Annotated in this window: 175 protein-coding genes, 8 tRNA genes and 2 pseudogenes (1 of these 185 cut by a window edge); 110 read left to right on the top strand and 75 right to left on the bottom strand. The window is 52.8% G+C overall.

Annotated features, from left to right (window positions below):
* The first annotated feature begins 135 nt into the window (after positions 1–135).
* On the top strand, positions 136–909 hold the full coding sequence (locus AC6EMZ_RS18340) for a GntR family transcriptional regulator (RefSeq protein WP_498404191.1): 774 nt from the start codon (positions 136–138) through the stop codon (positions 907–909).
* Positions 906–1,382 carry a GNAT family N-acetyltransferase gene (locus tag AC6EMZ_RS18335; protein WP_498404190.1) on the top strand — a complete coding sequence of 159 codons (477 nt, stop codon included), beginning with the start codon at positions 906–908 and terminating at the stop codon, positions 1,380–1,382. Before AC6EMZ_RS18340 ends, AC6EMZ_RS18335 begins: the two co-directional genes overlap by 4 nt.
* Here AC6EMZ_RS18335 and galR read toward each other — a convergent pair.
* Positions 1,343–2,359 carry an HTH-type transcriptional regulator GalR gene (gene galR, locus AC6EMZ_RS18330; RefSeq protein ID WP_498404189.1) on the bottom strand — a complete coding sequence of 339 codons (1,017 nt, stop codon included), beginning with the start codon at positions 2,357–2,359 and terminating at the stop codon, positions 1,343–1,345. The two genes, AC6EMZ_RS18335 and galR, sit on opposite strands and share 40 nt — an antisense overlap.
* 621 nt (positions 2,360–2,980) lie before the next feature.
* Here galR and aas point away from each other — a divergent pair.
* Both aas and lplT read left to right on the top strand, forming a co-directional pair.
* Positions 2,981–5,140, top strand: a complete 2,160-nt coding sequence (gene aas / locus AC6EMZ_RS18325) for a bifunctional acyl-ACP--phospholipid O-acyltransferase/long-chain-fatty-acid--ACP ligase (protein ID WP_498404188.1) — start codon at positions 2,981–2,983, stop codon at positions 5,138–5,140.
* Positions 5,133–6,326: a lysophospholipid transporter LplT gene (lplT, locus tag AC6EMZ_RS18320; protein WP_498404187.1), complete on the top strand. Its 1,194-nt coding sequence runs from the start codon at positions 5,133–5,135 to the stop codon at positions 6,324–6,326. The genes aas and lplT overlap by 8 nt, the downstream gene beginning before the upstream one ends.
* 33 nt (positions 6,327–6,359) lie before the next feature.
* On the opposite strand, the gene AC6EMZ_RS18315 is transcribed toward lplT, so the two are convergent.
* The 4 genes and pseudogenes from AC6EMZ_RS18315 to AC6EMZ_RS18300 all read right to left on the bottom strand — a co-directional run.
* Positions 6,360–7,400 carry an NADP(H)-dependent aldo-keto reductase gene (locus AC6EMZ_RS18315; RefSeq protein WP_498404186.1) on the bottom strand — a complete coding sequence of 347 codons (1,041 nt, stop codon included), beginning with the start codon at positions 7,398–7,400 and terminating at the stop codon, positions 6,360–6,362.
* Between the two features lie 133 nt (positions 7,401–7,533).
* On the bottom strand, positions 7,534–7,752 hold the full coding sequence (locus AC6EMZ_RS18310) for a YgdI/YgdR family lipoprotein (protein WP_095283212.1): 219 nt from the start codon (positions 7,750–7,752) through the stop codon (positions 7,534–7,536).
* Between the two features lie 137 nt (positions 7,753–7,889).
* Positions 7,890–8,573 (bottom strand): DNA mismatch repair endonuclease MutH, encoded by a 684-nt coding sequence (gene mutH / locus AC6EMZ_RS18305; protein WP_498404185.1) that lies wholly within the window; start codon positions 8,571–8,573, stop codon positions 7,890–7,892.
* A gap of 151 nt (positions 8,574–8,724) precedes the next feature.
* A pseudogene (locus tag AC6EMZ_RS18300) lies at positions 8,725–8,793 on the bottom strand (hypothetical protein); the annotation flags it as partial.
* Positions 8,794–9,256: 463 nt separating this feature from the next.
* Between AC6EMZ_RS18300 and rppH the strand changes: the two are divergent.
* The 12 genes from rppH (at position 9,257) to recD (ending at position 27,587) form a co-directional block, all read left to right on the top strand.
* The gene (rppH, locus tag AC6EMZ_RS18295) at positions 9,257–9,787 is read left to right on the top strand and encodes an RNA pyrophosphohydrolase (protein WP_498404184.1); all 531 of its coding nucleotides are present in this window, start codon (positions 9,257–9,259) and stop codon (positions 9,785–9,787) included.
* A 12-nt stretch (positions 9,788–9,799) separates the two neighbouring features.
* Positions 9,800–12,046, top strand: a complete 2,247-nt coding sequence (gene ptsP / locus AC6EMZ_RS18290; RefSeq protein ID WP_498404183.1) for a phosphoenolpyruvate--protein phosphotransferase — start codon at positions 9,800–9,802, stop codon at positions 12,044–12,046.
* Positions 12,047–12,232: 186 nt separating this feature from the next.
* The gene (gene lgt, locus AC6EMZ_RS18285) at positions 12,233–13,105 is read left to right on the top strand and encodes a prolipoprotein diacylglyceryl transferase (protein WP_498404182.1); all 873 of its coding nucleotides are present in this window, start codon (positions 12,233–12,235) and stop codon (positions 13,103–13,105) included.
* A gap of 6 nt (positions 13,106–13,111) precedes the next feature.
* Positions 13,112–13,906 carry a thymidylate synthase gene (gene thyA, locus AC6EMZ_RS18280; protein ID WP_498404181.1) on the top strand — a complete coding sequence of 265 codons (795 nt, stop codon included), beginning with the start codon at positions 13,112–13,114 and terminating at the stop codon, positions 13,904–13,906.
* A gap of 184 nt (positions 13,907–14,090) precedes the next feature.
* The gene (locus tag AC6EMZ_RS18275) at positions 14,091–14,552 is read left to right on the top strand and encodes a prepilin peptidase-dependent protein (RefSeq protein ID WP_498404180.1); all 462 of its coding nucleotides are present in this window, start codon (positions 14,091–14,093) and stop codon (positions 14,550–14,552) included.
* Positions 14,546–15,109: a prepilin peptidase-dependent protein gene (locus AC6EMZ_RS18270; protein WP_498404179.1), complete on the top strand. Its 564-nt coding sequence runs from the start codon at positions 14,546–14,548 to the stop codon at positions 15,107–15,109. Before AC6EMZ_RS18275 ends, AC6EMZ_RS18270 begins: the two co-directional genes overlap by 7 nt.
* Positions 15,106–15,507, top strand: a complete 402-nt coding sequence (locus tag AC6EMZ_RS18265; RefSeq protein ID WP_498404178.1) for a DUF2509 family protein — start codon at positions 15,106–15,108, stop codon at positions 15,505–15,507. Before AC6EMZ_RS18270 ends, AC6EMZ_RS18265 begins: the two co-directional genes overlap by 4 nt.
* On the top strand, positions 15,492–15,815 hold the full coding sequence (locus tag AC6EMZ_RS18260; RefSeq protein ID WP_498404177.1) for a prepilin-type N-terminal cleavage/methylation domain-containing protein: 324 nt from the start codon (positions 15,492–15,494) through the stop codon (positions 15,813–15,815). Before AC6EMZ_RS18265 ends, AC6EMZ_RS18260 begins: the two co-directional genes overlap by 16 nt.
* Before the next feature lie 12 nt (positions 15,816–15,827).
* Entirely contained in the window at positions 15,828–19,202 is a 3,375-nt protein-coding gene (gene recC, locus AC6EMZ_RS18255) for an exodeoxyribonuclease V subunit gamma (protein WP_498404176.1), read from the top strand.
* 140 nt (positions 19,203–19,342) lie between these two features.
* Positions 19,343–22,225, top strand: coding sequence for a pitrilysin (gene ptrA / locus AC6EMZ_RS18250; RefSeq protein ID WP_498404175.1), 2,883 nt, complete (start codon positions 19,343–19,345; stop codon positions 22,223–22,225).
* A complete protein-coding gene (gene recB, locus AC6EMZ_RS18245) occupies positions 22,222–25,767 on the top strand; it encodes an exodeoxyribonuclease V subunit beta (RefSeq protein ID WP_498404174.1) in 3,546 nt (1,181 codons plus the stop codon). The genes ptrA and recB overlap by 4 nt, the downstream gene beginning before the upstream one ends.
* A complete protein-coding gene (gene recD, locus AC6EMZ_RS18240) occupies positions 25,764–27,587 on the top strand; it encodes an exodeoxyribonuclease V subunit alpha (RefSeq protein WP_498404173.1) in 1,824 nt (607 codons plus the stop codon). Before recB ends, recD begins: the two co-directional genes overlap by 4 nt.
* Before the next feature lie 15 nt (positions 27,588–27,602).
* Here recD and argA read toward each other — a convergent pair whose 3' ends face one another.
* Complete coding sequence (gene argA, locus AC6EMZ_RS18235; RefSeq protein ID WP_498404172.1) at positions 27,603–28,934, bottom strand: amino-acid N-acetyltransferase; 1,332 nt, start codon at positions 28,932–28,934, stop codon at positions 27,603–27,605.
* Positions 28,935–29,161: 227 nt separating this feature from the next.
* Between argA and amiC the strand changes: the two genes are divergently transcribed.
* On the top strand, positions 29,162–30,415 hold the full coding sequence (amiC, locus tag AC6EMZ_RS18230) for an N-acetylmuramoyl-L-alanine amidase AmiC (protein WP_498404171.1): 1,254 nt from the start codon (positions 29,162–29,164) through the stop codon (positions 30,413–30,415).
* An 88-nt stretch (positions 30,416–30,503) separates the two neighbouring features.
* On the opposite strand, the gene AC6EMZ_RS18225 is transcribed toward amiC, so the two are convergent.
* The 3 genes from AC6EMZ_RS18225 to AC6EMZ_RS18215 form a co-directional block, all read right to left on the bottom strand.
* Positions 30,504–30,580 (bottom strand) — tRNA-Met (locus AC6EMZ_RS18225).
* A gap of 56 nt (positions 30,581–30,636) precedes the next feature.
* Positions 30,637–30,713, bottom strand: a tRNA-Met gene (locus AC6EMZ_RS18220).
* A gap of 56 nt (positions 30,714–30,769) precedes the next feature.
* A tRNA-Met gene (locus AC6EMZ_RS18215) sits at positions 30,770–30,846 on the bottom strand.
* Positions 30,847–31,055: 209 nt separating this feature from the next.
* Between AC6EMZ_RS18215 and mltA the strand changes: the two genes are divergently transcribed.
* Entirely contained in the window at positions 31,056–32,153 is a 1,098-nt protein-coding gene (mltA, locus tag AC6EMZ_RS18210; protein WP_498404170.1) for a murein transglycosylase A, read from the top strand.
* Between the two features lie 95 nt (positions 32,154–32,248).
* A complete protein-coding gene (gene tcdA, locus AC6EMZ_RS18205) occupies positions 32,249–33,055 on the top strand; it encodes a tRNA cyclic N6-threonylcarbamoyladenosine(37) synthase TcdA (protein ID WP_498404169.1) in 807 nt (268 codons plus the stop codon).
* Here the strand turns inward: tcdA and csdE are convergent.
* Positions 33,046–33,492, bottom strand: coding sequence for a cysteine desulfurase sulfur acceptor subunit CsdE (gene csdE, locus AC6EMZ_RS18200; protein ID WP_498404168.1), 447 nt, complete (start codon positions 33,490–33,492; stop codon positions 33,046–33,048). The two genes, tcdA and csdE, sit on opposite strands and share 10 nt — an antisense overlap.
* Positions 33,492–34,697, bottom strand: a complete 1,206-nt coding sequence (gene csdA, locus AC6EMZ_RS18195; protein ID WP_498404167.1) for a cysteine desulfurase CsdA — start codon at positions 34,695–34,697, stop codon at positions 33,492–33,494. Before csdA ends, csdE begins: the two co-directional genes overlap by 1 nt.
* A 191-nt stretch (positions 34,698–34,888) precedes the next feature.
* On the opposite strand from csdA, the gene AC6EMZ_RS18190 reads away from it, so the two are divergent.
* The 4 genes from AC6EMZ_RS18190 to rlmM all read left to right on the top strand — a co-directional run bounded on the left by AC6EMZ_RS18190 (position 34,889) and on the right by rlmM (position 37,912).
* Positions 34,889–35,116 (top strand): YgdI/YgdR family lipoprotein, encoded by a 228-nt coding sequence (locus tag AC6EMZ_RS18190; protein ID WP_498404166.1) that lies wholly within the window; start codon positions 34,889–34,891, stop codon positions 35,114–35,116.
* A 347-nt stretch (positions 35,117–35,463) separates the two neighbouring features.
* A complete protein-coding gene (gcvA, locus tag AC6EMZ_RS18185) occupies positions 35,464–36,378 on the top strand; it encodes a glycine cleavage system transcriptional regulator GcvA (RefSeq protein WP_498404165.1) in 915 nt (304 codons plus the stop codon).
* A 45-nt stretch (positions 36,379–36,423) separates the two neighbouring features.
* Positions 36,424–36,819, top strand: a complete 396-nt coding sequence (locus tag AC6EMZ_RS18180) for a DUF423 domain-containing protein (protein WP_498404164.1) — start codon at positions 36,424–36,426, stop codon at positions 36,817–36,819.
* Positions 36,812–37,912, top strand: a complete 1,101-nt coding sequence (rlmM, locus tag AC6EMZ_RS18175) for a 23S rRNA (cytidine(2498)-2'-O)-methyltransferase RlmM (RefSeq protein ID WP_498404163.1) — start codon at positions 36,812–36,814, stop codon at positions 37,910–37,912. Before AC6EMZ_RS18180 ends, rlmM begins: the two co-directional genes overlap by 8 nt.
* 34 nt (positions 37,913–37,946) lie before the next feature.
* Here rlmM and fucR read toward each other — a convergent pair whose 3' ends face one another.
* Genes fucR through fucP form a run of 5 tightly spaced genes read right to left on the bottom strand, consistent with a single transcriptional unit; the run spans position 37,947 to position 43,738 of the window.
* Complete coding sequence (gene fucR / locus AC6EMZ_RS18170; RefSeq protein ID WP_498404162.1) at positions 37,947–38,663, bottom strand: L-fucose operon activator; 717 nt, start codon at positions 38,661–38,663, stop codon at positions 37,947–37,949.
* 58 nt (positions 38,664–38,721) lie between these two features.
* The gene (gene fucU, locus AC6EMZ_RS18165; protein WP_498404161.1) at positions 38,722–39,144 is read right to left on the bottom strand and encodes an L-fucose mutarotase; all 423 of its coding nucleotides are present in this window, start codon (positions 39,142–39,144) and stop codon (positions 38,722–38,724) included.
* A gap of 1 nt (position 39,145) precedes the next feature.
* Entirely contained in the window at positions 39,146–40,564 is a 1,419-nt protein-coding gene (fucK, locus tag AC6EMZ_RS18160) for an L-fuculokinase (RefSeq protein WP_498404160.1), read from the bottom strand.
* A 53-nt stretch (positions 40,565–40,617) separates the two neighbouring features.
* A complete protein-coding gene (gene fucI, locus AC6EMZ_RS18155; protein WP_498404159.1) occupies positions 40,618–42,393 on the bottom strand; it encodes an L-fucose isomerase in 1,776 nt (591 codons plus the stop codon).
* Between the two features lie 31 nt (positions 42,394–42,424).
* Positions 42,425–43,738 (bottom strand): L-fucose:H+ symporter permease, encoded by a 1,314-nt coding sequence (fucP, locus tag AC6EMZ_RS18150; RefSeq protein WP_498404158.1) that lies wholly within the window; start codon positions 43,736–43,738, stop codon positions 42,425–42,427.
* 564 nt (positions 43,739–44,302) lie between these two features.
* On the opposite strand from fucP, the gene fucA reads away from it, so the two are divergent.
* Complete coding sequence (gene fucA / locus AC6EMZ_RS18145) at positions 44,303–44,950, top strand: L-fuculose-phosphate aldolase (protein ID WP_498404157.1); 648 nt, start codon at positions 44,303–44,305, stop codon at positions 44,948–44,950.
* Positions 44,951–44,977: 27 nt separating this feature from the next.
* Complete coding sequence (fucO, locus tag AC6EMZ_RS18140; protein ID WP_498404156.1) at positions 44,978–46,126, top strand: lactaldehyde reductase; 1,149 nt, start codon at positions 44,978–44,980, stop codon at positions 46,124–46,126.
* 38 nt (positions 46,127–46,164) lie between these two features.
* Here the strand turns inward: fucO and xni are convergent, their stop codons facing one another.
* The 5 genes from xni to queF form a co-directional block, all read right to left on the bottom strand.
* Entirely contained in the window at positions 46,165–46,923 is a 759-nt protein-coding gene (gene xni / locus AC6EMZ_RS18135) for a flap endonuclease Xni (protein ID WP_498404155.1), read from the bottom strand.
* 112 nt (positions 46,924–47,035) lie between these two features.
* Complete coding sequence (locus AC6EMZ_RS18130) at positions 47,036–48,403, bottom strand: L-serine ammonia-lyase (protein WP_498404154.1); 1,368 nt, start codon at positions 48,401–48,403, stop codon at positions 47,036–47,038.
* A 61-nt stretch (positions 48,404–48,464) separates the two neighbouring features.
* On the bottom strand, positions 48,465–49,754 hold the full coding sequence (locus tag AC6EMZ_RS18125; RefSeq protein WP_498404153.1) for an HAAAP family serine/threonine permease: 1,290 nt from the start codon (positions 49,752–49,754) through the stop codon (positions 48,465–48,467).
* A 510-nt stretch (positions 49,755–50,264) separates the two neighbouring features.
* Complete coding sequence (gene ppnN, locus AC6EMZ_RS18120; protein WP_498404152.1) at positions 50,265–51,629, bottom strand: nucleotide 5'-monophosphate nucleosidase PpnN; 1,365 nt, start codon at positions 51,627–51,629, stop codon at positions 50,265–50,267.
* 116 nt (positions 51,630–51,745) lie between these two features.
* Positions 51,746–52,588, bottom strand: coding sequence for an NADPH-dependent 7-cyano-7-deazaguanine reductase QueF (gene queF / locus AC6EMZ_RS18115; protein WP_498404151.1), 843 nt, complete (start codon positions 52,586–52,588; stop codon positions 51,746–51,748).
* A gap of 69 nt (positions 52,589–52,657) precedes the next feature.
* Between queF and syd the strand changes: the two genes are divergently transcribed.
* The 8 genes from syd to AC6EMZ_RS18075 all read left to right on the top strand — a co-directional run bounded on the left by syd (position 52,658) and on the right by AC6EMZ_RS18075 (position 60,990).
* Positions 52,658–53,203 (top strand): SecY-interacting protein, encoded by a 546-nt coding sequence (gene syd, locus AC6EMZ_RS18110; RefSeq protein ID WP_498404150.1) that lies wholly within the window; start codon positions 52,658–52,660, stop codon positions 53,201–53,203.
* 633 nt (positions 53,204–53,836) lie between these two features.
* Positions 53,837–54,166 carry a YqcC family protein gene (locus tag AC6EMZ_RS18105; protein ID WP_498404149.1) on the top strand — a complete coding sequence of 110 codons (330 nt, stop codon included), beginning with the start codon at positions 53,837–53,839 and terminating at the stop codon, positions 54,164–54,166.
* Positions 54,163–54,945 (top strand): tRNA pseudouridine(65) synthase TruC, encoded by a 783-nt coding sequence (gene truC, locus AC6EMZ_RS18100; RefSeq protein WP_498404148.1) that lies wholly within the window; start codon positions 54,163–54,165, stop codon positions 54,943–54,945. Before AC6EMZ_RS18105 ends, truC begins: the two co-directional genes overlap by 4 nt.
* A gap of 18 nt (positions 54,946–54,963) precedes the next feature.
* Positions 54,964–55,413 carry a flavodoxin gene (locus AC6EMZ_RS18095; protein ID WP_498404147.1) on the top strand — a complete coding sequence of 150 codons (450 nt, stop codon included), beginning with the start codon at positions 54,964–54,966 and terminating at the stop codon, positions 55,411–55,413.
* A 310-nt stretch (positions 55,414–55,723) separates the two neighbouring features.
* Positions 55,724–57,079 (top strand): galactarate/glucarate/glycerate transporter GudP, encoded by a 1,356-nt coding sequence (gene gudP, locus AC6EMZ_RS18090; RefSeq protein ID WP_498404146.1) that lies wholly within the window; start codon positions 55,724–55,726, stop codon positions 57,077–57,079.
* The gene (locus AC6EMZ_RS18085; protein WP_498404200.1) at positions 57,079–58,419 is read left to right on the top strand and encodes an enolase C-terminal domain-like protein; all 1,341 of its coding nucleotides are present in this window, start codon (positions 57,079–57,081) and stop codon (positions 58,417–58,419) included. Before gudP ends, AC6EMZ_RS18085 begins: the two co-directional genes overlap by 1 nt.
* A gap of 16 nt (positions 58,420–58,435) precedes the next feature.
* Entirely contained in the window at positions 58,436–59,773 is a 1,338-nt protein-coding gene (gene gudD / locus AC6EMZ_RS18080; protein ID WP_498404145.1) for a glucarate dehydratase, read from the top strand.
* 77 nt (positions 59,774–59,850) lie between these two features.
* The gene (locus AC6EMZ_RS18075; RefSeq protein ID WP_498404144.1) at positions 59,851–60,990 is read left to right on the top strand and encodes a glycerate kinase; all 1,140 of its coding nucleotides are present in this window, start codon (positions 59,851–59,853) and stop codon (positions 60,988–60,990) included.
* 15 nt (positions 60,991–61,005) lie between these two features.
* Here AC6EMZ_RS18075 and barA read toward each other — a convergent pair.
* Positions 61,006–63,743 (bottom strand): annotated as a pseudogene (gene barA, locus AC6EMZ_RS18070) (two-component sensor histidine kinase BarA).
* A 57-nt stretch (positions 63,744–63,800) separates the two neighbouring features.
* Here barA and rlmD point away from each other — a divergent pair.
* The 5 genes from rlmD (at position 63,801) to eno (ending at position 71,480) form a co-directional block, all read left to right on the top strand.
* On the top strand, positions 63,801–65,096 hold the full coding sequence (gene rlmD, locus AC6EMZ_RS18065) for a 23S rRNA (uracil(1939)-C(5))-methyltransferase RlmD (protein ID WP_498404143.1): 1,296 nt from the start codon (positions 63,801–63,803) through the stop codon (positions 65,094–65,096).
* A gap of 55 nt (positions 65,097–65,151) precedes the next feature.
* A complete protein-coding gene (gene relA, locus AC6EMZ_RS18060) occupies positions 65,152–67,383 on the top strand; it encodes a GTP diphosphokinase (RefSeq protein WP_498404142.1) in 2,232 nt (743 codons plus the stop codon).
* Positions 67,384–67,449: 66 nt separating this feature from the next.
* Entirely contained in the window at positions 67,450–68,241 is a 792-nt protein-coding gene (mazG, locus tag AC6EMZ_RS18055; protein ID WP_498404141.1) for a nucleoside triphosphate pyrophosphohydrolase, read from the top strand.
* 224 nt (positions 68,242–68,465) lie between these two features.
* A complete protein-coding gene (gene pyrG / locus AC6EMZ_RS18050) occupies positions 68,466–70,103 on the top strand; it encodes a glutamine hydrolyzing CTP synthase (RefSeq protein WP_498404140.1) in 1,638 nt (545 codons plus the stop codon).
* Positions 70,104–70,184: 81 nt separating this feature from the next.
* Entirely contained in the window at positions 70,185–71,480 is a 1,296-nt protein-coding gene (eno, locus tag AC6EMZ_RS18045; protein WP_498404139.1) for a phosphopyruvate hydratase, read from the top strand.
* Positions 71,481–71,536: 56 nt separating this feature from the next.
* Here eno and AC6EMZ_RS18040 read toward each other — a convergent pair whose 3' ends face one another.
* Positions 71,537–72,361: a MurR/RpiR family transcriptional regulator gene (locus AC6EMZ_RS18040; RefSeq protein WP_498404138.1), complete on the bottom strand. Its 825-nt coding sequence runs from the start codon at positions 72,359–72,361 to the stop codon at positions 71,537–71,539.
* A 167-nt stretch (positions 72,362–72,528) separates the two neighbouring features.
* Between AC6EMZ_RS18040 and AC6EMZ_RS18035 the strand changes: the two genes are divergently transcribed.
* From AC6EMZ_RS18035 to queE, 3 genes are read left to right on the top strand one after another with little or no spacing between them, the layout of a single operon-like run.
* A complete protein-coding gene (locus AC6EMZ_RS18035) occupies positions 72,529–74,085 on the top strand; it encodes a PTS transporter subunit EIIC (protein ID WP_498404137.1) in 1,557 nt (518 codons plus the stop codon).
* Entirely contained in the window at positions 74,085–74,792 is a 708-nt protein-coding gene (locus AC6EMZ_RS18030; protein ID WP_498404136.1) for an N-acetylmannosamine-6-phosphate 2-epimerase, read from the top strand. The genes AC6EMZ_RS18035 and AC6EMZ_RS18030 overlap by 1 nt, the downstream gene beginning before the upstream one ends.
* Before the next feature lie 53 nt (positions 74,793–74,845).
* Entirely contained in the window at positions 74,846–75,517 is a 672-nt protein-coding gene (queE, locus tag AC6EMZ_RS18025) for a 7-carboxy-7-deazaguanine synthase QueE (RefSeq protein WP_498404135.1), read from the top strand.
* Positions 75,518–75,548: 31 nt separating this feature from the next.
* Here queE and queD read toward each other — a convergent pair whose 3' ends face one another.
* On the bottom strand, positions 75,549–75,914 hold the full coding sequence (gene queD / locus AC6EMZ_RS18020) for a 6-carboxytetrahydropterin synthase QueD (RefSeq protein WP_165500881.1): 366 nt from the start codon (positions 75,912–75,914) through the stop codon (positions 75,549–75,551).
* 301 nt (positions 75,915–76,215) lie between these two features.
* Between queD and cysJ the strand changes: the two genes are divergently transcribed.
* Genes cysJ through cysH form a run of 3 tightly spaced genes read left to right on the top strand, consistent with a single transcriptional unit; the run spans position 76,216 to position 80,483 of the window.
* Positions 76,216–78,021: an NADPH-dependent assimilatory sulfite reductase flavoprotein subunit gene (cysJ, locus tag AC6EMZ_RS18015; protein WP_498404134.1), complete on the top strand. Its 1,806-nt coding sequence runs from the start codon at positions 76,216–76,218 to the stop codon at positions 78,019–78,021.
* Positions 78,021–79,733 carry an assimilatory sulfite reductase (NADPH) hemoprotein subunit gene (gene cysI, locus AC6EMZ_RS18010; protein ID WP_498404133.1) on the top strand — a complete coding sequence of 571 codons (1,713 nt, stop codon included), beginning with the start codon at positions 78,021–78,023 and terminating at the stop codon, positions 79,731–79,733. Before cysJ ends, cysI begins: the two co-directional genes overlap by 1 nt.
* 15 nt (positions 79,734–79,748) lie before the next feature.
* Entirely contained in the window at positions 79,749–80,483 is a 735-nt protein-coding gene (gene cysH, locus AC6EMZ_RS18005; RefSeq protein WP_498404132.1) for a phosphoadenosine phosphosulfate reductase, read from the top strand.
* A gap of 58 nt (positions 80,484–80,541) precedes the next feature.
* On the opposite strand, the gene AC6EMZ_RS18000 is transcribed toward cysH, so the two are convergent.
* On the bottom strand, positions 80,542–81,585 hold the full coding sequence (locus tag AC6EMZ_RS18000; RefSeq protein ID WP_498404131.1) for an aminopeptidase: 1,044 nt from the start codon (positions 81,583–81,585) through the stop codon (positions 80,542–80,544).
* A 303-nt stretch (positions 81,586–81,888) separates the two neighbouring features.
* Between AC6EMZ_RS18000 and cysD the strand changes: the two genes are divergently transcribed.
* The 12 genes from cysD (at position 81,889) to rpoS (ending at position 91,515) form a co-directional block, all read left to right on the top strand.
* Positions 81,889–82,797 (top strand): sulfate adenylyltransferase subunit CysD, encoded by a 909-nt coding sequence (gene cysD / locus AC6EMZ_RS17995; protein WP_498404130.1) that lies wholly within the window; start codon positions 81,889–81,891, stop codon positions 82,795–82,797.
* Positions 82,798–82,806: 9 nt separating this feature from the next.
* Entirely contained in the window at positions 82,807–84,234 is a 1,428-nt protein-coding gene (gene cysN, locus AC6EMZ_RS17990; protein WP_498404129.1) for a sulfate adenylyltransferase subunit CysN, read from the top strand.
* Complete coding sequence (gene cysC / locus AC6EMZ_RS17985) at positions 84,234–84,839, top strand: adenylyl-sulfate kinase (protein WP_498404128.1); 606 nt, start codon at positions 84,234–84,236, stop codon at positions 84,837–84,839. The genes cysN and cysC overlap by 1 nt, the downstream gene beginning before the upstream one ends.
* Positions 84,840–84,890: 51 nt before the next feature.
* Positions 84,891–85,214, top strand: a complete 324-nt coding sequence (locus AC6EMZ_RS17980) for a DUF3561 family protein (RefSeq protein ID WP_498404127.1) — start codon at positions 84,891–84,893, stop codon at positions 85,212–85,214.
* A gap of 78 nt (positions 85,215–85,292) precedes the next feature.
* Positions 85,293–85,604, top strand: a complete 312-nt coding sequence (gene ftsB, locus AC6EMZ_RS17975) for a cell division protein FtsB (RefSeq protein ID WP_133631257.1) — start codon at positions 85,293–85,295, stop codon at positions 85,602–85,604.
* 19 nt (positions 85,605–85,623) lie between these two features.
* Positions 85,624–86,334 (top strand): 2-C-methyl-D-erythritol 4-phosphate cytidylyltransferase, encoded by a 711-nt coding sequence (ispD, locus tag AC6EMZ_RS17970; protein ID WP_498404126.1) that lies wholly within the window; start codon positions 85,624–85,626, stop codon positions 86,332–86,334.
* Positions 86,334–86,813, top strand: a complete 480-nt coding sequence (gene ispF / locus AC6EMZ_RS17965) for a 2-C-methyl-D-erythritol 2,4-cyclodiphosphate synthase (RefSeq protein WP_498404125.1) — start codon at positions 86,334–86,336, stop codon at positions 86,811–86,813. The genes ispD and ispF overlap by 1 nt, the downstream gene beginning before the upstream one ends.
* Positions 86,810–87,859 carry a tRNA pseudouridine(13) synthase TruD gene (gene truD, locus AC6EMZ_RS17960; RefSeq protein ID WP_498404124.1) on the top strand — a complete coding sequence of 350 codons (1,050 nt, stop codon included), beginning with the start codon at positions 86,810–86,812 and terminating at the stop codon, positions 87,857–87,859. The genes ispF and truD overlap by 4 nt, the downstream gene beginning before the upstream one ends.
* Positions 87,840–88,601, top strand: coding sequence for a 5'/3'-nucleotidase SurE (gene surE, locus AC6EMZ_RS17955; protein WP_498404123.1), 762 nt, complete (start codon positions 87,840–87,842; stop codon positions 88,599–88,601). The genes truD and surE overlap by 20 nt, the downstream gene beginning before the upstream one ends.
* Positions 88,595–89,221: a protein-L-isoaspartate(D-aspartate) O-methyltransferase gene (locus AC6EMZ_RS17950; RefSeq protein ID WP_498404122.1), complete on the top strand. Its 627-nt coding sequence runs from the start codon at positions 88,595–88,597 to the stop codon at positions 89,219–89,221. Before surE ends, AC6EMZ_RS17950 begins: the two co-directional genes overlap by 7 nt.
* 116 nt (positions 89,222–89,337) lie before the next feature.
* Entirely contained in the window at positions 89,338–90,462 is a 1,125-nt protein-coding gene (gene nlpD / locus AC6EMZ_RS17945; RefSeq protein ID WP_498404121.1) for a murein hydrolase activator NlpD, read from the top strand.
* A 60-nt stretch (positions 90,463–90,522) separates the two neighbouring features.
* The gene (rpoS, locus tag AC6EMZ_RS17940; protein WP_498404120.1) at positions 90,523–91,515 is read left to right on the top strand and encodes an RNA polymerase sigma factor RpoS; all 993 of its coding nucleotides are present in this window, start codon (positions 90,523–90,525) and stop codon (positions 91,513–91,515) included.
* 54 nt (positions 91,516–91,569) lie between these two features.
* Here the strand turns inward: rpoS and AC6EMZ_RS17935 are convergent, their stop codons facing one another.
* Both AC6EMZ_RS17935 and AC6EMZ_RS17930 read right to left on the bottom strand, forming a co-directional pair.
* Positions 91,570–91,947, bottom strand: a complete 378-nt coding sequence (locus AC6EMZ_RS17935; protein ID WP_498404119.1) for a DUF4440 domain-containing protein — start codon at positions 91,945–91,947, stop codon at positions 91,570–91,572.
* Positions 91,944–93,152, bottom strand: coding sequence for an MFS transporter (locus tag AC6EMZ_RS17930; protein ID WP_498404118.1), 1,209 nt, complete (start codon positions 93,150–93,152; stop codon positions 91,944–91,946). The genes AC6EMZ_RS17935 and AC6EMZ_RS17930 overlap by 4 nt, the downstream gene beginning before the upstream one ends.
* 105 nt (positions 93,153–93,257) lie before the next feature.
* On the opposite strand from AC6EMZ_RS17930, the gene AC6EMZ_RS17925 reads away from it, so the two are divergent.
* Positions 93,258–94,145: a LysR family transcriptional regulator gene (locus AC6EMZ_RS17925; protein ID WP_498404117.1), complete on the top strand. Its 888-nt coding sequence runs from the start codon at positions 93,258–93,260 to the stop codon at positions 94,143–94,145.
* A gap of 76 nt (positions 94,146–94,221) precedes the next feature.
* Here AC6EMZ_RS17925 and mutS read toward each other — a convergent pair whose 3' ends face one another.
* On the bottom strand, positions 94,222–96,789 hold the full coding sequence (mutS, locus tag AC6EMZ_RS17920) for a DNA mismatch repair protein MutS (protein WP_498404116.1): 2,568 nt from the start codon (positions 96,787–96,789) through the stop codon (positions 94,222–94,224).
* Between the two features lie 233 nt (positions 96,790–97,022).
* On the opposite strand from mutS, the gene AC6EMZ_RS17915 reads away from it, so the two are divergent.
* The 4 genes from AC6EMZ_RS17915 to AC6EMZ_RS17900 all read left to right on the top strand — a co-directional run bounded on the left by AC6EMZ_RS17915 (position 97,023) and on the right by AC6EMZ_RS17900 (position 102,309).
* Positions 97,023–98,303, top strand: a complete 1,281-nt coding sequence (locus AC6EMZ_RS17915; RefSeq protein WP_498404115.1) for a tyrosine-type recombinase/integrase — start codon at positions 97,023–97,025, stop codon at positions 98,301–98,303.
* A 677-nt stretch (positions 98,304–98,980) separates the two neighbouring features.
* Positions 98,981–99,919 carry a retron St85 family RNA-directed DNA polymerase gene (locus AC6EMZ_RS17910; RefSeq protein WP_498404114.1) on the top strand — a complete coding sequence of 313 codons (939 nt, stop codon included), beginning with the start codon at positions 98,981–98,983 and terminating at the stop codon, positions 99,917–99,919.
* Between the two features lies 1 nt (position 99,920).
* Positions 99,921–101,549 (top strand): retron Ec78 anti-phage system effector ATPase PtuA, encoded by a 1,629-nt coding sequence (gene ptuA, locus AC6EMZ_RS17905; protein ID WP_498404113.1) that lies wholly within the window; start codon positions 99,921–99,923, stop codon positions 101,547–101,549.
* On the top strand, positions 101,527–102,309 hold the full coding sequence (locus AC6EMZ_RS17900) for a retron system putative HNH endonuclease (RefSeq protein ID WP_498404199.1): 783 nt from the start codon (positions 101,527–101,529) through the stop codon (positions 102,307–102,309). Before ptuA ends, AC6EMZ_RS17900 begins: the two co-directional genes overlap by 23 nt.
* 438 nt (positions 102,310–102,747) lie before the next feature.
* Here AC6EMZ_RS17900 and AC6EMZ_RS17895 read toward each other — a convergent pair whose 3' ends face one another.
* The 6 genes from AC6EMZ_RS17895 to AC6EMZ_RS17870 form a co-directional block, all read right to left on the bottom strand.
* Positions 102,748–102,975 (bottom strand): hypothetical protein, encoded by a 228-nt coding sequence (locus AC6EMZ_RS17895; RefSeq protein ID WP_498404112.1) that lies wholly within the window; start codon positions 102,973–102,975, stop codon positions 102,748–102,750.
* Between the two features lie 64 nt (positions 102,976–103,039).
* Positions 103,040–103,432, bottom strand: a complete 393-nt coding sequence (locus AC6EMZ_RS17890; protein WP_498404111.1) for a hypothetical protein — start codon at positions 103,430–103,432, stop codon at positions 103,040–103,042.
* A 4-nt stretch (positions 103,433–103,436) separates the two neighbouring features.
* Entirely contained in the window at positions 103,437–103,652 is a 216-nt protein-coding gene (locus AC6EMZ_RS17885; RefSeq protein WP_498404110.1) for a DNA translocase FtsK, read from the bottom strand.
* Between the two features lie 24 nt (positions 103,653–103,676).
* The gene (locus AC6EMZ_RS17880; RefSeq protein ID WP_498404109.1) at positions 103,677–104,036 is read right to left on the bottom strand and encodes an acyl-CoA dehydrogenase; all 360 of its coding nucleotides are present in this window, start codon (positions 104,034–104,036) and stop codon (positions 103,677–103,679) included.
* A gap of 13 nt (positions 104,037–104,049) precedes the next feature.
* Positions 104,050–104,577 carry a hypothetical protein gene (locus AC6EMZ_RS17875; RefSeq protein WP_498404108.1) on the bottom strand — a complete coding sequence of 176 codons (528 nt, stop codon included), beginning with the start codon at positions 104,575–104,577 and terminating at the stop codon, positions 104,050–104,052.
* A gap of 2 nt (positions 104,578–104,579) precedes the next feature.
* On the bottom strand, positions 104,580–104,858 hold the full coding sequence (locus AC6EMZ_RS17870) for a helix-turn-helix domain-containing protein (protein ID WP_094117749.1): 279 nt from the start codon (positions 104,856–104,858) through the stop codon (positions 104,580–104,582).
* Positions 104,859–104,979: 121 nt separating this feature from the next.
* Here AC6EMZ_RS17870 and AC6EMZ_RS17865 point away from each other — a divergent pair, with 121 nt between their 5' ends.
* From AC6EMZ_RS17865 to AC6EMZ_RS17845, 5 genes are all read left to right on the top strand, one after another.
* Positions 104,980–105,468 (top strand): hypothetical protein, encoded by a 489-nt coding sequence (locus AC6EMZ_RS17865; RefSeq protein ID WP_498404107.1) that lies wholly within the window; start codon positions 104,980–104,982, stop codon positions 105,466–105,468.
* Positions 105,469–105,816: 348 nt separating this feature from the next.
* On the top strand, positions 105,817–106,209 hold the full coding sequence (locus AC6EMZ_RS17860; protein WP_498404198.1) for a DUF2787 family protein: 393 nt from the start codon (positions 105,817–105,819) through the stop codon (positions 106,207–106,209).
* 118 nt (positions 106,210–106,327) lie between these two features.
* On the top strand, positions 106,328–106,789 hold the full coding sequence (locus tag AC6EMZ_RS17855) for a hypothetical protein (protein WP_151260390.1): 462 nt from the start codon (positions 106,328–106,330) through the stop codon (positions 106,787–106,789).
* Between the two features lies 1 nt (position 106,790).
* The gene (gene radC, locus AC6EMZ_RS17850) at positions 106,791–107,243 is read left to right on the top strand and encodes a RadC family protein (protein ID WP_498404106.1); all 453 of its coding nucleotides are present in this window, start codon (positions 106,791–106,793) and stop codon (positions 107,241–107,243) included.
* 43 nt (positions 107,244–107,286) lie between these two features.
* Positions 107,287–108,216: a tyrosine-type recombinase/integrase gene (locus AC6EMZ_RS17845; RefSeq protein WP_498404105.1), complete on the top strand. Its 930-nt coding sequence runs from the start codon at positions 107,287–107,289 to the stop codon at positions 108,214–108,216.
* 77 nt (positions 108,217–108,293) lie between these two features.
* On the opposite strand, the gene AC6EMZ_RS17840 is transcribed toward AC6EMZ_RS17845, so the two are convergent.
* Positions 108,294–108,881: a hypothetical protein gene (locus AC6EMZ_RS17840; RefSeq protein ID WP_498404104.1), complete on the bottom strand. Its 588-nt coding sequence runs from the start codon at positions 108,879–108,881 to the stop codon at positions 108,294–108,296.
* A gap of 212 nt (positions 108,882–109,093) precedes the next feature.
* On the opposite strand from AC6EMZ_RS17840, the gene AC6EMZ_RS17835 reads away from it, so the two are divergent.
* The 4 genes from AC6EMZ_RS17835 to AC6EMZ_RS17820 all read left to right on the top strand — a co-directional run bounded on the left by AC6EMZ_RS17835 (position 109,094) and on the right by AC6EMZ_RS17820 (position 113,269).
* The gene (locus AC6EMZ_RS17835) at positions 109,094–109,294 is read left to right on the top strand and encodes a helix-turn-helix transcriptional regulator (RefSeq protein WP_447489353.1); all 201 of its coding nucleotides are present in this window, start codon (positions 109,094–109,096) and stop codon (positions 109,292–109,294) included.
* Between the two features lie 111 nt (positions 109,295–109,405).
* Positions 109,406–110,518 carry a hypothetical protein gene (locus AC6EMZ_RS17830; RefSeq protein ID WP_498404103.1) on the top strand — a complete coding sequence of 371 codons (1,113 nt, stop codon included), beginning with the start codon at positions 109,406–109,408 and terminating at the stop codon, positions 110,516–110,518.
* Between the two features lie 637 nt (positions 110,519–111,155).
* On the top strand, positions 111,156–112,628 hold the full coding sequence (locus AC6EMZ_RS17825) for a hypothetical protein (protein ID WP_498404102.1): 1,473 nt from the start codon (positions 111,156–111,158) through the stop codon (positions 112,626–112,628).
* Positions 112,629–113,062: 434 nt separating this feature from the next.
* Positions 113,063–113,269: a hypothetical protein gene (locus tag AC6EMZ_RS17820; protein WP_498404101.1), complete on the top strand. Its 207-nt coding sequence runs from the start codon at positions 113,063–113,065 to the stop codon at positions 113,267–113,269.
* Between the two features lie 263 nt (positions 113,270–113,532).
* Here AC6EMZ_RS17820 and AC6EMZ_RS17815 read toward each other — a convergent pair whose 3' ends face one another.
* Positions 113,533–114,666 carry a DUF3800 domain-containing protein gene (locus AC6EMZ_RS17815; RefSeq protein WP_498404100.1) on the bottom strand — a complete coding sequence of 378 codons (1,134 nt, stop codon included), beginning with the start codon at positions 114,664–114,666 and terminating at the stop codon, positions 113,533–113,535.
* Between the two features lie 233 nt (positions 114,667–114,899).
* On the opposite strand from AC6EMZ_RS17815, the gene AC6EMZ_RS17810 reads away from it, so the two are divergent.
* Positions 114,900–115,874 carry a type II toxin-antitoxin system RelB/DinJ family antitoxin gene (locus tag AC6EMZ_RS17810; protein WP_498404099.1) on the top strand — a complete coding sequence of 325 codons (975 nt, stop codon included), beginning with the start codon at positions 114,900–114,902 and terminating at the stop codon, positions 115,872–115,874.
* 110 nt (positions 115,875–115,984) lie between these two features.
* Entirely contained in the window at positions 115,985–116,725 is a 741-nt protein-coding gene (locus AC6EMZ_RS17805; protein ID WP_498404098.1) for an abortive infection family protein, read from the top strand.
* A 140-nt stretch (positions 116,726–116,865) separates the two neighbouring features.
* Here the strand turns inward: AC6EMZ_RS17805 and AC6EMZ_RS17800 are convergent, their stop codons facing one another.
* Positions 116,866–117,450, bottom strand: a complete 585-nt coding sequence (locus tag AC6EMZ_RS17800) for a hypothetical protein (RefSeq protein WP_498404097.1) — start codon at positions 117,448–117,450, stop codon at positions 116,866–116,868.
* Between the two features lie 697 nt (positions 117,451–118,147).
* Positions 118,148–118,378, bottom strand: a complete 231-nt coding sequence (locus AC6EMZ_RS17795) for a SymE family type I addiction module toxin (protein ID WP_498404096.1) — start codon at positions 118,376–118,378, stop codon at positions 118,148–118,150.
* Positions 118,379–118,567: 189 nt separating this feature from the next.
* Here AC6EMZ_RS17795 and AC6EMZ_RS17790 point away from each other — a divergent pair, with 189 nt between their 5' ends.
* A complete protein-coding gene (locus AC6EMZ_RS17790; RefSeq protein WP_498404095.1) occupies positions 118,568–118,912 on the top strand; it encodes a nitrous oxide-stimulated promoter family protein in 345 nt (114 codons plus the stop codon).
* Positions 118,913–118,915: 3 nt separating this feature from the next.
* On the opposite strand, the gene AC6EMZ_RS17785 is transcribed toward AC6EMZ_RS17790, so the two are convergent.
* The 10 genes from AC6EMZ_RS17785 to hypA all read right to left on the bottom strand — a co-directional run bounded on the left by AC6EMZ_RS17785 (position 118,916) and on the right by hypA (position 128,885).
* A complete protein-coding gene (locus AC6EMZ_RS17785; protein ID WP_498404094.1) occupies positions 118,916–120,145 on the bottom strand; it encodes an MDR family MFS transporter in 1,230 nt (409 codons plus the stop codon).
* Positions 120,146–120,158: 13 nt separating this feature from the next.
* Positions 120,159–120,920, bottom strand: coding sequence for a siderophore ABC transporter ATP-binding protein EitC (gene eitC / locus AC6EMZ_RS17780; protein ID WP_498404093.1), 762 nt, complete (start codon positions 120,918–120,920; stop codon positions 120,159–120,161).
* Positions 120,920–121,957 carry a FecCD family ABC transporter permease gene (locus AC6EMZ_RS17775; RefSeq protein ID WP_498404092.1) on the bottom strand — a complete coding sequence of 346 codons (1,038 nt, stop codon included), beginning with the start codon at positions 121,955–121,957 and terminating at the stop codon, positions 120,920–120,922. The genes eitC and AC6EMZ_RS17775 overlap by 1 nt, the downstream gene beginning before the upstream one ends.
* Complete coding sequence (gene eitA / locus AC6EMZ_RS17770) at positions 121,954–122,955, bottom strand: siderophore ABC transporter substrate-binding protein EitA (RefSeq protein WP_498404091.1); 1,002 nt, start codon at positions 122,953–122,955, stop codon at positions 121,954–121,956. The genes AC6EMZ_RS17775 and eitA overlap by 4 nt, the downstream gene beginning before the upstream one ends.
* Before the next feature lie 187 nt (positions 122,956–123,142).
* Positions 123,143–125,215 (bottom strand): formate hydrogenlyase transcriptional activator FlhA, encoded by a 2,073-nt coding sequence (gene flhA, locus AC6EMZ_RS17765; RefSeq protein ID WP_498404090.1) that lies wholly within the window; start codon positions 125,213–125,215, stop codon positions 123,143–123,145.
* A 57-nt stretch (positions 125,216–125,272) separates the two neighbouring features.
* Positions 125,273–126,283, bottom strand: a complete 1,011-nt coding sequence (gene hypE / locus AC6EMZ_RS17760; RefSeq protein ID WP_498404089.1) for a hydrogenase expression/formation protein HypE — start codon at positions 126,281–126,283, stop codon at positions 125,273–125,275.
* Entirely contained in the window at positions 126,280–127,401 is a 1,122-nt protein-coding gene (gene hypD / locus AC6EMZ_RS17755; protein ID WP_498404088.1) for a hydrogenase formation protein HypD, read from the bottom strand. Before hypD ends, hypE begins: the two co-directional genes overlap by 4 nt.
* A gap of 3 nt (positions 127,402–127,404) precedes the next feature.
* A complete protein-coding gene (locus tag AC6EMZ_RS17750; protein ID WP_498404087.1) occupies positions 127,405–127,677 on the bottom strand; it encodes a HypC/HybG/HupF family hydrogenase formation chaperone in 273 nt (90 codons plus the stop codon).
* Entirely contained in the window at positions 127,668–128,531 is an 864-nt protein-coding gene (gene hypB / locus AC6EMZ_RS17745; protein ID WP_498404086.1) for a hydrogenase nickel incorporation protein HypB, read from the bottom strand. The genes AC6EMZ_RS17750 and hypB overlap by 10 nt, the downstream gene beginning before the upstream one ends.
* A gap of 3 nt (positions 128,532–128,534) precedes the next feature.
* Positions 128,535–128,885, bottom strand: a complete 351-nt coding sequence (hypA, locus tag AC6EMZ_RS17740; protein ID WP_498404085.1) for a hydrogenase maturation nickel metallochaperone HypA — start codon at positions 128,883–128,885, stop codon at positions 128,535–128,537.
* 210 nt (positions 128,886–129,095) lie between these two features.
* On the opposite strand from hypA, the gene hycA reads away from it, so the two are divergent.
* The 9 genes from hycA to hycI all read left to right on the top strand — a co-directional run bounded on the left by hycA (position 129,096) and on the right by hycI (position 136,888).
* Positions 129,096–129,551 carry a formate hydrogenlyase regulator HycA gene (gene hycA / locus AC6EMZ_RS17735; RefSeq protein ID WP_498404084.1) on the top strand — a complete coding sequence of 152 codons (456 nt, stop codon included), beginning with the start codon at positions 129,096–129,098 and terminating at the stop codon, positions 129,549–129,551.
* Between the two features lie 72 nt (positions 129,552–129,623).
* The gene (locus AC6EMZ_RS17730; protein ID WP_498404083.1) at positions 129,624–130,232 is read left to right on the top strand and encodes a 4Fe-4S dicluster domain-containing protein; all 609 of its coding nucleotides are present in this window, start codon (positions 129,624–129,626) and stop codon (positions 130,230–130,232) included.
* Positions 130,229–132,055, top strand: coding sequence for a formate hydrogenlyase subunit 3 (hycC, locus tag AC6EMZ_RS17725; RefSeq protein ID WP_498404082.1), 1,827 nt, complete (start codon positions 130,229–130,231; stop codon positions 132,053–132,055). The genes AC6EMZ_RS17730 and hycC overlap by 4 nt, the downstream gene beginning before the upstream one ends.
* Before the next feature lies 1 nt (position 132,056).
* The gene (locus tag AC6EMZ_RS17720) at positions 132,057–132,980 is read left to right on the top strand and encodes a respiratory chain complex I subunit 1 family protein (protein WP_498404081.1); all 924 of its coding nucleotides are present in this window, start codon (positions 132,057–132,059) and stop codon (positions 132,978–132,980) included.
* A 15-nt stretch (positions 132,981–132,995) separates the two neighbouring features.
* On the top strand, positions 132,996–134,705 hold the full coding sequence (locus tag AC6EMZ_RS17715; protein ID WP_498404080.1) for a hydrogenase large subunit: 1,710 nt from the start codon (positions 132,996–132,998) through the stop codon (positions 134,703–134,705).
* A 9-nt stretch (positions 134,706–134,714) separates the two neighbouring features.
* Entirely contained in the window at positions 134,715–135,257 is a 543-nt protein-coding gene (locus AC6EMZ_RS17710) for a formate hydrogenlyase complex iron-sulfur subunit (RefSeq protein ID WP_498404079.1), read from the top strand.
* Positions 135,257–136,024: an NADH-quinone oxidoreductase subunit B family protein gene (locus AC6EMZ_RS17705; protein ID WP_498404078.1), complete on the top strand. Its 768-nt coding sequence runs from the start codon at positions 135,257–135,259 to the stop codon at positions 136,022–136,024. Before AC6EMZ_RS17710 ends, AC6EMZ_RS17705 begins: the two co-directional genes overlap by 1 nt.
* Positions 136,021–136,431 carry a formate hydrogenlyase maturation HycH family protein gene (locus tag AC6EMZ_RS17700; RefSeq protein WP_498404077.1) on the top strand — a complete coding sequence of 137 codons (411 nt, stop codon included), beginning with the start codon at positions 136,021–136,023 and terminating at the stop codon, positions 136,429–136,431. The genes AC6EMZ_RS17705 and AC6EMZ_RS17700 overlap by 4 nt, the downstream gene beginning before the upstream one ends.
* Entirely contained in the window at positions 136,424–136,888 is a 465-nt protein-coding gene (hycI, locus tag AC6EMZ_RS17695) for a hydrogenase maturation peptidase HycI (RefSeq protein WP_498404076.1), read from the top strand. Before AC6EMZ_RS17700 ends, hycI begins: the two co-directional genes overlap by 8 nt.
* 54 nt (positions 136,889–136,942) lie before the next feature.
* Here the strand turns inward: hycI and AC6EMZ_RS17690 are convergent, their stop codons facing one another.
* Together AC6EMZ_RS17690 and ascF are read right to left on the bottom strand one after the other, a co-directional pair.
* Positions 136,943–138,367, bottom strand: a complete 1,425-nt coding sequence (locus AC6EMZ_RS17690) for a 6-phospho-beta-glucosidase (protein ID WP_498404075.1) — start codon at positions 138,365–138,367, stop codon at positions 136,943–136,945.
* An 18-nt stretch (positions 138,368–138,385) separates the two neighbouring features.
* On the bottom strand, positions 138,386–139,837 hold the full coding sequence (gene ascF / locus AC6EMZ_RS17685; RefSeq protein ID WP_498404074.1) for a PTS cellobiose/arbutin/salicin transporter subunit IIBC: 1,452 nt from the start codon (positions 139,835–139,837) through the stop codon (positions 138,386–138,388).
* A gap of 215 nt (positions 139,838–140,052) precedes the next feature.
* Here ascF and AC6EMZ_RS17680 point away from each other — a divergent pair, with 215 nt between their 5' ends.
* From AC6EMZ_RS17680 to hypF, 3 genes are all read left to right on the top strand, one after another.
* Positions 140,053–141,066, top strand: coding sequence for a LacI family DNA-binding transcriptional regulator (locus AC6EMZ_RS17680; RefSeq protein WP_498404073.1), 1,014 nt, complete (start codon positions 140,053–140,055; stop codon positions 141,064–141,066).
* A gap of 132 nt (positions 141,067–141,198) precedes the next feature.
* Positions 141,199–141,744, top strand: a complete 546-nt coding sequence (gene hydN, locus AC6EMZ_RS17675) for an electron transport protein HydN (RefSeq protein WP_498404072.1) — start codon at positions 141,199–141,201, stop codon at positions 141,742–141,744.
* Positions 141,744–144,050 (top strand): carbamoyltransferase HypF, encoded by a 2,307-nt coding sequence (hypF, locus tag AC6EMZ_RS17670; protein ID WP_498404197.1) that lies wholly within the window; start codon positions 141,744–141,746, stop codon positions 144,048–144,050. Before hydN ends, hypF begins: the two co-directional genes overlap by 1 nt.
* On the opposite strand, the gene norW is transcribed toward hypF, so the two are convergent.
* Both norW and norV read right to left on the bottom strand, forming a co-directional pair.
* Positions 143,975–145,108 (bottom strand): NADH:flavorubredoxin reductase NorW, encoded by a 1,134-nt coding sequence (gene norW / locus AC6EMZ_RS17665; RefSeq protein WP_498404071.1) that lies wholly within the window; start codon positions 145,106–145,108, stop codon positions 143,975–143,977. The two genes, hypF and norW, sit on opposite strands and share 76 nt — an antisense overlap.
* Positions 145,105–146,553, bottom strand: a complete 1,449-nt coding sequence (gene norV / locus AC6EMZ_RS17660; RefSeq protein WP_498404070.1) for an anaerobic nitric oxide reductase flavorubredoxin — start codon at positions 146,551–146,553, stop codon at positions 145,105–145,107. The genes norW and norV overlap by 4 nt, the downstream gene beginning before the upstream one ends.
* A gap of 187 nt (positions 146,554–146,740) precedes the next feature.
* Here norV and norR point away from each other — a divergent pair, with 187 nt between their 5' ends.
* Complete coding sequence (gene norR, locus AC6EMZ_RS17655; protein ID WP_498404069.1) at positions 146,741–148,255, top strand: nitric oxide reductase transcriptional regulator NorR; 1,515 nt, start codon at positions 146,741–146,743, stop codon at positions 148,253–148,255.
* Here the strand turns inward: norR and gutQ are convergent.
* The 7 genes from gutQ to srlA form a co-directional block, all read right to left on the bottom strand.
* Positions 148,252–149,217: an arabinose-5-phosphate isomerase GutQ gene (gene gutQ / locus AC6EMZ_RS17650; protein ID WP_498404068.1), complete on the bottom strand. Its 966-nt coding sequence runs from the start codon at positions 149,215–149,217 to the stop codon at positions 148,252–148,254. The two genes, norR and gutQ, sit on opposite strands and share 4 nt — an antisense overlap.
* Positions 149,210–149,983 carry a glucitol operon DNA-binding transcriptional repressor SrlR gene (gene srlR, locus AC6EMZ_RS17645; RefSeq protein WP_498404067.1) on the bottom strand — a complete coding sequence of 258 codons (774 nt, stop codon included), beginning with the start codon at positions 149,981–149,983 and terminating at the stop codon, positions 149,210–149,212. Before srlR ends, gutQ begins: the two co-directional genes overlap by 8 nt.
* Before the next feature lie 63 nt (positions 149,984–150,046).
* Positions 150,047–150,406, bottom strand: a complete 360-nt coding sequence (gutM, locus tag AC6EMZ_RS17640) for a transcriptional regulator GutM (RefSeq protein ID WP_498404066.1) — start codon at positions 150,404–150,406, stop codon at positions 150,047–150,049.
* 59 nt (positions 150,407–150,465) lie between these two features.
* Entirely contained in the window at positions 150,466–151,245 is a 780-nt protein-coding gene (gene srlD / locus AC6EMZ_RS17635; RefSeq protein WP_498404065.1) for a sorbitol-6-phosphate dehydrogenase, read from the bottom strand.
* A 14-nt stretch (positions 151,246–151,259) separates the two neighbouring features.
* Positions 151,260–151,622 (bottom strand): PTS glucitol/sorbitol transporter subunit IIA, encoded by a 363-nt coding sequence (gene srlB, locus AC6EMZ_RS17630; protein WP_498404064.1) that lies wholly within the window; start codon positions 151,620–151,622, stop codon positions 151,260–151,262.
* A 26-nt stretch (positions 151,623–151,648) separates the two neighbouring features.
* The gene (srlE, locus tag AC6EMZ_RS17625; protein ID WP_498404063.1) at positions 151,649–152,620 is read right to left on the bottom strand and encodes a PTS glucitol/sorbitol transporter subunit IIB; all 972 of its coding nucleotides are present in this window, start codon (positions 152,618–152,620) and stop codon (positions 151,649–151,651) included.
* Entirely contained in the window at positions 152,617–153,180 is a 564-nt protein-coding gene (srlA, locus tag AC6EMZ_RS17620) for a PTS glucitol/sorbitol transporter subunit IIC (RefSeq protein WP_498404062.1), read from the bottom strand. The genes srlE and srlA overlap by 4 nt, the downstream gene beginning before the upstream one ends.
* A gap of 273 nt (positions 153,181–153,453) precedes the next feature.
* Between srlA and mltB the strand changes: the two genes are divergently transcribed.
* The 19 genes from mltB to AC6EMZ_RS17525 all read left to right on the top strand — a co-directional run bounded on the left by mltB (position 153,454) and on the right by AC6EMZ_RS17525 (position 168,003).
* A complete protein-coding gene (gene mltB, locus AC6EMZ_RS17615; protein WP_498404061.1) occupies positions 153,454–154,554 on the top strand; it encodes a lytic murein transglycosylase B in 1,101 nt (366 codons plus the stop codon).
* Between the two features lie 244 nt (positions 154,555–154,798).
* Positions 154,799–155,452 (top strand): metal ABC transporter ATP-binding protein, encoded by a 654-nt coding sequence (locus AC6EMZ_RS17610; protein WP_498404060.1) that lies wholly within the window; start codon positions 154,799–154,801, stop codon positions 155,450–155,452.
* Positions 155,449–156,297: a metal ABC transporter permease gene (locus AC6EMZ_RS17605; protein WP_498404059.1), complete on the top strand. Its 849-nt coding sequence runs from the start codon at positions 155,449–155,451 to the stop codon at positions 156,295–156,297. Before AC6EMZ_RS17610 ends, AC6EMZ_RS17605 begins: the two co-directional genes overlap by 4 nt.
* 14 nt (positions 156,298–156,311) lie before the next feature.
* Positions 156,312–157,190 (top strand): metal ABC transporter substrate-binding protein, encoded by an 879-nt coding sequence (locus AC6EMZ_RS17600; protein WP_498404058.1) that lies wholly within the window; start codon positions 156,312–156,314, stop codon positions 157,188–157,190.
* A 130-nt stretch (positions 157,191–157,320) separates the two neighbouring features.
* Positions 157,321–157,818, top strand: coding sequence for a nicotinamide-nucleotide amidase (pncC, locus tag AC6EMZ_RS17595; RefSeq protein WP_498404196.1), 498 nt, complete (start codon positions 157,321–157,323; stop codon positions 157,816–157,818).
* A 93-nt stretch (positions 157,819–157,911) separates the two neighbouring features.
* Positions 157,912–158,970 carry a recombinase RecA gene (gene recA / locus AC6EMZ_RS17590; RefSeq protein WP_498404057.1) on the top strand — a complete coding sequence of 353 codons (1,059 nt, stop codon included), beginning with the start codon at positions 157,912–157,914 and terminating at the stop codon, positions 158,968–158,970.
* 67 nt (positions 158,971–159,037) lie between these two features.
* Complete coding sequence (recX, locus tag AC6EMZ_RS17585; protein ID WP_498404056.1) at positions 159,038–159,538, top strand: recombination regulator RecX; 501 nt, start codon at positions 159,038–159,040, stop codon at positions 159,536–159,538.
* Positions 159,539–159,669: 131 nt separating this feature from the next.
* Complete coding sequence (gene alaS / locus AC6EMZ_RS17580; RefSeq protein WP_498404055.1) at positions 159,670–162,297, top strand: alanine--tRNA ligase; 2,628 nt, start codon at positions 159,670–159,672, stop codon at positions 162,295–162,297.
* A 240-nt stretch (positions 162,298–162,537) separates the two neighbouring features.
* On the top strand, positions 162,538–162,723 hold the full coding sequence (csrA, locus tag AC6EMZ_RS17575) for a carbon storage regulator CsrA (RefSeq protein WP_000906486.1): 186 nt from the start codon (positions 162,538–162,540) through the stop codon (positions 162,721–162,723).
* Positions 162,724–163,065: 342 nt separating this feature from the next.
* Positions 163,066–163,158: transfer RNA gene (locus tag AC6EMZ_RS17570), tRNA-Ser, on the top strand.
* A gap of 4 nt (positions 163,159–163,162) precedes the next feature.
* A tRNA-Arg gene (locus AC6EMZ_RS17565) sits at positions 163,163–163,239 on the top strand.
* Positions 163,240–163,436: 197 nt separating this feature from the next.
* A tRNA-Arg gene (locus tag AC6EMZ_RS17560) sits at positions 163,437–163,513 on the top strand.
* A 29-nt stretch (positions 163,514–163,542) separates the two neighbouring features.
* Positions 163,543–163,619 (top strand) — tRNA-Arg (locus AC6EMZ_RS17555).
* A 29-nt stretch (positions 163,620–163,648) separates the two neighbouring features.
* Positions 163,649–163,725 (top strand) — tRNA-Arg (locus tag AC6EMZ_RS17550).
* 187 nt (positions 163,726–163,912) lie between these two features.
* Positions 163,913–164,479, top strand: coding sequence for a fructose-1-phosphate/6-phosphogluconate phosphatase (gene yqaB, locus AC6EMZ_RS17545; RefSeq protein ID WP_498404054.1), 567 nt, complete (start codon positions 163,913–163,915; stop codon positions 164,477–164,479).
* On the top strand, positions 164,476–164,904 hold the full coding sequence (locus AC6EMZ_RS17540; protein ID WP_498404053.1) for a YqaA family protein: 429 nt from the start codon (positions 164,476–164,478) through the stop codon (positions 164,902–164,904). Before yqaB ends, AC6EMZ_RS17540 begins: the two co-directional genes overlap by 4 nt.
* Positions 164,905–164,987: 83 nt before the next feature.
* Positions 164,988–166,532: a glutamate--cysteine ligase gene (gshA, locus tag AC6EMZ_RS17535; RefSeq protein ID WP_498404052.1), complete on the top strand. Its 1,545-nt coding sequence runs from the start codon at positions 164,988–164,990 to the stop codon at positions 166,530–166,532.
* A 150-nt stretch (positions 166,533–166,682) separates the two neighbouring features.
* Positions 166,683–167,198: an S-ribosylhomocysteine lyase gene (gene luxS, locus AC6EMZ_RS17530; protein WP_498404051.1), complete on the top strand. Its 516-nt coding sequence runs from the start codon at positions 166,683–166,685 to the stop codon at positions 167,196–167,198.
* Positions 167,199–167,238: 40 nt separating this feature from the next.
* Positions 167,239–168,003, top strand: a complete 765-nt coding sequence (locus AC6EMZ_RS17525) for an AraC family transcriptional regulator (protein WP_498404050.1) — start codon at positions 167,239–167,241, stop codon at positions 168,001–168,003.
* Here AC6EMZ_RS17525 and leuA read toward each other — a convergent pair.
* From leuA to AC6EMZ_RS17460, 13 genes are all read right to left on the bottom strand, one after another.
* Positions 168,000–169,649, bottom strand: a complete 1,650-nt coding sequence (gene leuA, locus AC6EMZ_RS17520; protein ID WP_498404049.1) for a 2-isopropylmalate synthase — start codon at positions 169,647–169,649, stop codon at positions 168,000–168,002. The genes AC6EMZ_RS17525 and leuA overlap by 4 nt on opposite strands.
* Before the next feature lie 99 nt (positions 169,650–169,748).
* The gene (gene emrB, locus AC6EMZ_RS17515) at positions 169,749–171,296 is read right to left on the bottom strand and encodes a multidrug efflux MFS transporter permease subunit EmrB (protein WP_498404048.1); all 1,548 of its coding nucleotides are present in this window, start codon (positions 171,294–171,296) and stop codon (positions 169,749–169,751) included.
* A 16-nt stretch (positions 171,297–171,312) separates the two neighbouring features.
* Positions 171,313–172,485 carry a multidrug efflux MFS transporter periplasmic adaptor subunit EmrA gene (gene emrA, locus AC6EMZ_RS17510; protein WP_498404047.1) on the bottom strand — a complete coding sequence of 391 codons (1,173 nt, stop codon included), beginning with the start codon at positions 172,483–172,485 and terminating at the stop codon, positions 171,313–171,315.
* Positions 172,486–172,612: 127 nt separating this feature from the next.
* The gene (mprA, locus tag AC6EMZ_RS17505) at positions 172,613–173,143 is read right to left on the bottom strand and encodes a transcriptional repressor MprA (protein WP_498404046.1); all 531 of its coding nucleotides are present in this window, start codon (positions 173,141–173,143) and stop codon (positions 172,613–172,615) included.
* 327 nt (positions 173,144–173,470) lie between these two features.
* Complete coding sequence (locus tag AC6EMZ_RS17500; protein ID WP_498404045.1) at positions 173,471–174,655, bottom strand: MFS transporter; 1,185 nt, start codon at positions 174,653–174,655, stop codon at positions 173,471–173,473.
* Between the two features lie 150 nt (positions 174,656–174,805).
* Positions 174,806–175,801 (bottom strand): glycine betaine/L-proline ABC transporter substrate-binding protein ProX, encoded by a 996-nt coding sequence (gene proX, locus AC6EMZ_RS17495; RefSeq protein WP_498404044.1) that lies wholly within the window; start codon positions 175,799–175,801, stop codon positions 174,806–174,808.
* A gap of 9 nt (positions 175,802–175,810) precedes the next feature.
* The gene (proW, locus tag AC6EMZ_RS17490) at positions 175,811–176,875 is read right to left on the bottom strand and encodes a glycine betaine/L-proline ABC transporter permease ProW (protein ID WP_498404043.1); all 1,065 of its coding nucleotides are present in this window, start codon (positions 176,873–176,875) and stop codon (positions 175,811–175,813) included.
* A complete protein-coding gene (proV, locus tag AC6EMZ_RS17485) occupies positions 176,868–178,070 on the bottom strand; it encodes a glycine betaine/L-proline ABC transporter ATP-binding protein ProV (RefSeq protein ID WP_498404042.1) in 1,203 nt (400 codons plus the stop codon). Before proV ends, proW begins: the two co-directional genes overlap by 8 nt.
* Positions 178,071–178,403: 333 nt before the next feature.
* Positions 178,404–179,363 carry a class 1b ribonucleoside-diphosphate reductase subunit beta gene (nrdF, locus tag AC6EMZ_RS17480; protein ID WP_498404041.1) on the bottom strand — a complete coding sequence of 320 codons (960 nt, stop codon included), beginning with the start codon at positions 179,361–179,363 and terminating at the stop codon, positions 178,404–178,406.
* 9 nt (positions 179,364–179,372) lie between these two features.
* Complete coding sequence (gene nrdE, locus AC6EMZ_RS17475; RefSeq protein ID WP_498404040.1) at positions 179,373–181,517, bottom strand: class 1b ribonucleoside-diphosphate reductase subunit alpha; 2,145 nt, start codon at positions 181,515–181,517, stop codon at positions 179,373–179,375.
* Positions 181,490–181,900, bottom strand: coding sequence for a class Ib ribonucleoside-diphosphate reductase assembly flavoprotein NrdI (gene nrdI, locus AC6EMZ_RS17470; RefSeq protein WP_498404039.1), 411 nt, complete (start codon positions 181,898–181,900; stop codon positions 181,490–181,492). The genes nrdE and nrdI overlap by 28 nt, the downstream gene beginning before the upstream one ends.
* The gene (gene nrdH / locus AC6EMZ_RS17465; RefSeq protein WP_498404038.1) at positions 181,897–182,151 is read right to left on the bottom strand and encodes a glutaredoxin-like protein NrdH; all 255 of its coding nucleotides are present in this window, start codon (positions 182,149–182,151) and stop codon (positions 181,897–181,899) included. The genes nrdI and nrdH overlap by 4 nt, the downstream gene beginning before the upstream one ends.
* 244 nt (positions 182,152–182,395) lie before the next feature.
* The gene (locus AC6EMZ_RS17460) at positions 182,396–182,722 is read right to left on the bottom strand and encodes an ElaB/YgaM/YqjD family protein (protein WP_498404037.1); all 327 of its coding nucleotides are present in this window, start codon (positions 182,720–182,722) and stop codon (positions 182,396–182,398) included.
* A 160-nt stretch (positions 182,723–182,882) separates the two neighbouring features.
* On the opposite strand from AC6EMZ_RS17460, the gene AC6EMZ_RS17455 reads away from it, so the two are divergent.
* The gene (locus AC6EMZ_RS17455; protein ID WP_498404036.1) at positions 182,883–183,233 is read left to right on the top strand and encodes a DUF2002 family protein; all 351 of its coding nucleotides are present in this window, start codon (positions 182,883–182,885) and stop codon (positions 183,231–183,233) included.
* A gap of 32 nt (positions 183,234–183,265) precedes the next feature.
* Here AC6EMZ_RS17455 and alaE read toward each other — a convergent pair whose 3' ends face one another.
* Positions 183,266–183,715 carry an L-alanine exporter AlaE gene (alaE, locus tag AC6EMZ_RS17450; RefSeq protein ID WP_498404035.1) on the bottom strand — a complete coding sequence of 150 codons (450 nt, stop codon included), beginning with the start codon at positions 183,713–183,715 and terminating at the stop codon, positions 183,266–183,268.
* A gap of 504 nt (positions 183,716–184,219) precedes the next feature.
* On the opposite strand from alaE, the gene stpA reads away from it, so the two are divergent.
* Positions 184,220–184,624 (top strand): DNA-binding protein StpA, encoded by a 405-nt coding sequence (stpA, locus tag AC6EMZ_RS17445; protein ID WP_498404034.1) that lies wholly within the window; start codon positions 184,220–184,222, stop codon positions 184,622–184,624.
* 38 nt (positions 184,625–184,662) lie between these two features.
* Here stpA and AC6EMZ_RS17440 read toward each other — a convergent pair whose 3' ends face one another.
* Entirely contained in the window at positions 184,663–184,842 is a 180-nt protein-coding gene (locus AC6EMZ_RS17440; protein ID WP_498404033.1) for a GDFGVC terminal motif YodC-like protein, read from the bottom strand.
* A 219-nt stretch (positions 184,843–185,061) separates the two neighbouring features.
* On the opposite strand from AC6EMZ_RS17440, the gene AC6EMZ_RS17435 reads away from it, so the two are divergent.
* Positions 185,062–185,220: a YqaE/Pmp3 family membrane protein gene (locus AC6EMZ_RS17435; RefSeq protein ID WP_012907256.1), complete on the top strand. Its 159-nt coding sequence runs from the start codon at positions 185,062–185,064 to the stop codon at positions 185,218–185,220.
* A gap of 5 nt (positions 185,221–185,225) precedes the next feature.
* Here AC6EMZ_RS17435 and AC6EMZ_RS17430 read toward each other — a convergent pair whose 3' ends face one another.
* Positions 185,226–186,155: a LysR substrate-binding domain-containing protein gene (locus tag AC6EMZ_RS17430; protein ID WP_498404032.1), complete on the bottom strand. Its 930-nt coding sequence runs from the start codon at positions 186,153–186,155 to the stop codon at positions 185,226–185,228.
* 321 nt (positions 186,156–186,476) lie between these two features.
* Between AC6EMZ_RS17430 and AC6EMZ_RS17425 the strand changes: the two genes are divergently transcribed.
* Both AC6EMZ_RS17425 and fdrA read left to right on the top strand, forming a co-directional pair.
* Entirely contained in the window at positions 186,477–187,082 is a 606-nt protein-coding gene (locus AC6EMZ_RS17425; RefSeq protein ID WP_498404031.1) for an ankyrin repeat domain-containing protein, read from the top strand.
* Between the two features lie 108 nt (positions 187,083–187,190).
* Positions 187,191–188,151, top strand: the 5' portion of a protein-coding gene (gene fdrA / locus AC6EMZ_RS17420; protein WP_498404030.1) for an acyl-CoA synthetase FdrA. Its footprint extends 581 nt past the window's final position; the window shows 961 of its 1,542 coding nt (coding positions 1–961); it begins with the start codon at positions 187,191–187,193; its stop codon lies off the right edge, out of view.

Here is a 188,151-nt window from a genome sequence, read left to right as displayed (position 1 = left end):
CGCTGACGCTGACGCTGACGATAGATGATGAATGGAAATAGGCTAAATCAACGCGGGTTCTGGTAAAATAGCGTACAAACTGGTCGGGAGGATGCCCGGCTTGAGCATCAACTCATAGTCAGTACAGGTGAAATCGTGGAGAAGGCCGTCGTCCCACCGGAAAAAAAACAGTACCAGGAGATTGGCGAGGATTTGCGCGCGCAAATTATCCAGGGGCACTATCCCGTTGGCTCACGTTTGCCGCCTGAGCGTAATATTGCTGAGACCTACGGTGTCAGTCGCACCATCGTGCGTGAAGCCTTGCTGATGCTGGAGCTTCAGGGGACGGTTGATATTCGCCAGGGTTCTGGCGTCTACGTGATGCGTATTCCTGAAGAACATGAAAACGAAGAAGAACGATTTTTAAATAGTGACGTGGGCCCGTTTGAAATTTTACAGGCGCGGCAACTGCTCGAAAGCAATATCGCCGCCTTTGCCGCCAGGATGGCAACGCGCGCAGATATCGACAATCTTCGCCGCATCATTGAGCAAGAGCAGCGCGCTATCGCTGCCAATGACAATAGCCAGGACAACAACAAGATGTTTCATCTGGTGCTGGCCGGTGCCACGCAAAACCAGATGCTGCTGGCAACCGTCGAAAGTGTCTGGCATCACATGGACAGCAGCCCGCTGTGGCAGCAGTTCAACGTGCATATCGCCAGCCGCGCTTACCGTCTGAAATGGCTGGGCGACAGGCAAACGATTCTGGCGGCGCTGCGGCGGCGCGACGTGATGGGCGCATGGCAGGCGATGTGGCAACATCTGGAAAATATCAAAAAGAGCCTGCTGGAGTTATCCGACGAAGATGCGCCAGATTTTGACGGCTATCTCTTTGAGTCAGTTCCCATTTTCCAGGGAAAACTGGTGTGAATATTCTGCCTCTTTACGAGGTGCCTGAGCACGCGGAGCAGGTGACTGACTGGCTTTGGCAAGCATTTGGCGAGGGCGTACCGCGCGAGTTTTTCAGCAGCGTGATTGCCCATAGCCAGAAGCCCGGCGCGTTGCCGTTAACCTTTGTTGCGGTCGATAATGACCGTTTACTGGGTACCGTGGGGTTGTGGCGTTGCGACTTGATCACGCGCCAGGACCTCTATCCGTGGCTGGCAGCACTGTATGTCGATGAGGCCGCGCGCGGAAAAGGGCTGGCGAGTCAACTACAGGATTGCGTTAAAGATTACGCCGTTCACGCCGGATATTCCGAGCTTCACCTCTGGTCTGCCTGCCGCGATTTTTACGAGCGCTACGGCTGGCATTACATCGGTGATGGGCTGGAATACCCGAACAAAACGGTGCATCTGTATCGCTATTCGTTGACGGGTTCTGCTGGTGTCACGACGGAATGACGACGGACTAGCGTTGGGCTAAATAAATGCGTGATATCTGGCGGCTGGCGTTTATCTGCCAGTGCGAGAGCCAGTTCCGCGGCCTGCGTTGCCATCGTCACAATCGGATAACGTACGGTCGTCAGACGTGGACGCACGTAGCGTGAGACCAGCACATCATCGAAGCCGATCAACGAAATCTCTTCTGGCACATCAATCCCGTTATCGTTAAGCACACCCATCGCGCCAGCGGCCATTGAGTCGTTATAACAGGCAACGGCGGTAAAATTGCGTCCCCGTCCCAGCAGCTCTGTCATCGCCTGTTCGCCACCGCTTTCATCCGGCTCAGCAAAAGTGACCAGACGATCGTTGCAGGGGAGACCGTGTTCACGAAGCGCATCGTAATAGCCCCGCAGGCGGTCCTCGGCGTCGGAAATCTGGTGGTTGGAACACAAATAGCCAATTCGGGTATGACCCTGCTGAATCAGGTGGCGTGTGGCAAGCCAGGCTCCATAACGGTCATCCAGCGCGACGCAACGCTTTTCGTAGCCCGGAATAATACGGTTGATCAGGACCATACCTGGAATTTGTTTCATCAGGTGCAGCAGCTCTGAATCCGGCAGGACTTTGGCATGTACCACGAGTGCCGCGCAGCGATGGCGGATGAGCTGTTCAATGGCCTGACGTTCTTTTTGTTCGTTATGGTAGCCATTTCCAATCAGCAGGAAATTACCCGTTTGATAAGCAACCTGTTCGACCGCTTTAACCATGGCTCCGAAGAACGGATCCGAGACGTCCCCGACGACCAGACCTACTGTTTCTGTTGATTGCTGGGCAAGCGCGCGAGCGTTGGCGTTGGGATGATAATTCAGGCTTTCCATTGCGCTTTGTACCGCCTGGCGTGAAGCATCGCTGGCCTTCGGCGAGTGATTAATCACGCGTGAGACGGTAGCGACGGAAACACCGGCCAGACGGGCCACATCCTTAATTGTCGCCATTTAATACCTTCTTGTGGGGGTAAGCGTTTACACACGCAGTAGTGTTGCGGAAAAGCATGATGCATTCAAGGCCTGCGCGACATCACACTTCGCAAACGTGATGCAACCCATGGGAAATGAGTGTAATCGTTACACGGTTAAGCGTGTCAGAATAATGTCAAACGGAACCTTTAGTTACACTTTGCGGCAGGCTGTTGCGATTGTCCGCTGGTGAAGAAATAGTGCGGATTGATAAAGTCGAGATCCCAGAGGTATTGATAGGTGGAATCAGCTCCGGTTGATTAACACGATTTACACCAACCTGCGTTTATACGCAGGTTTTTTTTGCCCGAAACATCAACCTGTAACAGCATCCGATAATATTAACACCTGGTTGCACTTAGGCTCATTCGCTTGCGTTTTCCTGCTGGCGAAGCGGAATGCCAGCAGCCACAATCAAGATCCCAGAGGTATTGATTGGTGAGAATTCTTTGTACGGTTTCGTACTCATCTCTTGCACCAACCTGCGCGGATGCGCAGGTTTTTTTTCGTCCAGATTAAGCTGTCGCCCCTCCAGCACTTCTCGTGTAATCTGCCACAATTTAGCGTAACCCTAAAAACTGACAGACAAAGGAAGTTGAAATGCTACTTGGGTTTTTCCGTGCCTTATTCCGTATCCTCTTTCGTATCCGCGTCACTGGTGATACACAATCACTTTTTGGTGAGCGCGTCCTTATCACGCCAAACCATGTTTCCTTTATCGATGGCATCCTGCTGGCGCTTTTTCTGCCCGGTCGCCCGGTTTTTGCGGTTTACAGCTCGATCAGCCAAAAGTGGTTTATGCGCCGGCTTGCGCCGCTGATTGACTTTGTTCCTCTCGATCCTACCAAACCCATGATGATCAAACATCTGGTGCGCCTGATTGAACAGGGTCGCCCGGTGGTCATTTTCCCGGAAGGGCGTATTTCGGTCACCGGTTCACTGATGAAAATCTACGACGGTGCTGCCTTTGTGGCTGCAAAATCAAAAGCGACCGTTATACCGCTGCGTATCGAGGGAGCGGAGCTGACGTATTTCAGCAGACTGAAAGGGCTGGTTAAACAGCGTCTGTTCCCGCAGATAACGCTGCATCTTCTGCCGCCGACAACGTTGCCGATGCCAGATGCGCCCCGCGCGCGCGATCGCCGTAAGATGGCGGGTGAAATGCTGCATCAAATCATGATGGAAGCCCGCATGGCCGTGCGTCCACGTGAAACGCTGTATGAAGCGTTACTTTCGGCGCTGGACCGCTATGGTGCCCGAAAAAACTGCGTAGAGGACATTAACTTCACGCCGGACACGTATCGTAAACTGCTAACCAAGACGCTTTTTGTCGGGCGAATTCTTGAAAAATATAGCCAAAAGGGTGAAAAAATTGGCCTGATGCTGCCCAACGCGGCGATCAGTGCAGCGGTGATATTTGGTGCCGTTTCCCGGGCACGAATTCCGGCAATGATGAACTACACGGCGGGCGTGAAAGGGTTGACCAGCGCGATTACGGCGGCTGAGATCAAAACGGTATTTACCTCTCGCCAGTTCCTCGACAAAGGCAAACTCTGGCATCTGCCAGAACAGCTCACGCAGGTACGCTGGGTCTTCCTGGAAGATCTCAAGGCGGATGTCACCACCGCCGACAAACTGTGGATATTCGCGCATTTGCTGGCACCTCGCCTGGCACAGGTGAAACAGCAGCCTGAAGAGGCTGCCATTGTCCTTTTCACCTCGGGTTCTGAAGGTCATCCGAAGGGCGTGGTTCACAGCCATAAAAGTATCCTGGCGAACGTAGAGCAGATTAAAACGATTGCTGACTTCACGGCCAAAGATCGCTTTATGTCGGCGCTGCCGTTATTCCACTCATTTGGACTGACGGTGGGGCTTTTCACTCCACTGTTCACGGGGGCGGAGGTGTTCCTCTATCCAAGCCCTCTCCATTACCGCGTAGTGCCTGAACTGGTTTATGACCGCAATTGCACGGTACTTTTCGGGACATCAACCTTCCTTGGAAACTATGCGCGTTTTGCCAATTCTTATGATTTTTTCCGCATTCGCTATGTCGTGGCGGGGGCAGAAAAACTACAGGACAGCACCCGCCAGATCTGGCAGGACAAGTTTGGCCTGCGCATTCTGGAAGGCTACGGCGTAACCGAGTGCGCGCCGGTTGTGTCTATCAATGTGCCTATGGCCGCGAAGCCGGGTACGGTAGGCCGTATTCTGCCTGGAATGGATGCGCGTTTGCTGCAAGTACCTGGCATTGATGAAGGCGGTCGCTTGCAGTTAAAAGGACCGAATATCATGAACGGCTACCTGCGCGTTGAAAACCCTGGCGTCCTTGAAGCACCAACGGCGGAGAATGCACAAGGGGATATCGAAACCGGCTGGTATGACACCGGCGATATTGTTCGTTTTGACGAGCACGGCTTTGTGCAAATTCAGGGGCGAGCAAAACGCTTTGCGAAGATTGCGGGCGAGATGGTATCGCTGGAGATGGTGGAGCAGCTGGCGACGGCGGTATCCCCGGAAAAAATGCATGCCACGGCGATTAAAAGTGATGCCAGCAAAGGTGAAGCGCTGGTGCTCTTTACCACCGATAGTGAGCTCAAGCGTGATGTGTTACTTCAGCACGCACGTGAACAGGGGATCCCTGAGCTGGCCGTTCCGCGGGATATTCGCTATCTGAAACAGTTACCGGTGTTGGGCAGCGGCAAGCCCGATTTTGTCACGCTCAAAGGTATGGTTGAACAGGCGGAACAGCAGAATGCATAAGTCAGTGCGCACGAACAACTCAATCTGGTCGAAAGGGATGATGGCAGTCACCGCCGCGCAGTTTTTGTCTGCGTTCGCGGATAATGCACTGCTGTTTGCCACGCTGGCGTTATTGAAGGCCGAGTTTTACCCGGACTGGAGCCAGCCGATTCTGCAGATGGTGTTTGTGGGCGCTTACATCGTTTTTGCCCCGTTTGTCGGACAGGTTGCAGATAGCTTCCCGAAAGGCCGGGTAATGATGTTTGCCAACGGCCTGAAGCTGTTGGGGGCTGCCAGCATTTGCCTGGGGATTAATCCTTTCATCGGTTACACGCTGGTGGGGATTGGTGCAGCGGCCTACTCTCCGGCGAAGTACGGCATTTTGGGCGAACTGACGACCGGTGACAAACTGGTCAAAGCCAACGGCCTGATGGAATCGTCGACGATTGCCGCTATCCTGCTGGGCTCGGTTGCAGGAGGTGTACTGGCAGACTGGCATGTGCTGGCGGCGCTGGGCGTTTGCGCGGCGTTTTACGCCGGCGCAGTGGTTGCCAACCTGTTCATACCAACATTGCCTGTGGCTCGCCCAGGTCAGTCCTGGCGTTTTAAACCAATGACGGCCAGCTTCTTTAATGCCTGCCGTGTACTGTGGCACAACGGTGAAACTCGCTTCTCCCTGATGGGTACCAGCATGTTCTGGGGCGCGGGCGTGACGCTGCGTTTTTTGTTGGTGCTTTGGGTGCCGGTGGCGCTCGGGATTAGCGACAACGCCACACCAACCTACCTCAATGCGATGGTAGCGGTAGGGATTGTTGTGGGGGCGGGTATCGCGGCGAAGCTCGTCACGCTGGAAACTGTCGCCCGCTGTATGCCTGCCGGGATCCTGATTGGCGTAGGCGTTTTGTTCTTCGCGCTGCAGCATGCGCTACTCCCCGCTTACATGCTGTTAATTCTGATTGGTATTCTTGGTGGGTTCTTCGTCGTGCCGCTGAATGCCTTGCTGCAAGAGCGCGGTAAACAAACGGTAGGAGCAGGGAATGCAATAGCCGTTCAGAATCTGGGTGAAAACACCGCGATGCTGCTGATGCTTGGGCTTTACTCGTTGGCGGTGAAGGCGGGTATTCCTATTGTCGGGATCGGGGTGGGGTTTGGCGCATTGTTTGCGTTGGCGATTACCGGTTTGTGGATGTGGCAACGTCGCCGCTAGCTGAATTGCCCGGCGAGCGCCGGGCAACCATCATTACGGTGCCGGATAGGTATAAACCTGATGCACCGCTTCAATCTCCGCTAACACCTCTTCACTCAATTCAAGATGGAAGCTCTCAACGTTGGTTTTCAACTGTTCCATGGTTGTTGCACCCAGCAGAGTACTGGCCACGAAAGGCTGACGGCGCACAAAAGCTAACGCCATTTGCGCTGGATCCAGGCCGTGTCGTTTCGCAATATCGACATAGGCCGCAACCGCTTTCTGGGTTTGTTCACCACTATAGCGAGTAAAACGGCTAAACAAGGTATTACGTGCGCCCGCAGGCTTCGCGCCGTTCAGGTATTTACCCGTCAACGTACCAAAGCCCAGGCAGGAATAGGCCAGCAGCTCGACACCTTCATACTGGGTCACTTCAGCCAGACCGACTTCGTAGCTACGGTTAACCAGGCTATAGGGATTCTGAATGGTCACAATGCGTGGCAAATCGTGTTTATCCGCCAGATGCAGGTAACGCATCACACCAAACGCCGTCTCGTTAGACACGCCGATATAGCGAATCTTCCCCGCGCGCTGGCACTCGGTCAGGGCTTCCAGTGTCTCAAGCAACGTGACAACCGGTGCGCTATCGCTCCAGCTATAGCCTAGTTTGCCAAAGCAGTTGGTCGGACGTTGCGGCCAGTGAACCTGATATAAATCGAGATAGTCGGTCTGCAACCGTTTAAGGCTGGCATCCAGGGCTTCACGGATATTCTTGCGATCCAGGATCTGATTAGGACGAATGCCGCTATCGTTGTTGCGGGAAGGGCCGCTGACTTTTGAGGCCACAACCAACTTTTCTCGTTGACCGCTTTTTGCCAACCAGTTACCGACGTAGGTTTCGGTTAATCCTTGAGTTTCCGGGCGTGGAGGTACTGGATACATTTCAGCGACATCAATCAGGTTTATCCCCTGGCTGACGGCGTAATCAAGTTGCGCATGGGCATCGGCTTCGCTGTTTTGTTCACTGAATGTCATCGTGCCCAACCCCAGTTGGCTTATCTCCAGAGTGCTGTGGGGGATACGGTGATAATGCATAGCCGGCTTCCTTTAGGGTGACATGTGGAAAGCGTCAGGAACTCCCCGACGAAGGAATATAAACATGGCAGAGGGGAAGCAAAAGGGGAAGGAAAAAATCAAAAAGGCCAGCAAGCGACTGACCTTTATCTGTTTATCGTTCGATAATTTGCGAAACTTCGTCGCGATTAATCTGCATCTTATTACCCTGCTGATCGCTGTAGCTCACAAGCCCAGTATCATCGTCAACTTCGGGTTTGCCGTCTGTCAGGATCATTCGGCCATCTTTTGTCGCCATGACGTAATCACTACTGCATCCTGAAACCGCAAACGCTAAACCGACCGCTGAGATTATCACTGCCCATTTTTTCATCGTTATCTTCCTCATCTGGCTCGTATCAAATCATAGTCTAGTAATAACCCGATAATGCGTTTCAGAAAAGCGGGGAAATCTTAAAAACTAAGCGTTTTTGTTTGATTCGTCGCAAAGTTTGCATAAAAACGTCATTTTTAGAAAAAATGGCGTGCCAGCAGGGCACCGGTGAAGTTCTTTTTCAAATAGAAGCCGCGCGGAAGCGTCAGGATAGGTTCGCCCTGAGCGCCAATGGCTTCGGTGAGTGCTTTACTATTGGCGGCTTTAGGACGTAGCTGCATCACTTCGCCATGGCGCGCCGTAATACGCTCAACCTGGCCAAGTACAATCATATCCATCAACTCTTCCCAGTCCTGACTGAGTTGTCGGTCTTCTTCTTCATTGGGACTCCACAAAAGCGGCGCACCAACGCGACGCTGCGCAAGCGGGATGACTCGCTCGCCTTCGATAGGCATCCACAGCACTCGCTTCAGTTTGTGACGTACATGACTCGTTTCCCAGGTGACGCCCGTATTGCCCGTTAAAGGGGCGACGCAGACAAACGTGGTTTCGAGCGGCTTGCCCTGACGATCGATAGGGATCGTTTTTAACTCAACGCCGAGCGCGGCAAAATCCTGTTCTGGTTTGCTACCGGCATTCGCGCCCAGCCACATCTCCAGCAGTACGCCAATCCAGCCTTTATCCCGCTTCAGATCGTTGGGCACTGGCAAACCTGCCATGGTGGCCAGATCGCCGAGCGTATAACCCGCGACGCGTTGTGCCTGTATCAGTAACTGCTCTTCGGTTGCAGGGGGAGAGGTCAATGGAACGAGCGGAAGCATCACTTTCAGCCTTTGGTTAAAAAATGAACCAGGAATGTACACCTTGTGGATAGAGTTTAACTATTTCTGAACTCATATGACAGGCACATGATTTTTATAATCTTTTATCGGCGATTTTCGATTTTAACTCGCATGGAAAAACAGTTGTTCAAAACTGGTCACTGACAATGAACAGGATCTTACACCCTGTTATCCACAGAAAAGTGGGATAACTGGGCATAACCCCGACTACTGTTTCGATTTACAGCCTTGACGTGCGACGAAAATCGAATTTTCACACAAATTGTGACTAACTTATTGGCACAATCTGTGGGTAAAACCGACGCTGTTCGATCTTTCATCAGCTCGAAGATCTACAGTGTGATGATCATCACGTTATGGCTTGTCTCTTGGTGAGATTTCAATGTAACATTATGAAAAATAGAATATTATTTTTGCTCGCTGTCACTCGGATAATTCTGGTGCAAAATGTTGTCCATCGGTAATTCCATACTTCTTCACAACTATATCCACAGAAAAAGTGAATAAAATTCCCCTCTGTGCTGCTCATCTGTTTATAACTTGAGTAAAAATTGTGAGTTATTCAAATGTTATTCGACCACAGCCCTGTAAGAGAGTGGTTTACCGCCTCACAGGAGTGTGAAACAATCATTTATATATAAGGTTTAGTTTGAGGTAGTCCGGTGATTGATGACGATGGCTACCGCCCGAACGTAGGTATCGTAATTTGTAATCGTCAGGGCCAGGTTATGTGGGCAAGGCGATATGGTCAGCACTCGTGGCAGTTCCCGCAGGGCGGGATCAACCCAGGAGAGTCCCCAGAACAAGCGATGTATCGGGAGCTGTTCGAAGAAGTCGGCTTAAGCCGAAAAGATGTTCGCATCCTGGCTTCGACCCGCAACTGGTTGCGTTACAAGTTACCGAAACGTTTGGTGCGTTGGGACACAAAGCCGGTTTGTATCGGCCAGAAACAGAAGTGGTTTCTTCTGCAATTGGTAAGCAACGACTCGGAAATCAATATGGAAACCAGCAGTACGCCAGAATTTGATGGCTGGCGCTGGGTGAGCTACTGGTATCCCGTTCGTCAGGTCGTGTCATTTAAGCGCGACGTTTACCGTAGGGTGATGAAAGAGTTTGCAAGTGTTGTGATAGCGCTTCAGGAGGCTCCTCCTAAGCCGCAGAGCACACCTGCCTGGCGACGTAAAAGAGGTTAAGCTACGCAAATCATGCTCACCCGCCTGCGAGAAATAGTCGAGAAGGTGGCCAGTGCTCCGCGTCTGAATGAGGCGCTGAATATTCTGGTCACTGACATCTGTCTTGCGATGGAAACCGAAGTTTGTTCGGTGTATCTGGCCGACCATGACCGGCGTTGTTATTATCTGATGGCGACCCGCGGGTTGAAAAAACCGCGCGGCCGTACCGTCACGCTTGCGTTTGATGAAGGTATCGTTGGCCTGGTAGGGCGTCTGGCGGAGCCTATCAACCTTGCCGATGCGCAAAAACATCCAAGCTTTAAATACATCCCATCCGTTAAGGAAGAGCGTTTTCGCGCTTTTCTCGGTGTGCCGATCATCCAGCGTCGTCAGTTGCTGGGCGTGCTGGTGGTACAGCAGCGTGAGCTGCGTCAGTTTGATGAAAGCGAAGAATCTTTTCTTGTTACGCTAGCCACCCAAATGGCCGCCATTCTTTCGCAGTCTCAATTAGCCGCGCTGTTCGGACAGTACCGACACACGCGTATTCGTGCGCTACCCGCGTCGCCGGGCGTTGCCATTGCCGAAGGGTGGATGGACGCTACGCTGCCGCTGATGGAGCAAGTATACGAAGCGTCAACCTTAGATGCCGTCCTTGAGCGCGAGCGCCTGACCAGTGCTCTTGAAGAGGCGGCGAATGAATTTCGTCGTTACAGCAAGCGTTTTTCTGCAGGCGCACAAAAAGAAACTGCCGCGATTTTCGACCTCTATTCGCATCTGCTTTCCGATGCGCGCCTGCGCAGGGAGCTTTTTGCGGAGGTGGACAAAGGTTCGGTAGCCGAGTGGGCGGTAAAAAAAGTTATCGAGAAGTTTGCCGAGCAGTTTGCGGCCTTGACCGATGGCTATCTGAAAGAGCGCGCGGGAGACTTGCGAAGCCTTGGCCAGCGCCTGCTCTTCCACCTTGACGATACCAATCAGGGTGAAAACGCGTGGCCGAAGCGATTTGTGCTGGTGGCTGATGAGCTCTCTGCCACAACGCTTGCCGAATTGCCGCAGGACAGGCTCGCGGGTGTTGTGGTGCGTGATGGTGCTGCCAACTCCCATGCGGCTATTATGGTGCGTGCGCTGGGTATTCCCACCGTAATGGGGGCAGATATTCAGCCGTCGGTACTGCAACGACGTACGCTAGTCGTGGACGGTTACCGCGGTGAGTTATTGGTCGATCCTGAGCCTGTGCTATTGCAGGAATACCAGCGTCTCATCAGCGAAGAAAACGAATTAAGTAAACTGGCGGAAGACGACGTCAATCTGCCTGCACAGTTGAAAAGCGGCGAGCGAATCAAAGTGATGCTCAATGCTGGCTTAAGTCCGGCGCACGAAGAAAAGCTCGGTAGCCGGATAGACGGTATTGGCCTGTACCGTACCGAAATCCCGTTTATGCTACAAAGTGGCTTCCCTTCAGAAGAAGAGCAGGTCTCGCAGTATCAGGGCATGTTACAGATGTTTAACGATAAACCTGTGACGCTGCGAACGCTCGACGTGGGGGCAGATAAACAACTGCCGTACATGCCAATCAGTGAAGAAAATCCCTGCCTGGGCTGGCGCGGGATCCGTATTACGCTCGATCAGCCTGAGATCTTTTTGATCCAGGTGCGAGCCATGCTGCGTGCAAATGCGGCGACCGGCAACCTCAGTATTTTACTGCCGATGATCACAAGCCTCGATGAGATCGACGAAGCGCGCCGTCTTATCGAACGTGCAGGGCGTGAAGTTGAAGAGATGATCGGCTATGCCATCCCTAAACCGCGTTTGGGCGTGATGCTTGAAGTGCCTTCGATGCTCTTTATGTTGCAACAGTTGGCAAATCGCGTCGATTTTATCTCTGTCGGGACTAACGATTTAACCCAATACATTTTGGCGGTTGATCGTAACAATACGCGCGTCGCTAGCATTTACGACAGCCTGCATCCTGCGATGTTAAGAGCACTGGCGATGATTGCCCGTGAAGCAGAGCAGTACGGCATCGACCTGCGCTTATGTGGCGAAATGGCCGGAGATTCGATGTGTGTCGCCATTCTGATTGGTCTGGGATTCCGCCACTTATCCATGAACGGACGCTCGGTAGCGCGCGTCAAATACCTGTTACGCCATATCGAAATTGAAGAGGCCCAGGATTTGGCAAAACGCAGTCTCGAAGCGCAGTTGGCGACGGAAGTTCGCCATCAGGTGGCTGCCTTTATGGAACGCCGTGGTATGGGCGGCTTAATTCGCGGTGGGCGTTAACCTGTCCTCTTCATTGAAGAGGGCAACAGTCCACACGATAGCCCTATACACATCTTTTACATCTCAACCGCATCCTACCAGTCTCCCTTATGCTATGATTCGCCACTTTGGCGCGTCGGTTAACGCCGCACGCAATTCTCTACCGCTGTCCACTTTCAGCGGAATAACAAGAACTTGTGGTGACAGATGAACAGTGGTTATCTGCATTTTCCGGAATTTGATCCGGTCATTTTCTCTATCGGACCCGTTGCGCTTCATTGGTACGGTCTGATGTATCTGGTAGGTTTCATTTTTGCCATGTGGCTCGCTGGCCGTCGCGCCGGTCGTCCAGGCAGTGGATGGACCAAAAATGAAGTAGAAAATCTGCTTTACGCGGGCTTCCTCGGTGTATTCCTGGGCGGGCGTATCGGCTATGTCCTGTTCTACAATTTCCCAACCTTTATCAGCGATCCGCTCTATCTTTTCCGCGTCTGGGACGGGGGGATGTCCTTCCATGGCGGTCTGATTGGCGTGATTTTGGTGATGGTGATTTTTGCCAAACGCACCAAGCGCAACTTCTTCCAGGTTGCTGATTTCATGGCTCCGTTGATCCCGTTTGGTCTCGGTGCCGGCCGCCTTGGTAACTTTATCAATGGCGAGCTGTGGGGCCGTGTCGATCCGAGCGTGCCTTACACGATGCTCTTCCCGGCATCTCGTGCTGAAGATATCGCACTGCTGCCATCGCATCCGGAATGGCAGTCTATTTTCGACACCTACGGCGTATTGCCGCGCCATATGTCTCAGCTCTATGAGCTGGCGCTGGAAGGTGTAGTGCTCTTTATCATTCTGAATATCTTTATCCGCAAACCGCGCCCAATGGGCTCCGTATCCGGACTGTTCCTGATTGGCTATGGCGCATTCCGTATCATCGTTGAATTCTTCCGCCAGCCGGACGCACAGTTCACCGGCGAGTGGGTACAGTACATCAGCATGGGGCAGATTCTCTCCATCCCGATGATTGTCGCGGGTATCATCATGATGATTTGGGCGTATCGTCGTCCACAGCAACAGCTCTCCTGAGGAACCATGAAACAGTATCTTGAATTGATGAAAAAAGTGCTCGACGAGGGCACGCCGAAAAACGACCGTACCGGCACCGGCACGATCTCTATTTTTGGCCACCAGATGCGCTTCAATCTGCAAGAAGGCTTCCCACTGGTGACGACGAAGCGCTGCCATTTGCGCTCGATCATTCATGAACTGCTCTGGTTCCTGCAAGGCGATACAAACGTTGCTTATTTACGTGAAAACAACGTGTCGATCTGGGATGAATGGGCGGACGAAAACGGTAATTTAGGGCCGGTGTATGGTAAGCAGTGGCGCGCATGGCCAACGCCAGATGGCCGCCATATCGATCAGATCACCACCGTGTTGAACCAGTTGAAAAACGATCCGGATTCGCGCCGCATTATCGTCTCAGCCTGGAACGTTGGCGAACTGGATAAAATGGCGCTGGCCCCTTGCCACGCTTTCTTCCAGTTCTATGTTGCTGATGGCAAGCTCTCCTGTCAGCTTTACCAGCGTTCATGCGACGTGTTTCTCGGCCTGCCGTTTAACATCGCCAGCTATGCGCTGCTGGTACATATGATGGCCCAGCAGTGTAATCTTGAAGTGGGTGACTTTGTCTGGACGGGGGGTGATACCCATCTTTACAGCAACCACATGGATCAGACGCATCTCCAGCTCTCTCGCGAGCCGCGCGCACTGCCAAAACTGGTCATTAAGCGTAAACCGGAATCTATCTTCGACTATCGCTTCGATGATTTTGAGATTGAAGGCTACGACCCGCATCCGGGGATCAAAGCGCCTGTGGCTATCTAACAGCATTAATCCTCACACAACCGGCGCTCCTCAGCGCCGGTTTTTTTTATCTTCATTTTACTTTTACGAGCCGCGTTCCCGTATTACTGCAACGCCCTGCAATGGATAACATTTACCGGATAACGCCTCGTAACCTTTTCATTACCCGTTAGTTATTTATCCTTTATCCCTTCACACTGCCGGCATGAAAAATCAACGCGGCTTTACGCTTATTGAAACCATGGTTGCCCTCTCGCTCGTTGTCATTTTGAGCGCGACGGGGCTTTATGGCTGGCAAAACTGGCAGCAACAGCAACGGTTATGGCAAACCGCAAGCCAGGTTCGTGATTATCTGGTGTGGCTAAGAAATGACGCGAACGGGCATAACCGGGACCATGTCATCACGTTCAAACAGGAGGGTGAAAGCGGATGTCTACTGACTGCTGAAGTGCCTGATTGCCAAACTAACAGTCTCTTTGTCCTTAAACCCAGGTGGCCAGGGATAGCGATTACAGAAGTGACTCCTTCACTGGCGTTTTATGGATTAAGAGACACAGCCTGGGCTGGGCGTATCCGTATTCACAGCAGCGCAGGCGAGTGGTTGGTCATTGTTTCGAACGGTGCGCGTATCAGAATGTGTAACAGCACTGCAGGTGGGGTTTGTTGATGAATCAACGTGGTTTTTCGCTGACTGAAGTGCTCATTGCTATAGCCATAAGCAGCATTTTACTGCTCAGCACCGCGCGTTTTCTGCCAGGACTCCAGCGAGCCATCTTAATGCAGGAAGGGCAACAAGAGTTGCAGGATGAAGTCTGGTTACGGCTTGATGCAATAGGCAAACAGCTCCAGCGAGCGGGGTATTGTGCTGGAACCTGCGAAGGGCAGGCGCTGATGATAGGTAAGGGGGGAAGCTGTGTGATCGTGCAGTGGGATGCAAACAGTAACGGTCGATGGGAAACCTCACCTCAATCGGTGGCCGAACAAACTGGATTTCGTCTGGAGGCGGGAGTGCTTGAAACCCAGCGTGGTGCTACCGGTTGCGAGGGAAAAGGCTGGGAAAAGTTAACCGACCCGGAAAATATGACAATAAAGCAGTTTACCGTGACGAAAACGCCTCGCACTGGATTTGCGCCCGACCTTAGCATCGAGATTGTCGCTTCGCGGACCGGGCTGCATTCAGGTTCATTTCGGGCGACTCATCAAACGTTGGGCTTTAACCTGTGATGCGCCAGCGAGGAATGTCTTCGCTTGCCCTCGTCCTGCTGATACTTATTTTGGGTAGCCTGATGCTGACGGGACTGAATCAGCAGCTCGATGCCTTTACGGCCATTGTTGGCAGTGAAAGCCAGCAGATAAGACGGCAAGCCATCGTTCAATCAGCGTTAGAGTGGGGACGAGTTCAATCCTGGCAGATCCAGCCTGACGTCCAGTGTAAACAGGATAAACAGTGGAAGGTTTGTCTGCGCTTATTTGATGTAGGCCGCGCGTTGTTAGTTGCAGGCAGTGGTGACCTGTTATTGTGGCGGGGAGGAGTAGTTCAGGATGGAAAGGTTCTGTTTTCACCGCATGGCTGGAGCGATTTCTGTCCTGTTAAGGAGGGGCGACTGTGTCAGCTACCCTAGCCCGGCAAAGAGGATTTAGCATGGTGGAGGTTATGCTGGCGATGGTGCTGCTGGTCATGATTGTGACTGCGCTATCTGGATACCATCGGGCTTTAGCAAACCGCTTTGCACTTTTCAATCAGTATCGCCAGGTGTGGCACTATGCCTGGAACCAGGCGCAATTATCAACATTGAGTTTGCCTGACGGATGGCGGGTAAACCGAATGCAGACAACACAGGCCGGATGTGTCAGCATCACGGTCACTATTATTTCCCCTCTGGGTCGGCAGGGTCAGATGACACGCCTGCATTGCCCGGTCAGCCAGTAGTCGGGAGCGTTTATGCTAAGGGTTTACCACTCAAATCGTCTGGATGTGCTGGAAGCGCTGATGGAATTTATCGTCGATCGCGAGCGCCTTGACGATCCTTTTGAGCCAGAAATGGTGCTGGTGCAAAGTACCGGCATGGCGCAGTGGCTACAAATGTCCCTTTCGCAAAAATTCGGCATCGCGGCAAATATCGATTTCCCTCTTCCTGCGAGCTTTATCTGGGAGATGTTTGTCCGTGTACTGCCAGAAATCCCGAAGCAAAGCGCGTTTAACAAGCAAAGCATGAGCTGGAAACTCATGTCATTGTTGCCAGAGATGCTGGAGCGGGATGAATTCATCATGCTGCGACATTATCTGAACGACGACATGGACAAGCGGAAACTGTTCCAGCTGGCTTCACGCACTGCCGACCTTTACGATCAATATTTAGTTTATCGCTCTGAATGGCTGCTCAAGTGGGAGGCAGGCGAGCTCGTCGCCGATCTGCCGGAAGCGCAAATCTGGCAGGCGCCACTTTGGAAAGCACTGGTAGAACACACCGAAAAACTCGGTCAGCCCCAATGGCATCGTGCCAATTTATACGATCGCTTTATATCGTCGCTAGAAACCGCTTCCGAGCCACCAGTGGGTTTACCATCGCGCGTATTTATTTGCGGCATTTCAGCCTTACCGCCGGTGTATCTGAAAGCGTTAGAAGCATTAGGTAAGCATATTGATATCTATATCCTTTTTACCAACCCATGTCGCCATTACTGGGGGGATATTCAGGATTCACGCTGGCTTGCCCGCCTGGTGACTCGCCAGAGACGTCGAATTTTTGAAGACCGTACTATTCCGCTCTTCAAGGACAGCGATAATGCGGCCCAACTTTTTGACGAAGAGGGCATTCAGAATCTGCCAAACCCGCTGCTGGCGTCCTGGGGGAAATTGGGTCGCGATTATATTCATATGCTATCTGATATTTCTTCTTCAGGTGAAGGCGATGTTGATGCTTTTGTCGATATCACCCCAGACAGCCTGCTGCATAACGTTCAGCTGGATATTCTCGATCTTGAAGATCGCGCTATTGCGGGGGTGACGGCCGACGAGTTTGCTCATAGTGATAAGAAGCGCAAACTGGCTCCTGACGATCGAAGTGTCACTGTCCACGTTTGTCACAGTCCGCAACGTGAAGTCGAAGTTCTTCACGACAGGCTACTGGCGATGTTACAGGACGATCCTGAACTGACTCCGCGAGATATCGTGGTGATGGTGGCGGATATCGACAGCTACAGTCCATTTATTCAAGCGGTGTTTGGCAGCGCCTCGGGAGACCGTTATCTGCCGTACGCGGTGTCTGACCGACGGGCGCGTCAGTCGCATCCGGCCTTGCAGGCCATTATCAGTCTGCTTTCGCTGCCGGATAGCCGCTTCATTTCTGAAGACGTGCTGGCGTTGCTGGATGTTCCGGTACTGGCGGCGCGTTTCGATATTGATGAAGAAGGGCTGCGCTATTTACGCCAGTGGGTGAACGAATCGGGCGTTCGTTGGGGCATCGACGATGACAACGTTCAGGAGTTCGATCTCCCTGCGACAGGTCAGCATACCTGGCAGTTTGGCCTGACGCGTATGCTGCTTGGTTATGCTATGGAAAGTCATCAGGGCGAATGGAACGACGTTCTGCCTTACGATGAATCTACAGGCCTGATTGCCGAGCTGGTAGGGCATCTTGCCTCGCTGCTAATGAAGCTAAACCACTGGCGTCACGAGCTGATGCAGGCTCGACCTCTGGAAGCATGGCTGCCGGTATGCCGCGCAATGCTGGGTGATTTCTTCCTGCCGGACAGAGAAACCGAAGCCGCAATGGCGCTTATCGAGCAGCAATGGCAAGCGATTATTGAAGAAGGCGTTTCCTCACATTATGAGGAAGCTATTCCTTTATCGCTGCTGCGTGATGAGCTTACGCAGCGCCTGGATCAGGAGCGTATCAGCCAGCGATTCCTTGCCGGGCCAATCAATATTTGCACCCTAATGCCAATGCGTTCGATCCCTTTTAAAGTTGTCTGCCTGTTGGGAATGAATGACGGCGTCTATCCGCGAGCGCTAGCGCCATTGGGCTTTGATCTCATGAGCCAGAAGCCAAAGCGTGGCGATCGTAGCCGACGTGACGATGACCGCTACCTTTTCCTGGAGGCGCTCATTTCTGCACAGGATAAGCTCTATATCAGCTATATCGGTCGATCAATTCAGGACAATAGCGAGCGCTTTCCTTCGGTGCTGGTGCAGGAACTTTTGGATTACATTGGGCAAAGCCACTATTTACCGGGAGATGCACAGCTCAACTGTGACGACAGCGAACAGCGGGTCAAAGCGCATATAACCCATTTACACAGTCGTATGCCGTTTGACCCGGCAAATTACGTCAATGACGAACAGCAAAGCTACGCTCGCGAATGGCTGCCCGCAGCGAAGAAAGAAGGAACGGCCCAGACTGACTTTATTCAGCCGCTTGCGCCGCTCCCCATTGAACCGCTTAATTTTGAGCAATTGCAGCGGTTTTGGGCCCATCCGGTACGGGCATTCTTCCAGCAACGTTTACAGGTTAGCTTCCGTTCTGAAGAGAGTGAAATCCCTGATGCCGAACCTTTTACTCTTGAAGGCTTGAGCCGGTATCAGCTGAACAATCAGTTGATTAATGCTCTGGTTGAACAAGACGATGCGCAGATGCTTTTTCGGCGTTATCGGGCGGCCGGGCAGTTGCCGTACGGCGCGTTCGGAGAGATCGCCTGGGATGCTCAGTGCCAGGAAATGCAGGCACTGGCGGAGCGCGTGAATGACTGCCGTCAGCCGGGTAAAAGTCTGGAAATTGATCTCAACTGCCATGGCGTACAGCTGACGGGCTGGCTTCAGCACGTCCAGCCCGACGGGCTTTTGCGTTGGCGTCCAGCAATGCTGAGTGTTTCACAAGGTTTGCAACTCTGGCTCGAACATCTTGTCTACAGTGCTAGCGGAAATGAGGGTGAAAGCCGGTTGTTTGTTCGCAAGGAGGGTGAATGGCGATTCCCTGCGATGTCTTCCGGGCAGGCATCAGATTACTTAGCGTTGTTCATTGATGGCTACCGGAAGGGAATGACTCAGCCACTGATGCTGCTCCCAGAAAGTGGGGGCGCATGGATAAAAGCCTGTTATGACGTGCAGAATGATGCCATGTTAACGGATGAAGTCTCGGTACAAAAAGCGCGTGCTAAGTTTTTGCAGGCGTATGAAGGGAACATGATGGTGCGCGGCGAAGGTGAAGATGTTTGGTATCAGCGCTTATGGCGAACGTTAGAACCACAATACTTCGACGCAATCACGGAAGAAGCGCAACGCTACCTGTTACCGTTGTTCAGATTTAATCAGTCCTGATGATTGTATAAAAATTGCGCAGCAGTAGGCGTTCATTTATTATGCCCATCTTGTCACGGACTGATGTATCAACAGAAAGAGATGCTGGCACGTCCAGCACGCAGTTTGTTAATGATGTAGCCGTGATAAAGAGGTAGTGAATGCCAGGCAGCACCTTGTTGAAAGCGTTTGTATTGTTTGTCGCCCTTTGGGCTCCCCTCACTCAGGCAGACACCGGTTGGCAACCCGTTCAGGAAACAATCCGTAAGAGCGAAAAAGACACCCGTCAGTATCAGGCCATTCGCCTTGATAACGGTATGACCGTGCTGCTGGTTTCCGATCCGCAGGCGGTTAAATCCCTTTCTGCGCTGGTGGTGCCGGTTGGCTCACTGGAAGATCCAGATTCACATCTTGGCCTTGCGCACTATCTTGAGCATATGACACTGATGGGTTCTAAAAAGTACCCACAGCCGGATAGCCTCTCTGAATTCCTGAAAATGCATGGCGGTAGCCACAACGCCAGCACGGCACCGTATCGCACGGCGTTTTATCTCGAAGTCGAAAACGACGCGCTGGAAGGGGCCGTTGACCGTCTGGCCGATGCTATTGCCTCGCCTTTGCTGGGTAAAAAATACGCCGATCGTGAGCGTAATGCGGTGAATGCCGAATTGACGATGGCGCGTACACGAGACGGCATGCGCATGGCGCAGGTCAGCGCCGAAACTATCAACCCGGCGCACCCAGGCTCACGTTTTTCAGGTGGTAATCTGGAAACGTTGAGCGATAAACCGAACAACCCGGTCCTAGATGCTCTGCATGCATTTCGGGATAAATACTATTCCGCTAACTTAATGAAGGCGGTTATCTACAGCAACAAGCCGCTGCCTGACCTGGCGAGGATTGCCGCGCAAACCTATGGTCGCGTACCCAATAAAAACATCGAAAGGCCGCAGATTACGGTTCCGTTGGTCACTGATGAACAAAAAGGCGTCATCATTCATTATGTTCCTGCAATGCCTCGCAAGGTGTTGCGCGTAGAATTCCGTATTGAAAACAATACGGCGCAGTTCCGCAGCAAAACGGATGAACTGGTTACCTACCTTATCGGCAATCGTAGCCCGGATACGCTTTCAGACTGGCTGCAAAAACAAGGGCTGGTAGAAGGGATCCGCGCTGACTCCGATCCAGTAGTAAACGGCAACAGCGGCGTGTTGGCGATTTCTGCAACCCTAACCGATAAAGGCCTCGCGCATCGTGATGAAGTTGTCGCGGCTATCTTCAGCTATCTGTCGCTGCTGCGCGAAAAGGGCGTGGATAAGCGTTACTTTGATGAACTGGCGCATGTGCTGGATCTCGACTTCCGTTATCCGTCCATTACGCGCGATATGGATTATGTCGAATGGCTGGCCGATACCATGATCCGCGTTCCGGTGGAGCATACCCTGGATGCGGTTAACATCGCCGACCAGTATGACGCAGAAGCCATCAAGGCGCGTCTGGCGATGATGACCCCGCAAAATGCTCGTATCTGGTACATCAGCCCGAAAGAGCCGCACAACAAAACCGCCTATTTCGTCGACGCCCCTTATCAGGTTGACAAGATCGGCGAGAAAACCTTTGCAGCCTGGCAGAAAAAAGCGGGTGAAATTAGCCTGAAGTTGCCGGAGTTAAACCCCTACATACCTGATGACTTCACGTTGGTTAAGCCTGCAAAGGACTACCCGCATCCAGAACTGATCGTTAACGAACCAACGCTTCGCGTGGTTTATACGCCGAGCCGCTATTTTGCTAGCGAGCCCAAGGCTGATGTGAGTGTCATTCTGCGTAATCCGCAGGCTATGGACAGCGCTAAGAATCAGGTGATATTCGCGCTGAACGATTATCTGGCAGGGATCGCGTTGGATCAGCTCAGCAATCAGGCTGCGGTGGGAGGGATCAGTTTCTCGACCAATGCCAACAATGGGCTGATGGTGAATGCTAACGGTTATACCCAGCGTTTGCCGCAGTTGTTCCAGGCATTGCTGGAAGGATACTTTAGCTATACCCCGACGGAAGAACAGCTTGAGCAGGCTAAATCCTGGTATGCCCAAATGATGGATTCGGCGGAGAAGGGCAAAGCTTTTGACCAGGCGATTATGCCTGTGCAGATGCTGTCGCAAATCCCCTATTTCCAACGTGAAACGCGTCGTGCATTGCTGCCATCTATTTCGCTGAAAGAGGTGATGGATTACCGCACCGCGCTGAAAACCAACTCCCGTCCCGAGTTTCTGATTGTCGGTAATATGAGCGAAGAGCAGGCAAAGACGCTTGCGCAGAATGTTCGCACCCAACTGGGCGCGCACGGTAATGAGTGGTGTCGTAATCAGGATGTGCTGGTTGAAAAGCAGCAGAATGTCATCTTTGAAAAAGCAGGTAGCAGCACCGATTCCGCACTCGCTGCAGTCTTTGTTCCTACCGGTTATGACGAGTTTGCCAGTTCTGCCTACAGCGCGGTATTAGGGCAAATTATCCAGCCGTGGTTCTACAACCAATTGCGCACCGAAGAGCAGCTTGGCTATGCGGTATTTGCGTTCTCAATGAACGTGGGTCGCCAGTGGGGCCTGGGATTCCTGCTGCAAAGTAGTGACAAGCAGCCCGCTTTCCTTTGGAGGCGTTATCAGGCCTTCTTCCCGCAAGCAGAAGAAAAACTGCGAGCGATGAAGCCAGAAGAGTTCGCCCAAATCCAGCAGGCGGTTATTGCCCAGGTGTTGCAGGCTCCGCAAACGTTAGGTGAAGAAGCGTCGCAGCTCAGCAAAGATTTTGACAGAGGTAATCTGGCGTTCGATTCGCGTGATAAAGTAGTGGCTGAGATAAAACAGCTGACACCTCAAAAGGTTGCCGATTTCTTCCACCAGGCGGTGGTGAAGCCGCAAGGCATGGCATGCTTATCCCAGGTTTCCGGCAGCCAGAATGGAAAAGCGGACTATGTTAATCCGCAGGGCTGGAAGGTGTGGGAGAGCGTCAGCGCATTGCAACAAACTATGCCCTGGAGCAAGAAAGAATGACCGATACCGTTGAGTCCCTTGATCCCTTACGTTTACCTCTTCAGGGTGAACGATTGATTGAAGCCTCAGCGGGAACGGGAAAAACCTTTACTATTGCCGCGCTTTACCTGCGTCTGCTGTTAGGTCTTGGCGGTAATACCGCTTTTCCACGACCGCTGAGCGTGGAAGAGCTGCTGGTGGTGACCTTCACCGAGGCCGCGACGGCAGAGCTGCGTGGCCGTATCCGAACAAACATTCATGAACTGCGTATTGCCTGTTTGCGTCAAACTACAAATGACCCGCTTTATGCCCGTCTTCTTGAAGAGATAGCCGATAAACAACAAGCCGCACAGTGGTTGCTGCTTGCTGAGCGTCAAATGGATGAAGCTGCGGTCTTTACCATTCACGGTTTCTGTCAGCGCATGTTGAGTCTGAATGCGTTCGAATCAGGCATGCTCTTTGAGCAACAGCTTATCGAAGATGAATCCGAGCTTCGCTATCAGGCGTGTGCGGATTTCTGGCGTCGCCACTGTTATCCGCTTTCGCGCGATATCGCTGAAGCAGTACATGCATTGTGGAAAGGCCCAGAAGCACTGCTGCGTGCCATCGATCGTTATTTACAGGGTGAAGCGCCCGTTATCAAATCACCGCCTCCGGCGGACGAAACGCTGGCGTCTCGTCATGAAAAAATCGTCTCGCTGATTGTCGCCCTGAAGCAAAAATGGTGTGAATCGGTTGGCGATATTGACGCGATTATCGAAAGCTCCGGTATCGACAGACGCAAGTTCAACCGGGGCAATCAGGCAAAATGGATTGAAAAAATCACAGCCTGGGCGCAGGAAGAGACGCGCGGCTATCAGTTGCCTGATGCACTGGAAAAATTCTCTCAGCGTTTTCTGACAGAACGTACCAAAGCGGACGGGATCGTCCCTGAACATCCGCTGTTTATCGCTATCGAGACACTGCTAGCCGAGCCCCTTACGCTTAACGATTTAATGATTACCCGCGCGATGGCGGAGATACGTGAAACGGTTGCACGCGAGAAGCGTCGTCGCGGCGAACTTGGGTTTGACGATATGCTCAGCCGTCTGGATGAAGCCCTTAGAAGTGAAAGCGGCGAAGCGCTTGCTGCTGCTATTCGCACCCGTTTCCCGGTGGCGATGATTGATGAATTCCAGGACACCGATCCGCAACAGTACCGCATTTTTCGTCGTATCTGGCGTCAGCAACCTGATACCGCATTGCTGCTGATTGGCGACCCTAAGCAGGCGATTTATGCTTTCCGTGGTGCAGACATCTTCACCTACATGAAAGCGCGCAGCGAAGTGGAAGCTCACTACACGCTGGATACCAACTGGCGCTCAGCGCCCGGTATGGTGGCAAGCGTGAATGCGCTTTTTGAGCGCATGGACAATGCCTTTATGTTCCGGGAGATTCCTTTTCATCCGGTAAAGTCAGCGGCGAGAAATGCCTCCCTTCGCTTTGAGTTTAAAGGTATCGACCAGCCCGCCATGAATTTTTGCCTGATGGAAGGTGAGGGCTGCGGTGTTGCTGACTACCAGAACGCCATGGCTCAGCACTGCGCCGCGCAAATTCGTGACTGGCTCAGCGCAGGTGTGAGCGGAGAGGCCGTACTGTGGAAAGAGAAAACGTCTCGGCCAGTCAGGGCGTCGGATATTACCGTTCTGGTACGCAGTCGACAGGAGGCATCACTGGTACGTGATGCGCTTACGGTCCTCAATATTCCTTCGGTTTATCTTTCTAATCGCGACAGCGTATTCGACACATTGGAAGCGCAGGAGATGCTCTGGCTGCTCCAGGCCGTGTTGACGCCAGAACGTGAAAGCACGCTGCGAAGCGCGCTGGCGAGTTCAATGCTGGGTCTTAATGCGCTTGATATCGATGCGTTGAATAACGATGAAAATCAATGGGATGAAGCGGTAGAGGAATTTGCCTACTATCGTGAGCGTTGGCAAAAGCGTGGTGTGATGACGATGCTGCGCGAGCTCATCACACGGCGTCAGATTGCCGAAAATATGCTGGCAACACCCGGTGGTGAGCGGCGTCTTACGGACATTTTGCATATCAGCGAGCTATTACAAGAAGCGGGATCGCAACTGGAAAGCGAACATGCGCTGGTACGCTGGCTATCGCAACACCTTGCCGATCCTAATAGCAATGCAGCAAGCCAGCAGATGCGGCTGGAAAGCGATAAGCATCTGGTTCAGATAGTCACCATCCATAAGTCGAAAGGGCTGGAGTATTCGCTGGTGTGGTTGCCGTTTATCGCCAATTATCGTGCGCAGGATCAGGCGTTTTATCACGATCGCGTGTCGTTTGAACCGGTTCTCGATCTCAGCCAGGCGCAGACGAGTATTGAACTTGCCGAGGCCGAGCGCCTGGCAGAAGATTTACGCCTGCTGTACGTCGCATTGACTCGCTCCATCTGGCATTGCAGTCTGGGTGTGGCCCCGATTTTCCGCCGTCGTGGAGAGAAGTCCGGCGAGACTGATTTCCATCACAGCGCATTAGGACGGCTGATTCAACAGGGGGAGCCAACAGACGCTCTCGGGCTTCGCCAGCGTCTTGAAGCGTTGTGCGATGACAACATCGCGCTAACGGTGCCTGGCCAACCGGATAATGCTCGCTGGCAAATGCCAGAGCAACCTGCTCCGGAACTCGACGCGCGACAAATCACGCGAACCCTCGTTGATGACTGGCGCGTTACCAGCTATTCCGGCTTACAGCAGCATGGCCAGACGTTTGCGCAAGACCTCATGCCGCGACTGGATGTAGACGCTTCAGGCGTCGGTGAAGTGCTTGAACAACCCGCACTGACGCCGCATCAGTTTCCGCGTGGCGCATCGCCAGGCACATTTCTACATAGCCTTTTTGAAACGCTTGATTTCACCCAGCCAGTATCAGAGGAATGGGTGTTGGAGATGCTGCAAAAAGGAGGCTACGCGGAGCACTGGCAACCCGTGATGACGCAGTGGATTGCGTCTGTTTTGCAGGTGCCATTAATGGAAGAGGGCGTTTCGCTGAGCCAGCTTACTGCCAAAGACAAACAGGTCGAGATGGAGTTTTATCTACCGATTTCCGGGCCGCTTACGGCTGATGCTCTTGATACCATTATTCGCGAACACGATCCGCTTTCGAAAGACTGCCCGCCGCTCAACTTCCGCCAGGTAAGCGGCATGTTGAAAGGCTTTATCGATCTGGTGTTCCGTCATGAAGGCCGCTATTACCTGCTCGATTACAAGTCCAACTGGCTGGGCGAAAACAGCGAGGCCTATACCCAGCAAGCGATGGCCGCAGCGATGCAGTCGCACCGTTACGACCTACAGTATCAGCTGTATACGCTGGCGCTGCACCGCTATCTGCGTCATCGCATTGCTGACTACACCTACGAAAAATGTTTCGGTGGTGTGATTTATCTCTTTTTACGCGGCGTTGATGTGAATAAACCAGGCTCCGGGATCTTTACCACCCGTCCTGACGGCGAGCTGATTGATAAAATGGACCGGCTTTTCGCCGCAAGCACAGAGGAGGTGGTTCAATGACGATGCAAAAGTTATTGCTTGAGGCCGTAGAGCAGCGCGTGCTTCGCCAGCTCGACGTGCAGTTTGCCATGATGGTAGCAGGTCACGATCGGCCCGCCGTCATGCTAGCGGCAGCTATCCTGAGTAAAGACGCAGGGGATGGGCATGTTTGTTTGCCGCTCTCGCGCCTTGTCGTCGACGACAAAACGTCGGCACCGCTTCAGGCATGTTTTGCAATGCTGGGTGAGACGGTCGACTGGCAAGATACGTTGCTAGAATCAGCTGCCGTAAGCACCGGAGACGCGGCAACGCCCTTAATTCTCAGTGCCGGGCGGTTATATCTTAACCGTATGTGGCGCTATGAACTTGCCATTGCTCGTTTCTTCAACGAAGCCAATCAGCCGTTGCAGTATGACGCTAAGCAATTACAACACACTCTGGATACCTTATTTGCTTCTACTGAATCGGTGAACTGGCAAAAAGTGGCCGCCGCAGTGGCGCTGACGCGACGGATTTCGGTGATTTCCGGCGGCCCTGGGACAGGTAAAACGACCACGGTGGCTAAATTACTCGCGGCGCTTATTCAGATGGCAGGTGAGCAAAAATGCCGTATCCGTCTGGCGGCTCCGACGGGTAAAGCGGCAGCGCGTCTTACCCAGTCGCTGGGCGGCACTTTACACTCTCTCCCACTTACTGACGCGCAGCGGCAACGCTTCCCGAATGAAGCCAGCACGCTGCACCGTTTGCTCGGCGCGCAGCCGGGCAGTCAGCGCCTGCGTTACCACGCGGGTAATCCGCTACATCTTGACGTCCTGGTGGTGGATGAAGCCTCCATGATCGACCTGACCATGATGTCGCGCCTGATTGATGCATTGCCGCCGCACGCCCGGGTTATTTTCCTGGGCGATCGCGATCAACTGGCCTCGGTGGAGGCCGGAGCAGTGCTGGGGGATATTTGTCATTATGCCAGCGTCGGCTATACCACACCGCGGGCGAAGGAGTTAGCGCAGCTCACCAATGCCCCTATTGAAGGTGAACCGAGTCTGGTTGCCGGGGCATTGCGCGACAGTTTATGTCTACTGCAAAAAAGCTACCGTTTTGGCAGTGACTCCGGAATTGGCCAGCTTGCGGCGGCGGTCAATCGTGGCGATCGTCAGGCTATCAGGGCCGTGTTTAGCGGGTCTTTCAGCGATATAGAGAAAAAACAGCTGCAAACCGGCGAAGAGTATCTGGCTATGCTAGATGATGCCTTGCTGGGATATCAGCGTTATCTGACCTGTGTGCAGCAGCAGGAAAGCCCGGAAGTGGTTATTGCCGCCTTTGGCGAATACCAGCTGTTGTGCGCGCTACGAGAAGGCCCGTTTGGCGTAGCGGGGTTGAATGAGCGTCTGGAGCAAGTGCTCGTTCAGAAACGTAAAATTACCCGCCAGCAGCACTCGCGCTGGTACGAGGGACGTCCGGTAATGATCTCCCGCAATGACAGCGCGCTTGGGCTGTTTAACGGTGATATCGGAATTGCTCTCGATCGTGGGCAGGGGCTACGCGTGTGGTTTCAGATGCCTGATGGCAGCGTGAAGTCGGTGCAGCCTAGCCGTCTTCCTGAGCACGAAACGGCGTGGGCGATGACGGTGCATAAATCGCAGGGTTCAGAGTTTGATCATGCGGCACTTATTCTCCCCGCGCAGATGTCGCCGGTTGTTACGCGCGAGCTGGTTTATACCGCTATTACGCGCGCGCGCAAACGGCTGTCGCTGTATGCCGACGATCGGGTGTTGGCGCAGGCCGTCACCACCCGTACGGAGCGCCGCAGCGGATTAAGCGCGATTTTCGAAGCACTTTAACAGTGCGGTTGGGGATTAGCCCAGGTCGGCCATGAGTACCTTTGAGCGGCGCTGATAGTTGTACATCTCTTTTTTACTTTCCGGCAGCAAGTCGATGTCTACCGGCGTGAATCCGCGTTCCTGGAACCAGTGGATGCTGCGCGTCGTCAGCACAAACAGTTTGCTCAGGCCAATCTGTCTTGCCTGAGCGGCAATGCGCTCCAGCAGAACCTCTCCGCGCGACGAGCTGCGATAATCTGGATGCACTGCTACGCAGGCCATCTCACCGATTTTTTCTTCCGGGAAAGGATAAAGCGCCGCGCAGGCGATGGTGAGGTTGTCGCGTTGAATAATGGTAAATTTGTCGATTTCCATTTCCAACTGCTCACGCGAACGGCGAACCAAAATGCCTTGTTGCTCCAGCGGGCGAATCAATTCCAGAATACCGCCGATATCATTGATGGTGGCGCGACGAATTTGCTCTGCGCTTTCCATCACAATCTGGGTGCCGATACCATCGCGAGAGAACAGCTCTTGCAGCAGCGCGCCATCTTCCTGATAACTAATTAGATGGCTGCGACGCACGCCGCTACGGCACGCTTTAACCGCCCCCCGCAGGAAACGCACCGTACCAGAGTGATAATCGCCTTGCTGCTCCAGCGTTTCTACACGTGCCTGTGCTTCGTTTGGGAACAGTTCGGAAACGATATCGCCGGACTCGTTAAACACACCCTGAGAGGAGCAAAAACCGATCATCTTCTCTGCTTTCAGCTTAATGGCCAACTGGGTGGCGACTTCTTCAGAGGTGAGGTTAAAGCTTTCCCCGGTAACGGAAACCGCGACCGGCCCCATCAGAACGATTGCCCCGTTATCCAACTGACGATGAATGGCTTCTTCGTCGATACGACGGATACGCCCGCTGTGGCAGTAATCGATCCCATCGTCCACGCCCAGCGGCTGTGAGATGATAAAATTGCCGCTCACCACATTAATATGCGCGCCCTGCAACGGGGTATTGTTGAGGCTCATCGACAACCGCGCCGTGATATCGAGCTGGAGCAGGCCAGCGGCTTGCTTAACCAGTTCAAGGGTTTTGGCATCGGTGACGCGGGTGTGCTTGTGATAGAGAGGTTCATGATGGTGTGTCGCGAGGTTAGCATCAATTTGCGGACGCGCACCGTACACCACAACCAGACGAATGCCTAGGCTGTGCAACAAGCCGATATCGTTGACAATACTGGAAAAGTTCTCATGCTCAATGGCTTCGCCACCCAGCATGATGACAAACGTTTTTCCGCGATGGGTATTAATATAGGGGACAGAATGACGAAATCCCTGGACCAACTCGGTTCTACGTTCCTTTACCACGGCACAACCCTCAATGAATGTTTATTCGTATTTTCTGTATTTTTATTCGATTATTGCCGTGTGCGCAAGCCTAAATTATTGTTGAACCATAGAAATGATTAAGTCATACGTGCGTTAATGCATGATTGTTTACCCTTTTATTGATGACAGGTTATGCGTCATTCGTTAAAGTTTTCGGTCAATTTGGGCATTTTGTGTATGAATTTGATTTCTTGCTCGGGAGAGGCATGTCGGGATCCAAAACAAAAATAAGTCGTCGCCGCTTGTTACAAGGCGCTGGAGCGATGTGGTTGCTCAGCGTTAGTCAGGTTGCGCTTGCTGCCGTCAGCCAGGTTGTGGCGGTACGCGTCTGGCCGTCTTCGACTTATACACGCGTGACCGTAGAGTCCAACCAGGTGCTGAAATATAAGCAGTTTGCACTCAGCAATCCTGAGCGTGTGGTGGTGGATATCGAAGGGGTTAATTTGAATTCCGTGCTCAAAGGCATGGGAGCACAGATTCGCGGTGACGATCCTTACATTAAATCAGCCCGCGTGGGACAGTTTGATCCACAAACCGTGCGTATGGTCTTCGAGCTTAAACAGAACGTGAAGCCGCAGCTTTTCGCCCTTGCGCCAGTGGCTGGGTTTAAAGAGCGTCTGGTGATGGATCTTTACCCAGCCAACGCGACGGACATTCAGGATCCACTGCTTGCGCTACTTGAAGATTACAACAAAGGCGATCTGGAAAAGCAGGTTCCGCCTGCACAAAGTGGTCCGAAGCCGGGTAAGGCAGGGCGCGATCGTCCGATAGTGATCATGCTCGATCCGGGGCACGGCGGTGAAGACTCCGGCGCGGTAGGCAAATATCACACGCGCGAAAAAGACGTAGTGCTGCAAATTGGCCGACGGCTGAAAGCGCTGATCGACAAAGAAGGCAATATGCGCGCGTATATGACGCGAAATGAGGACGTGTTTATTCCGCTCAAAGTCCGCGTTGCTAAAGCGCAGAAACAGCGAGCTGACCTTTTTGTCTCCATTCATGCGGACGCCTTTACCAGCCGGCAGCCCAGCGGTTCGTCGGTGTTTGCGCTCTCAACTAAAGGCGCAACCAGCACCGCCGCGCGGCTATTGGCAGATTCGCAAAACGCCTCTGACCTTATCGGGGGCGTCAGTAAAAGCGGTGACCGTTATGTCGATCACACCCTGTTCGATATGGTGCAGTCATTAACCATTACCGACAGCCTGAAGTTTGGTAAAGCGGTGCTGGGCAAGCTTGGTAACGTGAATAAGCTGCATAAAAACAGCGTTGAACAGGCTGGGTTTGCAGTGTTGAAAGCCCCGGATATTCCTTCAATCCTCGTCGAAACTGCGTTCATCAGTAACGTAGAAGAAGAACGGAAACTCAAAACAGCGAAATTCCAACAGGAAGTGGCAGAATCTATTTTGGCAGGGATAAAGGCGTATTTCTCAGACGGCGCGACGTTAGCGAGACTGGGATAGTGTTTACAAGCCGGGTCACGCCCGGCGCATTCACAAATGACAGATACAAAAAAACACCCAAAAGGGTGCTTAATGTTTTAAGAAGAATTGGTTGCGGGGGCCAGATTTGAACTGACGACCTTCGGGTTATGAGCCCGACGAGCTACCGGGCTGCTCCACCCCGCGTCCGTCTTTACTCTTCATCGAGTAATCTTCTTACTGCTTTCAAACTACTGCATAGTTGGTTGCGGGGGCCAGATTTGAACTGACGACCTTCGGGTTATGAGCCCGACGAGCTACCAGGCTGCTCCACCCCGCGTCCGGTTTTACTCTTCCATCGAGTAAACGCTTTAATTATACATTGTACTGCTTAATTGGTTGCGGGGGCCAGATTTGAACTGACGACCTTCGGGTTATGAGCCCGACGAGCTACCAGGCTGCTCCACCCCGCGTCCGTGGATGCGCACTATACTCGGATGACTTTTTGATGCAACCCTTTTTCACATAAAAAACTAAAATAGTATATGAATTGAACGACATCGCGACATCTGGCCTATTTATTGCGCAAAATTGGCTTTAGGTGATGTGATCACATTTCAATAGCCCTGGCGGTTTGTTATCTTCATCACGAAGATAAAGGGCAACTACAAGACGAGATATAATGAAAGGACGTTGGGCGAAGTATCTAATGACGGGCGCAATGGTAGCGATGCTTGCGGCCTGCTCCTCTAAACCGACCGATCGGGGTCAGCAATATAAAGATGGGAAATTCACCCAGCCTTTCTCTTTAGTTAACCAGCCAGATGCGGTGGGTGCGCCAATCAACGCAGGTGACTTTGCCGAGCAGGTCAGTCAGATCCGCACCGCGTCACCTCGTCTATACGGCTCGCAGAACAGCGTGTATAACGCCGTCCAGGACTGGCTGCGTGCCGGGGGCGATACACGGACCATGCGTCAGTACGGTATAGATGCATGGCAGATGGAAGGTGCCGATAACTACGGCAACGTTCAGTTTACCGGTTACTACACGCCGGTCGTTCAGGCGCGGCACACTCGCCAGGGCGAGTTCCAGTATCCAATCTACCGCATGCCGCCGAAACGGGGTCGTTTGCCGTCTCGCGCTGACATCTATTCAGGCGCGTTAAACGAAACTTACGTGCTGGCCTACAGCAACTCTCTGATGGACAACTTCATCATGGACGTACAGGGCAGCGGCTATATTGATTTTGGTGATGGTTCACCGCTTAACTTCTTTAGCTACTCTGGCAAGAACGGCCACGCCTACCGCAGTATCGGTAAGGTGCTTATCGATCGTGGTGAAGTAAAGAAAGAAGATATGTCGATGCAGGCTATTCGCGAATGGGGTGAAAAGCACAGCGAAGCCGACGTGCGTGAGCTGCTGGAGCAGAACCCGTCGTTCGTCTTCTTTAAACCGCAAAACTATGCGCCAGTGAAAGGTGCGAGCGCAGTGCCGCTGATTGGCCGTGCGTCGGTCGCCTCGGATCGTTCTATTATTCCGGCAGGTACCACGCTGTTGGCTGAAGTGCCGCAGCTAGATAATAACGGTAAGTTCAGCGGTCAGTACGAATTACGCCTGATGGTCGCTCTGGATGTTGGTGGCGCGATTAAAGGTCAGCACTTTGATATTTACCAGGGCGTTGGTCCGGATGCCGGGCATCGTGCGGGCTGGTATAACCACTATGGTCGCGTATGGGTCCTGAAACCAGCGCCCGGTGCTGGCAACGTTTTCAGCGGCTAATTGTGGTAATATCGAACACATAGCTATCCTTCTTCTCCTGACTGGAGAGGGGCAGGGTGAGGGTGAAACCTCACCCTTTTTACATCTGAGGTCTTATGTCTGTGGTAATCAGCGATGCCTGGCGTCAACGCTTTGGCGGCACGGCACGTTTATATGGTGAAAAAGCCCTGCAACTGTTCGCGGAGTCGCACGTTTGTGTGGTTGGCATTGGCGGGGTCGGTTCATGGGCGGCAGAAGCGTTGGCCCGTACCGGCATTGGCGCGATCACCTTGATCGATATGGATGATGTCTGCGTCACAAATACCAATCGTCAGATCCATGCGCTGCGCGATAGCGTAGGGCTGGCTAAGTCAGAAGTGATGGCTGAACGTATTCGCCTGATCAATCCAGAGTGTCGCGTCACGGTGATTGATGATTTCGTGACCGCGGATAACGTCGCGGAATATATGAGCGCGGGCTTTAGCTATGTCATTGACGCTATCGATAGCGTGCGGCCAAAAGCCGCGCTGATTGCTTACTGTCGACGCTACAAGGTTCCGTTGGTGACAACAGGCGGCGCAGGTGGACAGATCGATCCCACACAAATCCAGGTGACCGATCTGGCGAAAACCATTCAGGATCCACTGGCTGCCAAACTGCGTGAAAGGCTGAAGAGCGATTTCAACGTGGTGAAAAACAGTAAAGGAAAGCTGGGCGTAGACTGCGTATTTTCAACAGAAGCGCTGGTGTATCCGCAGGCCGATGGCTCGGTCTGCGCAATGAAAAGCACGGCGGAAGGCCCCAAGCGGATGGATTGCGCATCCGGTTTTGGTGCGGCGACAATGGTCACCGCAACCTTTGGTTTTATCGCGGTTTCGCACGCGCTTAAGAAAATGTTGGCAAAAGCCAGTCGTCAGGCTTGAGTTTGTCGCGCAGCGTTGAGTACTGCTTCGCTAAGCGCAGTCAATCCCTGGCTGCGTGAAGCGCTCAACTGGCCGCGTAAACCCAGTTCCTCAAACAGGGCCAGGGGATCGCCTGCCAGCAGTTGCTCTGCGCTTTTACCTTCGACTGCCGTCAACAATACGGCCAGCAGGCCGCGAACAATACGCCCCTCGCTGTCGCCAAAGAAATGCAGCTTATCCCCTGAAGATGCGACCCCAAGCCAGACACGGTTTTCACAGCCGGCAATCTCTTTGGCCTGCGCCTTAAGCTCGTCAGAAAGAGCCGGGAGCTTTTTGCCCAGCATAATCAGCTGGCGGTATTTATCTTCCCACTGCGTGAGCGGAAGAAAGGTTTGCCGCAACGTCTCTTCAGTAATCGTGCTGCCGAAAGGATGCCCGGCTAAAGCGGAACTCGTCATTAATCCACCAGTAATTCAAGAGCGCGATCGATAGCTGCAACGAGCGCTTCTACATCGCGTTGAGTGTTGTACGGTGCGAAAGACGCGCGAAGCGTCCCGCTTACGCCCAGTGCCGCCAGAAGAGGCTGCGCGCAGTGTTGTCCCCCGCGCAGTGCGATACCGTACTCTGCCAGCAGCGTCACGAGGTCGCTGTGATGAACGTCCTTAAAGTCAAATGCCAGAAGGCTTGAGTCTTGAACCCGATAGGATCGAAAACCGGGGCGTTCTTTCAGTTCTTCTTCGGCAAGCGTCGCTAGACCACGACTCCAGCATTCGGCCTGGCTGAGATCAGTTTCAGCCAGCCATTCCAGCGCGGCGCTCAATCCAATTACACCCGCCACGTTTGGCGTTCCCGCCTCAAGGCGATAAGGAATTTCCTGCGTTTTAAACCCATCAAAAGTCACTTCGGTGATCATCTTGCCACCACCTAACCACGGGCTCATTTGCGCCAGCAGTTCCGGTTTGCCGTAAAGCGCACCGATTCCGGTTGGTCCGTAAAGTTTGTGACCTGAAAAGGCGTAAAAGTCGATATCAAGCTTCTGTACATCAGCCGGGAAATGCACCACGCCCTGAGCACCGTCCACCATTACGATCGCATTATGGGCGTGAGCAATCTCAATAGCTCGGGCCAGATCGGGGCAGCCGCCCGTCACGTTAGACATTTGCCCCAGCGCCAGAATCCGACTGCGCGGTGTGATGAGCTCAGCGAGTTGTGCGATATCGGGCAGAAGATCGCTACCCAGTGGGAGTTTTACAACGCGCGCCCCGGTTTGTTCCGCCACCATCAGCCACGGCACCAGATTCGCATGATGCTCTGCTTCGCTGACAATAATCTCATCACCGGGTTGCAGGCGCGGACGCGCATAGCACTGAGCGACCATATTAATCGCCTCGGTGGTGCCGCGCGTCCAGACAATGCTTTTTCCGCTTTCGGCGTTCAGCAGGCGGGCAACCTGATCGCGGGCGGCCTCGTAACGTGCTGTCAATTGCTGGGCTTGTGCAAACTGGCTGCGATGGACATTACCTGCGCTGAGGCTATAAAACTGCTGAGTCGCCTCGATAACGGCCAGCGGTTTTAACGCTGTTGCAGCACTATCAAGATAGACACCGGCATCGGCCAGCGCCGGAAACTGTGCGCTAAAGTGCGCAGGGCTAAAAGCGTTCATGGAATTCCTCATCTAATCACTGGATCGTCGCGCAATTTTCACAAGAGGGCAAGGCAGTTGATCTCTATCGGAATTGTCTGCTTATCCTGGCAGTTCCCTGGAAGCAGGTTATGCTGAATAGTGTTAGGCATAAGCATAAGCCTGTTACTAATTGAGATTTAAATAGCATTAATTGCTAAAGGAGATAAATCATGAATAAGACTGCCGCAATCCTTTCTGCCTGTGTGATGACTTTTGCTCTGAGCGCGTGTTCTGGTAATAACTACGTTATGCACACCAATGATGGTCGAACCATCGTGTCGGATGGCAAACCAAAAACCGACAATGAGACTGGAATGATTTCGTATAAAGATGCGAATGGTAACAAGCAGCAGATTAACCGTTCAGATGTGAAAGAGATGGTAGAGCTGAATAAGTAACGGAAATTTAGGCAAAAAAAAGCACCGCAAATAGGCGGTGCTACATTAATCACTATGGACAGACAGGGTAAATGTACAGGAAGTGAAAAAAGGGTAGCTTTGCTACCATGATCTGAATAGCAGACCAATTGCAAACACAACAACACAACATCACAACCGTAAGCCAAAAGCCCTTCAGAACACGCATTCCAAAAAACTTTTCGTTCCGGCTCAGGAAGTGCCGCCACTATAGGTATTTGCTGGTAGTTCCTCAACGGACAAATTATAATGGCTCAGATTAAAAAAACTAATAGGTTAAACGTTGTTTCCTATATGTTAAATTCCTTTAACATCTAAGCCCTATAACCATGTCGAAGCGATTACCACCTCTCAATGCATTACGTGTTTTTGATGCCGCAGCGCGTCATCTCAGCTTCACTCGCGCAGCCGATGAGCTATTTGTGACGCAGGCCGCAGTAAGTCATCAAATCAAGTCACTGGAGGATTTCCTGGGCCTCAAGCTGTTTCGTCGCCGCAACCGTTCCCTGCTTTTAACGGAAGAAGGCCAGAGCTATTTTCAGGATATCAAAGATATTTTTTCCCAACTGACCGAAGCCACTCGTAAACTTCAGGCGCGAAGTGCTAAGGGTGCGTTGACGGTAAGTTTATTACCCAGTTTTGCCATTCAATGGCTGGTGCCAAGGCTCTCAAGCTTTAACTCAGCTTATCCGGGAATTGACGTTCGGATTCAGGCTGTGGACCGCCAGGAAGATAAGCTCGCGGATGATGTAGATGTGGCTATTTTTTATGGCCGAGGTAACTGGCCGGGCTTGCGCGTTGAAAAATTATACGCAGAATATCTTTTACCGGTGTGCTCACCATTATTGCTTACCGGCGACAAAGCGTTGAAAACGCCTGCTGATTTGGCGCAACATACGCTTTTACATGATGCGTCTCGCCGTGACTGGCAAACTTATACCCGCCAATTAGGTCTTAACCATATAAATGTGCAGCATGGCCCCATCTTTAGCCACAGCGCGATGGTGTTACAGGCTGCGATTCACGGACAGGGCGTGGCGTTAGCGAATAACGTCATGGCCCAGTCCGAAATTGAGGCAGGCCGTCTGGTTTGTCCATTTAATGATGTTCTGGTCAGCAAGAATGCATTTTATCTGGTTTGTCATGACAGTCAGGCAGAACTGGGTAAAATAGCCGCCTTCCGGCAGTGGATACTGGTGAAGGCGGCACATGAGCAAGAAAAATTCCGTTTTCGCTATGAGTAAAAACTTCTTTTGTGTGCCGGGCACGCATAACTTTAGGACAGAAACATGACCAGCCGTTTCATGCTGATTTTTGCCGCAGTCAGTGGCTTTATTTTTGTCGCACTGGGCGCTTTTGGCGCCCACGTGTTAAGTAAGTCCTTAGGGGTTGTCGAGATGGGCTGGATCCAGACCGGCCTTGAATATCAAGCGTTTCATACGCTGGCAATCTTTGGGCTTGCGGTAGCGATGCAGCGTCGAATTAGCATCTGGTTTTACTGGAGCAGCGTCTTCATGGCGCTAGGAACCGTGCTTTTCAGTGGCAGTTTGTACTGCCTCGCACTGTCGCATTTACGCCTGTGGGCGTTCGTTACACCGGTTGGCGGCTTTAGCTTCCTGGCCGGTTGGGTATTGATGTTTGTCGGAGCTATCCGTCTGAAACGCAAGGGCGTTGTTCATGAATAAGGTTGTTTTATATTGTCGCCCGGGGTTTGAGAAAGAGTGCGCCGCGGAAATTACGGATAAAGCTGCACGTCGGGAAGTGTTCGGCTTCGCGCGTGTCAAAGAGAACGCGGGCTATGTCGTGTTCGAATGCTATCAGCCCGAAGAGGCCGATAAGCTGGTGCGTGAGCTTCCGTTCAGCTCAATGATCTTTGCTCGCCAGATGTTTGTAGCGGGTGAACTGCTGCGCGACTTGCCGCCAGAAGATCGTATTTCTCCTATCTCTGGCATGCTGCAAGGTGTTGTAGAGAAGGGCGGGGATTTGCGCGTCGAAGTGGCGGACACTAACGAAAGCAAAGAGCTGATGAAGTTTTGCCGCAAGTTAACCGTTCCACTGCGTGCTGCTCTGCGTGAAGTGGGCGTGTTGACGAACTACGAGACAACAAAACGTCCTGTCGTGCATGTCTTCTTTATTGCTCCCGGCTGTTGCTACACGGGTTATTCCTACTCCAATAACAACTCACCGTTTTATATGGGGATTCCGCGTCTGAAATTCCCTTCCGATGCGCCAAGCCGTTCCACGCTGAAACTGGAAGAGGCGTTCCACGTCTTTATCCCAGCAGACGAATGGGATGAGCGCCTGGCGAACGGGATGTATGCGGTCGATCTCGGGGCGTGTCCCGGCGGTTGGACCTACCAGCTGGTGAAGCGCAACATGTGGGTATCTTCTGTCGACAACGGCCCAATGGCGCAGAGCTTGATGGATACCGGACAGGTGACCTGGCTGCGTGAAGACGGATTCCGTTATCGTCCGACCCGCAACAACATTACCTGGATGGTGTGCGATATGGTTGAGAAGCCAGCAAAAGTGGCCGCACTGATGGCGACATGGCTGGTTAACGGCTGGTGCCGTGAGACCATTTTCAACCTCAAGCTGCCAATGAAAAAACGCTACGAAGAGGTGTCTCAAAACCTGGCGTATATTCAGGAGCAGCTGAGCGCGCAGGGCATTAACGCAGAAATTCAGGCGCGTCAGCTTTACCACGACCGTGAAGAAGTGACGGTGCATGTCCGTCGCTGGTGGGCGGCAGTAGGTGGGCGTCGGGACGAGCGATAACACCGGCAAGGCTCCCGGGCTTGAAACCCGGGGGCTATTTCACCACCATGTGCGCATCAGAAATGATATGCGTCACGTCATCCAGATGCCCAATTGCGGCTTCGCCTGAACGATCAAACTTGCTTTTATCAATCAGTAATAGCGATTGCGAAGCGCGCTTAAGCAGCAGCGATTTAAAATCGGCATTGACCGCATTCGAGTCCCAGAGTGCGCCGTTGCTGTCGATGCCTTCACAAGAAAAAATAAACAGGTCAATCTCCAGCGATTTAAGCTGTGAAACCGGCGATGAGCTGACGTAGCAACCATATTTGCGCTGTAAGGTGCCGCCAGAACAGGTCAATTGAATCTGTTCGCGTTTGCTCAACTCCTGGCAGATCGGTTGGCTGTTTGTGAAAACGTGAAGGTCGATATCGGGAAGCTGGCGCGCCAGATGCCAACAGGTCGAGCTGGCATCGAGCGCGATAACCATGCCTTCTTCTATCCAGGCCAGCGCTTCTCGGGCGATATCCGCTTTGTGAGCAAAGTGGCTTTTGCGACGGATATGAAATGGGTCGCCACTATCCTGATTTTCGCGATGAATATATTTAGCGCGCCCGTGGTTACGCAGCACTTTGCCCAGTGCCTGTAGTTCGCTGAGATCGCGGCGAACCGTCTCTTTACTGACGTTAAGCTCTACGGACAATGCTTCCGTCGTCAGGCTTTTATGATTGATCAGCAGGTCTATGATGGCTTGCTGGCGCGCCGCTTTCATCTCTTGTCACTCCATCATTCGGCGACGGCCCACGTTATGCGGGCGTACCGGCACGAGATTACGGCGTTACCCCTTTTTTTAAAAGAATATTCCCGTACTTCGCGCGCTCTCCTGTGATAACGATCGCAAAGGCTTTTTGTGCGCGCTCGTAGAAATCGAAGCGGCCAATACGCGTGATTTCCGGGCAGGGCGTTTGCAGGGAAAGCGCATCGCGGTAGCGAGTTTCAACATCGGGATCGAGCGAGTCGCCTTCCACTGCGGCCATCATGATCAGCGCTGGGGCATACGCGTCGAGTTCAAACAGTGGGATGATGGCGCGTAGCAAGTCGCTCACCTGTAGACCGTCGGCGCGGATCGCTTTTGGCCCCATGCTGTGTGCCGGGAAATGGGCATCAGAAAAAATGATTTCGTCTCCATGACCCATTTCTGACAGCACTTTCAGCAGGTCAGGGGATATCAACGGTGAAATAGTCTTTAGCATCTCATGCGCCCTCGAAAAGTTCGGGTTCGGTTTGTGGGTAGAAATAGCGGTACTGGTAGCTGACCTGCGCTCTTGCTGCTTCCGGGCTGGTAAATTCGCCAACACCATACCAACCAAACATTGCCGCGCCAGCGACGGTGGTTTCGGCGTCATCTAACACCTTTATGGGAATATCGAGCATATTGGCTTTGATCTGGTTCCACAGAATGTTGCGGCTACCGCCGCCGACCAGCAGCAGTTCTGTCGCGTGGAAATGGCCGATTTTTTCCAGCGTGTGTAGATTACGCCGCAGTTGTTCCGTTAAGCCTTCCAGGGCAGCGTGGTAAAAATGGCCGCGGGTGGTATTGAGCGTCACCCCTTGCCAGCCAGCATTCTGGCAGGTGAGCAGATCGCACTGCATCTTCACGCCTTCGGCACCTGCGGGCAGTAAACGAGCCTCATTAATGAGCGTTTGCCAGGGGGTATCTGCCGTCCAGAGTAGTTTACGTACCCATTCGAGTACGCCAGAAGCGAGCCACTGCATGCCGGGGTTATAGCGATCTTTCTGGCTGTCCAGCTCGCAGGTAGAACCCGCGTAGTGGCTGAGTAACGAGGTGTCGACCTGCGCGCTACGCACCATCAGGATCTCCCATGTCCCGGATGAGAGGACCGGTTCATCCTGTCCGGCACCTGCGCCAAACAGCGCAAACTGAGTGTCATGCCCCGCAGAAATAACCGGTATGTCTGTCGCAAGCCCTAGCAGCGTCGCGGCGTCAGGTTGCAGTGTACCAATTTGCTCTCCGGCTTCTACCAGACGCGGGAACAGGCGGCGAGGTAGTCCGGTTGCCTGTAGTATTTCCGCGCTGAAATCCCGATTATGGATATCCAGCATTTGGCTCGTACCTGCCATGGTGATATCGGTGGTGAATTCCCCGGTAAGGCGCTGATTGAGCAAGGAAGATATAAACAGCCAGGCGTGGGCCTGTTCCAGCATCTGTGGATGATTTTCTTTCAACCACACCAGCTTGTAGAGGGTATTGAAAGTGAAGGCACCAACGCCAGAAAGGGTCTGGAGCTGCTCCGGGGCGATATAACGGCGAATGTTTTCCATCACTGCCGCGGTGCGCGGGCATTTCCAGCTAATGATCGGGTAAAGCAAACGACCTGATTCATCGACCAGCGCACCGTCCACGCCAAACGTCGTCACAGTGATGCCGCGGACTCGACAGGCCGAGAGTTCAGTCGATAGTATCTGGCAGCAATCAGCGAAGCGTCGCAGAATGGCGTCGAGCGACCATTGGTGCCAGGCATCGTTTTCAGCGACAACCTCGCTCGCATTGGCCGTTGCGGCGCGGGCAACAATCTTGCCTTGTCGGTCAACGGCAATTGCCCGAACGTTGGTTGCACCGCAGTCGAGGACCAGGATGACATCTTTTTTCATAATCTCTCCTGCAAAATACGTGCGCCCTCCCGGTGAGAGGAGGGCGCAATGCATTAACGCTTATACAGTGGGCCGTAGTTCTGGCAGGCACGGTAATCTTGACCTTCGCTATCCATACCGTGTGCCGCCCAGGAAGATGGACGATAGATTTTCTCCTCCTCTACGTTGTGCATGCAGACGGGAATGCGCAGCATTGAGGCAAGCGTAATAAAGTCGGCACCGACGTGACCGATAGTGAGCACACCATGATTAGCTCCCCAGTTCGCCATCACCGAATAAACATCGGCGAATGACCCCTTGCCGGTGAGGCGTGGCGCAAACCAGGTCGTAGGCCAGGTAGAGTTGGTGCGGGCATCAAGCCGATCGTGCACCTCTTTCGGCAGGTCCACGCTCCAGCCTTCGGCTATTTGCAGTACCGGGCCGAGTCCTTTAATCATATTCACGCGTGTCATGGTGAACGGCACGCCGCCTTCTGTCAGGAAGCGAGAAGAAAAACCGCCGCCACGGAAATATTCATGGATAGCTGGACACCACTCGGTTGCTGCCAGGCAGGCATCCGCCTCTTGCTGACTAATATCCCAATGCGGCTTGATGGTCGGCTGGCCTTCGCTGTCTCGCTGTTTGCAGGAGCCGTCCAGCGCTGCCGAGCCGGAGTTAATAAGGTGGATAATGCCATGCTCTGCCAGACCGGTAAGCGGTTTGCCCGTCACGCGTTCTACCGCTTCCGGCGACCAATAGGTTCGCACGTCGGCAAACACCTGCGCAGTGCCGGTTAACTGATGGCCCATCAGCATTGCCACGCCGTTTAAACTATCGTTCTCGGTGGCGACAACAAAGGGTTCACGCACGCCGTTCCAGTCAAAGGAGCTATTAAGCAGCGCTTCGGCGGTATCACCGTTAGGGTATTGATCGGTCCAGTGGCGCTGGCCCTGGAAGCCCGCTGCGATGGCGTTGTAGCCCAAGGACTCTTCCACCAGCCCTTTTTCTGCCAGCACTTTGTTGCCTTGCATCATGTCGCGGATACACATAGCCATCAGCAGGCTTTCTTTCAGCACTGCGCGGCTTTGCGCTTCACTCCGTTTATATTGCGGTGCGTTCTGGTCTTCGCCGTAGCGGAAGTTTTTATCCGCCCACGCCAGTGCCATTTCCAGCTCGGTTTCGTCATAGATTTTCTGGTCGATACGGCGGCGCAGTTCGGTCATGTCCACCGCTTGTACCTTCATGCCCAGCCAGGACTCGAAGAAATTGTGATCGACAATCGAGCCTGCGATCCCCATCGATACGCCGCCGACGGAGAGATAGCTTTTACCTTTCATGCTGGCCACCGCTAATCCTGCGCGCGTAAAACGCAGCAGTTTTTCTTCGACGTCAGCAGGAATAGATGTGTCATCGGCATCCTGAACGTTGTGGCCGTAGATGGAGAACGCCGGTATGCCTTTCTGGCTGTGAGCTGCCAGCGCGGCAGCAAGATAAACCGCCCCCGGACGCTCGGTGCCGTTGAATCCCCAGATGGCTTTCGGGCGCATTGGATCCATGTCGATTGTTTCACTGCCGTAGCACCAGCAGGGAGTGACGGTGAGGGTGACGCCCACGTTCTGGCGGCTAAATTTTTCTTCGCAGGCGGCTGATTCGGCCATTCCTGCGATACAGCTATCTGCAATAACACACTCAATTTGTGCGCCGCATGCGTGACGCAGTTTTTCGCTAATCAGCGCGGCGGTGGCTTTCGCCATGTTCATGGTTTGCTCTTCCAGTGACTCACGAACGCCCATACGGCGGCCATCAATAACCGGGCGAATGCCTATCTTCGGTAAGCCGATCTTTTTCATTACAAATTCCTCACGTTATTGGGATAAATGTTCAGTTCATTTCCGGTTGTGAACGGAAGCGGGCAAAAATAAAGATGATGGCGAAGCACAGGGCTGGGACGATTTCAGCCGTTGGGATATTGCCTGCGGCATCGCTGACGAATCCCATAATTGGCGTGACGATGCCGCCACCAATAATGGTCATGACAATAAAGGACGAGCCGTATTTGGTGTCTTGCCCCAGGTTTTTAATGCCCAGAGAGAAAATGGTGGGGTACTGAATCGACATAAACGCGCTGCATACCGTCAAGGCCAGCAGGCCGACGTGGCCGCCGCTTACCGCAGAGATAAAGCACAGGACCATGGCAAGTAAGGCATAAAATGCCAGAACCTTATGCGGAGCAAAGCGGCTGATAAGCCAGGTGCCGGTAAAGCGGCCAATGAAGAAGCACACCATGGTTCCGGTCAAATAGTTGGCGGCAAAGCCGGGCGTCATCCCTGGGATCTCTTCAATCGCGTACCGAATCAAATAGCTCCAGCATGCTGTTTGCGCGCCGACGTAGCAAAACTGCGCGAGTACCGCCCAACGCCAGTGGCGGACGCGCACCAGGCGAGAAAATGACGCCATAAAAGTGCTCTGCGAGGCGTCGCTATGATCGTCGCTTTGTAGAGATGGGAATTTAGTGAATGCGATCAGCAGGGCCACCAGGAGCACGACCGCTACGATTATCATATAAGGCGTTTGTACTGATAATACCAGGCTGTGTTTATAGGCACTCAATTGCTCTGGTGCCATTTTATCCAGCACTTCTGGAGAATGATGCGGCACGTTAGATAAAATAAGGCTTTGCCCAAATACAACGGCAATAATGGCACCAAAAGAGTTAAATGTTTGTGCCAGATTAAGTCGGAAATGTCCGCCACTTTCTGGACCTAAAACCGTCACGAAAGGGTTGGCTGCGGTTTCAAGGCAACCAAGCCCTGCCGCAATAATAAAAAGACCAATCAAAAAGAGGGTGTAGTTCATTACCTCAGCAGCAGGCCAGAATAACGCCGCGCCAAGAGCATACAAAAATAACCCACAAATAATCCCTGCTTTATAACTTAACTTTTTCATCAAAATTCCAGCAGGGATAGGGATGACGAAATAACCAAAATAAAATGCGGACTGGATAAGTCCAGCCTGGAAGTTTGTTAACGTGAACGCCTGCTGGAATTGAGGTAATAAAATGTCATTGAGGTTGTTGGCGACAGCCCATAGAAAAAATAATGAACAGAGTAAGGCAAATGGAATGATGTAGCTCCTACTATGCTGCGCGTTATCCGTTGTGCGATAGCTCTGCGTTTGTATCGTTGTGTTTCCCATAGCATCCTCATTGGTTCAAAAGCGTATGCAACAGCTTGTTGGGGGGCGGTGTATCTCTCAGCGGACCGCAAATTTATGTGAGCTCAGATGACGCGCCAGGTAATAAAATGAACATGACGAGTGAACTCATGAATTCATTTTCAAATAAAAATCGTCGTTTAATATGATGGGAGTCACACTTGGTGCTGAGTTGTCGTATTTCTGTGATTTTTATCACTTTAATTATTGGAAAAACATGACCGTTTGAGAATGTAAAATCGCAAAACCACAGTAGCAATGACCGAATGAATTTTTAAGGTTGCAAACGGGCATGTTTTACAGAAGGACATAATAAATGCCCGATTTTAAAAATATTATTAAGAACGGGCATTATACCGTTAAATAAATCCCATGAGCTTACTCTTTAATGGACTCATTCATTGATGCGCATCACAAAATAGGGCGGTGTAAATTCTCATGAACTTATTCAGGATGATGATAATCGGTAAATATTCAGCAGAACCCGCTATCAGGCTGGCTCGTGGTTTTGCTGTCGCGTTTTGAATTATTGAATGAGGTAAAAAAATGGAAAGAAACAAACTGGCTCGACAGATTATCAACACCTGTCTGGAAATGACGCGCCTGGGATTGAATCAGGGAACTGCGGGTAACGTCAGTGTGCGGTATCAGGGCGGGATGTTGATTACGCCGACAGGTATTCCTTATGAAAAACTGACTGAATCGCATATTGTCTTTATTGATGCCGATGGCCAGCATGAGCAAAACAAATTGCCCTCCAGTGAGTGGCGTTTCCATATGGCCGCCTACCAGGCTCGTCCTGATGCTCATGCGGTGGTTCACAACCATTCGGTGCATTCCACTGCGGTTTCGATTTTGAACCGCCCGATTCCGGCGATCCATTACATGATTGCCGCGGCAGGCGGGAACTCCATCCCCTGTGCCCCCTATGCCACTTTCGGCACACGCGAGCTCTCCGGGCATGTGGCGATCGCGCTGAAAAACCGAAAAGCAACCCTGTTGCAGCATCACGGACTGATTGCCTGCGAAGAGAATCTGGAAAAGGCACTCTGGCTGGCACATGAAGTGGAGGTCCTGGCACAACTTTATCTCAGCACTTTAGCGATCACCGACCCTGTACCGACCCTCAATGATGACGAGATCGCCATTGTACTGGAGAAATTCAAGACCTATGGCCTGCGTATAGAAGAGTGATTTTGCAGTTTAAACAGGAGATGAGTTATGGCGAACAGAATGATCCTCAATGAAACGGCGTGGTTTGGCCGGGGGGCGATAAATGCGTTAACCGATGAGGTGAAACGTCGTGGTTACCGCAAGGCATTAATTGTGACTGATACGACTCTGGTGCAGTGCGGCATCGTGGAGAAAGTCACTCGCCTGCTGGAGAATACTGGGCTAGCCTGGGAGATGTTTACCGGCGTGATCCCCAATCCGACGATTGCCGTCGTGCAGGCGGGGCTGCGTGCTTTTCAACAAAGTGGGGCAGATTACCTGATAGCTATCGGCGGTGGTTCCCCGCAGGATACCTGCAAAGCGATCGGTATTATTGTTAAGAACCCAGAGTTCGCGGATGTGCGCAGTCTTGAAGGGCTGTCCCCGACGCGTAACCCCTGCGTGCCCATTCTGGCCGTACCAACAACGGCTGGTACCGCAGCGGAAGTGACAATAAACTACGTCATTACTGATGAAGAAAACCGGCGCAAATTTGTCTGTGTTGATCCGCATGACATCCCGCAGGTCGCATTTATTGATGCCGATATGATGGATGGCATGCCGCCTGCGCTTAAAGCCGCCACCGGGGTGGATGCGTTAACTCATGCTATCGAAGGTTATATCACGCGCGGTGCCTGGGCTCTGACGGATGCGTTACATATCAAGGCGATTGAGATAGTCGCGGGATCGTTGCGAGGATCTGTCGCAGGGCAACCATCTGCTGGAGAGGCGATGGCGCTAGGGCAATATGTTGCAGGTATGGGATTCTCTAACGTCGGGCTCGGTTTAGTTCACGGAATGGCACATCCGCTGGGGGCGTTTTACAACACGCCGCACGGTGTAGCCAACGCTATCCTGTTACCGCATGTGATGCACTATAACGCCAGTGCGACCGGCGAGAAGTATCGCGATATTGCGCGAGTGATGGGGCAGAAAGTAGAGGGCATGAGCCTCGAAGAAGCCCGTCTGGCAGCGGTTGATGCGGTCTTTGCGTTGAACCGTGATGTGGGGATCCCGGTACACTTACGCGACGTCGGCGTACGCAAAGAGGATATTCCTTTGCTGGCACAGGCGGCGCTAGAGGATGTTTGTACCGGCGGTAATCCGCGCGAGGCAACCCTGGCTGACATTAGTGAGTTGTACCATACGGCCTGGTAGTGGGCGTAAGGGCGATGGTGCATCGCCCTTACTTAGTATTAATGACCTGCCCAGCGCAGCTGCTGCAAATTGCCATCGAGCTGCAAATCAGTCTGCAATCGCGCCACGTCCCGACAAATAAACGCCATCTCTTTATGCGCTTCCAGCTTCTTGCGCCATTTCTCTGGCACATCTTCAAGATGGGCATAAATCCCTTCGAGATCCTGAAAATCCGTCAGTAACTGTGCGGCGCTTTTTGGGCCAATGCCCGCAACGCCCGGTATTTTTGAGCTGCTGATTCCGGCAAGGCCCCAGTAATCGGGAAGCTGCTGCGGCGACACGCCAAACTCGCTGGCAATAAAAGGAGCATCAAGCCAGCGTTTCTGGAAGTAGTCGCGAATACGAATAGTCGGTGAAAGTAGCTGGCAATAGCCTTTGTCGGTCGAGACGATAGTGGCCTGATGTCCGGCTCCTGCCACTTTTAACGCCAGCGTCGCGGCCAGATCGTCCGCTTCATTTCCGTGAGCACCCCAGCAGGGTACGCCGCGTTGCTCAAAGGCCGCACGAATGGCGGGCATTTCGCTGTGCAGATCGTCAGGCATTGGCGCGCGCCCGGCTTTGTAATCTGGTAATCGCTGGTGACGCCAACCGGTATTGCGCGCTTCATCGTCGAATACGGCGACGACGTGGGTTGGCGTGCTGTGGCGGATAAGCTGTTCCAGCGCGTGCAAACAGGTGTCTTTGCACGGCGTGCCTTGTACCGCATGTATGCGGCGAATGAGATTTAGCGCGTCAACAATCAGCAAATGAACAGCCACAGACATTCTCCCTTTTATCCAGTCGATTAAGGGTAACACTGCAAACAGATGGAAACTACGAAAGGCGAGAATAACGGGAAGGTGCCTCGCAGAAACGAGGCACCTTTATGACTTAATCGCAGGTGACAATCTTCATCGCCAGGCCGCCGCGAGAGGTTTCGCGGTATTTGGCGTTCATGTCTTTACCCGTTTCGTACATGGTCTCGATAACTTTATCGAGGCATACGCGCGGCTCACTGGTACGGCGCAGCGCCATACGTGAAGCGTTGACCGCTTTTACGGAGGCAATCGCGTTACGTTCAATACATGGCACCTGAACCTGTCCGGCGACGGGATCGCAGGTCAGCCCAAGGTTGTGCTCCATGCCGATTTCTGCCGCGATGCAAACCTGCGTCGGGCTACCGCCCAGCAGCTCGGTAAGCCCCGCCGCTGCCATTGAGCAGGCCACGCCCACTTCGCCCTGACAACCGACTTCCGCACCCGAAATCGAGGCGTTCATCTTGTACAAAGAGCCGATAGTGCTGGTAACCAGCAGATAACGAGCCAGTGAGTTGGCATTCACTTCACGGATAAACTTATCGTAATACGCAAGTACCGCCGGAACGATACCGCATGCGCCGTTGGTCGGTGCGGTGACGACACGCCCGCCAGCAGCGTTTTCTTCGTTGACCGCCAGCGCAAACATGTTGATCCAGTCGACCACGGCCATCGGATCGGTGGTGGTTTTGTCGGTGCTGACCAGCATACGACGCAGCGCAGCCGCACGGCGCGGAACGCGCAGTTTGCCCGGCAATACGCCCTCTGTCGTGATACCGCGCTCGATACCGCCACGCATCACGTCCCAGACGTTGTTAAAGTGCTGTTCCAGCTCTTCTTTGGTGTGCAACGCCAGTTCGTTTTTCATCATCAGGCCAGAGAGGGATAAACCTGTTTCCTGGCAGTGACGCTGTAAATCCGCCGCATTTTTATACGGATAAGGCACCGCAACCGATGAATCATTCGGCTGACCAAAGTGATCTTCGTCGACGATAAAGCCGCCGCCGATGGAGTAATAGGTTTGGCTGTAAATAGCCTTTTCACCTGCCAGCGCGGTAATTCGCATACCGTTCTCGTGCAGGGAGAGGTTGTCGGCATGGAAATTCATGCACTTATCAACCGGGAATTCTACTTCATGCTCGCCGTTCGCCAGGAGCAGACGACCATGGGTGTTAACGTCCTGAATAAAACCAGGGATTGCATCAATATCTACGGTATCCGGCAGGTTCCCCGCCAGTCCCATAATGATGGCGATGTCGGTGTGGTGACCTTTGCCCGTTAAGGAAAGGGACCCGTAAACATCAACGACCACGCGAGTTACGTCGTGAAGAATGCCGCGTGCAATCAAGTCATCCGTGAATTGTTTACCGGCTTTCATTGGTCCGACAGTGTGAGAGCTGGAAGGACCAATACCGATTTTAAAGATATCGAATACGCTAATCATGATGCGTCCATTGCTATCAGTCAGAGAGGATTGCGCTGCCCTTAAGGCAGCGCAGTAGGTATTAGCTGAACAGAGAGAAGAAAATCGCGGAGATGGCAATCAGACCCATAATCACAACGAACACGTTGCTGATATGGCCGCTGTATTTACGCATCGCCGGTACTTTCTGAATCGCGTACATCGGCATCAGGAACAGAATCATCGCGATAATCGGGCCGCCCAGGGTTTCGATCATGCCGAGAATGCTCGGGTTCATGGTCGCGACCGCCCAGGTGGTCACCAGCATGAACAGGGCAGTGATTTTGTTCAGCTTGTTGATTTCGATGCTCTTACCTTTGCCGCGCAGAGATTTAATCACCATACCGTTGAAGCCTTCACGTGCGCCCAGGTAGTGGCCGAGGAAGGATTTGGTAATCGCGATAATCGCGATGATGGGTGCCATCCACGCAATCAGCGGCGCGTTAAAGTGGTTCGCCAGGTAAGACAGAATCGAGATGTTCTGGGCTTTCGCTGCTGCCAGGTCCGCCGGGGACAGGCTCAGTACACAGCTGAACACGAAGAACATAACGGTAATAACCATCATGATGTGAGCACGTGCCAGGATGCTGGAGCACTTCTTCTCTGCGCCCTGACCGTATTCTTCGCGCTTCGCTACGGCAAAGGAGGAGATAATCGGGGAGTGGTTGAAGGAGAATACCATGACCGGAATCGCCAGCCACAGAGTCATCCACAGGCCGTTGCCGGTTGCCGATGCGCTGCTAAAGGACAGCGTTTCCAGTGCGGCGCTGTTCCACTGTGGGATCAGGTAGCAGGCCAGAATCATGAGCGCAATCACGAACGGGAATACCAGAATACTCATCGCCTTAACGATCATCTGCTCGCCGAAACGTACGATGGTCATCATGCCGATAATCAGAATCAGCGACAGGATCGCGCGCGGTGGCGGCGTCATGTGCAGCTGGTGCGTCATAAAGCTTTCAACGGTGTTGGTGATAGCCACGCTATACACCAGCAGAATCGGGTAAATCGCGAAGAAGTAGAGCAGGGTAATCAGTTTACCTGCGCCGATACCAAAGTGTTCTTCAACGACTTCAGTGATGTCTTCGCCCGGGTTTTTACCTGACAGCACAAAACGGGTCAGACCGCGGTGTGCAAAGTAGGTCATCGGGAAAGCAATAATCGCCATGATGATCAGCGGAATCAGACCGCCAACACCTGCGTTAATAGGAAGGAACAGTACACCAGCGCCGATTGCTGTGCCGTAAAGGCCAAGCATCCACATGGTATCCGTTTTACGCCATCCACTTCGGGATTCTGTCGAAGCAATGGTGCTGGTTTGAGTGGTTTCCATCTGTATCTCCTGGAGGAACAATTTGTCAGGCTTTTTAGTCAATTCCGATGAAAAATGGCCTGGCTGTAATATGAAATTCGTTCAATGACGGTTTTTTTATAATTTATGCCCGTAACTATTGGCGGGCGGAAAGATACATTTTAGTTATGAATCTATCAGTGATCCCGATCCCAAATGCAATAATCCACTTATGATGTGGACATTTTTAGGCCAAAAAACTGTTAATAAAACATCAAAGCGAATTTACGGGCGCGAAGGCTACCATTAACGACATATGGCAGGATAGCTTAGGCTCCGAGATACGTGTGATTGGCTGTAAAGATTGGGTTTTTTAGTTTTTTCTGACGGTTAATTTCGATTAAGACTGATAAATCACGGCTGAAAAATGAAGGTAATCGTTTGCGTATTCGTTGAGAATGTAAATGAGATAAGTGATACCTATGTTTTTAACGATAAAAATAGAAAAAGCCGGGAGTACCCGGCTTGAGGAAGATGTAGACGAATATTCTGCTATGCGCAGATCTCGTAACAAGGAATATAGGCCGAGCCAGGCAACTTCATACGATGCTGAGCAACGAAGCCCTGAAGCAGATCGTCCATGCGGCGCATCATGTCGCTGTCACCGTGGATTTTATACGGGCCAAACTCTTCAATTGCCCGGATCCCCACCTCTTTTACGTTACCGGCAACGATGCCCGAGAACGCGCGACGCAGATCGGCGGCCAGAACTTCCACCGGCTGATCCGGATACAGTTTGAGGTTCGCCATGTTTTCATGCGACGGCTCGAATGGCATCTGTAGATCTGGCGCAATACGAATCGACCAGTTAAAGCTGTAGGCATCACCGGTGTCTCGACGATTTTCTTTCACCAGCGGCATCGCTTTTTTCATCTGACGCGCCACTTCTGCCGCATCGTCAATGATGATGCGATAGTGGCTTCGTGCCGCCTCGCCCAGCGTATGCACAATAAACTCGTCCAGCACGCGGAAGTAATCTGCGCTCTCTTTAGGCCCGGTAAGGATCAGCGGCAATACCTGATTTTTGTTAGCCGGATTCATCAGAATGCCCAGCAGATAGAGCAGCTCTTCTGCCGTACCCACGCCGCCCGGGAAGATAATAATCCCGTGTGCGATACGGACAAACGCTTCGAGGCGCTTTTCAATATCCGGCATGATGATCAGTTCGTTGACCAACGGGTTAGGTGGCTCAGCCGCAATAATGGACGGTTCGGTCATGCCGATAAAACGTCCTTCTTTATAACGCTGCTGCGCGTGACCGACCGCTGCGCCTTTCATTGGGGCTTCCATCGCGCCCGGCCCGCAGCCGGTACAGATGTTCAGTTCGCGCAAGCCCAACTGAGTACCTACGCGTCGAGCGTAGAGATATTCAGTTTCATTAATGGAGTGACCGCCCCAACAAACGACCATGTTTGGTGCTTCGCCCACGTGCAGGGCACGAGCGTTACGCAGAATAGAGAACACCAGGTTGGTCATGTGAACGGAGCTTTCCAGATTCAGGTGCTGGAAACGACCGGCGTTGTGAATTTGTCCGTTAACAAACAGGATATCGCGCAGGACGGCGAACAGGTTGGCCTGCAATGAGCGAATGATGCGCCCATCGACAAAGGCCTCTTCCGGCGGGTTAATCACTTCGAGTTTTACGCCACGTTCGCGGCGTAACACGTTGATATCAAAGCTTTCGAAACGAGACAGCAGTTCTTTGCTGTTATCGGTCAGACTTCCGGAGTTCAGGACGGCAAGTGAACAATTGCGAAACAGTTGATAAAGGTCGCTGCTGGCCGTGCGTTTAAGCATGTCCACTTCCAACTGCGACAACATATCCATTGAGCCGAGAGGGCTAATATGTGTAATCAAGTGAGCTCCTTATGGGACGAAGATCTTCTTTCCCTGTTGATTACAATAGCCCTGGCTTATGACGTTTCACAACCTCAAGCGCGGAATACAGTACGCATATTGTGAAAATATTTACTTTACTGGCGTACCAGACGCCCGATTGCAGGAACAAAATCGGTATTGGTGCGCCATGGGTTGATATCCAGCCCGCCGCGACGGGTGTATCGCGCATAAACGCTCAGTTTCTCAGGCTGGCAGAACCGCTGAATATCATTGAAGATTCGCTCGACACACTGCTCGTGAAACTCATTATGATGACGGAATGACACCAGATAGCGCAGTAGCTTCTCCCGGTCAATTTTCGGCCCACGATACTGAATCTGGACCGAACCCCAGTCGGGCTGGTGGGTGATCAGACAGTTGGATTTCAGCAAATGACTGACCAGCGTTTCTTCCACCACTTTATTCTCAGTGGCGTTTTCGAGGTAATCGGTGCTGAATTCGTAGTTGTCGATCTCGATATCCTGGTCGTCAATGCAGGTGCCGTGGAAGTGGGCAATTGGCTGGCCTTCCAGTTCGTCGACACGATAGAGCGCCACGGTGACGTGACCTTGCGCGCAGGCGCTGAGATCGCGTTGTAGCGTGTGCTGAACCGCTTCCCAGGAGTCGAAGCGAGTTTGGTTGAAGCTGTTCAGATACAGCTTAAAGCTTTTCGACTCCACCAGATTGACGCTGGAATAATCCAGCTCGACGTGGCCGACCGCCACCTGTGGCAAACCACGGGCATTCAGCCAGGAGAGTTCGTAAAGCGTCCAGATATCGCCGCCCACAAAGGGCAGGGCATCTGCACGTAATCCCAATGGATCGCGGTTTAAGCTGCGCGGGACGCCTTGCAATAGGCTGGCGTCATAGATGTCGCGGTAATGAGTCGTTTTGCCCAGCGTTAAACCCGTTAACGCCTGATGATTTTCGTAAGACATGTTTCGTTGCCACTTTGCAGGTACACTAATAGCTCAAGTTTATCCTGTCTGACGCAAAGAGAGAAATCGGTGGATATTGAGACTGCAAATGCCCTGAAGGCATTCACTACACGCTACTGCGAGGCATGGCATCAAAAACACGATACGTGGCCGCAAAGCGAAGAGTTATACGGCGTGCCTTCACCCTGCATTATCACCACCCTGGATGACACCATTATCTGGCAGCCGCAGCCGTTCACCGCAGAGCAAAATGTAAATGCGGTTGAGCGCGCAATGGACCTCGTGGTACAACCTGCCGTTCATTCGTTTTACACCACACAGTTAGCCGGGGATATGCGCGCGCGCTTCGATAACGAAACGCTGACGTTGCTGCAAACCTGGAGCGAAGATGACTTCCAGCGGGTTCAGGAGAATCTGATTGGACATCTGGTGATGCAAAAACGTTTGAAGCTTGCACCGACGCTTTTTATCGCCACGCTGGAGAGTGAACTGGATGTTATCTCCGTCTGTAACCTGAATGGTGAAGTGATCAAAGAGACCATCGGTACCCGCAAACGCGACATTCTCGCCCCCTCACTTGCGGAATTCCTCAACCGACTTGAGCCAGTTCTGTAATCCAAAGTGCTACTGTGTTTGTGAGAGATCTCTTACAAGGTTTGTGAGAGATCGCCGTATTAAGTCGTAATATACTCACCGATTAATTTTAGTAACTTTATTTATTTCAGTGGCTTATAACTTTATTTCTGCTTTTACACACGCTGTCGCCTCGCTGTGAGCCTTGTTGCATGGGTTGTAAGACGAAGCGGAATAGGGGATTCTATATAGGTCGACAGGACGCCGACACAAGAAACGAACATCAGGATGATGACGTTTCTTACTCAGGATACGTCAGAATGGCGCTGCAGGAAGGCTTCAGGATGAAGCAAAACGGATAACGCAGGATGCGTAAGGGACACCTCCAGGAAGGAGAATGAGAGCCGGTCAGGATGGTCGGTGGGTCAGGAAGGCCAGGACGTTTCAGGATGAAACATTCACATCAGGATGGTGTGAGCAGGATGCAGCAGGTTTATGGATGACCAGGTCTCAGGGCCAGAGGAAAAGTTGTCACGGATGAGCAGGGAGCACAAATTGTAGCTGGAATGCTGCGAAACGAACCGGGAGCACTGTTTTATACAGTGCTCCCTTTTTTTATTTCTACCTTCCGCAATGCTATGCTTCGCGCCATTCCGTTTTTCAGTTGAGGTTTATATGACGCATCACGATAGCGTTCGTGCTCAGTTGCACGCCATCGAAGCAATATTGCGCGAACATCAGCTGTGGCAGGACATGGCTCCTGCGCCAGCGGCCTTCGAAAGCACACAACCATTTTGCCTGGATACCCTCGAACCGTTTGAATGGCTCCAGTGGATATTACTGCCACGTATGCATGCGTTGCTGGATGGCGGTCATCCGCTGCCGCACGATTTTGCCATCGCGCCTTATTATGAAATGGCGCTTGATGCGGCTCATCCCGTTCGTGACGTGGTGCTAATCGAGCTGCAACGACTGGACGTGCTGTTTGCTGGTGGCAAGGCATGACTATTGAGATCTTGTATCAGGATGAATGGCTGGTGGCGGTCAATAAACCGTCTGGCTGGTTGGTTCACCGAAGCTGGTTGGATCGCGATGAAAAAGTGGTGGTGATGCAAACCGTACGCGACCAGATTGGCCAGCACGTTTTTACCGTTCACCGCCTGGACAGACCAACTTCTGGCGTATTGCTGATGGGCTTGTCCAGTGAGGCCGGGCGGTTGTTATCGCAGCAGTTCGAGCAGCATCAAATTCAAAAGCGTTATCACGCCATTGTGCGCGGCTGGCTGATGGATGAAGCAACGCTTGATTATCCGCTGGTGGAAGAGTTGGATAAAATCGCCGACAAGTTTGCCCGTGAAAATAAAGACCCTCAGCCTGCGGTCACCGATTACCGCGGTCTGGCTACCGTCGAAATGCCTATAGCGACGGGCAAATTCCCGACGACGCGCTATGGTCTGGTGGAGCTTGAGCCTAAAACCGGACGCAAGCATCAACTGCGTCGCCATCTTTCGCATCTGCGTCACCCTATTATTGGTGACAGCAAGCACGGCGATCTGCGCCAGAACCGGAGCGCGGCAGAACATTTTGGCTGCAATCGACTTATGCTGCACGCAAGCCAGCTTAGCCTCACGCACCCTTTTACCGGTGAGCCGCTCGTCATATCCGCAGGTCTGGACGACGTGTGGATGCAGGCGCTGTCACACTTTGGCTGGGTGGGACAACTCCCCAAAAATGAAAGGGTTGAGTTTACGCCTGGCAACGTTCAGGATGAACAGCAACAGTGATAATGAAGGAAGTGAAACATGGCTGAAGTTGGAATTTTTGTCGGCACAATGTATGGCAACTCACTGCTGGTCGCAGAAGAAGCTGAAGCGATCCTGGCAGGGATGGGGCACAAGGCGAAAGTCTATGAAGATCCCGAACTGGCTGACTGGTTAAAGTACAAAGATCAGTATGCACTGGTGGTGACGTCAACAACCGGGCAGGGCGATCTTCCTGATAGTATTCTGCCACTGTTTCAGGGCATCAAAGATAACCTTGGCTTCCAGCCGGATGTCCATTATGGAATTATCGCCCTGGGCGACAGCAGCTACCCCAATTTCTGTGGTGGCGGTAAGCAGTTCGACGCCCTGTTGCAGGAGCAAAGCGCTCAGCGAGTGGGGGATATGTTACTGATCGATGCCGGTGAGCATCCTGAGCCAGAAAGCCAGTCTAACCCGTGGGTTGAGAACTGGGCCACACTCCTCAAATAATACAATGCCCGGTAAGGCGAAGCCGCCACTGGGCATAAAATCACCCATTCCGTGAAGTACCTTCCACTCAGTTGGGCTTATGCCCCAAACAACTTCCTGACCCTCTCTCAATATTGTGTTGTTGCACGGTGAGAGGGCTAGTGCCCCTTACATATACTTTTCATGCCAGTTAAAAAATGCAGTTAGTCAGACTAAAACGACATCAAGTCGTACCAAAACTGCAAAAACACTAACCTCTCATTCTGATTACCCTACAGGTTGTGCTGTTCAGAATGAACCTAGCGAAAAGCTATGATTCAGGAGTGCAACAATGAGTACATTAAGCCACGCGGCGAGCAGCGCTGAGAAGCGCACAAATGCTCGCTACTGGATAGTGGTGATGCTGTTTATCGTCACATCCTTCAACTATGGCGACCGCGCGACGCTGTCGATTGCCGGCTCGGAAATGGCAAAAGACATTGGTCTCGATCCGGTTGGTATGGGGTATGTCTTCTCCGCGTTTTCATGGGCCTATGTGATTGGCCAAATACCCGGCGGTTGGCTGCTTGACCGCTTCGGCTCGAAACGCGTTTACTTCTGGTCCATCTTTATCTGGTCCATGTTTACCCTCCTGCAAGGCTTTGTCGATATCTTCAATGGTTTCGGCATTATCGTTGCGCTTTTCACCTTACGTTTTCTGGTGGGATTGGCGGAAGCACCCTCCTTCCCGGGCAATAGCCGCATCGTCGCAGCCTGGTTCCCGGCACAGGAAAGGGGCACGGCGGTGGCGATATTTAACTCCGCACAATATTTTGCCACGGTTATTTTTGCGCCCATCATGGGTTGGCTGACGCATGAAGTAGGCTGGTCGCACGTCTTCTTCTTTATGGGTGGCCTTGGGATCATCATTAGCTTTGTGTGGCTGAAAGTGATCCACGAACCCAATCAACATCCTGGCGTTAACAAGAAAGAACTGGAGTACATTGCCGAAGGTGGCGCGCTGATCAACATGGATCAGAAAAGCACAAAAGAAAAAGTGCCGTTTAGCCAGAAGTGGGGGCAGATCAAGCAGCTTGTCGGTTCGCGCATGATGATCGGTATCTACCTTGGGCAGTACTGCATTAACGCTCTTACCTACTTCTTTATTACCTGGTTTCCGGTCTATCTGGTGCAGGCGCGCGGGATGTCGATCCTCAAAGCAGGGTTTATTGCCTCCATTCCCGCAGTGTGTGGATTTATCGGCGGGGTGCTCGGCGGTGTGATTTCGGACTGGCTGATGCGTCGGACTGGCTCGCTGAATATCGCACGTAAAACGCCCATTGTGGTAGGGATGCTGCTCTCCATGTCGATGGTGTTCTGTAACTACGTGAATGTGGAGTGGATGATTGTCGGCTTTATGGCGATGGCCTTCTTTGGTAAAGGGATTGGTGCGCTGGGCTGGGCGGTGATGGCAGATACCGCACCGAAAGAGATCAGTGGGCTTAGCGGTGGTCTGTTCAATATGTTCGGTAATATTTCCGGTATTGTCACCCCGATTGCGATTGGCTATATCGTCGGCACCACAGGCTCGTTTAACGGCGCACTGATCTACGTGGGTGTCCACGCGCTGGTGGCGGTGTTGAGCTACCTGGTGCTGGTGGGCGACATTAAACGCGTTGAGCTGAAACCCGTCGCGGGGCAGGCATGATGAATACTCAATCAAGCCCCGTCATTACTGACATGCAAGTCATTCCGGTCGCCGGGCATGACAGCATGCTCCTCAATATTGGTGGCGCACACAGTGCGTATTTCACCCGTAATATCGTGGTCCTCACCGATAGCGCCGGTAATACCGGCGTAGGTGAAGCCCCTGGCGGCGAAGTGATTTTACAGACTCTGCTCGATGCTGTTCCAATGGTGATTGGGCAGGAAATCGCTCGCCTGAATAAGGTGGTTCAGCGTGTACATAAAGGCAATCAGGCCGCCGATTTCGATACGTTTGGCAACGGGGCCTGGACTTTTGAACTGCGCGTCAACGCCGTCGCCGCGCTGGAGGCAGCCCTTCTCGATCTGCTGGGCAAGACGCTCAACGTCCCGGTGTGTGAACTGTTAGGCCCAGGCAAGCAGCGTGATGCCGTCACGGTCCTCGGTTATCTTTTCTACGTGGGTGACCGCACTAAAACCGATCTCCCGTATCTGGAATATACTTCGGGCAGTCACGACTGGTATCACTTGCGCCATCAGGAAGCGCTCACCCGCGAGGCGGTAGTGCAGCTGGCGGAAGCCGCGCAGGATCGCTACGGGTTTAAAGATTTCAAACTCAAGGGTGGCGTACTACCGGGCGAGCAGGAGATCGACAGCGTCCGCGCATTGATAAAACGTTTTCCGGATGCGCGTATTACCGTTGATCCCAACGGCGCGTGGCTGCTGGATGAAGCCATTGCGCTGTGCAAAGGTCTCAACGGCGTGCTGACCTACGCGGAAGATCCGTGTGGTGCCGAGCAAGGTTTTTCCGGGCGTGAAGTGATGGCAGAGTTTCGTCGCGCCACGGGTCTGCCGGTGGCGACCAACATGATTGCGACGAACTGGCGCGAAATGGGCCACGCGGTGATGCTGAATTCGGTGGATATTCCGCTGGCGGATCCGCACTTCTGGACGCTCTCCGGTGCGGTGCGTGTTGCGCAGCTTTGCGACGACTGGGGTTTAACCTGGGGCTGCCATTCGAATAACCACTTTGATATCTCTCTGGCGATGTTTACCCACGTTGGTGCTGCGGCTCCAGGTACGCCGACCGCCATTGATACCCACTGGATCTGGCAGGAGGGCGATGCGCGCCTGACCAAAAACCCGCTTGAGATTAAAGACGGTAAAATTACCGTACCGGATGCACCGGGATTAGGCGTTGAGCTGGACTGGGATCAGGTCCACAAGGCGCATGAACTCTACAAGAAACTGCCGGGTGGTGCGCGCAATGACGCAGGCCCAATGCAATATCTTGTTCCCGGCTGGACCTTTGACCGCAAACGCCCGGCGTTCGGTCGCCACTAATCAAAAGGATTGAATAATGAACACTTTTTCTACTCCTGTCGTAACGTCTATGCAGATTGTCCCGGTTGCGGGCCACGACAGCATGCTGATGAACCTGAGCGGTGCCCACGCCCCGTTCTTTACCCGCAACATTGTCATTATTAAAGACAACTCCGGACATACCGGCGTGGGTGAAATTCCCGGCGGCGAGAAGATCCGCAAAACGCTGGAAGACGCGACGGCGTTAGTGGTGGGTAAAACGCTGGGCGAGTACAAAAACGTCTTAAATGTGGTGAGAAGTACCTTTGCCGATCGTGATGCGAGCGGGCGTGGGCTGCAAACATTTGATCTGCGCACCACTATCCATGTGGTGACGGGAATTGAGGCCGCGATGCTGGATCTGCTCGGTCAGCATTTGGGGGTGAATGTCGCCTCGCTGCTCGGCGAGGGCCAGCAGCGCAGCGAAGTGGAAATGCTGGGTTATCTGTTTTTCGTGGGCGATCGCAAACTTACGCCGCTGGCGTATCAGAGCCAGCCGGATGAGAAATGCGACTGGTATCGCTTGCGTCACGATGAAGCGATGACCCCTGATGCGGTGGTTCGACTGGCGGAAGCCGCATATGACAAGTACGGTTTTAACGATTTCAAACTGAAGGGCGGCGTGCTGGCCGGTGAAGAAGAGGCTAAGTCGATTGAAGCGCTGGCGAAACGCTTCCCGCAGGCGCGCGTGACGCTCGATCCAAACGGTGCCTGGTCGCTCGATGAAGCCATCAAAATTGGCAAGCGGCTGAAAGGCGTGCTGGCGTACGCCGAAGATCCGTGCGGTGCTGAGCAAGGGTTCTCTGGTCGTGAAGTGATGGCCGAGTTCCGTCGTGCGACAGGATTGCCAACCGCCACCAATATGATTGCCACCGACTGGCGTCAGATGGGGCATACGCTTTCGTTGCAATCGGTGGATATTCCGCTGGCCGACCCGCACTTCTGGACCATGCAAGGTTCAGTGCGCGTGGCGCAGATGTGTCATGAATTCGGGCTGACCTGGGGCTCACATTCCAATAACCATTTCGATATTTCTCTGGCGATGTTCACTCACGTTGCGGCTGCAGCGCCAGGTAATATCACCGCTATTGATACACACTGGATTTGGCAGGAGGGGAATCAGCGCCTGACGAAACGGCCATTCGACATTAAAGGTGGGATGGTGCAGGTACCGACCACGCCAGGCCTGGGTGTCGAACTGGATATGGATCAGCTGATAAAAGCCCACGAGCTATACCAGAAGCACGGTCTGGGTGCGCGTGATGATGCGATGGCAATGCAGTATCTGATTCCTGACTGGACGTTCGACAATAAACGTCCGTGCATGGTACGCTAAACGAATTGGGACCGCTCCCATGGGCGGTCATTTGCTTAGTGAATGATGACCACAGCCAACATGCGTAAGGATGCTAAATGAAAATAGTGATCGCACCGGACTCGTATAAGGAAAGTTTGAGTGCTCTTGAAGTCGCCACGGCGATAGAGCAAGGGTTTCGCGAAATCTGGCCTGATGCGGATTACGTAAAACTCCCGGTAGCGGACGGTGGTGAAGGGACTGTCGAAGCCATGGTCGCGGCGACCGCTGGCCGAATGGTGCATGTTGATGTGACGGGCCCGCTTGGGGTGAGCGTTCAGGCCTTTTATGGGCTATCGGGTGACGAACGATCGGCATTTATTGAAATGGCGGCAGCGAGCGGTCTGGAACTGGTGAAACCCGCGCAGCGAAACCCACTCACCACAACGTCCTGGGGAACCGGGGAGCTGATAAGCCATGCTCTGGATGCGGGAGTGAAGCACATTATCATCGGCATCGGTGGGAGTGCGACGAATGACGGCGGAGCCGGAATGGTACAGGCGCTGGGGGCGAAGCTGCTCACCAGTGAGGGAAAGCCTATCGGGCAGGGCGGCGGTGAACTTGACCGCCTGGCACGCATTGATATCAGCGGGCTGGATAAAAGACTGGCTGACTGTCGCATTGAGGTCGCCTGCGACGTCACCAATCCGCTAACCGGAGAAGAGGGCGCATCGGCGGTATTTGGCCCACAGAAGGGCGCAACGCCGGAGATGATTGAACGACTGGACAAGTCGCTTGCGCATTACGCTCAGGTTATTGCTCATGATTTAGATATGGACGTGCTCAACCTTTCGGGTGGCGGTGCTGCGGGTGGAATGGGCGCGGCGCTGTATGCGTTTTGCGGCGCTCAACTGCGTCAGGGCATTGAGATAGTGACCGACGCTCTGCAACTGGATAAGCAGGTTGCCGATGCTGATTTAGTGATTACTGGCGAAGGGCGTATCGACAGCCAAACGATTCATGGAAAAGTCCCCGTTGGCGTGGCGAGGGTCGCCAAACGCTTTAACAAACCGGTTATCGGGATTGCGGGCAGTCTCACGGCCGACGTTGGCGTGGTACATGAACACGGTGTGGATGCAGTATTCAGCGTGATTTATACCGTCTGCACCTTAGAAGAGGCGCTGGAAAATGCCGAAGAAAACGTGCGACTGGCGGCAAGGAATATCGCGGCCACGCTGAAGGTCGGAATGGGGATGTAACATCCCCTCATCCTGTTATCCGAGAATTTTCCTCGCTTCGCGGGTCACGTTATCCATCTCATCCAGCAGCTCAAGAAATTCCGGCTCCAGCTCCGATTCAGGTGTGCCGGAACGCAGCTGCTGCTCCAGCAAATGGCAGAGGCTCTTCAGGCGCGGTACGCCGCTGTAGCCGCAGCTACCGTGCAGCTTATGAATGGCATCAACCAGTTCTTCCGGATTCTCGCCCACCAGCTGTTCTTCCACTTTGTTGCGGATCTCAGGCAGGAAGCCGATGAGCATTTGCAGCATTTCCCGCGCCAAATCGGGTTTCCCTGCCGCCTGACGCAGCGCGAGCTGCCAGTCTAGTGTGGCATTAGGATTGATTGTTATCTCGGCAGGTTTGGGGGGCGCGAGGTAGTTTGCGGCTGCGATGCCGGGTTTATAGCGTATCAACAAGCTATGAAGCTTTTCTTCGTCGATCGGTTTCGCCAGATAATCATTCATTCCAGCACCGAGGAGTTTTTCTTTCTGCCCGGCCATGGCGTGCGCTGTCACGGCTATCACCGGTGTCTGCTGCTGGTGGGGAAGCTGGCGAATCAGCTCACAGGCGCGAATGCCATCCATACCTGGCATCTGAATATCCATCAGAATCAGGTCAAACTGCATTTGTTTCGCTTTTTCAAGTGCCTGCTCACCGCCGTCGCACAGCTCAACGTGTTGCACGTGATCGTCCAGCAATACACCGATGAGCTTCAGGTTTGCCGGGTTGTCATCCACGGCCATAACGCTCATCGGCAATTTATGGTCGTCGTTAACTGTCGGCAGCGCAGGATGATTAATGCGGCAATATTCGGTCAATGCAGGCAGCAGACGCGTTGCGGTAAGTGGTTTCAACAGACAGGCGGCAGCACCGTCATTTTTCAGCTCTTCGGCATTAATTTGGGCATGACACGGCAGGGCTAACAGCAGGTAATCGGTCATCGAGGCGGCTTTCGCCAGGCGCTCCTGCTGCATCGTTAGCTCACCGGTGAACGTCACCGGAATTCCCATCAACAGAATATCGTAATGATCGACGGCCAGCGCAGAAAACGTCGGGCTGTAGATAACGTCCAGCGGCGTCGTACCCAACACATCCAGAGTGCTTTGAGCCGCAGCAGCGTTGGGTTCGATATAGGCCAGGCGTTTACCTCGCAGGCAATGGGTCGCCGGGCCTTCGATTATCACGTTCGGATTGAGATCGAGGTTGATATGGAACCAGAACGTTGACCCGCGATTTGGCTGGCTATGGAAGGAGATATCGCCGCCCATCTCTTTCACCAGTTTCTGCGTAATCACCAGCCCCAGCCCGGTTCCGCCGTGACGACGTGAAATGCTGGCATCCGCCTGCCGGAACGCCTGGAATAATCGCGACTGGTCGCGTTCCGGGATGCCAATACCGGTATCGCGGATTTGTTATTACTGATCGCTCGTCGTTCAACCAGCACGTCGATATTGCCGCTTTCCGTAAACTTAATAGCATTCCCGACCAGATTCGTGATCACCTGCTGCAAACGCAGCGGGTCGCCGATGACGTTATCCGGCACGTCATTCTTAATGTTGAGCGTCAGCTCTAAACCTTTGTCGTGCGAAGAGTGTGCTAACAGCGTGACGATTTCGTCCAGCGTGCTGCGTAGCGGGAATGGAATACTTTCAAGGATAAGTTTACCGGCCTCCAGCTTCGAGAAATCAAGCACGTCATTGATGATTGCCAGCAGGTTGTTGGCGGAACGTTCGATGGTATGCAGGTGATCGCGCTGGGTCGGGTTGAGTTCGGATTTCAGCGTCAGACGGGTAAAACCAATCACGCCGTTGAGCGGGGTGCGCAGCTCGTGAGACATATTGGCGAGAAACTCGGACTTAATGCGCGCTGCTTCCTGGGCGCGTTTTTTCGCCAAATCCAGCTCGACGTTCTGAATCTCCATTTGCTCCAGCGTTTCTCGCAAGTCGGAGGTCGCCTGATCGACGTTATGCTGCATCTCTTCATGATAGGCCGCAAGCGACATAGCCATCGAGTTAATGCCGTTTTTCAGCATATCCAGCTCACCGAGCATGAACCCTTCAACGCGGCTATCGAGTTGCCCACGACGAATACGATCGACGGTATTCACCATGTTACGAATCGGCCCCGTCACGTCGCGCATTAATCGCCAGCCAAAAATAAGCGCGATGCCAATACAAAACAGCATCATCACGCTGGAAATGAAAATTTCTTTGTACTGCTGTAGCCGCACCGACTTGAGATCCAGTTCGAGCGCCACATACCCCAACATATTATTGCTGGCCTTGGCATCTGAGATAGCTGACTCATCGGGTGAATAGCTTTCCGATACAATCGGTGTGCGGAGGATCATAATATCGCCCCGGCGAAGTACGCTGAGATGGCGCGGAATAGGCGACCCTTCCGGTATTTTAAGTTCGCTGGGATCAAGGTGGAAATTTGAGGTCACGAACAGCCGGTTGTGTTCGTCATAGACCGAAATCGCCCGCACGATCTCCGAATGACGGCGGTGCAGGACGCTTATCAATTGACCAAGCGACTCACGATTTTGCAGGTTCATACCGTATTCGCTTGAGACGGCAAGCGGCTCAATGATGCTGGCTCCGGCATCTTCCAGCTGTTGCTGCAAGTCGTTGTAACGGTGCACAACGAAGAAGATGCTCAGCAACAAACCGATTAAAACGGTTGGGGCAAGGATCAAAATCATCATGCGCGCACGCAGGCTGTAGTTGGTCATGGAGTTCCGTTATGGGACAATTAGGGTCATTATGTTTATTTGAGACAATTCTCGGCAATGGCGCAATTCTACTCTGCAAAGCGACGCGTGACGACGCGTCAGATCATAACTGTTAATGCCATAGACCTGGATTCGTTTGGTCAGGGCGTAGCGCGTCATCACGGCAAAACGTTGTTTGTTCCCGGATTATTACCGAATGAACGCGCCGAAGTCACCCTGACGGAAGATAAAAGCAAGTATGCACGTGGTCAGGTCAAACGTCGTCTTAATGATAGTCCCGATCGCGTTTCGCCACGCTGCCCGCATTTTGGCGTGTGCGGCGGGTGTCAGCAACAGCACGCGAGCGTTGCTCTACAACAGAGCAGTAAAAGCGCATCTCTGGCACGAATGATTAAGCATGACGTCAACGAAATTATCGCAGGTGAATCCTGGGGCTATCGTCGTCGCGCCCGTCTTAGCCTGAACTATCAGCCAAAAGCACAGCATCTGGAGATGGGATTTCGAAAAGCAGGCTCCAGTGACATCGTTGAGGTGAAGCAATGCCCTATTTTGGCGCCCCATCTTGAGGCATTACTGCCGCAGGTACGTGAATGTCTCTCTGAATTACAGGGCGTGCGTGCGCTCGGACATGTGGAGCTGGTGCTTGCCGATCACGGGCCGCTGATGGTGTTACGTCACACTGCGCCGCTTTCTGTAAAAGATCGTGAAAAACTGGAACGCTTTTCGCATTCTCACGAGCTGGCTCTGTTCCTGGCACCGCAAAGCGAGATACTTGAACAGGTTACCGGTGAGACGCCCTGGTATTCGTCCGACGGGCTACGCTTAACGTTCAGTCCACGCGACTTTATCCAGGTGAACGACGGTGTGAACCAGCAGATGGTCGCTAAAGCGATGGCATGGCTCGATGTTAAGCCCGATGACCGGGTGCTGGATCTGTTCTGTGGCATGGGGAATTTTACTCTGCCGCTGGCGCAACGCGCAGCATGCGTTGTGGGCGTTGAAGGCGTCGAGGCGCTGGTCGAGAAGGGCCAAAAAAATGCGCTTCAGAACGGATTGCAGAATGTCACCTTCTTCCATGAAAATCTGGAAGAGGATGTCACGCAGCAACCCTGGGCGTCGCAAGGTTTTGATAAAATTTTGCTCGATCCTGCGCGCGCGGGTGCGCCAGGCGTAATGCAGCATATAATTAAACTCGCGCCAAAACGCGTGGTCTATGTTTCCTGTAACCCCGCGACGTTAGCGCGGGACAGTGAAGCGTTATTAAGTGCGGGTTACCAGATTCAGCGTCTGGCAATGCTTGATATGTTCCCGCACACTGGGCATCTGGAATCAATGGTGTTGTTTGAGCTCTAGTGATTAGTTTCGGCTTGTCGAATTCGACAGGCCCTTGTCCCTAAAGGAGAGGACGATGGTTGCGGTAAGAAGTGCACATCTCAATAAAGCTGGTGAGTTTGACCCACAAAAATGGATCGTAAGTCTGGGGATTTCCAGCCAGCAGTCGTGTGAACGCTTAACCGAAACCTGGGCCTATTGTCTGCGTACCACGCAAGGTCACGCTGACGCCGATTTGCTGTTATGGCGCGGCGTAGAGATGGTCGAAATCCTCTCGATGCTCAATATGGATATCGAAACGCTCCAGGCCGCACTGCTGTTCCCACTGGCGGATGCCGAAGTGGTGAGCGAGGACGTCCTGCGTGAGAGCGTGGGTAACTCTGTCGTTGAGCTGATCCACGGCGTGCGCGATATGGCGGCTATTCGTCAGCTTAAAGCGGCCCACACTGACTCCGTCTCTTCTGAGCAGGTCGATAACGTTCGCCGCATGTTGCTGGCAATGGTCGACGATTTCCGCTGCGTGGTCATTAAGCTTGCTGAGCGCGTGGCGCATCTGCGCGAAGTGAAAGACGCGCCAGAAGATGAACGCGTGCTGGCGGCAAAAGAGTGCACCAATATTTATGCGCCGCTGGCGAACCGCTTAGGTATCGGGCAACTGAAATGGGAGCTGGAAGATTACTGCTTCCGCTATCTGCATCCTGACGAATACAAACGCATTGCCAAACTCCTGCACGAGCGTCGCATCGACAGGGAGCATTACATCGACGAATTTGTCGGTGGACTGCGCAAGGCGATGAAAGAAGAAAACGTACGTGCCGAAGTGTATGGCCGTCCGAAACACATCTACAGCATCTGGCGCAAAATGCAGAAAAAACAGCTCGCCTTTGACGAGCTGTTTGACGTGCGCGCGGTGCGTATCGTGGCCGACCGTTTACAGGATTGCTACGCCGCTTTGGGGATAGTGCATACTCACTTCCGCCATTTGCCGGATGAGTTCGACGATTATGTCGCGAACCCGAAACCGAACGGCTATCAGTCGATTCACACCGTGGTGCTGGGCCCTGGCGGTAAAACGGTCGAGATTCAAATTCGTACCAAACAGATGCACGAGGATGCCGAGCTTGGCGTGGCCGCGCACTGGAAGTACAAAGAAGGTCCGTCCAGCGGCACGCGTACGGGCCATGAAGATCGCATTGCCTGGCTGCGTAAGCTTATCGCCTGGCAGGAAGAGATGGCCGACTCGGGCGAATTGCTCGACGAAGTGCGCAGCCAGGTCTTTGACGACCGGGTGTATGTCTTTACGCCAAAAGGGGACGTGGTCGACCTGCCGACCGGTTCCACGCCGCTCGACTTTGCCTACCACATCCACAGCGATGTCGGACACCGCTGCATCGGCGCAAAAATTGGTGGGCGTATCGTGCCGTTTACCTACCAGTTGCAGATGGGCGACCAGATTGAAATCATCACTCAGAAGCAGCCAAACCCAAGCCGCGATTGGCTAAACCCAAATCTGGGTTACGTTACTACCAGCCGTGGACGCTCCAAAATCCACGCCTGGTTCCGTAAGCAGGATCGTGACAAAAACATTATTGCGGGTCGTCAGATTCTGGATGACGAACTGGAACATATTGGCATTAGCCTGAAAGAAGCTGAAAAGCAGTTGCTTCCGCGTTACAACTTCAACGAGTTGGATGAACTGCTGGCGGCCATTGGTGGTGGCGATATTCGCATCAACCAGATGGTTAATTTCCTGCAGGCGCAGTTCAATAAGCCAAGCGCAGCAGAACAAGATGCCGCCGCGCTGAAACAGCTTCAGCAGAAAACCCATGCTCCGCAGCAGCGCAGTAAAGATAATGGCCGGGTGGTGGTCGAAGGTGTTGGCAATCTGATGCACCATATCGCCCGCTGCTGCCAGCCGATTCCTGGCGATGACATTGTTGGCTTCATCACCCAAGGACGGGGTATTTCGATTCACCGTTCCGACTGTGACCAGTTAGCCGAGCTGCAATCCCATGCGCCCGAGCGCATCGTGGATGCCGTCTGGGGGGAAAGCTATTCCGCTGGTTATTCGCTAGTGGTTCGCGTCACCGCCAACGACCGCAGCGGCTTGCTTCGTGATATCACCACCATTCTTGCCAACGAGAAGGTCAACGTATTGGGGGTCGCCAGCCGTAGCGATACCCGCGAGCAGCTTGCCACCATCGATATGACTATCGAAATCTACAACCTGCAGGTGCTGGGCCTTGTGCTTGGCAAGCTGAACCAGGTACCAGATGTGATTGACGCCCGTCGTCTGCACGGCGGTTAACTGCACTTTTTTTGTAAACCGGGTAAGGCGCACGCCGCCCGGTTTGATTCTTTAATGGAAATGATCATGACCCAAATTGACCGCCTGCTTGGCATAATGAAACGCCTGCGAGACCCGGAAAACGGCTGTCCGTGGGACAAAGAGCAGACTTTCGCGACCATCGCGCCTTACACCCTGGAAGAAACTTACGAAGTGCTGGATGCGATTTCTCGCGAGGATTTCGACGATCTGCGCGGTGAGTTGGGTGACTTGCTGTTTCAGGTGGTGTTCTACGCACAAATGGCACAGGAAGAAGAACGTTTCAATTTCGACGATATCTGTGCGGCCATCAGCGACAAACTTGAGCGCCGTCATCCCCATATCTTTGGTGATGCAACCGCCAGCAACAGCACAGAAGTGCTGGCGCGTTGGGAACAAATCAAAACCTCTGAACGTGCCGAAAAGTCGCAGCATTCCGCTCTCGACGATATTCCGTTGAATCTGCCTGCGCTAATGCGTGCGCATAAAATCCAGAAGCGTTGTTCAACCGTCGGTTTTGACTGGACCTCGCTCGGCCCGGTGCTGGATAAAGTGCACGAAGAGATCGATGAAGTGATGCACGAAGCAAAGCAAGCGGTGGTGGATGAGGCCAGGCTGGAAGAGGAGATGGGCGATTTACTTTTCGCAACGGTGAACCTGTCTCGTCATTTAGGGGTAAAAGCCGAGACTGCCCTGCAAAAAGCGAACCTGAAATTCGAGCGACGCTTTCGCGAAGTTGAGCGTATTGTCGCCGCTCGTGGTCTGGAGATGACCGGCGTTGACCTCGATTTGATGGAAGAAGTCTGGCAGGAAGTAAAACGCCAGGAATATGATCTCTAACGGATTTTCGCGATCAAGCGCAATTTGTGTGATTTTTTAAATGACAAGCGCTTGATTTGCGTCAAAAACAATTACCCAAAAGGGGCTATTTTCTCACTCCCTATGTTTGTCAAAGCCTGAGGCAGGAGACGGAGAATGAAAGTTTGTGGCACTCGCCGTGTTCGGGTATACTACTTTCCCGTCTTGGTTATTCCATCATTCCAACCTAACTTCTCAGGTTCAGCATGACAACGAACTATATTTTTGTAACCGGCGGGGTTGTATCCTCTCTGGGTAAAGGCATTGCCGCAGCCTCTCTCGCGGCCATTCTTGAAGCCCGTGGCCTCAATGTGACCATGATGAAATTGGATCCGTACATCAACGTCGATCCAGGCACCATGAGCCCAATCCAGCACGGCGAAGTGTTCGTTACTGAAGACGGCGCTGAAACCGATTTGGACTTAGGCCACTACGAGCGCTTCATTCGCACCAAAATGAGCCGTCGTAATAACTTCACTACGGGTCGTATCTACTCTGACGTTCTGCGTAAAGAGCGCCGTGGCGACTACTTAGGCGCAACCGTTCAGGTAATCCCTCATATCACCAATGCAATCAAAGAGCGCATCGTTGCCGGTGGCGAAGGCCACGACGTGGTGCTGGTTGAAATTGGCGGTACTGTTGGTGATATCGAATCTCTGCCATTCCTGGAAGCGATTCGTCAGTTGGCAGTAGATATTGGTCGTGAACACGCGCTGTTTATGCACCTGACGCTGGTGCCTTACATGGCCGCTGCCGGTGAAGTGAAAACCAAACCGACTCAGCACTCCGTGAAAGAACTGCTTTCTATCGGTATCCAGCCGGATATCCTGATTTGCCGTTCCGATCGTGCCGTTCCAGCGAACGAACGTGCGAAAATTGCATTGTTCTGTAACGTTGCTGAAAAGGCTGTGATTTCTCTGAAAGACGTCGATTCCATTTATAAAATTCCAGGTATGTTGAAATCACAGGGTCTGGACGATTATATTTGTAAACGATTCAGCTTGAACTGTCCGGAAGCTAATCTGTCAGAATGGGAACAGGTTATCTACGAAGAAGCGAATCCGGCAGGCGAAGTGACTATCGGTATGGTTGGCAAGTATATTGAACTGCCAGATGCTTATAAGTCCGTTATCGAAGCGCTGAAACACGGCGGCCTGAAGAACCGCGTCACCGTTAACATCAAGCTGATTGATTCGCAGGATGTCGAAACGCGCGGTGTCGAAATTCTGAAAGATCTGGATGCTATTCTTATCCCTGGCGGCTTCGGCTACCGCGGCGTAGAAGGCAAGATTGCTACCGCACGCTATGCGCGTGAAAATAATATTCCTTACCTTGGCATTTGCCTGGGTATGCAGGTTGCGTTGATTGAGTTTGCTCGTAACGTCGTCGGTATGGAAAACGCAAACTCTACGGAATTTGTGCCAGACTGTAAGTACCCTGTTGTGGCGCTTATCACCGAATGGCGTGATGAAGACGGTAACGTCGAAGTCCGTACTGAGAAGAGCGATCTGGGTGGCACGATGCGTCTTGGTGCTCAGGCTTGTCAGGTTTCTGACGACAGTCTGGTTCGCAAGATGTATGGCTCAACGACCATCACCGAGCGCCATCGTCACCGCTACGAAGTCAACAATATGCTGTTGAAACAAATTGAAGCTGCAGGTCTGCGTATTGCGGGCCGTTCCGGGGACGATCAGTTAGTCGAGATCATTGAAGTGCCAAACCATCCTTGGTTCGTCGCTTGCCAATTCCACCCGGAATTTACTTCAACGCCGCGTGATGGGCATCCGCTGTTCGCAGGCTTTGTGAAAGCCGCCAGCGATTTCCAAAAGCGTCAGGCGAAGTAAAAAAGTTAGAACGACAACGCGTACCTTGAGTACGCGTTGTTTGTCTGGAGTTTTAGTTTAACTTGTACTGAGGAAAATCTAATGTCCAAAATCGTTAAAGTCATCGGTCGTGAAATCATCGACTCCCGTGGTAACCCTACCGTTGAAGCTGAAGTTCACCTTGAAGGTGGTTTCGTCGGTATGGCAGCTGCGCCGTCAGGTGCTTCTACTGGTTCCCGCGAAGCGTTGGAACTGCGCGATGGCGACAAATCCCGTTACATGGGCAAAGGCGTAACCAAAGCTGTTGGCGCGGTTAATGGCCCAATCGCTCAGGCTGTTCTTGGCAAAGATGCCAAAGACCAGGCTGGCATCGACAAGATCATGATCGATCTGGACGGTACTGAAAACAAATCTAACTTCGGTGCGAACGCTATCCTGGCGGTTTCCCTGGCTGCTGCTAAAGCTGCTGCGGCTTCTAAAGGTCAGGCGCTGTACGAACACATCGCTGAACTGAACGGCACCCCAGGCAAATACTCCATGCCGGTTCCAATGATGAACATCATCAACGGTGGCGAGCACGCGGACAACAACGTTGATATTCAGGAATTCATGATTCAGCCAGTTGGCGCGAAATCCCTGAAAGAAGCGGTTCGTATGGGTTCTGAAGTGTTCCATAACCTGGCTAAAGTTCTGAAAGCTAAAGGTATGAGCACTGCAGTTGGTGACGAAGGTGGCTATGCGCCTAACCTGGGTTCCAACGCAGAAGCACTGGCTGTTATCGCTGAAGCAGTGAAAGCAGCAGGCTACGAGCTGGGCACCGACATCACTCTGGCGATGGACTGTGCAGCATCTGAATTCTACAAAGACGGTAAATACGTTCTGGCTGGCGAAGGCAACAAAGCGTTCACCTCTGAAGAATTCACTCACTTCCTGGAAGACCTGACCAAACAGTATCCAATCGTCTCTATCGAAGACGGTCTGGACGAATCTGACTGGGACGGTTTTGCATACCAGACTAAAGTTCTGGGCGACAAAATCCAGCTGGTTGGTGACGATCTGTTCGTAACCAACACCAAGATCCTGAAAGAAGGTATCGACAAAGGCATCGTTAACTCCATCCTGATCAAATTCAACCAGATCGGTTCTCTGACCGAAACACTGGCTGCGATCAAAATGGCGAAAGACGCTGGCTACACTGCCGTTATCTCTCACCGTTCAGGCGAAACTGAAGACGCTACCATCGCTGACCTGGCTGTTGGTACCGCTGCTGGACAGATCAAAACGGGTTCTATGAGCCGTTCTGACCGCGTTGCTAAATACAACCAGCTGATTCGTATCGAAGAAGCATTGGGTGAAAAAGCGCCGTACAACGGTCGTAAAGAGATCAAAGGTCAGTAATCTGAACCTTCGCTCTTAAGAAAAAACCCGCTTCGGCGGGTTTTTTTATGGCTGAATTACAGTAACAGCGGAAGGGTAGCGCTCGCCGTTTGCTGGCTAGCATCACCGTACTGTGCATCCAACGAAATTAAGCCCATCGCCAGCAGTTCCACCAGCAACATCACGCCGACTTTGGCATTTAGCGCGCCTGCGCTTAGCGGTCCTTCAGGTTTTGCCGCTACCAGCAGCACATCACTCAAGGACGTCAGCGGGCTACGCGGCGTATTGCTCAGCGCCAGCACTCGCGCGCCACGTTTGCGCGCGAGCTTCACCACGTGGAGCAAATCGCGTGTTGAACCAGAGCTTGATATAGCGATAACCAAATCGTCAGACGTTAAGGTCGTTGCATTCATCGAAGCCCGATGCATGTCGCTGAATAACTGGGCGGTTTTACCCAGTCGAAGCAGCTTATAGTGCAGGTAATCGCCCAACGTGGCGCTGGCTGCAACGCCATAAATTGACACCGAACGTGCCTGATGGAGCACTTCGACGGCTTTTAGCAGGACATTTCTGTCCAGCAAACGCGCTGTATCCCGAAGCGCCAGTACGGACTCTTCGACGACTTCATCAATCTCATCGCCTTTCTTGCCCGGCGCTTGTTCACGCTGAACGTCCAGTGCCAGTGCCATTTTGAATTCGGTATAGCCTTTACATCCCAGGGTGCGACATAGCCGCGTCACGCTCGCTTCGCTGGTTTCGCTCTCACGAGCCAGTTCAGTGATGGTCAGGTAGAGCACCTTCGCCGGATCGTTTAATACAAACTCTCCCAGTTTTTGCTGCGTTGGGCTGTACCCAGAGACGCCCTGACGCAGCCTCAGCAGCAGATTTTCATTTTCTGACATGCAAGATCCTTAATGCGTTTCTCTGCTGGCTAGTGTGGGGGAAAGCGGGGGAGAGATGCCAGTCATTTTAAAAAAGTATGATCGACTTCCGTTTTATTGGTGATAATTTTCACTTTATTAATTTAATGTGGTAAAAATTTTCATCAAATGGCAGGGGAGTGAAAAAAATGATGCAAATGTTTAGTGGTGCCTCATCAGGGGCGTGGTTTGAAAAGGCGCAGCGGTTCGGCAAATCGTTCATGTTACCGATAGCTGTACTGCCTGCTGCTGGTTTGTTGCTGGGGATTGGCGGTGCGCTATCGAATCCCAATACGTTAACGGCCTACCCGTTTTTGGATATCGGCTGGCTCCAGGCTATTTTCACTATCATGAGCAGTGCGGGTTCGATTGTCTTTGCCAACCTCTCGGTGCTCTTTGCCGTTGGGGTGGCGGTCGGCCTGGCGAAAACCGATAAAGGCACGGCGGGTCTTGCGGCGTTGCTCGCTTTTCTGGTGATGAACGCCACCATCAATGCCTTGCTCATTCTGACCGGCACGCTGGCACTGGAAAACCCGGGGGCCGTGGGGCAGGGGATGACGCTGGGCATTCAGACTCTCGAAACGGGCGTCTTTGGCGGCGTGGTGATGGGTCTTGTCACCTGCACGCTGCATCACCGCTTCAATAAAATCGCGCTGCCGCAGTTTTTGGGCTTTTTTGGTGGCTCACGATTTGTACCGATTATTAGCTCCTTCGCGGCCATTCTGGTCGGTGCTGCGATGACGGTGGTATGGCCGCATTTCCAGAAACTCATCTTTGGTCTTGGCGGCCTGGTGGATGCAACGGGATATCTCGGCACGCTGCTGTACGGTTTTATTCTGCGCATGCTCGGCCCGTTCGGCCTTCACCACATTTTCTATCTGCCATTCTGGACGACGGCGCTGGGCGGTAGCGAGATCGTCAACGGGCATCTGGTTGAAGGTACGCAGCGTATTTTCTTCGCACAGTTAGCTGACCCGAATACCCAACAGTTTTATATCGGCACCTCGCGGTTTATGTCCGGGCGCTTTATTACCATGATGTTCGGCCTGCTTGGTGCGTGTCTGGCGATGTACCACACCGCCAAACCAGAGAATAAAAAGCGCGTGGCGGGCTTGTTACTGTCGGCAGCGCTCACCTCTTTCCTGACCGGAATTACCGAACCGATTGAGTTTTCATTCTTGTTCGTCGCGCCAGTGTTATACGTCATCCACGCCTTCTTCGACGGGCTGGCGTTCATGATTGCCCATATTTTGCATATCACCATCGGGCAGACGTTTTCTGGCGGCTTTATCGACTTCATTCTGTTTGGTGTCCTGCAGGGCGAGGCTAAAACCCACTGGATGTATGTCCCGCTGGTCGGCGTTCCATGGTTCTTCCTCTACTACTTCACCTTCCGTTTCATGATTAACCGTTTTGGCTACGCCACCCCAGGGCGCGAGAAGGAAACCATTGTTGAAAGCACGCTCCCACAAAGTGAGCGGGCGGCGGCAGTGATCGCGGGTCTTGGCGGCAAAGACAATCTTGAAGAAGTGGACTGCTGCGCAACGCGTTTACGTGTGACGGTGAAGGACGGCGGTAAGGTTAATGAAGCCGCTTTGAAAGCGACCGGCGCGCGTGGCGTGATTGTTCGCGGTAACGGTGTCCAGGTTATTTACGGCCCACATGTGACCATCATTAAAAACGAAGTTGAAGAGAGTTTATCGTAATGAAAACGGTTCTGGATAATCTGAAAGGCAAGTTAGTCGTCTCCTGTCAGGCGCTGGAAAACGAACCTTTGCATAGCCCCTTTATCATGTCGCGGATGGCGCTGGCGGCTGAGCAGGGCGGCGCGGTAGCGATCCGTGCCAATAGCGTGGTGGATATTGCCGCGATTAAACAGCAGGTATCCCTGCCGGTTATTGGCATCATTAAGCGCGATTACCCGGACAGCGAGGTGTTTATCACTGCCACCCTACGGGAAGTGGATGAACTGATGACGGTCGCACCTGAAATCATTGCCCTGGACGCCACCGATCGTCCACGCCCTGGCGGACAGGCGCTACCGGCGCTGGTTGAGCAAATCCGCGCGCGATATCCGTCGATTCTGCTGATGGCTGATATCGCGACGGTCGAGGAAGCGAAGACGGCACAGGGGCTTGGGTTTGACTGTGTCGGTACCACGCTTTATGGCTACACCAAAGCAACGTCTGGCCGAACGCTTCCGGAAAATGACTGCGAATTTTTGCGTGATGTTGTTGCTGCGGTCAGCATTCCGGTGGTGGCAGAGGGCAATGTCGACACGCCCGAGCGTGCGGCGGGATGCCTGGCGCTGGGTGCACATACGGTGGTCGTGGGCGGTGCCATTACGCGTCCTCAGCAGATTACCACGCGGTTTGTGGCGGCGATTGAGACACACAGCACCGATGGGGCATGATACTTGGGCGGGGATCTGCGATAATTAAGCATTATCCCCAAATCGAGATGACTATGCAGTACCCGATTAACGAGATGTTCCAGACCCTGCAAGGCGAGGGTTACTTCACTGGCGTTCCTGCTATTTTTATTCGTTTACAGGGATGCCCGGTTGGCTGTGCCTGGTGTGATACCAAACATACGTGGGATAAGCTTGCAGATCGGGAAGTATCGCTGTTTAGCATTCTTGCCAAAACCAAAGAGAGCGATAAATGGGGGGCCGGTAACGCCGAAGATCTTCTGGCGATTATTGGCCGTCAGGGATGGACCGCACGTCACGTGGTGATCACGGGTGGTGAGCCCTGCATTCACGATCTCACGTCGCTGACCGATTTGCTCGAAAAGAACGGCTACAGTTGCCAGATTGAAACCAGCGGTACCCACGAGGTACGTTGTTCGCATTCCACCTGGGTGACCGTATCGCCTAAAGTGAATATGCGCGGCGGTTACGATGTGCTGTCACAGGCGCTGGAACGTGCCGACGAAATCAAGCATCCGGTTGGCCGCATGCGCGATATCGAAGCGCTGGATGAACTGCTGGCGACCCTGACCGATGATAAGCAGCGCATCATTGCGTTGCAGCCGATCAGTCAGAAAGATGACGCGACGCGTCTGTGCATTGAAACCTGCATTGCCCGTAACTGGCGCTTATCAATGCAGACGCATAAGTATCTGAACATTGCTTAAAAAAATCCCGGTGAAGTAACCGGGATTTTTTTTACTCTCCGCGATACACGCAGCCTGCGGTACACGTCTCTTTGATCATCACCGAGCTTAACAGCGGCACCAGTGGTTTCATCTGATCCCAGATCCATTTTGCCAGCACTTCGCTGGTTGGGTTTTCCAGGCCTGGAATATCATTCAGATAGTAGTGATCAAGACGATCGTACGTCGGCTTAAATGCCGCCTTCAGTTCGGAGAAGTCCATAATCCAGCCAGTATGTGGATCGACTTCACCGGTAATCTCAAGACGCACCATAAATGAGTGTCCATGCAGACGACCACATTTATGTCCTTGCGGTACATGCGGAAGGTGATGGGCGGCTTCGAAGATGAAATCTTTAAACAGTGTGGTGGACATCATGTGCTCTCAGTAGTGCGGAAAAAACCGCCGCATAGTACCGGAAAGCACATTTTTTATCATTAACTAAAACGGCCTTCTATTGACCCGCTCGGGTGATGCAATAATTCTTCAAAATATAGTGATAATATTCAGTTGGTTACCTTATCGGTTTTGTTGTTAAGAACCATGACTAAAACAGGTTAGTTCTTTTGGTTATTTATTATTTCCATCCCTTCTTTAATTGTTATTATCCCCGCCGTTAACCTTATCTTCAGTTTGGGTTTTTGCTTAAATCCGCTTTGCTACTGGAACAATACGACGCATGACAACACAGGCCCCACCCTCGAATTTGCTACCGCTAAACCCGGAGCAACTGGCGCGCCTTCAGGCGGCTACCACTGATTTTTCACCCACCCAGCTTGCCTGGGTTTCCGGTTATTTCTGGGGCATGCTTAATCAGCAACCTGGCGCTGTGGTTGCTGCGCCGACTGCCGCCGTTGAAATCCCTGCCATTACCCTTATCTCCGCTTCGCAAACCGGCAACGCCCGTCGCGTGGCGGAAGCACTGCGTGACGATCTGCTCGCTGCCAAACTGAACGTGAACCTGGTGAACGCCGGGGATTATAAATTTAAGCAAATCGCGTCAGAAAAGCTGGTTGTTGTGGTGGCTTCAACGCAGGGCGAAGGCGAACCGGCAGAAGAAGCCGTCGCGTTGCATAAGTTCCTGTTCTCGAAAAAAGCGCCGAAACTCGACGGTACTGCATTTGCGGTGTTTGGCCTTGGTGACACATCCTATGAATTCTTCTGCCAGTCCGGTAAAGATTTCGACAGCAAGCTTTCGGAACTCGGCGCTGAACGTCTGCTCGATCGCGTTGATGCGGATGTGGAATACCAGCCTGCGGCAGCGGAATGGCGCGCGCGTATTGTCGATGTCCTGAAGGCGCGTGTGCCTAAAGATACCCCTGCGCAGGCGGCGATCAGCGCGTCGGGCGCGGTAAATGAAGTCTCTACCAGCCCTTACACCAAAGAAGCCCCGCTGGTCGCAAGCCTGTCGGTTAACCAAAAAATCACCGGGCGTGACTCTGAAAAAGACGTTCGTCATATCGAAATCGACCTGGGCGATTCTGGTCTTCGCTACCAGCCGGGCGATGCGCTTGGCGTGTGGTATCAGAACGATCCTGCCCTGGTGAAAGAGCTGGTCGAGCTTTTATGGCTGAAGGGTAATGAATCGGTCACCGTTGACGGCAAAACGCTGCCGCTCTCTGAAGCGTTGCAGTGGCATTTTGAGCTGACCGTGAATACCGCCAACATCGTAGAAAACTACGCCACGCTGACCCGCAGTGATTCTCTGCTGCCGCTCGTGGGCGACAAGGCTAAATTGCAGCACTACGCGGCGACCACGCCAATTGTCGATATGGTGCGCTTCTCTCCGGCACAGTTGGACGCCGATGCCTTAATCGGTCTACTGCGTCCGTTAACACCGCGTCTCTATTCCATTGCCTCGTCTCAGGCCGAAGTAGAAAGTGAAGTGCACATCACCGTCGGTGCTGTGCGTTACGAAATCGAAGGTCGTGCGCGGGCGGGCGGGGCTTCAAGTTTCCTTGCCGATCGCATTGAAGAAGAGGGCGAAGTTCGCGTCTTTATCGAGCACAACGACAACTTCCGCCTGCCAACCAACCCGGAAACGCCGGTCATCATGATTGGTCCGGGTACCGGTATTGCGCCGTTCCGCGCCTTTATGCAGCAACGCGCAGCAGACGAAGCGCCGGGCAAAAACTGGCTTTTCTTTGGCAATCCGCACTTTACGGAAGATTTCCTTTACCAGGTGGAGTGGCAACGCTACGTCAAAGAGGGCGTACTGAGCCGCATCGATCTGGCCTGGTCTCGCGACCAAAAACAAAAAATATACGTACAAGACAAACTGCGCGAACAGGGCGCAGAGCTGTGGGCGTGGATCAATAACGGTGCCCACCTTTATGTCTGCGGCGACGCCAATCGCATGGCGAAAGACGTTGAGCAGGCTTTGCTGGAAGTGATTGCCGAATTCGGTGGTATGGATATCGAATCGGCGGATGAATTTTTAAGTGAGCTGCGCGTAGAGCGCCGTTATCAGCGAGATGTCTACTAATGAGCGAAAAATATCCAGGCCCTTTGGTGGTCGAAGGCAAACTGACTGATGCCGAGCGCATGAAGGTTGACAGCAACTACCTGCGCGGCACCATTGCAGAAGATTTGAATGACAGCCTGACCGGCGGTTTTAAAGGCGACAACTTCCTGCTGATCCGTTTTCACGGTATGTACCAGCAGGACGATCGCGATATTCGCGCAGAGCGTGCTGAACAAAAGCTGGAGCCGCGTCATGCGATGCTGTTGCGCTGTCGTCTGCCTGGTGGCGTGATTACCACCAAACAGTGGCAGGCGATTGATAAGTTCGCTCATGACAATACGATTTACGGCAGCATCCGTTTGACCAACCGTCAGACCTTCCAGTTCCACGGCATTCTGAAGAAGAACGTGAAGCCAGTACACCAGATGCTGCATTCCGTTGGGCTGGACGCGCTGGCGACCGCCAACGACATGAACCGTAACGTGCTGTGTACCTCTAACCCGTTCGAGTCCGAACTGCACGCTGAAGCCTACGAATGGGCGAAGAAGATCTCTGAACATCTGCTGCCGCGCACCCGCGCCTATGCGGAGATCTGGCTCGATCAGGAAAAAGTCGCGACCACGGACGAAGAACCGATCCTGGGTCAGACCTACCTGCCGCGTAAGTTTAAAACCACGGTAGTGATCCCGCCGCAGAACGATATCGATCTGCACGCCAACGACATGAACTTTGTGGCCATTGCGGAAAACGGCAAGCTGGTGGGCTTTAACCTGCTGGTCGGTGGCGGTTTGTCCATCGAGCACGGTAATAAGAAAACCTTCGCCCGTACGGCGAGCGAGTTTGGCTATCTGCCGCTGGAACACACCCTGGCGGTTGCTGAGGCTGTTGTGACCACCCAGCGCGACTGGGGCAACCGTACCGATCGTAAAAACGCTAAAACCAAATACACGCTGGAGCGCGTGGGCGTGGAGACGTTCAAAGAAGAAGTGGAACGTCGCGCAGGCATTAAGTTTGAACCGATTCGCCCGTATGAATTCACCGGTCGCGGCGATCGCACTGGTTGGGTGAAAGGTATCGACAATAAATGGCATCTGACGCTGTTTATCGAAAACGGTCGTATTCTGGATTATCCGGGCCGTCCGCTGAAAACGGGCCTGCTGGAAATTGCTAAGATTCATAAAGGCGAGTTCCGCATTACCGCAAACCAGAACCTGATTATCGCTGGCGTGCCGGACAGCCAGAAAGCGAAGATCGAGAAGCTGGCGCGCGAACACACGTTGATGGAGGCGGTAAAACCGCAGCGTGAAAACTCCATGGCCTGCGTGTCCTTCCCGACCTGTCCGCTGGCGATGGCGGAAGCCGAGCGTTTCCTGCCGTCCTTCACCGATAAGGTGGAAGCGGTGCTGGAAAAACACGGCATTCCAGATGAACACATCGTCATGCGCGTCACCGGTTGCCCGAACGGCTGTGGTCGTGCGTTGCTGGCGGAACTGGGGCTGGTGGGTAAAGCGCCGGGTCGTTACAACGTGCATCTTGGTGGCAATCGCAGCGGCACACGCATTCCGCGTATGTATCGCGAAAACATTACTGAACCTGAAATTCTCGATTCAATTGACGAGCTTGTCGGGCGTTGGGCGAAAGAGCGCGAAGCGGGTGAAGGCTTCGGTGATTTTACGGTGCGTGCGGGGATTGTTCGCCCGGTGCTCGATCCCGCCCGGGATTTCTGGGAATAACCACGAGGGGTAGTTATGTCCGTACTCGATCTAAACGCGCTTAACGATTTACCGAAAGTCGATCGCATTCTGGCGCTGGCGGAAACCAACGCTACGTTAGAGAAGCTGGATGCTGAAGGACGTGTAGCATGGGCGCTGGAAAACCTGCCCGGTGACTATGTGCTCTCGTCGAGCTTTGGTATTCAGGCTGCGGTCAGTTTGCATCTGGTGAATAAGATCCGCCCGGATATTCCGGTGATCCTCACCGATACCGGCTACCTGTTTCCGGAAACCTACCAGTTTATCGACGAGCTAACGGACAAGCTCAAGCTGAACCTCAAAGTCTACCGCGCGCCACAAAGCGCGGCCTGGCAGGAGGCGCGCTACGGCAAACTGTGGGAGCAGGGCGTTGAGGGCATTGAGAAATACAATGACATCAACAAAGTCGAACCGATGAATCGCGCGCTGAGCGAACTAAACGCTAAGACCTGGTTTGCAGGCCTGCGCCGCGAGCAGTCGGGCAGTCGGGCGAGCTTACCGGTGCTGGGCATTCAGCGCGGCGTGTTCAAAGTGTTGCCGATTATCGACTGGGATAACCGTACCGTTTATCAGTACCTGCAACAGCACGGGCTGAAATACCATCCGCTGTGGGATCAGGGTTATCTGTCGGTAGGGGACACTCATACCACCCGTAAATGGGAACCGGGGATGGCGGAAGAAGAAACGCGGTTCTTTGGGCTCAAGCGCGAGTGCGGTTTGCACGAAGGGTAATGCACTTCCCTAACCCTCTCCCCAAAGGGGAGAGGGGATCGTATGGCGCCGCCTTTTACTATACTTTCCCCGCTTTCGCCAGTTCCTTCACCAGCGGCAGCAAGACCTTCACGACATCACGGCTTCGGCGTTCAATTCGTTGTGGCAACGCGCGATCAATGTGCTCCTGATTATCCAGCCTCACATCATGCCAGCTAGTCCCATTCGGGAACGCTTTCGATTTACTGCGTTGCTGATACCCATCGCGCTTGCCCAGCGTCCAGTTAGTGGCTTCGATGTACAGCACCGGAATACCGGCTTTATCGAAGGTTTCACCGTCATTGCAGCAGCCTGTGCCTTTAGGATAATCGGGGTTACGCCCAGGATTGATCGCCGCCTGAACACCATGCTGACGAGCAATGGCCAGCGCGCGATCTCGCGTTAACTTACGTACCGCAGCGGGCGTGTTTTTGCCGCTGTTAAAATAGAGTTTGTCACCCACGATCAGATTATCGAGATTAATCACAAGCAGGGTATTTTTCTTTTCTGCTTCACTCATGCGCTTGAGAACATTCTCAGAACCGAGTTTGCCTTGCTCTTCACCGCTGGTGGCAATAAAACGTATATCGTACTGAGTGGGAATATTTTTGAATCGCTCAGCCAGTTCAAGCATGACGCCTAAACCCGCCGCGTTATCATCCATTCCCTGAAGGGTCAGACCGCCGAGATTATTATCGGTGTCCGCATCGCTCATTGGTGCGAAGGTATCCAGATGCGCCATGATAATTATTTGCTGTGCGGCTTTGCCTTCGTGTGCCGCGATGACGGTGCTTCCGGTCACGTTGTGCCAGTTTTTCACGTTGTCGCGAGAGGTATAGAGGTAGCGGCTGTGGAAGGTGCGGATATCACTCTGATAACCCATATCGGCAAACTGCTGGCGAAGATAGTCTGCGGAAAGCATCTCGGCTGGCGTGCCGGTCATTCGGCCAGGGAAGACCGTCGCAATATGGCGCGCCTGCATATTGGCGATTTCACCTAAAGGTTGCTCTTTTGCCTGAGCCGGAAGGATAAAGCAAACGCCGAGCGCCAGGACAGCGATACGGTGGCGCATTGCGGAAAACATAGTGAGTCCTTAAAAACAGAGCATAATTTTAACCCGCCTAGTATGAAACTGTGATCGGTCTTACACAATTTCATTTGCTCTTAAATACCCGATATTTCGCATGTTAAGCACTTTTTGATATTTGCTTTTCCATGCCGTTATTCCATTGAGTAACTACTCATTCCAATTCGTAATTTCATTCGCTCTACGCTCGCCCCTATAGTCCCACTATTCCTGTTTGTTAGTGAGGTGTCACATCGCGAACATCTCGCCAAAAATGCCCCCATGCCCGCCCTCAATGTGGCGGGAGAATAAGGAACGGTTATGGACCAAAAACGACTTACCCACCTGCGGCAACTCGAAGCAGAAAGCATTCATATCATCCGCGAGGTGGCTGCCGAATTTTCTAACCCTGTGATGATGTACTCCATCGGGAAAGACTCCAGCGTGATGCTGCATCTGGCGCGTAAAGCGTTTTACCCAGGTACGTTGCCATTCCCGCTGTTGCACGTCGATACCGGCTGGAAATTCCGCGAGATGTATGAATTCCGCGATCGTACTGCGAAGGCATACGGCTGCGAGCTGCTGGTGCATAAAAACCCGGAAGGGGTGGCGATGGGCATTAACCCGTTCGTACATGGCAGCGGTAAGCATACTGACATTATGAAAACCGAAGGGTTGAAGCAGGCGCTGAACAAGTACGGCTTTGACGCCGCGTTTGGTGGCGCGCGTCGGGACGAAGAAAAATCTCGCGCGAAAGAGCGTATTTACTCCTTCCGCGATCGCTTCCACCGCTGGGACCCAAAAAACCAGCGTCCTGAGCTGTGGCACAACTACAACGGCCAGATTAACAAAGGCGAAAGCATCCGCGTTTTCCCGCTCTCCAACTGGACCGAGCTGGATATCTGGCAGTACATCTATCTCGAAAATATCGACATTGTTCCACTGTATCTGGCGGCAGAACGCCCGGTGCTGGAGCGTGACGGCATGTTGATGATGATCGACGACGATCGCATTGACTTGCAACCGGGTGAGGTCATCAAAAAACAGATGGTGCGTTTCCGTACTCTGGGCTGCTGGCCGCTCACCGGCGCGGTGGAATCTACTGCGCAGACGCTGCCGGAGATCATCGAAGAGATGCTGGTCTCCACCACCAGCGAGCGACAGGGGCGGGTGATCGACCGCGATCAGGCAGGCTCGATGGAGCTGAAGAAACGCCAGGGTTATTTCTAAGGAGCCGCCATGAACACCACTATTGCACAACAAATTGCTGATGAAGGCGGCGTCGAAGCTTATCTGCACGCCCAGCAGCACAAAAGCTTGCTGCGTTTTCTGACCTGCGGCAGCGTCGATGACGGTAAAAGCACGCTTATCGGCCGTCTGTTGCACGACACGCGCCAGATTTACGAAGACCAGCTCTCTTCCTTGCATAACGACAGCAAGCGTCACGGTACGCAGGGCGAAAAACTCGATCTGGCGTTGCTGGTGGACGGCCTACAGGCCGAGCGCGAACAGGGCATTACTATCGACGTGGCGTACCGCTATTTCTCCACCGAGAAGCGTAAGTTTATTATTGCCGATACCCCAGGCCATGAGCAGTACACCCGCAACATGGCAACCGGTGCCTCGACCTGCGAGCTGGCGATCCTGTTGATGGATGCGCGCAAAGGTGTACTGGATCAAACGCGTCGCCACAGCTTTATCTCCACGCTGTTGGGGATAAAGCATCTGGTCGTTGCGGTCAATAAAATGGATCTGGTGAACTTCAGCGAAGACGCCTTCGAAGCGATTCGCCAGAGCTACCTGACCTTTGCCGAGCAACTCCCGGGTAATTTGGATATCCGCTTCGTACCGCTTTCGGCGCTGGAGGGCGATAATGTCGCTTCTCAGAGTGCGAACATGCCGTGGTACAGCGGCCCAACGCTGCTCGAAGTGCTGGAAACGGTAGAAATTCAGCGCGTGGTAGAACGTCAGCCGATGCGTTTCCCGGTGCAGTATGTGAATCGCCCGAACCTCGATTTCCGGGGTTTCTCCGGCACAATTGCCTCTGGCGTTGTGAAGGTGGGACAGCGCATTAAGGTGCTGCCGTCCGGCGTGGAATCAGCCATTACCCGCATTGTCACCTTTGACGGCGACCTCCAGGAAGCGGGCGCTGGTGAGGCGGTCACGCTGGTGCTGAAAGACGAAATCGATATCAGCCGTGGCGATTTGCTGCTTGATGCCCAGGAGAGTGTGCCAGCCGTACAAAGCGCCTCGCTGGACGTAGTGTGGATGGCGGAACAACCGCTGACCGCCGGTCAGAGCTACGACATTAAAGTTGCGGGTAAGAAAACCCGTGCCCGTGTAGACGGCGTTCAGTATCAGGTGGACATCAACAATCTGGCCCAGCATAGCGTCAATGAACTGCCGCTGAACGGCATCGGTCTGGTGGATTTCACCTTTGACGAACCGCTGGTGCTGGACAGATATCAGCAAAATCCAGTGACCGGTGGCCTTATCTTTATCGACAGACTGACCAACGTCACCGTGGGCGCTGGCATGGTGCGAGAACCGCACGAACAGAAAACGGCCGTCGCGTCTGAATTCAGCGCGTTTGAGCTGGAACTGAATGCACTGGTTCGCAAGCACTTCCCGCACTGGGGCGCGCGCGATCTGCTGGGAGGCAAGTAATGGCTCAGCACGATGAGAACGTCGTCTGGCATCCTCATCCGGTCACGGTCGCTCAGCGCGAGCAACTCCACGGTCACCGTGGGGTTGTGCTGTGGTTTACCGGGCTTTCTGGCTCGGGTAAATCTACCGTTGCCGGGGCGCTGGAAGAGGCGTTGCATCAGCAGGGCGTCAGTACGTATCTGCTGGATGGCGATAATGTACGTCATGGCCTGTGCAGCGATCTGGGTTTTAGCGATGACGATCGCAAAGAAAACATTCGCCGCGTAGGTGAAGTCGCCAGCCTGATGGCCGATGCGGGTCTGATGGTGCTGACTGCTTTTATCTCACCGCACCGCGCTGAGCGTCAGATGGTGCGCGAACGCGTCGGTAATGACCGTTTTATCGAAGTGTTTATTGATACGCCACTGGCGGTGTGCGAAACGCGTGACCCGAAAGGGCTGTATAAAAAGGCGCGAGCCGGAGAGCTGAAGAATTTCACCGGAATCGACGCCGTTTACGAAGCGCCTGAATCGGCTGAAATTCATCTTGATGGTCAACAATTGGTAACAAATTTAGTAAGCCAATTATTAGACCTGCTCCGACAGGACGATATTATCAGATCCTGAGACGGTATCGGATATGAAGGTATCCGGTAGTCATCGGCCACAGGATTCGCTATGCGCAACAGTCAGAACTACATTATCACCGGGTCGGAAACGTTATCGACCAATGACGAAACGACCTGGTCACTCCCTGGGGCCGCGGTCGGCTTCGTCTCGTGGTTGCTGGCGCTCGGTATTCCTTTTCTGATCTATGGCCGCAACACGCTATTTTTCTTCCTCTACACCTGGCCTTTCTTCCTCGCGTTGATGCCTGTGGCTGTCGTGGTCGGCATTGCGCTGCATTCGTTGCTCAATGGCAGGCTGCTTTACAGCACGATTACCACCATTGCCACCGTTGTTGTGATATTTGGCCTGCTGTTTTTCTGGTTGATGGGCTAAGTTCATACATAATTGAAACCCCAGAGTAGAGTCCAGCGGAAAGTTATGGGATGATGATGCCGATTTTCAGGGGGCTGGATGGGTAAATTAACGCTACTGTTGCTGGCTTTGCTGGTCTGGCTTCAGTATTCGCTGTGGTTCGGTAAGAATGGTCTTCACGACTACGGTCGTGTTAACGACGATGTCACGGCACAGCAAGCAACGAATGCAAAACTTAAAGCGCGAAACGATCAACTCTTTGCCGAAATTGACGACCTCAATGGCGGCCAGGAAGCGATTGAGGAACGCGCACGCAATGAACTTAGTATGACTAAACCGGGCGAAACCTTTTATCGTCTGGTGCCGGATGCGTCTAAACGCAACCAGGGCTCAGCACAAAATAATCGATAATCAGGCCCAGGATTACGACATGGCAGTGACTTTTTCGAATGTATGCGCCGTGGTACCGGCCGCAGGCTTTGGTCGGCGCATGCAGACAGAGTGTCCGAAACAATACCTCTCAATTGGCGATAAAACGATCCTTGAACACTCCGTGGCGGCGCTTCTGGCGAACCCACGGGTGACGCGTGTCGTTATCGCTATCAGTCCTGGCGATGCCCGCTTTGCCGCATTACCGCTTGCTCATCATCCGCAGATTACCGTCGTTGATGGTGGTTCAGAGCGTGCTGATTCGGTGCTGGCGGGTATTCGTGCCGCGGGTGATGCGCAGTGGGTGCTGGTGCACGATGCCGCGCGTCCGTGTTTGCATCAGGGCGATCTTGCGCGATTATTAGCTATTAGTGAAACCAGTCGTGTCGGTGGCATTCTGGCGACGCCAGTGCGCGACACCATGAAACGCGCAGAGCCCGGACTGCATAACATTGCCCATACCGTAGAACGCGTAGACTTATGGCACGCGCTCACGCCACAATTTTTCCCCCGCGAACTGCTCCACGACTGCTTAACCCGTGCGCTCAACGAAGGCGCTACCATCACTGACGAAGCGTCGGCGCTGGAATATTGCGGTTTCCATCCTGAGCTTGTGGAAGGGCGCGCTGATAATATCAAAGTGACGCGCCCGGAAGATTTACAGCTCGCGGAATTTTATCTTACCCGTACGACCCATCAGGAGAACGCATAATGCGAATTGGACATGGTTTTGACGTACACGCCTTTGGTGGCGTAGGCCCGATTATCATTGGCGGCGTGCGCATTCCCTTTGAGAAGGGGCTGCTGGCTCACTCTGATGGCGATGTTGCCCTACATGCCTTAACGGACGCCTTGCTTGGCGCAGCGGCTCTTGGCGATATCGGCAAACTGTTCCCGGATACCGATCCCGCCTTTAAGGGCGCGGACAGCCGCGAACTGCTGCGCGAAGCCTGGCGACGTATTCAGGCTAAAGGTTTTACCCTGGGTAACGTGGATGTCACTATTATTGCGCAAGCACCGAAAATGCTGCCGCACATCCCGCAGATGCGCGTGTTTATTGCAGAGGATTTGGGCTGCCATATGGACGATGTGAACGTCAAAGCCACCACCACCGAGAAGCTTGGCTTTACCGGGCGTGGTGAAGGCATCGCCTGTGAAGCGGTGGCGCTGCTGGTAAAGGCGGTCAAATGATAGCGTTTGATGAGCTGACCTATTTGCACGGTAAACCGAAGGCTACGGGGCAGTTAAAAGCCAATCCCGAAGATTTTGTGGTGGTGGAAGATTTGGGTTTCGAGCCGGATGGTGAGGGCGAGCACGTTCTGGTTAAAATCCTCAAAAGCGGCTGCAACACTCGATTTGTGGCTGATGCACTGGCAAAATTCCTGAAGATTCATGCTCGTGAAGTCAGCTTTGCTGGGCAGAAAGACAAACATGCGGTCACCGAACAGTGGCTGTGTGCCCGAGTGCCTGGCAATGTTATGCCTGATTTAAGCAAATTTGAGCTTGAGGGCTGTAAGGTACTTGAGTACGCCCGCCATAAGCGCAAGCTGCGCCTGGGGGCTTTGAAAGGTAACGCTTTTACGCTGATTTTGCGTCAAGTGACAAATCGTGACGACGTAGAACAGCGTCTGGCGGCGATTAACGAACAAGGCGTGCCGAACTACTTCGGTTCGCAGCGTTTTGGTATTGGCGGCAGTAATCTGCTGGGTGCGCTGCGCTGGGCGCAAAGTGGTGCGCCCGTGCGCGACAGGAATAAACGCAGTTTTTGGTTGTCGGCAGCCCGCAGCGCGTTGTTTAATCAGATTGTGAGCGAACGACTGAAAAAAACGGACGCTAATCAAGTTGTTGTCGGCGATGCGCTACAATTAGCGGGACGCGGCAGCTGGTTTGTGGCAACAGCCGAAGAAATGACCGATCTGCAAACGCGTGTCGATGACAAAACGCTGCTGATCACCGCCGCCCTCCCCGGTACGGGAGAGTGGGGCCCGCAGGGTCAAGCGCTTGAATCTGAACAAGCGGCCGTTGCGGATGCAACAGAATTACAAACATTGCTGGTGCGGGAAAAAGTCGAAGCGGCACGCCGCGCGATGCTGCTCTACCCGCAACAGCTTAGCTGGAACTGGTGGGACGACGTCACCGTCGAGTTACGCTTCTGGCTACCGGCAGGTAGCTTTGCCACCAGCGTTGTCAGGGAACTTATCAACACTTCGGGTGACTATGCGAATATTGCTGAGTAACGATGATGGGATCCATGCGCCTGGTATTCAGACGCTGGCTAGACACCTGCGCGAATTTGCCGAGGTGCAGGTCGTTGCTCCCGATCGCAACCGCAGCGGGGCGTCCAACTCGTTAACCCTGGAGTCGTCACTTCGTACTTTTACGCTCGATAATGGCGATATCTCGGTACAGATGGGCACGCCGACCGACTGCGTGTTTCTGGGCGTCAACGCACTGATGCGTCCGCGACCGGATGTCGTGGTGTCAGGTATTAATGCGGGCCCTAATCTTGGCGATGATGTGATTTATTCTGGCACCGTGGCAGCGGCAATGGAGGGACGCCATCTGGGGTTCCCTGCGCTGGCGGTTTCGCTAAACGGGCATAAGCATTACGACACGGCAGCGGCGGTGACCTGTTCTATTCTCCGTGCGTTAGGCCGTGAGCCCCTTCGCACCGGGCGTATTCTGAATATCAACGTGCCCGATCTCCCACTTGACGAGATCAAAGGCATTCGCGTGACGCGTTGCGGTAGCCGCCATCCGGCAGACCAGGTGATCCCGCAGCAGGATCCGCGCGGCAACACGCTTTACTGGATTGGTCCACCTGGCGAACAATGTGACGCCGGCCCGGATACTGATTTTGCAGCCGTGGATGAGGGGTATGTTTCCGTCACGCCACTGCACGTAGATTTAACCGCGTATAACGCGCAAGATGTGGTGTCAGGCTGGCTGGAACGCGCCGGAGTGAACACGCAATGGTAAGTAAACGTGTACAAGCTCTTCTGAACCAATTACGCACTCAAGGCATCGCCGACGAGCGTGTGCTGGAGGCTATCTCGCAGGTACCTCGTGAGAAATTTGTGGATGAGGCGTTTGAACACAAAGCGTGGGAAAACGTAGCGTTACCGATAGGTCAGGGTCAGACGATTTCGCAGCCTTATATGGTTGCGCGCATGACGGAACTGCTTGAACTTACCCCGGAATCTCGGGTGCTGGAGATTGGCACCGGTTCGGGGTATCAGACTGCCATTCTGGCGCATCTGGTGCATCATGTGTGCTCGGTTGAGCGCATCAAGGGTTTGCAGTGGCAGGCGCGTCGCCGTCTTAAGCAGCTTGATTTACACAATGTTTCGACACGTCATGGTGATGGATGGCAGGGCTGGCAAGCACGAGCCCCGTTTGACGCCATTATCGTGACCGCAGCACCGCTTGAGATCCCAGCCGCACTTTTATCGCAGCTGGACGACGGCGGCATTCTCGTTTTGCCCGTGGGCGATGAACAGCAGCTACTAAAGCGTGTTCGTCGGCGGGGCGGCGAGTTCATCATCGATACCGTAGAAGCCGTACGCTTTGTGCCTCTCGTTAAGGGAGAACTGGCCTGAGACTCGGAATTTTCCAGGGTTATTCGGAAAAATTCAGCGTATGGTGAGGCGCAATCCGTTCGTGCCATTACGGTTATTATTAAGTCACTGGTAGTTAACACATTCCTGGGGGATAAATGAGCGCGGGAAGCCCAAAATTCACCATCAGCCGTGTCGCGGCATTGTCACTGGTTTCGCTTTGGTTAGCAGGCTGTTCAAATTCTAATAACGCCCCTGCTCCGGTGAGTTCTGTCGGCGGTAACAGCGGTTCGGGTAATACTTCCAGTGGAATGTTGATCACGCCTCCACCCAAAATGGGTACGGCTACGGCGCAACAAACTCCGCAGATTCAACCGGTTCAGCACCCCGTGGCGCAGCCGACTCAGATTCAGTCAGCGCCGCAACCTGTACAGACTGAAAATGGACGTATAGTTTATAACCGCAAGTATGGGAACATTCCTAAAGGGAGCTATACCGGCGGCAGCACTTATACCGTTCAGCGCGGAGACACGCTGTTCTATATCGCCTGGATTACCGGGAACGATTTCCGTGACCTTGCACAGCGTAATAACGTTCAGGCCCCGTATGGCCTGGAAGTGGGCCAATCGCTCCAGGTCGGTAATGCGACCGGTACGCCATTGACGCCTGGCAACTCGGTTTCAGCGGCAGATGTGACTGCGCAAAATAACAGCGTTAAACCTGCACAAAATTCAAGCGCAGTGGTTGCTTCACAACCGACAATTACGTATTCTGAAGACTCAGGTGAACAGAGTGCTAACAAAATGTTGCCGAATAATAAGGCGTCTGCGACTGTCGTCACAGCACCGACTACGGCACCTGTGGTTAGCTCTACCGTACCGACTGCCAGCAGTGTTTCTTCCAGTGCGCCTATCTCGACCTGGCGCTGGCCAACTGACGGCAAGGTATTCGAGAACTTCTCTTCCTCCGAGGGGGGAAATAAAGGGATCGATATCGCAGGGAGTAAAGGCCAGGCTATCGTCGCGACCGCAGATGGACGCGTTGTATATGCCGGTAACGCTCTGCGCGGTTACGGTAATCTTATTATCATAAAACATAACGATGATTACCTGAGTGCCTACGCCCATAACGATACGATGCTGGTCCGGGAACAACAAGAAATCAAGGCGGGGCAGAAAATAGCTACCATGGGTAGCTCCGGCACCAGTTCTACACGCTTGCATTTTGAAATTCGTTACAAGGGGAAATCCGTAAACCCGCTGCAGTATTTGCCGCAGCGATAATTTGGCGAGACACATTTTTTCGGGGTGTTTCGTCCAGGGATCACGGGTAGGAGCAACCTTATGAGTCAGAATACGCTGAAAGTTCATGATTTAAATGAAGATGCGGAATTTGATGAGAACGGAAATGAGTCTTTTGATGAAAAAGCCTTAGTTGAAGAGGAACCCAGTGATAACGATCTAGCTGAAGAAGAGCTGTTATCGCAGGGCGCCACACAGCGTGTGCTTGACGCGACTCAGCTTTACCTTGGGGAGATTGGTTATTCCCCACTGTTAACAGCCGAAGAAGAAGTTTATTTCGCGCGTCGTGCATTGCGTGGAGATGTAGCCTCACGCCGCCGCATGATTGAGAGTAACTTGCGTTTGGTTGTGAAAATTGCCCGTCGTTATAGCAATCGTGGTCTGGCACTGCTGGACCTGATTGAAGAGGGCAACTTAGGCCTGATCCGCGCGGTAGAGAAGTTTGACCCTGAACGTGGGTTCCGCTTCTCCACATACGCGACGTGGTGGATTCGTCAGACCATCGAACGGGCGATTATGAATCAAACCCGTACGATCCGCTTGCCAATTCACATCGTCAAAGAGTTGAATGTTTATCTGCGTACGGCGCGTGAACTGTCCCATAAACTGGACCACGAGCCGAGTGCAGAAGAGATTGCTGAGCAACTGGACAAACCGGTTGATGACGTAAGCCGTATGCTGCGTCTCAACGAGCGCATTACCTCGGTTGACACCCCACTGGGTGGCGATTCCGAAAAAGCGCTGCTGGACATCCTGGCCGATGAAAAAGACAACGGCCCGGAAGACACCACGCAGGACGATGACATGAAACAAAGCATCGTCAAATGGCTGTTCGAACTGAACGCTAAACAGCGTGAAGTGCTGGCACGTCGTTTCGGTTTATTGGGGTATGAAGCTGCAACACTGGAAGATGTCGGTCGTGAAATTGGCCTGACTCGTGAACGTGTTCGTCAGATTCAGGTTGAAGGTTTGCGTCGCCTGCGTGAAATCCTGCAGGGACAAGGGCTGAATATCGAAGCGCTGTTCCGCGAGTAATCATCATTTCATCAAAAAAGGCCAGTCGAGAGACTGGCCTTTTCCTTTTGTGCGCTACGCCTGCGCGGTCTCGTGCAGGTGACGCCACAGGATTTTATCCCGGTGCTGCTTCAGGACGACCGTCGACCAGCGAACGGTTGTGAGTTTGCCTGGTATGCTCTGCGTTTCCCGATAGCGAAGCACCGCGCCTTCTGACCACTCCGCAATGTGTTCAATGCGATCGACGACAATATGCAGTCCTGAACGACTGCCGCGCTGGGCCTGAAAAATCGCGCTCAGGGTTGGGTAATCCAGACACGCTCCGGTTGGCGTTATCATCGTAAAATCTTCGCAAAAATGCGCCATCAGCGAACGAAGATCGCCCTGACCCTGACCTAGCCAGCTTTCGATGGCGACGTGCGCCGTCATGATTTCATCTGTGAAACGGTTCATGGTTGTTCCTTATGAAGGTAAGAAAGGATCTGCGGAGTGTTCAGGCGCAGCGCGCCGATTGCCGGTAGCAGGGTGATAACGCTCGCGGTCATAAACGTCCATTGCCAGGCAGCAGGCGACGGAAGTACGCTTTGCAGCGTACTTAGCAGCAGCGCCAGAAACGAAGTGCCAACAAGAAAGCTGAGCTGGCGATTCATATTCCATAAGGCGCTGGCGTCGGGCATGTCGCGATGAGCTACGGTGAGGAACGCGCTGCTTTGCGCACTGCTGCTACACAGGCTCCCACCTGCGCCCATCAGGGCAAAGAGGGCGACGAGCATGGCTTCTGACGCAGCCGGGGTAATGGTGGTCAGAAGCTCGATCCCGGTGGCCTGAAGCAGGCAACCGATGACGATAAGCGGGCGTGGACCAACGCGGTTGTAGTATTTTCCGGTGACGGTAATCGCGATAAAAGAGGCCAGCGACCAGGGGATCATCAGCGCGCCCGTCGCCGCTGGTGACAGATGTGCAATGCTCTGAAGATAAAACATCCCCACTATGCTTACCCCGATAAACATTCCCGGTACGCACAGATAAACCATCATCGAAAAACGCAGCAGTGGATTGGCCAGCAGGGGCAGATGCAGCCATCGGCGGGGCCCCGGCTCGCTGGCTTCGTTTTTGAGCCACAGGCATGCCAGCAGTAGCGCAAGCGCCGCGACGGGAAGCGTGGCAAAAAAGATCCAGCGCCAGCTCAGCGACTGGACCAGTATCCCACCCAGCCCCGGCGAGCAGGCTGGCGCGAGAAGCGCTACCAGCATCACCACCGACGAAAGTCTGGCACGCTCGTGCGGTTTAAACTGCTGCCAGGTGAGCGCCTGTCCAACCGGAATTAACAAGCCTCCACCGATGCCCTGAATGACGCGCCAGGCGATCAACTGACCGAGCGATCCAGACAATCCGGCCGCCAGCGCGGCGACGCTAAACAGTAGAAGCGACACGATAATCACCCGCCGTGCGCCAAGATAGCGCGTCAGCGGAGCGCTAAAAGGGATGACCAGTGTCAGTCCGGCGATGTAGCCATTGCTGGTCCAGGCCAGTGCCGACACGGAGGCGTTCAGGGCAACCGACATCGCCGGAAAGGCGACGCTGGCGATAAACATATTGATAAGATCCAAAAAAAATCCCAGCAGATAAACCACGGCGACCTTGTTGCGATACGTCATTTTTATTCTCCGTTAAGGACCGTAATGTATCTGTGCAACAAAGACGAATAAACGCGCGGGCAGGCGATATACTGTCAAAATAATTTTGACAGTGGTGGCGAGCAGATGCTGAATTTGCAACGAATGACGTTTTTTGTGGCAGTAGTGGAGGCGGGCAGTTTCACCGCGGCGGCCGCAACCTTAGGACAGACGAAGGCGGTGGTGAGCTTTAACGTCCGCCAGCTTGAAAACGAGCTGGGAGTGACGCTGCTGCTGCGTTCGACACGTCGGCTGACGCTCACCGAGGCGGGCAGCGTCTTCTATCAGCGCGGCGTAGCGCTGCTGAAGTCGGCAGAACGTCTGCACGATGAGGTTCGGGCAAGCCATGCGGGGTTAAGCGGTGAACTGCGTATAACCTCAACGCCGGAATACGGGGCGCAGGTTGTGGTTCCCGCGCTGGCGGAGTTCAGCCGAATGCACTCTGGGCTGCGCGTGCGCCACGTTGCGTCTTCGCATCATGCCGATTTAATTTCAGAACGTTTTGACGTGGCGATAAGGCTCGGGACGCTGGCCGATTCCCGCTATCACGCGGCACGAATTTCTCAATTTGCCATTTTGCCCGTGGCAGCCCCCAAGTGGCTGGCGGAAAACCCGATAGACTCACTGGATGCCCTCGCAAAAGCGGACTGGATCGTTCATGACCGGCTGCCAGCACCGCTGCGCTGGCAGGTAGAAAATGCCGTTGGGGAGCGCACCACGCTGGAGATAACGCAGCCCGCCCGCTTATTTGCTGACAGCGCACAGGCGCTAATGGCGTTTGCGCTCGCCGGAAGCGGAGTGGCATTGCTGCCTGAATGGCAGGTGCAGTCAACTCTGACGCAGGGGCGTCTGGTCCGTATTTTGCCTGAGTATACTTTTGCCGCACAGGGTGTTTTTGCGGTTTATCCTGATGCGAAGCACGTTCCGGCCAAAGTGCGCACGTTTATCGATTTTCTGCGCGCGAAGATGGGATAGATCTCGCGGTATGCTGACGTAGGCGGGACACGCTAACTATGCCCCTCTGCCATTAACTGGAAGAGGGGCATGATTTTTACACCAGACTCTTCAACCGATAAATCCACTCCAGCGCCTGACGTGGCGTCAGGGAATCCGGGTCGAGATTTTCCAGGGCTTCAACCGCAGGAGACGTTTCTTCTGCTGGCACCAGTAACGACATTTGCGTGCCGTCAACCTGTGTCGCCGCAGCGTTTGGCGACAGGCTTTCTAGTTCGCGCAGCTTCTGGCGCGCGCGTTTGATAACCTCTTTTGGCACGCCAGCCAGTGCGGCAACGGCCAGTCCGTAACTTTTACTAGCGGCACCATCCTGCACGGTATGCATGAAGGCGATGGTATCGCCGTGCTCCAGTGCATCGAGATGGACGTTCGCCACGCCATCCATTTTTTCGGGAAGTTGGGTTAGCTCGAAATAGTGGGTTGCGAACAGGGTCAGCGATTTGATTCTGTTCGCCAGGCTTTCGGCACACGCCCACGCCAGTGACAGTCCATCATACGTGGAGGTTCCGCGGCCAATCTCATCCATTAACACCAGGCTATTTTCCGTGGCGTTGTGCAAAATATTGGCCGTTTCGGTCATCTCGACCATAAAGGTCGAGCGCCCACTTGCCAGGTCATCTGCGGCACCGACGCGAGTAAAGATGCGATCGATCGGGCCGATTTCAACCTGCTGTGCCGGAACGTAGCTGCCGATGTACGCCAGCAGGGCAATCAGCGCCGTCTGGCGCATGTAGGTACTTTTACCGCCCATGTTGGGGCCGGTAATAATCAGCATACGGCGCTGTGGCGACAGGCTCAGCGGGTTGGCGATAAACGGATCGCGCAGAACCTGCTCCACAACCGGGTGGCGACCTTCAGTAATGCGGATCCCCGGCTTATCGATAAAGGTCGGGCAACGGTAGTTTAACGTATCAGCACGCTCTGCCAGGTTCACCAGCACATCCAGCTCGGCCAGCGCGCTTGCGCTCAACTGCATCTCGGCCAGATGTGGCATCAGCATGTCAAACAGCTCTTCGTACAGCTGTTTTTCCAGCGCCAGCGCTTTCCCTTTGGAGGTGAGGACCTTGTCTTCGTACTCCTTAAGTTCAGGGATGATGTAGCGCTCGGCGTTTTTCAGCGTTTGACGACGCACATAGTGAATAGGGGCGTGGTGGCTCTGACCGCGGCTAATTTGAATGTAATAGCCATGGATAGCGTTATAGCCCACTTTCAGCGTATCGAGGCCCAGGCGCTCGCGTTCACGAATTTCCAGTTTATCGAGGTAATCCGTTGCCCCGTCGGCTAGCGCACGCCATTCGTCCAGCTCTTCGTTATAGCCTGGCGCAATCACGCCACCATCGCGTACCAGTACCGGTGGCCCTTCGACAACTGCGCGCTCCAGCAGCTCGCGCAGTTCGGTGAATTCACCCATGGTTTCGCGCAGTTTCTGCACCGGCGCGCTATCGACTTCGGCCAATTGCGCACGCAGTTCCGGCAACTGCTGGAAGGCATGGCGCATACGCGCCAGATCGCGTGGACGCGCCGTACGCAGGGCGAGACGTGCCAGAATACGCTCCAGATCGCCGACCTGACGCAGCACGGGCTGCAACTCAGTATAACGATCTTGCAAGGCACCGATAGTTTGCTGGCGGCTGACCAGCACGGCGGTATCGCGAACCGGCATATGCAGCCAGCGTTTAAGCATGCGGCTACCCATCGGCGTGACGGTACTGTCGAGCACGGAAGCGAGGGTATTTTCTACGCCACCCGACAGGTTCTGCGTGATCTCAAGATTACGACGTGTGGCGGCATCCATGATGATGCTGTCCTGCTGGCGTTCCATGGTGATGGAGCGGATATGCGGCAGGGTGGTGCGTTGAGTATCTTTTACGTATTGCAGCAGGCACCCGGCAGCACACAGGCCGCGCGGGGCATTTTCAACGCCAAAGCCCACCAGATCGCGCGTGCCGAATTGCAGATTAAGCTGCTGGCGCGCGGTATCAATTTCAAATTCCCACAGCGGGCGACGGCGCAGACCGCGACGGCCTTCAATTAACGCCGTCTCGGCGAAGTCTTCTGCGTAAAGCAGTTCCGCAGGATTGGTGCGCTGTAGCTCCGCTGCCATGGTTTCACGGTCAGCGGGTTCACTCAGGCGAAAACGCCCGGAGCTGATATCCAGCGTGGCATAGCCGTAACCTTTGCTGTCCTGCCAGATGGCAGCCAGCAGGTTATCCTGACGCTCCTGTAACAGGGCTTCATCGCTGATGGTGCCCGGCGTGACGATGCGAACGACTTTGCGTTCAACCGGGCCTTTTGAGGTCGCCGGGTCGCCAATTTGCTCGCAAATGGCTACCGACTCACCCTGGTTAACCAACTTCGCCAGATAGTTTTCAACGGCGTGATGCGGGATGCCTGCCATCGGGATAGGTTCGCCCGCCGACGCGCCGCGTTTGGTCAACGAGATGTCGAGCAGTTGCGATGCGCGTTTCGCATCGTCATAAAAGAGTTCGTAAAAATCGCCCATACGATAGAACAGCAGAATTTCAGGATGCTGAGCTTTGAGCTTCAGGTACTGCTGCATCATTGGTGTGTGCGAATCTAAATTCTTATTGTCAATCATAGACATAATTTACTTATTCCATTGAATTTAAAGTTAATTGTGATTTTAGTTATTATCATTAAGTATCACGTTGTCTCATAAGAAATCACCAAAACCCGCTTGTAAGTGTAGGTCAAAGTGTAGGTTGTTATGTAGGTTATGGTATAATTGTACTCAATAAACGCACAACCTACACTTGGTAAGAAAAGCTGTATTTTAGCCTAATTAAGTCAAGTGGTTAGCCATAAAATGGATCTTATATGACGGATAAATCAGCAGGCAAACCTTTGTCATCCAAAGCTATCGAAATGATGAAGCCCACGGACAAAAACAAAGCCGATACGGGTGAAAACCGGGGCTTGCGTGTGACTTGCGGCGCTTCTGGAATCAAGTCCTTTTTCTACCGCTATACTAGCCCAGTGACCAATAAGCTGTCACAGGTAAAAATTGGATGCTTCCCGCAAACCTCGCTTGCAATGGCCCGCATGAAGTTGCAAGAACTCAAACTGATCAGAAGTGAAGGGCGCTGCCCTGCGTCTGAACTGAAAGATGAAAAAAAACGATTATTAGAAGAGAGTCAAAAACCGAAAGCGGCAGTGCTGACAGTTGAAGGGTTGGTTGAGCTGTACCTGACTGAACGGATAGAAGACCGTAAAAGTAATGACGGAAAAATCATTCCAGGAGCGCGTGAAAAGAAAGGGCAAAAGGAGGTGCGGCGTACATTGGAAAATGATGCAGTTGCCAAACTAGGTGCGCGTGTTGCAGCAGAAATCACCCGTAAAGATATCGTCGAACTGGTTAATGGAGTCATTGAACGCGGGGCCAAAGTTCAGGCAGGAAATCTGTTGCGTGAACTATCTTCTGCCTATGAATTTGCAATTGGCTTAGGGCGCTTCGATGACAACTTTGCTAACCCAGCACTGTTAGCTAAATCCAGTCTACGCCAGACCAACATCAAACTGACCTGTGAACGCGGCACTCGAATTCTGAGTGAGAAAGAATTAGCTAAATTCCTCCATTGGCTTCCTGGCTCAGCTTATACGCCAACGATCAAAAACGTGTTGCGGCTGACGCTCTGGACTGGGTGCCGAACAGGTGAAATCTGCAACATGGCCTGGGAGGATGTTGATCTCGATAAGGGCACTATACATCTGCGAGAAACCAAGACTGGGGTAGAGCGTTATGTCCAGTTATCCGATCAGGCTATCGACTTCCTTAAAGTTTTACGTCTCAATTCTGATAAATATTTATTCTCTTCCCAGGCTACCAAAAAGCCAATTCAACAGAAGTACCTGACCGAAAATTCATGGCGTTTACGTGAAAGCGGTCAAATGCTTGATATACCTCATTGGACGCCCCACGACCTACGGCGTACTGTGCGAACAGGGCTGTCGCGCTTGCAATGCCCAAATGAAGTTGCAGAGGCTGTGCTGGGTCATACACGGGGTGGTGTGGAGGGAATTTATAACTTGTATAAGTATGATGCTGAGTGCAGGAAGTGGTTGCAGGTGTGGGCGGATTACTTGGATAAATTGCTTTAGACTACTGATTAGATGTTGAACCATGATATTGCTGCTATGGTATTGATTTATATCATTTTGTGAGAATTAATTTTTATTTGTACTCATAGGTGTACTCATTTTCGAGTTGGCTCGCATTCGTAATGCGAAGGTCGTAGGTTCGACTTCTATTGTCGGTACCATATTTTATCGTAAAATCAGCAAGTTATCGTTGCAGTGTTTTGCTTTATTCTGCATTAATGTGCAGTTTTGAGCGTTGTAGGTGTGGCAGAATTGTGGCAACAAGAATTGTCTAACTTAGTACAACAAAGCAAAAGCTAGTATAAGTTTAATTGTATGGCATTCGGTAATTCAAAGATCAACGTATTGTTTTTAAAGGTTTTTTTCGGAGTTGTCTTTTTATTAGATTAATTGAAGTTTCTCGGAAGAAAGCGTAAACTATAGGTGCTCTTTAGCGTATTGTGGATTTACCCTATGACTGGCTAAATCTAGTTGGGCGTTGCGCCAAACTCTAATTTATTGATTACATTTACAGTTGCGGAACAAACTTTTTGAGCCGCAATCCAGTAGGTTGCGGATCAAAAAGTTTGTTCCGCGGCTACAAGTAAAGAGCCTAGATCTCGGGATGAACAGGGAAGTAATAGCCCTTGTTCATCTCTTGATACTAGTTACTGACTGGTAAACGGAACAAGCTGGTAATGAGCATCGACTTTGAAACGACACTTAAAAAAGCTTATCCTGATTTTGAGGCACTTTTAAAATCTAGACCAGCGACGCACTACAAAGTATACAAAATCCCAAAGCGTACAGTTGGCTACCGTATCATAGCTCAACCTACGTCAAGAGTAAAAGCAATACAAAGGGATATAATTGAAACACTCAAACAACATGCTCATATTCACGATGCAGCCACAGCGTATGTTAATGGGAAGAATATATTAAATAACGCTAAGATACATCAAAACTCAGTTTATTTATTAAAGCTGGACTTAGTCAATTTTTTTAATAAAATAACGCCGGAGTTTTTATTTAAGGCATTAGCTAGACAAAAGCTAGATATTTCAGACACCAATAAGAATTTATTAAAACAATTTTGTTTTTGGAATAGAACAAAAAGAAAAAATGGTGCATTAGTTTTAAGTGTAGGAGCACCAAGCTCTCCTTTTATATCGAATATTGTTATGAGAAGCTTCGATGAGGAGATAAGCTCTTTTTGCTTATCAAATAAGATAAATTATTCAAGATATGCTGATGATTTAACTTTTTCAACAAATGAAAGAGATGTTTTAGGATTGGCACATCAAAAGGTAAAATCAACTTTACTTCATTTTTTTGGCCCACGAATTATAATTAACAATAACAAAATTGTATATTCATCAAAAGCTCATAACCGTCATGTCACTGGAGTAACTTTAACTAATAATAATAAATTATCAATAGGAAGGGAAAGAAAAAGATACATTACTTCCTTAGTATTCAAGTTTAAAGAAGGCAAGCTTTCTAGTGTTGATACTAATCACCTTAGAGGCTTAATCGGTTTTGCTCATAATATTGAGCCTACTTTCATTGAAAGACTTGAAAAAAAATATGGAAAATCAACAATTGAGTCAATCAAGAAATACTCTGAAGGCGGATGAAATGGAACAGAACTTACCGAGTAGAATAACTAAATTAATTAAAAAATCGGAAAATGGTGATTTTGCTACTTCTTATCAGCTTTATAAGATATTTGGCTCAAATGAGTACGGAGTTGAGCCAGATGAAAAAATGTCTAATTATTTTAAAGAGTTATCAGCAAAGCAGCTAGAGGGCGGTCAACTGAGAGTTGCTGATATTCGTTTGGAAAACTATAAAGGGTTTGAGTCCCTTATAATGAATTTTTCACTGAAAAAAAACTCAACAATTTTAGTAGGGAATAATGGCTGTGGGAAGTCGACGATTCTCGATGCAATTCAGAAGGGAATGACACATCTCTCCTCAAGACTATCTACTCGCTCACATAATGGCGATAGTATTGAAAAGCATGAGTTAAAAAAAGGTCAAAACTATGCTTCGATCGTAATAAATTACGACTATATGGGAGTACCTTTCCCTATGACCATAGCTATGACAGAACCTGGTTATGAGGATAGAGCAAAAAGTAACTATAGCGGGATTAATGAATTAGGTAATATTTTCAAAACAGCCAATTCAATAAATAAAAACACTTTATTTCCTTTAATTGCAATGTATACAGTTGAAAGAGCTAATGACGTTTCAACCAAAGATATTGAGAATTCAGCAGAAATTAAAGAAGCTCAAATTTGGGATAAATTCAAAGCATATAATAAGAGCTTGACAGGAAGGGCTGATTTTAAATTATTCTTTAGATGGTTTAAAGAACTTATAGAAATTGAAAATTCTGATAATGCTGATATAACAGCATTAAGAGCAGAAATACGAGCTAAAGAAAAGGACTTAGACAATCCATTATTAAAAGCTCTACTAGCAGAAAATAAGGATTCTCAGACTACTAAAAAGTTGCTAGAAGATCACAACAATACTTTGAAGGTTTTAAAGGATAAATTAAATAGCTATTATTCAATCAATAGTAAAACATTACATACTGTTGAAGATGCAATTTATTCTTTCCTGCCGGGATTTAGTAACCTTAAGCTTCAAAGAGCTCCTCTTGATCTGATTGTGGACAAAGAGAACATTTCTTTAAGTGTTTTGCAATTATCGCAAGGTGAAAAATCCATTCTAGCTCTAATTGCTGATATTGCTCGTAGATTGACACTATTAAATCCAAATAGCGTCAATCCATTAAATGGCACTGGAGTTGTGTTAATTGATGAAATAGATCTGCACTTACACCCGTCATGGCAGCAAAATATTATTCCGCGGCTTGAAAAAACTTTTAAAAATATTCAGTTTATAGTTACAACTCATAGTCCTCAGGTTTGTCATACTATTGATAGTCAAAATATATGGTTATTAAAGAATGGCCAAAAGTTTAAGGCACCTAAAGGAGTTCGAGGGGCCATATCTTCTTGGGTATTGGAGAATTTGTTTGAGGTTGCTCAAAGGCCGCCAGATGATAAGTACACGAAACTCTTAAAAGAATATAAAGATTTAGTATATTCAGAAGAATATGCTAGCGATTACACAAGAAAGCTAGGTGCTACTTTATCCCAACATTTCGGTCCGGATGATGAAACCTTAGTAGAGTTAAAGCTTGAAATTGAAAAAAGAATTTGGGAGGATGACTTTGAAAAGGATCAATAAAACTCAGGAGGATCAATTCTTTATCAACTTCAAAGCTCAGAATCCAAATGGAACTTGGGATGATTTTAGGAATCATGAACAAGGTGTTTTGTATAAGAGGCTCAAGCAACACATTTGCAATGATCAAATGTACCTTTGTGCGTATTGTGAGATAGATTTAGATTGTGAAAATGAACATGAAATAAAAGTGGAGCATTTCAAATCTAAATCTGGTTCACTTCCAGGTGGCATTAACTGGCATTTAGAATGGTCTAATCTCCTAGCTGTATGTCTTGGTGGTACAAACGAAGGTGATGATTATCAATTACCAGTGAACCTTAGTTGCGATTCATATAAATCTCATTATGAAGACAAAAATAAAGTCATTGATAAAGACTGGACAGGGAAAATTCTCCTTCCCCTCACGCTTCCAAATTCGCACAATTTATTTGTTTTTGACAAAGGTACAGGTAAATTGCTACCTAATGAGTCATACTGTAATAGCATTAGTATAGATGGGAATCCTGCTGCAGAAACACTAGGCATTGTTAATAAAACAATAGAGGTTTTAAATTTAAATTGTAGCAGGCTAAATAACGCCAGAATGAAATTGCTATTTCTCTTCAATAAGTGTGCACGAGAAAAAGATTTAAGAAAAATGCATAATTTACTGATGCAATGGAGTCAAGGTGAACCTAAGTTTTTTCAGATGACACGAGATATAATTATTCGTGAAAGCAAAATTTGCCAAGGATTATTGGACGGAACGATACGATATTAATAACGGGAAATTTCACATGCGCAGGTCTCATCTTTTTAATCGTTCTGAATAACAATGAATAAAATATTCTGTGCATGATATTAATCTCGTAAATTAATATATTTAGAGTATGCCCAATCATTATAATTATTACGTAGGTTCCACCATAAACAAACATCGGTATTAAATATAGCTGATAGAAATAAATATTCTTTCTCTGTTAGTGAAGATTCATTTTTCAGAATGTCAATCATTCTTTTATAAGAAACATTCATTTTATTAGATAATTTATATGCTAACATTGCTAATGGCTTTAAAAACTCTAATGACAGCATTTATCGTAGGTTATAGGTGTAGCACTTTTCGTCTTAATTGCAAGGTTGCGGGCGATGTTCAGCTCTTTGTAGATGCACTTGCTTCTGGTCATATATCGGCAAGTGTTCAGGAAGTATTGTGGTATTAGTTCCCTGAGAGTAACTGCACTTTACATGCTATGAGCGGTTTTTTATCAGTTTCACTGGCCGCTGATATAGCTGTGACCCTACATTTCCCTGGCAATTTAGATGTAATGATGAAGGGAGTGTCAATTGGCAGAGCTACATCTTTTTTCGCTGTCTTAAGTTCGAGGAACCAACATAATGTGGCAGCAGCGATAATGGTAACAATAACAGCTAAGACCTTTTTCATGGAATATCCTTTTGGGTTAAAATATTAATTACATCACCCAAAAGGAACCCTGATGTTAACTTGATTATAAGCCAGATACGTTTATATAAAATTGCCCATTACTATCATCCGTTTTCTGGATGTTATAGGTTATCGGTATCTCGTTTGTTTTTGGAAGTTTTGATTCATCATCCAACATAGTCATTTGCAGATTGGCAGAACATTGATAAACGTCTACGGATGAGTCATGTTTAACTGTCCTGATATTGATGACTTTTAACATGAGGCTATCTGTATGCTTTGGCACCATGCCGGATAGTTGTGAGTTTCTGAGTTGGTCGAATTGTTTATTGATCTGCTTCTGTGCAATGTCAATTACAAGGTTCTTAGCTTCTTCGCTATTACATTTTGGTGTACTATCTCCGCAGCCGACTAGCAAGCCAGCAGATATAAATAATAAAACCAATCTTGATTTCATTTTATCAATCCTTGTTAAAAATGTTTTTTTTAGAATGTTCACTTTCCAGGCGTATGCGTTCAACTATTCGTGCAGCGCGGTTATAGCCCACACGGAAGTGAAGTTGTACGGTTTTGACGTTAATTTCCGTTAACCCTTCCTGAATAATTAGCCGAAGTGTTTTGTTGTAAAGCGCTGCATCCATTTTATTGCTAAGATCATCCCGCTCTTGTCTACCCATTGTCCTTCTCTCAGTTTCTCCGTGCTACTTCTTCCGGTAAATCCCATCCATCGCTCCCACGGCAGTCATACCGCAATAACCTTCACATCCCTTGGTCATTACCGCAATTTTACCGTTGCTCTGTTCAGTGATAACCGCGACGCATTGGCTGGACGTATCGTTATAAAGCCAGCGATGTTTCTGGTTTTTCCCGGCACCAATAGATTGCGCTGAGCCTTCCATATTGCAGATACCAGAAGCATCCTTACTTGCTGCATTAATACTGAATTCCACATCTTTCCCGCCTGCTGTCATGGTTAAGGCACCGTTTGGTTTGACGTACTCTGCGGCGGTTGCCATTGCTGATGTACTCAACAGAAGGGTGGCCAAAATGACGATTTTCATGATTTATTCCTTGTCATTTAATACGAATGTTTTTAGTGATTTTCCCGAATGTCAGCGGTCTGCGTTTTTCAACATAAAAATAGGCTACATTGAACGCCGACTTTTTATGATTGCCCTTGCCAAGAGAAGGCCAGTCGCGGAAAGCATCAATCTGGCCTTCTGAATAGGGAGTGGTAGAGAAGTCGAACAGTACGAGCAATGCTTTGCCGTCATACTTCATCAATTTCTTCATTTCAGTGCTATTAACCGTGGCGGATACCGTTGATTTGGCTGCGGTGGGTTTACGGACGGCGAACTCAACAGCCACATCATCAATGACAAAGTCGATATAGCCGTTCCCCGTAATGGAGCCAGGGAGCTTTCCTTGCACTTCTGGCGAAACATCATCAGAGAAACAGCCTAAAAGGTAGCAACGAACCAGTGGTAGAAGTTCCCTTTCACTACACTCATTTAAGCGTAGTGTTTTTACAAACTCAGTGCGGTAAAGGGAATGAAAGAAGTACTCAAAGCTTTTCGTTACCGAAGTGATGGTGGTAGCCATGGCTAATCCTTGCCAGAGTGTATTGAAGGTTGTTTATCAAAATAACGGCTGGGCCATATCTCCTCGGGCACCATGCCCAACGCCGCTGCTATCAACCGTTCGGCCTTCGGATAGTGCTGACTAAAGGCATTATTCAGTGTACGGGAGCCTAATCCCTGATCGCGGGATAACTGCGCCAGGCTTAATCCACGCTTGTGTAGTGCAGCCACAATGTCGGCCCTGTGCCAGTCCTTAGCCCTTCCTTTAGTTCGCTTTTTTTGCGATGCTACGTGGTTATTCACAGTGTTAACCCCTCTGTATCAGTACAGGGATATTAAATGCGAATAAAAGGAACTTATCAAGTTCTCTTTGTGGTTTTTTTGGGTTCCTTCTTTTAACGTATTGATATTCTGGATTAAGTTTATGAAAAATATTTTGGGCGTTTCATCTACTACTTTTGAGAATGAAAGTGACAGTGAACAATGGCTTTCGGCACAGGCATTCGTTGGATTAGCGGGAATGCCGGGTACGGCTAAGGGCTGCCGCCTGCGTCTTGAGAAGCTGGCAGTATTGCACCCTGAAATCAAAAGAAAGAGAACCGGGCACAAGGGCTTTGAGTACAATATTCGCGCTGCGGGAATGTCGCTGAAAAGTGAGCGGGCAGAGCAAGCCACTCAATATGTCGTTTCTCCGTATGGTACTGACGAACAGCTTAATCTCTGGGTTCAGTTGTTCAAGACGATGAAGCCCCATTCCCGTGACCGCTTGTTGAAGCAGGCACTTGAACAGGTGGCTGACGATCTTGCGTTAACCCAGCCAGCTTTGCCAACAGAAGTGATTTCACTGGCGCATCAGTTACTGACGTTTTCGGTGGAGCAGCGTAAACAATTGCTGGAGGCTATTTCGAAGTAATTTCGTGCTGAAACTATTATTTCCCTGAGTTGCTTCCTTCCTTTCTAATTTACATAGCAATAGTTTCTTTGTGAAACTATTTGCTCGTTATATATTGGTTTGATATAATGCCATTAGTGGAAAGTGTTATTATTAGCAGCTAGTCAGTCATGCAAGTTATCATTTAATTAATTGTTCGCTTAATAGTAATCTTTCACAGGAGTGGTAACTGTATTTAAAGAACACTAGCCTGACTATTTTTTATTTAGGCTTGATTTATTTAACGATTATATTAAATGAAGCTAATTATTTACCAGTCAAATAACGTATGAGATTGAAATGAACAAAATACATCAGGAAGGGCTTGCTATGCCCGTCGCCCAGGAATTAATAAATATTATATTAAATGAGGTGGGAAGCCCTCCACCGCATAAAACTCGAATTATAGCCGTCAGTTTGTTATTTAAAGACCTGAGTTACAGCGCTGAAAAGGGTGGTTACCATCCTGTCGAAATACGGCTTATTTCACACAGTGATGAATGGTGTTTTGATTACATTACTGATTACAGTTATATGGGGACAGTATACCCCGAACTGGAAAAGGAAATTGATATCAGCTGGAGTCAGCAATACGTCTTTTTGGCTCATGTGGGTGACCTGTCTCTTAACGCCGGAAGGGAGCTGTTTGAACTCTGGCAATCCAACTTTATTCAATATCACGCCATGAACGTCTACGCCATTACCGTTCTCTGGGAAAGCTAATCCCTCTGCACTAACCATAACTATTTATGAGGAATTATCTGTGACTGATAACAGAGGGATACGTGCGTCTCAACAGGGCGAACTGGATTGTCTTTGCGGTGCTTATTGTGTGGTGAATATGCTGAGCTGGCTGTATGACGGCAGGGTGAAACGACGCCCGTTAATGAACCGGCTTATTCAGGTTTATCAGCAGCGCTGGCCTTTGCATGAATGGCTGACTGAAGGGATTGAAGAAGACCGTTTAGACTGGCTGATGGCGCAGGTGTTGCAGAAAGGGCATTACAGCCGCCAGTTCCCGGCTCAAATCACCAGACCCTTTGCCGGGAAGCGGGGATTATCAGACGGGCGGCTTTTCAGGGAAATGCAGCGGTTTCTGGACGTCACTGACCATTCTCGCCTGATTATGCTCAGCGACCAGTTTCACTGGTCCCTTCTGGTCAAAATGGATGAAGAAACGCTCTATTTCTTCGACAGCAATGGGCGAAACACCATGCCCTGTAAAGCCTTTTCCCTGCGTACTGGCGTAACCCGCCGCCAGCTGTTTCCCGGTGCCATTTACTTCATTGAACGGGAGTTCTGAAATGACCATGTTTACCCAACGTGAAACCCGTATCCTTGACCAGGCGCAAGACATTATCAGCCGGTACTACCAGCGTGGGGTTCAACTCTGTTCCCCTGATGATGTTCGACGGTGCGTAATGGTTGAGCTGGCACCGCTTGAGCATGAAGAGTTTGGCATCATCCTGCTCGATAATCAGAATCAGCTGCTGCATCGCGAAATACTATTCAGGGGCACATTAAACACGGTCAACGTTCACCCCCGCGAAGTTATCAAACGTGTGCTGAAACATAACGCTGCCGCAGCCATCCTTGTCCACAACCACCCCAGCGGCGAGCCTGAACCCAGCCGTTGCGATATCCAGTTGACCAAAAAGCTTCAGGAACTACTGGAAATGCTGGATGTGCGGTTGCTTGACCACTTTATCGTGGCAGGGGCTGAAACAGTGTCAATGGCTGAACGGGGGCTGGTGTGATGCTGAAAGTTACTTGGTTTAATGTACGTTATCACGGTTACATATGAGCAGGGCAGTGTTACGTCAGGTCGTGCCTATGGTACAAACCACCGTGTTCGATGCGTATATTGGCGGTCTGGCACCATCGGGGCGGCGGGGTATCACCAGCCTGTTAGACCGCAGCGCAGGCATACTTAAACGCGGTGCGGATGCAGATAACTATCCCTGGGAACAACTAAACTACGCCGCTGTCGCTAAAGTACGTGCGGCACTGCTGGATTATGGTTACGCCGTGTCGTCGGTCAACATGGCGCTGTCAGCACTCCGGAGCATGGCGCAGACGGCCTTTAATCTCAATTGCATGGATGCCGAAACGCTGGCCCGTATCCGGTCAGTTAAGCGCGTCAGCGGCGATATCCAGCGTAAGGGAAGGGCGTTAGACAAGTCGGAAATCCGGGCACTGATTCAGGCTGCAAAACAGCATCCGCAACCGGTACGGCGCTGCCGTGATGTCGCTATTGTGCTGACGCTTTGTGGAACAGGCCTGCGGGCAGGGGAACTGGTTAAACTTGAGCGTCGGGACTATGACAACGGCATCCTGACAGTGAGGCAAGGGAAGGGGCGTAAATACCGTGAAATTCACGTGGCTGATACAGTAAACAAAGCTATCCGTGCATGGTTGAAAGTCAGCTCAAAAGAAACTGAAAACGCACTCTTCAGCCGTATTCAGCGTAACGGTAAGGCCGCCAGCAAGCTGCTGACTACGACCGGGTTAACAGGTATCCTGGCTGAGTTACAGCAGTCGTCAGGTATAGCGCGTTTTACTCCGCATGATATGCGGCGCACCTTCATTACCCGCTTACTGGAGCAGGGCGTGGATATCAACACCGTACGCCAGTTGGCAGGCCACAGCGACATATCCACGACAACTCGCTATGACTATCGTGATGAAGACATGAAAGTGAATGCTAGCAAGCGTTTTAAGTGCTGGTAGAGCATTTTTACCTGGATTTAGGAGGTTCTTTTTTTGATGTTCGGCTGACATTATTTCAATGCTGCTTAAGGAAAAACTTATTTCAATTCTCGTTTATTGTTCTTTTCAATCAATTCGCACACAGTGGCGATATCCAGTAAGTTTTCAATGTCATCAATATCCCATTTTGCCACTGTTTTGTTGATGTAACGATTAGGATTTAGAACTGCTTTTAGAGGCGTATAATCATTGTTCGTCATAAACGATGCTACGGAACGCAACATGCTTCTACTTCCCTCGGTTCCCCGCAAACTTGCATGCCTAAAAGCAACGATCTGATGAAGCCGATAGATCTCGTGGCTTAACGGACTATTGGCGGCGTGTACTGCAATCTCTGCAGTATCATGTTGTTTACTCAAAACGTGTTCATAGTAGTAGTTGATGCAACAGCTCAGTACATCAGCAATACCTTCGGTATCCTTATACCTTTTTCCTTCCTGAACGTAATGGTGCCCGTACTGATGTAGATACAACTCGGCAAGCTTTCTTTCAACGTCAAAGCCAAAATACAGCTTGAATTGTTTCAAACCGGACTTCCTTCTACTTTCCTCTTTGTTTCTCTTTCCAATGGTGTTTGGGCTGGGATCAATAACCATATTTCCAATGATTTTGCGAGGTTTATCCATTATAGCTCCGTATGCTTTTTGTTCAGTATGAGGCTCATAGTACTTTCGCACAAAAATCATTGATAGTGAACGTTAAGTGTACATTATGAGCCTCATTATTTCGGTGTTTTTAGCCTGGCGTTACCTAAGACACGGTGTTCTTCGGCTTTTAAAAGCTTAAAAGCTGCAATGTAAATGGCGTAGCTCCTGAAACAGCTCAAAGGAGCACAAGCATGAACACCAACCGTATTCTCCGCAAAAAAGAAGTTCTTAACCTGACCGGGATCTCGTCCGCGACGTTGTACCGGCTCATATCCAAAGGAGACTTTCCAAAATCTAAAAAACTGACTGGTGATAGCGGTCGGGCTGTGGGCTGGGGAGCAAATGAAATTCAAAACTGGATTCTGTCACGCGGAATTAGCGATACACAGTGATCTGTAAGCCTCGTACAACCCCTGACATACCAACCATATAACCAGTAACAGTGATGATACCTGCATATGAAGGGGGATCACTGTTACTGCTATGAGCTATCGGAGCAGAATATGATGCAACAATTTAATCGTGAACGGGTGACATCTTTACGTGGCAAAGTTCCTCTGGGCGTGAATAGTGCAGGCCAGTCTGTATGCGGAGGGTTAGATAAACTAGCTTGGGTCACGGACATGCATGGCTGGAAGAAAAATCTTGAACTCAAACAGCGGTTGCTTGGTCTTGTCTCGGGCGGTGACTACCTGATAAAAGTTCGTCCTGCTGGCAAGGATGAGTGCGGTGGACATTATCGCAGTGTGGTAGAAATACGACTGGAAGGTAAAACTCGTAAACACCCTATAATGCTGGTGATTTACTTTGATCCCACGAGTGACAAACGTGGTTTTCAGCGTACAGAAATCAGTCCCCAGCACTATTCTTCTGAGCAGATAACGGATTTATTCGTGTGGCTGGGGAAGGAAGGGCGTATTGGTAAGTATCTGTACTGGGGATTGCGCAATGCATGGATAACAACTATTCATTACGCGCTGGATGTAGTGGGAATGAAGATCCATGACTATTTGATTGGGTTAGCTTGTGTCCGAAGAGGGAAGTTTAATGACTTACATGGGGAACAAGAAGGATTACGGCTGGGCTCTAGGACCGTTGTAGCATCCATCTACGAAAAGGTTGATGCGCCGGAAATAAGTACAGAGAAAAGATATGAACAAGCGCTGCTTACGTTTGAGGAAAAACAGTTCCGCCGCTTCCTGCGTCTTGAGCTACGTTTGTCCCCTGGCAAGCAAAAGCTCATGCTAAGTAATCTACTAAAGATGGATAATCTGGTATCTAAACTCGCATTTTATGACCGCAATGCGTTGATAGATCCTGGACTTGAACCTGACTTTGCCCGATTACTCGGTGAGTATGTTCCTTATCCAGTTGCCCGAGCTGATTACAAGCCATCTGAGATGCTGAATGGTAAGCGCGTCAGCCCAACGAAAGATGCTGCTGACAAGCGCGTTGATAAACTCATGAAGCAGTACCTTATAGAGTTGTTTGATTCAGAGAGTATATGGACTCTGTTACCGCTAGTGGTGGAGAAGCTTGGAATTCTGGCGCAACCGCAATACTGGCAATTTGAGCACCGGCAGAAGTGGCTTCAATCGCGTCTGAAGAAGGGATAATGTTGGCAGGGCAGGGATGCCGTTTGTTTTCATGTTATAGCAATTGCGGAAATGTTAAATCAGAAACCTGAAAAATGAAGGTTTTAAACCGCCTATCGTTACCAGACTTTGGTGTGACAGACCGCCTAACTACCGGTGTCATTCTGTGTCAGATTCGCGCCTCGTACAATGGTAAGGGTAAACCGGCGATGACTTTCCCTGACTCTGACAATTGCAAGATTCGGCAGTTTGAGCAAAGTCGAGGTATCAAAAGATGAAAATTCAGGAAATAACATGTGTCTACAACCGCTATTGAATATTATCGGGGTGGAGTTGCACCGCTTAATAACCGGTAGCGTTTTACGTATCCGCTAATCCCATTCTGGCTGAGCTGATATTTATTCGCTACTTTCTTCTACAAGGTATATAGCAGTGTGTAATATGCTCTATATACACTCTATACTTATATTATTGTATATATGCTATTACATACTATAGCCATTATCCAGTATCAGCTATCATGAGGCTCCAGCCTCCAATATTATCATCTAATAATAACCATCTGAACCTTGTTGGGTTCACGCGTAATTTTGAGTAATTCAGTTGTAAATAAATGGGGTCAGAGCATGGTGCTTTGATCTCTATATACAGGTGAATTATGAAACCCTACATTACGCATAACAATATCCTTGTGACGGATTCAACGCTGGATTATTTCAAAGAAGTTGTTTTCAGTATTCCTTATAATGGTGTGCCAAGCCTAAAGCGTCCATTTTATCGTAATATAGCAGTATTCCTTCAGCATGTTATTTGTGTCGCTACCTGTAGTCGTAAGAACAAGAAAAAAGCAAAGATTAAGGCGAATAAAAAATGGTCTTATTCTGTGCCAGTACCATTTGAGCTGGGACGGAAGAAACTTCCCGGAGTATTTAAGAAAAGTGGGCCAGCCTATGAGCGTGCAATGGAGGCGCTGGCAATCGCAGGAATTATCAAACTAACCGGCTATTCCAATGCTCAAAGTTCTTGCCGGGAATATGCTGTTTCTCAACGTTTCCTGCGTAAGTTGTTTGGCAACGACCGCGAGGCATACCTTAGCCGTCAGGATCGTTACCATTATCTGACTGACATTTTCACCAAGCGTAAAAGCTACTCATTTGATGAACTGATCGGCGTTGCGATCGACCGTGGGCAGCATGCTAAACACAAGCAATCTAAACGCGATATCCCTAACGCAGCCTTCAGGGAGCTGGTTGTGAGAGTATGGGACAACCTTGAGCCGCTAGAAATCAATCTGGATGCATTGCTGGATTACTATAATGAGAATCCCACGAAGAAGAACAATGTATTCATTTTCAACTTCCTGTCGCGACTGGCTGAAACGGGCGTGGATCTGGTGAAAGAATCACCGTTAACGGTTTCTTACAGGCAATCTTATAAAACTGCGCATATCGGTGGGAGATCTTTTGAGGTTGGTACAGGTTTTCAGAGCTTGCCATCAGGTATTAAGTGGGCTTGCCTGGGACGTGGGCATAATTATGACATCAAGGGATGCCAGCTTGAGATACTACGACATGAGCTGTTGAGTATTGGCATTTCGGCCAAGTCGCTGGAGGTGCTCGAAACCAAATATATCTGTCGGGAATTGCGTGTTGTGGAAGAACTGGTGAAGCAATTCAGGTTTTCCAGCGTATTCAATGTCGGGTTTGTCACGCTATCACTAAAATCCAGCACCAGACGCTTGCTGAATCGCAAGTTAGGCCTGACAGAGGCAAAGCGAGTGCTAAAACGCTGGAAGCGTTTTTTAGCCCCTCTACGACGTGATTTAGCCGTACTGTTGGATAGTTACGAAGCTACAGCGAAAACCAATCGCTACGGTAAATGCGTTACCAATGCGGTAGGACAGCCATTCAACATGACCTATAAAGATGTGGTAGCGCGTAAACGCTGGAAGTCAGATGTCATGCGCCGAAAGTTGCTGTCTCATATGCTTCAGGGCTTAGAGAGTAAGGCGGTGTATGACTATGTCGCGAATCACAATTGCGTATGTGCACTGGAGCACGATGGTTTTGTTTCATACCGGGAAGTTACTGATTGGGACCACCCATATCTTATGATAGAGAAAAAGCATTAGAGGAGGTAATGTCGTTTACCGTGAGGGATATTGGTCCGCTTTGAGCGAGAAGCGGAAGTTCGCATTTGTCATGGTCATCGGGGAGCAGAAGGAAGGTCATACACGTCAAGCTGATTACCTCAAGCACAGCACCCAAGAGGCTGAATGTGACGACACCATGGGGTGTTGCCGGATCGATGACCTGAATAAAAAAGAGATAAAAAAGATAGAATTAGGTTTTGTAATATTTTTCTGCAGGTGCTCAGCCGTCACCGGCTTCCCCAGCAGCAACTCGCAGAGGTTGATGCAATCATCGATTCCATCGATCCCCGTTTTAAGCCGAGCCGCTCCGATGTAGTTCGCGCATTTATTGCACAGGGTACGCGCAAGACAACGGGCTGCCGTTAATTTTCCAGGGGTATCCGGACACAGAAGACTTTGCGCGGCAGATCGAGATGTGGTCGCTGCTTAACTGGATTGATATCGGGGAAGGCTGCGCTCGTATCAGCGATTTAGATCTGCGCTGCAATGAGGACCTGACGGGCAAGTACGCCGTCATGCTTGAGGTTTACCAAAATATCCGCATTAATCAGAGGTTAGATCTGGAAGGTCTAGAACGGATGGTAAAAAGCCGTCAGTTCTACATGCCCAGAATCCAGTGAAAGCCCTGGCAGGGGCTTTTTTGTCACTGCCCCATCTGTGTCTGGCCGGACTTCCATTTCCGGATGGCCTATTCCCCCACATCCAGCCGTTAGGTCAGTTGCACGTCGGTCCTGGGGCGCAGCCCACGGACCAAGACGCAATCGTGCACCGTGGGTGGATTCCGGTGTTCAGTGCTGACCCGCGGTAGCCTTTGAACTGTCCGGATTCGATCCTCTTGAGGAGGCACTGCATCATCAGCACTAATCATTGTGACGAACGCCTGTCAGGACTGGGGGATAGCTGGTACGCGGTGCTGCAGGCGGCGGGCTTCTTCGCGCTCGAGGTACTCGCGCCCTTTTTGCATCATTTCCTCCGTCGGCTCAGGCAAGTTTTCGAAACATTCTTTAAATCGATTACCGATCGATTTCAGCGAAACACTATCGGTCAGGGCTGTTTTCAGGTTGATGTAAACCAGACGGGAAAGGGGTTTGGTCAGCTCTTTATCTTCCATAAAACGCTTGAAGATCCACAGATAGATATCAACCAGCTCAAGCCCTGCGCTTTGGGTTCCGGATTGAAAGACCAGAGGCTTCTCAGGCATGTTCTTCATGTCCATCACCGGAAGTCCTGGCCCCAGCTCCCACGGCTGGGCACGGATCTGAAGATAAAAGACGCTTAGCTCACGCTGGGTTGTGTTGAACTGCGATTGCTGGTCAACAATGATACTGGCCTTACGGTTGGGGGCACCTAGGCGGTTACAAATCCCATGAAGGACTGACTGGAACCCAATCATGTTGGGCATGATCTGAAGTTTTTCTTTATTGGTTTTGCAGTTATAGCCGAGCTCACCAAAGTTGGCCATCGCCCAGGACAGTGCATCGGTAACAATTTCAATGAAACGTGGATCACCCAGTGTATCTACACGTGAAAGCAGCACACTACAGACTTCACAAAACAGTGTGGCAGAACGTTCATCATGAGCCTCGAGGCGGGCACGCCAGGCTTTTTCCGCAAGTGCATCATCAAACAGATAGGCCAGATTCAGCAGAAGCGGATAGCGCAGTGGAGTCCAGTAGGCCGTCCAGGGTACCACCGGATTCATGCCTTGGTCGAACACCTGGTCGAAGAATGAAATAATGGCGTGATCGCGCTTCACCACCTGCCAGATATCAAAACGGATGCGGTGCTTCTTCTGCAGGACCAGCAGTGTATCTACTACGTCACCCAGACGATGCATGCCCAGTTCGGCGGCATGAAGGCGCGTCACGCCCAATTTTTTTCGCAGCGCAGCGAGTGCCGATTCAGCCAACTTGTCAAGGTCGTCTGGCGAAGAGAGTACGCCGTAAGAGAGTACGGGCTGAGTTTGGTCAAAAAGGTTCGGGCCGGTATGGCCTGTTTCATCCACATAAAAATGCATAAAAAAATATCCTTAATCGGGCAAGAGGAAGCAAAACGGCAAAATTCAAGTGAATGTAAAACTATCCTGCAACTGACTGCAAGTGATCTGCTTATGACAGAAATCGGATCTGATGAGGGAGCTAAAGCAAAATGAGAGATTGTGTAGTTATCTTTGCGTGATAAATAATGGTGTAGCATATTTACTACATGATTTTATGGTGGCATATTATTACTACACAAAAAAGAGGAAACATGATGGCAGCCATAAATATCAAGATCGAGGGTGAACTCAAGAAAAGCGGTGACGACGTTCTGGGGGAGCTGGGCCTGAACGCCACACAGTATATTATTCTCTGTTGGCAGTATCTTGCCCAGCATCACCGGCTCCCTTTCATGGTCGATACCCGGATCTTCACGGCCGCCGATCTCACGCTCGCCCTCGCCACCCAGTTTGACGATGCCCTTAACCAACTGCATAAAATCCGCGATATCCTGCAATCCGGAAACTCCGCCTTTACTGAACTCTCCGTTGCGAAGATGTCGCTCTCCCGTCAGGCCGCAGAAATACAGCAGAGCAGCTGGCGACTGGAAACCTTGCCGGAAGATAGCCATCCTTCTGCCGCTGCGCGCCGGATGCTGCCTCGGGTTAACTATCACCTTACAGGATGTGACTTTGCGCTGTCGGATTTACCGGCGGAACTACCGCTGCCCACCCGGGTGATAAATGCCTTTGAGATCTCCCTGAAGGCGTACGAAACAGAGTTTGACCGACTGCAGTCTGTACTGCGTGATACCGGCCTGCTGGTGCGCCCGGAGCCTGCGCGTGAATTTGTTTACCGTGACGAGAACGTCACGGTATCAGTCATACAGCCGGATGACTATCCGCAAGACGCTTGGATCGTGCGGATGCAGGCCCGGTCCCTGGCACATGAAAATGTCTTGGAGAATGCCGGTCTGGCGTTCCCCTGTCTGGAGAGTAGGGTATTTTTGCCAGGTAGCGTGTACGGGAAAGCCATCAGAAACTCGCAGACCGGAAAGTATGAGATGGGATTTCGTTTCCTCGGTGGTATAAGTGAATTTCATATGTACGCCATGGGACACGAAGAGGGAGACAATTCCACTCCGCCTGAGCAGGCCGCCGCCAGCCTAGCCGTTACGGTGGACACCTACTTAGTCGTGTTGCGCCATGAAATGGCTGGCAAAATTAATCCGGGAGAGAAAACATGAATAATAACTTCAGTATTGCAGAGTAAGGGGTACAGCAGTACACGGATTTCGTTTACTGAGACGCCGTTCCGGTAAACACAATTAAGAAGTACAAACTTCAAGGGAGCAGTATGTTGAATAAAGTTTCACAAATTAATTTGGCCAAAATCCTTGCTGATAAATTTAACGAAGGTGACTGGCGGGAGCTGTTTGCTGTTACAGAATGTGAAGATGTTCCGGAAGGGCTGAATCAATTCTACCGGCATGTTCACTGGGACAACCCTGAGCTGAAAGGGGTGGCCATCTCTGCCATAGAAAGCACACTGGCCAGGGACGCTGATAACCTTTCTAAAATCTGGGCGCTGGATAATGTTCAACGATTTATCAGCAATGCCAATACTGAGTTATTCAATGAAGTAAAGGACATTGTTAATCAGAATGGGCAAAGAAATGTTTCCGCAGCGCCAGTGAAAAATGTGAACGAAAACATTTACCAGGCCTTAGAAGATGCGGAAGTGTTGCTTCAGAAAAATGGACCACACAGGGCATATGATCGTGTCCATACAGCTCTTCATGCTTCATTAAGACAAATGTGTGCAAACCATGGAATTGCGACCAATAGTACAAATAATAATGTTCCAGGCTTACTTTCCCTGATAACTGCACATCTCAAGGCGTTGCCGGATGATGGAAGAAATGAAGATGTATTTAAAATGTTGAAGTCATCTGCCGCAATACTTCATGGAATCAATAACCTACGCAATAATTACAGTATGGCCCATCCTACTGAAACTTTGCTTAATGAAGCCGATGCGCGTTTTGCCATAAATCTGGTTCGTTCCATTATGACTTATATTGATGAATTGCTTTAATTTTAATAAAAATATGAGGCTCACAGCGAACAGATAGAGCATCAACGAAGAAGTGAAATACGGCCAGAATGTCGAACTCTGGCCGTACTCTTATTGTTTAACAATTGATGATCACCTGTGTAAGCTTTAAATAAACTTCTTTACTGACTAAACGCCTGCTGAATTTCTTGGCGCAGTATCGTAAACGCATAAGGATCAAAGCGGTTGGCTACCAGCCGGCTGGGGTCAGTGGGAACATCAAAGGTATCCTCAGACTTCATGTCATTGTTATAGGAAAACAGGATGCTACCCGGATTAAATATATGGAAATAAGTAACACCTAACTCAAAAGCAGGTTGGGAGGAATAAATCTCAAACTGCTGTGTTTTATTGTTATAAGCAACCATATAAATATTATAATTCTCTTTCTTAAAGAATTCTGCCAGTAACTCAATGGTGTTGCGGGCATTTTGTGCTATCCCATTAGCATTAGGTCCCTGGGCGTTGTGTTCCCTTAACTCGGCCAAAGCATATTGAGCACCGCAAAATATGCTTGCCAAAAATTTCTTACGTTTCATCATATTGCCTCTGGTTAAATCCCTTCTGGGACTGTAAAGAGTTCCGTCAACAATGATCCAGTCATCGTTAACCCATTTTGTAACTTGTTGAGGAGTAACACTCATACTTTTAGCAAAAGCAGATTTATTCCCGTCAAAGAAAAGATCGATATGTTCAGAAAGCTTCATAACTAACCTGTTTGACTGTTTCAACAACAACACCATAATCATTTTTTGATTATAGATCAACTAAAATTGATTATGTCTTTCGTTCAGTTCCGGAACTGGGGGGGCGGATCTGCGGAGAAGATGAGAGAGATTGATGCAGGACAGGTACTAATTAAGGAGGATTGTTGCAATATCTGGATTATTGTCTTTTGAGAAGATAAAAGTGACGATTACTGCTCAACGTGGAAAAACGATCCTGCTGGCGAATCAGCCACGAAGTGGTACTCATCATTTTAACCCTGAACGACCGTCCTGACCGCTGACATCGTGTCCGATCATTAAAGTTTGCTTTGTGCCACAGCAGACATTGATAACATTGAGATATGCCAATTTATGGGGAGCAGGCCAGCATTGCTTGTAAGAATCAAGCTACTCTCGATAAACAAAAATGTCGAAAGCTATAAGCATCTGGCATTCACTGTTTACATATACTATAGGTTGAATTGTAGGTTTTAAATATAATTAATAAAATATCTTTATTAATCAGTAATAACACCCCAATGCATCATTGGGGTATGTGCGTTTAAATTATCGATTGTGCTCATGGAGTTATGATGTCCATTTCATTGAAATTGTTGCGCTTTGAGCGACCAAATGGCCGTGAGTTCCTTCTATTGTCGCATGAAAAAATGGCGTGGCGCAGCAAAATGTCGTGTCTTTACGTCGCTTCTTCATCCATCAGCACAATGAGTAATTTGCCGTGCTCCACGACGACGCTGACCTGTGAATTTGTCTTAAAACCCGCCTTTTCGAGCCAGTCGCCTTTTAGGCTCAGCGCAGCATGAACGCTATAGCGTGTCGGAATTTTGGTTTTTCGGTCTTCATGGCGCTTTCTAAAATAGCCGACTTTGAGGTGACGTTGCGGTTGAATCAGGGTGATTTCAGACATACAGGCTCCGGTAGGATGGTGTGCGATACGGGATTAAAAACACCTGTATAAAATGCCAGTAAAAAGGAGCGTTCACAAATGTATTACTGGAAGCCACCTTCAGAAAACAGAATGCAAAAAATGAAATCGGGCTGGAATGCAGCTTTTAAAAAGGTATTATCAATGCATCTTATCAGTCGGTAACTTCTCATGTCTGGAAAACGTATCTCTCGCGAAAAAGAGACCCTCCGAAGGATGATTGCGCTGTATGAAAAGCAGTGTCCGCAAGCCTTGCAGGAAGAAGGACATTATCAGGCGCTTAACGCTTATGCTGAAAAACGTCTGGATAAATGCGTGTTTGGCGAAGAGAAACCGGCCTGTAAGCAGTGTCCGGTACACTGCTACCAGCCGATAAAACGCGAAGAGATGAAGCAGGTGATGCGCTGGGCAGGGCCACGGATGTTATGGCGACACCCCATTTTGACCATTCGCCATCTCATTGATGATCGCCGTCCGGTGCCGGAGCTGCCGGAGAAATATCGCCCGAAAAAGTAGACGCTAGGTGCGCATTGGCTTGCAAATCCACACCATGGCGATCGCGCTGCACAGCGGGAAAATGGCCAGCTGTAGCCACGGATACATCGCCTCTTTAGAAGGCACCAGGGCTGCATCAAGCTGGCTGCCAAACAGTAAATTACCCGCCAGTACTGCGCAACCTCCGGCGGTAGCAAGCGCACCGTAATGCGCGCCTAACGTCGATTCCTGTGCAAACCACGGGATCAGATCTTTCGCAGCCGGCACGAGCAGCATCTGCCCGAGCGTTAATAACGTGACAAAGCAGGCTGCGGGTAACAGGCGCAACCAGCCCTGCGCCGGTTCAGCGGAGGCGAAAAGCGCCACGCTAACAAACGACGCCGAAATTATCACAAAACCGGCGGGTAATATTCTCGTCGCCCCCACGCGCCGGGCGTACCGCGCAAGCGGAAGTTGAAGCACAATAATCAGCAGCGAAGCCAGCATAAACAGCGGGCCGAGATCCTTTTCGCTCCCGCCAGCACGCTGAATTTCAACGGGCAGTGCCAGATAGAGCTGGTTATAGCTTAAGAGCCATGAGCTGTAGGCAATAATAAAGGCGACAAAACGCGGCTGACGAAACGTGGTCCACCACGGCGTAATATTAAGCGTCTGCTTATGTGTTTGCGTGGGCGGCAGGCAGAAAAACAACACCATCAGCGCCACCACAAATACGCCCGCACCGGCCAGCGCAACCTGGCGAAACCCTAGCCCTGTCAACAATGCGCCTGCCACGGGGCCGAGTACCGCGCCCAGTTCACCGCATACCGCAAACAGAGCAAACCATTCGGCGCGGCTGCGCTTGCCCTGTGCTTCGCTTTGGGTTCCGGCCTTTGCCAGCAACGCTTCAATCGATGGGGAGAACAGCGCACCACCGATTCCGGTCAGACATGCCCCTATGATAATCGGCCATAGCGTTTGCCCAAACGCCAGCAGCAGATAGCCTGCAACGCGGACAATACAGCCGCTGAGGATCACCACGCGGGCGCCGTATCGGTCAGAAAGCGCGCCACCAACAATAAACATGCCTTGTTGTGAAAACGTTCGCAGCCCCAGTACCAGCCCGATCAGCCCGCCCGAGAGCATCATGTCATCGCGTAAAAAGATCGCCAGAAAGGGCACGACGGCGTAGAAGCCGATATTGAAGACAAACTGGCTACCCAGTAGAACAGGCGGCCAAAGCCGTGTGGCGGGCCGCAAGAGAAACAAAGACATAAATAACCTGGCGTTAAGCGATGTAATGAATGTGTTTTTTACCGTGATAAGGCGAGGCTTCGATTCTTGTTTCGACGCGGAATACGTCCCACAGCAACGCTTCGGTGAGAATATCCTGCGGCGATCCCGTGGCGACAACCTGGCCCTGCTGCATCACGATGAGCGCATCGCAAAACATAGACGCATGGTTAAGGTCGTGGATAGCCACAATGCTGGTCACCGGCAGTTCGCTGATAAGCTTCATGAGCTGAATCTGATGGTGAATATCCAGGTGGTTGGTGGGTTCGTCCAGCAGGATTTCAGTAGGCGTTTGCGCAAGCGCACGGGCGATATGCACGCGCTGACGCTCGCCGCCGGATAAGCTCAGCCAGCCCTGTTCGCTGCGGTTGAGCATATCCACGCGTTCAAGCGCCGCATTGACGATGCCATCATCCTGCGCGCTCCAGTTGGAAAACGGAGAATGGTGCGGAATGCGCCCCAGCTTCACCACGTCGCGAACGCGCATATTGGCGTCGGTCATGCCGTGCTGTTCGACAAAGGCCACTCGTCGTGCCAGCTGCTTTTTGGCCATCTGGCTAATGTTCTGACCGTCCAGCGACACGGTGCCGGAATACGGACGACGTAACCCGGCAAGGACGCGCAGCAGCGAGGATTTACCTGAACCGTTGGGGCCAAGCAGCCCGACGGTTTGGCCCTGGGAGACGCTGAGCGAAACCTCGTTAACGATGACCTTTTTCCCTACCTTCCAGGTAATGTTTTCAGCGGTGATGCTCATCACTTATTCCTTGAACGGTAGATAATAAGAGCGAAGAACGGCACGCCGACCAGCGCGGTGACAACGCCGACGGGCAGGCTTTGCGGTGCAATCAGTAACCGGGACGCGATGTCTGCCAGCACCATCAGGATGGCACCCGCCAGCGCGCTGGCAATGAGCAGCGTGCGATGCAGTGGCCCAAAGAAGAAGCGCATGATATGCGGAACCACCAGCCCTACGAATCCGATTGACCCAGCCATGCTGACGATGGTGGCGGTAATCAGCGCCGTGGTGGTAAACAGAATCAGCCGCACCCACGGAACGGCAATCCCTAATGACGCGGCAGCATCATCGCCAAAGGTAAAGGCATCCAGCGCACGCGAGTAATAAAGGCAGACCGCAAGACCTATCAGCACGACCACCAGCACCAGCTGGAATTCAGGCCACCGCACGCCGCTAAAGCTCCCCAGCAGCCAGAACATCACATCCCGAGCCTGCTGCGCGCTGGCAGAGGTGCTGATCGTGTACGCGGTGATGGCGTTGAAAAGCTGTGAGGCAGCGACGCCGGCCAGAATCGTGCGTTCATTGCCGCCGCGCGCGCCGTTGGTAAGGAATGCGACAAAGGCAAAGGCGGCGAAAGCGCCCGCAAAGGCACCCGCAGACAATGAAACAGCGCCGGTTCCGATCCCCATCACCACCACCGATACCGCACCGGTGGAGGCACCCGCAGACACGCCGAGTACGTAGGGTTCCGCCAGCGCATTTTTGAGCAGGCTTTGCAGCACAGCACCGCAGATCGCCAGCCCCGCGCCGCAGCAGGCGGCTACCAGCGCACGGCTAAGGCGAAAATCCCATATCACGCTTTCATAAATGCGGCTGAGCGGGACGTTGGTCAGCCCCAGCTTATTGCCGATAGCGTAAAACACACTCTCCAAAGGAATGGAAAGCTCGCCCACGCTGACGCCGGTCGCAATCACCAGCATCAGTACGGCAATAGCCACAAAACACGATGCGCTTAAAAACCAACCCTGCCGCGCTTGCGTGACCACTGCTGTCATTTATCCAGCCCTAATTTTCTGAGCTGTTCGCCAATTTGCTCCGCGCCATAGATGGTGCGAATAGTCGGATTCATCGCCTGACCGTCCATGATCACGATATGACCTTTTTTGACGGCATCCAGTTGGCTGACGGCGGGATCGGTTTTGAGGAATTTAATCTTTTCCTGCGCGTTATCCAGCGCCCAGCGGTTACGGTCGAGGCTGGAAACCACAATCACATCCGGGTTTGCCGCGATGATGCTTTCCCAGCCGACGGTCGGCCATTCTGTTTCTGAGGTAATGGCGTTGTGGCCGCCCAGCACGTTCGCGATAAAGCCAGACGCGCTGTTCTTGCCGCCTACGTAAGCGTCAGCAGAAGGAGAGGCGCTGGAGAACCAGAATACGAAGGAGAGGTCTTTTTTATTTTTACCAAACTCCTGACGCAAATCGGCTTCGCGCTTTTTGAAGTCGGCAATTAAGGCCTGACCGCGGTCTTCGACGTTGAAAATTTTGGCAAAATCTTCAATTTCTTTATACAGGAAGGTCATGTCCCACAGCTTTTGACGGCTGCCGTACATATCACCAATGTCTTTTTTGGTCGCGCACATACCAGGGGACATATAGCTGTTCACGCCAACGGTCGCGAGATCCTCGCGTTTTGCGACTTTGCTTTCAGGCCCTAGCAGGAGCGGTAGCTGTGCAGGGACAAAATCAGGGTTTTGCGCGAGGATCGATTCCAGCGTCGGGATTTCCACCGTCAACGTTTTAATTTTGGCATTTTGATTGGCCAACTGCGGCAGCACTTTGGTCGGCCAAAAGGCGCTAGCGGTGACCTTATCCTGCAACCCTAACAGCAGCAGAATTTCGACGGTGTTTTGTCCCAGGGCAACCACGCGCTCAGGGGCTTTAGTGAATGTTTCTTTGTACCCACAGTTCTCGATGGTCAAAGGATAAGTGGTGGCAAACGCGGAGCCCGCCGTTGCGAACACCATTCCCAATGCGCAGATGACCTTTTTCATGAAACGCTATCCTTCATTAAAATTATTATGCGTAAGCCTGATTTTTGATTTGTAATGCAAATGAAACTCATTATTGAGGCGGGGTTTTATACAATGCAATATATATCGTGTCAATGAATGATAATAACGCATTGTTATTAAATGGATTTTGCAAGGGAGACATGCCGCGCAGCGCGCGGCATAGGGATCAGGCGAGCAGTTCTTTATCAATTCCGAGGCGTTTCATGCGGGAAAGCAGCGTCGTACGTTTCAATCCTAATCGCTGCGCGGCACCTTTCGGCCCGGCGACCACGCCGTTAGTTTCTTTCAGCACGCGGATAATCAGCTGATATTCGTCTTCACCTTCCTGCGCCACTTCCGCCACAGGCATGGTCGGCTCCGGCATCATGATTTCAGGCAGAGACAGCTGCAATACGCTACCGCGCGTCAGCAGAACCGCGCGCTCAATTACGTTTTCCAGTTCGCGCACGTTGCCAGGCCACTCCATCGCGGAAAGCGTTCGCAGCGTCTCTGCGGGAATGCTGTCGATATTGCGCCCCATTCGGCGGGCGATTTTGGCGGTGAAGGCTTTGACCAGCAGAGGGATATCTTCCGGACGCTCGCGAAGGGGCGGCAGTAAAATAGGGAAGACGTTAAGACGATAATAGAGATCGCTGCGGAAATCGCGATCGGCCACCATCTGCTTGAGGTCGCGATTGGTGGCGGCGATAAGACGCACGTCGGTGCGAATGAGCTTGTTGCTGCCCAGGCGCTCAAACTCTTGTTCCTGCAATACGCGCAGCAGCTTGGGCTGAAGCTCGACCGGCATATCGCCGACTTCATCAAGGAATAACGAACTTTTATCCGCCAGTTCAAAGCGGCCGATACGCTGGCTGCTGGCACCGGTAAACGCGCCGCGTTCATGGCCAAACAGATCGCTTTCCAGCAATCCAGCAGGCATTGCCGCGCAGTTCATCTTCACCATGCGGCGGCTGTTGCGGTTGCTCAGGTTGTGAATGGCACGGGCAATCAGCTCTTTGCCGGTGCCGGTTTCGCCGAGGATCAGCACCGTGCTGTCGCTTTGCGCCACCATCTCGACCTGTTTCAGGACGCTGTACATCGCGTCGCTGCGGCCAATGATTTCACCGAATTCGCTTTCGACGTTATTGAGCTGCTCGGTCAACGCCAGGTTCTCGTCCACCAGCCGCTCCTTCAGACGATGGATCTCCTGGTAGGCCAGCGCGTTATCAAGCGCAATGGCGATTCGCTCCGCGATTTGGCGCAGCAGCTTAAGGTTTGTTGTGGTGAAGACCTGTTCTTCACACTGCGCCAGCTTTAACACCCCGAGCATGGTATTGCCGGACATCAGCGGCAGCAGGCACAGCGTCTGAATTTGGTTGCCCCAGGTTTTGAAAAGCATGCGCTCGTAAGGCGCCAGTTCATCGCGCTCGTTAAGGTTGAGCAGCAACATCTCTTTGCTTTTGAAAACGCGCTCAGAAAGCGTTCCCGTTTCGTCCACTTCGCTCTGTTCATGCGCCGGATGCGTTTCATCCAGATAGTGCGTGGAGTGGATGGTCAGTTTGCCCTTGCTGTGACCGCGCAGCACGATGCTGATCGCGTCAATATTAAAGTAATGATGGATCTCTTTGGCGACTTCGCTCACCAGTTCATCCATGTCCAGTCTGGACAACACCGCGTTGGTGATGGCGACCAGAATACGAAAGTTATCGCGCTCGCGGCTCAGCAGATCGTAATCGACATTGTTGGTCACGCGGCTTTGAATTTGCTCTACAACTACCCCAACAATCTGGGTAAAGGTGTGCAGACGTTCGTACTCAGCTTCACTCCAGGGCTGGTCAGTATCGCGAATAAATTCACAACCGCCGAAAATACGCCCCTCGGCCGCCAGCGGCAGCAGACAATAATGGCCAAACGGCTGATACAAATTGCTCTTTGCCAGCATCGGCCAGGCCTGCTGAAACTCTTCGTAATTACAATGCAGCGCATCAGGACGCGAAAGAATACGGCGAACCGGGCCATTTGCCAGTACGGTTTCATCCTCGTACTCGTACGCTTTCCCGTTTTCACGCAGGGCAACATATCTGGCGCGATGATGCACGCCGTGCCACAGCACGATAGCCGCGCTATCCGCAAGGGCAGACTGCCTGACCAGTTGCGTCAGCGTTTCGCAAAGCGAGCCCAGATCGGGCTGCTGTAAAAGTGTACGCGTGATATCAAAAAGACCCTGCTGTCCAAGATCGCTCATCGGTGTATACGACATATTGCTTCCACAGAAACTGGCAAAAAAATAAGAGTGCTGACCGCTTTTGGCGCGGTTCTAGCAAATTCGGGGTAACGGTTCAGCGTGGGGGAGATCCAACGTGCGTTTCACGCCGTAAAGTCCAGTCAGGCGCACCCCTTTGCGCTCAACCACTTCACCAATAATAGCCGCGTTCTGGCCCAGCGGATGGGAGCGCAGTTGCGCCAGTACGGCGTCTGCTGCCGAACGTTCGACGCCGATTAACAGTTTGCCTTCGTTAGCAAAGTTAAGTGGATCGAGACCGAGTAACTCGCAGAGGCCGCGTACCGCAGGTTTGACCGGCAGACTCTGCTCCAGTAGCTCAATGCCACATCCGCTGGCAGCGGCAAACTCGTGGGCAACCGCATTCACGCCACCGCGCGTGGCGTCGCGCAGGGCCTTCACCCCCGGAAGCGGACGCAGCGTCTGGATGAGCGGCGTCAGGACCGCGCAGTCGCTGATCAATTCCCCATCCAGCCCCAGACCTTCACGCAGATTCAGAATCGTCGCCCCGTGACAGCCCAGCGTGCCGCTGACAATCAGCACATCGCCAACCGCCAGCTGCTGCGCGCCCCAGTGGATATCCGAGGGGATCGCGCCCATTCCGGCCGTGTTGATAAACAGTTTGTCTGCCGCGCCGCGCTGCACCACTTTGGTGTCGCCGGTCACGATGGCAATGCCCGCTTCGCGCGCGGTGTGCGCCATACTGTTGACTACGGCGCTCAGCGTCTCCATGGGTAAACCCTCTTCCAGGATAAACCCGCAGGAAAGATAACGCGGAACCGCGCCGCTGACCGCGACGTCGTTTGCCGTGCCGCACACCGCCAGCTTGCCAATATCACCGCCGGGGAAAAACAGCGGATCGATAACGTAGCTGTCGGTGGAAAAGGCCAGCCTGTCGCCTTGCGAGGTCAGTGTCGCCAGCTCGATGCGCGCCTGATCTTCCTGCTGCGCCAGCCACGGATTGGCGAAGGCTTCCATAAACAGCTCGCCGATCAGCGTTTGCATCGCCTGGCCGCCGCTGCCGTGCGCCATTTCAACCCTGTTCATGCTTCACACTCCTGATTGCGATACTGATACCATGCGGCGCAGGCCCCTTCGGAAGAGACCATCAGCGCGCCAAACGCGGTTTGCGGATTACAGGTCTTGCCGAATAACGGACAGTGATGCGGTTTGCATTTGCCGGTCAGTACCTCTCCGCAGCGGGCGCGTGGGTCATCGCACACCTGTTGTGGCTGCGGGCGAAAATGCGCTTCGGCGTCGAATTCGCGATACGCGGGCGTCAGATGCACGCCAGATTCGGCAATCAATCCCAGACCACGCCATTCGCTATCACCCTCGACGGCAAAAACGTCGGCGATAGCCTGCTGCGCTAACGCATTGCCCGCATCTGGCACAACGCGACGGTATTGATTCTCCACCGAGCTCAGGGCTGCTATTTTCTGCTCAACCAGCATGGTTACGCCTTGCAGTAGATCAAGAGGTTCGAAACCAGCGACCACTAATGGACGATGATACTCCGCCGTGATAAAGCCGTAGGCCTCGGTACCGATCACCATGCTGACGTGGCCCGGTGCCAGAAACGCATCAATGCCGTTATCGGGTTCTTCCAGCAGGCTGCGCAGCGTGGGGATGAGCGTAATGTGCTGACAGAAAAAGTAAAAGTTGCTGAGTTTGCGGGCTTTGGCCTGCTGTAGCGTGATGGCCGTCGCGGGCATGGTGGTTTCAAACCCAAGGCCAAAGAACACCACGTTGCGCGCCGGATTCTCTGCCGCCAGCCTGAGCGCATCCAGCGGTGAATAGACGATACGCACGTCCGCGCCGCGCGCTCTGGCCTGTAAAAGCGAGCCGTTTTTTCCTGGCACCCGCATCGCATCGCCAAAGGTGCAGAAAATGACGTCGGGCTGGCTGGCAATCTCAATACAATTGTCGATACGGCCCATCGGGAGGACGCACACCGGACAGCCCGGACCGTGGATAAACTCAATATTCTCCGGCAGCAGTTGGTCGAGGCCAAACTTGAAGATGGCGTGCGTGTGCCCGCCGCAGACTTCCATAATGCGCAGCGGGCGCGCGGCGGTGTAATCCAGCCGTTTCGCGCGCGTCTTGAGATGCTCAATCAGCTGCATCACCTGTTCCGGCGCGCGATATTCATCAACGTAGCGCATCAGTTATCGCTCCTCGCCGTACAGCAGCGCGCCCACGTCCGGCTCGACCTCAAACATGTTCTGTAGCGCAGCCAGCGTGTCGCGGGCTTCGTCCTCATCAATCATGCTCATCGCAAAGCCCACGTGGACCAATACCCACTGGCCGAGACGCGAGGCACCCGTGTCGTCCAGGCTCCCGACCAGCGTCAAATCGACGTCGCGCAGCACGCCACAGACTTCCACTTTGGCCTGATTGCCGTCGATGGAGTGAATTTGCCCTGGGACGCCTATGCACATCGTTCGTTCTCCAGCCAGCTCAGCCAGCTTTCCATGCCGTCACCTTTTGTGGCGGACACCAGCAGGATCTCAATATCCGGGTTCACTTCGCGAGCGTAGGCCAGGCATTTATCCACATCGAAATTCAAATACGGCAGCAGGTCGATTTTGTTGAGCAGCATCAGCGAGGCGGCGGCGAACATGTGTGGATATTTGAGCGGCTTGTCTTCGCCTTCGGTGACGGACAGCACGGCCACCTTATGGCGCTCGCCCAAATCGAAGCTTGCCGGACACACCAGATTGCCGACGTTTTCAATAAACAGGATGCCGTTATCGGCAAGCGGCAGTCGTGGTGCGGCGTCGGCAATCATCTGCGCATCCAAATGACAGCCCTTGCCGGTATTGACCTGAATGGCGGGCGTGCCGGTTTCGCGAATACGCGCCGCATCGTTGACCGTCTGCTGATCGCCTTCGATCACCGCGCAGGAAACGCTGCCGTTCAGGCGTTTTAGCGTCTCGGTCAGCAGGGTGGTTTTGCCGGAACCGGGGCTGGACACCAGGTTCAATACCAGCTGCTGGCGCGTGGCAAAACGCGCGCGGTTGCGGGCGGCGAGCTGGTTGTTTTTGTCCAGCACGTTGATTTCAACTTCCAGCATTTTGCGCTGGCTGATGCCCGGCGCATGCGTGCCCGCTTCGCCATGGCCGTAATGCAGGTCGCCCTCGGTTGAACGGAGCGGGGCAAACGTAACGCCGGTAATGGTCGCGGCCTGGCGTAATGCCGGAGAAAAAGGCGCAGAGCGAAACGCAGAGTGGGGGCGATGCTCGTCGCCTTCGATATACAGGTTGCCTTCGGCGCAACCGCAGGTGCTACACATGATTTACTCCTGGTCTATTTCGAGGCGCTGAATTTGCAAGCCGTCATCCGCCACGATGCGCAGGCCGAGGCTCTGGCACTGCGGGCAGCTTCTCACCTTTGATGACAGCAGCGTGACGTACTGCTGGCAGTGTTCACACCAGCACTCAGCCTGCTGTTCTTCTATATGCAGCTGGCAGCCTTCCGCCACCGTGTCGCGGCACACCAGCTCAAAGCAAAAGGTGAGGGCGCTGGTTTCGACGCAGGAAAATGCCCCAACTTTTAGCCACACGCCGGTCACGCGCTTTGCGTTGTGCTGCTTTGCCTGTTGCTCGATAAGTTCGAGCGCTCGCTGGCAGAGGGTGATTTCGTGCATGACGCCTCCTCAATGATTTGCCCCATTAATGCAATAACGATGCCAGCTTCATTTTGCTTAGGGCGTGACGGTGTCGGCGCTGACGACATGACACGTCGACACGCTGTCATTGACAGTGCCTGTATTGCTAAATCGCTTTTATATCAATGGGATAAAAGCTGGCACAAAACCTGCTTAACAGGCGCTATCTCCATTAACTGGATATTTAAGATGACTATTTGGGAAATAAGCGAAAAGGCGGATTACATTGCGCAGCGCCATCAATCACTGCAGGAGCAATGGCAGCATTACTGTAATTCACTGGTTCAGGGGATCACCCTGTCAAAAGCGCGTCTGCATCACGCCATGAGCTGCGCGGCACAAGAGGATTTGTGCTTCGTACTGTTTGGGCACTTTATGATTTACGTCACCCTTGCGGACACCTTCAACAGCCACACCATTGAGTACTACGTCGAGACGAAAGAAGGTGAAAGGCAGCTGATTGCCCAGGCACAGTTAATGGCTGACGGCATGGTTGACGGTCACGTCAGCAATCGCGATCGCCAGCAGGTGCTGGAACACTACCTGGAAAAAATCGCGCCGGTTTATCACAACCTCTATGCGGCGGTTGAGCACGATTTGCCGGTGGATTTGAAGGCGTTGGTGAGCGAAACGCGCGCCGTGTGATGTTTACGTGTCGAGAAGTGTCGATGCGGCACGTTTTTCGTCAAAAATGACTATGTCCTGAGGACTCCCCCGGTGAACCGTTTTGTAATTGCTGACTCGACGGTCTGCATTGGCTGTCATACCTGTGAAGCGGCGTGTTCGGAAACACACCGCCTGCACGGGCTACAGTCGATGCCGCGTTTGAAAGTCATGCGTAATGAGAAAGAGTCTGCCCCGCAGCTCTGCCACCATTGTGAAGATGCCCCCTGCGCGGGCGTTTGTCCTGTGAATGCCATCACCCGCATTGAAGGTGCGGTGCAGCTAAACGAAAGCCTGTGCGTGAGCTGCAAACTTTGCGGCATCGCCTGTCCGTTTGGTGCTATTGAGTTTTCTGGCAGCCGTTCACTGCATATTCCTGCGAATGCCAATTCGCCAAAAGCGCCTCCTGCACCACCGGCACCGGCGCGCGTCAGCACGCTGTTGGACTGGGTGCCGGGCATCCGTGCCGTGGCGGTGAAGTGCGATTTGTGCAGCTTCGATGAACAAGGCCCGGCCTGTGTGCGCACGTGTCCAACCAAGGCGCTGATCTTAGTGAATATCCGCGATATTGCTCGCAGCAGCAAACGCAAACGCGAGCTGACCGTGAATGCCGACTTTGGCGATCTTTCGCTGTTTCAGACGCAAAACGAGGGGGCGAAATGAACGCTGTCGCTTTGATTAACAGCGCCATAGCGTGCTTTACGATCGCGGCTGTTTTGGCACTTATTTTCGCATTTTCCAGGCCGCTAAGCGGCTGGATAGCCGGGCTGGGTGGCGCGGCGGGAAGTGTACTCACCGCGGTCGCGGGTTTTTCTACGCTAACCAGTGGGATCTCGGTTAATGCCGTGATACCGGTTGTGCACCACAGCATGGCGATTACGCCGCTCAATGCCATCTGGCTGATAACCTTTGGCCTATGTGGCCTGTTTATCAGTCTGTTCAATATCGACTGGCATCGTCACCCGCAGGCCAAAGCGAACGGTCTGCTGGTGAACCTGCTGATGGCGACGGCGGTTTGCACCGTGCTCGCCAGCAATTTAGGTGCGCTGGTGGTGATGGCCGAAATCATGGCGCTCTGCGGCGTGTTCCTCACGGGATGCACGCAGTCCGGTAAGCTGTGGTTCGCGCTGGGTCGGCTCGGCACGTTGCTGCTGGCGCTGGCCTGCTGGTTGACGTGGCAACGCTATGGCACGCTGGATCTGGCACTGATTAACGCTCGCTCGCAACTGCTGCCGTTGGGGGCGGATATCTGGCTGCTGGGCGTGGTTGGCTTCGGCCTGCTGGCGGGGATTATTCCTCTGCACGGCTGGGTGCCACAGGCGCATGCTAACGCCTCTGCACCTGCGGCCGCGCTGTTCTCAACCGTGGTGATGAAGGTTGGCCTGTTCGGTATCCTGATGCTCTCACTGATGGGCGGGCAGCCGCCGCTGTGGTGGGGCGTGGTGCTGCTGCTCGCCGGGATGGTCACGGCGTTCGTCGGTGGGCTGTATGCACTGATGGAGCACAACATTCAGCGTCTGCTGGCGTACCACACCCTGGAAAACATCGGCATTATTCTGCTCGGCCTGGGGGCGGGTATCACCGGTCTGGCGCTGAATCAGCCTGCGCTGATCGCCGCCGGGTTTATCGGCGGTCTGTATCATCTGATCAACCACAGCCTGTTTAAAAGCACGCTGTTTCTCGGCGCGGGCAGCGTCTGGTTCCGTACCGGCCATCGCGATATCGAGAAGCTTGGCGGTATCGGTAAAAAGATGCCGGTTATCTCGCTCGCCATGCTGGTGGGGTTAATGGCAATGGCCGCGCTGCCGCCGCTGAACGGCTTCGCTGGTGAATGGGTCATTTACCAGTCCTTCTTTGCGCTCGGCCAGAGCGACGTATTTATCGCACGTCTGCTCGGCCCGCTGCTGGCGGTAGGCTTAGCGATTACCGGCGCGCTGGCGGTGATGTGTATGGCGAAAGTCTATGGCGTCACGTTCCTCGGTGCGCCGCGCACCAAAGAGGCGGAACAGGCCTGCTGTGCGCCGTTCCTGATGGCGGCAAGCGTAGTGCTGCTGGCGCTGTGCTGCATTGTCGGCGGCGTTGCCGCACCGTGGCTCATTCCGCTGCTCGGCAGTGCGATCCCGCTGCCGCTGGTCACCGCACACACTACCGTTTCCCAACCGATGATGGCGCTGCTGCTAATTGCCGCGCCGCTGCTGCCGTTCGTGCTGATGCTGTTCTTCAAACGCGATCGCCTGCCTGCCCGCTCGCGCGGGGCGGCCTGGGCGTGCGGGTATGAACATGAGCAAGCGATGGTCATTACCGCTCACGGCTTTGCGATGCCGGTGAAAGAGAACTTTTCTGCGGTGCTGAAGCTGCGAGAAAAACTGAATCCGGTGAGCTGGATCCCCGGTTGGCAAAGTGCTGCCGTACCTGCGCTGTGCCGCCGTCTGGCGGTCATTGAGCTGGCGGTGTTGGTGGTGATTGTGATTTCACGAGGAGCCTGACATGAGTCTGTTACTGGCATTACTTCAGGCGCTGGTGTTATTCGCCGTTGCGCCGCTGCTGTCCGGCATTACGCGCGTGGCGCGCGCTCGGATGCATAACCGTCGCGGGCCTGGCGTGCTCCAGGAATATCGCGATCTGTTCAAGCTGATGGGGCGTCAAAGCATTGCGCCCGACGCGGCGGGCTGGGTCTTTCGTCTGACGCCGTTTGTCATGGTTGGCGTGATGTTGACTATCGCCACTGCGCTGCCGGTGGTAACGGTGGGGTCTCCGCTACCGGTGCTGGGCGATCTGATAACCCTCATCTATCTGTTTGCCATCGCGCGCTTCTTCTTTGCCATTGCAGGGCTGGATACCGGCAGCCCGTTTACCGGTATTGGGGCCAGCCGCGAGGCGATGCTCGGCGTGCTGGTTGAGCCAATCCTGCTGCTGGGATTATGGGTCGCCGCGCAGGTAGCGGGATCGACCCACATTAGCGTGATCACCGACACCCTTTACCACTGGCCTGCTGCCCGCAGTATTCCGCTGATTCTGGCGCTGTGCGCCTGCGCATTTGCCACCTTTATCGAAATGGGCAAGCTGCCGTTCGATCTGGCAGAAGCGGAGCAAGAGCTCCAGGAAGGCCCGCTGACCGAATACAGCGGCTACGGCTTTGCGGTGCTCAAGTGGGGCATCAGCCTCAAACAGCTGGTGGTCTTGCAGATGTTTGTCGGCGTCTTTTTCCCGTGGGGACAAATGACCCACTTCTCCGTCGGCGCTCTGCTGCTGGCGGTAGTGATTGCCGCGCTCAAGCTGGTCGTGGGAGTCCTGATTATCGCCCTGTTTGAAAACAGCATGGCGCGACTGCGTTTTGTTGCTACCTCACGCATTACCTGGGCCGGTTTTGGGTTTGCCTTTTTAGCCTTCGTCTCCTTGCTGGTGGCGTGATTTAAGAGAGTTTTTATGTCTGAAGAAAAGAAAGGTCAGCAGTATCTCGCCGCATTGCATCAGGCTTTCCCGGGTGTGGTGCTCGAAGAATCCTGGCAGACCAAAGACCAGATAACGGTCACCATCAAGGTGAACTATCTGCCGGAAGTGGTGGAGTTTCTTTACTACCAGCAGGGCGGTTGGCTGTCGGTGCTGTTCGGCAATGACGAGCGTCAACTGTGCGGTAACTACGCGGTCTATTACGTGATGTCGATGGAGCAGGGCGAGAAATGCTGGCTCACCGTGCGCGTCGAGGTTGACCCCAATAAACCAGAATATCCGTCCGTCACGCCGCGCGTACCGGCTGCCGTTTGGGGCGAGCGAGAAGTGCGCGACATGTACGGCCTGGTGCCGGTGGGCCTGCCGGACGAGCGTCGTCTGGTGCTGCCGGATGACTGGCCGGACGAACTCTATCCGCTGCGCAAAGACAGCATGGACTATCGCCAGCGTCCTGCACCGACGACCGACAGTGAAACGTACGAGTTCATCAACGAACTGGGCAGCAAAAAGAACAACGTGGTGCCGATTGGCCCGCTGCACGTCACCTCCGATGAACCGGGACACTTCCGCCTGTTTGTCGACGGCGAGAATATTATCGATGCAGATTACCGCCTGTTCTACGTCCATCGCGGCATGGAAAAGTTGGCAGAAACCCGCATGGGCTATAACGAAGTGACGTTCCTGTCCGATCGCGTGTGCGGCATCTGCGGCTTTGCCCACAGTACCGCCTACACCACCTCGGTTGAAAACGGCATGGGGATCGTGGTGCCGGAGCGCGCGCAGATGATCCGCGCCATCCTGCTGGAGGTGGAACGTCTGCATTCGCACCTGCTCAACCTGGGGCTGGCCTGTCACTTTGTCGGCTTTGATTCCGGCTTTATGCAGTTCTTCCGCGTGCGTGAAGCCTCGATGAAAATGGCCGAGATCCTGACCGGGGCGCGCAAAACCTACGGACTGAATCTGATCGGCGGGATTCGTCGCGATCTGCTGAAAGACGACATGATCCAGACCCGTCTGCTGGCCCAGCAGATGCGCCGCGACGTGCAGGAACTGGTGGATATGCTGCTGAGCACGCCAAATATCGAACAGCGTACCGTGGGCATTGGCCGCCTCGACCCGCAAATCGCCCGCGACTTCAGCAACGTCGGTCCGATGGTGCGCGCCAGCGGCCACGCCCGTGACACCCGCACCGATCACCCGTTTGTCGGCTACGGTCTGCTGCCGATGACCATTCATATCGAACAGGGCTGCGACGTGATCTCCCGACTGAAGGTGCGCATTAACGAAGTCTTTACCGCGCTGAACATGATCGATTTTGGTCTGGATAACCTGCCGGGCGGCCCGCTGATGGTAGAAGGCTTTACCTATATTCCAAACCGTTTTGCGCTGGGCTTTGCCGAAGCGCCGCGCGGGGATGATATCCACTGGAGCATGACCGGCGACAACCAGAAGCTGTACCGCTGGCGCTGTCGTGCCGCGACCTACGCCAACTGGCCGACCCTGCGCTACATGCTGCGCGGTAATACCGTTTCTGATGCGCCGCTGATCATCGGCAGCCTGGATCCTTGCTACTCCTGCACCGACCGCATGACGGTGGTTGATGTGCGTAAGAAGAAAAGCAAGGTCGTGGCGTACAAAGAGCTTGAACGCTACAGCATCGAGCGCAAGAACTCGCCGCTGAAATAAGGATTTGTCATGTTTACCTTTATTAAAAAAGTGATCAAAACCGGCACGGTGACCAGCAGCTATCCGCTGGAGCCGATGCCGGTAGATAAAAACTTTCGCGGCAAGCCGGAACATAACCCGCAGCAGTGCATCGGCTGTGCGGCCTGCGTCAACGCCTGCCCGTCGAACGCCCTGACGGTAGAAACCTGTCTGGCGACCAACGAACTTGCCTGGCAGTTCAACCTCGGGCGCTGCATCTTTTGCGGCCGCTGCGAAGAGGTCTGCCCGACGGCGGCGATTAAGCTGTCGCAGGAATACGAACTGGCCGTGTGGAAGAAAGAAGATTTCCTGCAACAGTCGCGCTTTGCGCTCTGTCATTGCCGCGTTTGCCAGCGTCCTTTCGCCGTGCAAAAAGAGATCGACTACGCCATCGCGCTACTGAAGCACAACGGTGACGCCCGCGCGGAGCATCACCGCGAAAGCTTTGAAACCTGCCCGGACTGCAAGCGTCAGAAATGCCTGCTGCCGTCCGACCGCATTGATTTAACACGTCACATGAAAGAGGCCAGCTGATGAGCCATTTACTCGGCCCGCGCGACGATAACGGCATTCCGGTGCCGATGACGGTGGATGAATCCATCGCCAATATGAAAGCGTCGCTGCTGAAAAAAATCAAACGCTCGGCCTACGTCTACCGCGTGGACTGCGGCGGCTGCAACGGCTGCGAAATTGAAATCTTCGCCACCCTGTCGCCGCTGTTCGACGCCGAGCGTTTTGGCATCAAAGTGGTGCCGTCACCGCGTCATGCTGACATCCTGCTGTTTACCGGTGCCATGACTCGCGCGATGCGATCGCCTGCGCTGCGCGCCTGGCAGTCCGCGCCCGACCCAAAAATCTGTATCTCCTATGGTGCCTGCGGCAATAGCGGCGGGATCTTCCATGACCTGTACTGCGTGTGGGGCGGCACCGACAAAATTGTGCCGGTTGACGTTTATATTCCGGGCTGCCCGCCAACGCCTGCCGCCACGCTGTACGGTTTTGCGATGGCGCTCGGCCTGCTGGAGCAGAAAATCCACGCCCGCGAACCGGGTGAAATCGACAATCAGCCTGCGACAATTTTGCATCCGGATATGGTGCAGCCGCTGCGCGTGAAGGTCGATCGCATGGCGCGCAAATTAGCGGGCTATCGCTATGGTCGCCAGATTGCCGATGACTATCTGCGCCTGCTGAGCCAGGGCGAGCATCAGGTTTCTCGCTGGCTGGAGGCGGAAAACGATCCGCGCCTGAACGAGATTGTCGCCAACCTGAATTCTGTCGTCGACGAGGCGCGTATCCGATGAGCGAAAAGGTGGTGTTCAGTCAGCTGAGCCGTAAGTTTATCGACGAAAACGACGCCACGCCCGATGCCGCGCAGCAGGTCGTGTATTACAGCCTGGCGATCGGTCACCACCTGGGGGTGATCGACTGCCTGGAAGCCGCGCTGAGCTGTCCGTGGCAGGAGTATCTCGCCTGGATTGGCACGCTGGAGGCGGAAAGCACCGCGCGGCGCAAGATGGAAGGCGTGCCGAAGTATGGCGAAATCGTCATCGACATCAACCATATCGCGATGCTGGCGAATGCCTTTGACGCGGCGTTAGTCCGGCAAACCCCAGAACAGCAGGCGTGGAGCAAAACCGTGCTCGGCATGCTGCATGATATTCACCAGGAGAGCGCCATCTACCTGATGGTGAGGAGATTACGTGACTGACGTTTTACTGTGTGTCGGCAACAGCATGATGGGCGACGACGGCGCGGGTCCGCTACTGGCGGAAATGTGCGCCGCCGCACCGCAAGGGAAGTGGGTGGTGATCGACGGCGGCAGCGCGCCAGAAAACGACGTGGTCGCTATCCGCGAACTGCACCCGGATCGTTTGTTGATCGTCGACGCCACCGATATGGGGTTAAACCCCGGCGAGATCCGTCTGATCGACCCGGACGACATTGCTGAAATGTTTATGATGACGACGCATAACATGCCGCTGAATTACCTGGTCGATCAGATTAAAGACGACGTGGGCGAAGTGCTGTTTTTGGGCATTCAGCCGGATATCGTTGGGTTTTATTACCCAATGACGCCACCGATTAAGGCGGCGGTTGAAGTGGTGTATGGACGGTTGGCGGGGTGGGTTGGGGACGGAGGATTTCAACCCCTCTCCATCGAGTGAAAACCGCACTGGACAGTCCCCTCTCCCCAATGGGGAGAGGGTTAGGGTGAGGGGCTACGCCAGATCCGCCCCGTTACTCGCAATCACCTTCTTATACCACCAGAACGATTTCTTTCGAATGCGATCCAGCGAGCCGTTGCCTGCATCGTCACGATCGACATAAACAAATCCATAGCGTTTGCTCATTTCGCCCGTCGATGCCGCCACCAGGTCGATGCAGCCCCAGGAGGTGTAGCCGATCAGCGGCACGCCGTCTTCAATGGCATCGCCCATGGCGCGGATGTGTTCGCGCAGGTAGCTGATGCGATAATCGTCGTTAATCTCGCCGTTGGCATCCAATTCGTCCTTCGCGCCGAGGCCGTTTTCCACCAGGAACAGCGGTTTCTGGTAACGGTCGTACATCATGTTCATGGTGATGCGCAGGCCCAGCGGGTCGATGCCCCAACCCCACGCGCTCACTTCGATGTGCGGGTTACGCAGCGATTTCACGATGTTCGCCGCGCTGGTGTTATTGGCATTCATATCCGCCGAGGCGCAGCGTGAGGCGTAATAGCTGAACGACACAAAATCGACGGTGTTTTTCAGAAGTTGATCGTCGCCTGGGTCTTTAACAATCACCACCCCTTTTTCGCGGAACACGCGGGCGGAGTAAGCGGGGTAACTGCCGCGCGCCTGCACGTCGATAAAGAACAGGTTTTCGCGGTCTTTTTCCAGCGCCATCCACACGTCTTCTGGCTTGCAGGAGTAGGGGTAAAAATTACCGCCGGCCAGCATACAGCCGACCTGGTTTTCCGGGTTCACCTCGTGGGCGATTTTGGTCGCCAGCGCGCTCGCCACCAGCTCGTGGTGCGCGGCCTGATATTTCACCTGATCTTTGTTTTCGCCTTCCTCAAACACCAGACCGGCCCCGGAGAACGGGCTGTGCAGCATGATGTTGATCTCGTTGAAGGTCAGCCAGTATTTCACCAGACCGTTGAATTCTTCAAAGCAGGTGCGGGCGTAGCGAGCAAAGAAATCAACCATTTTGCGGTTGCGCCAGGAGCCGTATTCGGTCACCAGATGCATCGGCACGTCAAAATGGCACAGCGTGACCAGTGGCTCGATATTGTACTTTTTGCACTCCTCGAACACTGCGCGATAAAAAGCAATGCCCTCCTGATTCGGCAGCGGCTCGTCGCCGTTCGGGTAGAGGCGACTCCAGGCGATAGAGGTGCGGAACACCGTAAAGCCCATTTCCGCCATCAGGGCGATGTCTTCTTTGTAGCGATGGTAAAAATCAATCGCCTCGTGGCTTGGATAAAACTCGTCGTCGCGCAGCGCAAAACGTTTTTCCTGACCGACCTTCACCGCCAGGCGATTAGCGCCATGGGGAATCATATCGACCGTGGTCAGCCCTTTGCCGCCTTCGCGGTACGCGCCTTCACTCTGGTTGGCGGCAAGTGCGCCGCCCCATAAAAATCCTTCTGGAAAAACAGACATTTTTACCTCGTTATTCATTTATACGCGTGCTTCTTGTGACTGAGCCGGCGCGGTTTGCAGGGCGCGGGCTTTCTCTGCATCGTCTTCGACCGGGATATCCTCAAAGCCGAGGAGCAGGGTCAGAACAAACGAAAGCACCACCGCCAGTGCCATCACAGCAAATACCCATACGATGGTCATTGGGTTGGCCGGGTCAAAGAACTGCACGCTGGTAAACAGGCCCGGCGCCGCCATCGAATGGCTGGCAAGACCGGCAATGCCGGCGACCGCGCCGCAGATAAAGCCGCTGATCAGGCTCGCAATCAGCGGGCGCTTCAGGCGTATTGCCACGCCGTACAGGGCTGGCTCAGAAATCCCGGCCATGATGGCCGACGCCGCCGCAGCTAACGCGGTCTGGCGCAGTTCCGGGTTTTTCGTTTTCCACGCTACCGCCAGCGATGAACCGCCGAGGGACAGGTTAGCGCCAATTTCTGACGGCATCACCATCCCTTCTTTGCCGGTTTCAGCAATGGTTTGAATGATAGTCGGGGTAAATACGCGGTGCATCCCGGTCATGACCAGCAGCGGCCACAGTGCGCCCATGATGGCGACGGACAGCCAGCCGAGATAGCCGTGAATGGTATAAACCAACGCGGAGATGGCACTACCGATCCAGATCCCGATCGGCCCAATCAGTACGATGGCGAGCGGGGCGGCAATCAGCACGATCAGCATCGGTTTCAGGAAGTTTTTGGTCACCGCCGGGGTAATTTTATCGACCCACACTTCGATGTACGACAGGCACCAGGTCATGACCAGCGCCGGGATAACCGTATAGGTGTACTTCACCGCCGTCACCGGAATAAACGCGAACTCAACGTGCTCGCCCTGCGCGGCTTTCGCCATTAGCTCGATAAAGCTCGGGTGAACCAGCACGCCCGCGATCGCAATCGCCAGCGAGACGTTGGTTTTGAATTTAATCGCCGCCGACGCCGCCACCATCAGCGGCAGGAAGAAGAACGCACCGTCGCCGATAACGGTCAGAATGGTGAGCGTCGGTGCGCCTTTAGGCAGCACGCCGGTCATCTCAAGGATCATCGCCAGCAGCTTCACCATCGAGCCACCGATGATCGCCGGGATCAGCGGGGACATGGTGCCGATGAGCGCATCGAGTATCCCGGCTCCCACGCGGCGTAAGGTGAGCTTTTGCGGACCTTGCGGCTGAGCGGGCTGGAGTTTGGCCGGAAGCAGGTTCACCACTTCGCGATAAGCCTGCGACACGGTGTTGCCGATGATCACCTGGCACTGGTTGTCGTTACGCACCACGCCGAGCACGCCGTTGATATTTTTAAGCGTTGCCCCGTCCACTTTGTTTTCGTCATGCAGAACGAAACGCAGACGCGTCATGCAGTGGGTCACGGCAGCAATGTTGTCTTTGCCGCCGAGTGCGCTGACAACATCGTTCGCCAGCGCAGCGTAGTTTTTGGCCATCGGAAGTGATCCTGTTGTTATTGTGTGAATACGTAGGAAACCGGTTCCACATAATCATCATGAGTTTCTTCGCATGAAACAAGATGGCTCATTGTGCATTTTTTACATTCGTGAACTTGATCACCCTGATGGGGTGAAAGCGTGATATCGCCGCTGCGACAATTTTCCTGCGGTGCAGTACACTGCGGCACATCGGTTTTGGACGGAAGAATAAAATGACCACGATGCTGGAAGTGGCGCAGCGCGCAGGGGTGTCGAAAGCAACGGTTTCTCGGGTACTGTCGGGGAATGGCTACGTCAGCCAGGAGACCAAAGACCGGGTATTTCAGGCCATTGAAGAGAGCGGTTATCGCCCGAATTTGCTGGCGAGAAACCTGGCCACGAAACGCACGCAAACACTGGGACTGGTGGTGACCAACACTCTGTATCACGGCGTCTATTTCAGCGAACTGCTGTTCCATGCCGCGCGCATGACCGAAGAGCGAGGGCGGCAGTTAATTCTGGCGGACGGTAAACACAGCGCCGATGAAGAGCGTGAGGCGATCCAGTATCTGCTGGATATGCGCTGTGACGCGATAATCATCTATCCGCGCTTCCTGAGCGTTGATGAGATGGACGAAATTATTCAGAAACACGAGCAGCCGATTATGGTGCTCAACCGCCGCCTGCGTAAAAACAGCAGCCACTGCGTCTGGTCCGATCATAAAGCGTCGTGTCAGGCGGCGGTGTCGCAGCTAATCGACATGGGGCATCGCGACATCGCGTTTATTACCGGCTCGCTGGATTCACCCACCGGAATCGAACGTCTTTCTGGCTACAAAGATGCCCTCGCGCAGCACCATATTCCGCTGCGTGAGGCGCTGATCGCCGACGGTAAATGGAACCCGGAGAGCGGTGCCGCGGGCGTTTCGACGCTGCTTACCCGGGGTGAGACATTTACCGCGCTGGTGGCGAGCAATGACGATATGGCGATTGGCGCGATGAAACAGTTGCATGACAGCGGGATTGCCACGCCGGGCGAGGTGTCGGTTATTGGTTTCGATGATGTGGCGATTGCGCCGTATATCATCCCATCGCTCTCCAGCGTGCGGATCCCGGTGACCGAGATGATCAAAGAGACCATCAGCCGCCTGATTTTTATGCTCGACGGCGGAGAGTTTACGTTGCAACAAACCTTCTCTGGTGAACTGATTTTGCGGGATTCCGTCATTGCCGGACCGCACGTCTGACATTGACAATAGTCATCGTCACTTGTGACGATGACACTCTGACGGCTCTGACATTATCAGTTAAATCAGTCAATTAAAACATGGCACGGTTTATGTATGTCTCGCCTCATGAATGTCATGCTGGAGAAGCAAATGAACCGTTTTATGATGGCAGATGCCAGTAAGTGTATTGGCTGCCGTACCTGCGAAGTGGCTTGCGTCGTGTCGCATCAGGCGCAGCAGGACTGCGCGTCACTTACCCCTGAATCTTTCCTGCCGCGTATTCACGTGATTAAAGGCGTAAACATCTCCACGGCGGCCATCTGCCGTCAGTGCGAAGATGCGCCGTGCGCGAACGTTTGTCCAAACGGTGCCATCAACCGTGAAAACGGCTTTGTGCATGTGATGCAGGAGCGCTGCATTGGCTGTAAAACCTGCGTGGTGGCCTGTCCGTACGGCGCGATGGAAGTGGTCGTACGCCCGGTCATTCGTCAAAGCGGCATGGGCCTGAAAGTGCGTGCCGATAAGGCTGAGGCCAACAAATGCGATTTGTGCCATCACCTCGAATCCGGTCCGGCGTGTATGGAAGCCTGCCCGACGAACGCTCTGGTCTGTGTGGATCGCAATAAACTCGAACAGATGAGCGCGGAAAAACGCCGTCGTGCGGCGTTCGATACCACTTCTTCTATGTTGTTCTGATTATGGTCGGCGGGGTTCAGCTGCGGGTGCGTGGCAAAGTGCAGGGGGTGGGTTTTCGCCCGTTCGTCTGGCAACTGGCGAATCAGCTACATCTGTGCGGTGACGTCTGTAACGACGGTGCTGGCGTGCTGGTCCGGTTGACGGGCGATGCGGTCGCCTTCACTGAACAGCTTATGCAACACTGCCCCCCGCTGGCGCGTATCGACGAGGTTGAGGCGCAGCCGTATACGTGGTCGCATTTGCCCGACGATTTTACCATCAGGCACAGCGCGGGTGGCGCAATGGCGACCCAAATTGTGCCCGATGCGGCCACCTGTCCTGCATGCCTGGCTGAAATGCGCGACCCCCGCGAGCGCCGCTATCGCTATCCGTTTATCAACTGTACCCACTGCGGCCCGCGTTTTACCATTATCCGCGCCATGCCTTACGATCGCCCTGATACGTCAATGGCTCCGTTCGCGCTGTGCGCGCCGTGCGAGCACGAATATCGCCATCCGGCGGACAGACGCTTTCACGCCCAACCGGTCGCCTGCCCGGACTGTGGGCCTGAGCTGGAATGGCGCGCGGGTGAGGTGCGCCATCGTCGGGACGCCGCGCTGGCCGCGGCGGTTGCGATGCTCAACGCGGGTGGGATTGTCGCCGTTAAGGGGCTGGGTGGTTTTCATCTGGTCTGTGATGCGCGCAATGTCCAGGCCATCGCGCGGCTGCGTGAGCGCAAGCATCGCCCGGCAAAACCGCTGGCGGTGATGATAGCGAACGACTCCTGTTTACCTGCGCCGATTCAGGCATTATTACGCTCCCCGGCAGCCCCCATCGTGCTGACGCCAAAATGTTATCTCCCCGATCTGCCGCTGGAGATTGCGCCGGGTCTGGATGCCGTGGGCGTGATGCTGGCATCGAATCCATTGCAGCATTTGCTGATGGATGACATGGCCTGTCCGCTGGTGATGACTTCCGGCAACCTCAGCGGTAAACCGCCAGCGATGAATAACGACCAGGCGATGGATGACCTGCGTGAAATTGCCGACGGTTTTCTGCTACACAACCGTGAAATCGTGCAGCGAATGGATGATTCCGTCGTTGATGAAAGGGGCACGATGCTGCGTCGGGCGCGGGGCTACGTACCCGACATCATTGCCTTGCCCGCAGGTTTTCACGGTATTCCCCCCATTCTGGCGCTCGGTGCCGACATGAAAAACACGTTCTGCCTGCTACGCGACGGGCAGGCGGTGATGAGCCAGCACTTTGGCGATCTCAGCGACGAAGGCGTCGAGAGCCAGTGGCGCGGCGCGCTTGCCGTTATGCAGCAGATGTACGACTTCCGGCCTGAGCAGCTCGCGTGTGATGCGCATCCGGGCTATCGCAGCGTGCAGTGGGCAAACCAGATGACGCTACCAAACCAGACGGTCTTACATCACCACGCCCACGCAGCGGCATGCCTGGCGGAAAACGGCTGGCTGCTGGATGCAGGTGATGCGGTTGCGCTTGTCCTGGACGGTATCGGGATGGGGGAAAACGGCGCGCTGTGGGGCGGCGAATGTCTGCGTGTGAACTATCTTGAGTGCCAGCATCTCGGCGGGTTGCCTGCTGTGGCGCTGCCCGGCGGCGATAGGGCAGCGATACAGCCGTGGCGTAACTTGCTCGCACACTGCCTGGCGTTTGTCCCGGACTGGCTATCGCGGCCCGAGACTCGCATGGTGCAACAGCAAAACTGGCCGCTGCTGGTAACGGCGATCGCGCGGGGACTCAACGCGCCGCTGGCCTCCTCCTGCGGAAGACTGTTCGACGCCGTGGCCTGTGCGCTGAACCTGGCGCCAGAGACGCAAAGCTACGAGGGCGAAGCCGCCTGTAAGCTGGAAGCGCTCGCAAGGCAGTGCAACGGGGTAAGCCATCCGGTCACGCTTCCCGTGGAAAACGGCAAGCTCGACCTTGCCACATTCTGGAATCAATGGCTTGACTGGCAGGCTGAACCCAACGCGCGTGCGTGGGTATTTCATGATGTGCTGGCAAGAGGACTGGCAGAGTTGATGCGCTATCACGCTCGGCGTTTAGGGCTATCAACGTTGTGCTTTAGCGGTGGGGTCCTGCACAACCGTCTGCTGCGCGCCCGGCTGGAGCTTTATCTCGCTGATTTTACATTGCTTTTCCCCTCCCGGTTGCCAGCAGGCGACGGGGGTATTGCCTTCGGTCAGGCCGTCATTGCGGCGGCCAGACAGGCAGTGACTGAGGGTTACACGGGTAATGATTTCAGCAGGGCGAAAGCCTCCTTCATGCGATCTTCGCTGACCATAAAAGCGCGCAACTGACCGTCGCTGTCGGACCCGCGCGCCACCATGCCTTGTGGCTCAATGGCTATGTGCCAGTTCAAATCCTGACGCTGGGTTTCACCGGCGAGATGCAGCGGTAGTTCCGGCGTTTTCACCTTTACCAGCATGGCGGGCAGCTTCAGCGGCGCGCTGGCACCGAGCAGGTTTTTCGCCAGATACAGGGCGCTTAACTGGATCGGCTGTAGGAACGGAAGCACCTGACCGTTAATTTCGGCGCAGTCGCCGAGTGCGTAAATATCCGGCTGGGAGGTTTGCAGATAGCTATTTACCTGCACGCCACGCTGCGTGTCGGCCCCGGCACGCTGTGCCAGTGCGGTTTCCGGGCGCAGACCTGTTGCGGCCACCACCACATCCACTTCAACGCTGCGGTTACCGTCAAGTCGGGCCACAATGCCGCTCTCCGTTTTCGTCAGGCTGTGCAGTTGCGCTTTCAGCAGCAAATGTACGCCCATATCGGTCAGTCGATGCTGTAAGCGACTGCTCACTTCGGCGGGCATCAGCGCAGAGAGAATGCTTGCCGCGCAGTCGACGAGGGTGACGGCTTTGCCTGCGCGACAAAAGTCCATCGCCAATTCGGTGCCAATCAGGCCGCCGCCGACAATCATCACCCGCTGTGCATCGCGAAGTGCGGTCTCGCTGGCGCGATACTCCTGCTGGCTGTTGAGCGTTAACATCAGCTCGCGGCCCTCGACTGGCGGCACAAAAGCTGATGCGCCCGTCGCCAGCACCAGTTTGTCGTACTGCCACGTCTTATCTTTGGCTTTTACCAGGTGTGCGGTGGCGTCGATATCGGTGACCCAGGTATGCGGCAACAGGCGCAGGTTGAACTGCTCGGCAAACTCCCCCGCCGTCTGGCGGGTGAGGTCGTCTGCGCGCTGGCTCTGGCTTATCACATGGCTTAAGTCCGGTTTGTTGTACTCATCCATGCTGTCTGCGGCGATAAGCGTCAGGGGGACATTTGCATCCTGTTTGCGGATATTTTTTACCAGTTGGCGGGCGGCAAAGCCCGAGCCGATAATGATGATTCCGTGGCTCATTTTGCCTCCGAAGCCAGTTCGTCAAAGACGTCTTTTCCAAGTGAACATTCCGGGCAGAGGAAGTTATCCGGTACGTCGCTCCACGGGGTGCCTGGTGCGACGTCCTGCAACGGCTCACCCAGTTCAGGATCGTAAATCCACTGACAGACGCTGCACTGCATGCATGGGCCAAGAGCGGCGGCAGTCGCGGCGGCGCAGGCGCAATCTTCCTGTTGTTGAGTCGGTTTCACCGTTGCTTCTGGCAGCGGAGCGAGCGCCCACTGACGTGCAATATCGCGGCCGTGCTGACGGCAGATTTCCAGGGCATCAACGTCCGGGCGCCATTTGGCCTTCAGGCTCATCGACATTTCAAAACCGGCATCCTGCAAACGAGTTGAGAGACGATCGACCGCGCCGCCGCTCCAGCCGTGTGAACCAAAAGCGCTGGCGCGTTTATTGCGAAAGCGCAGGCCGGTTATCTCCTCCACCAGACCGGCGATTTTCGGCATCATCACATTGTTCATGGTGGAAGTGCCGACCAGCACGCCTTTGGAGCGGAAGACGTTGGTCAGGATTTCGTTTTTATCGCTGCGCGCCACGTTGAAAATTTTCACCGCCACGTTCGGATCAACTTCGTTAATGCCCTGCGCGATGGCATCCGCCATCATACGGGTGTTGTTAGACATGGTGTCGTAGAACAGGGTGATGCGATCTTCCTGGTAATCGGCGGCCCATTTCAGATACAGCTCAACGATTTGGGTTGGGTTTTCCCGCCACACCACGCCGTGAGAGGTGGCAATCATATCCACCGGCAGGTTGAAGCCGAGGATTTCGGTAATTTTTGGCGTTACCAGACGGCTGAACGGCGTCAGGATGTTGGCGTAATAGCGCTGGCACTGTTCGAACAGCTCGGTTTGATCCACTTCATCGTTAAACAGGCGCTCGTCGCAGTAATGCTGACCGAAGGCGTCGTTGCTGAACAGCACCGCGTCGCCGGTCATGTAGGTCATCATGCTGTCTGGCCAGTGCAGCATGGGCGTTTCAACGAAGAGCAGCTGTTTGCCGTTGCCGAGATCCAACGTGTCGCCGGTTTTCACGGTGTGGAAATTCCACTCAGGATGATGGTGATGGCCGTTGATGGAGTCGATGGCGTTGGTGGTGCAATAAATTGGCGTGTTCGGAATGTAAGACATCAGCTCGGTCAGCGCACCGGCGTGGTCTTCTTCCGCGTGGTTAATGATGATGTAGTCGATGGCGTCGAGGTCGATTTCATTACGCAGGTTCTGCACGAACTCGCGGCTGAATTTATGATCGACCGTATCGATAAGAACATTTTTGCCTTCACGGATGAGATAGCTGTTGTAGCTGCTGCCACGCAGCGTTTTGTATTCGGTACCGTGAAAATCACGGACTTCCCAGTCACGTTGGCCAACCCAATGAATGTTATTTTTAACCAGAATAGACATAGCAACCTCAAATTAATACGCTGTTTTTAAAATAGATGAATTGCCTATATCAAGTTGCGTGCCAGTTTTGTAACGTATTGATTTAAATATTTTATGTAAATTGTCATCCGTAATGGTTAGTCGATTTGACTATCTTTTTTACAGTCATTATGACAATGTAAATAGTCAAAATGACCGTGAGAAAAACATGAGCTTTTCCGTAGACGTACTGGCGAAGATCGCCATTGAATTGCAGACCGGTATCGGCCACCAGGACCGTTTTCAGCGGCTGATTTCAACGTTGCGCCACGTGCTGGATTGCGATGCGTCGGCGCTGCTGCGTTATGAGGGGCGACAGTTCATTCCGCTGGCGATCGACGGATTAGCCCAGGACGTGCTGGGGCGTCGCTTTACCCTTGAGGGGCATCCGCGTCTGGAGACTATCGCTCGTGCGGGCGACGTGGTGCGCTTCCCGGCGGACAGCGATTTACCCGATCCTTACGACGGCCTGATCCCAGGTCAGGAAAGCCTGAAAGTACACGCCTGTATCGGCCTGCCGCTGTTTGCCGGGCAAAACCTGATTGGCGCGTTGACGCTCGACGGTCTGATGCCGGACCAGTTCGACAGCTTTAGCGACGAAGCGCTACGCCTGATTGCTGCGCTGGCCTCCGGTGCGCTGAACAATGCGCTGCTGATAGAGCAACTCGAAAGCCAGAACATAATGCCAGGAAGCCCGGTCGCGTTTGAGCCGGTGGCCCATACCGAGATGATCGGCCTGTCACCGGGGCTGCTACAGCTTAAAAAAGAGATTGAAATTGTCGCTGCTTCCGATCTCAACGTGCTGATTTTTGGTGAAACCGGAACGGGCAAAGAGCTGGTGGCGAAGTCGATTCATGAAAACTCCCCGCGCGCGGTCAATCCTCTGGTCTATCTGAACTGTGCAGCGCTGCCGGAAAGCGTCGCCGAGAGCGAGCTGTTTGGTCATGTGAAAGGGGCCTTTACCGGTGCCATCAGCAATCGCAGCGGCAAGTTCGAAATGGCCGATAACGGCACATTGTTCCTCGATGAAATCGGTGAGCTGTCGCTGGCACTACAGGCCAAACTACTGCGCGTGTTGCAGTACGGCGATATCCAGCGTGTCGGCGACGATCGTAGCCTGCGGGTGGACGTGCGCGTGCTGGCGGCGACCAACCGCGATCTGCGTGAAGAGGTGCTGGCCGGGAATTTTCGCGCTGATTTGTTCCATCGCTTGAGCGTGTTCCCACTGACGGTCCCACCGCTGCGCGAACGTGGCGAAGATGTGGTGTTGCTGGCGGGCTATTTTTGCGAGCAGTGCCGGTTAAAAATGGGGTTGTCGCGGGTGGTGCTCAGCCCCGGCGCGTGCAGGCATCTCCTGAGCTACGGCTGGCCGGGCAACGTGCGCGAGCTGGAACATGCGATTCACCGCGCAGCGGTGCTGGCGCGAGCGGCGCGTTCCAGCGATGAGATAGTGATCCACGCTCGCCATTTTGCTCTGCATGATGAAGCAACGCCTGCGGTGACGCAGGACGCGCCGGTAATGACCAATGAAAATTTACGCGAAGCCACAGAGGAGTTTCAACGCGGGATGATTACCCGTGCGCTGGAGCAAAACGGGCATAATTGGGCGGCCTGTGCGCGAGTGCTGGAAACCGACGTCGCCAACCTGCATCGGCTGGCGAAACGCCTGGGATTGAAAAGCTAGATAATACCGGCCTGGTAGAAGTCCTGCAGGTTGATAGCCCCGCAAAGTTTGCCGCTGTCGTCCACGACCGGCGCGGCAGTGATTTTGCGCTTCATCAGGATCTCTTTTGCTTCAACGGCGCGGCTTTCGGCGTTCAGCGTCTGGCCGCCCTGAGTCATCGCCTCGCTGACGATGCTTTCCAGCGTGCCGCCACCCACCAGCCAGCGGCGTAAGTCGCCGTCGGTGAAGACACCTTTCACTAATCCGTTTTCATCGCAGACGGCGACCAGCCCCAGCCCGGTACGGCTAAGCTCCAGCATCGCATCCATCACGCTGGTGTCGAGCTTAACCTGCGGAATGGCATCGTCGGTGCGCATCAGGTGGTGGACTTTATTCAGCAGCCGCGCGCCCAGCGCCCCCGCCGGATGCGAGCGGGCAAAATCTTCTTCGTTGAACCCACGTGCCTGCATGACCGCCATCGCCAGCGCGTCACCCATCATCAGGGTATTGACGGTGCTGGAGGTCGGCGCAAGGTGCATTGGACAGGCTTCGCGCTCGACGGAAATATCGAGCGTGGCTTTTGCCGCCAGCGCCAGCGGCGAGCGGGATTTACCGGTCATCGCCAGCAGGGCGACGGATTTTTCCTGCAGGCGCGGGACGATCAGATCAAGTTCTTTTGCCGAACCGGAGTAAGAGATAAACAGCATCACATCACGGCTCTCTATCATCCCGAGGTCGCCATGCAGCGCCTCTGCGGCATGGACAAAGAAGGCCGGTGTGCCGGTGCTGGCAAGCGTGGCGGCAATCTTTTTGCCGATATGCCCGGATTTACCGATCCCGGCCACGATCACTTTGCCTTCGCACTGAATAATGGTGTTTGCCGCGCGAATAAAATCATCGCCGAGACGATCCGGCAGGCGGCTGGCTTCTTGCAGTTCCAGCATCAGCGTCTGCCGAGCGGCGTTTAATAGAAAATCACTCATTTTTATCTCCGGTTACGATCACGTCGATTCCATTCTCTTCCAGCGCTTTTTTGAACGCCGGATCGATTCCTGCATCGGTAATCAGCTTGTCGACGGTGCTGAGACTACAGACGATATTCGGGCTTTTGCGGCCAAACTTTGATGAGTCTGCCATCAGAATGACTTCACGTGCGGCATTACACATCGCGTTGCTGACGCTAAACACCTCGTTAAAGGTCGTGACACCCGCGTTCAGATCGATTCCGTCGGTGCCCATAAACAGTTTATCAAAGCTGAAATGCTCAAAGGCATTCTCCGCCAGCTGGCCGTGAAACGACGCCGATTTTTTACGGAATGTGCCGCCTGGCATCAGGATAGTTTGTTCGTTGTCGAATTCGGACAGGGCGTTCACGATATGCAGGCTGTTGGTCATCACCGTGATGTTATTAAAGCGACTGAGCAAGGGGATCATTTGCAGCACGGTACTGCCCGCGTCCAGAATGATCGAGTCGCCATCGTGGATAAACTGCACCGCGGCTTCGGCAATCAGCGCCTTCTGATGGGTATTGATCAGCGTTTTATGATCGATAGGCGGATCGGCTTCGTCTTTGTTGAGCACCACGCCGCCGTAGGTTCGGATTACCGCTCCGGCGTTTTCAAGCAGGACGAGATCTTTTCGAATCGTCGTGCCGGTGGTGTCAAAGTAGTGGGCCAGTTCTTCCACCGAGCATTTACCCTGCTTTTGCAGATGCTCCAGAATGGCCGCCTGCCGCTGACGGGGTTTCATAGGCGTTGAGTTCCTTAAGTTGCGAAATGATAATTTCGCAAGCTTATAGCTTTCACACCGAAATTATCCATGTTTCAATTTAAGCGCTAATGATAGTGCATTCTGACAGGGTGAATCATGGGGAAAGATCACATCAGGCTTTAATTCCTGCAGGGGGATGCCGTCGATTGCTGTAATTTTCACCGGTCGGGCGAAGATAGTCAGCCCGCGCATCATCAGCGAATCACAGACGTTATTGTTATCGTCAAGCGCAATGGCGATGACCACACGCGGTTTAAAGCGCCCGCCAGAACGCCCGACGCCGACGCGTCCTTTCTGACATAACGCGTCAAAGGCGCGGTTGAACTGATGAATTTGCCAGCCGCCAAATGCCAGCTGGCAAATCCAGGCGATGGCGGCGAAAGTGATGAGTGCGGTGACCATGTGAGCTCCTTATTTTGTGCCCCCTCTCCCCAAAGGGGTGAGGGGACAAAACCGCGCGATCAGAACATCACCTGACCACCCGTGACGTTAATCGACTGTCCGGTGCAGTAAGACGCTTTCGGACTGGCGTAAAACAGCAGCATGTTCAACACGTCCTGGTAGTCGCAGCCGCGCTTCAGCGGCACTTTATCGGTGTAATACTGTTCTACTTCGTCCGGGTTAATGCCGAGCTTAGCGGCGTACTGCGGCAATAAAGACTGGAACATCGGCGATTTCAGCAGGTTGCCCAGCATCAGCGAATGCACGGTAATGCCGTATTCCGCCAAATCCAGCGCCAGCGACTGCGTTAGCCCCACGCCGCCAAACTTGGCCGCACTGTAGCCGGAATTGTGCTTGCTGCCGACTTTGCCCGATTTCGAGTTGATCTGAATAATGCGGCCCTGAACGCCGTCGCGGATCATCAAGCGGGAGAATTCGCGGGCGCAGAGGAAATAGCCCACCAGATTCACCTGCAATGAACGGTCGAAATCGCCCAGCGCGAAGTCGCTGATAAACGCCGCTTTGGCGATGCCCGCGCTGTAGACCAGCAGATCGGCGCGGCCAAAAATCTCATCCACGCCGCGCCCGAGCGCCATCACGCTCTGCTCGCTGGTGGCATCGGCACCAAATCCGTAAGCCATCCCCTCACCAAATTCTGTGTTGATGGTGTCCGCGACACGAGCCGCTTTTTCACTTTGAATATCAACAACCGCCACGCGATAACCTTCTGCGGCAAGCCCACGGCAGAGAAATTCCCCTAAGGTTTGTCCTCCACCAATGACAACGGCAACCTGATTCATATTTCTCTCCTTCGTTACGCAACAAATTTAAAAACGCATCCGGCATGGACCGCTTCAGGGACGGTTCCGGCGACGTGTACGGTGCCGGGGTATTCCGCTTCGGTCTGGCCGTCAAAGCGCAGGGTGATATGTCCCAATTCGCGAAGATTTTGTTCGGCCACATCGCCGACGGCGGTCACTGGGTAGCTCGTCTCGCCAAGCTCCAGCTGGCTGCCCGGCCTGAGTTCGCCTTTCAGCTCGCCGTGGCAGTGAATAAAACAAAACTCTTCGATATCCGCAGGCGCGCCCTCACGGAAGGTAATCAGCATCTGGTCGCTGAGCGCGTCGGGGGCGCTCTGACCAATGCGGGTAATGGTGGTCTGGTAAATCACGGTCATCGCGAGAACCTCTTATTGATAAACGTTTATTGGTAAATAAAGCCTGAGACAAACCAGGCGATCAACACGGTTGGCGCACCGGTCAGGAAACGGCTAACCAGTACGGAAGGCACGCCGACGCGAACGGTGTCCTGGCGCGCTTCGGCAAGCGACAGGCCAACCGGGATGAAATCGCAGGCCGCCTGCGCGTTAATAGCAAACAGGGCGGGCAGGGCGAGATGCGGGGGGATATGCCCCAGCCCAATCTGGACGCCAATCAGCACGCCGATGACCTGCGCAATGACCGCGCCCGGACCGAGGAAAGGCGACAGCAGTGGGAAGGAGCAGATTAACGCCAGCGTGACCAGACCTAGCGGATGGCTTGCCAGAGGAGCAAGACCGTGGGCAATCCAGTCGCCAAGGCCAGAGGCCATAATGATGCCGATAAGCGCCGAGACAAACGCCATAAACGGCAGGATGGTTTTCAGCACCGTATCAATGGTGTCGCGCCCGGACTGGAAAAGCACCGCAACGGCAGAGCCCATCCCCATCCCGACTTTTGCCAGCAGTCCGTCGCTTTGCTCGGTGATCTTCTTGCTGGTATCGTATTCGCGCGGTTCCGCTTTGGTGGCGGCTTTATGCGGCGCGGGTGCGCCATCTATTAAGGTGATGTTGTCTTCTTTCACGCCGGAAACATAAATGTCATCGAGGATGTATTGTGCCAGCGGCCCGGATTTGCCCGTCGAGTGAATATTGACGGTGGGGATCCGGCGCTTGGGGTAAATGCCACAGCGCAACGTCCCGCCGCAGTCGATAACCGCGACACCGATTTCTGACTCCGGTGGCTCACCTTCCTTGAAGCCATCGACCGCTTCCCAGCCGGTTAAATCCCGCAGCTTATCGACAATCGCCGGGCGAGTGCCTGCGGTGATATAGACAATCTTTTTGCCTTCAACGGCGTCCAGTTCCAGCGGGCCACCCCAGCCGCCCATGCCTTTTTCAATCCGAATACGGGTCATGCTGTCGCTCCTGAAAGTTTGACGTTTTGTTCAAGCTGAATACCCATTTTCTTCTCGAAAATGGAGGTGGTGAGATCGGTCACCCAGCCGCGGAAGAAGTTCGTCACCAGGCCAACCAACAGGTAGCTCACCGCCAGTGGTCCCAGCGGCAGGCCGAGGGTGGTCAGGCCGCTGGCGATACCCAGATAGACAAACAGCTCGCCGGGATTGATATGCGGGAACAGTCCGTTCATCGAGTGACAGCTGTAGGAGGCGGCGGCGTAGTAGCTTGGTTTGTATTTTTCCGGCATAAAGCGCCCGAGGCTTAACGTCATCGGGTTACAGAATACGAAGGTTCCGATGCATGGCAGCACCAGGTAGCGGGAAACCGGGTTACCGGCGCAACGCCCGGCGAAACGTTCGATTCGCTTCTGGCCGATGAAATTAATCAGCGCGTTCATGATCACTAAAAGGCTAATCAGCAGCGGAAGAATACCGGTCACCATCCCGGTAAAGACTTCACCGCCTTTTTGAAACAGCCCGATAAACCATTCGGCACCGTGGGTAATGATTTCTATCATTGTTTTCTCCTGTAGGTTTTTTGCTCTTATCTGATGGCGTCTAATAATAATCACTTTGAAAGGTTTTAAAGTGTTAATTAGATCTCACAATGAAAGAAAAATGGATCAATTTGAAAGTTTATTGATGTGGTCAATGATTTTCAGCACGACAGAGGGCGAATTTACCCTGGGGTGAGTAAAGATTTTGCCTACCGCTTCTGAAGCACTTCCTTGAGGTGTGAAGGATGCTTTACCATACTTGCCACTTATCGAATTTGTTTAAATGGATGTCTCATGGTCAAGCGTCGTTACGCAGCGCTCATTCCTGCGCTGGTTATGCTTGCTGCCTGCAGCAGCAAACCGAAAACAGAGGAAGTTCAACAAACGGCTGGTGCGCCTTCAGGCGGTTTTCTGCTTGAGCCGCAGCACAACGTGATGCAGATGGGCGGTGATTTCGCCAATAACCCCGCCGCTGAGCAGTTCATCGATAAGATGGTGAGCAAGCACGGTTTCAACAGGCAGCAGCTGCACGAGATTCTGTCGCAGGCAAAACGCCTGGACTATGTGTTGCGCCTGATGGATCGTCAGGCCCCGACTGCGCAGGCACCCACCGGGCCAAACGGGGCGTGGCTGCGCTACCGCAAACAGTTTATTACGCCGGATAACGTGCAAAACGGCGTTGCGTTCTGGAATCAATACGAAGATGCGCTGAACCGCGCATGGCAGGTTTACGGTGTACCGCCGGAAATTATCGTTGGCATTATTGGCGTGGAAACCCGCTGGGGCCGCGTGATGGGCAAAACCCGCATTCTTGATGCGCTGGCGACGCTCTCCTTTAACTATCCGCGTCGCGCCGAGTATTTCTCGTCCGAACTGGAAACCTTCCTGCTGATGGCGCGAAACGAGCAGGACGATCCGCTCGATCTGAAAGGGTCATTCGCCGGAGCAATGGGTTACGGCCAGTTTATGCCGTCGTCCTACAAAGAATACGCCGTGGACTTTAACGGCGACGGACATATCAACCTGTGGGATCCGGTCGATGCCATCGGCAGCGTGGCAAACTACTTTAAAGCGCACGGCTGGGTGAAAGGCGAGCCGGTCGCCGTGGAGGCCAACGGCCAGGCACCTGGGCTGGAAAACGGCTTTAAAACCAAATACACGGTATCGCAACTGGCAGCGGCAGGCTTAGCGCCAATGCAGCCGCTGGGCAATAACCAGCAGGTTAGTCTGCTGCGTCTGGATATCGGAACGGGTTATCAGTACTGGTATGGTTTGCCGAACTTCTACACCATCACCCGCTATAACCACAGCACACATTACGCGATGGCGGTATGGCAGCTCGGCCAGGCCGTAGCGCTGGCGCGCGTCCCGGCGGCGTCACCGTTTAGTCAGTAAGCTTTAGCCCCTCTTTCCTGTCGGGAAGAGGGGCGTTCTTCCCTCAGTCATATTTCGACGTATTCCTGCCATCACTCTCTCATTTACATCTTTCGCTTATCTCGATATTGTTATGTTATAACATATTTGATGGTGTCACGATGTCCTCTTCACTTTTCTCGCTATCGGCGCTTAACCGGTTGTTCTTCGCCACGGCGCTGGTCTTACTGATCGGTCTTGCCGTGCGCTGGGCGGTACGCTTGCCATGATTGAGCTGCAACATCTGGTGGCGGGATATGACCGTCAACCTGTTACCCAGGCGCTAAATGGCGTGATTGAACGCGGCAGCATGACGGCGGTTATTGGTGCAAACGGCTGTGGTAAATCGACGCTGCTGAAAACGCTCGCCGGATTTATTCCTCCGGTGAGCGGTTCGTTTCGCTGGCAGGAAAAACGCCCGGTTATCGGTTGGCTGGCGCAACGGCACTCGTTAGAAACACAGTTTCCCTTGACCGTGCAGGATGTGGTGAGCATGGGTTGCTGGCCTGCGCTCTCGCTGCTGGCTGGATTTCGTCGCGAAACGCGTATGCGCATCGCAGAGGCTCTGGAACGCGTAGGGATGGGACCCATGGCCAAATGGACCATTGATGAACTCTCGGGCGGTCAGTTTCAGCGCATGCTATTTGCCAGAGTGCTGGTCCAAAATGCGCCGCTGGTGATGCTGGATGAACCCTTTACCGGTGTGGATGAAGCAACCTGCAACGTGCTGATGGAACTGATGCTGGATATGTATTTACACGGGCAAACCGTGCTGGCGGTGTTGCACGACAGCGAGCGCGTGGCGCGTCATTTTCCGCAGACGTTACGTCTCGACACTGGCGTCCCTCTCCGGGAAAGCGAACGGGTGAGGGTGGCATGATCTGGCATCTCTTTTTCCAGCCGTTTATCGAATACGGTTTTATGCGCCGCGCGCTGGTGGTGTGCCTGGCGCTCTCTGTCAGCACCACCATGCTGGGCGTTTTTTTGCTGCTTAGACGCATGAGCCTGATGGGCGATGCCTTGTCGCACGCCATATTGCCCGGCGTGGCCGTGGGGTATTTGCTTAGCGGGATGTCTCTGTTGGCGATGAGTGTTGGCGGATTTATTGCCGGGATAATCGTCGCGCTGGTGGCGGGGCTGGTGAGTCGTCGCACGCCGCTTAAAGAGGATGCAAGCTTCGCGGGGCTCTATCTTGGATCGCTGGCGCTGGGCGTCACGCTGGTTTCCCTTCGCGGCTCGAACGTCGATCTTCTGCATCTTCTTTTTGGCTCTATTCTGGCGGTGGATACCGACGCTGCGCTGTTTGTGGCGGGGGTGTGTGCCTTCACGCTATTGATGCTCGCCATTTTCTATCGCGGACTGGTCACCGAAGCCTTCGATACCGCGTGGTTGCAGGTCAATTCACGCTGGCTACCTGCGCTATTGCATGGGCTATTTTTGGCGCTACTGGTGCTGAATCTCGTTGCGGGATTCCAGGTGCTCGGCACGCTAATGGCCGTCGGTTTAATGATGCTACCCGCCGTGGCCGCGCGCTGTTGGGCGCGCACGCTGCCTGGGCTTTTACTCTTCGCCGGTATCAGCGGAGTATTTTGCGCCTGGTTTGGTTTAAGCCTTTCGTGGGCAGCAAGCTTGCCTGCCGGGCCTTCTATTGTGCTAACCGCCAGCGCGTTATTTCTGTTTTCGGTTTTATGCGGCTCTCGCAGCAGGCTGCGAGGGCTTTTTTAATGCAAGGGGAAAAGATGAAACGTACAAAATTCATGATGGCGCTGGTGCTGGGTCTGCTTTCTCAGGGCGCGATGGCTAAAACGCTAAATGTGGTGACCAGTTTTTCTATCTTGGGTGATATCACCCAGGAGGTGGGGGGCAGTCATGTCAACGTAACCACGCTTGTTGGGCCAGATGGCGATCCGCACACCTTTGAACCCTCACCAAAAGACAGCGCGGCGCTAAGCAAAGCAGATGTCGTGGTGGTTAACGGCCTGGGACTTGAAGGATGGCTTGACCGTCTGGTAAAGGCTTCGGGCTTTAAAGGTACGCTGGTGATCGCCTCAACGGGAGTGAAAACGCATGCGCTTGAGGAGGATGGAAAAACCGTTACCGATCCCCATGCCTGGAACAGCGCAGCCAACGGTGCGCAGTACGCGCAAAATATTCTCAACGGCCTGGTGAAAGCCGATCCGAAGGACCAGGTCGCGCTGGAAGCAACGGCTCAGCCGTATATCGCGCAGCTTACACAGCTGGATAGCTGGGCGAAATCACAGTTCAGCCAGATCCCTCGTGAGAAACGTAAAGTGCTGACCAGCCACGACGCGTTTGGCTATTTTAGCCGCGCCTACGATGTGACCTTTATGGCACCGCAAGGACTCTCGTCCGAGAGCGAGGCTAGCGCTGCGCAAGTGGCCGAAATCATCAACCAGATTAAAGCCGATGGCGTGAAAACCTGGTTTATGGAAAACCAGCTCGACCCGCGTCTGGTGAAGCAAATTGCAAATGCCACGGGCGCGAAGCCAGGCGGAGAACTTTACCCTGAAGCGTTGTCGGCAAAAGGCGGTGTGGCCGATACCTACGCCAAAGCATTTCGCCACAACGTCAAGACAATGGTGGACAGCATGAAGTAACCCTCCTTTAAAGCCGATGCGTTTGCCTCGGCTTTTTCTGAAGACGCCTCGTAAAACCTGAACCCCGCCCCCACATCTCGCCAGAAAGTGCTACATTGTGCTGCATGTTTTTCAGGAGCCTAAAGCGATGATGACTGACCATGAATTGATGCAGTTGAGTGAAGTGGTAGGCCTGGCGTTAAAGCAGCGCGGCGCGACGCTCACGACGGCAGAATCCTGTACCGGTGGTTGGGTGGCGAAAGTCATTACCGATATAGCGGGTAGCTCCGCGTGGTTTGAACGCGGCTTTGTGACTTATAGCAACGAAGCCAAAGCGCAGATGATTGGCGTGCGTGAACCCACGCTTGAGCAGCACGGTGCGGTCAGTGAACCGGTGGTAGTTGAAATGGCCATCGGCGCGCTTAAAGCGGCCCAGGCAGATTATGCGATTTCCGTCAGCGGTATTGCCGGGCCGGATGGCGGCAGCGATGTGAAGCCCGTAGGCACAGTCTGGTTTGGATTTGCCACGGCGCGAGGCGAGGGGATTACCCGCCGCGAGTGCTTTAGCGGCGATCGCGAAAGCGTGCGTCGTCAGGCGACGGAATATGCGTTAAAAACGCTCTGGCAACAATTTCTACAAAACACTTGATACTGTATGACCATACAGTATAATTGCACTAACAGAACAGTTTTCACCTCCCGGTAAATACGTAAGCGGATTGCCGGCATGACAGGAGTAATAATGGCTATCGACGAAAACAAACAGAAAGCGTTGGCGGCAGCGCTGGGCCAGATCGAAAAGCAATTCGGTAAAGGCTCCATCATGCGCTTGGGTGAAGACCGTTCCATGGACGTGGAAACTATCTCCACCGGTTCGCTTTCTCTGGATATCGCATTGGGCGCGGGTGGCTTGCCAATGGGGCGTGTCGTAGAAATCTACGGACCAGAATCCTCAGGCAAAACCACGCTGACCCTGCAAGTTATTGCATCAGCACAACGTGAAGGTAAAACCTGTGCGTTTATCGATGCTGAACACGCGCTGGATCCTGTCTATGCTCGCAAGCTGGGTGTTGATATCGACAACCTGCTGTGTTCTCAGCCGGACACCGGTGAACAGGCGCTGGAGATTTGTGACGCGCTGGCACGTTCTGGTGCGGTTGACGTTATCGTCGTCGACTCCGTTGCGGCACTGACGCCGAAAGCAGAAATCGAAGGCGAAATCGGCGACTCTCACATGGGCCTCGCGGCACGTATGATGAGCCAGGCTATGCGTAAGCTGGCCGGTAACCTGAAGCAGTCCAACACTCTGCTGATCTTCATCAACCAGATTCGTATGAAAATTGGTGTGATGTTCGGTAACCCAGAAACCACGACGGGTGGTAACGCGCTGAAATTCTACGCGTCTGTTCGTCTGGATATCCGCCGTATCGGCGCGGTGAAAGATGGCGATAACGTCATCGGTAGTGAAACCCGCGTGAAGGTCGTGAAGAATAAAATCGCAGCACCGTTCAAACAGGCTGAATTCCAGATTCTTTACGGCGAAGGTATTAACTTCTTCGGTGAAGTCGTCGATCTGGGCGTGAAAGAGAAGCTGATTGAAAAAGCGGGCGCATGGTACAGCTACAACGGCGATAAGATTGGTCAGGGTAAAGCGAATGCTATCTCCTGGCTGAAAGACAACCCGGTAGCAGCGAAAGAAATTGAGAAGAAAGTGCGTGAGCTGCTTCTCAGCAATCAGGATTCCAAGCCTGACTTCGTGGTTGACGCTGCGGATGCTGAAGAAACCAACCCAGATTTCTAATCATCTGGTGTAAAAACAAGGGCTGCGATTGCGGCCCTTTTTGCATTTGTCATACAGCAGGTTTTTTATGAGTGAACCGAATCCCCGTCGTCCTGCCTATGCCCGCTTATTGGATCGCGCAGTGCGTATTCTTGGCGTGCGTGACCACAGTGAACAGGAGCTGCGTCGCAAACTGGCTGCGCCCGTGATGAGCAAAAACGGACCAGAAGCGATCGATGCCACGGCGGAAGACTACGATCGTGTTATTGCCTGGTGTTACGAGCACAGTTACCTTGATGACAGCCGTTTTGTCTCGCGCTTTATCGCCAGCCGTAGCCGCAAAGGGTACGGTCCCGCGCGTATTCGCCAGGAGCTAAATCAGAAAGGTATTGCCCGAGAGGCGACCGAGCAGGCGATGCGTGAATGCGATATCGACTGGAGCGAAGTGGCTCACGAACAAGCCATGAGAAAGTACGGCGAACCCCTGCCGCGTGAATTTTCAGAAAAAGTCAAAATCCAACGTTTTTTGCTCTACCGCGGCTTCCTCATGGAAGATATTCAGGATATCTGGCGTAATTTTGCAGATTGAACGCATGCGGGATTTTACTTCCCTCCAAAGAAAACTTATCTTATTCCCACTTTTTCCAATATCTGGTCTGTCCAGGCAACAACAGGTACAGGCTGGTTATGACATTTCGCTAGCTTGATTTCAGGATAATTATGAGCAAGAGCACCGCTGAGATCCGTCAGGCGTTTCTCGATTTTTTCCATAGTAAAGGACACCAGGTTGTTGCCAGCAGCTCCCTGGTACCAAACAACGACCCGACTTTACTGTTTACCAACGCCGGGATGAACCAGTTCAAAGATGTTTTCCTTGGTCTCGACAAGCGTAATTATTCCCGCGCTACCACCTCGCAGCGTTGCGTACGTGCGGGCGGTAAACATAACGATCTGGAAAACGTCGGTTACACCGCGCGCCACCACACTTTCTTTGAAATGCTGGGTAACTTCAGCTTCGGCGACTATTTCAAACACGATGCGATTCAATACGCGTGGGAACTGCTGACCGGTGAAAACTGGTTCAACCTGCCGAAAGAGCGTCTGTGGGTTACCGTTTACGAAACCGATGATGAAGCTTACGAAATCTGGGAAAAAGAAGTAGGTATCCCGCGTGAGCGTATTATCCGCATCGGCGATAACAAAGGCGCGGCATATGCGTCTGATAACTTCTGGCAGATGGGTGACACCGGTCCTTGCGGTCCTTGTACCGAGATCTTCTACGATCATGGCGACCATATATGGGGCGGACCTCCGGGTACTGCAGAAGAAGACGGCGATCGTTACATTGAGATCTGGAACATCGTCTTCATGCAGTTTAACCGTCAGATTGACGGCACCATGGAACCGTTGCCTAAACCGTCCGTGGATACCGGTATGGGTCTGGAGCGTATCGCCGCTGTTCTGCAGCACGTGAACTCCAACTATGATATCGACTTGTTCAGCACGCTGATTAAGTCTGTTGCTGAAGTTACCGGTGCAACCGATCTGAGCAACAAATCACTGCGCGTTATCGCAGACCACATTCGTTCTTGTGCCTTCCTGATTGCTGATGGTGTCACGCCGTCGAATGAAAACCGTGGCTATGTGCTGCGTCGTATCATTCGCCGTGCCGTTCGTCATGGCAACATGTTGGGCGCGAAAGACACCTTCTTCTACAAGCTGGTGGGGCCACTGGTTGGCGTCATGGGTGATGCGGGCGAAGAGCTGAAACGTCAGCAGGCGCAGGTTGAGCAGGTTCTGAAAACCGAAGAAGAGCAGTTTGCACGTACTCTGGAGCGCGGTCTGGCGCTGTTGGACGACGAACTCTCTAAGCTGACCGGCGATACGCTGGATGGCGAAACCGCTTTCCGTCTGTACGATACCTACGGCTTCCCGGTTGACCTGACGGCAGACGTTTGCCGCGAGCGTGACATTAAAGTAGATGAAGCGGGCTTTGAAGCCGCCATGGAAGAACAGCGTCGTCGTGCGCGTGAGTCCAGCGGCTTTGGTGCTGACTACAATGCGATGATTCGCGTAGATAGCGCATCTGAATTCAAAGGTTACGACAGCCTGGAACTGAACGCGAAAGTGACGGCACTGTTTGTTGACGGTAAAGCCGTAGACAGCATTAGTGCAGGTCAGGACGCGGTTGTCGTTCTCGACAAAACGCCGTTCTACGCGGAATCCGGTGGTCAGGTTGGCGATAAAGGCGAGCTGAAAGGTAACGGCTTTAGCTTCGACGTCAACGACACCCAAAAATACGGTCAGGCTATCGGTCACAACGGCAAGCTGGCATCCGGCGCGCTGAAAGTGGGCGAGGGCGTTCAGGCTATCGTTGACGAAGCACGCCGTGCGCGTATTCGTCTGAACCACTCTGCAACGCACCTGATGCACGCCGCTCTGCGCGATGTACTGGGAACGCATGTTGCGCAGAAAGGTTCTTTGGTTAACGACAAAATCCTGCGTTTCGACTTCTCTCACTTCGAAGCAATGAAACCGTCTGAAATCCGTGCGGTAGAAGATATGGTTAACGCGCAGATCCGTCGTAACTTGCCTATCGAAACCAACATCATGGATCTTGAGGCGGCACGAGCCAAAGGCGCAATGGCGCTGTTTGGCGAGAAATATGACGAACGTGTTCGTGTGCTGAGCATGGGCGATTTCTCTACCGAGCTGTGCGGCGGGACTCATGCGTCCCGTACCGGTGATATTGGTCTGTTCCGCATTGTTTCTGAATCCGGAACGGCGGCAGGGGTGCGTCGTATCGAAGCCGTAACGGGTGAAGGTGCGATTGCCAGCCTGCATGCTGAAAGCGATCAACTGCATGATATTGCTCAGCTGTTGAAGGGCGACAGCCACAATCTGGGCGAGAAAGTCCGTAGTGCGCTGGAGCGTAGTCGTCAGTTGGAAAAAGAACTGCAGCAGCTTAAAGAGCAGGCGGCGGTTCAGGAGAGTGCAAATCTCTCCAGTAAAGCAGTTGATATCAAAGGTGTTAAACTGCTGGTCAGCGAACTGGCAGGTGTTGAGCCTAAGATGCTTCGTACCATGGTCGATGATCTGAAGAACCAGCTTGGTTCGACAGTTATCGTGCTGGCGACAGCGTTCGAAGGTAAGGTTTCTCTGATTGCGGGCGTCTCTAAGGATGTGACTGACCGCGTTAAAGCAGGGGAACTGATTGGTATGGTCGCTCAGCAGGTCGGCGGCAAAGGTGGCGGTCGTCCGGACATGGCGCAAGCCGGTGGTACGGATGTAGCGGCGCTTCCAGCAGCATTAGCCAGCGTTGAAAGCTGGGTAAGCACTAAACTGTAATAATTACAAAGCGTAAACAGACGCCATGACATCATCGTTATGGCGTTCTGGTACTACGCTATCGATAACGATAAAGTCAGGTTGAGTTTGTGTATATCGGCTAAACTTACGTTTAACAGAATGTGATGCCGTGACTGCTTACACATTACGTGTTTGTCATCGCTTACTTTTTGGCGTTATATGATGGATAATGCCGGGATACAAGAGACCCGACTCTTTTAATCTTTCAAGGAGCAAAGAATGCTGATTCTGACTCGTCGAGTTGGTGAGACCCTCATGATTGGGGATGAGGTCACCGTGACAGTTTTAGGGGTGAAGGGCAACCAGGTACGTATTGGTGTTAATGCTCCTAAAGAAGTCTCTGTCCATCGTGAAGAGATCTACCAGCGTATCCAGGCTGAAAAATCCCAGCAGTCCAGTTACTGATATTATCGCGTCTCGCCTCCCGGCGAGACGCAACCCTCCCGCTATTCTTCCTGCTAAAAGTTACCGTTCGATTTCAATTGCTCCCTTTTTAACCTTCATCAGAATCTTATCTCAAGCAAAATCCACCTTCGCTCCAGTAGAACGTTGTCTTTACGCCTGCAAAATCCGTTTATAAAACACCCTCTTTGTGGGTTTTACATGCGAATTGCCTGTGATTTGTGCAAACGATAAATGTCTGAGGAAAATTGTTTGACTTATAAGTCCCAGAAAGTAATATATGCGCCACGCAGCGACGAGAAGCTCTTAACGAGTTACTCGAAGCACTCGCAAGAGGCGTTGTGTGGTGAGGTGGCCGAGAGGCTGAAGGCGCTCCCCTGCTAAGGGAGTATGCGGTCAAAAGCTGCATCCGGGGTTCGAATCCCCGCCTCACCGCCATTTTGCATCCGTAGCTCAGCTGGATAGAGTACTCGGCTACGAACCGAGCGGTCGGAGGTTCGAATCCTCCCGGATGCACCATCTTCTTTGAGATAACAGTGGCATTGTTATTTCACGGTCTGCGAAATTAGCCCGCACAACCAGAGAAGATAACGTTGCTTTAGCAACGGCCAGTAGGGTGAGGCGCAGCCGAGTCATTCTCCCGGATGCACCATCTATTACTTCATATTGCTTTAGAAGTGATATGAGTATCCAGCAGTACAGTAGTAAATCCTGATGCATCCGTAGCTCAGCTGGATAGAGTACTCGGCTACGAACCGAGCGGTCGGAGGTTCGAATCCTCCCGGATGCACCATTTACTATTTCTGAAAGCAATAACCTGATGCATCCGTAGCTCAGCTGGATAGAGTACTCGGCTACGAACCGAGCGGTCGGAGGTTCGAATCCTCCCGGATGCACCATCTACAATTTCTAAAAGCATTACCCTGATGCATCCGTAGCTCAGCTGGATAGAGTACTCGGCTACGAACCGAGCGGTCGGAGGTTCGAATCCTCCCGGATGCACCATATTCTCCAGGATAACAGCAATACTGTTATTTTATTGTCTGCGAGTTAATCGCAAGCACCATCTCTCCTTGTTATCCCCTCTACGTTTTTTTCTTCAGCATCCCCAATCTCAACCCAAGCAGAATCAGCGACAAAAATCCCTGTTTACGTTAAAGTAATGCTTTGTTAATTCTTTGACGAGAGCGCGATGTACGCACAGTATGACGGTCTGATCTTCGATATGGACGGCACTATCCTCGATACCGAACCCACACATCGTAAAGCCTGGGATGATGTTCTTAGCCGTTACGGTATGCGTTTCGATTTACAGGCCATGGTGGCGCTCAATGGTTCTCCTACCTGGCGTATCGCCCAGGCAGTGATCGAGCTCAATAATGCCGATCTTGACCCACATCACTTAGCCCGTGAAAAAACCGACGCCGTTAAAGCGATGCTCTTAGATACCGTCCGTCCGCTCCCACTGATCGAAGTTGTCAAAGAGTGGCATGGTCGCCGTCCTATGTCTGTCGGCACCGGTAGCGAAAGCGCGGTGGCGGAGGCGTTGCTCAACCATCTTGGCCTGCGTCACTATTTCTCTGCGGTTGTTGCCGCCGATCATGTCAAAAATCATAAGCCAGCACCGGATACCTTTCTGCTGTGCGCTGAATTGATGGGCGTTCCGGCGAATAAATGCGTGGTGTTTGAGGATGCGGACTTTGGTATTCAGGCTGCGCGTGACGCTGGAATGGATGCGGTGGATGTTCGCTTACTGTGAGTGACCTGCTGTCGCTCGCGTCGTTGTTTGCCAGCAGTTTTCTCAGCGCCACGCTTTTACCGGGTAACTCCGAGGTGGTGCTGGTAGCGATGCTGCTGTCTGGCGTCAGTCAGCCCTGGCTATTGGTATTAATAGCAACAATGGGTAATAGCATTGGAGGCCTGACTAACGTTATTCTTGGTCGTTTCTTTCCGCTACGTGAAAAATCACGCTGGCAGGAAAAGGCAGCAGGCTGGCTGAAACGCTATGGTGCTGCCACGCTTTTACTAAGCTGGATGCCTGTAATAGGCGATTTGCTGTGTCTGCTGGCGGGATGGATGCGCATCTCCTGGGGGCCGGTGCTCTTTTTTTTATGCCTTGGCAAGGCGTTGCGCTATGTCCTCGTGGCACTGGCAACCCTGGAAGGCATGACGTGGTGGCACTAATTGGTGGAATGAATAAGCGACCTTCAATCGTCAACCATTACAATTATGCTGAATAACTCTTATTTGACAGGCGGGAGGTCAATTTGATCCCGGACGTATCACAGGCGCTAGCCTGGCTGGAAAAGCACCCTCAGGCTCTGAAGGGTATTCAGCGTGGTCTTGAGCGCGAAACGCTGCGCGTTAACGAAGATGGTAGCCTGGCGACAACCGGCCATCCAGAGGCGTTAGGCTCGGCGTTGACACATAAATGGATCACGACCGATTTCGCAGAAGCATTACTGGAGTTCATCACTCCGGTGGATGGCGATATTAACCATATGCTCACGCTGATGCGCGATGTCCACCGCTTTACCGCCCGCCAGTTGGGTGATGAGCGCATGTGGCCGCTCAGCATGCCTTGCTATATCGAGCAAGGGCAGGATATTGAGCTGGCACAGTACGGCACGTCGAACATTGGTCGGCTAAAAACGCTGTATCGTGAAGGCTTAAAAAACCGCTATGGCGCGTTGATGCAGACCATCTCCGGTGTCCATTACAACTTCTCTTTGCCCATGGCGTTCTGGCAGGCGAAGTGCGGTGAGACAGATAAAGAAGCGATCTCTGCGGGCTACTTCCGCCTGATTCGCAACTACTACCGCTTTGGCTGGGTGATTCCGTATCTCTTCGGCGCTTCTCCTGCGATTTGTTCCTCGTTCCTGCAGGGCAAGCCAACCACGTTACCCTTTGAGAAAACCGACTGCGGCATGTATTACCTGCCGTACGCGACCTCTCTGCGCCTGAGTGATCTGGGTTATACCAATAAGTCGCAAAGCAATCTCGGTATTACGTTTAACGAATTGCACGAGTATGTGGCAGGATTAAAGCGAGCGATCAAAACGCCGTCTGAAGACTACGAAAAAATCGGTCTCGAAAAAGACGGCAAGCGCCTGCAAATCAACAGCAACGTTCTGCAAATTGAAAACGAACTGTATGCGCCGATTCGTCCAAAACGTGTCACCCGCAGCGGCGAAGCACCGTCGGATGCGCTGGAGCGCGGCGGCATTGAGTATATCGAAGTGCGTTCGCTGGATATCAACCCGTTCTCGCCTATTGGCGTCGACGAGCAGCAGATACGTTTCCTCGACCTGTTTATGGTCTGGTGCGTACTGGCGGATGCGCCAGAGATGAGCGCTGACGAGTTACTTTGCACCCGTACTAACTGGAACCGCGTGATCCTCGAAGGGCGCAAGCCTGGCCTGACGTTGGGCATCGGCTGCGAAACGGCGCAATTCCCGCTGGCAAAAGTGGGCAAAGATCTGTTCCGCGACCTCAAACGCGTAGCTCAAACGATGGACAGCCTCTACGGCGGCGAGGAATATCAAAAAGTCTGCGACCAGCTGGTCGAAAGTTTTGATAACCCGGAACTGACATTCTCAGCGCGTATTCTGCGTTCTATGATTGATCAGGGTATTGGTGGAACAGGCCGTTCGCTTGCCGCACAGTATCGTGAAATGTTGCAGCAGGAGCCGCTGGAAGTCTTAAGCGAAGAGGATTTCATTGCCGAGCGTGAAGCATCTGTTGCGCGCCAGCGTGAAGTCGAAGCTGCAGATACCGAGTCGTTCGACGCCTTTCTGGCGAAACACGACTGACAGAAAAGAAAAAGGCCACAGTAATGTGGCCAAAATAACATCTCTGAATCAGGGATGATGATAACAAATGCGCGTCTTTCATATAGTCAGACGCGGCTTTGAACAAAGAGTTCATTTTATTTTAAAAAAAATCACTATCGGAGGTGACGTATGCCGTTATTAGATAGCTTCACTGTCGACCATACCCGTATGGAAGCACCTGCTGTACGTGTTGCGAAGACCATGCATACCCCGCACGGCGACACGATCACCGTATTCGACCTGCGTTTCTGCGTACCGAATAAAGAAGTGATGCCGGAGAAGGGCATACATACGCTGGAGCACCTGTTTGCAGGTTTCATGCGCGATCACCTTAACGGTAACGGTGTTGAGATTATTGATATCTCCCCGATGGGTTGCCGTACCGGTTTCTACATGAGCCTGATCGGTCAGCCGGACGAAACTCGCGTAGCGGATGCCTGGAAAGCGGCAATGACCGACGTGCTGAAAGTAAAAGAGCAGAACCAAATTCCTGAGTTGAACGTTTACCAGTGCGGCACCTATGAGATGCACTCTCTGGAAGAAGCACAGGATATCGCGCGTCACATTATCGAGCGTGACGTTCGCGTAAACAGCAACGAAGAGCTGGCCCTGCCGAAAGAAACGTTGAAAGAACTGCACATCTAGTGCGCTTCACCCTCTCCTTAGGGAGAGGGTCGTCAATCCTATGTCCACTACCTTAACGTTCTCCTTTACTCAGCGCCCTTTGGTTCCCTTTGCCCATGATTACGCTCATGGCGACAGCGAGCCCTGGCACCAGCACGACTGTGCCCAGCTGTTGCATAGTCTGAGCGGTGTCGTTCGGGTTGATACGGCTGCGGGTTGTTGGGTCGTTCCCCCTGGGCGCGGTGTCTGGCTACCGGCGGGTACACGGCATGCCATTCGTATTACCGGCAACGTCGCGGCGCGCACCCTGTTTATTGATCCGCTGGCTCGCGCCGATCTGCCCGCATCATGCCAGATCGTGCAGATCTCACCGCTACTGCGCGAGCTGATCGTTGCCTCACTCAATCTCCCGGAGTCATACGCCCCCGGCAGCCGCGATGAACGCGTCTACGAGCTGATCCTTGATGAAATCCGCACCATGCCGATACTGCCGTTTAATCTTCCTGAGCCGCAGAGCGAGCTGTTACGCCAGCTGTGCGATCGTATCCGCCAGGCGCCAGGAGAAAGCTGGAGCAGCATGCAGGCGGCTGCGCAGGTCAACATGAGCGAGCGCACCCTCAACCGCCATTTTCAGCAGCAGACGGGTTTACGTTTTGCGGAGTGGGTGAGAAGGGCGCGGTTAATGGAGGCATTGTTACGGCTGGCGCAGGGGCAGCCGGTGCTGCGCGTGGCGCTGGACCTGGGATACGGCAGCCACAGCGCGTTTACGGCGATGTTTCGCCGGGTGATGGGGATCTCACCCAGCGACTATTTCAAAGACGATTAGCCGACGGCGTTGAACAGCGCCTGAATAGACGCGCGCGCCACGTCACTATCAATTCCTACGCCCCATCGACTCGTTCCGTCCTGGAACAGGCAGCGAATATAGGTCACCGATCGACTGTCGCTGCGTTCGCCCAGCGAATGTTCATGATAATCCTTAATGACAAACGGCGTATCCAGCCAGCGGCTTAACCCACTGGCAGCAGCGGAAAGCAAACCGTTGCCATGACCCTCAAGCTCACGAGTACCACCGCCGGTAGCCACGATGGCGCTCAAACGTAACTGACCATCCTGCTGGCTCTCACTGCGGTACGTTTGCAAGGCAAAGCGTGGGGAAGGAACCAGCCCGTAACGCTGACGGAAGAGCTGCCACAGCGCATTCTGCGTCATCTCTTTGCCTCCGCTGTCGGCCTCTTGTTGTACGTGCTGGCTAAAATCCTGCTGAAGTGCGCGCGGTAGCTTCAGGCCGTGATTCTGTTCAATGAGCCACGCGCTGCCGCTTTTACCCGACTGGCTGTTCACGCGGATGACGGCTTCATAGGAACAGCCAATATCCTGAGGATCGACCGGCAAATAAGGCATCTCCCAGCGCTCGTCAGGCTGGCGGGCATCAAATCCTTTCTTAATGGCATCCTGATGCGAACCGGAGAACGCCGTATAAGCCAGACGTCCCGCCCACGGGTGACGCGGATGTACTGGCAGCTGATTACAGCTTTCGACCACTTCCACGACCTTACTCATATCGCTGAAATCCAGATTCGGGCTGATGCCCTGGCTATATAAGTTCATGGCAAGCGTCACCAGACACACGTTGCCGGTGCGCTCACCGTTGCCAAATAAACAGCCTTCGACGCGATCGGCGCCCGCCATCACCGCCAGTTCCGCGCTCGCCACGCCAGTCCCGCGATCGTTATGCGGATGCACGCTAATACACACCTCACTGCGACGGCTAAAGTGGCGGCAAAAATTCTCAATCTGGTCGGCATAGACGTTGGGCGTACTGACTTCGACGGTGGCCGGTAGGTTAATAATCATCGGGCGTTCAGCACACGGCTGCCAGATTTCGGCTACGGCTTCGCAAATCTCCAGTGCGAATTCTGGTTCGGTAAAACAGAAGGTTTCGGGGGAATACTCATACTGCCAGCGCGTCTGTGGGTTCTCTTCACAAAGCTTGCGGATCAGGCGCGTTGAGCGGGTTGCCAGCTCAACAATCTGCGCTTTTTCCATGCCAAATACCAGGCGGCGAAACAGCGGGGCGGTGGCGTTATACAGATGGACGGTTGCCTGTTTTGCGCCGTGCAGCGCATCAAAGGTGCGAAGTATTAAATCTTCCCGCGCCTGGGTTAACACCTGAATAGTGACATCATCGGGAATGCGACGTTCTTCGATAAGCTGGCGAACAAAATTGAAATCAGTCTGCGAGGCCGACGGGAAGGCCACTTCAATCTCTTTAAAACCGCAGCTCAGCAATAATGCCCAGAATTGCAGCTTACGCGCGCTGTCCATCGGTTCGGCCAGCGCCTGATTACCATCGCGTAAATCGGTTGAAAGCCAGCGTGGAGCCTGAGTGATTGACTGCTCCGGCCAGCGGCGATCGGGCAGGGAAATAGGGGGGTAAGGCTGATATTTTTGTGCGGGATGGTTCAGCATGATGTGCGCTCCTGTTGTCTTTTCACTATCGTGAAGCGATTTCAGGAGCGCTGCTTTATCAGTACTGACAGACGCTATCGTAAAATGGACAACGACTCGCTAGTGCGCGCCACCGCCGCCGCCACCTGCACCAAACGGCGGCTTCGCTAACCACACCAGTCCGAGCAACAGGATAAAGATCCCCGCCGACACCCAGAAAATCTCGTTGGCGGAGATAATCAGGCCCTGATTGGTGATCTGCTGGGCAATCCAGCCGGAAGCTTGCTGCTCCGTCATTCCCATCCCTTCAAGCTGGCTGTACATCTGCTGGGCGTTCGGGTTGAACACGTTCACCGATTCAGTCAACTGCGCATGGTGCAACGATTCCCGGCTGGTCCATAGCGTGGTGGTAATCGATGTTCCGATTGAGCCCGCCAGCGTTCGGGTAAAGTTCGACAGGCTCGATGCCGCCGCCATACGCTCAGGCGGCAAGCCGGAAAGCGTGATGGTGGTCAGCGGCATAAAGAAGCACGCCACGGCAAAGCCCTGAATAAACTGCGGCCACGCGGACGCGCCAAAGTCCATCCCCGGTTCGAACGTATACGCGCGCCAGTAGAAGCACACCGCGTACATGATAAAGCTGAATGTCACCAGCCTGCGCATGTCGAGCTTGTGGGCGAAGCGACCGATAATCGGCGACAGCAGGACCGGAATCAACCCGACCGGCGCCGAGGCCAGACCGGCCCAGGTGGCGGTGTAGCCATATACCTCCTGCAACAGCTGCGGCAGCAGAACAATCGCGCCGAAGTAGAGCATGTAGGCGAGGCTAATACACAGACAGCCTATCGTGAAGTTTCGCGACTTAAAGAGCGACAAATCGACTATCGGGTTATCGTCCGTTAGCTCCCAGACAATCAGGAAGCTGATGGCCACCACTGCCACCACGGTCAGGACGATAATTTCTTGTGAGGCAAACCAGTCCAGCTCTTTACCGCGGTCCAGCATGATTTGCAGGCTACCAATACCGAGCACCAGCAGCGCCAATCCCACGCCATCAATGCGTCGCTGTTCGGTCCGCGTTTCACGTCCGCGCAGCGTTTGCAGCGTCAACATGACAACCACAGCACCGATCGGTACGTTGATAAAGAAGATCCAGCCCCAGTGGTAGTTATCGCTGATAAAACCACCCAGAATCGGTCCACAAATCGGCGCGACAATCACGGTCATCGACCATAATGCCAGGGCGATAGCTCGTTTGGCTGGTGGGTAGTTGTTCAGCAGCAAGCTCTGCGACAGCGGAATCAGCGGCCCGGCCACAATCCCCTGAATCACGCGGAAGAAGATAAGCATCGTCAGGCTGCTGGACATGCCGCACGCCCATGAGGCAATAACGAACAGGACCGTTGACCACATGAACAGCTTCACTTCACCGACGCGCTTTGCCAGCCAGCCGGTGATTGGAATCGAGATCGCGTTAGCCACCCCGAACGAGGTAATAACCCATGTCCCCTGGCTCAGCGATGAGCCCAGGTTCCCGGCGATAGTGGGGATGGCCACGTTTGCGATGGTTGAGTCCAGCACCTGCATGAAGGTCGCCAGCGACAGCGCAATGGTCATAATAACCAGCTGCGCGCCTTCCAACGGCTTTTGCGGTTTTTGCTGTTGCATAACGCTCACCTTAGGATTAACCGGCGTTCGCTTTCACGATGTCGTCGATCAGCTTGTTGACGGGATCAAGGTTAATTTCGCGGGCGTTACTTTCATAAGCCGGATTGGTACGCACCTGATTTGCCAACATTTGACCTTCGCGGTCTGCGGTATCAACGGTCACCAGCGTGGACAACCCAATACGCAGCGGGTGATCGGCAAGCTGTTTCTCGTCGAGCTCAATACGCACGGGTAAACGTTGAACCACTTTGATCCAGTTACCGGTAGCGTTTTGTGCAGGCAGCAGGGAGAACGCGCTGCCGGTTCCCATATCCAGACCAACAACTTTGCCGGTGTATTTTACATCGTCGCCATAAATATCACTCACCACAGTGGCGGTCTGGCCGATGCGCATATGGGCAAGCTGCGTCTCTTTAAAGTTCGCATCCACCCACAGGTTGCTGGCCGGAACCACCGCCATCAACGGCGTAGTTTGGCTAATCTGTGCGCCAGGTTGCACGGAACGGCGGGATACGTAACCGGTCATTGGGCTGACGATTTTGGTACGTTGCAGGGCAAGCCAGGCGTTACGCACTTCGGTCGCAGCCTGTTTTACGGCAGGCTGATCTTCCAGGCTGGAGCCCAGAATCATTGCCTGATTGGCGTTGTACTGTTGAATCGCCACGTCAAGCTGCGCCTGCGCGCTGGCAACCGCATCACGCGAGTGTTGCAACTCTTCACGGCCAATCAGATTGGCGGTGCCGAGCGGTACGCGACGATTAAGATCGCTTTGCGCCTGCGCCAGTGCGGTTTTTTGAACATCGATACTCGCCTGCAATTGCTTGCTGTTGATCATCGACTGACGGGTTTGACGGACGCTGGACGCCAGCTCGGTCTGCGCTTTTTCAAACGCCTGCTGGGCATCGGTCGGATCGAGCGTGACCAGCACGTCCCCTTTTTGCACAAAGTCGGTATTGTCAGCCCAGACTTTCGTCACGCTGCCCGACACCTGCGCCATAATCTGAACCTGGTTCCCTGCCACGTACGCATCATCTGTCTCCTCAACATGACGCAGTACTAAAAACCAATAAATCCCATATGCCACAGCAATAAAAATAAAGAGCAAGGTCAGCACAAGAAGGGCACCTTTACGTTTGCCTTTCTTGTTAGCTGGTTGCTGCGGGAGTGTATTCTCCGCATTTGCGCTCATTGTTGTTCTCCACGATCTTCTTATTTTCACATCGGCTGAGCCGACCTGTTGTCAGAAAGGCCAGCAGTGTTACGTGCTGGCCTGTCAGTTTTCTTATTAAATCTGGATGGTTGAGCGTGTCGTCGCGTTAGCTGAGTGCCTCAAGAATAACGCCTTCTTCATCCATCTTATCCAGACGGGTGAGAAGTTTACGAGTGATTTGCTCAAGCTGGTCGCGCTCGGAAGTGCTCAGTGCAGACCAGAGTTGGTGCAGACAGTTATGCTGAGGTGGAAGCACCCCGCGCAGGAATTCGTGACCTTTGTCGGTCAATTGCAGATGCAAGCAACGGCGATCGTTGTCGCTTTCACGGCGTTCAATCCAGCCGCGTTTTTCCAGCTCATCGGCGATACGGGTCGCATTGGTGCGGGATGAACCCAGCGCGCAACTCAGTTCGGATGGCTGAATGCTGTGATCTTCCTGAGACTCCAGGGTGATTAACGCCATAAACAACGTCTCGTTAATCCCTTGAGCTTTCAGCATCTTATTGCGGTTATCCAGCAGTTTGCCTTGCATGTGCATGCACAAACGAGTCAGCAGGATCTCCTGGTATGGGAAGTCCTCGTAACGACTGGCGCGAAATTTAAGCATTTGTTCAATGGGGGTAAACGAACTATCCATTTGGGTATGACCTCATTAATTACAGTCGATATAGTAACGACAGTGACAAATAATGTAAATGAATTATTTGTGCGGTTATATCCGCTGGGTTGATATCACTGTCAGAAAGTGCCGGGTGAATCCGTAACCCGGTAGGCACAAAAACGGTGGGGTATGAACCCATGAAAGACGGGATGCGGCGACGGGGATTAGCTAACAGGTCTGAACTATTCATACTGGAAGTTAATATGTCACCCACATTAAAATTGATGGAATATATGATTACGCTAACCTTAACAGACTGCGGGGCGGCTTAACACCCTAAGAGACCCCGCAGTAGGGTAAAGGTTAGTTTATTGCTTCCTGACGATGATAACCGCGCCACCAGACCAGCAGATTCAGCACCGCCATCACCGTTCCTGCCAGACACACGCCGCTCCAGCCCGCATGCTGCCACGCCGAGGCGGAAATCAACGAACCCGCCGCGCCGCCGATAAAGTAACTGGTCATGTAGCCTGCGGTCAGGCGGTTACGCGCCTCGGGTTGTACGCGATAGATAACGGTCTGGTTAGTGATATGCACGCCCTGCACGGTGAGGTCTAGCACCAGAATACCGACGATCAACGCCAGCACAGAAACCTGTCCATACCAGACAGCCGCCCAGGAAAGCAGCAATAGCACCAGTCCTGCGCTCGTCGTCAGATGAGATTTACCTTTATCGGCATACCCACCCGCCGGACGCGCACCCAATGCGCCCGCCGCGCCCGCCAGACCAAACAGACCAATCATCCCCTCGGAATAATTAAACGGCGGAGAGGCTAGCAGAAACGCCATTGACGTCCACAAAATGCTGAAATTGGCGAAGGTGAAACAGCCAAGAAGTGCGCGGGTACGTAGCAGTTTATCCTGCGTGAACAGGCTGAAAACCGAACCAAGAAGCTGCGGATAATTTAGGTGGTTTTCCTGTTTTACTTTTGGCAGTCCACGCCACAGCGCCAGCGCCATAAAGACCATTAAAACGGAAGCCACCCAGTAAACGGTACGCCACCCGCCAATGCTTGCCAGCAGTCCGGCCACCGTTCGGGCCAGCAGAATACCCAGCAGCAGGCCGCTCATAATAGTGCCGACCACTTTGCCGCGTTTTTCCGGGGCGGCGAGCGTGGCCGCCAGCGGAACCAGTATTTGTGCCACAACCGAGAACAGTCCGGTCAGCGCGGTGCCCAGGATCATCATTCCCAGTGACTGGCTGGAGGCGGTAATCAGCATCCCGCCTGCGGCAAGCAGCGTCATCACGACAATCAGCCGGCGACGTTCGAACATATCGCCCAAGGGCACCAGGAACAGCAGGCCAGCCGCATAGCCAAGCTGTGCGGCAGTGACGATAAAGCCTGCTGAACTGGCAGAGAGTGAAAACGCGCGTGCGATGGTTTCAAGCAGAGGCTGGGCGTAATAGTTACTGGCAACGGCAAGGCCGGTAGCCACAGACATTAACAGGATCAGTGCCGGGCTAAGCCCTTGAGAAGTTTTCGTCATTAGGTTCTGGAATCATTAGTTGAGTGATTATATTTCCGGAAATCAATAATAACGGATGATTGCGAACGGTGGGGAATTGTTGCGTGGTGGTTTGTGCGGTTTATACCCCTCACCCCAAAGGGGAGAGGGTGAGGGGTAAGGTTGTGTTTTTTACTTCTGCGCAGCCAGCGCCTCTTTCACCCAGCCGTCAAACTGCTGCTGGTGGGCTTTGATCCAGCCGTCAACGTGACCCTGGACATCGGCTTCTGACGATTTGCCTGCATGCATCATGGCGTTCTGTGCGTTGATATCCGCCAGCGGCAGTTTTATCACCGAGAACAGCTTCGCTGCGGCTGGGTTTTTCTCAGCCCAGACTTTGTTGGCAACGATGTGCATGGTGTTCACCGGGAAACCATAGTTCATGCCGTTTGGCAGCTTGGTGTCGATATCTTTCTGCTCGCCCGGAAGCGAGGAGAACGGCACCTGCAACCACACCACGTCTTTGCCAGGCTTCATCACATCGCTCACCCAGTACGGTGTCCAGGTGTAATAGATAATCGGCTTGCCTTCTTTGAAGCGCGCGATGGTATCCGCCATCATGGCCGAGTAATTCCCGTGGCTCACGTCGACGGTTTTTTCCAGATCAAACGCTTTGTTCTGATGATTAATTACCGCTTCACAACCCCAGCCTGGCGAGCAGCCCATCATGTCGGCTTTGCCGTCACCGTTGGTGTCGAACAGTTTAGCGATCTTAGGATCCTTCAACTGCTCAATGTTGGTGATGTGGTACTGGTCGGCGGTTTTTTTGTCGATCAGGTAACCCTGGGCGGCACCGGTCACGAACGTCCCTTCACGGTAGAATTTCTTGTCGCCGCCCGCGGCGGTATACATATCATCATGCAGCGGCTGCCAGTTCACGGCGGTAAACGTCGCATCGCCAGACGCGATGGAGGTATAACCCACGTTGTAATCGACTTCGCTTGGCTTATTCACCGTATAGCCCAGCTTTTCCAGCGCACGGCTGACAATCATCGTCTGGAAAGACTCTTCAGAGATGGTGCTCTGAATAGGTTGTACGGTAATGCCTTTACCCGGCAGTTCAGCGGCGAACGTGCTGGTGGAGACAAGGGTGGCAAACGCTGTGGCAAAAAGTACGGAATGTCGCATCGTTGTTCCTTATTTAATGAAAGGGCGGGTGATTAACCCGACCGGGCCGGTGGTGTACCAGCGACGGTTGCCGCGACTGCGAGAATCGCGACCGACAGCCTGCGTCAGGCGGTCAAGAATGATGGCGAGGATAACAATCCCTACGCCGCCCACGGTGGCAAGCCCCATATCGAGACGGCCAATGCCGCGCAGTACCATCTGGCCAAGCCCGCCAACGGCGATCATCGAGGCGATCACTACCATGGAGAGGGCGAGCATCAGCGTCTGATTAACTCCCGCCATAATGGTGGGCATGGCCAGCGGTAGCTGGACTTTGAACAGCATCTGTCGCGGGCTTGCGCCAAACGAGCGGGATGCTTCGATCAAATCGGCAGGCACCTGATTAATGCCCAGAATTGTCAGACGAATAATCGGCGGCAGGGCGAAGATAATGGTCACCACCACGCCCGGTACGTTGCCGATACCGAACAGCATGACGATAGGGACCAGGTAAACAAACGCCGGGGTGGTTTGCATCGCATCCAACAGTGGCCGAATAATCTTCGCGGCCTTAGGGCTGCGCGCCAGCCAAATCCCCATCGGCAGACCAATCACCACGCAGAACAGCAGGGCGGTCAGCACCAGCGCCAGGGTTATCATCGCCTGTGACCACGCGCCGATAGCGCCAATCAGAATCAGCGAAATAAGCGTCGCGATGCCCATCCCCGCGCTGCCAAACTGCCAGGCGATCAGGGCAAATAGCACGATCGCCACTGGCGCAGGCATACCCAGCATCATCTGCTGGAAGCCATTAAGGATGTAATCCACCGGCACGCGAATGCCCTGGAACACGGGGCGGAAGTGGGTCACCACCCAGTCGATGCCTTCGGTCACCCAGCTATCCAGCGGGATCAGCGTTTTATGGAACGGGTCCATAATATTGAAATGCTCAGGTGCGGGTGCCGGCGCGCTGTTCAGCCAGTCTGCGGCACCGCCGCCGTCTGCCGGTGCCGGCGTTGAGCCCCACGCGTCTGCGGATTGTGCGGCGCTATCCGCCGCCTCTGTGGTTCCCCACGGATTAGATTGATCAGCCATTGTTTGTCCCCTCGCGATCTAAAGCCTGCAGCAGCATGCGTTTTGAAATGATGCCGACGTACTGTTGTTCTTCCCCAATAACCGGTACCGCGCACGGTGCCTGGCCCACGTGAGAAAGCAACTCGCTGAGCGGCGTTTCGGCGTCCACGGCAAGCGGAGCGTCGATTAACGCCGCATCGATTCCCTGATTTTCGCTTAATGCGGTTTTCAGTGAGTCGATGGAGACAATGCCAACATATTTGTTACCGCGTTCAATCACATAGCCGTATTCGCGGTCTTCATCCTGTAACAGCTTCAACGCCGAGCGCGGGCCAAAGCCCGGCGTGCGGCGAATAATGCCGTTCAGCGCACGACGGGCAATATCCTTTGCGCTAAATACCTGGCTAATATCCACGCCACGGAAGAAGGTGCGCACATAATCATTTGCGGGATTATTCAGAATTTCATCCGGCGTACCGACCTGGACCACTTCACCGTTTTGCATAATGGCAATGCGATCGCCAATACGCATGGCTTCATCAAGATCGTGAGAAATAAAGACCACGGTACGCTGATGTTTCGCCTGCAGTTTTACCAGTTCATCCTGCATCTCGGTACGAATTAATGGATCGAGCGCTGAGAAGGCTTCATCCATTAATAAAATATCGGGATTGATGGCTAATGCGCGCGCTAATCCGACACGCTGGCGCATACCGCCAGAGAGTTCATCGGGATAACCGTGGGCATAATTTTCAAGGCCAACCTGACGCAGGGCGTCCAGCGCTTTTTCCTGGCGTTCAACGGCAGGGATTCCCGCTAATTCCATACCGAAGGCGGTATTATCGAGTACCGTCATATGTGGCATTAGCGCGAATGACTGAAAGACCATCGCAATCTTTTTCCTGCGCACTTCACGGAGTTCAGCATCGGATATTTTGGCAATATCTACGCCATCAATCAGTACCTGTCCGCGAGTGGGTTCAATCAGGCGATTGAGAAGGCGAACCATGGTCGATTTACCCGAGCCGGATAATCCCATGATGACGAAAATCTCGCCTTCTTCAATGGCCAGACTGGCGTCTTTAACGCCAAGCGATAGCCCCGTTTTTTCCAGGATTTGTTCTTTCGAAAGTCCTTTTTCGATATATTTGAAAGCACGCTGTGGATGCTCGCCAAATACTTTATAGAGATTCTTAACTTCTAATTTAATTGCCATGCAATAGACTATTTCCTGTTATTTATTTGAGTCGATATGATTACCAGTGGAAATAATTACCAGGCAATACCCTAACATACTGAGAATCTGAGACAACCCTGAGCCCGCTGAGGGCGCGAATTCTGCCGTAAGCGAAACGGCTGAATTTCCCATGAGATAAGGGCTGAGCGCCAGTTGAATTTTTCTGATATTTTTTGTCAATGCATAGCGGAATATCACCTGAATCGGAATAATTCAGGTGAATATGAAGAGATAATGACAGTGTAGTTGCTGGCGAAATAAAAACCGATGCTTTTAGGATTTATAGTAAATTAACGATCGCTATATTACTGATCAAAAATCCCAATCCGCGTCCTCGGTTTCCACCGCTTTTCCCATGACATACGATGACCCAGACCCCGAAAAGAAGTCGTGATTTTCGTCGGCATTCGGTGAAAGCGCCGCCAGAATCGCCGGATTCACTTGCGCCATTTCCGGCGGGAACAGCGCTTCGTAACCGAGGTTCATCAGCGCCTTATTGGCGTTATAGCAAAGGAACGCCTGCACATCCTCTTCCCAGCCCGTTCCGGCATAGAGTTCGGCGGTGTAAGCCAGTTCGTTATCATAAAGATCCATCAGCAAATCGAGCGCAAAACCTTTCAGCTCATCGCGCTTTTCTTCACTGATTTTTTCCAGTCCTTTTTGATATTTATAGCCAATGTAATACCCGTGAACCGCTTCATCGCGAATGATCAGTCGAATCAAATCGGCGGTATTCGTCAGCTTGCCACGGCTCGACCAGTACATCGGCAGCCAGAACCCTGAATAGAAGAGGAACGATTCCAGAAACACGCTGGCGATTTTCTTCTTCAACGGCTCATCGGCGTGATAATACTCCAGCACCAGCTGCGCCTTACGTTGCAGCGATTCTGACTCTTCACTCCATAAATAGGCCGCGTCCACGTCTTTGGTCTGACACAGCGTTGAAAAAATCGAGCTGTAAGACCGGGCGTGTACTGCCTCCATAAAGCTGATATTCGACATCACCGCCTCTTCATGCGGCGTCAGTGCATCGGCCATCAGCGCCGGTGCGCCTACGGTATTCTGGATCGTGTCCAGCAGAGTTAACCCGGTAAAGACGCGGATTGTCAGCTGCTGCTCGGCGTGGCTCAGCGTTTGCCACGCCGGGATATCATTCGACAGCGGCACTTTTTCAGGCAGCCAAAAGTTGCTGGTCAGGCGGTTCCAGACCTCCAGATCTTTATCGTCCTGAATCTTGTTCCAGTTAACGGCGCTGACTCGCGACAGTTTCATTCTTGCTCCTTACAGCGCGCAGGACACGCAGCCTTCGATTTCGGTGCCTTCCAGCGCAAGCTGGCGCAGGCGAATGTAATACAGCGTCTTAATGCCTTTTTTCCAGGCGTAAATCTGCGCCCTGTTGATATCGCGCGTGGTGGCGGTATCGGGGAAAAACAGCGTCAAAGACAACCCTTGATCCACATGCTTTGTGGCCTCAGCGTAGGTATCGATGATTTTCTCAGGCCCGATTTCATACGCATCCTGATACATCGCCAGGTTCTCGTTGGTCATAAACGGGGCAGGGTAGTAAACGCGGCCGGTTTTGCCTTCCTTGCGGATTTCGATTTTCGAGACGATCGGGTGAATGCTCGACGTCGCGTGATTAATGTAGGAGATCGATCCGGTCGGCGGCACCGCCTGCAGATTCTGGTTATAGATGCCGTAGCGCATCACGTCGTCGCACAGCTGCTGCCACATCTCAAACGTCGGCAACCTAATACCGGCACGGGCAAACAGCGCGCGCACCTTCTCGGTTTTGGGTTGCCAGTCGCCTTGCAGATACTGGCTAAAATACTCGCCGCTCGCATAACGAGAATGCTCAAACCCTGCGAATCGCTGGTTGCGCTCACGCGCCAGCATCATCGAGGTGTTCAGCGCGTGCCAGGTAATGGTGTAGAAATAGAGGTTGGTAAAGTCCAGTCCTTCCGCGCTGCCGTACGCGATACCTTCGCGCGCCAGATAGCCGTGCAGGTTCATCTGACCGAGTCCTATGGCGTGCGAGGCGGCGTTACCCGCTTCAATCGACGGCACGCTGCGGATATGGCTCATATCAGACACCGCCGTTAGCCCGCGGATCGCGGTTTCCACCGTGCGGCCAAAATCGGGCGAATCCATGGTGTGGGCAATATTCAGCGAGCCCAGGTTGCAGGAGATATCTTTCCCGGTATCGGCATAATCCAGGTTTTCGTCATAGGTCGACGCGCTGTTGACCTGCAAAATCTCCGAGCACAGGTTACTCATGTTGATGCGCCCGGCGATCGGGTTGACGCGGTTCACCGTGTCTTCATACATGATGTACGGATAGCCGGATTCAAACTGGATCTCGGCCAGAGTCTGGAAGAAATCGCGGGCGCTGATGTACTTTTTACGCACGCGATCGTCGGCGACCAGTTCATCGTACAACTCGCTGATGGCCACATCGCCAAAAGGTTTTCCGTAAAGGCGCTCGATATCATAAGGTGAGAACAACGCCATTTGTGCGTTTTCTTTCGCAAGCTGGAAGGTGATATCCGGGATGACTACGCCGAGCGACAGCGTTTTGATGCGAATTTTTTCATCGGCATTTTCGCGCTTGGTATCAAGAAAACGCAGGATATCCGGGTGATGCGCATGGAGATACACCGCGCCCGCGCCCTGACGAGCGCCAAGCTGGTTCGCGTAGGAAAACGCATCTTCCAGCATTTTCATCACCGGGATCACCCCCGAAGACTGGTTCTCTATACGCTTGATCGGCGCGCCGGACTCGCGCAGATTCGAAAGCAAAAACGCCACGCCGCCGCCGCGTTTTGATAATTGCAGGGCAGAGTTCACCGCGCGACCAATCGACTCCATATTGTCTTCAATACGCAGCAGGAAGCAGGAAACCAGCTCGCCACGCTGCGCTTTACCGCAGTTCAGAAACGTGGGCGTCGCAGGCTGAAAACGGGCGGAGAGCATCTCATCCGTCAGCCGCTGCGCCAGATTTTCATCGCCCTGCGCCAGGGTCAATGCCACCATGCAAACCCGGTCTTCAAAGCTCTCGAGATAGCGTTTGCCGTCGAAGGTTTTTAGCGTGTAGCTGGTGTAATACTTCCACGCGCCGAGGAAGGTTTTGAAACGAAAACCGCTGGCATGTGCCTGTTCAAATAGCGTCACAATAAAATCGCGATCGTAGCGAGCCAGCACGCGCTCTTCGTAATACCCTTCCTTTACGAGGGTGTCGAGGCGTTCATTTTGGCTGGCAAAGGTCAGGGTATTGGGGCGCACATGGGTCGCGAAAAAAGCGTCCACTGCCTCGCTGTCTTTACCAAACTGGATACGCCCCTCGCTGTCGTACAGGTTGAGCATGGCGTTAAGCGCATGATAGTCCATCGATCCCTGAATCACGCGTTCTGCGGTTGTCGTTGCCAAAATTCGTTCACTCCTTTACGCACGTTTTCTACGTCCTGCTGTGTCCCCATCAGTTCGAAGCGATAGAGATACGGCACGCCGCACTTTTGAGAAATAACATCCCCGGCCCGGCAAAAAGCTTCGCCAAAGTTGCGATTGCCTGCTGCGATCACCCCGCGAATCAGCGCGCGATTGTGCGGGTCGTTAAGAAAGCGGATGGCCTGACGCGGCACCGCACCTGCCGTTCCGCCGCCGCCATAGCTGGGGACCACCAGAACATAAGGTTCGTCTACCTGAATACGCTCGCGCTCGTTAAGTGGAATGCGCACGGCGGGCAGCCCAACGCGCTCGATAAAGCGGAGCGTGTTCTCCGAGCTGCTGGAAAAGTAGACGAGCGTACTCACGCGCTGGCGGCCTGAGCATGCAGACGGTTAATCATGTCCGGGCGAAAGCCAGACCAGCGGGTTTCCCCGGCGAACACGACCGGCAGTTGTCGGAAGCCTTGTTCTCGCAGCGTGTCGGCGGCATCGGGAACCAGATCCACATTCACCATCTCAAAGGCCACGCCGCGACTTTCCATTGCGCGTTTCGTGGCGTGGCATTGTACGCAGTTGTTACGAGTGTAAATAATAATGCTCATGATTCGTATTTCCATTTAGAATGAGAGTACGACGCGAGTCGGCGCGTCAAATTGTGGGTGTTAAGCTAAAAGGAATACTAGATGTAGTTGATAAAAGTTTCAACCATACAACATATGGGAATTTGTGCGGAGTGTGGCTATGCTGACGAATGCCTTGCGGAGGAGCACGCTGTACGGGGTTTCTGGTGATTGACTGCCCAAAAAAATAAAACCCCCGCTCGCAGAAGCGAACGAGGGTCACATAACAGCGCGTGGGGGATTATTTACGCAGGGTCAGTAGCGCCCCGACAAAAATACCCACGGCGGCAACAGTACCAACAGCACACCAGGGTTTTTCACGGATGAAGGTGTTAGCACAGCCGATAGCATCACAGGCTGCTTGCGAAGTACGCGAGCGACCGTTCATTCTGGCGCGGGTTTCACGTAGCAAAGACTGAGCCTTACGTCTGGCGACATCCGCCTCATCCTTCGCATCAGAACCCCAGGACTTCAGTACCTCTTCAAGCGTGTCGGCTAATTGGCTGACATCATTACGAATATCCAGGGCGTCGTCATTAATATCGTTTCGGTTCGGTCTGTTAAACATACGATCCTCCATAATTTGTGTTCACATTCAGTTTAGCCCAGGATTTTAATATCTGAAGCTCATTGCGACATATCGTGGCGTTTATGGATTTATCTGAAAGCGTTGCCAATACTGAATACGGTAAGGTTGCCGCCGCAGGAAAAGATAACGAGGAAAGAATATGTATTTACGACCCGATGAGGTGGCGCGCGTTCTTGAAAAAGCGGGATTTACCATGGATGCCGTGACGCAAAAAGCCTATGGCTATCGCCGAGGTGAGAATTATGTTTATGTAAACCGCGAAGCGAGAATGGGGCGCACCGCGCTGATTATTCACCCCACGCTTAAAGACAGAAGTTTGCCGTATGCCGATCCTGCAACCGATATTAAAACCTGCGATCACTACCAGGAATTTCCGCTCTATTTAGCGGGTGAAAACCATCAACATTACGGAATACCGCACGGTTTCAGCTCTCGCATGGCGCTTGAACGTTTTCTGACGGGCTTGTTCGGCGAACCGCAACCGCAATAAACAGGCGACTGGCGGCGGCCAGTCGCGTTGCATTACGCTTTGGCCTGGCCGTAAGCGCTGACTTTAAACAGGCGGCGGCAGTAATCAAGAAAGTAGCCGTATACCACTCCCATCAACATCGATACCACTATATTTGAACTGACCGCGGCGGCAATCTGATGCCAGTCCGCACCCACGGTCAGCAAAATCGCCACGTATACCGGGGACTGAAACGTCACGTAAGCCAGCACATCAGCGAGGCTTTTGAGCCAGCCTGACGGGCTAACACGACGCGCCACGCGCATCACGGCATCGCGGTAAAAGCCATAAGGCCAGGCAATCAGAATATTGACCGGAATCGCCACCAGACGAGAAGAAAGGGACTGCTCGAAAGACATTCCTGACAGGAAAATCTCGATCAGCATGTTCACAACAGAACAGTAAACCACCATCGCAAAAGTGTCTGCCACCGCGTGACGCAGGCGAGACTGTGGTGAGAACATGTCCAAACTCCTTGAGAAAAACACAATATAGTCGGTTTGCCCGCTGCTTCTAGTGCATTAGGTTGGTTTATTTGACGTGTATAGGGTATATCTCTGGTTTGAAGCGCGCAATGAGTGATAAATTTTTATTTAATGGCGTTTTGTCCATAAAACTCTCTAAAGGTGAGTGTTTTCTGTGCGCTTCGTTATTTTCTGTTTCATGATAGTTAATGTGCTTTTAAATCAATGTATTGGGCTGATTGGTTGGCTGCTCACCAGTGTTAGTGCGAATAGTGGCGGGTGGTACTTCTTTTATATATTACGGCAAGGCTCTTTTAGGAATTGATTGAGATGGCGCAATGGTAAAAATCTATGAATGTAAATAACGTTAACGATATTTAATTAAATATATCATCAATATCCTCAATAAATGTCTGGAAGGAATGGCGCTGGATATTTAAAGTAAAGTGGATTACCATAATGCATTAATGATTTTTTCATCCACTCTAAAAGGTCTTCAGTAATATGTCTTCAATGTTACAAAATCTTAATAATATCCGTACCCTTCGCGCCATGGCGCGTGATTTTTCCGTTGAAGTGCTTGAAGAAATGCTGGAAAAATTCAGAATCGTTACTGAAGAAAAACGTAATGAGCAGGGTGAATTGCAGCAGCAACAAGCCGAACAGCAGGAGAAAATTACTGCACTGCTGGAGCGTATGAAAGCTGACGGTATTTCTCCGGAAGACCTGTTAGGCAAAGATGTTCTTAAAGGCACCAGCCAGGCGCAAAAACGTAAAGCACGTGAAGCAAAATATCGTTTTACTGACGTGAACGGCGAAGAAAAAACCTGGACCGGTCAGGGTCGTACGCCAAAGCCAATCGCCAACGCGCTGGCCAATGGCAAAACACTGGACGATTTCTTGATCTAAGAGTTATATCGCCGGGCGGTATTGCTCCGCCCGGAATATCAGCAAACGCCGAAATCGCCGTCTTCTTTATACAGCGTCACGTCCGCTGCCTTTAGCGTGAACTTCTCTCCCTGCTCATTACCCGCCTGCACCGCGACGATTTGATCGTCATGCACTTCAATAACTTTCAGCTTTGGGCCGCCCATACGCGGTTGCACAAGATCGCCAACAGAAAACATAGTTACCTCCTCGTTGTGGTTTACTTAACCTTATCCCACGCACCGTGATGGGTACAGTTGTTATGCGCCCGTACTCCTTAATCGCCAGGTAAAGCCGATGTAAAGAGGGTAAAAGCGCGTAAAAGCGCACGAGGGGAATGGCGTAGCGCGCTAAACTCGCTACGCTTAGAGATAAATCTCTTTTTTTACAATTACCTGTTTAGCTTGCATGGAGAATGTATGGGTTTCTGGCGTGTGGTTTTCACGATTATTTTACCGCCTTTGGGCGTGCTGCTCGGTAAAGGTTTTGGCTGGGCGTTTATCCTCAATATTGTCCTGACGCTTCTGGGTTATATCCCTGGTCTGATTCACGCCTTCTGGGTGCAAACGCGTAACTAATCGCATCAGGTCCGCCACAATAAATCATCGTAAATTCCGGTTAATATTCCCGCTGGGCCAAACTGCTGTTTGATCCAGCGGGTAACCTGACCGGTCGCCGCATGCTGTGTTGCCAGCAGCATGCGGGAATCCTGGCGCGGATTATTAATCCGGCGCGTCACCAGTAATCCCTCTGTCACCGCTTCTCGGGCCATATGTTCGGGTAAAAAGCCAATGCCTTCGCCTAAAATCTGACACTGACATTTGGTGTTAAAATCGGGTACCAGAATTGCCTCCTGACCGTGTAACAACCATCCCACTTTTTTATTAATGGTATGCGCTGTGTCCTCGACCATGATATTGGGATAAAGGCGAAGCTGACTTTCGGCGATAGGTTCCGGTGTAAAGGCCAGGGGATGTTCAGGGGCAATTGCAAATACCCAACGAACGGCCCCAATTTCCGTGTAATCAATACCGCCGCCATCCAGCAAGGTGTCTGGTGCGCCAATCGCAATATTGGCCTGGTTGTTAATGATCGAATCCCAGACGCCGTTATACACCTCTGTCGTCACCGTAATCTGACAGGTAGGAAATTGCTTTTTCAGCACCTGAAGCAGCCGCGCCGTGTGGCGTGGCGTATATAAAAGCTGATTAATGCAAATCCGCACCCGCGCTTCGATCCCCTGCGAAATGGTATCAATCCCGCGCTTAATGGCATAAAAGTCGTTCAGCAAATCGGTGGCCTTACGATAAAAGTAAGATCCTGATTCGGTAAGCTCAATGCTGCGTGTATTACGCACAAACAGCACCACGTCGAGCCCGGTTTCCATCCGCTTGATGGTGTAGCTGATGGCGGACGTCGTCACCCCAAGCTCGGCGGCGGCTTTGCTAAAACTGCCAAAGCGTGCCGCCGTGGTGAACGCCAGAAGGTTCTCTTCAGTAAAGATAGAATTCATATCACCGCTCCAGGTAGCCATCAGTTTTGAACATATTTTAACAACGCGGCTACAACTCATTTGAAGCCGGTCACAGTTCTGATATTTTGCTGAGAGCCGCGATATTCAAGGCTTCGTAAGCCATAAGCATAATGCAGGTTGGGGCGTTAAAAAGCGGTAAAACATAAGAAAAAGGTTGCACAGACGCACGTTTTGACCGAACTGTTGAATTTACATCAACAATGAATTGACTGTCGATGAATCATTTTTAAGCGGATTCTTTTATGGATCGGCTGTTGCTATTCTCAAGTCATCAGTAATGGAAACATCAGGAGTTTGAATATGTCTGAACATGCACTCGTCACTGAATTTCTGCTGGCGGCAGAACAGGGCAACGCCGAGGCGTTGGCGGCCTGTCTGGAGAAAGGCGTCGATATCAACGTCACCAATCGTCAAAAAAGAACCGCCATTATTATTGCCAGCCTGAATAAGCATTATCCGTGCGTTGAATTACTCATTTCCGCCGGAGCGGATATTGATAAGCAGGATCAAACCTGTTTTAACCCTTTCCTGATTAGCTGCCTGACTAACGATCTCACCCTGCTGCGCATTGTATTGCCTGCCAATCCGGATCTCGATCGTCTGTCCCGATTTGGCGGCGTTGGTATTACGCCAGCCAGCGAAAAAGGTCACGTGGAGATTGTGCGCGAGCTGCTGACGCGCACGGACATCAACGTCAACCACACCAATTTCGTCGGCTGGACGCCGCTTTTGGAGGCCATCGTCTTAAACGACGGCGGCGCAAAACAGCAGGAGATCGTCAAGCTGCTGCTCGACCACGGCGCGAATCCGCACATGACTGACAAATACGGCAAATCACCGCTCGAACTGGCGCGCGAAAAAGACTACCACCCGATCGCCGACCTTCTGCTGGCCGCAGGCGCGTAATACTTTCGGCAAGCCGCATCGGGCTTGCCTGATATAAAAAATATCCCTTTTACCATCATGCCTTAAACATGATGACAGCCCCCTTTTGCCCGCATTCGGGAGGAAATAATGCCCATTAAAATCGTCATAAAGAAAAATACCTATTTTGATTCTGTTTCGCTTATGTCCGTTTCGACAAAGGCCAATAAATTACCCGGCGTTGAACAGGCGTTTGTGGCCATGGCGACCGAAATGAACAAAGGCGTGCTGAAAAATCTCGGCTTATTAACGCCGGAATTGCAGGAAGCCAAAAATGGCGACCTGATGATAGTGATTAAAGGCGAGGCCGCCAGTGACGAAACCCTGGCGGCAATCGAAGCCTTGTTCACTCGCAAAGCGCACGCGGGCTCACACGAATCGCGCTACGCCACTCTGGCCAGCGCCAAAACGCATCGTCCCGACAGCAACCTGGCGGTTATCTCGGTCAACGGCACCTTTGCTGCCCGCGAAGCCCGTCAGGCGCTGGAAAACGATCTCAATGTGATGCTCTTTTCCGACAACGTTTCGCTGGAAGATGAGCTGGCACTCAAGCAGCTGGCGCACAAAAAAGGGCTACTGATGATGGGGCCGGACTGCGGCACCGCCATCATTAACGGCGCGGCGCTGTGCTTTGGCAACGCGGTCCGTCGTGGGCCGATTGGCATTGTCGGCGCGTCCGGGACCGGCAGCCAGGAGCTGAGCGCACGTATTCACGAGTTCGGCGGCGGTATCTCCCAGCTTATTGGCACCGGTGGGCGCGATCTCAGCGAGAAAATCGGCGGCCTGATGATGCTCGATGCCATCGACATGCTTGAAGCCGACGACGCCACCGAGGTCATTGTGCTGATCTCCAAACCGCCCGCGCCGTCTGTGGCTGAAAAAGTGCTGGCCCGTGCGCGCACCTGCCGTAAACCGGTCGTGGTCTGCTTCCTGGGTCGCAACGAACCGCCTGCTGACGAAGACGGCCTGCGTTTCGCCCGCGCCACCAAAGAAGCCGCGCTGAAAGCGGTACTTCTTACCGGCATCAAAAAAGAGTCGCTTGATCTGCATC

The sequence above is a fragment of the Enterobacter sp. SCRI0065 genome, from assembly GCF_059766475.1.
Note: the sequence above shows the minus strand (reverse complement) of the source record. Positions and strands in the feature narration are given on the sequence as shown.

Bases quoted from the DNA above. Each gene is read 5' to 3' on its own strand.
- galR (WP_498404189.1), bottom strand. From the start codon at position 2,359: ATGGCGACAATTAAGGATGTGGCCCGTCTGGCCGGTGTTTCCGTCGCT.
- aas (WP_498404188.1), top strand. From the start codon at position 2,981: ATGCTACTTGGGTTTTTCCGTGCCTTATTCCGTATCCTCTTTCGTATC.
- lplT (WP_498404187.1), top strand. From the start codon at position 5,133: ATGCATAAGTCAGTGCGCACGAACAACTCAATCTGGTCGAAAGGGATG.
- AC6EMZ_RS18315 (WP_498404186.1), bottom strand. From the start codon at position 7,400: ATGCATTATCACCGTATCCCCCACAGCACTCTGGAGATAAGCCAACTG.
- AC6EMZ_RS18310 (WP_095283212.1), bottom strand. From the start codon at position 7,752: ATGAAAAAATGGGCAGTGATAATCTCAGCGGTCGGTTTAGCGTTTGCG.
- mutH (WP_498404185.1), bottom strand. From the start codon at position 8,573: ATGCTTCCGCTCGTTCCATTGACCTCTCCCCCTGCAACCGAAGAGCAG.
- ptsP (WP_498404183.1), top strand. From the start codon at position 9,800: ATGCTCACCCGCCTGCGAGAAATAGTCGAGAAGGTGGCCAGTGCTCCG.
- lgt (WP_498404182.1), top strand. From the start codon at position 12,233: ATGAACAGTGGTTATCTGCATTTTCCGGAATTTGATCCGGTCATTTTC.
- thyA (WP_498404181.1), top strand. From the start codon at position 13,112: ATGAAACAGTATCTTGAATTGATGAAAAAAGTGCTCGACGAGGGCACG.
- AC6EMZ_RS18275 (WP_498404180.1), top strand. From the start codon at position 14,091: ATGAAAAATCAACGCGGCTTTACGCTTATTGAAACCATGGTTGCCCTC.
- recC (WP_498404176.1), top strand. From the start codon at position 15,828: ATGCTAAGGGTTTACCACTCAAATCGTCTGGATGTGCTGGAAGCGCTG.
- ptrA (WP_498404175.1), top strand. From the start codon at position 19,343: ATGCCAGGCAGCACCTTGTTGAAAGCGTTTGTATTGTTTGTCGCCCTT.
- recB (WP_498404174.1), top strand. From the start codon at position 22,222: ATGACCGATACCGTTGAGTCCCTTGATCCCTTACGTTTACCTCTTCAG.
- recD (WP_498404173.1), top strand. From the start codon at position 25,764: ATGACGATGCAAAAGTTATTGCTTGAGGCCGTAGAGCAGCGCGTGCTT.
- amiC (WP_498404171.1), top strand. From the start codon at position 29,162: ATGTCGGGATCCAAAACAAAAATAAGTCGTCGCCGCTTGTTACAAGGC.
- mltA (WP_498404170.1), top strand. From the start codon at position 31,056: ATGAAAGGACGTTGGGCGAAGTATCTAATGACGGGCGCAATGGTAGCG.
- tcdA (WP_498404169.1), top strand. From the start codon at position 32,249: ATGTCTGTGGTAATCAGCGATGCCTGGCGTCAACGCTTTGGCGGCACG.
- csdE (WP_498404168.1), bottom strand. From the start codon at position 33,492: ATGACGAGTTCCGCTTTAGCCGGGCATCCTTTCGGCAGCACGATTACT.
- csdA (WP_498404167.1), bottom strand. From the start codon at position 34,697: ATGAACGCTTTTAGCCCTGCGCACTTTAGCGCACAGTTTCCGGCGCTG.
- AC6EMZ_RS18190 (WP_498404166.1), top strand. From the start codon at position 34,889: ATGAATAAGACTGCCGCAATCCTTTCTGCCTGTGTGATGACTTTTGCT.
- gcvA (WP_498404165.1), top strand. From the start codon at position 35,464: ATGTCGAAGCGATTACCACCTCTCAATGCATTACGTGTTTTTGATGCC.
- AC6EMZ_RS18180 (WP_498404164.1), top strand. From the start codon at position 36,424: ATGACCAGCCGTTTCATGCTGATTTTTGCCGCAGTCAGTGGCTTTATT.
- rlmM (WP_498404163.1), top strand. From the start codon at position 36,812: ATGAATAAGGTTGTTTTATATTGTCGCCCGGGGTTTGAGAAAGAGTGC.
- fucR (WP_498404162.1), bottom strand. From the start codon at position 38,663: ATGAAAGCGGCGCGCCAGCAAGCCATCATAGACCTGCTGATCAATCAT.
- fucU (WP_498404161.1), bottom strand. From the start codon at position 39,144: ATGCTAAAGACTATTTCACCGTTGATATCCCCTGACCTGCTGAAAGTG.
- fucK (WP_498404160.1), bottom strand. From the start codon at position 40,564: ATGAAAAAAGATGTCATCCTGGTCCTCGACTGCGGTGCAACCAACGTT.
- fucI (WP_498404159.1), bottom strand. From the start codon at position 42,393: ATGAAAAAGATCGGCTTACCGAAGATAGGCATTCGCCCGGTTATTGAT.
- fucP (WP_498404158.1), bottom strand. From the start codon at position 43,738: ATGGGAAACACAACGATACAAACGCAGAGCTATCGCACAACGGATAAC.
- fucA (WP_498404157.1), top strand. From the start codon at position 44,303: ATGGAAAGAAACAAACTGGCTCGACAGATTATCAACACCTGTCTGGAA.
- fucO (WP_498404156.1), top strand. From the start codon at position 44,978: ATGGCGAACAGAATGATCCTCAATGAAACGGCGTGGTTTGGCCGGGGG.
- AC6EMZ_RS18130 (WP_498404154.1), bottom strand. From the start codon at position 48,403: ATGATTAGCGTATTCGATATCTTTAAAATCGGTATTGGTCCTTCCAGC.
- AC6EMZ_RS18125 (WP_498404153.1), bottom strand. From the start codon at position 49,754: ATGGAAACCACTCAAACCAGCACCATTGCTTCGACAGAATCCCGAAGT.
- queF (WP_498404151.1), bottom strand. From the start codon at position 52,588: ATGTCTTACGAAAATCATCAGGCGTTAACGGGTTTAACGCTGGGCAAA.
- AC6EMZ_RS18105 (WP_498404149.1), top strand. From the start codon at position 53,837: ATGACGCATCACGATAGCGTTCGTGCTCAGTTGCACGCCATCGAAGCA.
- truC (WP_498404148.1), top strand. From the start codon at position 54,163: ATGACTATTGAGATCTTGTATCAGGATGAATGGCTGGTGGCGGTCAAT.
- AC6EMZ_RS18095 (WP_498404147.1), top strand. From the start codon at position 54,964: ATGGCTGAAGTTGGAATTTTTGTCGGCACAATGTATGGCAACTCACTG.
- gudP (WP_498404146.1), top strand. From the start codon at position 55,724: ATGAGTACATTAAGCCACGCGGCGAGCAGCGCTGAGAAGCGCACAAAT.
- AC6EMZ_RS18085 (WP_498404200.1), top strand. From the start codon at position 57,079: ATGAATACTCAATCAAGCCCCGTCATTACTGACATGCAAGTCATTCCG.
- gudD (WP_498404145.1), top strand. From the start codon at position 58,436: ATGAACACTTTTTCTACTCCTGTCGTAACGTCTATGCAGATTGTCCCG.
- AC6EMZ_RS18075 (WP_498404144.1), top strand. From the start codon at position 59,851: ATGAAAATAGTGATCGCACCGGACTCGTATAAGGAAAGTTTGAGTGCT.
- rlmD (WP_498404143.1), top strand. From the start codon at position 63,801: ATGGCGCAATTCTACTCTGCAAAGCGACGCGTGACGACGCGTCAGATC.
- relA (WP_498404142.1), top strand. From the start codon at position 65,152: ATGGTTGCGGTAAGAAGTGCACATCTCAATAAAGCTGGTGAGTTTGAC.
- mazG (WP_498404141.1), top strand. From the start codon at position 67,450: ATGACCCAAATTGACCGCCTGCTTGGCATAATGAAACGCCTGCGAGAC.
- pyrG (WP_498404140.1), top strand. From the start codon at position 68,466: ATGACAACGAACTATATTTTTGTAACCGGCGGGGTTGTATCCTCTCTG.
- eno (WP_498404139.1), top strand. From the start codon at position 70,185: ATGTCCAAAATCGTTAAAGTCATCGGTCGTGAAATCATCGACTCCCGT.
- AC6EMZ_RS18040 (WP_498404138.1), bottom strand. From the start codon at position 72,361: ATGTCAGAAAATGAAAATCTGCTGCTGAGGCTGCGTCAGGGCGTCTCT.
- AC6EMZ_RS18035 (WP_498404137.1), top strand. From the start codon at position 72,529: ATGATGCAAATGTTTAGTGGTGCCTCATCAGGGGCGTGGTTTGAAAAG.
- AC6EMZ_RS18030 (WP_498404136.1), top strand. From the start codon at position 74,085: ATGAAAACGGTTCTGGATAATCTGAAAGGCAAGTTAGTCGTCTCCTGT.
- queE (WP_498404135.1), top strand. From the start codon at position 74,846: ATGCAGTACCCGATTAACGAGATGTTCCAGACCCTGCAAGGCGAGGGT.
- queD (WP_165500881.1), bottom strand. From the start codon at position 75,914: ATGATGTCCACCACACTGTTTAAAGATTTCATCTTCGAAGCCGCCCAT.
- cysJ (WP_498404134.1), top strand. From the start codon at position 76,216: ATGACAACACAGGCCCCACCCTCGAATTTGCTACCGCTAAACCCGGAG.
- cysI (WP_498404133.1), top strand. From the start codon at position 78,021: ATGAGCGAAAAATATCCAGGCCCTTTGGTGGTCGAAGGCAAACTGACT.
- cysH (WP_498404132.1), top strand. From the start codon at position 79,749: ATGTCCGTACTCGATCTAAACGCGCTTAACGATTTACCGAAAGTCGAT.
- AC6EMZ_RS18000 (WP_498404131.1), bottom strand. From the start codon at position 81,585: ATGTTTTCCGCAATGCGCCACCGTATCGCTGTCCTGGCGCTCGGCGTT.
- cysD (WP_498404130.1), top strand. From the start codon at position 81,889: ATGGACCAAAAACGACTTACCCACCTGCGGCAACTCGAAGCAGAAAGC.
- cysN (WP_498404129.1), top strand. From the start codon at position 82,807: ATGAACACCACTATTGCACAACAAATTGCTGATGAAGGCGGCGTCGAA.
- cysC (WP_498404128.1), top strand. From the start codon at position 84,234: ATGGCTCAGCACGATGAGAACGTCGTCTGGCATCCTCATCCGGTCACG.
- AC6EMZ_RS17980 (WP_498404127.1), top strand. From the start codon at position 84,891: ATGCGCAACAGTCAGAACTACATTATCACCGGGTCGGAAACGTTATCG.
- ftsB (WP_133631257.1), top strand. From the start codon at position 85,293: ATGGGTAAATTAACGCTACTGTTGCTGGCTTTGCTGGTCTGGCTTCAG.
- ispD (WP_498404126.1), top strand. From the start codon at position 85,624: ATGGCAGTGACTTTTTCGAATGTATGCGCCGTGGTACCGGCCGCAGGC.
- ispF (WP_498404125.1), top strand. From the start codon at position 86,334: ATGCGAATTGGACATGGTTTTGACGTACACGCCTTTGGTGGCGTAGGC.
- truD (WP_498404124.1), top strand. From the start codon at position 86,810: ATGATAGCGTTTGATGAGCTGACCTATTTGCACGGTAAACCGAAGGCT.
- surE (WP_498404123.1), top strand. From the start codon at position 87,840: ATGCGAATATTGCTGAGTAACGATGATGGGATCCATGCGCCTGGTATT.
- AC6EMZ_RS17950 (WP_498404122.1), top strand. From the start codon at position 88,595: ATGGTAAGTAAACGTGTACAAGCTCTTCTGAACCAATTACGCACTCAA.
- nlpD (WP_498404121.1), top strand. From the start codon at position 89,338: ATGAGCGCGGGAAGCCCAAAATTCACCATCAGCCGTGTCGCGGCATTG.
- rpoS (WP_498404120.1), top strand. From the start codon at position 90,523: ATGAGTCAGAATACGCTGAAAGTTCATGATTTAAATGAAGATGCGGAA.
- AC6EMZ_RS17935 (WP_498404119.1), bottom strand. From the start codon at position 91,947: ATGAACCGTTTCACAGATGAAATCATGACGGCGCACGTCGCCATCGAA.
- AC6EMZ_RS17930 (WP_498404118.1), bottom strand. From the start codon at position 93,152: ATGACGTATCGCAACAAGGTCGCCGTGGTTTATCTGCTGGGATTTTTT.
- AC6EMZ_RS17925 (WP_498404117.1), top strand. From the start codon at position 93,258: ATGCTGAATTTGCAACGAATGACGTTTTTTGTGGCAGTAGTGGAGGCG.
- mutS (WP_498404116.1), bottom strand. From the start codon at position 96,789: ATGTCTATGATTGACAATAAGAATTTAGATTCGCACACACCAATGATG.
- AC6EMZ_RS17915 (WP_498404115.1), top strand. From the start codon at position 97,023: ATGACGGATAAATCAGCAGGCAAACCTTTGTCATCCAAAGCTATCGAA.
- AC6EMZ_RS17910 (WP_498404114.1), top strand. From the start codon at position 98,981: ATGAGCATCGACTTTGAAACGACACTTAAAAAAGCTTATCCTGATTTT.
- ptuA (WP_498404113.1), top strand. From the start codon at position 99,921: ATGGAACAGAACTTACCGAGTAGAATAACTAAATTAATTAAAAAATCG.
- AC6EMZ_RS17900 (WP_498404199.1), top strand. From the start codon at position 101,527: ATGACTTTGAAAAGGATCAATAAAACTCAGGAGGATCAATTCTTTATC.
- AC6EMZ_RS17895 (WP_498404112.1), bottom strand. From the start codon at position 102,975: ATGAAAAAGGTCTTAGCTGTTATTGTTACCATTATCGCTGCTGCCACA.
- AC6EMZ_RS17890 (WP_498404111.1), bottom strand. From the start codon at position 103,432: ATGAAATCAAGATTGGTTTTATTATTTATATCTGCTGGCTTGCTAGTC.
- AC6EMZ_RS17885 (WP_498404110.1), bottom strand. From the start codon at position 103,652: ATGGGTAGACAAGAGCGGGATGATCTTAGCAATAAAATGGATGCAGCG.
- AC6EMZ_RS17880 (WP_498404109.1), bottom strand. From the start codon at position 104,036: ATGAAAATCGTCATTTTGGCCACCCTTCTGTTGAGTACATCAGCAATG.
- AC6EMZ_RS17875 (WP_498404108.1), bottom strand. From the start codon at position 104,577: ATGGCTACCACCATCACTTCGGTAACGAAAAGCTTTGAGTACTTCTTT.
- AC6EMZ_RS17865 (WP_498404107.1), top strand. From the start codon at position 104,980: ATGAAAAATATTTTGGGCGTTTCATCTACTACTTTTGAGAATGAAAGT.
- AC6EMZ_RS17860 (WP_498404198.1), top strand. From the start codon at position 105,817: ATGCCCGTCGCCCAGGAATTAATAAATATTATATTAAATGAGGTGGGA.
- AC6EMZ_RS17855 (WP_151260390.1), top strand. From the start codon at position 106,328: ATGCTGAGCTGGCTGTATGACGGCAGGGTGAAACGACGCCCGTTAATG.
- radC (WP_498404106.1), top strand. From the start codon at position 106,791: ATGACCATGTTTACCCAACGTGAAACCCGTATCCTTGACCAGGCGCAA.
- AC6EMZ_RS17845 (WP_498404105.1), top strand. From the start codon at position 107,287: ATGAGCAGGGCAGTGTTACGTCAGGTCGTGCCTATGGTACAAACCACC.
- AC6EMZ_RS17840 (WP_498404104.1), bottom strand. From the start codon at position 108,881: ATGGATAAACCTCGCAAAATCATTGGAAATATGGTTATTGATCCCAGC.
- AC6EMZ_RS17835 (WP_447489353.1), top strand. From the start codon at position 109,094: ATGAACACCAACCGTATTCTCCGCAAAAAAGAAGTTCTTAACCTGACC.
- AC6EMZ_RS17830 (WP_498404103.1), top strand. From the start codon at position 109,406: ATGATGCAACAATTTAATCGTGAACGGGTGACATCTTTACGTGGCAAA.
- AC6EMZ_RS17825 (WP_498404102.1), top strand. From the start codon at position 111,156: ATGAAACCCTACATTACGCATAACAATATCCTTGTGACGGATTCAACG.
- AC6EMZ_RS17820 (WP_498404101.1), top strand. From the start codon at position 113,063: ATGTGGTCGCTGCTTAACTGGATTGATATCGGGGAAGGCTGCGCTCGT.
- AC6EMZ_RS17815 (WP_498404100.1), bottom strand. From the start codon at position 114,666: ATGCATTTTTATGTGGATGAAACAGGCCATACCGGCCCGAACCTTTTT.
- AC6EMZ_RS17810 (WP_498404099.1), top strand. From the start codon at position 114,900: ATGATGGCAGCCATAAATATCAAGATCGAGGGTGAACTCAAGAAAAGC.
- AC6EMZ_RS17805 (WP_498404098.1), top strand. From the start codon at position 115,985: ATGTTGAATAAAGTTTCACAAATTAATTTGGCCAAAATCCTTGCTGAT.
- AC6EMZ_RS17800 (WP_498404097.1), bottom strand. From the start codon at position 117,450: ATGAAGCTTTCTGAACATATCGATCTTTTCTTTGACGGGAATAAATCT.
- AC6EMZ_RS17795 (WP_498404096.1), bottom strand. From the start codon at position 118,378: ATGTCTGAAATCACCCTGATTCAACCGCAACGTCACCTCAAAGTCGGC.
- AC6EMZ_RS17790 (WP_498404095.1), top strand. From the start codon at position 118,568: ATGTCTGGAAAACGTATCTCTCGCGAAAAAGAGACCCTCCGAAGGATG.
- AC6EMZ_RS17785 (WP_498404094.1), bottom strand. From the start codon at position 120,145: ATGTCTTTGTTTCTCTTGCGGCCCGCCACACGGCTTTGGCCGCCTGTT.
- eitC (WP_498404093.1), bottom strand. From the start codon at position 120,920: ATGAGCATCACCGCTGAAAACATTACCTGGAAGGTAGGGAAAAAGGTC.
- AC6EMZ_RS17775 (WP_498404092.1), bottom strand. From the start codon at position 121,957: ATGACAGCAGTGGTCACGCAAGCGCGGCAGGGTTGGTTTTTAAGCGCA.
- eitA (WP_498404091.1), bottom strand. From the start codon at position 122,955: ATGAAAAAGGTCATCTGCGCATTGGGAATGGTGTTCGCAACGGCGGGC.
- flhA (WP_498404090.1), bottom strand. From the start codon at position 125,215: ATGTCGTATACACCGATGAGCGATCTTGGACAGCAGGGTCTTTTTGAT.
- hypE (WP_498404089.1), bottom strand. From the start codon at position 126,283: ATGAACAGGGTTGAAATGGCGCACGGCAGCGGCGGCCAGGCGATGCAA.
- hypD (WP_498404088.1), bottom strand. From the start codon at position 127,401: ATGCGCTACGTTGATGAATATCGCGCGCCGGAACAGGTGATGCAGCTG.
- AC6EMZ_RS17750 (WP_498404087.1), bottom strand. From the start codon at position 127,677: ATGTGCATAGGCGTCCCAGGGCAAATTCACTCCATCGACGGCAATCAG.
- hypB (WP_498404086.1), bottom strand. From the start codon at position 128,531: ATGTGTAGCACCTGCGGTTGCGCCGAAGGCAACCTGTATATCGAAGGC.
- hypA (WP_498404085.1), bottom strand. From the start codon at position 128,885: ATGCACGAAATCACCCTCTGCCAGCGAGCGCTCGAACTTATCGAGCAA.
- hycA (WP_498404084.1), top strand. From the start codon at position 129,096: ATGACTATTTGGGAAATAAGCGAAAAGGCGGATTACATTGCGCAGCGC.
- hycC (WP_498404082.1), top strand. From the start codon at position 130,229: ATGAACGCTGTCGCTTTGATTAACAGCGCCATAGCGTGCTTTACGATC.
- AC6EMZ_RS17720 (WP_498404081.1), top strand. From the start codon at position 132,057: ATGAGTCTGTTACTGGCATTACTTCAGGCGCTGGTGTTATTCGCCGTT.
- AC6EMZ_RS17715 (WP_498404080.1), top strand. From the start codon at position 132,996: ATGTCTGAAGAAAAGAAAGGTCAGCAGTATCTCGCCGCATTGCATCAG.
- AC6EMZ_RS17710 (WP_498404079.1), top strand. From the start codon at position 134,715: ATGTTTACCTTTATTAAAAAAGTGATCAAAACCGGCACGGTGACCAGC.
- AC6EMZ_RS17705 (WP_498404078.1), top strand. From the start codon at position 135,257: ATGAGCCATTTACTCGGCCCGCGCGACGATAACGGCATTCCGGTGCCG.
- AC6EMZ_RS17700 (WP_498404077.1), top strand. From the start codon at position 136,021: ATGAGCGAAAAGGTGGTGTTCAGTCAGCTGAGCCGTAAGTTTATCGAC.
- AC6EMZ_RS17690 (WP_498404075.1), bottom strand. From the start codon at position 138,367: ATGTCTGTTTTTCCAGAAGGATTTTTATGGGGCGGCGCACTTGCCGCC.
- ascF (WP_498404074.1), bottom strand. From the start codon at position 139,837: ATGGCCAAAAACTACGCTGCGCTGGCGAACGATGTTGTCAGCGCACTC.
- AC6EMZ_RS17680 (WP_498404073.1), top strand. From the start codon at position 140,053: ATGACCACGATGCTGGAAGTGGCGCAGCGCGCAGGGGTGTCGAAAGCA.
- hydN (WP_498404072.1), top strand. From the start codon at position 141,199: ATGAACCGTTTTATGATGGCAGATGCCAGTAAGTGTATTGGCTGCCGT.
- norW (WP_498404071.1), bottom strand. From the start codon at position 145,108: ATGAGCCACGGAATCATCATTATCGGCTCGGGCTTTGCCGCCCGCCAA.
- norV (WP_498404070.1), bottom strand. From the start codon at position 146,553: ATGTCTATTCTGGTTAAAAATAACATTCATTGGGTTGGCCAACGTGAC.
- norR (WP_498404069.1), top strand. From the start codon at position 146,741: ATGAGCTTTTCCGTAGACGTACTGGCGAAGATCGCCATTGAATTGCAG.
- gutQ (WP_498404068.1), bottom strand. From the start codon at position 149,217: ATGAGTGATTTTCTATTAAACGCCGCTCGGCAGACGCTGATGCTGGAA.
- srlR (WP_498404067.1), bottom strand. From the start codon at position 149,983: ATGAAACCCCGTCAGCGGCAGGCGGCCATTCTGGAGCATCTGCAAAAG.
- gutM (WP_498404066.1), bottom strand. From the start codon at position 150,406: ATGGTCACCGCACTCATCACTTTCGCCGCCATCGCCTGGATTTGCCAG.
- srlD (WP_498404065.1), bottom strand. From the start codon at position 151,245: ATGAATCAGGTTGCCGTTGTCATTGGTGGAGGACAAACCTTAGGGGAA.
- srlB (WP_498404064.1), bottom strand. From the start codon at position 151,622: ATGACCGTGATTTACCAGACCACCATTACCCGCATTGGTCAGAGCGCC.
- srlE (WP_498404063.1), bottom strand. From the start codon at position 152,620: ATGACCCGTATTCGGATTGAAAAAGGCATGGGCGGCTGGGGTGGCCCG.
- srlA (WP_498404062.1), bottom strand. From the start codon at position 153,180: ATGATAGAAATCATTACCCACGGTGCCGAATGGTTTATCGGGCTGTTT.
- mltB (WP_498404061.1), top strand. From the start codon at position 153,454: ATGGTCAAGCGTCGTTACGCAGCGCTCATTCCTGCGCTGGTTATGCTT.
- AC6EMZ_RS17610 (WP_498404060.1), top strand. From the start codon at position 154,799: ATGATTGAGCTGCAACATCTGGTGGCGGGATATGACCGTCAACCTGTT.
- AC6EMZ_RS17605 (WP_498404059.1), top strand. From the start codon at position 155,449: ATGATCTGGCATCTCTTTTTCCAGCCGTTTATCGAATACGGTTTTATG.
- AC6EMZ_RS17600 (WP_498404058.1), top strand. From the start codon at position 156,312: ATGAAACGTACAAAATTCATGATGGCGCTGGTGCTGGGTCTGCTTTCT.
- pncC (WP_498404196.1), top strand. From the start codon at position 157,321: ATGACTGACCATGAATTGATGCAGTTGAGTGAAGTGGTAGGCCTGGCG.
- recA (WP_498404057.1), top strand. From the start codon at position 157,912: ATGGCTATCGACGAAAACAAACAGAAAGCGTTGGCGGCAGCGCTGGGC.
- recX (WP_498404056.1), top strand. From the start codon at position 159,038: ATGAGTGAACCGAATCCCCGTCGTCCTGCCTATGCCCGCTTATTGGAT.
- alaS (WP_498404055.1), top strand. From the start codon at position 159,670: ATGAGCAAGAGCACCGCTGAGATCCGTCAGGCGTTTCTCGATTTTTTC.
- csrA (WP_000906486.1), top strand. From the start codon at position 162,538: ATGCTGATTCTGACTCGTCGAGTTGGTGAGACCCTCATGATTGGGGAT.
- yqaB (WP_498404054.1), top strand. From the start codon at position 163,913: ATGTACGCACAGTATGACGGTCTGATCTTCGATATGGACGGCACTATC.
- luxS (WP_498404051.1), top strand. From the start codon at position 166,683: ATGCCGTTATTAGATAGCTTCACTGTCGACCATACCCGTATGGAAGCA.
- AC6EMZ_RS17525 (WP_498404050.1), top strand. From the start codon at position 167,239: ATGTCCACTACCTTAACGTTCTCCTTTACTCAGCGCCCTTTGGTTCCC.
- leuA (WP_498404049.1), bottom strand. From the start codon at position 169,649: ATGCTGAACCATCCCGCACAAAAATATCAGCCTTACCCCCCTATTTCC.
- emrB (WP_498404048.1), bottom strand. From the start codon at position 171,296: ATGCAACAGCAAAAACCGCAAAAGCCGTTGGAAGGCGCGCAGCTGGTT.
- emrA (WP_498404047.1), bottom strand. From the start codon at position 172,485: ATGAGCGCAAATGCGGAGAATACACTCCCGCAGCAACCAGCTAACAAG.
- mprA (WP_498404046.1), bottom strand. From the start codon at position 173,143: ATGGATAGTTCGTTTACCCCCATTGAACAAATGCTTAAATTTCGCGCC.
- AC6EMZ_RS17500 (WP_498404045.1), bottom strand. From the start codon at position 174,655: ATGACGAAAACTTCTCAAGGGCTTAGCCCGGCACTGATCCTGTTAATG.
- proX (WP_498404044.1), bottom strand. From the start codon at position 175,801: ATGCGACATTCCGTACTTTTTGCCACAGCGTTTGCCACCCTTGTCTCC.
- proW (WP_498404043.1), bottom strand. From the start codon at position 176,875: ATGGCTGATCAATCTAATCCGTGGGGAACCACAGAGGCGGCGGATAGC.
- proV (WP_498404042.1), bottom strand. From the start codon at position 178,070: ATGGCAATTAAATTAGAAGTTAAGAATCTCTATAAAGTATTTGGCGAG.
- nrdF (WP_498404041.1), bottom strand. From the start codon at position 179,363: ATGAAACTGTCGCGAGTCAGCGCCGTTAACTGGAACAAGATTCAGGAC.
- nrdH (WP_498404038.1), bottom strand. From the start codon at position 182,151: ATGGAAATACGAATCATGAGCATTATTATTTACACTCGTAACAACTGC.
- AC6EMZ_RS17460 (WP_498404037.1), bottom strand. From the start codon at position 182,722: ATGTTTAACAGACCGAACCGAAACGATATTAATGACGACGCCCTGGAT.
- AC6EMZ_RS17455 (WP_498404036.1), top strand. From the start codon at position 182,883: ATGTATTTACGACCCGATGAGGTGGCGCGCGTTCTTGAAAAAGCGGGA.
- alaE (WP_498404035.1), bottom strand. From the start codon at position 183,715: ATGTTCTCACCACAGTCTCGCCTGCGTCACGCGGTGGCAGACACTTTT.
- stpA (WP_498404034.1), top strand. From the start codon at position 184,220: ATGTCTTCAATGTTACAAAATCTTAATAATATCCGTACCCTTCGCGCC.
- AC6EMZ_RS17440 (WP_498404033.1), bottom strand. From the start codon at position 184,842: ATGTTTTCTGTTGGCGATCTTGTGCAACCGCGTATGGGCGGCCCAAAG.
- AC6EMZ_RS17435 (WP_012907256.1), top strand. From the start codon at position 185,062: ATGGGTTTCTGGCGTGTGGTTTTCACGATTATTTTACCGCCTTTGGGC.
- AC6EMZ_RS17430 (WP_498404032.1), bottom strand. From the start codon at position 186,155: ATGAATTCTATCTTTACTGAAGAGAACCTTCTGGCGTTCACCACGGCG.
- AC6EMZ_RS17425 (WP_498404031.1), top strand. From the start codon at position 186,477: ATGTCTGAACATGCACTCGTCACTGAATTTCTGCTGGCGGCAGAACAG.